Source organism: Pantoea sp. X-Soil-TKNS-1211, assembly GCF_059730495.1.
Window position 1 is genome coordinate 1,828,581 of record NZ_AP035953.1, and the last position, 230,686, is coordinate 2,059,266.

Consider the following 230,686-nt stretch of genomic DNA (forward strand, 5'->3'; position numbering starts at 1 on the left):
CCAACCCGAGGCCGCTCCGGCGCGCAAATCGCGGTATACCTGCGCCTTATCGCGTGACGTGGCTTTCTTCGCGGTATTCACGTCATCCAGCCAGGATTCGGTGCGCGGCACATCGCGTGCGTCCCAGTAGCGGTTGAGCAGCGTGCCGTCGCTCAGTTTAACCACCCGCTTGCTGGCCTGACCGGCTGCCACCTTGTCACTGTCCGCCATCCAGTAGTCATACTCTTTTTGCAACTGGGGTAAATATTTGGTGTAGACGCTGTCGCCGTTGTGGGTCGCCAGCAAATCGACCATCAGACTAAAAAACGGCGGCTGAGAGCGGCTCAGATAGTAGCTGCGGTTGCCGTTGGGGATATGTCCGAAACGATCAAGCTCGGAGGCGAAGTTATCCACCATGTCCTGCACCCGGTCCCAGTGGCCGCTTTCTGCCAGGCCGAGCATGGTGAAGTAACTATCCCAGTAATACACCTCACGGAAACGGCCACCGGGCACCACATAGGGTTTTGGCAGCGGCAGCAGAGAATCGTACTGGCTGGTCTGGGGTGTGGAGCGCGTCAGTACCGGCCACAGGCCATCAATATGGGCACGCAGGCTCTGACCGGCAGGTGGTACGTATTTATCCTGTTCTTTAGGCAGGATGAAGTTGGCATCGACGAAATGTTTCAGGTCAAAGTTGCGCTGGCTTTTCTGCATCTGCCAGTCGGCGAGAATCGATGAGGGATTATATTTCGGCACCGCATCGGCAAAGGTTTTCTGGTCCGGATAAAATTTGGCTTGCTGCACGGCGTTAAACAGCGGTCCGAGACGGATATCCGGTGGCTGCGGCTGATTGTTGAGCATACGGCCGTTATCTTCGGCATGGACTACGGCACTCCCCATCAGCAGGGCGGTGCTGAGCAACAGGCGCAGATGCCCTGATGTAAATATGACATTTTTTATCATCGGTTTTTCTCCTTGTCCGAAAAGGTGGTGCGCTAACGCATTGACCACCCAAACAACTTTAGTCGCTATCACCGGGCTTAGCCGCCTGCGGCACAGGAAATGTGAAGCACCCGGAATTAATCACGGAAGAAATTGCATTCGCGCTAAGGTTTTTGCTTGCCCTGCGGCGCTATTTCCCTGAGGCTGAAAGAAAAAAAGGAGAGCAGTATGGAGATTATCTGGTATCACCCGTCGATGGACCCCGAGAGCTGGCTCAGCGGGTTACGTCAGCGCTTGCCGCAGGCGCAGGTACGTCGCTGGCAGCCCGGCGATAGTGCACCGGCGGATTATGCCGTGGTGCGTTCACCGCCGGTGGAGATGCTGCGTGGACGTGCGTTAAAAGGCGTGTTTGCGATGGGTGCAGGCGTGGACGAGATTTTGCAGCAGCTGCGCCAGCATCCGGAAATGCTGGCGGCTGACGTGCCGCTGTTCCGGCTGGAAGACACCGGCATGGCACGTCAGATGCAGGAATATGCCACCTGGTGCGTGCTCGGCTGGTTCCGTCGTTTCGCCGACTATCAGCGCCAGCAGCAACAGGCGCACTGGCAGCAGCTCAAACCGCACACGCGCGAAAATTTCACCATTGGGATCCTTGGCGCAGGCGTGTTGGGCAGCAGCGTGGCGCAGAGCCTGCTCCAGTGGGACTTTCCGGTGCGTTGCTGGAGCCGTTCAGCGAAAACCCTCGACGGGGTGACCACTTTCCATGGACGCGACCAACTGTCCGCGTTTCTCGATGGCACCCAGGTGTTGATTGACCTGCTACCCACTACAGCCGAAACCACCAACCTGATTGATCGCCAGTTGCTCGGAGGCCTGCCGCAAGAGGCGTATTTCCTCAATATTGCGCGGGGTGCCCATGTGGTAGAAGACGATTTGCTGGCGGCACTGAACAGCGGTCAACTGGCGGCGGCAGCCCTGGATGTGTTCCAGACCGAGCCGCTACCGGCGCATCATCCGCTCTGGTCTCATCCGCATGTCACAATCACGCCACATAATGCGGCCATCACCTTACCGTCTGAGGCGATGGATTATATTGCCGGTGCCATACTTGAGCTGGAGCAGGGGCAACAACCCTCCGGACGGGTGGATCGTCAGCGCGGTTATTAATTTACGTTGCTGCCTGCACATTGCGGGCGGCCTGTCAGGAGAATCCGATGTATCCCGTTGATTTACATATGCATACCGTTGCCAGTACCCATGCCTATAGTACGTTGCATGACTATGTAGCTCAGGCCAAACAAAATGGTTTGAAGCTGTTTGCGATTACCGATCATGGCCCGGATATGGCCGATGCACCACACTACTGGCACTTTGTTAACATGCGTATCTGGCCGCGTGTCATCGATGGTGTTGGCGTACTGCGTGGTATTGAAGCCAATATCAAAAACCAGCAGGGCGAGATTGATTGCAGCGGCCCGATGCTGGATGCGCTGGATCTGATCGTCGCCGGTTTTCATGAGCCGGTGTATGCCCCGCGCGACAAAACACATCACACTGAAGCGATGATCGCCACGATGGCGGGCGGCCGGGTGCATATCATCAGCCATCCCGGCAACCCGAAATTCCCGGTGGATATCCGTGCGATTGCGGAAGCGGCAGCCCATTATGATGTGGCGCTGGAGCTTAACAACTCGTCGTTCACCCATTCCCGTCCGGGCAGCGAACCTAACTGTCGCGCGATCGCCGAAGCGGTCCGTGATGCCGGTGGGCGTCTGGCGTTTGGCTCGGACTCCCACACGGCGTTTACACTCGGTAACTTTGAACATTGCCTGCGCATCGCCCGTGAGGTGGATTTTCCGGAAGATCGCGTGTTAAATGTCACGCCGCGCCGCCTGCTCGATTTTCTCGAACAGCGTACCGGCAAACATATTGCCGAACTGGCGGATTTTTAAACTTTTTTGCCTTAGCGGACGTGATGGCATGTAAGGGCAGGCCACCCGGCAAAGGTGGCCTTTTGGCTTTAAAGCACTAATTGTTCCGGGCGGCATCCGTAGAGTTTTGCCAGCCGCTCTCTGGTTTTCTTCTGGGGTTTACTCTCTTTCCGTTCCAGCTGAGAAATCGCACTTTGCGTCGTGCCCAGTTTTTCAGCCACATCATATTGTGAAAGGCCGCTATGAACACGCCATGCAGCCTGCAAACTGATGTCCTGATCGATCATGATGTTCACAACATCGTTTGGGATGGTTTCATCATCCGCTTCGCCAGCAACGATGGGTATGGACTCCCATTCGCCTTCAGCGTCCGCGAGAAGTTTTTCGTATTCTGAAACAGGCAGTACAACGAATTGTGGTTTTCCTGCTTCATCATAGATGTACTGTTTTGACATAGTTTATCCGGGTTGCCACACGTCGTAGTAAATGTCATGGAGCATAGCGGCGGGTTGCCCCGCCTTGTATCAGTAGGTTCTGGTGGTTCTGCGTTTCACTTCCTGAATCGTTATCACTACCGGTTCACCATTAATCAATTCAAAGATTATCCTGTAATCCCCAACACGCAATCTGTACTGGCTGTTGCGATCCTGCAACCGCTTGATATCAAGCGGCACCGCAGGGAAGGATACTAACTGATTGGTCTTTTCTTTGATGGCTTTCTGGTAACGGCTATCGATTTTGGTGAGCTGCTTCAATGCATACTTCGACCAAATCACTTCAACCATTATGCCCCCAATTCCTTAAGAACATATCCCGACAGGGATGATTAGATAATAAGCTTTTTATCTTATTAATGACAATTTTTTTATTGATATCTAATCACCAGGAAAATGACTGACTTCGGAACCGTTTGTTGGCTAAACTTGGCTGTTTCGGAACATGACAGGTGTGAAGTGGATTTTCCGGAAGATCGCGTGTTAAATGTCACGCCGCGCCGCCTGCTCGATTTTCTCGAACAGCGTACCGGCAAACATATTGCCGAACTGGCGGATTTTTAAACTTTTTTGCCTCAAGGAATTCTGTTGCATGAATGAGTTTTCCATTCTCTGCCGTGTCATCGGCTCGCTGTTCAACCGTCAGCCGCAGGACCCGCTGCTGGTGCCGCTGTTCACCCTGCTGCGTGAGGGTAAATTACAGGCACAATGGCCTCTGGAGCAGGATGAGCTGCTAAACCGGTTGCAGCAGAACGGCGATCCGCAGGCGCTGGCTACTGACTACAACGCGTTATTTGTCGGTAGCGATTGCAGCGTGCCGCCCTATGCCTCGCAGTGGCCGAAGGGTGCCACGGAAGCGGACGTGCGCGCCTTTCTTAGCTCGCGCGGCATGCCGCTGAGTGATGCACCTGCCGATCATTTTGGTGTACTGCTGCTGGCGGCATCCTGGCTGGAAGATCAGTCGGCAGAAGATGAGTCGGCGGCACAGATCGCGTTGTTTGATGATTACCTGCTGCCGTGGTGCGGCACCTTCCTCGGCAAAGTGGAAGCGCACGCCAGCACCGCGTTTTACCGTACGCTGGCGATGCTGAGCCGCGAAGCGATTCAGGCGATGCGTGACGAGCTGGCGGAAGAAGAAGGCGACGCGGAGTAACTTACCAGCCTGCTGCGCTGCTGCCGAGCGGCACGCCTGGCGTGGCGCACAACTGTGGTGTGCCGGGCAGGTAAGATGCCGCGCGCAGTCGTGCACCAATCCCCCAATGGGTTACCTCCAGCGCAGGCTGCACATCATCAGGATGTGGTGTGATCCCGCTCTGCGTGCCTGCGGGGGCAAAACCGTGCTGCTGCAGCAGTAGGGCAGTGCGCGCCAGCGACAGACGTGCCTGCCAACCCGTGCCATGCAGGCGGCGCTGACGCAATCCTTCCAGCACTGCCGCCGCCAGCATATAGCCGGTGGCGTGATCCAGCGCCTGCACAGGCAAAGGTGTGGGTTTGGCGCTGCCGCTCCACGCCATTCCCTGATGCGCAATGCCGCAGCCCATCTGCACCAGACTGTCGAACCCACGGCGGTTACGCCACGGGCCACTCCAGCCCCAGGCATTCAGGCTAACATCCACCAGGCCCGGCGCGAGCTGCTGGCGGGTGTTGGCATCCAGTCCGAGCTTCTCCAGCGCGTCGGCGCGATACCCGTGCACCAGCACATCTGCCTGACTGAGCAAATCACGCAGCTGTGCCAGTCCGGCAGCGTTTTTTAGATCCAACCGTGCACAGCGTTTGCCGCTGGTGATCTCCTCTTCCAGCGTGGGTTCCTGCCAGCCAGGTGGATCGATACGCAGCACCTCGGCACCAAGGCTGGCGAGAAAACGGGTAGCGACCGGGCCAGCGATGATGCGTGTCAGATCCAGCACACGGATGCCCCGCAAGGGGCGTGCTACGCTCAGCGGCCAGGCGGGAATTGCCCCGGCAGCAGTGGCCTGTTGCGCGAACAACGGTTCCTGGCTTACGGCGATCCCTTGTGGATGCTGCTGCCACTGCGCAACGCTGCGCATCTGCGACGCGCAACCACCGGCATCGACCACCGCCTGCTCCAGCATCTCTGCTGACCAGTTCTGTACCTCAGCCGCCAGTGCCGCACGATCGGGATAAACGCCAAGGACCTTTTCCATTGCCTGGCGGTGATGTGAGGCGTTGGTATGCAGACGAATCCAGCCATCGCGCGTTGCATAGTCGCCAGCGAATGGATCCCACAGCGCTGCCGGAGGGCGATTAAGCGGCATAAAACTGTGCTGGAACCAGCGCGAGGCCAGGCGAACATTGACGTTTACCGGGGCCGGGCGCTCCAGCAGCTCGCTCAGCGCCTGGGTCGCCAGCCCAATGCTGGTGGCCGCCAGTTCGCTGACGGCGTAGGCGCAGGGGAAGGTGTCGGGCTGGGAAAAGGTCAGTGGCGGCGGGGTGTCGCCTGGGCCACGTAATCCTGACCACATTTGTTGCCAGAGTGTGGCAGCGAGGGAGTAATCCATGCGAAGCCTCCGGGTTGATTGCGCGCGGATCTTAGCGGCGTCGCAGGCGGGGAAAACGCGCATGCATCCGCAGATTGCGCAGGTTAATCACCGCAATTGCCGTGCCCAGCACCACCAGTGACGCGCCGAGAATTTTAAAACTGTTCATGCTATCGCCCAGTACCACCACGCCCATCAGCACCGCCAGCACTGGAGTGAGCAGTGAGTAGGGCATGATCAGATTGACGTTGTACTTCTTCAACAGCGCGTACCACAGGGTGTAAGCGATAATCGATGAAGCGAGGGCGCTGTAAAGAATCGCGAACCAACCGCGCCAACCGGCATGGCCCAGCGCGTAGAATTGTTGCGATTCAGTCAGCCAGGATGCGGTTCCCACAATCGGCACGGCCAGAAACGAAATCCAGCCGGTCAGGGTCAGAGGTTTGATCGGTGGCGATTTTTTCACAATCATATTGCTCACCGCCCAACCGGTGGCGCTGCACAGCAGGATACACAGCACCCACCAGGCCGGAATGGTCGGACTACCGGAGAGTACCACCACCCCACTTAGTGAAATCGCGATACCCAGCAATTGCACCAGACGCAGCTTCTCTTTCAGCACCACCATTGCCAGCAGCATGGCAATCGGCGTACCGAGCTGCACCACTATCGCGCCGGTGCCCGCATCAGTGTAGCGCATGCCGACAAACAGCAGCGAGAAATGCATAAAACCAAAGGTGAAGGCCAGCACCACTAGCCAAGGTAGTTGCTCACGGGTGATGCGGCAGAAGGGGATCAAGATCATCGCCACCACCACAAAACGCATCCAGGTCAGAAACAACGGCGGAAGCTCCAGCAATCCCCACTTTATCGCCACGTTGTTGAAGGCCCAGATGGCAACCACCAGCAGGACCAGAAAAAAATGCCGCACAGCCACAATGTCATCCTTCACGGAAATTCTGTTCTCACCGGCTAATGATGGCATGAAGCGGTGAGGTTGGTGCCCGCGCAGCAAAAATATTTTCCATCAAAGCTTAACCGTGAAAAACATAAGACATTGCAGACAATTACTGTCAGACTGGTTTTCCGAAACGTGACCTTGCAGAGGACAGTCTTCGGAATGACACAGACCCGCGCTTTACCCCTTGCCCTGATCCAACTTGAAGTTCCGCCACCCTCGGTTGTGGCGCAAATTGGTGAACAACCCGTTTGGTTTATTGAGGCGCTGGCCCTTCAGCCCGCCGATTATGTGATTATCCGTCCGCACCTCGGCGATGAGCTGCCCGCGTTTGACCGCGTAAGTGGTGCGATCCTCAGCGGTTCCTGGGCGATGGTGACTGACCATGCGGACTGGAGCGAGCGTACCGCGGCATGGATTCGCGCGGCGCTGGAAGCAGAGTTGCCGCTGCTCGGGGTTTGCTACGGACACCAACTGATGGCCTATGCGCTGGGCGGAAAAGTTGCAGATAACCCCAATGGTTGGGAACGGGGATTGAAAACGCTGACCCGCCATCCACAGGCGGAGCATGATCCCTGGCTGGCTGCATTGCCTGGCGATTTCTACGCCTGGCTGTCCCATCGCCAGTCGGTGATTACCCCGCCCGCACAGGCGCGGGTGTTGGCTTCCTCCGAACTGGATGGCTGCCAGATTCTGCGCTACTCCGATCAGGCATTATCAGTGCAATTTCACCCGGAATTTACTCACGGCATTATGACCGCTTGTTTACCGACGGGTGTGGCTGATGAGGGGAGTGAATTGGCGGGAGAGGACTGGGCGCGTGAACTGCTGCATCGCTTCTGGCAACAAACGCGGCCGCAGCCGCGCGTGCAGGCTCAGGGCGCGTAATGTCGGGTGCAGCGATACACCCAGGCGGGTGGCACGTTTTTTAACACCCGCTGGCGCTGCCAGGTGAAATAACGGGACAAACTGGGCTGCGTGAGCGAGGTGTACTGAAATTGCACGAACACGCCACGCGGTCCCAGTGCATCATGCACGGCTTGCAGGATCGCTTCGCGCATATCAACGGGCAGCGACAGCAGCGGCAGGCCAGAAAAAATCGCATCATATTCACCGGACAAATATTCCGCCGAACAGGCGCGCACCTGCATACGATCATCATTCAGCGCGCGTAACGTCTTGACCAGCTCCGGGCTGATTTCAAACACATCCAGTTGGGCCTGTGGCGACATGCGTTGCAGAATTTGCCGTGTCAGTACCCCATCGCCTGCACCCAGCTCAGCAATACGCAGGCTGCGATCCCAGTTAACCGCATCGGTCATGGCCCGGCATAGCGCCGCGGAGGAAGGGGTGATGCTACCCATCTTGCGGGGGTTGCGAATGAACTGATGAACAAAATTTGCTTTGGCGCGCATTAACGTCAGGGCTGAAGCCAACATCTCTTTCTCCTGGTTAGTGTCCTGCCTCATATTGACCCTATTTATCAGACATGTTCCGTTTTTTACTGCGTAACTGGCAAAAGTCGGAATTTTCCGTGTGTGAAACAGCAGCGGATATTTCGCCGTTAAGCGCAGCGGCGCGATTTATCGCGCAATGTCACAGTTTCCCACCGGCAGATCTGACAGCGTGTCATTGATCGATCAATGTTAATAACAGGTTTCGCAGTTGTTACATACAACCTCTGTCCCGCAAGGAGAAACATCATGCGTTACGCTGCACCTGGAGAACAAGGTTCTCTGATCAAACTACAACAACGTTATGGCAACTTTATCAACGGTGAGTTTGTTGCACCGGTGAACGGCAACTACTTCGTCAACACCTCACCGATTAATGCTTCGTCGATCGGTGAGTTTCCGCGCTCCGATCGTGAGGACATCGATAACGCGGTTGCTGCTGCCCATGCCGCAGCGGATGCCTGGGGCAAAACCTCACCGCAGGCGCGCTCGCTGGTACTGTTGAAAATCGCCGATCGGCTGGAGGAAAACCTCGAATATCTGGCGGTTAACGAAACCTGGGATAACGGTAAACCGGTACGCGAGACCCTCGCTGCGGATATGCCGCTGGCGGTGGACCACTTCCGCTATTTCGCCGGTTGCGTACGGGCGCAGGAAGGCACTGCCTCGGAGATCGATGAATTTACTGCCTCTTACCACTTCCATGAACCGCTGGGGGTGGTCGGGCAGATTATCCCGTGGAACTTCCCGTTGCTGATGGCGGCATGGAAACTGGCTCCGGCGCTCGGGGCCGGTAACTGCGTGGTACTGAAACCGGCGGAGCAGACGCCGCTGTCCATTACCCTGTTCCTGGATTTAATCAAAGACCTGGTGCCGCCAGGGGTAATCAATGTGGTGCATGGCTACGGCAAAGAAGCCGGTGAGGCATTGGCTTCACATCCGGGCATCGCCAAAATTGCCTTTACCGGTTCAACCGCGACCGGCGGCCATATTCTTGAGCTGGCGGCGAAAAGCCTGATCCCTTCCACCGTCGAACTGGGCGGCAAGTCACCCAATATTTTCTTTGAAGATATTATGCAGGCGGAAGAGAGTTTTATTGAGAAAGCGGCGGAAGGGGTGGTGCTGGGCTTCCTTAATCAGGGCGAAGTCTGTACCTGCCCGTCACGTGCGCTGGTGCAGGAATCCATTTTTGAGCCGTTTATGGCGGCGGTGATGAAACGCATCAAAACCATCAAACGTGGCAATCCACTGGATACCGAAACCATGATCGGTGCGCAGGCGTCACAGCAGCAGTTCGACAAAATCCTCTCTTACCTGGAAATTGCCCAGCGCGAGGGGGCCGAGGTGTTGCACGGCGGTGGCATCGAGAGTGTCGGCGAAGAGTTCGCCAGCGGCTACTATATTCAGCCGACGCTGCTGAAAGGCAGCAACAGCATGCGGGTGTTCCAGGAAGAAATCTTTGGCCCGGTGGTCGGCATCCTGACCTTCAAAGATGAAGCGGAAGCCATCGCCTTAGCCAACGATTCGATTTATGGTCTCGGTGCCGGCGTCTGGACGCGCGACATTAACCGCGCCTACCGTATGGGTCGTGCGATTAAAGCGGGTCGTGTCTGGACCAACTGTTATCACCTCTACCCGGCGCATGCGGCGTTTGGCGGTTACAAAAAATCGGGGATTGGCCGCGAAACTCACAAAATGATGCTCGATCATTATCAGCAAACCAAAAACCTGCTGGTGAGTTACAGCACTCAACCACTCGGTTTCTTCTGATCTGGCGGGCAGCGGGGCCACCCGCTGCCTTTTCCCCATGCTCCCGTAGCGGCGCGATTTATCGCGCGTTTTGTCCCCCCAGCACGCACCAAATTGCGCGATAAATCGCGCCGCTACGGATGATGCATTTTTGCACCATCAGCTCACTTTCTGCACTCCATTGGTGATTCTCTGTTCAACGTGCGAGGCCGCATCAGATACCGTCTCGCGCCTTATCCCTTCTACTCTGCGCCTTTGCAATTAATTAATCAGTTATTTAAAAACTGGCATAGCGCTTGCAATTATTCCTGCGCACCGTCTTCCTTTTTTGCTTTTTTAAATCATCAGGGTCTTCAGGCATCGCGCCTTTCTACTGGAGTTAAAAGCATGAGAATGAAAAGTCTGGTTGTTGCTGCATCGCTGTTGGTTTCTGCATTGACGCAATTTTCCTCGCAGGCCGCCGATGCGCCACTGAAAATGCATGCCGATCTGCATGCGCAGCTTCCCGAAAAAATCCGCAGCAGCAAAACCCTCAATCTGGTCACCGATGCACATTACCCGCCATGCGAATCCTTCGCCGAAGATAATAAAACCATGGTCGGGTTTGAACCGGACCTGTGGGATGCCATCGGCCAGGTGCTGGGTGTCAAAGTCAAACCGGTCTCGATCGATTTTGCCGGACTGATCCCTGGCGTGAAGAGTGGCCGCTACGACGTGGCGATGGAGTGTATCTCCGATAGCGCCGAGCGTGAAAAACAGGTGTCATTCGTCAACTACGCCTACGCCACCAGCGAGGTGTATACGCTGGCGACCGAGAAATCCATCACCAACGATCCGCTCACCCTGTGCGGTCTGAAAGTGGGGGTTCAGACCGGCACCGATTTTGAAAAAGCCATCAGTGAGATCTACACCCCGAACTGCACCAAAAACGGCAAACCAGCAATTGAGCAGGTAACGCTGCCGTCGGCAGATGCGGTGCTGCTCGGCCTCTACTCTGGCCGGGTGGATTTTGTGCTGAATGATGCTGCCTCGGTGGATGACATCAAGCAAAAAGCGCCGCATCCGATTCGCACCGTGCAGATGCCGCTGATGCCGAAATATTACCTCGGCATTGTGGTGGCAAAAGAGAACACGCAACTGGCGGAGGTACTGTTAAAGGCGCTCAATGTGCTGCACGAAACCGGCACCTACGACAAGATCATGGAGAAGTGGGATCTGGAGGCGATGAAGCTGGATAAACCCGGCATCAATCTCACCAGCACGCAGCCATTATGAGTGTGCGACACCAGTATGATGTGCTGGTGATCGGTTCCGGTGGTGCGGCGCTAAGCGCTGCACTGCGGGCTGCTGTCGACGGTTTGTCGGTGTTGGTGCTGGAAAAAAGCGCCTGGCTGGGGGGCACCACGGCGATGTCCGGCGGTGCTACCTGGGTGCCAGCCAACCATCACGCCGTTGCAGCCGGGCTGGCCGATTCGTCGCAGGAGGCGCTCGATTATCTGCGTGCCAGCGCTCCCGATGGCTGGCAGGTGAGCGAAGATGCGCTCTGGCAGGCGCAGGCGCAGCAGGCACCGTTGATGCTGGCGTTTATCGAGCGGCACAGCGCGCTGCGTTTTGCCCTGACGCCGGAGAGCGATCCGTTGTGGCCGTTGCCGGGAGCCAAACAACAGGGGCGCATGCTGGCACCTGAGCCACTGCAACCACAACGTCCGTGGCGCTTACGTCCCACGCCCTTGCCACGTCTGTTTTCCTATCACGAACTGCTGGCGAGTGATCTCTGGCATCAGCCGGTGCGGACATATCTGCGTGCTTTGCCGCGCCTGCTGCGGCGACAGTGGCGTGGCGAATTGACCAAAGGGGCGGCGCTGGTGGCCGGTTTACTTGATGGCTGCCACTCGGCAGGCTGCGAGTTTATCACCGAGGCGGCGGTTCAGAGCTTACTGATGCGTGGCAGCCATCAGGTTACGGGTGTGCGTTACCGGCATCAGGGTGAGGAACGGGAGATCGCGGCACGTTGTGGCGTGGTGATCGCCAGCGGCGGTTTCGAGTGGGATGCACAGCGGCGCCAGCAGCATTTCCCCGGTCCGTACGACTTTATCGCCAGCCCCCGCGACAACAGCGGTGATGGTCAACGCATGGCGGAAGCTGTAGGTGCGCAACTGGCGCATCTGGATCAGGCCAATATGGGCGGCGGCATTCCCGCAGCGCCAGGCCTACCGTGGAGCGGATTGTCGATCTTCTTCCATTACGAACCCAACGCGATTCTGGTCGATCGCCACGGCCAGCGCTTCACCAATGAATTTGTTTTCAATCTCGGTGCCGCGCTGGACGCGCGCGACGCTCAAGGGCTGCCACGTCATCTGCCGGTATGGCTGATCAGCGATGCGCGCCTGTTGCGCCGTGCGCCGCTGCTGCGTTATTACCGCTGGCGTACCCCCGGCTGGCTGCGGCAGGCCACGACGCTGGCACAGTTGGAACAGCAGTTGACGTTGCCGACCGGATCACTGGAGACCAGCGTGGCGCGGTTTAACCAGAATTGCGAACGGGGTATTGATGAAGATTTTGCCCGTCATCTCAGCGCTGCGCACGGCAAAGCTGACCGTCGCTTGCAGGGCGGGTTAACGGCGATCCGTCACCCCCCGTTTATCGCGATACCGTTCAACCGCACTTTTCTCGCCACCAAAGGTGGCCCGCGTACCGATGCCAGCGGCAACGTGCTGCATCGTGATGGTCAGCCACTGGCGGGTTTGTATTGTGCCGGGGCGGCGATGGCGAATCCGATTGGCAGCAAAGCGGTGGGTGCCGGGACGACGTTGGGACCGAATCTGACCTGGGGCTATATCTGCGGCTCGTCACTGCTGGCACGTCATCAGGCATTAACCGAAGAGGCAAACTTATGCACAGCGTAAAAACCGCGCTGATAACCGGCGGCTCACGCGGTGTCGGTTTGCGGATGGCTCAGGTATTGGCACAGCAGGGCTATGCCATCGCGTTACTGGTACGTAGCGATGTCAACGCCGCGCAACAGGCGGTGAGTCAACTTGAGGAACAGGGTAGCAGAGCGGCGTTCTGGCAGGTGGATATCACCGATCGCCGGGCGGTGCAGCGGGTGATCGACGAGGTCGTCAACACCCTCGGCGCACCCTGCCTGCTGGTTAATAACGCCGGAGCCACCGCGCCCGCGCCGCTGCTGGAGTTGAGCGATGAGCAGTGGCAACAGGTGCTGCATACCCAACTGACCGGTACTTTTGTGATGAGTGTCGAAACGGTGCGCCGCATGGCACCGGGCGGCGTGATCATCAATATTGCCGGTGCATCTGCCCATCGCTGCTACCCCAATGCCGGAGCCTTCGGCCCGTCCAAGGCGGGAGTGGTGAATCTGACCGCGCAAATGTCGATTGAATGGGCAGCGCGCGGTATTCGGGTGTGCGGCATCAGCCCGGGACCAATCCGTGATCCGGACAGTGAATGGGCCACCCAGGAACCACTACTGGCGCAAGAGGTGGCGCGTTTACCGCTGCAACGCCCGGTAAGTAGTGATGAGGTAGCACGCAGTGTGGCGTTTCTGGCCTCTACGGCTTCTTTCACCGGCCAGATGCTGATCCTCGACAGCGGTGGCCTGAATACCTGGTATATGACCGAACAGGAGACGAGATGAGTAAAACGCTGATGGTGGAGGCACAACAGGTCACCAAATCGTTTCACGGCGTGGAGATCCTTAAAGGAGTCGATCTCAGTGTCGAGCAGGGTGAAGTGGTGTGTCTGATTGGACCTTCCGGCTCCGGTAAATCCACTTTTCTACGTTGTATCAATCATCTGGAAAAGATCGACGGTGGCGAGCTGTGGGTGAATGGCGGCATGGTCGGTTACCGGTTACAGGGAGAAAAGTTGTATGAACTGAAGGAGGCTGAGGTGGCGCGTAATCGCGTCAATATTGGCATGGTGTTCCAGCGCTTTAACCTGTTCGGCCATATGACGGCGCTGGAAAACGTGATGGAAGCGCCGATGACGGTGAAAAAAGTGCCGCGCGCGCAGGCGATGGCGGAAGCCAAAGCGCTGCTGGATCGCGTCGGTCTCAGCCATCGCTACCATTCGCGACCGGCCGCATTGTCTGGCGGTCAGCAACAGCGGGTGGCGATTGCCCGTGCCATGGCGATGAAGCCCTCGCTGATGCTGTTTGATGAACCCACCAGCGCGCTCGATCCTGAACTGGTGGGGGAGGTGCTGGCGGTGATGCGCGATCTGGCACGTGACGGTATGACGATGGTGATCGTCACCCATGAAATGGGTTTTGCGCGCGATGTCGCCAATCGTGTGGCGTTTATGGACAACGGCGCAATTATCGAAGTCGCGGAATCTAAACACTTTTTCGCGGCACCGCGCCATCCACGTACCCGAGATTTTCTCGCTCGTGTACAGGCGGTGAGTGCAGAGTGATTGACAGATGCTGAGGCAAACTGTAGATCTTAATTAATCAGTTAATTAAATTTGTCCGGTTGAAACGATGAAGAGAACGCTGATGACGGATAAAACCCTGACTTCCCCGCTGAATACCTCGCGTGTAGCAGCGGACCATAGCCGCCATGTGGTGGCACAGCGCTATCCCGGTCGCTGGATCTCCGCACTGGTGCTGGCGGTGTTGCTGGTGCTGGTGGCGCATTCAATGATCACTAATCCGAACTTCGCCTGGGCGACAGTGGGCAAATACTTGTTCTCACCCACCATCCTGCTCGGTCTGTGGACCACCTTCTGGCTGACGCTGGTGATCATGGTGCTGGCGATCGTCCTCAGCGTACTGTTGGCGGTGATGCGCCTCTCCAGTAACCCGCTAGTAGTGGGATTCAGCCGTGGCTGGATCTGGTTCTTTCGTGGCACGCCAGTGCTGGTGCAACTGATTTTCTGGTACAACCTCGCGGCGCTCTATCCGCAGGTCAGTCTGGGGATCCCCGGCCTGTTTACTTTGTGGAGTGGCAGCACCAACGATCTGATCACCCCACTGGCGGCGGCGATTCTCGGTCTCGGGCTAAATGAATCGGCCTATATGGCAGAGATTATCCGTGCCGGGATCTCCTCGGTGGATGATGGCCAGCAGGAGGCGGCCCGTGCGCTGGGCATGACGCGTGGTCAGTATCTGAAGCGGGTGATCCTGCCGCAGGCCATTCCGTTCATCATCCCACCCACCGGCAACCAGGTGATTGGCATGTTGAAAACCACCTCACTGGTGAGCGTGATATCGCTGTCAGATTTGCTCTACTCGGCACAGGCGATCTACTCACGTACCTACGAAAACATCCCGCTGCTGATCGTCGCCTGTATCTGGTATCTGGCTGCCACCACCTTACTCAGTCTGGTGCAGGCACGGGTGGAACATCACTATCGCTGGACAAGGGGCTAATGATGCAACTCGGTCTGTTTAACCTGATGTCGTACAAAGACAACCCACGTGGTGTGCAGGGGGTGATTGAGGATATGCGCAGCATGGTGCTGCTGGCGGAAGAGATCGGCTTCGATACCGCGTGGTTTGCCGAGCATCACTTCACCAACTATTCACTCAGCGTATCGCCGCTGATGCTGGTGGCGCATATGGCCGGTTATGCCCGGCGCATCCGGTTGGGTACGGCGGTAGTGGTGCTGCCGTTGTATCAGCCGATGCGCATTGCGCAGGAGATTGCATTGGTCGATCGCCTGACCGAAGGGCGACTGGTGCTCGGTATTGGTAGCGGTTATCAGGCGTGGGAGTTTGATCGCTACGGGTTGGATGTGGAAACCCGTGGGCAGCAACTGCTGACGCACTGGCAGTTTATCAGCGATGCCCTGACTCAGGGGTATACCCACTCGCCCGATCGTTTTGGTCAGCCGCTGCGCACCGATTTTCTGCTCGACACCTTGCAGAAACCGCTGCCGCCGCTCTATCTCACGTCATCCAATCCACAGCTGATTGCGCAGTTTCAGCGCTGGCAGGCGACCCCGTTCTTTACCGCGGGCTATCGCGGCAGCCACAAGTTGCAGCAGATGGTGGCTGATGCGCGCCTTGGCTGGCAGCAGGCGGGCCTGAACGCGGCGATGCCGGTGGCGGTCCAGCAATATATCCACGTCTGCGACAACCGCCAGCAGGCCCATGCCGCTGCGGAGCGTGCGCTGTTTGTCGCGCGGATGATCGCTGCGCTGCGCGAGAACACCAGCGTCAGCGAGCAGGCGTTTATCCACGCGGCAGCGTTAGCGGATGAACCTTCGCTGGAGACGGTGAGTAACAACCTGATGATTGGTGATGCCGAAACCGTCGCCGAACGTATGCTGGCGGAAATCCGTGCTATCCGTCCCAGCCACTACAACTGTTTCTTCCAGTTTGGTGATATGCCGATTGCCGCTGCGCGTCGTTCGCTGACGCTGTTTGGCGAGCGGGTCGTGCCGCTGCTGGAACAAGAGCTTGGTCCATTGACCTTTCGTACCACCAGAGGAGAGTGAAATGTATCGCGAGAAAATTGATGTGGTGTTTGATGACGGCGACAGCATTCTGCAACGCATGCTGGAGCAGCAACGTCACGATGCCAGCCGTTCAGAAACCCTGCCACCAGAAGCCTATAACAGCGACAGTTTTTTCCGTCTCGAAGAGGACAAAGTGTTTCGCCAGGACTGGTTGTTTGTCGGTCATGAGTCGCAAATCGCTAACCTGAATGATTTCTTTACGTTGGATGTGGTGGGCGAGCCGTTATTGATTTTGCGTAACGACGCAGGCATTGCGGTGTTCTCCAACGTCTGTCTGCACCGCTGGGCACCGATCGCGCACGGCAGCGGCAACAGCCGCTCATTTATTTGTCCGTTCCACAACTGGACCTATAACACCCACGGTAAGCTGAGCGGTGCACCGTCGATGAATCAGGCGCAGGATTTTGACCGCCAGCAGTGCAGCCTGCCGAAGATCCGTCATGAGGTGGTGTTCGGTATGATTTTTGTCACCTTCAACGCCGATGCCGCACCGCTGGCACCCCGGCTGACGCCGCTCACCGAACGTTTTGAGCGCTATCACGTGGCCGATCTGGTGACCGCTTACACGCTGGATTACGACTGTCCGTACAACTGGAAAATGGCCATCGAGACCTTTATGGAGTGCTACCACCATGCGGCGGTGCACCGCACGACGCTGGAGGACAGTTTTCCCGGTCGTCTCAGCTCGATCATTGACGAGGGGCCTGGCTGGACCATCTGCCATCAGCCACTGCGGAAAAACGGTGAACTGAGCGAGATCCTCACTACAGGTCTGGAGCCGTTCACCGGCCTGACCGACGAGCAGATGCGTTATAGCGAGCTGCTGCTGCTGTTTCCCAACTGCTTGATCTCACTGAACCCGGATCGCCTCTCTATCAGCGCCATTCTGCCGGTTTCGCCGCACGCCACCCGCTGGCACCGCGTGGTGCTGGTATCGCGGGATTCTGCTGCACGGGACGATTTCCCCCAGACCGCAGAGGCGATGAAGCAGGGCAGCCTGGCGATTATTGATGAAGACCAATGGATCAACGCCGAGCAGCAGCGTGGCAGCCGTTCCCGACTCGCCCGTCCGGGACGCTTGAGTCACCTCGAAACCACTGTCTGGCATCTGGCCAATTACCTGAAAACCCGCATGGCGGAGTGAGGAGCAGGCAATGCGTTATGTGAAGCTGGGACACTCCGGCCTGGAGGTTTCTGCGCTCTGTCTGGGAACCGTGACCTATGCGCCACCGGCTCGCAGTGGCCGCAGCTGGACGCTGGACGAAGCCGCCAGCCGTGAGCTGATCCGTGCCGCGCTGGAGCAGGGTATTAACTTTTTCGACAGCGCTAATATCTATGCCAAAGGGGCCAGTGAAGAGATCCTTGGTCGTGCGCTGCACGATTTCGCCTCACGTGATGAGGTGGTGATCACCAGCAAACTGTACAACCCGATGCGCAGTGGCCCAAACAGCAAAGGCTTATCGCGCAAAGCGATTATGCAGGAGTGCGATCACAGCCTGCGCCGTCTCGGGACCGATTATATCGACCTGTACGAGATTCACCGTTGGGATAATGACACGCCAATTGAAGAGACGCTGGAAGCGCTGCACGACCTGGTGAAGGCCGGCAAGGTGCGTTACCTCGGTGCCTCGTCGATGTTCGCGTGGCAGTTCAGTAAGGCGCTGCAAATCCAGAAGTACGAACGCTGGAGCCGTTTTATCGCCATGCAGAACCACCTCAACCTGATCTATCGCGAAGAAGAACGCGAAATGCTGGCGCTGTGTCAGGCCGAAGGGGTGGCGGTGACGCCCTGGAGTCCGCTGGCCCGCGGGCGTCTGGCCCGTCCGGTGGATGCAGCCAAAGCCAGCACGCGTGGTGCAGACGACAGCTATACCGATTTTCTCTATGCCGCCACTGAGCAGGCCGACAGTGCGGTGATACGCGTGGTAGAGCAGGTGGCGCAGGCACGTGGCGTACCGATGGCGCAGGTGGCACTGGCTTGGCTCTACAGCCGTCCGGCCGTGGTGTCGGCGGTGATTGGCGCAACGCGCACCCAACATTTGAGCGACGCCCTGGCGGCGCTGGATCTGACCTTGAGCGCGGATGAAATCGCCGCGCTCGACGCTCCCTATATTCCCCATTCTATTGTTGAACATGACTAAGGCAGGGCACCAATGAAAAGCGCAGCACAGATCGCCGAGATCAAACAGGCCCTGATGGCCAAAGGGGTAGAGTACTGCATGGGCGCGTACGTGGACATTCACGGCGTACCCAAGGGCAAAGTGGTGCCGATTGGTCATCTGGATCAGATGGCGCAGGGATCCGAGCGTTACACCGGCTATGCGCTGGACGGTCTGGGCCAGTCGCCGCACGAAGATGAACTGACTTCGGTGCCGGATCTCGATCACATCATCCAATTGCCGTGGGAACCGAAGATTGCGTGGATGCCTGCTGATAACCACTTCCAGGGCGAACCTTATGCGCTCAGTACACGCGTAGCGTTGCAGAACGTGATCAAACAGGCTAACGCGATGGGTTTTGGTTTTAATCTGGGCATCGAGTGCGAAATCTATCTGCTGAAGCGCGAACAGGACGGTCGGCTGGTGGTGCCGGAGCCGGATAACAAGTTAAACAAACCCTGCTACGACTTACAGGGGTTTGTCGATCAGTTTGGCTGGCTGGATGAGGTTTCCTCCACCATCAATGCGCTGGGTTGGGATCTCTACTCGCTCGACCACGAAGATGGTAACTCGCAATATGAGTTCGACTTCAACTACGCCGATGCGCTGACCACCTGCGATCGCTTCATTTTCTTCCGCTTTATGGCGAAGCATTACGCCAAACAGCGTGGGCTAATTGCCACCACCATGCCGAAGCCGTTTGCCGATAAAACCGGCACCGGTGCGCATTTCAATATGTCGTTGTATGACATCAACACCGGCGACAATCTGTTTAAACGCGACGCCACCAGCGCGGACGACCCCTGGGGGCTGGGCCTGAGCGATACCGGCTATCACTTTATCGGCGGATTGCTGAAACATGGCCGTGCGCTGTGCGCCGCCTTCGCCCCGACGGTGAACAGCTATAAACGCCTCGTACGCCAGGGTGCGATGAGCTACTTCTCCTGGGCGCCGGTGTTTAACTCCTGGGGTTCCAATAACCGAACCAACGCGGTACGCGTCCCGGCCGGTGGTGGTCGTTGTGAATCGCGCAACGCCGATGGCGCGGTAAATCCTTATCTGGCGGCAACGCTGGCATTAGCCGCCGGATTGGAAGGGATTCGCGAGAAGATCGATCCGCGTCAGCCAAATGAAGACAATCTGTATGCCATCAGCGAAGCGGAGCGCCGTGAGCGTGGCATCGATTTCCTGCCGCAAAACCTGCTGGAAGCGGTAGAAGCCTTCGATGCCGATCCGTTTGTCGCGGCGACGCTGGGAGAGGCGCTGAAGAAAGAGTTTATCCACTATAAGTTGCAGGAGTGGAACAGCTATCACCTGCACGTCAGCCAGTGGGAAATTGATCGCTACAGCACCATTTTTTGATGGTTTTATCGGCAGTATGCACAATATTGCGCGTGTTGCCGGTCGGCACAGGCCCGTAGCGGCGCGATTTATCGCGCGGGTTTTATCAGCAGCGCGCACCGAATTGCGCGATAAATCGCGCCGCTACGTTTCAGGCATCGAGCTTTTCAAACACAAAGTTGCGCATCACGTTGATCGCCTGTTTGTATTTGAAGTTGGGGAACATCACGTTGCGGAACAGTACGCCATCGAGGTAGGTGGAGATCAGCATCGCCATATCGCCAGGATTCACCTCGCGGAACAACCCGCTGGCGATACCTTCTTTGATGGTGTTCTTCAGAATGACCGACTCTTTTTCGTAGAACTTTTTGATCGCCTTATCAATGCTGGCGATACGCCCATTGGTGCTGGAGTAATCCAGGCTGATTTTGGCGAGCTTCTGCAACAGATGGAACTGGAGAATATGGATCTCGATCCACAGGAAGATCAGGTCGCGCGGGCCGTTAGCGCTGGCTTTGATGTCGTCAAATTGCACAAAGGCACGCTCTACCGCTGATTCGATCACCTTGATAAACAAGTCTTCTTTGGAGCCAAAGTAGTAATAAATCAGCGCCGAGTTCAGCCCGGTGGCGGTAGCGATATCCTTGATACGTACCGACGAATAGTTCTGGGTGGCGAATAGATCAAAGGCTGATGATTGTAACAACTCGGCGACGTCGCGCTGGGTTTTACGCGGTTTTTTGCCGGGTTCGGCAGCGGGAGCTTCCTTCATGGCGACATCCTTATGAAATTAACTAATTAATTAACTTTACCATATTGAGTCAGGAGAACGGCATGGGTTTATGCGCTTTTTATACGCCCGGCGATCTGCCGCTGGCAAGCGGAGAAACGCTGCGTGAGGCGGCGATTGGCTATCAAACGTTTGGTCAGCTTAACGCCGCACGCGACAATGCGGTGGTGATTTTCAGCTACTACAGCGGCAACCATGAACGTTATCTGCCATTGATTGGCGCAGGCAAAACTCTCGACCCGGCGCGCTGGTTTATTGTACTGGTGAATAAACTCGGCAACGGGGTATCCAGCTCACCCTCCAATTCACGTTGGCAGCCGGGAGTCGCTTTCCCGCGTGTCACGCTGGTGGATAACCTGCGCGCTCAGGAAGGTCTGCTGTTTGAGTATCTCGGTATTCATAGCATCGCGTTGGCGTATGGCTGGTCGATGGGGGCGATGCAGACCTGGCATCTGGCGGTGGCGCGCCCACAGCAGGTCAGGGCGCTGCTGGCGGTGTGCGGTTCGGCGCGTTGTTGGCCGAATAATCAGGTATTTCTGGAGGGAGTACGGGCCGCGCTGCGCTGTGATGCGCAGTTTGCTGACGGCCATTATGTCGAGCCACCGTTACGTGGGCTGGCAGCGTTTGGCCGGGTCTATGCGGGCTGGGCCTACTCTGCCGCGTTCTTTCGCGAAGAACGCTGGCGCGATCTCGGTTTCGAGTCGCTGGAGGCGTTGCTGGTGGATTGGGAACAGGATCATCAGGCGCTGGATGCCAATGATCTGTTGTGTGCGCTGCACAGTTGGTATCACGCGGATGTCGGTGTGCTGGCAAACGGTGACTGGCGTGCAGCACTGGCGCGCATCAGTGCGCGATGCATCGTGATGCCGTGCGACAGCGATCGGTATTTCACCGTTGAAGAGGCGGCGTTGGAGGTGGCGGAGTTACCTCAGGGGGAGTTACGTACGCTCGTCTCACCCTACGGGCATTGTGCCGGTGCACCCGCCAGATTTGCGGCCGCATCGGCACAGATTGACAGCGCCATGCAGGCGCTGCTTAACCCTTAATCAATGATACTCAGCTCGACGGTACGGCCCTGGTCAAACCAGGTTTCCAGACCGGTGACGCGCAGTTCCAGTTTGCCTTCAATCACCTGACCGATATAAGAGATCGGCAGCGGCTCGTCAGCAGTATCGTCACCGTAAACCACACACATCTGCTGGCGTGGGCTGTAGTAACACACCGCGCCAGTCACTTCGCCGTACTGCTCCCGGCGCAGCTTGCCGACATCCTGAGTCAGATATTTGTTTTCCCAGGGTGCGACGATCGGCAGGGTGAAAAACACCATATCGCCAATCAGTTTGCCGTGTTGCAGTACGCTTTTCAGCGGCAACTTTTCGCGCAGCACTTTCGCCAGGTTAGGGACTTTGTCTTCCCACACCTCAATCACACAAATCTTCTTATCGGCAACATGCATAGCCAGTTTCATGATCTTCTCTCTCCCAATCAGGCTTTAACGCGACGAAAACCGTCCCCGAGACCCCAGGGAAGAATGAAATCGACCCACATATGCAGGCGGTTGGCCCAGGAGAGTGCGCTGTGCGACAGACGCACCAGGTCACTCAGGGTTTCACATTCACCCGCCACCTCGACGTAGGTATGTAACATCCGGGCAGCATCTGGCAGGCTGACGAAATCAAAGAAGTTGGCTTTGTAACCCATGATCTCTTTAATCAGCAGTTGCAGGGTTTTCAAATCGGCTTCGGGGTTATCTTCGCCGACGCGAATCAATCCCCACAGCATTTCATCGGCCAGCGTACGGGTTTCCCCCTCAGCGAAGATGATGGTGCTGAGGTACTGACCACGGGAACCGGTGCCGCGTGGCACTTCACCTTTACCGAGTGCGGCAATTTCTGCCGGTTGTTCAAACCAGATCTTTTCGCGCTGCGCGTCAAACAGCGCTATCGCTTCATCGACCGTCATAACGTTCTCCTGGTGTTGGCGTGAATGTGGCGGTTGCCACGAATTTAATTAATCAGATAATTAAAAGTGAGCAAATTTTGTGCCACCCGGAGAGGGAAAATTAATCAGTTAATTAATATGGGGTTAGCAAAACAGCGTGGAGGCGAGCCGGTTTGAATGCAGTGACGTTGTTGTGTGGTAGTGCAGATTGCACCATTGCGTAGCGGCGTGATTTATCGCGCAATTCGGAGGGAAAGGGTGCGCATCACTGCGCACCTCAGAAGGTTACTTCACACAAGCCGAGCACTGATTATGGATCTGCTGGAAGAAGTCGTTGCCTTTGTCATCCACCAGAATAAACGCCGGGAAGTTTTCCACTTCAATCTTCCAGATCGCTTCCATACCCAGTTCTGCGTACTCCACGCATTCGAGGCTTTTGATACTCTGCTGCGCCAGCACCGCTGCCGGGCCACCGATGCTACCAAGATAGAAACCGCCGTGTTTATGGCAGGCATCCGTCACCTGCTGGCTACGGTTGCCTTTCGCCAGCATCACCATGCTGCCGCCGTTGGCCTGCAACAGATCAACGTAGGAATCCATACGGCCTGCGGTGGTTGGGCCAAGTGAACCTGACGCATAACCTTCCGGTGTTTTGGCCGGACCGGCGTAATACACCGGATGGTCTTTGATGTATTGCGGCAGACCTTCACCGTTATCAATCCGTTCTTTCAGCTTGGCGTGGGCAATGTCACGCGCCACGATAATGGTGCCGTTCAGCGACAGGCGGGTCGATACCGGGTATGACGACAGTTGCGCCAGAATCTCGGACATCGGGCGATTGAGGTCCACATTGACCACTTCGCCTTCACCCTGCTGACGCAGTTCTTCCGGGATAAAGCGGCCTGGATTATGTTCCAGCTGCTCAATCCAGATCCCTTCACGGTTAATCTTCGCCTTGATATTACGGTCAGCCGAGCAGGAAACCCCCATGCCCACCGGGCAAGACGCGCCATGACGTGGCAGACGCACCACACGGATATCGTGGGCGAAGTATTTACCGCCAAACTGTGCGCCGAGGCCCAGTTTCTGCGACGCTTCCAGCAATTCTTGCTCCAACTGCACATCACGGAATGCCTGACCGTGTTCGTTACCTTCAGTCGGCAGCGAATCGTAATAGTGGGTGGATGCCAGTTTCACGGTTTTCAGCGTGCTTTCCGCTGAGGTGCCGCCGATAACAAACGCGATATGGTAAGGCGGGCAGGCGGCGGTGCCGAGCGACATCATTTTGTCGATCAGGTAGTTCTTCAACTTCGCCGGGGTGATCAGCGCTTTGGTTTCCTGATAGAGATAGGTTTTATTGGCGGAACCGCCACCCTTGGCGATACACAGGAATTTGTACTCGTCACCGTCGACGCTGTAGAGGTCGATTTGCGCAGGCAGGTTGGTGCCGGTGTTCACCTCTTTATACATATCCAGCGCGGCGTTCTGTGAGTAGCGCAGGTTATCTTCAATAAAGGTGTTATACACGCCCTGGGACAGTGCCGCTTCGTCGCCGCCACCGGTCCATACACGCTGGCCTTTTTTGCCCATGATGATGGCGGTGCCGGTGTCCTGACAGGTCGGCAGCACGCCTTTGGCGGCGATCTCTGAGTTACGCAGGAACTGCAAGGCAACGTATTTATCGTTCTGGCTGGCTTCATCGTCCGCCAGAATCGAGGCTACCTGCTGCTGATGGGCAGCGCGCAGCATAAAAGAGGCGTCGTGGAACGCCTGTTGTGCCAGCAGGGTCAGCGCCTGCGGATCAACTTTTAACACCTCTTCGCCCGCGAAATTCTCCACAGAAACATAATCGCGGCTGAGCAGGTAGTACTCAGTATCATCTTTGGCGAGAGGAAAGGGATTTTGATAGTAGAAGGGTTTATTCGACATGTTGGCTCACTCAGTTATGTGTCGCCTGTCTGGTACAGAGAAGACAGGCAGCATCATTAGCGATTCGTTATAGGTTTTTTTCTCTCGCCAGCCCAGCTCAGGGCTGGCTGGCGAGTATCATAGCATTTTAACATTCTTTCGCGGCTGCGATTTTTAACATCGAAGCAACATCATCAGAACATCAGTACCATCCACGGATAAGCAACCACCATCAGCAACACCAGGAACAGGCCACCGAAGATGGTGCCCAGACGCCAGTAGTCTTTAGTCGGCAGATAGCCGCTACCGTAGTAAATCGGGCTGGGGCCAGTACCGTACGGGGTGATGATACCCATCACACCCAGTGAGGTTGCCAGCATCAGACAGAATACCGGCATGTTGATGCCTGGAATGGCCGCCGCAATGGTCAGCATGGCTGGCAGCAAGGCAGTGGTGTGTGCGGTGGTGCTGGCAAACAGGTAATGCAGTACATAGAAGGCCACCAGTAATACGACGGCAGAGACCTGCGGGTCATACCCTTGCAGCAACTGTCCTCCCTCTTTACCCAGCCAGGCGATGAAACCGACTTTAGCCAGACCATCGGCCAGTGCCACCAGGGTGGCGAACCAGGCGAAGGTATTCCACGCCGCTTTATTACTGGTGATATCGTTCCAGTTGAGCACGCCGGTCCACAGCATCAGCACAATTACCAACAGGGCGGCCATCGCCGGTTCAATCCAGGCAGTGGCGAAGATCCACATCAGCAGCGCAGAAATCACGAACACCAGCAGCAGGATTTCATTGCGGGAAAGTTTGCCCAGTTTTGCCAGTTCAGCGGTTGCCCAGCGTGGCACTTCGTCATTCAACTTCACTTCTGGCGGATAGAGCCAGTAGGCCAGCAGCGGCATGGTGAGGATCAGCAGCACACCCAGTGGCAGGAAGGCAAGGAACCACATGCCCCAGGAGATATCAAAGCCAACCACGCTTTTTATCAGCGCCAAAGCCAGCAGGTTCGGCGCCAGCGCAGACAGGAACATAGAACTGGTGATACAGGTGGCGGTGATGGCAACCCACATCAGATAAGAACCAATTTTGCGCGCACTCGGGTCGTTAGGTTTGGAACCGTACAGCGGCGGCAGGTTGGCGATAATCGGATAGATGGTGCCGCCACTGCGTGCGGTGTTGGATGGTGTGAACGGTGCCAGCAGCAGGTCAGCGAAGGTGATGGCGTAACCCAGCGTCAGACTGCGACGGCCAAGATATTTCACCAGAATCAGCGCCAGACGGCGACCGAACTGGGTTTTATCGTAGCCGGCGGCAAACATAAAGGCACCGAAGATCAGCCACACGGTGGAGTTACCGAAGCCGCTGACCGCCCATTTGAAGGACTGACCCGCCATTTTGAACTTCGGATCCGCCAGTTCGGCTGGGCTGAACAGCAGGTACTGACTGAACAGCGCGATCACCACTACGCCGGTCAGACCGATCACCGCACCGGGCAGGGGTTCGAAGATCAGGCCGACAATCACGCCGACAAAGACGGCGAAGAAGTGCCACGCATAAGGTTCGAGTCCTTCAGGCGTGGGCACCAGTAACAACAGCACAGCAACAACCACCGGCAGGCACAGCATCAGCAGCCGGTTTTTATTCCCCGGCGCGGCAGGCGGCGCTTTTAGGGGTTCATTCTGGATAGTTTGTGTTTTCATAGTTTTGGTCTGCAAGTTATGGAGAATGCGATTAACGTTTCGGAAAACAGGTTTAGCCTTACTCAGATGATACTTTTTAATCTGCCGTTACGTCTTTAATGCTTCTTTAATTGCAATGTTGAAGAGAGAAAATTGCGTAATGTAAATATGATGCGATTTATTAAAAACTCCATTTTGATCTGGATCAAAAAATCGATTCAGTATTAAATCCTTTTTGTATTTGACGTATATTTTGACTCTGACTTAATTCTTTTCTGTTGCTGCCTGAACGCCATAAAGCTCAAGGTGTAAGGCGTTGTTGTCTGGGACGTGTCTGATAACATCATGATTTATCATAAATTAATTTCTATGTAAATGAAAAAATTGATTTTTGACAACCTTTCGCTAACATTTTAAGTGGTGAATATTCAGTCTTAGTATTTATTTTTCGAATAATTTAAAAGTTAAAAAACTAAACTTATTAATTATGTAACTAAAGAAATTGGTATATTGTTTACATGAAATCGGACCTCTTAAATAAATTTGAAATAACTGCGTCTGCGACAGAATTCGAAACTTTTAAATTTTGGAGTTGTTATCATGAATACGCTCACCCCGATTCTTAATCCACTGACTCTGCCGAAAGGCGCTGTATTGAAAAACCGCCTGGTGATGGCCCCGATGACCACCTGTACCGGTTATTTTGACGGCGGCGTGACCAGCGATCTGGTGGACTACTACCGCGTACGAGCGGGAAGTATCGGCACCGTGATTGTCGAATGCTGTTTTATCGACAACCGTGGCCCGGCGTTCCCCGGTGCCATCGCCATCGATAGCGACAACAAAATCCCTGGTCTGGCCAAAATTGCCGACGCCATCAAATCCCAGGGTTCCAAAGCCATTTTGCAGATCTACCACGGTGGCCGTATGGTGGATCCCGCACTGATCGGCGGTAAAACGCCGGTTGCGCCCAGCGCTCTGGCCGCACCGCGTGAAGGCGCACCGACCCCCCAGGAGCTGACGGCGGAAGAAGTCGATGTCATGATCACCAAATTCGGTGATGCGGTGAACCGTGCGATCAAAGCCGGCTTCGATGGCGTCGAGATCCACGGTGCGAACACTTACCTGATTCAGCAGTTCTATTCACCGAACTCCAATCAGCGCGATGACAAATGGGGCGGCAGCCGCGACAACCGCGCCCGCTTCCCGATGGAAGTGCTGGAAATCACCCATAAAATGGCCGACCGCTTTGCCGCAGCTGACTTTATTATCGGTTATCGCTTCTCGCCGGAAGAGCTGGAAGTACCGGGTATCCGTTTTGACGACACGATGTACCTGCTGGAGAAACTGGCCGCGCGCGGTCTCGACTATGTGCACTTCTCCGTCGGGCAACTGCTGCGTCCGTCGATTGTCGATACTAAAGACCCGACGCCACTGATCACCAAATTCCGGGCGCTGCGCTCACCCACGCTGGCGAAAGTGCCGGTGATTGGTGTCGGTGGTGTGGTCAACAAAGAAGATGCGGAGAAAGCGCTGGAGTACGGTTTCGATTTGGTGGCGATTGGTAAAGCCTGTATCGCCTACCCGGATTGGGCTGACCGCATCATCCGCAATGAACATATGGAGCTGTTTATTGACAGCACCAAACGCGAAGAACTGGTCATCCCTGAACCGCTGTGGCGCTTCTCGCTGGTGGACGCGATGATCCGCGACATGAGCGATACCGGCCGTAAATACAAAGCGGGCGTGTTCCAGGAGAAAGTGGAAGCCGAAGCGCTGAAACTGAAAATCAACGTCACGCTGGATACCGACCGTATCACCGACATCTCGCTGGTGCCGGATGCGACGCTCGATGTTGACTTTACCAGCACCTTCGAAAGCCTGCGTTCGCGCATCCTGGTGGCGAACAGCCCACATGTTGATGCCATCACCGGTGCCACCACCCAGAGTGAGGCGCTGAAAAAAGCGGTATCCCGTGCGCTGGCAACCTCCAGCAAAGAGCATGTGATTGAAGAGGGCGGTAATCCGAATGCGCCGGTGAATTATGATGTGGTGATCGTCGGTAGCGGCGGCGCCGGTCTGGCGGCGGCGATTCAGGCGCATGACGACGGAGCGCGCGTGGTAATCATCGAGAAGATGCCCACCATCGGTGGTAACACCATCAAAGCCTCCGTCGGGATGAACGCGGCGGAAACCCGCTATCAACGCCTGAAAGGCATTGAGGACAGTAAAGAGCTGTTCTATGACGAGACGCTGAAAGGCGGCAAATTCAAAAACAACCCGGTGCTGCTGCGTGAATTCGTTGAGCAGGCGCCAGGTGCGATTGACTGGTTGACGGATAAAGGCATCGAGCTGTGCGATATCACCATCACCGGCGGGATGAGCATTGACCGTACGCACCGTCCGGAAGACCGTTCGGCGGTGGGTGGCTTCCTGATCAGCGGCCTGGTCAAAAACGTCAACCAGCGCAATATCGAAGTGCTGCTGGAAACCTCGGTCGCGGAAATCCTGTTCGAAAACGGCGCGGTGAGCGGTGTGAAAGTGGTGGATGAGTACAACGACAGCCGCATCCTCAACGCCAAAAGCGTGATTGTCGCCACCGGTGGGTTCAGCGCCAACCGTGAGATGGTGGTGAAATATCGCCCTGAGCTGGACGGCTTCGTCACCACTAACCACAAAGGAGCCACCGGTAGCGGTATCGCCATGTTGCAGAAAATTGGTGCCGATACCGTCGATATGAGCGAGATCCAGATTCACCCGACGGTGGAGCAAACCACCTCGTACCTGATTTCTGAAGCGATTCGTGGCGGCGGTGCTATCCTGGTTAGTCAGGCGGGCAAACGCTTCTTCAATGAGATGGAGACGCGCGACAAAGTCTCGGCAGAGATCATCGCGCTGCCGGAGAAAAGCGCGTGGATCATGTTCGATGAGCAGGTTCGTCTGAACAACAAAGCGGCGGATGAGTACATTGCCAAAGGGTTTGTCATCAGTGCACCGACACCACACGAACTGGCGGTGAAACTGAATATGGATCAGGAGACGTTGCAGACCACTCTGAACCGTTACAACCAGTTTGTTGAGCAGCAAAATGACGAAGACTTTGGCCGTAAAACTGCGCTGCGCCATCCGCTCAACCACGGTCCTTACTTCGCCATCCGTATCGCACCAGGGGTACACCACACCATGGGCGGTGTGACTATCAACACTGACACCGCGGTACTGGATGCGCAGAAACAGGTGATTCCGGGTGCCTGGGCGGCAGGTGAAGTGGTCGGCGGCATTCACGGTGCGAACCGTATCGGGGGCAACGCGGTTGCTGATATCATTATCTTTGGTATTAAAGCCGGACGTAACGCTGCGGCACTGGCGTTAGGCTAAGCAACAAATTACGGAAAACCATTCGTAGCGGCGTGATTTATCACGCTCTTTTGAGAACCGCGCGATAAATCGCGCCGCTACCCAACACCTTTCCGTCGCGGCGCGATTTATCGCGCAGGTTTATTTAAGAGGCGATAATGACTACAGACGCTGGCGTCTATGCCTATTCCGCCGTTCTGATGGGTTCGCCCATTCTGCTTAAACTCTTCGAAGACAATCAACCCCTCGCGGCGCAGGTGTTCCGGCTGATCAAACAGCAGGAGAATCTGTTTACCGTCAATCGTGCTGACTCTGAAGTGATGGCGATTAACCGCGCCGCGGGTCGCCATCCGGTGATGGTCAGTGAACCGGTGTTTGCCTTGATCAGCGTGGCACACGCGGTGAGTTTGCTGCCGAAAAGCGCCTTTAACTTCACCATCGGACCGGTGGTCAAACGCTGGAAAATTGGTTTTCAGGGCCATGAAGTGCCACCGGCTGCTGAGATCGCCGAGCTGCTGAAAGTCACCGATCCGCATCAGGTGGTGCTGAATGAGGCCGAACGCTCGGTGTTCCTGCAACAACCGGGGATGGAGATCGATCTTGGTGCCATTGCCAAAGGGTATATCGCCGATCGTGTGCAGAGCTTTTTACGCCAACAGGGTGTGCAGCAGGCGTTGGTTAATCTCGGTGGCAACGTGCAGACGCTGGGATCGCCACCTCATGATGCGGCGGGTTGGGGCATTGGCCTGAAAAAACCCTTTGGCCGCGAGGATGAACTGCTTGGCGTGCTGCGCGTGCAGGGGAAGTCGGTGGTGACTTCTGGCATCTACGAACGGTATTTCGAACGGGATGGGCGCTGCTGGCATCATATCTTCGATCCGCGTACCGGCTATCCCCTCGACAATGAATTGCTGAGTATCACGGTAATTTCTGATCGTTCGATCGATGGCGATATCTACACCACGTTGCTGTATGGCATGGGGGTGGAGCAGGGGCTGGCGTATCTTGCCGACCAGCCCGAACTGGACGCGGTCTTTGTCACGCGCGATCGGCAGATTATCTGTTCCTCCGCGCGCCACTTCCGCTTTGAACCGCTGGATGCGGCGTGGCAACTGCGTTACTGACAATATTGTTGCAGCAGCGAATGGTATTCCGGTTGCAGGCGATAGCGGTACACCGGACGTCCAGTGGCACCGTAATGAATGCTGGTAAACAGGATATTAATCTGCGCCAGCCAGATCAGATATTTACGGCAGGAGACGCGGGAGATATTCACCTCGGCCGCCAGTTCATCGGTAGAAAACTCGGTGCCCGGATGGGCATCGATCCACTGACACAGGGTGCGCAGCGTCTGCGGTGTCAGTCCTTTGGGCAGGCGTTTGCTGTCGTGCTGGGTCGCCGGGCTGCCGTGAATCAGTAAGTCGACATCCGATTGCTGATAATAATGCTGGTTATCCATCAGCGATTTTTTCTGCCGCCATTGAGTCAGGGCTTCTTCAAAACGCGGGAACTGGAAGGGTTTGATCAGGTAATCCACCACGCCATAGTGCAGCGAGGTTTTGATGGTAGCGGCATCGGCGGCGGAAGAGATGATGATCACCTCCACCGGGCTGTTGGCTTTGCGCAGCTCCGGCAGCAGATCGAGGCCATTTTCCTGCTGCATATAAATATCCAACAACACCAGATCAACTGGCGGTTCACTGTTGAGGATCTTCTCTTTCGCCTGCTGTAACGTTGAGGCGGTGCCGCAGCAGCTAAAGCCGGGCACCTGGCCGATATAGCAGCGATTAAGCTCTGCCACCATTGCATCATCGTCGACTACTAACACGTTGATCATGCGGTTTGATTTCCTCCATCCCAGGGTAGCTGGACTAAAAATTGAGTATAAACGCCGGGTTCTGACTCTACGCTGACGTCGCCGCCAAGGCTTTCGGTTTGCTGCTTCAGCAGGAACAGACCGACACCGCGGTCGTCACCTTTGGTGGAGAAGCCTTTGGCAAAAATGGTGGGTAGCACGTCGGGATCGATACCGGGACCGTCATCACTCACCTCGCACGCCAGCCAGCCATTCTGGTAGTGCAGCATCACATGGATCTCGCCGTCAGTCTGCTCGCCCAGCGCATCCAGCGCGTTCTCTACCAGGTTGCCAATCACGGTGATCAATACCGCCATCTGCTGCTCGTTGCCGCTGTCGGGCAAGAAGCTGGCATCGCTGATGGTCAGGCGGTGGCCGCGATCGGATGCCCGATTGATCTTGCTGAGCAGGAAACCGGCAATCACCGGCGACTTAATTTTTTGCACCAGCGAGCCAATTTCGGTCTGATAGTTATTGGCGGTCTTCAGCACATATGTCTCCACCTGTGCATAATTTTTCATATGCAGCAGGCCGAGGATCACGTGTAGCTTGTTCATAAATTCATGCGAGCGCTCACGCAGCGCATCGACATAGTTTACCATGCCGCTCAGGCGCTGCATCAGCTGGCTGATCTCGGTTTTATCCCTGAAGGTACAAACCGCGCCGATAATGCGCCCCTGACTGCGCACCGGCACCGTGTTACTGAGCAGTACGTGACCGTTAACGTTCAGTTCTTCGTCGCGGCGCGGTCGGCCGCTCTGCAACACATCCTGCAAATGCGCGTTGATCACCGAGGCATCGTAAATCCGTTCGGCACTGATGGCGCTGGTGGCGATCTCGGCATTCAACAGCTTCTGTGCTGCCTGATTGACCAGCGTCACCTGGCCCTGATCGTCCACCGCCACTACGCCTTCTTTCACCGAGTTGAGGATCGCCTGACGTTGTTCAAACAGTGTGGAGATTTCATGCGGTTCGAGGCCGAACAGAATTCGTTTCAGCACCCGCACCAGGATAAAAGTCCCCAGCGCGCCGACCAGCGCGCCAATCAGCACCGTCCACAACACGCTCCAGCGGCTCTGGTTGATTTGGTCGGTCACCGCGCTGAGTGAGATACCAATCACCACCACGCCAATTTGTTGATGTTGGGGGTTATAGATCGGGGTAAATACGCGTAGGGCTTTGACCAGCGCGCCTTTATTCACTGAGACGTTTTCATGGCCACGCAGCGCCGGTTCGATGTCGTCGCCAATAAAATGTTGGCCGACCAGCTCCGGGTTGAGATGTGAATAGCGGATGCCCTGCATATTGGTGACCACCACAAACAACAGGTTATTACTTTGCTGAATCTCCTGAGCCATCGGCTGGATCGGTAGGGTGCCGGGTGGCAGGCGTACCGCGCGCTGGATTTCCGGCGAATCCGCCAGGGTACGCGCCACCGCCATCGCTTTGTCTTCCAGTTGCATCCGCGTGGTCGCGCCGATTTGAAAGAAATAGATCAGATGGACGCTGAACAATACTAACGCGATCACCGCGCTGAGCATCAGCGTGACCAGGGTATTGAGCTTGATTGGCCGCTTACGCGGTGGGGAATCCGGCGGAGAATAGGGTTCTGACATTCGGCTGGCATCGTCGCGGCGCAATGTATTGCGCGGGTTTTTATAACGGGTGCGCACTTCGCGCACCCGGATCGCATTAGCCCTGCGATTTTACCCGATTGGCAAAATTTTTCTTCAGCTTCTGCAATTTTGGTGGGATCACCGCCAGGCAGTAACCGTTACGTTGACCGGCACCATCCCAGTAATCCTGGTGATAATCTTCTGCCGGATACCACTCGCCCAACGGCTCAAGGGTGGTCACGATCGGGTCTTTGTTATCTTCCTGGGCACGGGCGATGGCTGCAATGGCTTCCGCTTCCTGCTCGGCATTGGCAGGGAAGATGGCGGAACGGTACTGCGTACCAATGTCGTTACCCTGGCGATTCAGCTGGGTGGGATCATGGGTGACAAAGCTGACATCCAGCAGGTCGCCGAAGCTAATCTGGGCCGGATCGAAACCGATGCGAATCGCTTCAGCATGGCCGGTGGCACCGCTGCACACCTGCTCATAAGTCGGGTTCGCACGCGTGCCGCCGGTATAACCACTCTCGACGGACTCAACGCCAATCAGACTCTTAAACACTGCTTCGGTACACCAGAAACAGCCACCCGCGATCACCGCGTATTCAATTGCCATGTCTTTACTCCTGTCAGGGCGAAAGCGTTACTGTGGGGGTGCGCTTTCGGGAATTCAACCTTGTTTAAATTAACATTTCTGGCTTAAAGTCGCGGTGTTTATCGAGCAACAGGTTGCTCATCACGGTAAAACGTCCCTCTCCGGTGTAGTGCAGGGTGGGAGGAAACTCCGGCTTATCCGCCACATGTGCTTTAACGATTTCAAAGATAAACAGATTGTAGTTATCCACCATCGAATCGTCGTACAACTGACATTCAAAGCTGGCGAAGCACTCCTTAATCAACGGTGCATTGACTTTGCTGGCGGGTTCAGCGGTCAGTTTGCAGGCGTCAAACTTGTCGACACGGTCGCCGTGGCTGTTGCCGATTGCCACTACGCTATCGATCAAGTCGGCTGAGGGCACGTTGATCACGCACTGGCCGCTGTGGCGGATCAGTTCATGGCTAACGTTGCCGTTGGCGATCATGCAACCGACTAACGAGGGCGAAAATTCCAGAATGGTATGCCAGCCGAGCGTCATGATGTCGTGCTGACCTTCATACTGCGAGCTGACCAGTACCACCGGTCCGGGTTCCAGATATTTCCGCGCTTTGCTGACCGGAAAATCGGTTTTAAGTAGATTCTGGCTCATTGCGCTACTCCTTTTTCTCGAAGGATGTTGTAAGTGTAGCGAACCTGCACAGGTCTTTACCTGCGCGCCAATTACAGGCATGTTATGCAGTCATCTTAAAAGGAGCGGCTCTATGGCGTCTGCGCGCGCGTTAACACAATCCTCTGCGACTTTACATCTGCTGTGCGGCAAAATTGCGGCAGGAAAATCGACCCTGGCCCATCAGCTCGCTCAGGAGACCGGGGCGGTAATCATTAGCGAGGATGCCTGGCTGGCGCATCTGTTCGCCGACGAAATGCGTGAGGTGACGGATTATGTGCGCTTTGCGGCCAGGCTGCGTAATGCCATGACGCCGCACCTGATTTCGCTGCTGCGCTGTGGCGTATCAGTGGTACTGGATTTCCCGGCCAACACGCTGCAAAACCGCCAATGGATGAAAGCGGTGATCCAGGCGGCCGATGCCACGCACCAGCTTCATTTCCTTGATGTACCGGATGAGGAGTGCAAAGCGCGCCTGCATGCGCGCAATGCGACGGGTGAACATGATTTCGCCGCCACCGATGCGCAGTTCTCGCTGATTAGCAGCTACTTTGTCGCACCGCGGCCGGAAGAAGGATTTACGGTGATCGATCATGTGCACCAGCCATAACTGCACGATAAATGGCCACACGTGACTGTAGCGGCGCGATTTATCGCGCAATGCCGTTCTGTGATGGGCTAGCGCACCACCGGCACATCAGAAAACCTTGTGGTGTAGGCGGGTGACAGCATTTCACGTTTCATCGACCAGGCCTTCTGCATTCCCTGACCGGCAAACCACAATGCGCCACGCTGGTGGACATTCATCTTATCGATCAACTGCATCAGCTGCTCGCTGTTACGCCGTGGCTGATAGTCGGCAAACAGGTCAAACTGCGCCACGCCATCACTGAAAAAATCCCCCAGCATCACGCCACCTTTCATATAACGTTTGCCGGGGATCCAGATTGTATCCAGACAGCGGAGCGCGGCGTGCATAATGTCGCGGCTATCCTGCGTCGGTGTCACCAGCGAGGTATCGGCCGAATTTGCATAGTAAGGATGATGCGGATCGTGTGGGCTGGTGCGGATAAAGGTGCCGATATGGCGGCAGTATTGGCGCTCGCTGCGTAACTTCTCTGCGGCACGTGCAGCGTAGTTACTGATGGCTTCGCGCATATCGGCATACTCCGTCACGCGGTCACCAAAGGATCGCGAGCAAAGAATATTTTGCCGCTGCGGGATCACCTCTTCAAAGGCCAGACAGGCTTCACCGCGCAATTCACGCACCGTGCGTTCCAGCACCACACCAAACTGTTTACGGATCAGCGCCGTGGGCGTATCGGCCAGTTGTAAGGCGCGTTCGATGCCCATCAGGTTTAGCCGTTTTGCCAGCCGACGCCCGACGCCCCAGACTTCGTCCACCGGCACCATCGCCATCAGCTTACGTTGACGCAGCGGGGCGGAGAGATCCATCACCCCCTCCGCCTGGGTCCAGCGTTTGGCGGCCCAGTTCGCCAGTTTGGCGAGGGTTTTGGTCGGGGCAATGCCCACACCAACCCGCAGATGCGTCTCTTTATAAATGCGATCGCGCATCTGGCGACCGAAGGCTTCCAGCGTGAGGCAGTGATCAATGCCGGTCACATCGACAAAGGCTTCATCAATGGAATACTCATCAACACGAGGTGCCATCTGTTCCAGCGTCTCCATCACCCGCCGCGACATATCGCCATACAACGCATAATTGGAGGAGAACACCACCACCTGATGGCGTTGTAAGGCTTCGCGTTGCTTAAAGTAAGGGTCACCCATTTTGATACCGAGTTTCTTCGCCTCTTTGCTGAGCGAGATGATGCAACCGTCGTTGTTGGACAGCACCACAATCGGTTTGCCGCGCAGGTCCGGGCGGAACACGGTTTCGCAGGAGGCGTAGAAGGAGTTGACGTCGACAAGTGCGTACATAATTGAGCCTGAATGCTACTGTTTATACATACAGTATTTGTGAGTTGCCAATCTTCGTCAAGCGCTGACTCGCAACAAACTTGTCCCGCAATGGTGCGCCGGATGCACCATTAACTTTCCCTAATTGATAAGGGCGCGGTGAAGAAGCCTTAACGCACGGTAATTCTGTGTTCTGGCACAACTTCTGCATAGTTGCCAGTGGCTTGTATACAAGGCCGCATACCAGTCAATCACTTGGGGGAATCACCGTGCGCAACAATGATAAAGAGAAAATTAACGCTCAGCGTCGCCAGATGATGAAATATTCGATGCTGGCATTAGGTGGTGTCGCGCTCAGTGGCATGCTGGGCAGCCCAGCGGCGATGGCCGCCGACGATGAGATCCTGATTGGCTACTGGCCGATTGTCGGCGGTCTGCCGTTATATGCTGGAATCGAAAAAGGGTTCTTCAAACAAGCCGGGTTGAATGTGCGGGCCGTAAAATTTGCCAGTCCGCAGCAGGTGGTGGAAGCGATGATCACCGGGCGTATTCATGGTTGTGCCAACGGTACCGCCACCGGGGCATTGGGTTTGGGCGCGATTACCAGCCCGGACCTGTTCAAAATCATCTGTTCTAATCCTTCCAATGAAAAAATGGTGCTGGATGAGTTTCTGGTGCCGGTCAACAGTACCGCCAAATCGATCAGCGATCTGAAGGGCAAGCGCATTGCCAGCGGCCCCGGTATCCAGAACGTCACCATGGCAAAAATTATTCTGGAGAAGAATGGTTTTACCGATATCAAGGTGATCGAACTGCCGGTAGGGCAACATGCGCCATCGTTAGCTGCCGGGCAGATTGATGGGGTTTATACGCTGGAACCCACCGGCACGGTGGCGCGCATGAAGGGCATGGGCAAAGTGCTGGAGACCGGGGTGATTGCCAAATATGTGCTGGGCGATGCCAGCGCGCCGTGGTTTGGCGGTGCGGCAGCGCTGACCACCCGCTTTATTAATGCCGACAAGGCGCGTGCGCAACAGGTGATTGATGCCTACGGCGCCGCGGTCAAGTTTATCCAGCAACAGCCGGAAGAGGCGCGGCAATATGTAGCCGGTTACACCGGTATTGAAGCGGCACTGGTGAAAGAAGTGCCGCTGCCCGGCTTCGTGATGTATGACCAGTTAACCGGCACCAACCTGCAATGGTTCCAGAAATTTTATGATGTGTTTGCCGAGCGGAAAATTTTCAGCAAGCCACTCCAGGTTGAACCCCTGATCTATCGCGCATAAGGAGAGGTGCCATGATGCAGATTTGGCGTCGCAGGTTGTTGCCACTGATCGGACCGTTGCTGTTATTTCTCCTCTGGCAGACGGCGGTCAGCGCCAAATGGCTCAATCCGGTGCTGCTGCCATCGCCGGGGGAAACCCTCGGCTATCTGTTCAGCGCGCTGGTGGACGGCAGTATGAATCAGGATATCGGCGACACGCTTTATCGCACCCTGATGGCTTTCGTGGTGGCGGCGGTTATCGGCGTACCGCTGGGGGTGATGCTCGGCAGTAGCGAACGTTTGTATCGTAGCGTTGAGTTTCTGGTGGATTTTTTCCGCTCAACGCCATCATCCGCGCTCATCCCGTTGTTTATGTTGATTTTCGGTATTACCGACACCAACAAAATCGCCATTGCTGCTTTTGCGGCGGTGCTGGTGATCCTGTTTAACAGCGCTTACGGCGTGATGAACGCGAAGAAGACCCGCATCATGGCGGCGCAGGTGATGGGGGTTTCGCGCTGGCATGTATTTAAAGACATCATGCTGATGGAAAGCCTGCCGCAAACTTTTGTCGGATTGCGCACTGGCATCTCGATGGCGCTGGTGATTGTCATCGTTGCCGAAATGTTTATTGGTTCTGAAACCGGGTTGGGACACCGCATCATTGATGCGCAGCAGTTGTTCAACATTAAAGATATGTACGCCTCGATTCTGATCACCGGTGCTTTTGGCTATCTGTTGAATCTGGGTTTTCTGCTGATTGAAAAACGCTGTGTGCACTGGAGTGGCAAAGCATGAAAAAACCCGATTATCCGCAGCCCAATACCCATGTCACCATTCGTGGACTCGATAAAAACTTCGCCGGGCAGCCGTTGTACCAGGATCTCAACCTTGATTTACCCAGAGGCAAGATCGTCTCGATATTTGGTCCCAACGGTTGTGGTAAATCGACGTTGATGAACATGATTGCCGGGTTGATTCCGGTCGATCGCGGGCAAATCCTGTTTGACGGCAAAACCCTGGCGGAGACCAATATCGGCTATGTGTTTCAGAACTACCGTGATGCGCTGTTTCCCTGGTTGACCGCCTGGCACAATATTGCCTATCCGTTAAAACGCCAGGGGATGAAGGCGGCGGCGGTCAAACAACGCGTAGCGGAATTGACGGCCATGTTCGATATTCGCTTCGATCTACAACGTTATCCGTATGAACTCTCCGGTGGGCAACAGCAAACGGTGTGTATCATGCGCGCGCTGGCGACCAAACCGGAAGTGATGTTCCTTGATGAGCCGTTCTCGGCGCTCGACTTTGAAATGACGCTATTTATCCGCGATAAATTGCAGCAGGTACAGCTGGCGACTGGCGTCACCATGTTGATCGTCTCACATGATCTGGAGGATGCGGTGTTTCTGGCGGATGAAATCTTGTTGCTGACGCGACGACCTACGCGGGTGGCCGAGATTGTCCCGTTTGAACTGCCGCGTCCGCGCACGGCTGAGATGATGAGTCACCCTGAGTTTGTTCGCGTGAAAGCGCATACCCTCGCCGTGTTTAAACGCGAAATGGCAGATTAAAAAACTCACATCACCTATCGTAGCGGCGCGATTTATCGCGCAATTTCGTGCGCGTTGCAGGAAAAATCCGCGCGATAAATCGCGCCGCTTGTATGTTTGGAGGGTCAGATTATGATTTCCCTGAAATCAGTTCTGATAACCGGGAAGCCGTGCGCCGCTGGAAGCAGCTTTTACAGTGACTTCGTACGTAGAGTGGCTCCCGCCTCCTTGTTCAGGCCGAAGAGTACCAGGAAGCTTTCTCTCGCGAGACTGACTTCGCATTACAAGGCAGGCTGAACAATCTCAGATGACGAGGTCGGGAACCGGTTAACAGTTTACGCTATTTTGCCTTCCGGAGGCCACATGACCTGTTTTGCCGGGATCGATATTTCTGCCAGAACCTTTACCTTTGCCGTACGCGTTAACGGTAAAACAACGCTGGTTTCTGAGCTTAATCAGACACCTGAGGACTATCAGGCTTTTGCGAAAAAGCTGATATCGCTGTCCCCCGAACGCATCGTTATGGAAGCAACCGGTGTCTACCATTTTGACCTTGCGGTGGCTCTTGTCCGTGCCGGGCTGCCCGTCTGCGTCATTAATCCCGCCAGTTATCACCACTATGCCGCCATGCGCCTGAACGCTGCCAAAACTGACGCCCGTGATGCGGTACTGCTGGCTGAATATGGAGAAAGCATGAGGCCTGCACTCTGGCAGGCTCCGGATGATGACTGCATGGCGTTGCGCGATATCGCCCGCATGATGACGCGAGCCGTTCAGTCCCGGACACGTTCAAAAAACCGTCTTCATGCGCTGGAAACCCGCGCCGGAACTGCCGATGTCCTGCTGGAGCTGGAAGAAGAAGACGTGGAATATTACAGCCGTAAGGTAGAGAAGCTGCACGCGCTGGCGCTGAAAATCATCGCGAAAAATAGCGCCCTGAAAGCGGCGTTCATGTGCCTGTGTTCAGCCAAAGGCGTCGGAGAGACAACGGCCATTACTGTACTGGGCGAGCTGAGCCTGCTGCCCCGGGATATGAAGGCAAATCAGGTAAGCCGTCATGCGGGCCTGCATGTGAGGCAGAGCCAGTCGGGCAGCAGCGTGAACCGTCCGGGACGTCTGGGTAAAGCGGGCAACGGTCATCTGCGTAGGGCGCTGTATATGGCCGCGCTGAGTGCTGCGCAGCATGAACCCCGCACCGCGATGTTTTATCAGGGGCTGATAAAAAGAGGTAAGAAGAAAATCCAGGCGATATGCGCAGTAATGCGGAAATACCTGACCGGCTTATGGAGCTGTATAAAGCACGGTCAGGATTTTGATTCAGCGAGACTTTTTAGTACCAAGCATCGGGAAAGTGTTGATGCTTAACAGAGTATCTACGGAACGAATAAAAAGTGCGGTTATTTCCCGCCTTATCCCACCTGATTTAATGACTCTCTGAAATTATCCCCGCCCGAGAATAACCAGCAAACGAAAATACTTTAACCTGTAAAATGTCAGGGCATTCATTCTTAAACCATTAATAAACGGGGTGATGGCATTTTTAGCCAGATAATTAATTACGGCAGTTAATTAGATGGGGCGTATTATGATTGTTATTGATGTAAATGTTATTGGTTTGTTTTTAAGTAGTGATGAAATTAATAGGGGTTTACATTTATTGACATTTGGTTAACACAAACATACAGTCCTTACGATTTTAACTAACATGTCACTATCGTAAATAATCGGGGAGTGTATGGATATTAAGGAACAGCGGTCTGGACGGCGTTCAGGCTTGTCATTTGTCCTGAGCATTATTTTTGCGTTGCTCACGCTGGCGACCGCCATCGCCATTATTATTGGCGGCGGGAAACTCATTTCACTTGGGGGATCGGCATATTACCTGATTGCCGGTATCGCCTATATCGTGCTGGTGCTGCTCTATTTTAAGAAGCCTGCCACGGGTTTTTATTTTTCTTGCCTGATCTTTGCGCTGACGCTTATCTGGTCGCTGGCGGAAGTGGGGGGCTTCATTTATTGGGATCTGTTACCGCGTCTGGTGGTGCCTGCGCTGTTATTCCTGCTGAGCCTGCTGGTGACTGCCACTGATAAAGGTGCCTTGTCACCACAACGCCGTCTCTCCGGCGGACTTAGCCTGGTGGTGTTTGTGGCGCTGATCGCCACGTTTATTGGTGGTTTTTTCCCGCATAACACCATCTATAACCCGGAAGCCGTCTCTGCCGAGCCATTGCAGCCAACGGATAGCGATGCTTCCAAAGCCGGTCAGGACTGGCGCTATATCAGTCGCAACGCCAGCGGCACGCGCTTTGTGCCGCTCGATCAGGTCAACGCGGATAACGTGAAAGATTTGCAGGTGGCCTGGACTTATCATACCGGTCGCCGCCTGACAGGCAATGCGACCGGTGTTGATGAAAACACGCCGATTCAGATTGGTTCGGTGCTTTATACCTGTACGCCGGAAAACCTGATTGCGGCGGTGGATGCTGATACCGGCAAGCCAATCTGGAAATTCGATCCGCATGCGCGTACCTATGAACACGTTACTTGCCGCAGCGTCGGGTATTACGACTACGACAGCGACGAAACCCTGAGTGCTGAGCAGAAAGCGGCGTACACCGATACGGCCTGCCGTCAGCGCATTATTGTTTCTACCGTTGATGCTCGTCTGATTGCGCTGGACGCGCATACCGGCGAGCTGTGCCCGAACTTCGGCCAGAATGGCATGGTCAACCTGCAACAGGGGATGGGCGATACCGCCGACAGCCGCCGTTATCACCCGACCAGTGTGCCGGTGATTATGGGCCATCTGACGGTGTTCGGTTCCTGGGTGCGTGATATCACGGAAGATGAACCATCAGGTGTGCTGCGTGCGTATGATGTGCGTGACGGCTCGCTGGCGTGGGCATGGGATGTGGGCAACGTCGAGGGAGTGAAGCAGGGTGATGCACATTATACCCTCAGCACCCCGAACGTCTGGGCCATCCCGACTTACGATAAAGATCTCGGCCTGGTGTATGTTTCCACCGGCAACGGTCCGCCGGACTATTGGGGCGGTAACCGTAATGCGGCGAAAGAGAAGTTCGGTTCTTCGGTTATTGCACTCGACGTCAACACTGGCAAAACCAAATGGGTCTTCCAGACGGTTCATCATGATATCTGGGACTACGACTTACCGTCGCAGCCGGTGATGTACAACATGAAGAATGAGCAGGGCGAAGTGGTGCCTGCGCTGATTCAGACCAGTAAAATGGGTGAAATCTTCGTCCTGGATCGCCGTACCGGTAAGCCGGTGAGTAAAGTCGAAGAGAAAGCGGTGCCGACCTCTCCGGCGGCGCAGGAAGAACATCTTTCGCCGACCCAGCCGTTCTCGGTGGATATGCCGACTATCGGTCTGGAGCAGCTGAACGAGAAGAAAATGTGGGGCGTCAGCATGTTTGACCAGCTCTACTGCCGCATTCTGTTCAAATCTGCGCTCTATTCCGGCATCTTCCAGCCGAACAGTGAGAAAACCTACCTGGAGTTCCCGGCGACCATGGGCGGTATGAACTGGGGGGGGGTGTCCATTGATGAAACCTCCGGCATTCTTTACGTCAATGATATCCGTTTGGGTATGCTGATGGCGTTGAAGAGTAAGGAAGAAGCTAAAGGGCAGAAAATCTCCCTGAATGAAGTCCCGCAGTGGGCAGGCACTATCCGTCCACAGATCAGCGGGCCTTACGTTGGGGTACGAATGGATAATTTCGCCTCCTTCCTGCAAGTGCCGTGTCAGCATCCGCCGTTTGGCACCATGACCGCCATTGATCTGCACAGCAAGAAGATCGTCTGGCAGGTGCCGATGGGCACAGTAGAAGACACCGGTCCGCTCGGCGTGAAAACGCATCTACCGATGCCGGTGGGTATGCCAACCCTGGGCGGTCCGACCACCACCAAAAGCGGCTTAGTGTTCTTTGCCGGTAGCCAGGATAATTACCTGCGTGCGCTGGACAGCAAAACCGGTAAAGAGATGTGGAAAGCGCGCCTGCCGGTGGGAGCGACCGCTTCGCCACTGATTTATCAGTCAGCGAAAACCGGTAAAGAGTACATCGTCATTTCGGCAGGCGGAGCAGCACACGCGCCGGAGGTCGGTGATTATCTGATTGCTTACGCCTTGCCAGACAAAGCGTAAGTCTGAAAACGCCCGGCATGGTTAGCCGGGCGTTTTCATTCAACGTGCCGCATAAATGATAAAAGTCACCACGCCGAAGATCTCCAGTTCCTCTTCTTCTCGCGGCGTAATCGGCGCGTAGCGCGGGTTCATGGCGAGCAGCTGCACACGTGGAAATTGTTGTAACCGTTTAACCGTAAACTCGCCGTTAATGGCAGCCACCACGATATCACCATGTTTCGCATCCAGCGCACTGTCGACCACCAGCAAATCCCCTTCACTGATATTCGCGTCGCGCATCGAATCGCCTTCCACCCGCACAAAATAAGTGGCGCTGGGATGGGTGACCAGATGCTTGTTCAGATCAAGCCTACATTCAATGTAATCCGCCGCTGGGGAAGGAAAACCGCAATGGACTCGTTCAAGAAAGAGGGGGAATTGATGCGGCGGCGCACCCGGCATCGGACGCATCAATAGAGGAGAAAAGGGATAAACTTTCATGGCGAATTCTCAATAACAAAACTGTATGTATATACAGTATTATTATCAGCCAATTCTGAGATCGCAATACGGTATCCCAATATTATTTTGTAAAAGTCAAAAATATCAATTAATTGGCGGGTTTTTTCCCGTGCAATGTCACCGCTGGTCCCTCAGCCAGGGTTTTTCCTTTATCTGCGGTCACAGACACATGATCCAGCCTGGCGGTGACGTATCTGGCCTGTACACCGTATTCAGCGGTGATAGCGATATGGCGCAGATTCACGTTGGTGAGCGGTGCTTCCGGCAATCCGCTCAATATCATGGCGTATTTTGCGCCGGTCGCCGCAAGGTGATTGACCTCAATACCCGAGATAAAGGGCGTGGTCGGCGTCACCGGTGCAGCCGTGATGGGGGCAACCAGTGAATGACCGGCTGCGCCAGCCTGGCCGGAGTAGCTGTCGGTCACCAGCAAGGGGGTGGCAACATCCGTCATCGTCACGTGGTCAACCTGCAATGGCCCAATTTTGTTGCCACGGTCACGGCCTGATTTCACACGCAGGCCGTTTTCAGCCCCCACAAACCTCACATGTGAAACCGTCACTTTGCCAATGCCATTGATAGTCTCGCTACCCAGTGAAATCCCATGACCTTGCCTCATCACGGAATCCTGAATTGCGATATTTTCAGATTTTACTCCGCTGCCCACGGTGATACCCGATTTGATGGCGATATGATCATCACCGGTACTGATGTCGGCGTGTTTTATCAGGATGTCTGTAGAAGAAACGATATCGATACCATCGGTATTGGGCGCGGTGCTGGGGTTGTCGACGGTCAGTTGATCAATATTCAGGTGACGGCTATTTCTGAGTACCAGGTTCCACATCGGCGAGTTGGTCAGCCGGATATGATAAATACCTGATGATGTCACGTTATTCATTTCTACCAGCCAGGGCCTGGGCATGCCATTTGCCAGAGGAATACCTTTATATTTTGCCGTAAAAGCCTCGGGATGGCCGGATCTGACTTTGTTGCGCAAGTCGATCGCGGCTGGCCACCAGGCTTGCGCACCGTTGCCATCAATGGTTCCGCCCCCCTCAATGGTGACATGATTGACCCCATTGGCGAGGATGAATGCCTCATTCTGCTGCGCGGGTTTGCCAAGAAATGCATCCACGAACTGGTGAGTATCAGACGTGGCCTTCAGCGTAACGCCGGTGGGAATCACTAATGTCACGTTGCTCTTTAACGCAATTGGACCAGCAAGCCACACTCCAGACCCCAGCGTCACCTTACCACCGCCTTTTTGCGCGCACAGATCAATGGCTTGTTGAATGGCCTGGGTATTGAGCGTTACACCATCACCTTTGCCACCAAAATCTGCGGGGGAGCAACGGAAGGGCGCGGCAACGGCTATCAAGGGGCTAAGACTTGCTGCGACTACAGCAAAACCGATCGTTATTTTCTTCATGATATTGAGGTTAATCCGTGGATGTTAAGCACATCCCGTCAATTTAGCGTTGCGAAGAAGAGGTGAGTAGAAGAAAGCCGCGTAGTGGGGCAGCATTTTATTGAGTATTTGTTTTTTCTATGTATTTTTGCCGGGCAAATGCAAGCAAATATTGCGCGATAATCACAGGCCGGTTTTATTGCGATCACCGTTATTCAGCCCTGTTTCTGGCAAAATCCTTATTCGCGTCTACACTTAACCGCACTGATGTTCGCAGTCTGGCTGCTGTGTTGACAATAAACTTGTTAGTTTGTGGAGCGTTACCCATCGAAATACCATCCTGTCGGAAAACCCTCCCCGTTATACGTATCATTTTTTGCACGCAACCTGCCTCCGAACATCGCTATTGCTATCAGCCATTCGCACAGGAGGAGTGACGTGACCCCAGCGGTACATGAAAACAGCACCCTACCGTCGTTGAGCGGCGGGCTTTTTGCCTTCTTTTTTGATGTTGATGGCACGCTGGCGACGATTCAACCGCAGCCCGAGTTGGTTGCGATACCGGCGTCGGTGCGCCAGCATCTGCAACAACTCTCCAATCTCAACCACGGTGCACTGGCGCTGGTGTCCGGTCGCCCGATTGCGCAACTGGATGAACTGGTTGCGCCGCTGGAAGCGCCAGCGGCGGGCGTACATGGAGCGGAACGCCGTGATGCCACTGGCTATATCCATCGTCAATCACTGCCCGCAGACGTTGCGCAAACGCTGCATCTGGAATTGCAGGAAACGCTGGATCAATGGCCTGGCACGCAGCTTGAAGCCAAAGGGATGGCGTTTGCGCTGCATTATCGTCGGGCGATGGAGTACGAACAAGCGGTCATCAAACTGGCGGAAGATGCCGTTGCACGTTTTCCGGGGCTGGCGCTGCAACCGGGAAAATGCGTGGTGGAACTGAAACCGCAGGGTATCGATAAAGGTGCGGCGATCCGTGACTTTATGCGCGAAGTGCCTTTTGCCGGACGCATTCCGGTATTTGTGGGTGACGATCTGACCGATGAAAAAGGCTTCCTGGCGGTTAACGCGTTGGGCGGTATTTCAGTCAAGGTCGGAGAAGGTTCAAGCCATGCACGCTACCGTCTCAGCAGTGTAGATGCGGTCTGGAGCTGGCTGGAACAATTACTATTACAATCAAAGCATGACAACGTCGGTAAGGAGTCAAGGTTATGAGTCGCTTAGTAGTCGTATCTAACCGTATTGCCATTCCTGATGGTACCAAAGCCAGTGCAGGCGGCCTCGCCGTCGGATTGCTGGATGCGCTAAAGACCACCGGAGGATTATGGTTTGGCTGGAACGGCGAGATCAGCGAGATTTCCGGTGAAGAAGAGGATGAGGTGAGTGTCAGCGAGGTTGACGGTATTACTTATGCCGCGATGCCGCTGAATCAAAATGATTATGATCTTTACTACTGCCAGTTCTCCAATACCGTAATCTGGCCAGCTTTTCACTATCGTCTCGATCTGGTGCAATTTCAGCGCGAAGCTTGGGAGGGATATTGCCGCGTCAATACTTTGCTGGCGGAGCGCCTGAAACCGTTGTTACAACCGGACGATATTTTATGGATTCACGATTATCATTTGCTGCCCTTTGCTGCCGAGTTGCGCAAACAGGGTATTAATAACCGCATCGGATTCTTTCTGCATATCCCGTTCCCGACGCCAGAAATCTTCAATGCGCTGCCGCCCCATCAGGCGCTGCTGGAGATGCTGTGCGACTACGACTTGCTGGGTTTCCAGACAGAATCCGATCGCGTGGCCTTCCTCGATAGCCTGAGCCAGCTAACGCAGTTGCAGAATAAAGGAGAGAGGAAGCATCGGGCGTTCGGCAATACTTTTATGACCGAGGTCTATCCCATCGGGATTGAGCCTGACAGCATTAAAGAGATGGCGGAAGGGGCGCTACCACCGAAAATGGCAGCGATGAAGCGGGAACTGGGGGATGTGCAGAACATCATTGCCTGTGAACGGCTGGATTACTCCAAAGGTTTGCCAGAGCGCTTTCTTGCCTATGAAGCTTTACTGGAGCACTACCCACAACATCGTGGCAGTATCCGTTATTCGCAGATTGCGCCTACGTCACGCGGTGAGGTTCAGGCCTATCAGGATATTCGCCATCAATTGGAAACCGAAGCCGGCCGCATCAACGGGAAATATGGCACGCTGGGCTGGACGCCGCTGTATTACCTCAATCAACACTTCGATCGCCGCCTGTTAATGAAGATTTTCCGTCTGACGGATGTCGGGCTGATCACCCCGTTGCGTGATGGTATGAATCTGGTGGCGAAAGAATACGTGGCGGCGCAAGACCCGGACGACCCCGGTGTGTTGATTCTGTCGCGTTTTGCCGGTGCTGCCAACGAGCTGACGTCGGCCTTGATCGTCAATCCTTATGATCGAGATGAAGTGGCTGCGGCACTCGACCGGGCGCTGACCATGCCGCGTACGGAGCGTATCTCGCGTTATAACGACATGATGACGGTATTGCGCCAACATGATATCTCGCACTGGCGTGAGAGCTTCCTGAAGGATTTAAACTCGCTGCCAGCGCGTAGTGCGGATCATGGTACGGCGCATAAAGTCGCGACTTTTCCAAAGCTGGCGTAATTCAGCAGAGGGCACTGAAATGTGCCCCCTGGAACGTAGCGGCGCGATTTATCGCGCAATTTCGTACGCGCTGCCGGCAAAATCCGCACGATAAATCGTGCCGCTACGCTGGCAGCGTTTACATTCACTTTCCTCTCTCATTATTACGCCCCGCAATCGACGTTATTTCGTTAACCGGCGAATATACGATATATCAAGCAATTCCGTTATTTTTGCTCAAAAAATCAGCAAACAGGTATGAAAACCGGTTTTTTTCATGATGCAATCCTAAAGATCCCCATCAGCCTGCCGATAGTTTGGATACATCAATGCGTAAATGCGGCGATTCATTCATATTCCTAATGTAACGCATTGTTACATCCACTGTCGTTCACTAAACACTCCCTACGAACCGTTAACGCTACGTTGCCGCTCCACGCCGACTGTTCACATATCGTTTGCGACATGCGGTTCATGCCTTTTCGCAATATTCCCTGTAAGTGATTAATTTGAAAGCGAATAATTTACGCCCAATTCAGCATATTATGCTATGTATGGTTTAAAAGGTGGTGTCTTGATATGACCTAATCGCAATGTGGCAGATAAAAGATCGCTTTGAGGGGGTGGTATGCCAGATGGCGATTTGTAAGCGAATCGGCAGGAAAAGATTAGCGGAATAATGCAAATTCGCTCAATAAATGAGCAACAGAAAAGCAAATCTGAAGGGTTAGGGAAAAAATTTGCCTTAAAAGTGTGACGCAGATCACACTTTATCTAAAATTTCACACTTATCACGTTGTATGTCGAAATCAGACGATATAGATTTGCCTTGTTTTCAGAATAGTCTTAAAAAACTGTAAGCAGACGTCACGGAAGATGGTTACAACTCAAGAAAAGATTGGCCTGGAGTTATGACTACTACTGATCAGTGTCCCGGTGGGAAGTGAAACAGTTCAGTACACGTTTGGCTTATGCCTGAATATTTTTTGCCATCTTTAGATTTACCAACCAGCAACCCGAACCATAGAGACATTCTTTCTGTGGCCGTATATATGTCGCGTCTATCAGGATGGAAAAAATGGGTACAACAGAATTACTAAAACATATCTATGACATCAACTTGTCATATTTGTTACTTGCTCAGCGTTTAATTAACCAGGAAAAAGCTTCAGCAATGTTTCGTTTGGGTATCGATGAGTCGATGGCCGATGCATTGTCACAATTAACTCTACCTGAAATGGTAAAATTAGCGGAAACCAATCAACTGGTTTGCCAGTTCCGCTTTACTGACCACAACATTATTAATCGCCTGACGCAAGAATCCCGCGTGGATGATTTACAACAAATCCACACCGGTATTTTATTATCCAGCCGTTTACTGCGTAACGCGTCTAAAGACGACGTTAGCACGAAAAAGAGGGCGGTATAATGAGCGAAAAAAGTATTGTTCAGGAAGCGCGTGACATTCAACTCGCCATGGAGTTGATTACGCTGGGCGCGCGACTGCAAATGCTGGAAAGTGAAACGCAGCTGAGTCGCGGTCGTCTGATTAAGTTGTACAAAGAACTTCGCGGTAGCCCGCCGCCGAAAGGCATGTTGCCATTCTCTACCGACTGGTTCATGACCTGGGAACAAAACATTCATGCCTCGATGTTCTGCAATGCCTGGCAGTTCCTGTTAAAAACCGGGTTGAGCAACGGTGTGGAAGCCGTGATCAAAGCCTACCGCCTCTATCTTGAGCAGTGCCCACAATCTGATGATAGCCCGCTGCTGGCGCTGACGCGCGCCTGGACACTGGTGCGCTTTGTGGAAAGTGGCATGCTGGAACTTTCTGACTGTAAATGCTGCAACGGTAGCTTTATCAACCATGCGCATCAGCCAGCAGGCAGCTTTGTGTGCAGCCTGTGCCAGCCGCCATCACGTGCCGTAAAAAGACGTAAACTTTCTGCAGATTCTGCCGATACCTTTCCACAACTGCTGGATGAACAGGTTAAACACGCCGTTTAAGTTTGTTCGCATCGTGGAAGCCATCCAGCAGCGGTTAATCCGCTGCTTTTTTTTTGCGCTACGTTTGTGAATAACACCTGCGGCTCTCTGGCTTAACTTCCACCAACACGTTACGGACGTAAGGATTTTTTGTGCTGATTATTCTGGGTTATATCGTGGTCCTCGGGTCCGTGTTAGGCGGCTACTTGTTGGTCGGCGGCCATCTGGGCGCGCTTTATCAGCCGTCGGAGTTGCTGATAATTGGTGGTGCCGCTGTTGGTGCTTTTTTGGTCGGTAACAATGGCAAGGCAATTAAAAAGACCTTAAAAGCATTTCCTTTGTTAATGCGCGGCTCAAAATATAACAAAGCCGTTTACATGGATTTAATGGCGCTGCTCTATCGTCTGATGGCGAAATCCCGTCAACAGGGGATGCTGTCACTGGAGCGCGATATTGAAGATCCCAGCCAGAGTGAAATTTTTGCTAACTATCCACGTATTCTGGCCGATAAACAGTTAGTGGATTTTATTACCGATTATTTGCGTTTAATGGTCAGCGGAAATATGAACGCCTTCGAAATCGAAGCATTGATGGACGAAGAAATTGAGACCTATGAACACGAGTGTGAAGTGCCAGCGCAAAGTTTGTCCGCGGTCGGGGATGGCTTGCCTGCTTTCGGTATCGTTGCGGCAGTAATGGGGGTGGTGCACGCCCTGGCGTCAGCCGATCGTCCGGCGGCTGAACTGGGTGCCCTGGTCGCACATGCGATGGTGGGAACCTTCCTCGGCATTCTGCTGGCTTACGGTTTTATTTCGCCGCTGGCCTCGTTGTTACGTCAGAAATGTGCCGAATCTACCAAGATGATGCAGTGCATCAAAGTGACCTTGCTCTCCAGCCTCAACGGTTATGCACCGCAGATCGCGGTAGAGTTCGGTCGTAAAACCCTGTACTCCACTGAACGTCCGTCGTTCCAGGAGTTGGAAGAACACGTTCGTAACGCGAAGAACCCGGCCAAACAGACCTCGGATGAAGCCTCATGAAGCATGGCAATCGCCCCATTGTGCTGATTAAACGGCGCAAACATAAAAGGCATGAAGGAGGTCATGGCTCATGGAAAATTGCCTATGCCGACTTTATGACGGCGATGATGGCGTTCTTTATGGTGATGTGGCTGCTGTCGATCGCTAATCCGCAGCAGTTGGTACAGATAGCGGAATACTTCAGAACACCGCTTAAAGTCGCGTTAACTGGCGGGCAACGCAGTAGCGACAGCGACAGTCCGATACCTGGCGGCGGTGACGATCCGACCAAAAAAGAGGGTGAAGTCAAGAAAGTGGTTGATATGGATGCGCAGAAACGTCAGTTGGATGATATCCGTCTGAATCGTCTGCGTGAAAAACTTGACCAGTTGATTGAGGCCGACCCGCGCCTGAAAGCGCTGCGTCCGCATCTGATCATCAACATGGTGGAGGAGGGGCTACGTATCCAGATCATCGATAGCCAGAACCGTCCCATGTTTAAGACCGGCAGCGCCGAAGTTGAGCCTTATATGCGCGATATTCTGCGCGCGATTGCGCCCGTGCTGAACGATATCCCGAATAAAATCAGCCTGGCGGGCCATACCGATGATTTCCAGTATGCCACGGGTGATCGGGGTTACAGCAACTGGGAGCTGTCGGCGGATCGCGCTAACGCCTCACGCCGTGAACTGATGATGGGTGGCATGGATGGCAGCAAAATGCTGCGTGTCGTTGGCATGGCAGACACCATGAAACTGAAAAACCGCGGGGGTAATGATGCTGTTAACCGCCGCATTAGCCTGCTGGTGTTGAACCATGACACTGAAGCAGCAATTGAAAAAGAGAACGCCGAGAGCGACGCCGTCCAGGTTAGCGACCCGGCACAGATAATCCCCGATATTACCGCGCCCGCAGTTCCGGCTGCGCCGACAGCACCCGCAGCTTCAACGACACCGGCAACGCCGGCTGCCTCGGCGACGCCGGCTGCTCCGGCCAATCCGGGCGCAAGTGCGGTGACTACTGACCACTCCTCACAGCCGAGGTGATCCCGTGAGCATGGACATCAGCGATTTTTACCAGACGTTTTTTGATGAGGCCGATGAGCTGTTAGCGGACATGGAGCAACACCTGTTGGGACTGGATCCCCAGGAGCCAGATTCCGAACAGTTGAATGCTATCTTCCGCGCCGCCCACTCGATTAAGGGCGGAGCCGGTACGTTCGGCTTTACCGTTTTACAGGAAACCACTCACATCCTGGAAAACATTCTGGATGGTGCGCGTCGTGGCGAAATGGCGCTCAGCACCGACATCATCAACCTGTTTTTGGAAACCAAAGATATTATGCAGGAACAGCTCGATGCCTATAAAACCGCGCAGGAACCTAACGCAGAAAGTTTTAACTACATCTGCGAAGCCCTGCGCCAGTTGGCGCTGGAAGCCAAAGGAGTAGCACCAGCCGCACCGGTCGCTGTTGCCGTGCCGGTGAGCGAGGTGCCTGCTGCCAGCAATGCGGGACTGCGCCTGCAACTGGTTGACCTGAAAGAGAAAGAACCCGAACTGTTGCTGGAGGAACTGGGCAATCTCGGCACATTGAGTGATGTGGTAAAAGGCGCGAACACGCTGGAAGCCACCATCGACGGCGTGGGTAAAGATGATATCGTCGCCGTGCTGTGTTTCGTGATTGAAGAAGCACAGATTCGTTTCCCTGAGGGTGCCACTGCTCCCGTTGAAGCGCCGACACCTGCGCCAGTGGCTGCCGCCGAACCGGCACCCAGCGCGACCGTTACCGACATCACACCCGCGAAGCGAGAAACCAAACGCGTCGCCGCACCGGCTAAAACCAGCGAATCCAGCAGTATCCGCGTTGCGGTAGAGAAAGTTGATCAGTTGATCAACCTGGTGGGTGAACTGGTGATTACCCAGTCGATGCTGGCACAGCGTTCCGGCGAGCTGGACCCGGTGGCACACGGTGATTTGCTGAACAGCATGGGACAACTGGAGCGTAACGCGCGCGATCTCCAGGAGTCGGTAATGTCGATCCGTATGATGCCGATGGAGTATGTCTTCAGCCGCTTCCCGCGTCTGGTGCGTGATTTGGCCAGCAAGTTGGGCAAAGAAGTGGAACTGACGTTGCTCGGCAGCTCGACCGAACTGGATAAGAGCCTGATCGAACGCATTATCGATCCGTTAACCCACCTGGTACGTAACAGCCTTGACCACGGTATTGAATCGCCGGAAAAACGTCTGGCCGCTGGCAAAAGTGGTGTGGGCAACCTGACGCTGTCTGCGGAACATCAGGGTGGCAACATCTGTATCGAAGTGGTTGACGATGGTGCGGGCCTCAACCGTGAACGTATTCTGGCGAAAGCGATGTCATCTGGCCTGCCGGTCAGTGAAAGCATGAGTGATGAAGAAGTCGGCATGCTGATCTTTGCACCGGGCTTCTCGACCGCCGAGCAGGTGACTGATGTGTCAGGCCGTGGCGTTGGCATGGATGTGGTGAAACGTAATATCCAGGAGATGGGGGGCCACGTCGAAATCGCCTCGAAGCAGGGTAAAGGCACCACCATTCGCATTCTGTTGCCATTGACGCTGGCGATCCTCGATGGGATGTCAGTACGTGTCGCGGATGAAGTCTTCATTCTGCCTCTTAACGCAGTGATGGAATCGCTGCAACCGCGTGCCGAAGAACTGAAGCCGCTGGCCGGTGGCGAGCGCGTGCTGGAAGTGCGTGGCGAGTACCTGCCGCTGGTGGAGTTGTGGAATGTGTTCGATGTACAACACGCCAAAACCGATGCTACGCAGGGCATCGTAGTGATCCTGCAAAGCGCAGGTCGTCGCTATGCGTTGCTGGTCGATCAGTTGATTGGTCAGCATCAGGTGGTGGTGAAAAACCTCGAAAGCAACTATCGCAAAGTGCCGGGCATTTCTGCCGCCACCATCCTCGGCGATGGCAGCGTGGCGTTGATTGTGGATGTCTCAGCCCTGCAATCGCTGAACCGTGAAAAACGTGTGGCCGGTGCCGCAGCGTAATCGATAACGAAAAGGTAAATACAATGACTGGAATGGCAACCGTGACGAAAATCGCTGGCGAAACCGTGGGCCAGGAGTTCTTAGTCTTCACCCTGGGAGATGAAGAGTACGGTATCGATATCCTGAAAGTGCAGGAAATTCGTGGCTACGATCAGGTAACGCGCATCGCAAACACACCGGAATTTATCAAAGGTGTGACCAACCTGCGCGGCGTGATTGTGCCGATTATCGATCTGCGTGTGAAGTTTTCGCAGCCAGATGTGGATTACAACGAGAACACCGTGGTGATCGTGCTGAATCTTGAGCATCGCGTGGTGGGTATTGTGGTGGATGGTGTCTCTGACGTGCTGTCACTGACGCAGGATCAAATCCGCCCGGCACCGGAATTCGCCGTGACCATGTCAACCGAGTATCTGACCGGTCTCGGCGCGTTGGGTGAACGCATGCTGATTCTGGTGGACATTGAGAAGCTGCTGAGCAGCGAAGAAATGGCGCTGATGGACACACTGCGTAGCGCATAATACCGGATACATTAACGGGTCGGCGCGTCCGGCCCGTTATCATTTCGCATGGAAATAATCCCTTATAAATCAACAACAATTTTGCAATTAATTCACCGTTTGCTCTCAATTTCACCAACTTCACGCCGATAACTCCACTGCATTTTTTTCACTTTTCAGGGCAAGGTATGTTTACGAAAATCCGCGTTGTCACCAGTTTATTGCTGGTGCTGTTGATCTTTGGCTTTTTACAGCTGGCATCAGGCTCGCTGTTTTTTAAAGCATTAAGTGATGACAAAACCAGTTTCAACGTCGCGCAGCTGGCGAGCAAAAATACCGCTGCGATCAACGATGCTTATATGAGCCTCAACCAGAGTCGGGTGCTGCTGACGCGCGTTATGCTACGTGTTGCTAACAGCAAACTGTCGGGTGAAACCGCCGATCTCGCGACGCTGTATCAGCAAAGCAAAGGCTTTCAGGAGAAAGCGGCAGATAACTACCAGCTGTTCAAAAACACCCCGGATACCCCAGGGCAGGATGCACAACTCAATAAACATCTGGATCAGACCTATGCTGCTTACGCCGCTGCGCTGAGCCAGATGCAGGATGCATTGCAGGCCAACGATATAGAGAAAGCCGGTAAGCTGCCGGTGGCCCCTTCACAGAGCGCATTTCTGCGGGATTACACCCAATGGCGTGCCGATCAGGATCGTCTGACCGAAGCTGGCGTTGCGGCCAACCTGTCTGCTTACAAACGCATGATGTGGCTGATTGGGCTGGTGATGGCGGTGGTGGTGGCGGTGATTGTGTTGTGCTGGTTTGGCTTGCGTAAGGTGCTGATCAACCCACTTAACAGCAATATTCGCCATATTCAGCACATCGCGCAGGGTGACCTGACACAAACCATCGCCATTGAAGGGCGTAATGAAATGAGCCAGCTGGCGACCAATCTGCACGAGATGCAGCAGTCGCTGGTGCGTACCGTCAGCAACGTGCGCGACGGCTCTGACGCCATCTTTACCGGTGCCAGCGAGATCTCGGCCGGAAACAATGATCTGTCGGCGCGTACCGAAGAACAGGCGGCTTCGCTGGAACAGACTGCCGCCAGCATGGAACAGCTGACCGCCACGGTGAAACAGAATGCCGAGAATGCGCGTCAGGCCTCGCAACTGGCGCTCAGCGCCTCGGAAACCGCACAGAAGGGCGGCACGGTGGTGGATGGTGTGGTGCGTACCATGCATGATATTGCCGGCAGTTCGAAGAAGATCGCCGATATTACCAGCGTGATTGACGGTATCGCTTTCCAGACCAACATCCTCGCATTGAATGCGGCGGTGGAAGCGGCGCGTGCCGGTGAGCAGGGCCGTGGCTTTGCCGTGGTGGCCGGTGAAGTGCGCAGTCTGGCCCAGCGCAGCGCCCAGGCAGCGAAAGAGATCAAAGGCCTGATTGAGGACTCAGTGAATCGCGTCAATACCGGCTCTGCGTTGGTGGGCACCGCCGGAGAAACCATGAGCGATATCGTTAATGCGGTTACGCGCGTGACGGACATCATGGGCGAGATTGCCTCGGCGTCAGATGAGCAAAGCCGGGGTATCGATCAGGTGGGCCAGGCGGTGACCGAGATGGATCGCGTGACGCAGCAGAACGCCTCGCTGGTGGAGGAATCGGCAGCCGCGGCGGCTTCGCTGGAAGAACAGGCGAGTCGCTTAAGTCAGTCGGTGTCGGTGTTTAAAGTTCCGCATGCACAGGCGGTTGCCGCAGTGACGCGCCATCCGCAGATTGCACCAAAAGTGCTGGATACGCCGCGCAAAGCGGTGACTACACCGGTCAGCGACAGCAACTGGGAAACGTTTTAACTCCACGCCGCTACGAACAGTGACCTAAAACATGCGCCTGATAAAGGCGCATTTTTTTTAATGTTAATTTTTTTAGTTATAAAACTCTGGCATCAACATAAAAGACAGAATTTTAATTTGTAAAGTCACTTAAATACCCTCAGAAACTCAGCGGCACGGTCGATAACAGGGGGAGCCGAAACACTTTTTTGGAGAACCCATGTTAAAACGAATCAATGTAGTGACCAGCCTGATCACCGTCCTGCTGGTCTTTGGTGCTTTGCAGTTAATTTCGGGTGGCCTGTTCTGGTCAGCCTTACAAAAAGATAAGGAGGCATTTGCGGTCGCACAGGTGTCTACCAACAATGTTGCGGCGATGAGCGATGCCTGGATTGAACTCAACCAAACCCGCACAGTGCTGAACCGCGCGATGTTACGTATGCAGGGCAGCATGGCGGCGCAAACCAATGGCGGCCAGTTGGCGGCACTGATTGCGCAGACGGAAAAGCAGCTCAAGGCGGCTGATGGCTATTTCCAACGTTACTACAATTTGCCTGGCACACCGGGGTTCCCGGTTGAGCTACGTGACCGACTGGAAACGGATTACGCGGCCTACAACAACGGTTTGAAAGCGATGCTGGAACGCCTGAAGGCCGATGATCTGCAAGGCATGTTTGCGCAGAACATTGAGGCCAAACAGGTGGTGATGAAAGGAACCTATGAAGCCTGGCGCACCAAACAGGGTGAACTGGCGGCAGCCGGGGTTGCGCAGAATGAGCGCGCCTTCAACACCATGATGTGGTTGCTGGGCACGATGGTGGTGGTGGTGATCGCGGTGATCGTCAGTTGTTGGTTCGGCTTGCGTTCAGTATTGATTCAGCCGTTGCAACAGCTGTTGGCTCACATTCGTCATATCGCAGCGGGCGATTTGACCCAGCCGATTCGGGTGGAAGGTCGCAACGAGATGAGCCAGCTGGCGGAAGGGTTACTGGAGATGCAGCAGGAGCTGGTGCGTACTGTCAGCAATGTGCGCGACGGTTCTGACGCCATCTTTACCGGTGCCAGCGAGATCTCGGCCGGGAACAATGATCTGTCGGCGCGTACCGAAGAACAAGCCGCCTCGTTGGAGCAGACCGCCGCCAGCATGGAACAGCTGACCGCCACGGTAAAACAGAACGCCGAGAATGCGCGTCAGGCTTCGCAACTGGCACTCAGCGCCTCGGAAACCGCGCAGAAGGGTGGCACGGTGGTGGATGGAGTGGTGCGTACCATGCAGGATATCGCCGGTAGTTCGAAGAAGATCGCCGATATTACCAGCGTGATTGACGGTATTGCCTTCCAGACCAACATCCTCGCGCTAAACGCGGCGGTGGAAGCGGCGCGTGCGGGTGAGCAGGGCCGTGGCTTTGCGGTGGTGGCCGGTGAAGTGCGCAGTCTGGCACAACGCAGCGCCCAGGCGGCGAAGGAGATCAAAGGGTTGATTGAGGACTCGGTGAGTCGCGTCAATACCGGCTCCACGCTGGTGGGCACCGCCGGGGAAACCATGAGCGATATCGTCAATGCGGTTACGCGCGTGACGGACATCATGGGCGAGATTGCCTCGGCGTCAGACGAGCAGAGCCGCGGCATCGATCAGGTGGGCCAGGCGGTGACCGAGATGGATCGGGTGACGCAGCAGAACGCCTCGCTGGTGGAGGAATCGGCAGCCGCGGCGGCTTCGCTGGAAGAACAGGCGAGCCGCTTGAGTCAGTCGGTATCGGTGTTCAAAGTTCCGCGTGCGCAGGCGGTTGCCGCAGTGACACGCCATCCGCAGATTGCACCGAAAGTGCAGGATACGCCGCGCAAAGCGGTGACTACACCGGTCAGCGACAGCAACTGGGAAACGTTTTAACCCCCTCGCTGACTGACAGCTCATAATACGTAGCGGCGCGATTTATCGCGCAGATTTATCCGGCACCTCGCGCGACATTGCGCGATAAATCGCGCCGCTACGATAAATGCCAGTGGACAGGCTCAGCTGGTCCAACCCCTGCTATCCAACATAAAGATCACTCCCCCAACGCCGATAACAGAAGCGATCCGCCAACCAATGAGGTGTTTATGTTTAGTCGTATTCGTGTCGTTTCCGGCCTGCTGTGTGTACTGGCACTGTTTGCCTTGCTGCAGCTGTTTTCCGGAGGGATGTTTTTTCAAACGGTGAAAGCCGATAAGGATAATTTTGCCTATAACCAGCGCCTCAGTACCTTGCAGCGGGCGATGGGCACCTCATGGGTTTCTCTGGTTCAGGCTCGCAACACGCTGAACCGTGCCGGGATCCGTTATCTGCTGGACACTCAGCAGGCTGGTTCGGGTGCTACCGTGAAAGAGTTGGTGGCATTAGCCAGTGAGGAGCTGAAGAACGCCGATGTGGGCTTCGCCGAATTTAATGACAATCTGTCGGAAAAGGGCAAAACGGCAGAAAACGTGCTGACGTTGCAGGCGAACTACAACGCTTATCACGGCGCGTTACAGGAGTTGATCGATTTCCTCAGCACCGGCAATTTTAAAGGTTTTGTCGACCAGCCCACCCAGGGTTTTCAGGATAAATTTGCCAAGGATTACAACGCCTGGCTGAGCTACAACAAAATTCTCGCGATGCGTGGCATTGATGACAACCTCGCCGCTTATCACAAATCGGTCTGGCTGATTGTTGCCATGCTGGCGGTCACACTGACGCTGATCGCGCTGGTGTGGAGCGGTATGCGTGCTGCGCTGATCCGTCCGTTGCAGCAGAGCATTGAACATATCCGCCATATCGCGCGTGGCGATTTGACGCAGCGGGTTGAGGTGAATGTACGTAACGAAATGGGTGACCTGCTCAGCTCGTTGCAGCATATGCAACAGGAGTTGGCGCGCACGGTTCGCACCGTGCGTGATGGTTCTGACGCCATTTATACCGGTGCCAGCGAAATCGCTATGGGCAATAACGATCTCTCCTCGCGTACCGAGCAGCAGGCGGCATCGCTGGAAGAGACGGCGGCCAGCATGGAGCAGTTGACGGCGACGGTAAAACAGAACGCTGAAAACGCCCGTCAGGCCTCGCAGCTGGCGCTCACTGCGTCAGAAACCGCACAACAGGGTGGCAAAGTGGTGGATGGCGTCGTCACCACCATGAAAGAGATTGCCGGTAGCTCGAAGAAGATTGCGGATATCACCAGCGTGATTGACGGCATTGCCTTCCAGACCAACATCCTCGCGCTCAACGCGGCGGTAGAAGCGGCGCGTGCCGGTGAGCAGGGCCGTGGTTTTGCTGTGGTGGCCGGAGAAGTGCGTAGTCTGGCGCAGCGCAGCGCCCAGGCAGCCAAAGAGATCAAAGGTTTGATCGAAGACTCGGTAAGCCGTGTTGATACCGGCTCCGTGCTGGTGGAAAGCGCGGGTGAAACCATGACTAACATCGTCAATGCAGTTACGCGTGTCACCGACATCATGGGTGAAATCGCTTCCGCATCGGACGAACAGAGCCGTGGTATCGACCAGGTTGGCCTGGCGGTTAACGAGATGGATCGCGTTACGCAGCAAAACGCCGCGCTGGTGGAAGAATCCGCCACCGCCGCTGCCGCACTGGAAGATCAGGCCAGCCGACTGAAACAGTCAGTGGCGGTGTTCAATATTGGTAAAGAATTTGTCGCCCAGGCCGTTAACGTATCTACAGCGCCAAAATTATTGCGTCCGGCTGCGGCAAAAGCGTTGGCACAACCGGCAGGCACCCGCGCTGACGATAACTGGGAAACCTTTTAAACCCGAGGCCGTGGCAACACGGCCCCCTGTACCTGGGTGCGCACTGGCAGCACAGTAGCAACCGTAGTAATCACAATTTAATCAGTTTGTTGCCGGGTGACCTGAGATGAAGAAATCGACGTTAATGGATCAAAATGAAGCGACCTCGTTGCTCACGCAGATGGTGCAGCGCCTGCCGCTTTCTGATGCGCACTTTCGTCGCATCAGTCAGCTGATCTATCAGCGAGCAGGCATTGTGCTGGCCGACCATAAGCGCGAGATGGTTTACAACCGTCTGGTGCGACGCCTGCGTATGCTGAACATTGATGATTTTGGCCGTTATCTGGCGTTGCTGGAGCAGGATCCCAACAGCGCCGAGTGGCAGGCATTTATTAATGCCCTGACCACCAACCTGACGTCTTTTTTCCGTGAGGCGCACCATTTTCCCATTCTCGCCGACCATGCGCGCAAGCGCAGTGGGAGCTACAGCGTGTGGTGTGCTGCGGCGTCAACCGGTGAAGAACCTTATTCAATCGCGATGACGCTGGCGGAGACGCTGGGTGCCGGGCCGGGGAAATTTCAGGTCCATGCCAGCGATATTGATACGCAGGTGCTGGAAAAAGCGGTTGCCGGGGTGTATCGCCAGGAGGAATTGCGCACGTTGTCGCAATCTCAGTTGCAGCGGTTTTTCCTGCGTGGCACCGGTCCACATGAAGGGATGGTGCGGGTACGTTCAGAGCTGTCCAGCCAGGTGAGCTACGCCCAGCTTAATTTGCTGGCCAATGACTGGTCTCTGCCCGGACCCTTTGATGCGATTTTCTGTCGCAACGTGATGATCTATTTCGATAAAGAGACGCAGGAGCAAATCCTGCGCCGTTTTGTTCCCCTGCTGAAGCCGGGTGGTGTGTTGTTTGCCGGGCATTCAGAGAACTTCAGCCAGATCAGTAAAGAGTTCTGGTTGCGTGGACAGACTGTCTATGGACTGACCAAGGAAAGACGATGAGCAAAATCACCGTGATGTGCGTGGATGACTCTGCGCTGATGCGGCAGTTGATGACCGAAATCATCAACAGCCATCCCGATATGGAGATGGTTGCGACTGCACCGGACCCACTGGTGGCACGCGACCTAATCAAACAGTACAACCCGCAAGTGCTGACGCTGGATGTGGAAATGCCGCGCATGGACGGCCTCGATTTTCTCGAAAAGCTCATGCGTCTGCGTCCGATGCCCGTGGTGATGGTGTCATCACTCACTGGCAAAGGATCAGAGATTACCCTGCGGGCGCTGGAATTGGGGGCGGTGGATTTTGTCACCAAACCGCAGCTGGGCATCCGTGAAGGCATGCTGGCTTACAGCCAGATGATTGCCGACAAAATCCGCGCTGCGGCACGGGCTAAGTTGCATGTCCGCGCCGCAACAGCCGTTCCGGCCACGCTGAAAGCGATGCCGTTGTTGAGTAGTGAAAAGCTGATTGCGATTGGTTCGTCAACCGGTGGCACCGAGGCGATCCGCCACGTGCTCCAGCCGCTGCCTGCCACCAGTCCGGCGCTGCTGATCACCCAGCATATGCCACCGGGTTTTACCCGCTCATTTGCTGAGCGTCTGAATAAGCTGTGCCAAATCACCGTGAAAGAAGCGGAAGACGGTGAACGTATTCTGCCCGGTCATGCATACATCGCGCCGGGTGCAATGCATATGGAACTGGCACGTAGCGGTGCCAACTACGTGGTGAAGATTAACGACGCACCGCCCGTCAATCGTCATAAGCCGTCGGTGGACGTGCTGTTCCGATCGGTAGCGGTGAACGCCGGACGAAATGCAGTGGGCGTCATTCTGACCGGGATGGGGAACGATGGCGCGGCCGGGATGCTGGAAATGCATCGCGCCGGTGCCTGGACCATCGCCCAGGATGAAGCCAGCTGCGTGGTATTTGGTATGCCGCGCGAGGCGATTGCGCTCGGCGGTGCCAGCGAAGTGGTCGATTTGGGCCACATCAGCCAGCACATGCTGGCGAAAATTAGCGCCGGACAGGCATTGCGAATTTAACAGGCCCGTCCTGCCGGGCAAGACAACACAGGAGTAGATATGGCTGATAAAAATATGCGCTTTTTGGTGGTGGACGACTTCAATACGATGCGTCGTATCGTTCGCAACCTGTTAAAAGAGCTGGGATTCAATAACGTTGAAGAGGCAGAAGACGGTGCTGATGCATTGACCAAACTGCGCGCAGGCGGCTTTGACTTTGTGATTTCTGACTGGAACATGCCAAATATGGACGGTCTGGAACTGCTACAGACCATTCGTGCTGATGCCACGCTGGGCAAACTGCCGGTCCTGATGGTCACCGCGGAAGCGAAGAAAGAGAACATTATCGCGGCGGCGCAGGCCGGTGCCAGCGGATATGTAGTGAAGCCGTTTACTGCGGCCACACTGGAAGAAAAATTGGGCAAGATCTTCGAAAAACTGGGTATGTAAGGAGATGTGATGAGCGACCTTCCGAAACCAACAGAAGAAGTCTCGGCACAGGATATCATTTCCCGCATTGGCTCGCTGACGCGTATGCTACGTGACAGCCTGCGTGAGCTGGGGCTGGATCAGGCGATTGCCGAAGCGGCGGAAGCGATTCCGGACGCGCGAGACCGTCTGGATTATGTGGTGCAGATGACAGCGCAGGCTGCTGACCGTGCATTGAACTGTGTTGAAGCGGCGCAGCCGCACCAGGACAAAATGGAAGCCGGAGCTAACCAGCTGAAAGGCCGCTGGGATGCCTGGTTTGAAAACCCGATTGAGCTGGCGGATGCGCGCGAGTTGGTTTCGGATACGCGTGAATTCCTCACCGCCGTGCCCGAGCACACCGCGTTTACCAACAAGCAACTGCTGGAAATCATGATGGCACAGGACTTCCAGGATCTGACGGGTCAGGTGATCAAGCGCATGATGGATGTGATCCAGGAAATTGAGCGCCAGCTGTTGATGGTGCTGCTGGAAAACATGCCGGAAGTGAGTGCCGAGCAGCGTAAGCAAAGCACCAGCCTACTGAATGGCCCGCAAATCCACTCGGATGCGCCTGGGGTGGTGGCAAACCAGGATCAGGTGGACGATCTGCTGGACAGTTTAGGGTTTTAATTAATCCATAGTGTTTCGTAGCGGCGCGATTTATCGCGCCGCTACGATCACATCGCCCGGCGCTGTGCCACAGCCAGTGGGGCAACCAGCACTTGCACGCCTAATGCTTCAAACGCGGCGATTTGCGCAGGCGTGATACCGCTATCGGTAATCAGATAGTGAATATGGCTCCAGTCACAGGGCAGTGCAAACATCGATACCTTGTCAATCTTGCTGGAATCTGCCACCACATAGACGGTGCTGGCCGAATTAATCATCGCCATCTTCACTTTAATGTCCGTCTCACTGGGAAAACTTAAACCCAGTCGGGGTGAGATACAGGCGGTGGCGAGAAACAGTTTCTCTGCCAGCACATTCTCAAAAAACGATGCGGCTTTTTCTCCCGATGTCGATAACGTCGGAAACTTAAAGGTACCACCGGTCAGTAAAATATTGATCCCCGGCTCGCCGCCCAACTTCAACGCGATATTTACCGCCGTCGTGATCACCGACAGACGACGAATATGTCCGATCGCTTCCGCAATCGCCGTAGTGGTGGTGCCGGAGTCGAAAATCACCGTATCGCCGTTTTCCACATAATGTGCTGCCAGGCGACCAATTGCCTCTTTCTCTTCCAGATGCGTCTGGCGTTCCAGCAATAATGCACCGGTATTTTGCTTGCCGGTCATCAGCGTGGCACCGCCGTGGTAACGCTGCACATGCCCGGCTTTTTGCAACATGCGCAGATCGGTACGGATAGTCGCTTCGGTTAAGCCAAAGGTTTCTGTCAGCGCTTTTACGGTGACCGTGCCGTCTTCACGGATCATCTCCAGGATCTTGTCACGGCGCTGTTGCATGTCGGCCAACTGCTCAGTTTTGCTTTTCAATCGAAACGCTCCCTTTTTCCAATCACGGTCTGATCTCTGCAAAAAGAAACCCGAGCTGATTTTACTCTGCGCTTGCGGGATTTGCGAGGTGACACGCACGCATATGTATTTTCGAACGAAAATGTTATTGAGTTATGAGATTGATTTCTCAGAAAGGCGATAGCGTCTTTATCCATGCCTGATTTTTGCGTTAAAAATAATTATGATAAATTTCAATGATATAAAATTTATTACCGTAATTTGTATGAAATTTGATCTCACCCACAAACCGTTAACAAACGATAGCTTATATTTTTGTTCGAAAATGAAAGGTGTGAGTCACCACCCGACCAACCATAACCAGAGCTAACGACCAACAACCAAGGAGAGTGAGGATGAGTGGGGAATATGATGTCAATCTGCGCTACGGCGTGAATACCGACCTGGATCTGACCGGCAAAGTGGCGGTGGTGACGGGCGGTCTCGGCGGTATCGCGATGGCCACTAATACCATGCTACTGGAGAAAGGTGCCCGGCTGGCGCTGCTTTACCCTCCCTTCGAAAGTGACAAAGTCGCCAGCGTCAGTGCGCAATTTGATGCCGGGCGTGTGCTGTTGGTTTGCTGTGATGTCACCGATCCTGCCTCGGTAGAAGAGGCTTTCTCCACCGTGGAGCAGCATTACGGTCAGCTCGACATCCTGGTGAACTGCGCGGGTTACGTGATGTTGCAACCGGTACTGGAAACCGATTTTGCCGAGTGGCAGAAGCAAATCGCCGTCAACCTCACCGGTCCTTTTCTCTGCTCACAGGCTGCTGGCAAACGTATGGTGCGTGCGGCTAAGGGCGGCAAGATTATCAATATCGCCTCACAGGCGGCGTCGATCGCTATTGATAACCATGTGGCTTACACCTCCGCGAAAGCGGGGCTGCTGGGCATGACCAAAGTCATGGCGAAAGAGTTTGCCCCGCACCGCATCAACGTCAACACCCTGTCCCCCACGGTGGTACTGACGCCGATGGGTGAAAAAGCCTGGCGCGGTGAGAAAGGGGAAAAAATGAAAACCCTGATCCCGCTGGGACGTTTCGCCTATACCGACGAAATCGCCGCGGCCGTGCTGTTTTTCGCCAGCAACGGCAGCGACATGATCACCGGTGCCGATCTGATGATCGACGGTGGTTTCACCATTTGGTAATTCCGCGCCTGCACCAGAGAAGGCGATACCCTGCAAACGTAATAATTACAAAGAGAGACATCACCATGAAAACCCGTACCCTGCTGTTTACTGCTCTTGCTGGCTGTCTGGTTTCGCAAGCCAGCCTCGCGGCGGATAAAGGCACCATCATGATCCTGGTGAATTCACTGGATAACCCTTATTACGCATCTGAAGCCAAAGGGGCCAACCTTAAGGCACAGCAGCTTGGTTACAAAACCTCGGTGCTGTCACATGGCGAAGATGTGAAAAAGCAGAGTGAATTGATTGATGCCGCCATCGGCAAGAAAGTGCAGGGTATCGTGCTGGATAACGCCGACTCCACCGCCAGTGTCGCGGCAATTAAAAAGGCCAAAGATGCCGGTATTCCGGTGGTGCTGATCAACCGTGAAATTCCGGTCGATGATGTGGCGCTGGTGCAGATTACCCACAATAACTTCCAGGCAGGTTCGGATGTTGCCAACGTATTTGTCGAAAAAATGGGTGAAAAGGGCAAATACGCCGAACTGACCTGCAACCTTGCGGATAACAACTGCGTCACCCGCTCCAAATCCTTCCATCAGGTGCTTGATCAATACCCGGATATGCAGAGCGTGGCGCGCCAGGATGCTAAAGGAACCTTGATCGACGGCAAACGCATTATGGACAGCATTTTACAGGCACACCCGGATGTGAAAGGGGTGATCTGTGGCAACGGACCGGTGGCGCTGGGGGCTATTGCCGCGTTGAAAGCGGCGGGGCGTAACGATGTCATCGTGGTGGGGATCGACGGCAGCAACGATGAACGTGATGCGGTCGAGGCCGGTTCACTGAAAGCCACCGTGATGTTACAGGCACAGGCGATTGCGGCGGAAGGCGTAACGGATCTCGATAACTATATCCAGAAGGGCACCAAACCCGAGAAACAGCGTGTGATGTTCCGTGGCATTTTGATCACCCCGGACAATGCGAAAAACGTGCAGGACTTTAATTACAAATCTTAATTACGTACAGGTGCGCCCGCCTGTCGGGCGCCAGGGAGAATGTGATGTACAGACGACTCTGGCTACTGCTTCCTGTCGTGATCCTCAGCGGTTGCCGCATTGTGTCGCAGCAGGAGCTGGCCGACCTGAAAAATCCCCCCAATCCGCAGATGGTGAACATCGCCCAGACATGGCAGCAGAAGCTGGTGCCACAGGTGGCGCATGAGGCCAAACCTCTCGCACAACTGATGAAAGAATTGCAGTCAGCGAAGGATTTTGACACCGCCTGCAAAACCTATGGCTATCGCAGCCAGGAAGAGAATCCCTGCGTATTCAGCGTCAGCGTGCAAGGGGAGGTGACCGCGGTGAACACCACTTCGCGCAGTGGCAAAATGACGGTGAAAGACAGTTCCGGTGAAGAAGTGACCGTGCAGATGGGGCCGATTATTCGTGGCACCGCTTTGCGTGATGCGTATAAAGGCGCGAGCTATCAGGATTTTAATGATCAGGTGCTGTTTGGCGACTATGGACGCGCCATCAACCAGCAGGCCTCGACGATGATGCAGGGGTTTAAACCGCAGGCTGGCGATAAAGTCGCACTGGCTGGCGTGTTCAGCAGTTGGGACATTCCGCAACAGGCACCGGATATCACCCCGGCGCAAATCACCCGGCAATAAGGAGATGGCGATGCAAAACCTTCAGCCCGCCGAACAGTCGGATGTGATTATCGAAACCCGCAATGTCTCGCGCATCTATCCTGGCGTCACCGCCCTCGACCAGGTCAATTATCACGTTTATCGCAACAAGGTTAACGTGTTGATTGGCGAAAACGGTGCGGGAAAATCCACCATGATGAAAATGCTGGCGGGGGTGGAGACACCGTCTTCCGGCGAGATTCTGCTGGACGGCCAACCGGTTTCGCTGCACTCCACTCATCAGGCCGAGCAGCACGGCATCAGCATCATTTTTCAGGAACTGAACCTGTTTCCGAATATGAATGTGATGGACAACATCTTTATTGCCAACGAATTTTTCCAGCGTGGAGTGATCAACGAAAAATATCAATACGCGCTGGCGAAATCGCTGCTGGAACGGCTGGAGCTGGATGTTGATCCTTACGCCCCGTTAGGTGAACTGGGTATTGGTCATCAGCAACTGGTGGAGATCGCCCGCGCGCTATCAAAAGATACGCGAGTGCTGATCATGGATGAACCGACCAGCGCGCTCAGCCAGTCAGAAGTTAAGGTGCTGTTCAACGTGATTGAACAACTGAAGCGACGCGGCGTAACCATCATCTATATCTCCCATCGGTTGGAGGAGTTGATGGAGATTGGCGACCATATCACCATTTTCCGTGATGGACGTTTTATCAGCGAACGTGAAGTGCGGGATGCCTCAATCCCGTGGATCATTGAGCAGATGGTGGGCGACAAGAAAAAACATTTTGATTACCAGCCTGCGCCCCAGGGCGACACGGTACTCAATGTCACCGGCCTGACGGCGCTCCATCAGAATGGTGGCTACAAGCTGAATGATGTCTCTTTTTCGTTACGTAAAGGTGAGGTGATCGGTATCTATGGCTTGCTGGGGGCCGGACGTACCGAGTTGTTTAAGGGGTTGATTGGCATGATGCATTGTCAGTCGGGCAGCGTCAGCCTGAACGGTGAAAACCTCGACCGGAAAAACTTCCAGCAGCGCCTGAAAAAAGGCATCACTCTGGTGCCGGAAGATCGTCAGACCGAGGGCGTGGTGCAGCTGATGTCGATCACTGCCAACATGACGTTGACCGAACTTAGCCTGCGCGGTTTCCGGCGCGCCCTGCGTCTGCTCAGCCCGCAGAAGGAACAGCGTCGGGTGGACGAAATGATCGGCCATCTGGCGATCAAAGTCAGCGATCCTGAACTGCCGATTACCTCACTCAGCGGCGGTAATCAGCAGAAAGTGGTGCTGGGTAAAGCGCTGATGACCGGCCCACAAGTAGTGCTACTGGATGAACCGACACGCGGTATTGATGTCGGGGCAAAAACTGATGTGTACCACCTGATTGGCAATCTGGCACAGCAAGGGCTGGCGGTGATGTTCTCTTCATCCGAACTGGATGAAGTGATGGCGCTGGCAGACCGCATTCTGGTGATGGCCGATGGCCGCATCACCGCCGATCTGTCACGACGCGAGGCGACCAGGGAAGCCCTGATCAGCGCGTCGACACCGCATGACTGAGCCTTCCGGAGAAAATCATGAATAAGAAATATTTGCTTTATATGTATCTGCTGAAGGCGCGCACCTTTATTGCCTTATTGATTGTCATCAGCTTTTTCAGCCTGATGGTGCCGAACTTTCTGACCACCTCCAATCTGCTGATCATGACGCAGCATGTGGCGATCACCGGTTTGCTGGCCATCGGCATGACGCTGGTGATCCTCACCGGCGGTATCGATCTGTCGGTCGGGGCGGTGGCTGGGATATGTGGCATGGTGGCCGGTGCGTTGCTTACGAACGGTTTACCGTTATGGGGCGGTAACGTGATGTTCTTCAACGTGCCAGAAGTGATTCTGCTGGTGGCGCTGTTTGGCGTGCTACTGGGTTTGGTTAACGGCACGGTAGTGACGCGACTGGGTGTGGCACCTTTTATCTGCACCCTTGGCATGATGTATGTCGCACGCGGCTCGGCGTTGCTGTTCAACGATGGCAGCACTTACGCCAATCTGGTGGGGATGCCCGCGTTGGGCAACACCGGCTTTGCGTTGTTGGGTTCCGGTACGGTGCTGGGTATCTATATCCCCATCTGGCTGATGGTGGGCTTCCTGCTACTCGGCCTCTATCTGACGCGCAAAACCCCCCTCGGTCGCTACATCTATGCCACCGGCGGCAATGAATCGGCTGCACGTCTGGCCGGGGTGCCGATTATTAAAGTGAAGGTGTTTGTCTACGCCTTCTCTGGCTTGTGTGCAGCCCTGGTAGGACTGGTGGTCGCGTCGCAGTTGCAAACCGCCCATCCGATGACCGGCAATATGTTTGAGATGGACGCCATCGGTGCCACGGTGCTGGGCGGCACGGCACTGGCGGGAGGGCGTGGCCGGGTATCTGGCTCGATTATCGGGGCATTTGTCATCGTGTTTCTGGCCGATGGCATGGTGATGATGGGCGTCAGTGATTTCTGGCAAATGGTGATTAAAGGTCTGGTGATTGTTACTGCGGTAGTGATCGATCAGTTCCAGCAAAAATTACAAAGCAAGGTGGTACTGCTGCGCAGGCATGAAAAAAAGCAGCAATCAGCCGCCCTGTCTGAAGTCACCCATGGATAACAGGAGGCAATATGACTCGCGATTTTAGTGGAAAGACAGTGGTGATTACCGGTGCCTGTCGCGGCATTGGTGCAGGTATCGCTGCGCGTTTCGCTCGGGACGGCGCGCGGCTGGTGATGGTGTCGAATGCAGAACGGGTGTTTGAGACAGCGGAGCAGTTAACGCAGCAGTACGGTAGCGAGATCCTTGCGCTTCAGGTGGATGTCACCAACGAGTCGGAAGTGCAGCAACTCTATCAGCAGGCGGCTGAGCGTTTTGGCAGCATTGATGTGTCAATTCAGAATGCTGGGGTGATCACTATCGATCGCTTCGATACCATGCCAAAAAGCGATTTCGAAAAGATTCTGGCGGTGAACACCACCGGCGTCTGGCTGTGTTGTCGTGAAGCGGCAAAATATATGGTGAAGCAGGGTGGCGGAAGTTTGATCAACACCTCATCCGGGCAGGGGCGCCAGGGATTTATCTATACTCCGCATTATGCCGCCAGCAAGATGGGGGTGATTGGCATCACGCAAAGTCTGGCGCTGGAATTAGCACCCTGGCATATCACCGTTAACGCTTTTTGCCCTGGCATCATCGAAAGCGAGATGTGGGATTACAATGACCGGGTGTGGGGCGAAATCCTTAGCAGCGAGAAGAAACAATATGGCAAAGGTGAGTTGATGGCGGAGTGGGTGGAGAACATTCCATTGAAGCGCGCCGGACAACCGGAGGATGTGGCTGGGCTGGTGGCGTTTCTGGCATCCGATGATGCGCGCTATATCACCGGCCAAACCATCAACGTGGACGGCGGTCTGATTTTTTCGTGATTGCATTGCGGTGTCATCGTGTGGGTTGCCAGAACCCGCGCGATAACTAACCATCACATCGGTTCGTAGATACTCTGTTAAGCATCAACACTTTCCCGATGCTTGGTACTAAAAAGTCTCGCTGAATCAAAATCCTGACCGTGCTTTATACAGCTCCATAAGCCGGTCAGGTATTTCCGCATTACTGCGCATATCGCCTGGATTTTCTTCTTACCTCTTTTTATCAGCCCCTGATAAAACATCGCGGCGCGGGGTTCATGCTGCGCAGCACTCAGCGCGGCCATATACAGCGCCCTACGCAGATGACCGTTGCCCGCTTTACCCAGACGTCCCGGACGGTTCACGCTGCTGCCCGACTGGCTCTGCCTCACATGCAGGCCCGCATGACGGCTTACCTGATTTGCCTTCATATCCCGGGGCAGCAGGCTCAGCTCGCCCAGTACAGTAATGGCCGTTGTCTCTCCGACGCCTTTGGCTGAACACAGGCACATGAACGCCGCTTTCAGGGCGCTATTTTTCGCGATGATTTTCAGCGCCAGCGCGTGCAGCTTCTCTACCTTACGGCTGTAATATTCCACGTCTTCTTCTTCCAGCTCCAGCAGGACATCGGCAGTTCCGGCGCGGGTTTCCAGCGCATGAAGACGGTTTTTTGAACGTGTCCGGGACTGAACGGCTCGCGTCATCATGCGGGCGATATCGCGCAACGCCATGCAGTCATCATCCGGAGCCTGCCAGAGTGCAGGCCTCATGCTTTCTCCATATTCAGCCAGCAGTACCGCATCACGGGCGTCAGTTTTGGCAGCGTTCAGGCGCATGGCGGCATAGTGGTGATAACTGGCGGGATTAATGACGCAGACGGGCAGCCCGGCACGGACAAGAGCCACCGCAAGGTCAAAATGGTAGACACCGGTTGCTTCCATAACGATGCGTTCGGGGGACAGCGATATCAGCTTTTTCGCAAAAGCCTGATAGTCCTCAGGTGTCTGATTAAGCTCAGAAACCAGCGTTGTTTTACCGTTAACGCGTACGGCAAAGGTAAAGGTTCTGGCAGAAATATCGATCCCGGCAAAACAGGTCATGTGGCCTCCGGAAGGCAAAATAGCGTAAACTGTTAACCGGTTCCCGACCTCGTCATCTGAGATTGTTCAGCCTGCCTTGTAATGCGAAGTCAGTCTCGCGAGAGAAAGCTTCCTGGTACTCTTCGGCCTGAACAAGGAGGCGGGAGCCACTCTACGTACGAAGTCACTGTAAAAGCTGCTTCCAGCGGCGCACGGCTTCCCGGTTATCAGAACTGATTTCAGGGAAATCATAATCTGACCCTCCAAACATACAAGCGGCGTGATTTATCACGCCTCAGTCGCCGCACAGCCATAATCAGACTGCGTGAAGCTGCGAAAACGCAGGAATATGTTAAGGTAAAAAGATGTGATTTTGTGAGAGACATCTAATTTTTACCTGAGCTGAAACCTGATTTTGCCCATGTTACCCGTTGTTTTACTGACTTTACCCCGACGTATCACCCTCGGTGCGCTCGCACTGCTTACTGCTGTGCCTGCTTCTCAGGCGTATACCAGCGAAGCCCAGATCACTGATGCCCCGTTCAGCGACGCGGCACGTTTTCGGAAAGAGGCAGAGGCATTACCCACCCTTGGCTATCAGGATGACAGCAGCAATTTCTCGCAAAAGTTGGCAGATATAGCCAAAAGCATCGGGGAAGCCAGCGAAAACAGCAGCGATACGACTTTTGGCCATCAGGCCGGGGTCTGGGCCTTTAATCATTTCCGCGAAGAAGTGGCGCAGCGGGTATCAAGTGAAGGGGAGTCGTTGCTCTCACCCTACGGCAATGCACAGATCGATTTTGCTGTTGATATGAATGGGAATTTTACCGGCAGCGGAGCTGAATTATTCACCCCCTGGGCCGATCGTAATCGTTATCTTACCTTTAGCCAGGTGGGTTTCCACCAAACGGATGACGGGCTGGTGGGCAATGCCGGGCTGGGTCAACGCTGGGTCGCCGGGAGCTGGCTGCTGGGTTATAACGCCTTTGTCGATCATCTGTTCACCAACTCGTTGCAACGCGGTTCCCTGGGCACCGAAGCCTGGGCGGATTATCTGCGCTTTTCGGCCAATTACTATTATCCGTTATCCGGCTGGCATAATGGCGACCCCACACAACAGCAGCGCATGGCGCGCGGCTATGATTTCACCACCCAGGGTTATTTGCCTTTCTATCGCCAACTGGGGGTTTCCGTCAGTTGGGAGCAGTATCTGGGGCAGGATGTTGATCTGTTTAATTCCGGCACTCGCTACCATAACCCGTCGGCACTCACCTTTGGTCTTTCCTATACCCCGGTACCGTTAGTCACCGTCTCCGCCAGCCACAAAGCCAGTAGTGCAGGGGAGAGTCAGGATCTGTTCGGGCTACGCCTTAACTATCGCTTTGGTGTGGCGTTAAGCCAACAACTGAACGCCGATAATGTAGCAGCCACCCGCTCCCTGCGCGGCAGTCGCTATGACATGGTAACGCGCAACTACACGCCGGTGCTGGAGTACCGGCAGCGCAAAACGCTGTCGGTGTTTCTCGCTACTCCGCCGTGGCAACTGAATGCGGGGGAAAGCCTGCCCTTAAAACTGCAAATTCGTGCTACCAATGCCATCACGGGTGTGAGCTGGCAGGGTGATACCCAGGCATTGAGTCTGACGCCGCCAGCCAATAATCAGGATCCCCAGGGCTGGAGCATTATTATGCCTGCATGGGACAGCACGCCGGGTGCCAGTAACAGTTATCGCCTTGCAGTCACGCTGGAAGACAGCAAGCAACAGCGTGTGACGTCGAACTGGATTACTTTGCAGGTTGAACAACCGTTTGAAATGGAGTCAGCGGGCAATAATCGCTTTGACCTGCTGGAGCCGTAAGCAGAAAAAAGAAAAGGGCAGCTTTCGCTGCCCTTTTGACGTCCGGTTGACACGGGCCGGACGCGCAATGAGGGTTAACTCACTTAGAACTGGTACACCAGACCCACAGCAGTGATGTCGTCGGTAGCCAGACCAAGCGGGTTGTTGTCTTTCAACAGGTTGATACGGTATTCCGCATACGCAGACATGTTTTTGTTGAAGTAGTAAGTGGCACCGATAGAGGTGTACTTCACGATATCCGCGTCGCCGATGCTTTCGATGTCTTTACCTTTGGAAGAGACATAACCCACAGACGGACGGAAACCGTTCAGGAACTGGTACTGTGCAACCGCTTCAAAGTTGACGGCTTTGTTCGCGAAGCCACCCGAGATTGGGGTAGCGTTCTGCGTCTGACCATACATAGTCGCCAGGTAGATCTGGTTCGCATCATATTTGATCGCAGTTGCCCAGTGCTGCGCTTTATCACCGTGACCACGGGTTGCGGCGTTCTGCGTTTCAGTACGATCCAGGCTGGCGTAAGTACCGACCACGCTCAGACCAAAGTCGAAGTCGTATGACGTTGACAGCGCGAAACCGTCACCGTTAGAACGACGTACCGCGATGTCAGAGTAGCTGGTGCGGTCGTTTTTGCCTTCGTACTGCGCAGCAATGTTCCAGCCTTTCACCAGACCGAAGAAATCTTTGTTACGCCAGGTCAGCACGCCAGTGGAACGGCCAGACAGGAAGGCGTCGGTGTAACCCGAGTCACCGCCGAAGAACGGCAGCATGTCGGTGTAGCCCAGCGCATCATAAACCAGACCGTAGTTACGGCCGTAGTCCAGTGAACCCAACTCACCATATTTCAGGCCAGCATAGCCCAGACGGGTACGGTTACCGGTTTGTGAATCAGAACCACCTTCAGAGCGACTCAGGCTGTACTGGTACTGCCAGAAACCATAACCGGTCAGCTGGTCAGTGATTTTGGTTTCGCCTTTGAAGCCCAGACGGGTGTATGAGGAGGTTTCACCATCGTTGCTGCTGTCATCGGAAAACAGGTGTGAAACGTTAATTTTGCCCACCAGGTCGAGTTTGTTGCCATCTTTGTTATAGATTTCGGCGGCCTGAGCCGTAGAGAGTCCCAGCAGTAACGGCATTACTGCTGCGAGTAAAGTGCGCTTCATCATTTAATTTTTACCCTGTGTTATTTTTTAATTGTTGCCCTGCTATGGGGCGAAATGAAAATGACACAAAAGGTTCAAGATCGAAAGTGCAATAAATGTTACTAAATATTTCACGTTGGCTTTTTGTGCGATTTTTAATCTCAACTTCCATTATATGGGATTGTATATTGCTTTTACTTATCCTTAAGCTATGCATTAATTATCTATAATTAATATTTAATTATATGATTTTTAAGCCGTTATTGTTTTTTGATTATTTGTGTCTAATAGATTTTATGATGCCTGTAAATAGCACAACCCTATGTGTTTTTGTTCAATAACAAACACGCTAATCCTGATAATTATTAGCCTGATAACTTTTTTATACATACTCTGTTTCTGGTTATTTCTGTATTCCTAATAACCTTAGTCACTAACATTATTACGCTCAGCCGGGGGGATTGAGTGGCTAAAAATAACGCAGAAGCGTTATTTATTTGTTAAGTTCTGTATTGAAAATGACCATTCAGATGAGCAATTCACCCGCACCATCATGGCACCTTTGTGCACCATTTATGAGCATGGTGAACCATCATGGTGCTTCAGCTGCGCTATCCTGGCGAAATATTTCCTCAGCGATCACAAAAGCAATATTTCATTTTGTGAATGCATAAATCCGCTTAAGAATTCTCTGGCATATAGACGCCATCAGACGGTTATTCACTTTTTATGCATTTAAAGTGAATATGTGGTGGGGTTAAGTTATTGATATTCCGTTAGTGAAATCCATTTATGCACTTTTCCCTCTGGCTGGCACGGTTACTGCAATATACAGTTAAGCTGAAAGTCACCGGTTTTTAACAATTTTAAAACAAAGGCTTCACCTCGGGTGGGGCAGGAGAAAGGACTATGTCACTGCAGGTTTCACGTCACGATTTCGATCAATGGATGATGCCGGTTTATGCACCCGCTGCGTTTGTACCGGTGCGTGCCGAAGGTTCAACGCTTTGGGATCAGCAGGGCAAGGATTACATCGATTTTGCCGGAGGCATTGCCGTCAATGCCCTCGGACATGCACATCCGGCGTTGCAACAGGCGTTGCAGGAGCAGGCCAGCAAGTTGTGGCATACCGGTAATGGTTATACCAATGAACCGATTTTGCGCCTGGCGAAGCAATTAATTGACGCGACTTTTGCTGACCGGGTGTTTTTCTGTAATTCCGGTGCCGAAGCCAACGAGGCCGCGCTGAAGCTGGCGCGCAAAGTGGCACATGACCGCTTCGGTGCGGAGAAAAGTGGTATCATCGCCTTTAACAACGCCTTCCACGGTCGTACCTTGTTTACCGTTACCGCCGGTGGACAGCCAGCCTATTCACGTGATTTTGCACCGTTGCCACCGGATATCCAGCACACCCCTTTCAATGATCTCGAAGCCGCCGCCGCGTTAATCAATGACCAAACCTGTGCCGTGATTGTTGAACCGATTCAGGGCGAAGGGGGTGTGGTGCCAGCCGATCCGGCGTTCCTGCGTGGCCTGCGCGCGCTCTGCGATAAGCATCACGCGGTGCTGATCTTTGATGAAGTGCAAAGTGGTGTGGGACGTACCGGCTCCCTTTACGCCTATATGCATTACGGTGTGACCCCGGATGTACTCACCACGGCGAAAGCGCTGGGGGGCGGCTTCCCGATTGGCGCCATGCTGACCCGTGAAGATCTGGCACTGGTGATGAGTGTAGGTACACACGGCACCACCTACGGCGGCAACCCGCTGGCCGGGGCAGTAGGCGGTAAAGTGGTCGAGTTGATTAATCAGCCTGCTTTTATGGCCGGGGTGGCTGAGCGCCATCAGTGGTTTGTCACGGCGCTGGAGGAACTGAATCAGCGTTTGCCGTTGTTTAAAGAGATCCGCGGCCTGGGTCTGCTGATTGGTGCCGTGCTGAATGATGATTTTGCCGGTAAAGCCAAACAGTTCAACCTCGCCGCCGCAGAGGAGGGCGTCATGGTGCTGATTGCCGGAGCTAACGTGGTGCGCTTTGCTCCCGCACTGAATATCAGTGAACAGGAAGCCAAAGAAGGGCTGGCGCGTTTCGCCCGAGCCTGTGAACGCGTGCTCAAAGGAGCAGCATCATGATGGTAATCCGCCCCGTCGAACGTGACGACCTTGCGCAGTTGCTGTCGCTGGCGGGCAAAACCGGTGGCGGCCTGACGTCGCTACCGGCGGATAGCACGACCTTACAGGCGCGTATCGAACGTTCTTTGCAGACCTGGCAGGGTGCGCTGCCGCGCGCCGAGCAGGGATACGTGTTTGTACTGGCTGACAGTGAAGACAATCGCGCGGTGGGCATTTGTGCCATTGAAGTCGCGGTGGGTTTACAGGATCCCTGGTACAACTTTCGGGTCGGCACCCAAGTCCATGCGTCTAAAGAGCTGAATGTGTATGCCAGCCTGCCGACGTTGTCGTTGAGTAACGACCATACCGGCAGCAGTGAATTGTGCACGCTGTTTCTCGATCCTGACTATCGCGATGGCAAAAATGGTTATCTGCTGTCTAAATCGCGTTTTCTGTTTATGGCAAATTTTCGCGACCGCTTTATGAAGCATGTGGTGGCGGAGATGCGCGGCGTCAGTGATGACAACGGCCATTCGCCCTTCTGGGACAGCGTAGGCAGCCGCTTCTTTTCGATGGAATTCAGCAAAGCTGATTTCCTGAGCGGCACCGGGCAGAAAGCGTTTATCGCCGAACTGATGCCGAAACATCCGTTATATACCCACTACCTGAGCGAAGAGGCGCAGAAAGTGATCGGCGTGGTGCATCCTAAAACCGCGCCTGCCCGTGCGGTGCTGGAAGCCGAAGGATTCCGCTACCTCAATTACGTCGACATTTTCGACGGCGGCCCGACGCTGGAGTGTGAAATCGACCGCATCCGCGCCATTCGTAAAAGTCAGCTGCTAACGGCGGTGGCCGGTGAAGCCAGCGAAGAGTGGCCGCTGTGCCTGGTCGCTAATCTGGATTATCAACAGTTTCGCGTGGCGTTGCTGCCGGTAGATATCGCTTCCGGCCGCGTGCGTCTCAACGACAGTCAGCGTGATGCGCTGTGCTGTGTATATGGCGACAACCTGCGTGTGGTCACACTGGGTCGCGAGGAGAAAAAAGCATGACGCATTTTATTAACGGCCAATGGCTGACCGGCGGCGCTGAAGCGTTCAGCAAACTCAATCCGGTCAGCGGGGACACCCTGTGGCAGGGCAAGTCCGCGTCACCCTCTCAGGTCGCAGCGGCATGTGAAGCGGCACGCGCTGCGTTTCCTCACTGGGCGCGTAAACCCTTGGCTGAGCGCCAGGCGCTGGTGGAAGCCTTTGGCCGACAGCTGGAAGCACATAAAAATGAACTGGCTGAGACCATCGCCCGTGAAACCGGCAAACCACGCTGGGAAACGCTGACGGAAGTGCAGGCGATGATCAACAAAATCGCTATCTCAATAAAGGCTTACCACAGCCGCACCGGTGAAACGGCAGAAGGGGAAAGCTCGCTGCGTCATCGTCCACACGGCGTGTTGGCGGTGTTTGGCCCCTATAACTTTCCCGGTCATCTGCCGAATGGCCATATCGTGCCTGCCTTGTTGGCTGGCAACTGCGTGGTCTTCAAACCCAGTGAACTGACACCGATGACGGCGGAAAAAACCGTGCAGCTGTGGCAAAAAGCGGGCATCCCTGCCGGAGTGCTTGGCCTGGTGCAGGGAGGACGCGATACCGGCCAGGCACTGGCGGCGGAGAGTCAGATTGATGGCCTGCTGTTTACCGGCAGTGCGGCAACCGGTTATCACCTGCATCGGCAGTTTGCCGGGCAGCCGGAAAAAATGCTGGCATTAGAGATGGGCGGCAATAACGCCTTGATCGTCGAGAATCCGGCGGATATCGATGGTGCGGTGCATATCGCTATTCAGTCGGCGTTTATCACCGCCGGGCAACGCTGCACCTGCGCCCGCCGTCTACTGGTGAAACGTGGTGCAGCAGGCGATGCCTTTCTGCAACGTCTGGTTGAGGTAAGCACCCGCTTGCAACCTGCCGCCTGGAATGCTGAGCCGCAACCTTTTATGGGCAGCGTGATTTCCCCGGCCGCTGCCGGACAGATTTATGCCGCCTGGCAAAAGCGCGTGGATCTCGGAGGCAAAGTGTTGCTGGGAATGCACTGGCCCGATCGCGACAGCGCCATCATCACGCCGGGTATCATCGATATGACCGACGTGCGGTCATTGCCGGATGAAGAAGTGTTCGGCCCGCTGTTGCAAGTGGTGCGTTATGACAACTTTGAGCAGGCGATTCGTCTGGCAAATCAGACGCGCTACGGTCTTTCCTGTGGCTTGATTTCCCCTGATCGTGCGCAATTTGATCAACTGCTGCTGGAAGCGCGCGCCGGTATCGTTAACTGGAACAAACCGCTGACCGGCGCGGCCAGCTCCGCACCCTTCGGTGGCATTGGTGCCTCCGGCAACCACCGTGCCAGCGCCTGGTATGCGGCGGATTACTGTGCGTGGCCGATGGCCTCGCTGGAAAGCCCCAGCCTTGATCTGCCGGGCACGCTGTCACCAGGTCTCGACTTCTCTGCGGCGGGAGCATCTGAATGAAAGCCTTTGAAGCCAACTTCGACGGCTTGGTGGGGCTAACGCACCATTACGCCGGATTATCTTTCGGTAATGAAGCATCGACACGTAACCAGTTGCAGCCGTCGAATCCGCGTCTCGCGGCGAAGCAGGGGTTGCTGAAGATGAAAGCGCTGGCGGATATGGGCTATGTGCAGGGAGTGATCCCACCGCATGAACGTCCCAATCTGCCGTTACTGCGCCAGTTGGGTTTCAGCGGCAGCGATGAACAGGTGCTGGCGCAGGCGGCGAAACAAGCACCGCAACTGTTGTCAGCGGCCAGTTCCGCCTCGGCAATGTGGGTAGCGAATGCCGCTACTGTCTCTCCGTCTGCCGACAGTGCCGATGGTCGCGTGCATTTTACTGTGGCTAACCTTAACAACAAATTCCATCGCGCGATTGAAGCACCGGAAACCGCCGATTTGCTGCGTGCCATCTTCCGCGATCCGCAACATTTCAGCGTCCATGATGCGTTGCCGCAGGTGGCGCTGTTTGGTGATGAAGGGGCGGCTAACCATAATCGTTTCGGCGCGGATTATAGTGACACCGGGGTACAACTGTTTGTCTATGGCCGCGACGGGAAGTCACAAGGTGCAGAACCGCTACGCTATCCGGCACGCCAGACGCGGGAAGCCAGTGAGGCGGTGGCGCGTCTGCATCAGCTGCATCATGCACGGACAGTGTATGCCCAGCAGAATCCGACGGTTATCGATCAGGGCGTGTTCCATAACGATGTTATCGCGGTGAGTAACCAGCAGGTGTTCTTCTGTCATGAGGACGCCTTTGTCAATCAGCCTCAGTTGCTGGCCGATTTGCAGGCGCGGATCCCCGGTTTCTGCGCGATTGAAGTGCCGCGCAATAAAGTGTCAGTGGCCGATGCGGTCAATACTTACCTGTTTAACAGCCAGCTGCTACAACGTGCTGACGGCGGCATGTTGCTGGTCTTGCCGGAGGAGTCACGCCAGCATAGCGGCGTATGGCGTTATCTGACTGAACTGGTGGAGAGCGGTGGGCCGATTCGGGAACTGAAGGTGTTTGACCTGCGCGAAAGTATGTACAACGGCGGTGGCCCGGCCTGTTTACGGCTACGTGTGGTACTGACGGAAGCGGAGCGTCAGGCGCTGAATCCGGCGGTATTGATGAACGACCGCCTGTTCGGTGTCCTGAATGATTGGGTCGATCGCCATTATCGCGATCGCTTAACCCAGGCGGATTTGGCCGATCCACAATTGCTACGTGAAGGGCGTACTGCGTTAGATGAGCTGACACAGCTGCTAGACTTAGGTTCTGTCTACGCATTTCAGCGCTAACGCTTGGGGGCGCATGTGTCGCCCCTTGTTTTACGTAAGGAGAAAGAATGCAGGATTTTTTACAGCAAACATTGTCTGGCCGGGTGCCGCTGGAGCGTCACGGGCAAAACGCCCACCTCAGCTGGCAGTGGCTGGATGAGGGCATTCTGTCCCTGACCCCGCATACCCCAACGTCGCAGGCGTTGGTGCTGTCTGCGGGTATCCACGGTAATGAAACCGCGCCGGTAGAGATCCTTAACCTGCTACTGACGTCCTTGCTACGCGGCGAAAAACCGCTGGCAGTGCGGCTGCTGGTGCTGCTGGGGAATCCGCAGGCAATGCGCAGCGGCAAACGTTATCAGCAATACGATATCAATCGTCTGTTTGGCGGACGTTGGCAGCAGGTGTCTGATGTGCCGGAGGCGCGGCGTGCGCTGCGGCTGGAGCAGGCGCTGGAAACGTTCTGGCATACCTGCCTGACAACAGAAACCCGCTGGCATCTCGATTTACATACCGCTATTCGCGGTTCGTATCACACACGTTTTGGTGTGATGCCACTCAATCAACGTCCGTGGCCAGAGGATTTTATGCACTGGCTGGCCGCCGCCGGGCTGGAAGCGCTGGTTTTCCACCGTTCACCCGGTGGCACTTTTACTCATTTCAGTTGTGAGCATTATGCCGCCGCCAGTTGTACGCTGGAGCTGGGCAAGGCGCTGCCGTTTGGGGAGAACGATCTTACCCAGTTCAGCGCAGCACAGCAGGCATTGGCCGCGTTACTGTATGGCGAAGCACTGCCGGAGGTGCAAACTGCGCCACGACGTTATCACGTGGCCCAGCAAATCACCCGCCACGGTGAAGAGTTTGTGCTGCATATGGGACCTGGTACGCTCAACTTTACCGCTTTCCCGCAGGGGACGTTGTTGGCGGAGGAGGGGGATACCCGTTACTACGTACAACAGGCGCGCGAGTATGTTTTGTTCCCCAATCCAAATGTCGCACCGGGATTGCGTGCCGGGTTGATGCTGGTGGAAGAGAACGAGCAAACTCAGGCTCTGACGTTGTAGCGACGCGATTTATCGCGCGTGTCTCCATCGCGCGATAAATTACGCCGCGACAAGGGGACGGTTGTGCGAATTATCCTTTCGCTACGCCGACAATACCGTTACACTCCTCCTTAATTCCTGCGTTTTTTGCCTTATTCGTCATACTCTTTTGCAATTCCTCACGTGTTTCTTCTTATTCTCTCCATGATCGCCTGATATCTGTCTTTTATGCTTTCAGGGCTTTACTCAGCCTCTGAGTAGTTGACGTTCAGCGTCGTATGCTTGTTTCCGAAGACGCGACACAGGCTGTCGTCATGAAACTGAAAAGTAAGGACAATATTATGCGTAAACTGACTTCCCTCTTCCTGGCTACCGCGATGGCTCTCGGTGCTGCCAATATCGTCCATGCTGCGGCAGACAACCTGACGCCTCCGCCAGCTGGCAGCGAGAAATCCATGCATAAGCCGCCGATGCGTCATGGTGGTATGGACATGATGTTCAAAGGTCTGAACCTGACCGACGCGCAGAAAAAACAGATGCATGACATCATGCGTGAAAGCCACAAAGACTTTCAACGTCCGTCGCTGGAAGAGCGTCGCGCTAACCACGCGCTGATTGCCTCTGACACCTTCGACCGGGCGAAAGCAGAAGCACAGGCGGAAAAAATGACCGCCAATGCCAAAGAACGTGCTGTGGCGATGATGGAAACGCAGAACAAACTCTATAACGTGTTGACGCCGGAGCAGAAAAAGCAGTTCAACGCGAACTTTGAGAAACGTCTGACAGAGAAACGCCCGCACGATGGTAAGATGCCGCCACCACCGGCTGATGGCGAATAATCCGCTGATAGCATGAGGGTTTGAGACCGCCGACGTTGTCCATCGCATCCGATGCTTTGGGCAGCGTCGGCGGTTTTGCTTTTATAGCGCGATCAACGGGAACTCGCCCGACAACAGCGGACGACAGAGAATTTTATAACCATCGTGATCAAAACCTTGGGGTATCCGTTGCAGCTGGCGCGCTTCTGCTTCGTTACTCACCGAACCCAGCCAGAACCAATGATCGATCACGTGGATTTGCGTCATGGTCGCGCCACGTTCCACCATCCCTACCGCGCCGGGCCACGGCCAGCACACCACCCGTAACGCCTCCAGTGCCTGCTGCAAGCGCTGTTGATGCGCCTCTGGCGACTCGTTGCCGCAGCAGGCACCGGCACAGCGGTTAAGTGCGGCACGGAAACACCCTCGGCCGCTGCGCAGGTTCTCCAGCCCCAGCAAACCGTGGCACAGGCGCTGTTCATCGGCGATGCCTTTCAGCTTCTCCAGCGCGGCATGGCGGCTACGAAACAGGCCATACAGATTGGCGGTGCTGGAGAAATCGAGATCGCGGGCGTAAACCACTTGCGGTGCGGTGTCGTTAAGCTGGATTGAGCAGAGCTGGCGGTTTTTACGCAGGCGCTTATTGAACAACGGCTGTTGAGTTTTAATCATCTGCGCTTCCAGTAACTGCGCGCCAAGATCGCCCGCGGTGGGGATCCAACTGACGCGCCTTGCCTGGCGCAGCATGCTGGCTTCGTCGGGGGTGCGGAAATGGGACATCACACGGCTGCGCAGGTTAACGCTTTTGCCGATATACAACGGCAGGTTTTCGCTTTCGCCGTGGAAAACATACACGCCGGGCTGATTCGGTAAACCTTCCAGCCACTGGCGCAGATGTTCGGGATATTGGTAAATGGCTGCCGCATCAAATTCAAGGCGGTAACTTGTGGCTCGTCTGACCAAGGAGGACTCCGCTTACTGGTTGTCCATCCAGTATATCAGGGTGGCGATTTTCTCGCCACCCGTTACAGGCGGCGGGTCGCCAGCCAGCAAATCAACGAACCGAGGGTGATCATCAGCACGCCTTGCCAGAAGATCAGGGACGGGGTTAGCCCGAGCCAGAGCGAAGCCAGCAACGCCGACAGCACTGGCGTAAAGTAAGATGCCGTTGCCAGTAACGTTAGATTGCCGTGTTGAATACCGTGGTTCCACGCTGAATAGGCCACTGCGGTGGAGACGCCCATAAACAACACCTCCAGCGCCGGGATCAGGCTGAAATGCAGCGAGCTGACCTGTTCGGTAATGGCGAATTTGCTCCACAACGCCAGCGCCGTGATGATAAAGAACAGATTGACGCCACTTTTGCCGTTGGCATAACGGCGCGTCACGTTGTTGTACAGCCCCCAGGCAAAAGCGGCGATAAACGCCAGTCCATACGCCAGCGGGTTACTCAGCAGATTATGTCCGAGCTGCGACCATGAACTGCCGCCCCGGCTCTGTAGCACCCAGACAATTCCCGCCAGCGACAACAGCAATCCCGGCCATAGCCAGAGACGGAAACGTTGTTGGTTGATTGGAATAGCAAACACGATGGTCAGACAGGGCCACAGGTAATTGATCATCCCCAGCTCCAGCGACTGCGCTCGATCCTGCGCCAGACCAATCGCCAGCGCGAGACAGATTTCATAGCCGACAAACAGCAGACCGCCGCCCCACAAGTAGCGCGTCGGCATCTGGCGGAAATCAGGCAGGCCACGCGTCAGGCACAGCAATAACGCCGTAGTGGTATAAATCAACGCCGCGCCACCAGTGGCGCCAAAGGCTTCACTCACGCTGCGCAACAGGCCAACGGTGGTGCTCCAGAGTAAAATCGCGCTCAGGCCAAACAGTGTCGCGCGCGGTAAATGTGCAGGCATAAAAAAGTATTCAGACCAGGCAAAAAGAGGCGTTTTCCGAGCCGAAATGGAAAACGCCGGATGGGGTTATTTTTTCCAGAAATCGTCGAACACGGTAATCGGCGGGCGACGTTTGTGCTCGGTTTTCAGATACCAGCCTTCGATGATTTTAGCGGCCGCCGCATCAATGGTTTTGCCTTCCAGATAGGCATCAATCAACTGATAGGTCACGCCGAGAGCCACTTCATCCTGTAATCCTGGACGATTATCTTCGAGGTCAGCCGTTGGGTGCTTCAGGTAAAGATGCTCCGGGCAGCCCAGCAGTTTCAGCAACTGTTTACCCTGGCCTTTGTTGAGGCGGAAAATTGGGTTGATGTCAGTGCCGCCATCACCATATTTGGTGAAGAAACCGGTGACCGCTTCGGCAGCATGGTCAGTGCCTACCACCACTCCTTTGGTCATTCCAGCTATGCTGTACTGGGCTTTCATGCGTTCGCGGGCTTTTTCATTACCGCGAATATAGTCCGACAGGGCAATCCCGGCATCCTGCAGGGCGCGCTCACTCGCCAGCACCGCTTCTTTGATGTTGACCACCAGCGATCGATCCGGCTGGATAAAGGCCAACGCATCCTGACAATCCTGCTCATCAGCCTGCACGCCATAAGGCAGACGTACGGCAATAAAGGTGTAGTCGTTGTCACCGGTCTCTGCGCGCAACTCACGGATGGCGGTTTGTGACAGAATGCCTGTCAGCGTGGAATCCTGACCGCCGCTAATGCCGAGTACCAGGGTCTTAATCCCCGGGTTGGTTTTCAGGTACGACTTTAAAAAATCAACGCTGACACGAACTTCTTGCTGGGGATCGATGACGGGTTTAACACCAAGGGCTTCAATGATTTCCTGCTGCAGTGACATGAACCTCTCCTCAAGTCAGTTGCCGGACGGCACAATGCGAATCATTTGCTAAAGCTAACGCGGCTGGCCCAAAACAACAAGCCGTATGGCTTGTTGTTCGGGTTATTTGCTGGCAAATCAGGCGCTTTTCGGCTTCTTCGCCAGCAGGATAAACATCACGATCGATAACATAAAACAGCCAAAAATGGTGCCGGTCATGCTCAGCACCGAGGTACCGCCGAGACCAGTTAGCGGTACGCTGATGGCACCGAGGGTGAACATGGTGACGCCAATTGCCGCCGAGGCGCTGCCCGCGCGGTGGCCCTGGCTCTGCATCGCCAGCGAGGAGGCGGTGGTAGCGATAACACCATTGCTGGCGATGGTGAAGAACAAGGGCAGCAGAATCACCGGCAGCGACGCACCGATGATGCCCGCCACCAGCAGACAGGCGGAGGCGACAAAGGCCAGCAGCAGGCCACCTTTCAGTACCCGGTATTCACCCCAACGTCGGCACAGGCGGGCGCTGGTCTGTGAAGCAATAATCAGACCGAAACCATTGGCGGCAAAGCAGAAACTGAAGGCTTGCGGAGACAGACCGTAGATCTGTTGCAGGACAAACGGTGATGCGCCGATGTAAGCGAGCATCCCCGCCATCATGAAACCCTGTGTTAAACAGAATCCCATAAAGGCACGATGGGTAAATACCTCGCCAAGTGCAGCCCAGGCGGAGAAAATGGAACCCCGATTGCGTTTTTCTTCCGGCAGCGTTTCATGGAGTTTCCAGCGGGTCAGCAGAATAAGCAAAATTGCCACCGCCCCCAACACCATAAAAATGCCGCGCCAGTTCAGCACGGTTAACATAAAACCACCCAGTACCGGAGCGGCGATGGGTGCCAGACCGTTAACCAGCATCAGCAGAGCAAAAAAGCGCGTCAGTTCATAACCGCTGTACATATCGCGCGCCACAGCACGCGAGAGCACCGCGCCGCCGCCGCCCGCCAGGCCTTCAAACAAACGCGCCACCAACAGTTGATTGATGTCTTGCGCCCATGCACAACCGATTGAGGCGACAAACAGCAGCAGCAGTGAGATCCGCAAAGGGCGCAGACGGCCAAATTTGTCGCTCAACGGGCCGAACAGTAGCTGGCCGGCACCGAGGCCGATCAGTGTCGCGGTGAGGCTTAACTGTGCGGTGGCGGTTTCGGTGTGCAGGTCCTGCGCCAGTTCTGGCAGAGCGGGCAAGTAGAGATCGATACAGAGCGGCCCAAGTGCAGCGAGCAGGCCAAGCGTGATGGCATAAACCAGGCGGTTAGAAGGTGCAGGTGTCATTTATCCTCTGTCTTTATTAGGAGTGAAATCAGGTTCTGATAAAGCTGTTGTAGGGCAGCCGCTGACGCTTTCTGTGGCGTCAGGCGACGCAGGGCCGTGCCATCAAACAACACGGCCAGGACTTCGACGCAGGCGTTAACCTGTTCGTCATTCAATTCAGGATGGCTGGCCCGGACTTTCTGCCGGGCATGACTAAACATACGCGCGTCTGCTGCTGCCAGCATCGCCGCAACGCGTGGATTGCGCCCAGCTTCGGCGGCGACATCCAGCATCAGCAATTCATCTTCCGGGTTCAGGCTTTCACGCCAGGCAAGAGTGGTGGCGATCTGATCGCTGTCGACGCGATCGCGCATCGCAGCGACACGGTCATCAACAATCCGTTTCACCATCTCTTCAATGATGGCGTCCTTACTGGGGAAATAGCGGTAGATTTGCCCCACGCTGAGATTGGCGGCGCAAGCCAGCCGCGCCATGCTGGCCGCATGAAAGCCCTCCCGCCGAAAGCAGTCACGTGCCGCGCGGATGATTTCATCCTGACGCTGACGGTGGCGTTCGTCTTTGTTCTCTCGTTGTCTGGTCATAACCGCCCTGAAAATAGTTTTGAGAGTGCTCATTCTCATAAGGCAATTATACGGAGCCAGACGCGGGAACACAGGCACTTTTACGCAATCCTGACGCTTCGGAACAAACTGAATATGCCGCCATAAAATTGATTAATCTGGATTTATGTTCCAGGCTTAAGGTTACATGGACACAGTAATGAGGAACAACAAGATGAATAAAGTGCTGGGATGTATCGCTGCGGCCTTAACGCTGGCAGCGCTCTCTGGTTGTACGGCTTATGATCGTGCCGAGAGCTTCGTAACGAAACCTGTGGTGAAGGATGTGAAAAAAGGGATGACCCGTGACCAAGTGCGTCAGATTGCCGGAGCACCCTCTACTGAGATCACCATGGTACATGCGCGCGGCACCTGCCAGACCTATGTGCTGGGCGAGCGTGATGGCAAGCTTCAGACTTACTTTGTCAGCTATAACGATACCGGTCACGTGATGAACTACGGCTTCCAGAGCTGTAAAGAGTACGATACTGACCCGCAGGCGACGCAGTAAGCGGCAGCAGAATAGCAAAAACGGCCCGTCAGTGACGGGCCGTTTTTATGTGCGTTTTATAAACCGTAGGGGCGTGGTACTTCGTTATAGCTGCCGTTAATATCGCGCTGATAGTAATGACCATCCTGCACGTAATAACGTTTGCCGTTAAAGTCGAGCACACGCATGCCTTCGACCGGGACGGATTGCGGAGGTTGCACCACAACGTAGGTATCACCCTGACGTTGGTAGTAGCTGCCGTTCAGCAGGTAATAGGTCAGGCCGCCAATCAACACCGCAGTTGCGGCATCGGGTAAGAAATGTAATGGACCGGGTCCACCCCAATGTGGTCCAGGACCAGGTCCCCACGGACCAGGGTGGGCAAGGGCGATGGCTGGTGTTAATAAGGTTAACGCCAGCACGGAGGCGATAACTTTTTTCATCGGTAGTTCTCCTGCTATGACTGGGAGCAGGATTGGCTTTTCAACGCTAAAACACAAGCGAAAAGTGGCTGGTTTTTCCTCTATTTACCATGCTTAACACTTTCCTGACGGTAGCGCCATGATTGCCTGGGATTGAGGAGGGGGGAGCGTCGCGGCGATAAAAAACAGCGCGATAAATCGCGCTGCTACGGTTCAGGCAGAAGATTAGCGATGTGCCAGTTCGGCGTGGTCGTCGCTTTCCAGTACTTTTTTGTCAGTCAGACCGAGCCAGCGGCTGGTGAGGGAGCCAGCGGTCATCGCACCATTGACGTTGAGCGCAGTACGGCCCATATCGATCAGCGGTTCGATGGAGATCAGCAACGCCACCAGCGTTACCGGCAGACCCATGGCGGGCAGCACGATTAAGGCGGCAAAGGTGGCACCGCCACCAACACCGGCCACTCCGGCCGAGCTGAGCGTCACGATTCCCACCAGCGTGGCAATCCACAGCGGGTCAAACGGATTGATACCTACCGTCGGGGCAACCATCACCGCCAGCATGGTCGGATACAAACCGGCACAGCCATTCTGACCAATGGTGGCACCAAAGGAGGCAGAGAAACTGGCGATCGATTCTGGTACGCCAAGGCGACGCGTCTGGGTTTCCACATTCAGCGGGATACTGGCGGCGCTGGAACGACTGGTAAAGGCAAAGGTAATTACCGGCCACACTTTACGGAAGAAACGTAGCGGGTTGATGCCGTTGAAAGAGAGCAGCAGGGCGTGCACGCCAAACATGATTGCCAGACCCAGATAAGAGGCCACGACAAAGCCACCGAGCTTGATGATGTCCTGGAGATTAGATCCCGCCACCACTTTGGTCATCAACGCCAGCACGCCGTAAGGCGTGAGCTTCATGATCAAACGCACCAGTTTCATTACCCAGGATTGCAGGGTGTCGATCGCCACCAGCACGCGTTCGCCTTTTGCTTTGTCATCTTTCAGCAACTGCAACGCGGCCACGCCGAGAAACGCGGCAAAAATGACCACGCTAATGATTGAGGTCGGGTTGGCGCCGGTAAGATCGGCAAACGGGTTCTTAGGAATAAACGAGAGCAACAACTGGGGCACCGTCAGATCGGCTACTTTGCCAATGTAATTGCTCTGAATCGCGTTCAGACGCGCGGTTTCCTGCGCACCTTGCACCAGGCCATCTGCCGTCAAACCAAACAGGCCGGTCACCATCACACCCACCAACGCTGAAATCGCCGTGGTAAACAGCAACACGCCGATGGTCAGTACGCTGATTTTACCCAGCGAAGAGGCATTGTGCAGGCGTGCCACGGCGCTGAGAATCGAGGCAAAAACCAGCGGCATGACGATCATCTGTAACAGTTGCACATAGCCGTTACCGACAATGTTGAACCAGCCAATGGAGGCTTTCACCACCGGGCTGTTCTCACCGTAAATGGTTTGCAGCGCCAGACCAAACAACACGCCGATCACCAGGCCAGTCAATACGCGTTTTGACAGGCTCCAGCGTTCATTACCGATGCGTGCCAGCAGCACCAGCAGTGCGGCGAACACCACGAGATTAATAATCAGGGGAAAATCCATGCTCTACTCCAGAGATTTGCCGCGCCTCTGCATGTACAGGCGCGGAATACAGGTGATTCCTGAAAGGAATCCGGGCATGTTAACAGTTCATAAATGGGCAGGCTTATATCCAAATGGAATTGATTATAACTTTATGCTGAATGTTGTCTGATTATTACTCGTTTTGGCTGTTTATTATCCGTCCCACGCCATTTTGTAGGGTATTAAACAGTTGTTCGGGCCAGCCGTTTGCACCAAAAGATGGCAATCCGGGTGGGAACCATAACGCGTAACCCACCAACGCCAGGCACAGGGCGCGTTCCAGCTGATTGCCTTTCTGGCTATTGAGCAGAGGTAAACGGAAGCGCCAACGGCAGGGCCACAGCAGCGGCACGCCCGCCGGCGTCAGCATATCAGCGACAATATGACTGAGATAACCCAGGGTCATGCCCTGCAACACATCGGCGGGGACAGGCCAACTGGTGGGCACATTAATCTGGAACAGCCATAAACTCACCGCCACTGCCAGCAGGCTGTGAGTAAAACCCCGATGGCCAAAGGCGCGCGCAATGGGTTGAGATAACCACTTCAACCGTTGTCCCAACACCGACTTGGGATGATCAATATCCGGCAGCAAACAGGTCAGCAGCGCAGCGGGCACCAGATGCCACCAATCGGCACTGGCCATTACCGGCGTAAGCTCCGCGCGCTTGGCAAAAATAGCACTGGCAATGGCGAAAATGATGTGGCCTTCGGCCGTCATGATTAAACCTGGCTGCAAACTGTCGATGCATCCAGTATAGGGATTTATCCAGTAAATGAGAATATGTGACGCTGTAACCAGGCGTGAATTTAGGAGGATGCCCGCGCCAGAATGACGCGGGAAAAGAGTAGCTTAGCGAGCCAGCCAACCACCGTCCACCGCCAGGGTATAACCGTGGACGTAATCCGATGCGCTGGAGGCGAGGAACACCACGGGACCCATCATGTCGCCTGGATCGCCCCAGCGTCCGGCCGGAATACGCGCAAGGATCTCTTCACTGCGTGACTCATCATCGCGGATTTGTTGCGTGTTATTCGTCGCCATGTAGCCAGGGGCAATCGCGTTGACATTGATGCCGTGCTTCGCCCACTCATTAGCCATCAACCGCGTCAGCCCCATGACGGCGCTTTTCGATGCGGTGTAGGAGGGCACGCGGATACCGCCCTGGAAGGAAAGCATCGACGCAATGTTAATGATCTTGCCACCATTCCCTTGGGCTATAAATTGGCGCGCCACCTGTTGAGAGAGGAAAAACAGGCTTTTGCTATTGATATTCATCACATCATCCCAGTCTTTTTCGCTAAAGTTCAGCGCATCTTCACGGCGAATAATTCCCGCGTTATTGACCAGAATATCAATGCGTCCTGCCTGTGCTACTGCCTGTTCCACCACCTGCGGCACGATGGCGGGATGGGTGAGATCGGCCTGAATCGGCCAGAAATGGCGTCCCAGTGCGGCAACTTTTTCCGCAGTATCATCAGGACCGGCGCGATTGACGCCAATAATATCGCAGCCCGCCTGCGCCAGTCCGATTGCCATCCCCTGACCAAGTCCGGTGTTACAACCGGTGACCAGCGCGATTTTTCCTTCGAGATTAAAAGCATTCAGAATCATCATCTTCTCCTTCTGCTCTAGCGCAATGCACTCACGCGGACGTGGTCCATGTCATCAAACACCTGGTTTTCCCCCACCATGCCCCAGATAAAGGTATAGCGCTGGGTGCCGACACCCGCATGGATCGACCAGCTTGGCGAAATCACGGCCTGTTCGTTATGCACCAGCAGATGACGAGTTTCCTGCGGTTGCCCCATCATATGAAACACCGCGCTGTCCTCGGCCATATCGAAATAGAAATACACTTCCATGCGGCGTTCATGGGTGTGGCAGGGCATGGTGTTCCACAGATTACCCTCGTCAAGGCGCGTCAGGCCCATGGTCAGCTGACAGGTCGGCAACACATCCGGCACGATAAATTTGTTGATGGTGCGACGATTAGAGGTGGCGGCGTCACCCAGCGTGGCTTTGACGGCATCTTCAAGGGTGATTTTTTTGTCCGGGTAGTGGGTATGCGCCGGGGCGCTGTTGTAATAAAACTTCGCTGGATGATTGGCTTCGCTGCTGCGAAAAATTACCTGTTGCGCCCCCTGGCCGACATACAACGCCTCCTGATGACCAATCTCCCAGGTTGTACCATCCACCACAATCAGCCCTGGGCCGCCGATGTTGATCACGCCCAGTTCGCGGCGTTCGAGAAAATAGCTCACACCCAGCTGTTTACCCACTTCGCTACCGATGGTCACCGGCTGCGTTATCGGCATTACGCCGCCGATGATGATGCGGTCGATATGGCTGTAGGTCAGGGTGTAATCATCCGGGGTGAAAATGTTTTCGATTAGAAATTCGCGGCGCAGGGCAGCTGTATCGAGGGTTTTGGCGTGTTCGCTGTGAATACTTTGACGTACGTCCATCTCAGGCCTCTGGATATAAGAAGGAATAGGTCCCGATGCGGGTCTGTTGGCATCTTAGGCAGGATGGGATATGAATTCAATAAAAATGAAACGTTGTTTTATTTATTTGTGTTGATGATCAAATCTGCATAAAAAAGCCCGCTGTCAGAGCGGGCTGGTGGAGACTTAGCCATGTAGATGTTGAGCGGCAAGCTGGGTGAGGTCATCCAGCCGGACATTCGCCAAAGCCCAGCGCGCATCATCACGATGTTCCGCCGCTGGCACCACGATGGATCGCATGCGTGCAGCTTTGCTGGCAACCATGCCGTTAAAGGAATCTTCCAGCGCGACGCAATTGAGGGGATCGATGCCCAGCTTGGCGGCGGCATCCAGATAAACCTGTGGATGCGGTTTGCTGTAGGGAAGATGCTCGGCAGAAGCTAACTGGTCAAAATAGTGGCGCAGGTTAAACATCTCCAGCACCCGCTCCAGCATATGCAGCGGTGAGGCGGAGGCGAGGGCGATTTTCAGTCCCTGGTCGCGACATAACTGCAGTGCCTGCTCCACGCCGGGTAGCAGGGGGCGTGTCTCTTCCACCAGCGCCAGTGCGCGCGTGATGATGCGCTGTGTGACTTCCTGCTGATCCGGGCCGTTCCACGGCAGGGCTTCGTACCACATACGTACGGTTTGATCGATGCGTAACCCCAGGGTATCTGGCAATTCGTGGCGGCGGGTCAGATCCACGCCCAGGGTGGCAAAAATATCGAGTTCGGCGCGATCCCACAGCGGTTCTGAGTCGATCAACAATCCGTCCATATCAAAAATGGCGGCCAGAACAGGGCGACGATAAGACATATAACGGCTCCGTTTGAAATTTGGCCTACCTTAGCATGAAAGCCAGGCAACCAGCATGCTGCGCTTTTTTCAGGAAAAAAAGATGCAGTGCAGGTAGACTTAGGGCAAATCTTATTCCGTTCAGGGAGACACCATGACTTACCAACAGGCTGGCCGCATCGCCATCCTTAAGCGAGTGGCTGGCTGGGTGATTTTTATTCCGGCATTGCTATCCACCATTATCTCCGTATTAGGCTTCATGTTTAAGCACAGCGAAAAGCAACCTGGTATTGATGCGGTGATGCTGGATTTTGTGCATGTCATGATTGATATGGTGAAGTTCAACACGCCGTTTCTCAGTTTTTTTTGGCAAAACTCCCCGGTTCCGGAATTTAACGGTGGCACCAATATTGGGTTCTGGATTATCTATTTTTTGATTTTCGTGGGTATCGCGTTGCAGGCCTCTGGCGCGCGCATGTGGCGTCAGTCACGCCATATCAAAGAGGGCATTGAGGACCAGCTGATTCTTGAGCAGGCGAAGGGTAGCGAAGGACGCAGCCGGGCGCAGCTGGAGGAGAAAATCAATGTTCCACGTCATACCATTTTGTTGCAGGTATTTCCGTTGTATGTTCTGCCGATTGTGATCGCCATTGCCGGTTACTTCGTGCTGAAATTGCTCGGATTGCTGTAAGGCGTCAGGCCGGTCTGGCCTGACGTTGTCCCAACGCATCCTCATCCAGCAACTGGCCGATGGCGAAGGTTGCTTCGTCGTTCCAGTTGCCACCAAACACGTTGGCGCGGTTCAACAGATAATAGAGCTGATATACCGGCTGGCGTTGCGAGAACCCCTCCGGCAGCGGCCAGACGGCGTGGTATCCTTCGTAAATCTGCCGTGGCAGCTCGGCGTAATAACTCAACATCGCCAGATCACATTCGCGATCGCCCCAGTAGCAGGCAGGATCAAAAATCCACGGCCCACCGGGACTTCCGGCGCAATTTGCTGGCCATAAATCGCCATGCAATAACGAAGGTTGTGGGTGGTGGTTAGCGAGTGCGCGTTGCACACAATCGACAATCAGGTCGGCATCACCATAATTGACGCCTTTTTCTGCCGCCAGTTGCAGTTGCCAGCCAATACGCTGTTCGGCAAAAAAGACCGACCAACGACGCAGCCAACTGTTGGGCTGGGGAGACGTAGTGATGTTGTTGTCGTAATCGAGGCCAAACTGCGGTTGCTCACTCCACTGATGCAGGTGTGCCAACTGCTGACCGAGCTGAAACGCCGTGTGTTCATTGAGTGGTTCCGGCGGCAGATACTCCAGCAACAGGAAGCTGGTGTCGCGATCGTTACCGACACCGTAGACCTCGGGAACGCGGACGGTGTGCGTGCGCGCCAGCAGTGCCAGCTGATCCGCTTCCCAACTAAACAGGGTGAGCATATCCCGCGTGTTACATTTGACGAAGACGTCGAGTTTACCATAACGAATGCGCCAGGCAGGATGGACATCGCCCCCAGGCAGTTCGTGGCGTTCGGTGATTTCGGCATCGCCGGCGTATTCGCTTAACAGTCGACTAATGGCTGACCACATGGGGTAATCCTCTTTATTCGCTGCCTGAGTTCAATTGTAACGCTCAAAACCTGAACAAAACCAGCACCGGCGCGCGCTTTTCACATCCCGTCAGGGTTGCACTTTTAAAAAAGCGTCCAGTGTGGTCACTTCAACCTCGGGTTTTTCTCCCAGCGCGACCGAGGCCAGCCCGGCGGCCTGTTCAGCCAATGCCTGTTCCTCCAGGGCGCTGACAATACCGAAGCTGTTAGTACCCAGCTCGTGCGGGTGTCCCTCGGTATCATTTAAGGTGGTGTTATAGCCCGCATTGAGCATCTCACTGTTAAGGGATTGCAGGTCGCTCAGTCCCTTCTCCTGATAATGAAAGGTCACAATGTAACGCTTTAAGTCGCTCATCTTTCACCTCATTGTTCTGGAACAGATGTCAGCGTAGACCAGTGGGCCAGATTGAGCGAATTTACAGCAATTTGGCGTTGAGGAGCGGCAAAAAATAGCGACTGCGCGTTCAGAAAATTCTTGTAGCAATTGGGCTGCTATTTCGCTAATTGCCCTCTATAATGCGCGCGGTTAATGGGAATAATCCCATTTGGCGCGCGGCCTCAGCGCAAAACCTGGCTTTTCCGGTGACTTCATACTTTTTTACAAAACTTACCGTAAATTGCGTTGATCGTCCGGGAAAACTCTTCAGACTCATCACTTTTTAAACCGTCGTACGGATCACATTTAAATGAAAGCCTTTAACAAGCTGTCCGCTGTTCTTTTGCTCTCTGCTGGAGCATTTTGTCACCAGGCATTTGCAGATAACACCGTCTTCACCTCCATGGATGACCCTTCAACGGCGAAAAAACCGTTTGAAGGCAGCGCGTCAGCGGGTTACCTGGCGCAAACCGGTAACACCACCAGTTCTGCGCTGAGTGCCGCGACTTCAATGACGTGGTATAAGACCAGCACCGCATGGAGCCTGTGGGGGAATGCGGCGAATAACTCATCCAACGATGAACGTTCGTCCGAGACCTACAACATTGGTGGTCGTAGCCGTTATAACCTCAACAGCGCCGACTACCTGTTTGGTCAGGCGAGCTGGCTAAGCGATCGCTTCAATGGCTACGATTCACGTGACGTACTGACTGCCGGTTACGGTCGTCAGTTGATGAGCGGTCCGGTACATTCGCTGCGTGCTGAATTCGGTCCGGGTGTGCGTTATGACGATTTCCATGATGGCGGCCATGAAACCAAAGCCTTAGGCTATGGTGCTGTGAGCTACCAATGGCAGCTGACCGATACCACCAAATTTATCCAGGGTGTATCCGTACTGAGCAGCTTCGGTGAAGACACCACGGTGAACTCAGAAACCGGTCTTCAGGTGGCGATTAACGAACACTTCGCGCTGAAACTGGCTTATAACGTCTCCTGGAACAACAATCCGCCGGAATCTGCGCCGGATCGTACCGATACCAAAACCACCATTCAGCTCTCTTACGCTATGTAAGCTTGTCTGACGGATATCACCGCTGCCTGGCTACGCCGCGCAGCGGTTTTTTTTTAGCTGACGCAGGCTTAGCGCATTTTCTGCGGGTTTTGCTCACCGCAGAAAGCTGTTATGATTTGCGGCGCTTTATTTCCCCGGCGTCATTCCGACAATGTGGGTCTGACATTACGCCGGGTTACCTTTATTGAACTCAATGTTGCATGTAGGCTTTCGTGTGGCTTACCACTGCAATTAAGGATATGAAATGCCAGTAATTACTCTTCCTGATGGCAGCCAGCGTAGTTTTGACCGTCCGGTCAGCGTGATGGATATTGCGTTAGATATCGGCCCTGGTCTGGCGAAAGCCTGTATTGCCGGTCGCGTAAATGGCGAGTTGGTGGACGCGGTTGATCTGATTCATGACGATGCTCAGGTGGCGATTATTACCGCCAAAGATGAAGCGGGTCTGGAAATCATCCGTCACTCCTGCGCGCACTTGTTGGGTCATGCCATCAAGCAGCTGTGGCCGAATACCCAAATGGCCATTGGGCCGGTGATCGATAACGGCTTCTATTATGATGTCGATCTCGACCATACCCTGACTCAGGAAGATATTGAGCAGCTGGAAAAGCGTATGCACCAGCTGGCAGAGACCAATTACGACGTCATCAAGAAAAAGGTGAGCTGGCAGGAGGCGCGTGACGTCTTTGCCGAACGTGGTGAAAGCTACAAAACTACCATTCTTGATGAAAACATCAGCCATGATGACCGTCCGGGTCTGTATCATCATGAAGAATACATCGACATGTGCCGCGGTCCGCACGTGCCGAACATGCGTTTTTGCCATCACTTTAAGCTGCAAAAAATCTCCGGCGCTTACTGGCGCGGCGACAGCAACAACAAAATGTTGCAGCGTATTTATGGCACCGCATGGGCTGATAAAAAGCAGCTGGCTGCCTATTTGCAGCGTCTGGAAGAGGCGGCGAAGCGCGATCACCGTAAAATCGGTAAGCAGCTCGACCTCTATCACATGCAGGAAGAAGCGCCGGGCATGGTGTTCTGGCACAATGACGGCTGGACCATCTTCCGCGAGCTGGAAGTGTTTGTTCGCAGCAAGCTGAAAGAGTACCAGTACCAGGAAGTAAAAGGTCCGTTCATGATGGACCGTGTGCTGTGGGAAAAAACCGGTCACTGGGAAAATTATAAAGAAGCCATGTTCACCACCTCTTCGGAGAACCGTGAATATTGCATCAAACCGATGAACTGCCCGGGACATGTCCAGATCTTTAATCAGGGTCTGAAATCCTACCGCGACCTGCCGTTGCGTATGGCGGAGTTCGGCAGCTGCCATCGTAATGAGCCGTCAGGCTCGTTGCATGGCCTGATGCGTGTGCGTGGCTTCACCCAGGATGATGCTCACATCTTCTGTACCGAAGATCAGGTACGTGATGAGGTGAATAGCTGCATCCGGATGGTGTATGACATGTATAGCACCTTCGGTTTTGAGAAAATTGTGGTAAAACTTTCCACTCGTCCGGAAAAACGTATCGGTACCGATGAAATGTGGGACCGTGCGGAAGTGGACCTGGCGGAAGCATTGAAAGAAAACCAGATTCCGTTTGAATATCAACCGGGCGAAGGGGCTTTCTATGGTCCGAAAATTGAATTCACCCTGCACGATTGTCTTGATCGCGCCTGGCAGTGTGGCACCGTTCAGCTAGACTTCTCGCTGCCGAAGCGTCTGGACGCCACTTATGTGGGTGAAAACAACGACCGTCAGACTCCGGTCATGATTCACCGCGCGATTCTGGGCTCTATGGAGCGCTTTATCGGTATTCTGACCGAAGAGTTCGCTGGCTTCTTCCCAAGCTGGCTGGCTCCGGTACAGGCGGTGGTGATGAATATCACCGACAGTCAGGCAGAATATGTCAGCGAATTGACAAAGAAATTGCAGAATGCAGGAATTCGTGTCAAAGCAGACTTGAGAAACGAGAAGATAGGCTTTAAAATCCGCGAGCACACATTACGTCGCGTCCCTTACATGCTGGTTTGCGGTGAGAAAGAGGTGGAAGCAGGCAAAGTTGCCGTGCGCACCCGCCGTGGTAAAGACCTCGGGAGCATGGACGTAGATGTGTTTGTTGAGAAGCTGCAACAAGAGATTCGCAGCCGACATCTTCACCAATTGGAGGAATAAGGTATTAAAGGCGGAAAACGAGTACAACCGACACGTCCTAATCGTATCAACGGCGAAATTCGCGCGACAGAAGTGCGCCTGACTGGCGTTGATGGCGAACAACTTGGCATTGTCTCTCTGCGCGAAGCTATCGAGAAAGCAGAAGAAGCTGGCGTAGATTTAGTTGAAATCAGCCCGAACGCCGAACCGCCGGTTTGCCGTATTATGGATTACGGCAAGTTCCTCTATGAAAAGAGCAAATCTTCTAAGGAACAGAAGAAGAAGCAAAAAGTTATCCAGGTTAAGGAAATTAAATTCCGTCCTGGTACCGACGAAGGCGACTATCAGGTAAAACTCCGCAGCCTGATTCGTTTTCTGGAAGAGGGCGATAAAGCCAAAATCACGCTGCGTTTCCGTGGTCGTGAGATGGCGCACCAACAGATCGGTATTGAAGTGCTTAACCGCGTGAAAGAAGATCTGAGTGAACTGGCAGTGGTCGAATCCTTCCCATCGAAGATCGAAGGCCGCCAGATGATCATGGTGCTCGCACCTAAGAAGAAACAGTAGGCTTTCAAGTAATAAATGCCGCGCAGCGTTCGCGCTGTGCGGAATTTTATTCGCCTGTCTGGTTCATTTTATTAACAATGCGAAGTGGATATTTGTAAAAATGCCAAAGATTAAAACTGTACGTGGCGCGGCTAAGCGCTTCAAGAAGACCGCTTCTGGCGGCTTCAAGCGTAAGCACGCAAACCTGCGTCATATTCTGACCAAAAAATCAACTAAGCGTAAACGTCACCTGCGTCCGAAAGGCATGGTGTCTAAAGGCGATCTGGGTCTGGTAGTAGCCTGCCTGCCGTACGCTTAAGTTTAATTTTTTAATCATTCAGAATATAGAAACAGGAGAGTCACATGGCTCGCGTAAAACGTGGTGTAATTGCTCGCGCACGTCACAAGAAAATCTTAAAACAAGCTAAAGGCTACTACGGTGCACGTTCACGTGTATACCGCGTTGCCTTCCAGGCTGTTATCAAAGCTGGTCAGTATGCTTACCGTGACCGTCGTCAACGTAAGCGTCAGTTCCGTCAGCTGTGGATCGCGCGTATCAACGCTGCGGCACGTCAGAACGGCATCTCTTACAGCCGTTTCATCAATGGCCTGAAAAAAGCGTCCATTGAAATCGACCGTAAGATCCTGGCAGACATCGCTGTATTCGACAAAGTGACCTTCACGGCACTGGTTGAAAAAGCGAAATCAGCTCTGGCGTAAGTCAGGTAAAAAAGGGAGCTTGCTCCCTTTTTTATTATCCGCAAGCCACGCAAAAGATTGACATTTTACGCGCCGCGCTTTTCAATAGGTCCGTTGAAATCATGACAAGGTAACGCAAGCATGAATGCTGCTATTTTCCGTTTCTTTTTTTACTTTAGCGCCTGACATCCGGGGGCTTTTGCGCATAAGAAAAGAAACGAAAAATCGCGCTGAAAGCCTCCCACGTGGAGGCTTTTTTGTTTCTGGCGACACTACATTGGATCGAAAGATCCCAACGAGAACAGACCAGCCTGACTGGAAGAAGAGGAAATCATGTCCCAACTCGCAGACCTGGTGGCCCGTGCCACGGCCGCCATCGACGAGGCGTCGGATATCGCCGCTCTGGACGCTGTGCGCGTCGAATTCCTGGGGAAAAAAGGTCATCTGACGTTACAGATGACCACCCTGCGCGAACTGCCAGCGGAGGAGCGTCCGGCGGCCGGTGCGGTTATCAACGACGCCAAACAGCAGGTTCAGGACCGTCTTAACACCCGTAAAGAGACGCTGGAAAATGCGGCGCTGAATGCGCGTCTGGCTGCGGAGACCATCGATGTTTCGCTGCCGGGTCGCCGTACTGAGAACGGTGGTCTGCATCCGGTTACCCGCACCATCGATCGTATCGAAACCTTTTTCGGTGAATTGGGTTTCGCGGTTGCTACCGGACCGGAAATTGAAGACGACTATCATAACTTTGATGCGCTGAATATTCCGGGACATCACCCGGCCCGTGCTGATCACGACACTTTCTGGTTCGATGCTACCCGTCTGCTGCGTACTCAGACCTCAGGTGTGCAGATTCGTACCATGAAAAACCAGCAGCCGCCGATTCGCATCATCGCACCGGGCCGTGTGTATCGTAACGATTACGATCAGACCCACACCCCGATGTTCCATCAGATGGAAGGGCTGATTGTGGATAAAGATATCAGCTTCTCCAACCTGAAAGGCACGCTGCACGATTTCCTGAATAACTTCTTTGAAGAAAACCTGCAAATCCGCTTCCGCCCGTCTTACTTCCCGTTCACCGAACCGTCCGCTGAAGTGGATGTGATGGGTAAAAACGGTAAATGGCTGGAGGTGTTGGGTTGCGGCATGGTGCATCCGAACGTGCTGCGTAACGTGGGCATCGACCCGGAAATCCACTCCGGCTTCGCCTTCGGTATGGGCATGGAGCGTCTGACCATGCTGCGTTATGGCGTGACCGATTTGCGCGCCTTCTTCGAAAATGATTTACGTTTCCTCAAACAATTTAAATAAGGGCAGGTTATCCAATGAAATTCAGTGAACTCTGGTTACGCGAATGGGTAAATCCAGCCCTGGACAGCGCCGCGCTGTCTGAGCAAATCACCATGGCCGGTCTGGAAGTGGACGGCGTTGACGCGGTTGCCGGTGCCTTTAACGGTGTAGTAGTGGGTGAAGTGGTGGAGTGCGGCCAGCATCCTAACGCCGACAAACTGCGTGTCACCAAAATTAATGTTGGCGGCGATCGTCTGCTGGATATCGTCTGTGGCGCGCCGAACTGCCGTCAGGGCCTGAAAGTTGCGGTAGCCACTGTGGGTGCGGTACTGCCAGGTGATTTTAAGATTAAAGCCGCTAAGCTGCGCGGTGAGCCGTCTGAAGGCATGCTGTGCTCCTTCTCGGAGCTGGGCATTTCCGACGATCACAGCGGCATCATCGAGCTGCCAGTGGATGCGCCGATCGGGACAGATATTCGCGAGTATCTGAAACTGGACGATAACACCATCGAAATCAGTGTTACGCCAAACCGTGCTGACTGCCTTGGCATCATCGGTATCGCCCGTGATGTGGCGGTGCTGAACGGTCTGCCGCTGACTGCGCCGGTTATTGAGCCGGTAAAAGCCACCATTAACGATACCTTCCCGATTCGTGTTGAGGCTACCACGGCCTGCCCGCGTTACCTCGGTCGCGTAGTGAAAGGTGTTAACGTCAAAGCAGCAACGCCGCTGTGGATGCGTGAAAAGCTGCGTCGCTGCGGTATCCGCTCGATCGATCCGGTGGTGGATATCACTAACTATGTGTTGCTTGAGCTGGGTCAGCCGATGCATGCCTTCGACCTTGATCGCATCGATGGCGGTATCGTGGTGCGTATGGCGAAAGAGGGTGAAAGCCTGACGTTGCTGGACGGTAACGAGGCGAAACTGAGCAGCGACACGCTGGTGATTGCCGATCACCATAAAGCGCTGGCGATGGGCGGCATTTTTGGTGGCGAACATTCTGGTGTTAATGAAGCGACGCAAAATATTCTGTTCGAATGCGCCTACTTCGATCCATTGGCGATTACTGGCCGTGCGCGCCGTCAGGGTCTGCATACCGATGCTTCCCACCGTTACGAGCGTGGTGTCGATCCAGCACTGCAATACAAAGCGCTTGAACGTGCAACCCAGCTGCTGCTGGACATCTGTGGTGGTGAAGCCGGTCCGGTCATCGACCAGACCGATGAAGCTGCATTACCACCGCGCGCCACCATTCGTCTGCGTCGCGAAAAACTGGACCGTCTGATCGGTCATGTGATTGCGGATGAGCAGGTGACCGATATCCTGACGCGTTTGGGCTGTGAAGTTACGGTGGCAGCTGGTGAGTGGACTGCTATCGCCCCAAGCTGGCGTTTCGATATGGCTATCGAAGAAGACCTGGTTGAGGAAGTGGCGCGTATCTACGGCTACAACAACATCCCTGACGTACCGGTGCAGGCCAGTCTGGTGATGACCCAGCATCGCGAAGCCGATTTGTCGCTGAAACGCGCCAAAACCCTGCTGGTAGACAAAGGCTATCAGGAAGCGATCACTTATAGCTTCGTTGACCCGAAAGTCCAGCAACTGCTGCATCCGGGCGAAGAAGCGCTGATTCTGCCCAGCCCGATTTCCAGCGATATGTCGGCGATGCGCCTGTCATTATGGACCGGTTTACTGGGCGCGGTGGTGTACAACCAGAACCGTCAGCAGAGTCGTGTACGCCTGTTTGAGAGCGGTTTGCGCTTTGTGCCTGATACTCAGGCCGATCTCGGTATCCGTCAGGATCTTATGCTGGCGGGCGTGTTGAGCGGTAATCGCAATGAAGAGCATTGGGATCTGGCGCGCCAGGCGGTTGACTTCTATGATTTAAAAGGCGATTTAGAGTCGCTGCTGGATTTAACCGGCAAACTGGATGCGATTTCTTTCCGTGCCGAAGCGAATCCCGCGCTGCATCCGGGACAAAGTGCAGCAATTTATTTACACGACGAACGAATCGGATTTATCGGGGTGGTTCATCCGGAGCTGGAACGTAAGCTGGATCTTAACGGTCGCACCTTAGTGTTTGAACTGCTTTGGAATAAGGTCGCAGACCGCGTCCTGCCTGACGCGCGCGAGATTTCGCGCTTCCCGGCGAACCGTCGTGATATCGCTGTGGTAGTGGCTGAAAACGTGCCTGCAGCAGATATCATCGCGGAGTGTAAGAAAGTTGGCGTAAATCAGGTAGTTGGCGTAAACTTGTTTGACGTGTACCGGGGTAAGGGCGTAAACGAAGGTGAAAAGAGCCTTGCGATTAGCCTGATTTTGCAGGATACCAGCCGGACACTCGAAGAAGAGGAGATTGCCGCGACCGTTGCCAAATGTGTTGCGGCATTAAAAGAGCGATTCCAGGCAACCTTGAGGGATTGAACCTATGGCGCTTACAAAAGCTGAAATGTCAGAGTACCTGTTTGAAAAGCTCGGGCTGAGCAAACGCGACGCCAAAGAGTTGGTCGAGCTATTTTTTGAAGAGGTTCGCCGCGCGTTGGAAAACGGAGAACAGGTTAAACTGTCCGGATTTGGTAATTTTGATCTGCGTGACAAAAACCAGCGTCCAGGCAGAAACCCAAAAACCGGGGAAGATATTCCTATCACGGCCCGTCGGGTGGTGACTTTCCGTCCCGGTCAGAAGTTGAAAAGCCGCGTCGAGAACGCGACACCCAAGGATGCTGACTAATTTCAGTAAAACAAAAAGGCCGCTTAGCGGCCTTTTTTATTTTGGTGAGAAAAACACCGTTCTCCATGCTTTTTTCATAATGTAAGGATTGCGTAAGTATGCGGAAAATAGCATGAAAATCGGCACTTGCTGATAGTGACCTCTTCTGCGCATTTGTTATAACAGCGCCAACACAAAACAAGAGGTTAAGCTGATGAAAAAGACAGCACTTTTATTAAGCATCCTGTTAGGTATGCCGCTGCTCGCTAGTGCCAATGTTTCCGTAAACATCAACACGCCGGGGGTATCCATTCATATTGGCGATCAGGACAAACGCGGTTACTACTGGGACGGTTATGACTGGCGTGCCCCTGCATGGTGGAAGCAGCATCACAACCAGCGCGTCGGTATGAAAGGCCCGCACGGCTACTGGAATGGTAATGGCTGGCAGGCACAGCATCCGGGTAATAAAGAACCGCAGAAGCACCCGCAGCAGCACAATAACCAGCCGCAGCAGAATCACGACAAACGTGATAACCACAACGGCCAGCCGATCCCTCCGCGTAATTAATTCCTCATTGGCGGCGTCGCGATGACGCCGCAATGGTCTTTCTTTTTGCTGTAATCCCACTACAATCAAATCTCTGTTTTCTCAGCCAATCTTATTTATGACTCTGCTGGATCAGCTTGCCCGCCAGGCAGACCGCCGCAGCCAGCGCTGGCTTCTTGCCTTGGGCGCGCTACTTATTATCCTGATGGTGATAAGCCTGTGTGCCGGTGATAGCTGGATTGCACCGCTGCACTGGTTCTCAAACGACAGCAACCTGTTCGTCTGGCAATTACGTCTGCCGCGCACCCTGGCGGTGCTGCTGGTGGGGGCGGCCCTGGCCGTTTGTGGCGTAGTGATGCAAGCGCTGTTCAACAATCCGCTGGCCGAACCGGGGTTGCTCGGGGTGTCAAATGGTGCGGGTATTGGTCTGGTGCTCGGCGTGATGCTCGGCAACGGCTCATTATGGAGCCTCGCGTTGGCGGCGATGGCCGGGGCACTGGTGATCACCTTGCTGCTGTTGCACTTTGCCCATCGTCATCTATCGGCCAGTCGCTTACTGCTGACGGGCGTAGCGCTGGGGATTATTTGCAGCGCGATGATGACCTGGGTGGTGTACTTCAGTACCAGCCTCGATCTGCGCCAACTAATGTACTGGATGATGGGCGGGTTTAGCGGTATCGACTGGCGCTATGGTTGGATGATGCTGGCGCTGATCCCGGCCATTCTGGCGCTAATTGCGACGGCGCGGGTGCTCAATCTGTTGGCACTGGGGGAGACCTCGGCGCGTCAGCTGGGTCTGCCAATGCTGCTGTGGCGCAACCTGCTGGTGCTCACCATGGGTTGGCTGGTGGGTGTCAGCGTGGCGATGGCCGGTGCTATAGGTTTTGTCGGGCTGGTGATCCCGCATCTGCTGCGCCTTAGCGGCTTCAGCGATCATCGCTATCTGCTGCCAGCGGCGGCGCTGGCGGGTGCCGTGGTATTGTTGGCGGCGGATATTATCGCCCGGCTGGTTCTGACCTCAGCTGAACTGCCGATCGGTGTGGTGACCGCCACACTCGGTGCGCCACTGTTTATCGTGTTATTAGTAAAATCCTCGCGCTAGCTGCGGCTGGCCCCCTTGGCATCAACAACAGGAATCGACAATGAGCATTTATCAAACAGAACTGGTTACGCTGGACGGTGATAAAACCACCCTGGAGCAGTGGCAGGGTAAGGTGCTGCTGGTGGTGAATGTGGCCTCAAAATGTGGTCTCACACCGCAATACGAGCAACTGGAGGCGCTACAAAAAGAGTGGCAGGCACAAGGCTTCAGCGTCCTTGGTTTTCCGTGTAATCAGTTTCTGGAACAGGAGCCGGGCAGCAGCGAAGAGATCAAAACTTTTTGCAGTACCACCTACGGCGTCACTTTTCCGATGTTTGAGAAAACCGATGTGAATGGTCCGGCGCGTCATCCCCTGTACAGTGCACTGGTGGCGGCACAGCCGGAAGCGTTGCGTCCGGAAGGCAGCGGTTTTTATGAGCGCATGGTGAGTAAAGGCCGTGCACCGAAAACACCGGGCGATATCCTGTGGAATTTCGAAAAATTCCTGATCAATAAACAAGGTGAAGTGGTTGCGCGTTTTGCGCCAGATATGACGCCAGACGATGCGATCCTCGTGGCCAGCATTAAACAGGCCCTGGCGTAAGTCATGCTGATGCAGTCTCAGGGGGCCAGCGTTAAAGGACGGCTGGCCCCCGTTGATCTTGAGCTGCGTGCTGGCGAACTGGTGCATCTGGTGGGGCCAAATGGTGCCGGTAAAAGCACGTTACTCAACGTACTGGCAGGCTTACTACCCGCAACTGGCGACATTTTTCTCTCGGGTCAACCGTTAGCGCAATGGAGTGGTGCGGCATTGGCACAGGTACGTGCCTGGCTGCCACAGCAGCAGCCACCACCGGGACAGATGCCGGTCTGGCATTATCTGCGCATGCATCTGCTCCATGTCACCTCGGAAGCCGACGTGTTGTTGTTGCAGGTGCTGGAGATGCTGAGTCTGAAGGACAAGTTGATGCGCAGCCTGTTGCAACTTTCTGGCGGTGAATGGCAACGGGTGCGCCTGGCGGCGGCCGCACTGCAAATTCATCCGGCCATCAATGCTCGCGGCAAATTGTTGATCCTCGATGAGCCGATGAGCGCGCTGGATGTTGCACAGCAACGGGCGGTGGATAGCTTATTGCACCAATTACGGGCTGCGGGTATCGCCATTATTGCCAGCGGGCATGACCTTAACCACAGCCTGCGCCATGCTGACCGGGTTTGGCTGATGCATCAGTCCAGGTTGGTCGCGCAGGGCACGGCCGATAGCGTGCTGACCGTCAGCCAATTGGCTCCGCTTTATAACATCCCGTTTCAACGCATTGAAACCCCGCAGGGCGCATTATTGCTGGTGCCGTGAGGGCCGACGCCTTGCGCATGATAAGGTTTTGCCGCTAAAGTGTTGCTCGGGCAACGGATTTAAGGATTTTTCTGATGCGGCTGATGATGTTGATTCTGGTACTCCTGTTGGCAGGATGCAGTCACCATGCGCCTCCGCCCAATGGCCGTCTGTCCGATTCCATCACCGTTATCGCGCAACTCAACGATCAGCTGAACAATTGGCATGGCACTCCTTATCGCTATGGTGGCCTGAGTCGGGGTGGGGTGGATTGTTCTGGCTTCGTCTATCTCACCTTCCGTGACAGATTCGATCTTCAGTTGCCGCGTTCGACCGACGCGCAAAGCGATATCGGCACACGTATTGATAAGGATGAGTTATTACCGGGCGATTTGGTGTTTTTTAAAACCGGCAGTGGCGAGAATGGTCTGCACGTCGGCATTTATGATACCGATAACACCTTTATTCATGCTTCTACCAGTCAGGGCGTGATTCGCTCCTCGCTGGATAATGTTTACTGGCGAAAAGTATTCTGGCAGGCACGGCGTATTTAGCAGGGATTAGCCGAAAAACACTTTCGGCTAAAAGTGACTCGTTGATATCTGTACTTAAATTAAATTTCCAGGCCCTAAAAATGCTCTGCTTTAAAATGGCACTTTACCTGAGGGGGATTTAATACTAACAATAATGCCTTAATGTAATTAAGCGGTAGGGATAATAGACCCTGGTTATTTGGCTTAAGGATTATTTCAGCGTAAAAATGACACCTTCAGGCAAAAAAGCAGCTCTCTTCTAACGTTTGGTCCTATTGCCTGAGCGTTTTCATTGATATACGATGCGCCAATCGCCACTGCTTCTGGCTGTAAAAATGAAAGTTCATTTATCTGCCGACTATCAGTCGGAAACCTGGTTTTATCCAGCCTATTCTTTAGCGGGCCAGTTAACTGCGGTTGAACTGGTTACGCAATTTGTCCACGACAGCGCGCCTATCACGCTGCCGCAGGATTTGCTGTTGCCGCAATTAGACGATGCCCAACAACTGCGCCTGTTGCAGAGCCAGCTGACATTGCTGGAAAAGTACCGCGACTTCTTTGAGTTAAATCAAATTACCGCCTTGGTTCGTATTGATGATTCGATGGCGGTAACGCTGCTGGAAAGTGAATTTCTGTTAAGGAAATTTAAGCAACTGCCGTTTATTGCATTGGATGTCAGCGAAACGTTCCCCCAATTATCGCAGGGTAAATCGCATCCAATTTTGAGTGCGCTGAAAAGTGAATTCCGTTTATCACTTTCGCAATTTGGTGCTGGGAAAGCACCGGCGACGGCGGTTTACGATAATCTTTTTAGTGTCCTGAAGATGGACAAAACCTTTATTCAGGGGTTAGCAAAACGTGCATCATTTATACCTTTTATTCAGGCGCTTATCGACAATTTCCACAGCGATGCAACACAGATTATTATTTGTGGTATCGATGATGCCGCGATGCTGGAGAAAGTGACGGCGCTCAGCGGCGCACATTTACAGGGCAGCCTGTTTCCGGTGGTCAAAGCTGAACGACTGAATGACCTGATTTATCCCGACGTGACTCTTAATTCTCCGTTGCAGCAGTAATCCATTCATCTGTTTTCTCCGCAGTGTCAGCGTTACACTACCCGTTGATTTTCAACCCAATCGCGGTGCCCGAAAACTATGCACCTCGCGGAGTGACTATGCAGTTTACCAACAGCTGGCAGCGGGAGTTGCCGGGATTCTATACCGCCCTGGATCCAACCCCTTTGCAGGGTGGTCGTCTGCTGTACCATAACGCGCCGCTGGCAAAGGCCATGGCGCTCGACCCGTCGTTGTTCAGTGAGGGAGGGCATGGCGTCTGGTTTGGACAAGCGTTGTTACCCGGTATGGCCCCGCTGGCGCAGGTGTACAGCGGCCATCAATTCGGCGTATGGGCCGGACAGCTGGGCGATGGGCGTGGCATCCTGCTGGGTGAGCAGCAGCTGGCGGATGGACGTAAGCTTGACTGGCATCTGAAAGGCGCGGGGCTGACTCCTTATTCGCGGATGGGAGATGGTCGCGCGGTGATCCGCTCCACGGTGCGGGAATTTCTCGCCTCAGAGGCGCTATATCATCTGGGGATCCCCACCACGCGCGCGCTAACCCTCGCGGTGGGGGATGAGCCTGTGCTGCGCGAAACCCAGGAACGTGGCGCGATGCTGATGCGCATTGCCGAAAGCCATCTGCGCTTCGGCCATTTTGAGCATTTCTATTATGGTGGCGAGCAAGACAAGGTCCATCAGCTGGCCGATTATGCCATTCGTCATCACTGGCCGATGTTGCAGGATGAGGCAGACCAGTATCTGCTATGGTTCACCGATATTGTGAAGCGTACCGCCAGTTTAATCGCCCAGTGGCAGAGTGTGGGGTTCGCCCACGGGGTGATGAACACCGATAATATGTCGCTGCTTGGCCTGACCATCGACTACGGTCCTTACGGCTTCCTTGACGATTATCAGCCCAACTTTATCTGCAATCACAGCGATTATCAGGGGCGCTACGCTTTCGATAATCAGCCTGCGGTCGGCTTATGGAATCTCAACCGTCTGGCGCACGCGTTGTCCGGGTTATTGACCACCGAGCAGCTGAAACAGGCGCTGAGCCACTATGAGCCTGAGCTAATGCGCGTGTGGGGCGAAAGAATGCGAGCCAAACTCGGATTGCTCACCCAAGATGCCAATGACAACGCGATTCTGACCGGATTGCTGGCGTTGATGACGCACGAACACAGCGATTATACCCTGACGTTCCGTCTGCTCAGCGAAACGCAACAGCAGCAGACGCGTTCACCATTGCGCGATGAATTTATCGATCGTGATGCTTTTGACCGCTGGTATGAGGGGTATCGTCAGCGATTGCTACGCGACGAAGCAAGCGACGAAACGCGGCAGAAGGTGATGAAAGCGGCCAATCCGGCGTTGGTGTTGCGCAACTATCTCGCTCAGCAGGTGATTGAAGAGGTTGAGCGCGGTGAAACCGCGGCACTGGCGCGCTTACATCTGGCTTTGCAACAGCCGTTTAGTGATGAGGCCGTTAGCGCGGAGTTGCGCCAACGGCCACCTGAGTGGGGAAAAGCGCTGGAAGTGAGCTGCTCCAGCTAATCAGAAGCGGCTGTCGACGGCAGCCGCCAGCCGTGCCAGCACTTCGGCACTGTCGTCCCAGCCCAGGCAAGGATCGGTAATTGACTGGCCGTAGACCAGCGGTTCGCCGCTGACCACTTTCTGATTACCTTCCTGCAGGAAGCTCTCAATCATCACCCCGGCCACAGCGCGTGAACCGGCGCGGATCTGCTGCGCCACATCCTCCGCCACATCACGCTGGCGGCGATGCTGCTTCTGGCAGTTGGCGTGGCTGAAATCAATCACCAACTGCTCCGGCAGATTAAAATCGCGCAGGTTGGCGGCTGCCGCTGCCACGTCATCGGCGTGATAATTCGGCTGACGGCCGCCACGCAGGATGACATGACCATGTGGATTGCCACTGGTTTGATAAATAGTCATCTGACCGTTTTTATCCGGCGACAAGAACATATGGCTGGCGCGCGACGCGCGAATCGCATCCACCGCGATCTGCACGTTGCCGTCGGTGCCATTTTTAAAGCCAACCGGGCAAGACAGCGCTGACGCCATTTCACGATGGATCTGGCTTTCAGTGGTACGCGCACCAATGGCGCCCCAGCTGATCAGATCAGCAATAAACTGGCCGATCACCATATCGAGGAACTCGGTCGCGGTTGGCATCCCGATGGCGTTGATATCGAGCAGCAACTGGCGGGCAATAGCAATGCCACGGTTAACATCAAAGCTGCCATCCAAATCGGGATCAGAGATCAATCCTTTCCAGCCCACCACGGTACGTGGCTTTTCAAAATAGGCGCGCATCACGATTTCCAGGCGATCCTGGTACTGTTCACGCAGGACGTTCAGGCGCTGTGCGTATTCAAACGCGGCTTTAGGGTCGTGTAGTGAGCAAGGGCCGATAATCACCAGCAGGCGGCGATCTTCTCCAGTGAGAATACGGGCAATGCGCTGGCGTGCAGCCGTTACGGTGGCGGCAATTTCGGCCGAAATAGGGTGCTGTTGCGCTAACGCGGCGGGCATTATCAGGCTGCCAATGCGCGCGGTACGCAGTTCATCAGTTTTGTTCATCAGGGTTCTCGAAAATCTGTTCTTCGCAACGGTGAAATACCGGGAAGTGATGAGGGTCACAATAAACCATTAACCTGAGAATTCAACCTGCTAAAGCGAAAGGGTTTGCAATAAGTCGGCAGCCTCACTTTACAAATACGTACAGGTCAATACATCCGCCGCGTCAGGCCCATAATGTCGAGAATTTTGGTGGCGATCTCTTCCACCGAGTAGTTGGTACTGTTGAGGTAGCGAATCTGATGGGTGCGGAACAGGGCTTCAACTTCACCCACTTCCAGGCGGCACTGGCGCAACGAGGCATAGCGCGTATTTTCCGCACGCTCCTGACGAATGGCGGCCAGTCGCTCGGGATCGATGGTCAAACCAAACAATTTATGCTGATGGGCGCGCAGAGCGGGTGGAAGTTTCAGGTTATCCATATCGTCGGCGATAAAGGGATAGTTGGCAGCACGTACGCCAAACTGCATCGCCAGATACAGGCTGGTAGGGGTTTTACCGCAACGCGACACACCGAGCAGAATCACCTGAGCGTCTTCAAGACCCCGCAGTGAGATGCCGTCATCGTGTGCCAGGGTGTAATCAATTGCGGCGATACGCGCATCATATTTACCCAGGTTACTCGCGGTCAGCCCGTGGGTACGATGGGCGACGGGCATCGAGGGCACACCTAACTCGCTCTGCAACGGGCCGACCAGCGCCTGCACAATATCCTGACAGAAACCTTCGCTCTCAAGGATGATTTCCCGTACATCGGGGGTGACGATGGAAAAGAACACCAGCGGGCGCACGCCACTTTGCTGATAAAGTGCATTGATTTGAGCTTTAACCGCCTGAGCACGCTGCACATTTTCGACAAAGGGCAGAGTAACGCTATTGGTGCTAACCGGGAATTGTGACAATACCGCATGGCCGAGGACTTCAGCGGTAATGGCGGTGCCATCGGAGATGTAAAACACGCTACGTTCGGTGCTCATAATGAAAGACTTCCTCCTGATAACCTTTATGCAACATTATCATTGCCAATGTTTCATTTTTCATAATAATAAAATGGAATGTCCATATGGCAAAGAATGTAGAGAGTCCGGGCATTAATCTAACCATCAATATAGATGAAATAGCGTTTCGGAAATCATCCTTTTTTTCGGTTATTTTGCTTCGCGCACAAAATAAAGTCATATTCTGTTGCGCAACAAAACGCAAGTTCTAACCCTCTGAAAATGAGAAATTTATTGCTGAAGCAATCTGTTAGCGTTAATTGGCGCGGTTGCGCAACCTGAATTATTGCGGGTACTAATCCGATTTTTCATTTCTTTCGTTGCTTTAACGATTCAACACTTAGTCTTTATATTCCGCTTGTGCCAGGCTGTATTTGCGAATAGCAAAATGTTCCATGTGCCCCAATCATTTAAAAGGATAATCTCGATGTCCAATAAAGGCGAACAGCCGCTAGTGCTCTGGTACAACCAGCTTGGCATGCATGATGTTGATCGGGTGGGAGGCAAAAATGCTTCTCTGGGTGAAATGATTACCAATTTGTCGTCGCTGGGTGTGGCTGTACCTAATGGCTATGCGACCACATCTTATGCTTTTAATCAGTTTCTCGATCAAAGCGGGCTGAACCAGCGTATCTATGATCTGCTGGATAAGACTGATATTGATGACGTTGATGAGCTGGCGAAAGCCGGCAAGCAAATCCGCCAATGGGTGGTTGATACGCCGTTCCAGCCAGAACTGGAAGCCGCGATCAATGATGCCTATCAGCAATTATCCGCTGATGATGCCGAAGCCTCTTTTGCGGTGCGTTCCTCAGCGACCGCCGAAGATATGCCCGACGCCTCCTTTGCCGGACAACAGGAAACCTTCCTGAATGTGCAGGGCATTGATGCAGTGATGGTGGCGGTCAAACACGTATATGCTTCGTTATTTAACGATCGCGCCATCTCCTACCGTGTGCATCAGGGATACGACCATCGCGGCGTTGCCCTGTCCGCAGGCATCCAACGGATGGTACGTTCCGACCTCGCTTCGTCTGGTGTGATGTTTACCATTGATACCGAATCCGGCTTTGACCAGGTGGTGTTTATCACCGCAGCCCTGGGCTTAGGTGAAATGGTGGTACAGGGTGCGGTGAACCCGGATGAGTTTTACGTCCACAAACCGACGCTGGCGGCTAATCGCCCGGCGATTGTGCGTCGTAACATGGGTTCTAAAAAGCTGCGCATGGTGTATGCCGATTCGCATGAGCACGGCAAGCAGGTACGCATTGAAGATGTAGCTGAAGCTGACCGCGACCGCTTCTGTCTGAGCGACGACGAGGTTCAGGCGCTGGCTAAACAGGCGGTGTTGATCGAACAACACTACAAACGCCCGATGGATATTGAATGGGCCAAAGATGGCCACACCGGCAAGCTGTTTATCGTGCAGGCCCGTCCGGAAACGGTGCGTTCTAATGGTCAGGTGATGGAACGCTACAACTTGCAAGGCACAGGCAAGATTGTGGTGGAAGGGCGCGCCATCGGTCACCGCATTGGTGCCGGTGAGGTCAAGGTGATCCACGACATCAGTGAGATGAACCGCATTGAGAAAGGTGACGTATTGGTGACCGACATGACCGACCCGGATTGGGAACCGATCATGAAGAAAGCCTCGGCGATTGTCACCAACCGTGGTGGACGCACCTGCCACGCGGCGATCATCGCCCGTGAACTTGGCATCCCGGCGGTAGTTGGTTGTGGCGATGCCACTGAACGACTGCAAGATGGTCACAAAGTCACCGTCTCCTGCGCCGAGGGCGATACCGGTTATGTTTACGACGATCTGCTGGATTTCGAGGTCACCAGTTCTCAGGTGGATAGCCTGCCAGACCTGCCGCTGAAAATCATGATGAACGTCGGTAACCCGGATCGTGCATTCGATTTCGCCTGCTTGCCGAATGAAGGTGTCGGGCTGGCGCGTCTGGAGTTCATCATTAACCGCATGATTGGCGTGCACCCGAAAGCGCTGCTGGAATTTGACCAGCAGACACCGGAGCTGCAACAGGAAATTCGTCAGATGATGAAAGGTTTTGACGATCCGGTTGAGTTCTATATTGCCCGTCTGACCGAAGGCATTGCCACGCTGGGTGCCGCGTTTGCACCGAAGCGCGTTATTGTGCGTCTGTCGGATTTTAAATCAAACGAGTATGCCAACCTGGTGGGTGGCGAGCGCTACGAGCCGGAAGAGGAGAATCCGATGCTCGGTTTCCGCGGTGCAGGCCGCTATGTTGCCGACAGCTTCCGTGATTGTTTCGCGCTGGAATGTGCTGCTGTGAAGCGGGTGCGCAATGAAATGGGGCTGACCAACGTGGAAATCATGATCCCGTTTGTTCGTACCGTGGCGCAAGCGGAAGCCGTTGTTGAAGAACTGGCGAAACAGGGATTGAAACGCGGCGAGGATGGCTTGAAGGTGATCATGATGTGCGAGATCCCGTCAAATGCCTTACTGGCGGATCAGTTCCTGCAACATTTCGATGGCTTCTCGATTGGGTCCAACGATATGACGCAGTTGGCGTTGGGTCTGGATCGTGATTCCGGCGTGGTCTCGGCGTTGTTTGACGAGCGCAATGACGCGGTGAAAGCGCTACTGTCGATGGCGATTCAGGCCGCGAAGAAACAGGGTAAATACGTCGGTATCTGTGGCCAGGGGCCGTCCGATCACCAGGACTTTGCGGCCTGGTTGATGGAAGAGGGAATCGACAGCTTGTCGCTAAACCCGGATACGGTCGTGGAAACCTGGCTGAGTCTGGCGGAGCTGAACGACGCTAAATAACGGCGTTAAATTACAGTCCCGGGAAGTTTCCGGGACTTGTTTCTTCCCTGATATGCATTTTTCCCCATAGCTGTTGAGATAACTCTCCTTATTACCTCCCATCTTCCCGTATTGACTGTGCAAAACCCGCGTAGGTTATTTATTCGTCACCCTATAACATGATGTAAAAGCGGGTTAAGTATTTTTCATGCATGCAACCCGCGCCATTAAGTGCTTATGAAAGGAATATCCTTACGTTCAGGGAGGATGGATCACACCTTTTATACGCCTGAAATTCATTATCTCGCCAGGAATAATCGCTTTGCTGTCTTTTAAACAGAAGTTAATCGTTACTGTTATTGCCTCAACACTTTCATCTGCTGCGTTTGCTGCGCCGCAACTTTTTAGTATCGCCAAACAGGATGTGAATGGGCCTGAGAACCCATTGATTAGAAGTTTTCAGAATGAAAATAAAAATTATAAGTTAATAAGGATAAATGAAAATATTTTATTGGCGAAATCTTCATCATTCCGTTTTAAAACTGAGAAAGGGCGGGATGTTGAAATTGTTGCTGGCTCTCTGGAGAAGGATAATATTGGCAACCGTATCTGGAAAGGGACATCAAAAAATAGCAAAGATACAGCAACCTTCTCTATGCATAATGGGCTAATTAACGGTGGCATTAGCCTCGCTGATGGTTCTCATTATGAAATCTATCCGATTGGTGAAGGGATGCAGGTGCTGGTAAAAATTGAGGCGACTGATTGTCCTGAGGTTGATCATGATGCGATCATCGATGAACACGCCGATGCCCATCAGCATCTGACAGATGAGCGATCGACTTCGGTTGAAACAACCAGTGAGGATAGCACGCCTGCTAAAATGAGGGTTTTGTACCTTTATACCAACCAGTCGAGGGAGTTTTTCCAGGCCAATCCACAGGGTTATGCCGGTTATATCAATGGTAAATTAAATGAAAGCTACAATAAAAGTGATACATTAATACAGTTCGATGTTGCTGGTGTTATTGATGCCAAAATTGACGAGACGTCGATATTTAGCATGATTAAACAAATGTACACCAAGGACACCCCGCTGAATAAATTTGTCGTTGCGAAGCAAGCAGAAACTCATGCTGATCTGGTGACGCTCATCATCAAAGAAAGTAAGGAAGCCTGTGGTGTGGCGCAATGGGGCGGGCGGACGAGTGTGGTGGTGGCAAGTTGTTCAGTCAGTCCAACATCATACGCCCTTGCACATGAGATCGGCCATAATATTGGTTTGAATCATAATGAGGATGAGGTCGGAAAGACGCCTTATGCCTATGGCTATAAAGTTGAGGGTAAATTCCGCACTATTATGTCAAAGACTTGTTCGCAACAGGCCTGTGGGAGAGTTGACTATTTTTCCGATCCTTTAAAAACGTATGGTGGTCTGGTAAGGGGGACAGCGTCAAAAAATGACGCTGTCCGTTATTTGAAAGAAAAACGCTTCAGTTATACAGATACTTACCCATTCTGGGACAGTCAGTATCAATTGAATGATGGTGATCTTCCTGAGTACCAATATTTTTCAGTGAGCCTGACAGAACGTAAGACAAATAGCGTTATGACCCTGGATAAAAAAGTTACCAGTCCAGGGCAGTGGAGCTGGCCTTACGAAATCGCGATCGCAGTGAATAATTACTTCCCGAAGAATATTCTTGAGGCGGGACAGCTTAAAGGTGGCAACATTATTCCTGCCAGTGGCTCCAGTTATTTGAATCATATCTGGCTACATCAGGATTATAAGGACGCGTACCAGGTCAATGTACAGCGCAAGACTTATGCGGTTGTAAATGGGACAGAGTGGGGAGACGTTACAAACATCAGCGGTGGCGATGGCTTGCCTGCTTATGCTACGGCGGTGATGTCCGTTAAACAGAAGTCGTCAGGTAAAGTTATTGAACAGTACTTCTTTAATAATGGACTGGAAACTGCGGCAACAACCTGGCCTGCGCATCTGGCAAGAATTATCAATAATCAGAAATCCAACAATGTGATCGTGGGTGAACTGAAAGACGGCAAATTTAGTGTTGTTGCAGGCAGTAGTTTTCGTAATCTGATCTGGTTCCCGCTGCATAAGAAGAGTGATCTTGCTGCTGAAATTTCAGTGATTAGTGCCTCAGACAACCCGTGGTTAAAAGAAGACGATGTGTTTGGGGATAAATTCCAGACTGATTTGGCATCAGGCAGCGTCATCACCGTCACGGTAAAAAACAGCGATGGTTCAGTTGCTGAACAACGCAGTGTCGCGATACCGACAGAGAGTCTCGATAGATACAACTGGCCGCCCTATCTGGCCCATGAGGTGAATGCTAACCTCACGCAAATCAAGATGGGTGAGAAAACGGGTGACAACAGTTTTACCGTCATCGCCGGGTCGCAATACCGCAACTATATTTGGAAGAAACAACGTGCCGATCAGAAGGTAGAAGTGACCTTCAATAAGTAAAGCGTTTGAAGCGGTTGGATATCCAGAGCGGTGCCAACCGTTGATTCTGCTGCTTCGAAGCATAAAAAAGCCCAAAAAAAAGCCCATCACAGGGGATGGGCAAAGACTACACACAGCAATTCTTTACTTTACTCAGGGGAAAAAGGTTGTTTAAAAATCAGTGATTTGATCTCAAACATAGGGAACATGTTATTCACAGCCGCTTGCGGCGTCTTTAAGAATCCTCTTATTAGTTTAAAGCTGATAATCTTTTAATGAGGTTTTTGGCGGGTTTTAGCGGTAAATCAGTACGGAAAATAATCTTTCCGTTACCAAAACTGACCGGAATAGCGTGAAAATGCGGTTTTTCTTAAAAAACGCTTATGGAAAATTTCGTTAACAAAAGGTAATTAAGTGACGGTGATTAACTGGGCATTAACCACCGTCAGCCTGAGGGTCAGGCTGTGTGGTCGTCGTGCTCGGTCAGTTCTTCCACGACGGTTTCTGGATCGTCATCCGGGGCGGGCGCTTCATGCATCCATGCTGAGACCAGGCGATAGGACACGGCCAGCACCACCGGGCCAATAAACAGGCCGATCATGCCAAAGGCCACCAGACCACCGATAACACCAGAGAGAATCAAAATCATCGGTAAATCGGCACCCATACGAATCAGCATTGGTCGTAGCACGTTGTCGAGTGTCCCGACCACACAACTCCACACCAGCAACACCGTGCCCCAGGTGGTATCGCCGCTCCAGTACAGCCAGATAATGGCAGGAACCAGCACAATCAGTGGGCCAAGTTGTACCAGGCAGGAGAGAATCATGACGACGGTTAACAAAGTGGCATAAGGGATACCGGAGATAGCTAAACCGATGCCACCTAACACACCCTGCACCAGAGCGGTAACCACCACCCCCAACGCCACGGCACGAATGGCCTGACCGGCCAGTAGTACCGCAGCATCGCCGCGACGACCACCCATACGATAAGCAAAGTGGCGAATACCATGCCCGACCTGCTCACCTCGCCAGTACAGCAGCACGCTGAATAGCAGCATCAATGCAAGATGCAACATAAAGCGTCCGAAATGACCAGCCTGGGCAACAAAAAAACCGGTGGTGCGACCAATATAAGGTTGCAACTTGCTCATGATCGCTGAGCCGCCGCCGTCAACCAGCTTGTGATAGCTGGAGAACAGCTTGTCACCGACCATCGGCACTTCTTTCAGCCAGTCCAGCTGTGGCACCGCCATGTGACCCTGCGTGGCCCAGGCGATAACCGGTGCGCTGTTGTCGATCAGACTGTTCACCAGCACGGCGATCGGGATGATAAACAGCAGCAGCAACAGAATGGTCATGGCGATCACCGCCAGGGAACGGCGTCCCCACAGCAGATGCTGTAACTTGATCATCAATGGCCAGGTGGCAATCACCACCATGCTGGCCCAGGCGAAGCCCAAAATGAAAGGCTGAACCACCCACAGACAGGCGATGATCATGATCAGGATGAACATCAGTGAGAACAGCATTTGCGGTAAGTCCATACCACGTTGCAGGTTTTTCATAACAGCGTTTTGACCTCAATTGAATCCTTCACGGTGGGGTTTACTGTCCCCGATTAATGATTACCTATTTCACAGAGAAATGCAGGGCGCTTTTTACATTTCCTGAAAAAACAGCGGGAGAAAGAAAAATGTGATAAAACGAATGATTCATAAGAATCGACTACGCAAACGTTTACAACATCTCGGTCAACCAATAATGATCCCACAGATTTCCCAGGCACCGGGCCTCGTTCAACTGGTGCTGACATTCCTGCAGTCCTTAAAAGAGCAAGGATTCACTGGCGATACCGCCACCAGCTATGCTGATCGTCTCTCGCTATCAACCGATAACAGCATCTATCAACTGCTACCCGATGCGGCACTTTTCCCGCGTTCCACCGCCGATGTCGCATTGATTGCGCGTCTGGCGGGAGACGAACGCTTTGAAAGTCTGGTATTTACCCCGCGTGGCGGCGGTACCGGAACCAATGGTCAGTCCCTGAATCAGGGGATCGTGGTTGATATGTCGCGCTACATGAACCGTATTCTGGAAATCAACACCGAGCAACGCTGGGTGCGGGTTGAAGCGGGCGTAGTGAAAGATCAGTTAAACGCCTGGTTAAAACCCTACGGCTTCTTTTTCTCCCCGGAATTATCCACCAGCAACCGTGCGACGCTGGGCGGCATGATCAATACCGATGCGTCAGGGCAAGGCTCGCTGGTGTACGGTAAAACCTCCGATCACGTGCTGGGCCTGCGTGCGGTGCTGTTGGGCGGCGATATCCTGGATACCCGTGCGATGCCAACCGATTTAGCGGAGAAGTTGGCGCAAACGCCAACCAAAGAAGGACGGATTTATCAGCAGGTGATGACGCGTTGCCGTGAACAACGTGCGCTGATTCTGGAAAAATTCCCTAAACTGAACCGTTTCCTTACCGGTTACGATTTACGCCATGTCTTCAGTGACGATCTGCAAACCTTCGATCTGACGCGTCTGTTGTGCGGTGCCGAGGGTACGCTGGCGTTTATCAGCGAAGCGCGCCTTGATATCACACCCATCCCGAAAGTGCGTCGTCTGGTGAATATCAAATATGATTCATTCGACTCTGCACTGCGCAATGCGCCCTTTATGGTTGAAGCCAAAGCGTTATCGGTGGAGACCGTCGATTCAAAAGTGTTGAATCTGGCGCGCGAAGATATCGTCTGGCACTCGGTAAACGAGTTGATTACCGATGTACCGGATAAAGAGATGCTGGGACTGAACATCGTCGAGTTTGCCGGGGATGACGGTGAGCTGATTGAGCAGCAGGTATCGACCTTGTGCGCGCGTCTGGATGAGCTGATGACACAGCAGCAGGGCGGCGTGATTGGTTATCAGCTATGTAATGACTTAGGTGGCATTGAGCGTATCTATAATATGCGCAAAAAAGCCGTGGGTCTGCTGGGGAATGCCAAAGGGCGTGCCAAGCCGATTCCGTTTGTCGAAGATACCGCCGTGCCGCCAGAGCATCTGGCTGATTACATTGTCGATTTCCGCGCGTTACTCGATAGCCACGGCCTGAGTTATGGCATGTTTGGTCACGTGGATGCCGGGGTGCTGCACGTCCGTCCGGCGCTGGATATGTGTGATCCGCAGCAGGAGATGCTGATGAAGCAAATCTCCGATGAAGTGGTGGCCCTGACGGCACGCTACGGTGGCTTGCTGTGGGGCGAGCACGGTAAAGGTTTTCGTGCGCAATATAGCCCGGCGTTTTTCGGTGAAACCTTGTTTAACGAGCTGCGTCGTATCAAAGCCGCATTCGATCCTGATAACCGCCTCAACCCTGGTAAAATCTGCACACCGCTCGGCAGCGATGAACCGATGATGCAGGTCGATGCGGTGAAACGTGGGACTTACGATCGTCAGATCCCGCTGACAGTACGCAATGAATGGCGCGGTGCGATGGAGTGTAACGGCAACGGCCTGTGCTTCAACTTTGATACGCGCAGCCCGATGTGTCCGTCGATGAAAATCACCCGCAACCGTATTCACTCGCCAAAAGGGCGCGCTACGCTGACGCGTGAATGGCTACGTCTGTTGTCGGAGCAGGGGGTAGATCCGGTTCAACTGGAGAAATCCCTGCCGGAGCAGCGCGCCAGTTTGCGCACCCTGATCCAGCGTACCCGTAACTCCTGGCATGCGCAGCAGGGGGAATACGATTTCTCGCATGAAGTCAAAGAGGCGATGGCGGGCTGTCTGGCCTGTAAAGCCTGTTCAACTCAGTGCCCGATTAAAATTGACGTGCCGAACTTCCGCTCGCGTTTCCTGCAACTGTATCACACCCGTTATTTGCGCCCGATGAGCGATCATCTGGTCGCCACGGTAGAAAGCTACGCGCCACTGATGGCGAAAGCGCCCAAAGTGTTCAACTTCTTCCTGAAACAGCCGTGGATGCGCGAACTCAGTAAAAACCATATTGGCATGGTCGATTTGCCGCTGCTTTCTTCTCCGAGCCTGAAACAACAGCTGAGCGGACATCCGGCGATGAACCTGACGTTGGAGCAACTGGAAGCGCTCGACAGCAACGCACGCAAAGATTGTGTGCTGGTGGTGCAAGATCCGTTTACCAGCTACTACGAAGCCCAGTTGGTAACCGACTTCATCAAACTGATTGAAAAGCTCGGCTACCGTCCGGTGCTGCTGCCGTTTTCACCGAACGGCAAAGCGCAGCACGTTAAAGGTTTCCTGCAACGTTTTGCCCGCACGGCAGAGAAAACGGCTGATTTCCTCAATCGCGTGGCACAGTTGAGTATGCCAATGGTTGGCGTCGACCCTGCTACCGTATTGTGTTATCGCGATGAGTACAATCAGGTGCTGGGTGAGAAACGTGGCGAGTTTAACGTGCAGCTGGTGCACGAATGGTTGCAAACTGCGCTGGCGGAGCGCGCCGTGCAGCACACCAGCGGTGAAGCCTGGTATCTGTTTGCCCACTGCACTGAGGTGACGGCGCTGCCATCTACGCCAAATCAGTGGCAGGATATTTTTGCCCGCTTCGGTGCGAAGCTGGAAAACATTAATGTGGGCTGCTGCGGTATGGCAGGTACTTATGGGCACGAAAGCAAGAACCTGGAGAATTCGTTGGGCATTTACGCACTGTCCTGGCATCCGCAGATGCAAAAGCTGCCGCGTCAGCGTTGTCTTGCCACCGGTTTCTCCTGTCGCAGCCAGGTAAAACGTGCCGAAGGGAATGGTATGCGCCACCCATTGCAGGCGTTGCTGGAGCTGTTGTAAACAAATTGTAGAATTCCACGAGACGTCAGGACGCAGCTGGATTAGAATATCCAGCCTGCGTGGCGAACGAAATCACTCTGTAGGCTGGTGGCCTGGTCCCACTCGCCGCTCAGCGCCAGTTGATGGCACAAGCGAGTTAGTGACAGGCGGGCCAGTTGATAGGCCTGAATACGGAACAAGCGGTCGCGATCGGCATTGCCCATCTCCTGCACTAAGCGGTGATGGAGCTTGCCCATGGCGTGCAGATAGCTCTGGTCGTCGCCATTGAGCTGGCAGATTTCTGCCATATCGAGGCAGGTGTCGTTAAAACGACGCAGTTGTTCGATAGTGCAATCGGTGCGGTTGAGCTTTGCCTGAGCCATATAGAAGTCAACGGTGATATCACGCACCGAAAACTTATATTCATCGATTTTGTGTTGTAACCAGGCTGAGACGGTAAGCGTCATGTCGCCACCTTAATAGGTTAATGATAATCATTATCATATTCAACCACGTCAGGAATGCAATTCCCGAAGAGAAATTTTATTGATTTATTTTGCCTGTTACTAAAATCGGCAATAACAATTTTTTTACATTAAGGAAAGGCGTAACCTATCAATTAGTAGGAAAACGTAAAGTGAAAAAATGAAATTTTGCGGTTTTTTAACAGGTTACAGTAGTGTCAGTGCGGCTGTTTTGCACGCCGCAAAGCAGTGTGAAGCGACTATGCTTAATAAAGTAGCAGTAAAAAATAGCACGAGATGATTATCCCTGCAAAACAAGAGGTTGAAGTGATATCTGATATCACTACCATAGGGGGATAGCCTGAAAAGGCCCAGACTTACGAGGTAGCACTATGTCATCAGTAAATGCAGCTTCTTTTTCACCCGATGATTTCGTCTGGAAGGGGCTGACGCTGACCGAATCGGCAGCAAAACAGATTCTTAACCTGGTCGCACAGGATCCTGAAGTTAAGGGGCTGCGAGTAGGGGTGAAACAGTCCGGCTGTGCCGGTTTTGGTTATGTCATGGACCTGGTGAAAGATCCTGCCGATGACGAACTGCAGTTCTCATACTTCGGCGCAACGCTGTTTGTGCCGCTTCAGGCAATGCCGTTTGTCGACGGCACCGAAGTGGATTACGTCCGTGAAGGCCTGAACCAGATCTTTAAATTTAACAACCCTAAAGCTCAGCACGCCTGCGGGTGTGGTGAAAGCTTTGGCGTCGAGTAAGTGAAATATGTCACGACACAGCGAAACATCTGACGATGTACAAATGTGGGAAGGCAAGCTCAACTACAAAGAGGGCTTCTTTACCCAACTGCAAACCGAAGAATTTGCCCATGGCCTCAATGAGGACGTGGTACGGGCAATTTCGGCTAAGCGTAACGAGCCAGAGTGGATGCTGGAGTTTCGTCTGAAAGCCTTTCGTGCCTGGCTGGAAATGGAAGAGCCGCACTGGTTGAAAGCGCATTACGAGAAACTCGACTACCAGGATTACAGCTATTACTCCGCGCCATCCTGTGGCAACTGCGATGACACCTGTGCTTCTGAGCCGGGTGCGACTCAGGCTTCTGGCAGCACACCTGCCAGCGAATATCTGACACAGGAAGTAGAAAACGCGTTTAACCAACTGGGTGTACCGGTACGTGAAGGTAAAGAAGTGGCCGTCGATGCGATTTTCGACTCCGTTTCGGTTGCCACCACCTATCGTGGCAAACTGGCGGAGCAGGGCATCATCTTCTGTTCCTTCGGTGAAGCGATTCAGGAACACCCGGAGCTGGTGAAAAAGTATCTTGGCACCGTGGTTCCTGCCAATGATAACTTCTTCGCGGCGCTGAACTCCGCGGTAGCGTCGGACGGCACTTTCGTCTACATCCCGAAAGGCGTACGTTGCCCGATGGAGCTGTCGACCTATTTCCGCATCAATGCGGCAAAAACCGGCCAGTTCGAACGCACCATTCTGGTGGCAGATGAAGACAGCTACGTCAGCTATATTGAAGGCTGTTCAGCACCGGTGCGCGATACCTATCAGCTGCATGCGGCGGTGGTGGAAGTGATTATCCACAAAAACGCCGAAGTGAAATATTCCACAGTGCAGAACTGGTTCCCTGGAGGCGAAGGCGACGGCGGTATTCTCAACTTCGTAACCAAGCGCGCCTTGTGTGAAGGCGACCACAGCAAAATGTCGTGGACGCAGTCAGAAACCGGTTCAGCCATCACCTGGAAATACCCGAGCTGCATTCTGCGCGGTGATTATTCCATCGGTGAGTTCTACTCCGTGGCGCTGACCAGCGGACATCAGCAGGCCGATACCGGCACCAAGATGATCCACATCGGCAAGAACACCAAATCGACCATTATCTCGAAAGGGATCTCGGCCGGTAAAAGCCAGAATACCTATCGCGGCCTGGTAAAAATCATGCCGACCGCCACTAACGCGCGTAACTTCACCCAGTGCGACTCCATGTTGATTGGAGCGGATTGCGGTGCCCATACCTTCCCGTATGTGGAAGCGCGTAACAACACGGCGCAGCTGGAGCATGAAGCCACAACTTCCCGTATTGGTGAAGATCAGATGTTCTACTGCCTCCAGCGTGGCATCAGCGAAGAAGATGCGATCTCGATGATCGTGAACGGCTTCTGTAAAGATGTTTTCTCCGAGCTGCCACTGGAGTTCGCCGTGGAAGCGCAAAAATTGTTAGCAATCAGCCTTGAGCACAGCGTGGGCTGATGGCCCGTTGCCGGAAGCAATGTGAAGGAAAGAGTATGTTAAGCATCAAAGATTTACAGGTTAGTGTTGAAGACAAAGAAATTTTGCGCGGCCTGAACCTCGAAGTGAAACCAGGTGAAGTGCATGCCATTATGGGACCGAACGGTTCCGGTAAAAGTACCCTGTCTGCAACCCTGGCTGGCCGTGAAGATTATGAAGTCACCGGCGGTTCCGTCACCTTCAAAGGCAAAGATCTGCTGGAGTTGGAACCGGAAGAACGTGCGGGCGAAGGCATCTTCATGGCGTTCCAGTATCCGGTCGAAATTCCGGGCGTCAGCAACCAATTTTTCCTCCAGACCTCTGTGAACGCGGTGCGTAAATACCGTGAGCAGGAAGAACTGGATCGTTTCGATTTCCAGGACTTTATTGAAGATAAAATCCATCTGCTGAAGATGCCGGAAGATTTGCTGACTCGTTCAGTTAACGTGGGCTTCTCCGGTGGTGAGAAAAAGCGTAACGATATTCTGCAAATGGCGGCACTGGAGCCGGATCTGTGCATTCTCGATGAAACCGACTCCGGTCTGGATATCGATGCCTTGAAAATTGTAGCAAACGGCGTCAATAGCCTGCGTGACGGCAAGCGTTCATTCATTATCGTCACCCACTACCAGCGCATCCTCGACTACATCAAGCCTGATCATGTGCACGTACTGTATCAGGGCAAAATTGTGAAGTCTGGTGACTTTACGCTGGTGAAACAGCTGGAGGAGCAAGGCTATGGCTGGCTTACCGACGAAGAGTGATAACGCGCTGCAACAGTGGCATCACCTGTTTGAATCGCGCGGCGACGTGCGTTCTTTGCAGGCACAGCAGCACTGGCAGCAACTGATGCGTCTCGGCTTGCCGACGCGCAAGCATGAGAACTGGAAATACACCCCGCTGGAAGGTCTGCTGGGGCAGCAGTTTGTACTGCCGCAACCGCAGGACGTGACGGCGGAGCAGGTAGAAGCACTGGCGCTGCCGATTGACGCGGTGCGTCTGGTGTTTGTTGATGGTCGTTTCCAGCCTGCGCTCAGCAGCCGCGATACGGGTCTGTTTGAGGTCCAGCATTCGCAGGCGGCTGAACGCCGTCCACTGCCGGCAGCGATCCAGCCAGAAGTGTTTCTGCACCTGACTGAAAGCCTGGCAGAAGAAGCCACCAGCATTCGTCTGGCACGAGGTAAAGCGGCGGCATTGCCGTTATATCTGCTGCATATTACCAGCGGTCAGGAAGCGGGCATGAATACCGTGCATCACCGCCACCATCTGCAACTGGAAGCCAGTGCTGAGGCGGAAGTGATTGAGCACTACGTCACGCTGAATGATGTCGCCCATTTTACGGGTGCACGTTTCACGTTTGACGTGGCGGATAACGCCAAGCTGTCGCATGTCAAGCTGGCGTTCGAGAGTGATAAGAGCTACCACTTTGCCCATAACGATGTGGTGATTGGTCGCGATGCGCAGGTCAGCACCACCAGCTTCTTGCTGGGTGCTGGTTTGTCGCGTCACAACACCAGCGCACAGTTGAACGGTGAGAACACCAATCTGGCGATGAACAGCCTGGCGTTGCCGATTAACCAGGAAGTGTGCGATACGCGCAGCTACCTGGAGCACAACAAAGGCTACTGCATGAGCCGTCAGATGCACAAAACCATCGTGCGTGACAAAGGCCGTGCGGTGTTCAACGGCATGATCAAAGTGGCTCAGCATGCGTTGAAAACTGACGGGCAGATGACCAACAACAATCTGTTAATGGGACGTCTGGCGGAAGTGGACACCAAGCCGCAGCTGGAAATCTACGCTGATGACGTCAAGTGCAGCCACGGCGCGACCATTGGTCGTATCGATGATGAGCAGATGTTCTACCTGCGCTCGCGCGGTATTGAAGAGTCTGCGGCTCAGCGGATGATCATCCATGCATTCGCCGCTGAATTAACCGAGAAGTTAGAAAATCCGGTTTTGCGCCAGGCGGTGTTGCAGCGTATTGCCGCACGCATCCCAGGAGTAGAGTCATGAATTTCGATCTCGAACGAATCAGAGCGGAGTTTCCGATTCTGAAACGCGAGGTCAACGGTCATCCGCTGGCTTATCTGGATAGTGCGGCCAGCGCACAGCGCCCGCTGGCCGTCATCAATGCAGAAAGTCATTTCTATCAGCACGGCTATGCGGCCGTGCACCGTGGCATCCACTCGTTGAGTGCCCAGGCCACTACTGATATGGAAAACGTGCGTATTCAGGCGGCACGTTTTCTTAATGCCTCGTCTCCGGAAGAGATTGTTTTCGTCAAAGGCACCACCGAGGCGATTAACCTGGTGGCCAACAGCTGGGGCGGCAGTCAGCTGCAACCGGGCGACAACATCATCATCACCGAGATGGAGCACCACGCCAACATCGTGCCATGGCAGATGGTTGCGGCGCGTACCGGTGCGGAAATCCGCGTATTGCCCCTCAATGAGCAGGGGGAGCTGGCGCTGGAGCAACTTGCAGGGCTGATCGACAGCCGTACCCGCTTGCTGGCAGTGACCCACGTTTCTAACGTGTTGGGCACGATCAACCCGGTGAAAGCCATTGTTGCTCAGGCAAAAGCGGCGGGCGTGGTGACGTTGGTGGATGGCGCACAGGCGGTGATGCATCATGCCGTTGACGTGCAGGACATCGGTTGCGATTTCTACGCCTTCTCAGGACATAAGATCTACGGTCCGACCGGCATTGGCGTGCTGTATGGCCGCACAGCGTTGCTTGATATCATGCCTCCGTGGGAAGGTGGCGGTTCGATGATCGATCAGGTGCAGTTGCCGACCGGCACGACCTGGAATACCGCACCGTGGCGTTTCGAAGCAGGCACACCCAATACCGGTGGTATCATCGGCTTGGGGGCGGCATTGAAATGGATTACGGAACTGGGGCTGGACACCATTCACCAACGTGAATCGATGCTGATGCGTTATGCGCTGGATAAACTGGCCTCAGTGCCGGACCTGACCATTTATGGTCCGGTTGATCGTAGTGGCGTAGTGGCGTTTAATCTGGGCAAGCACCACGCGTTTGATGTGGGCAGCTTCCTCGACCAGTACGGTATCGCCATCCGCACCGGTCATCATTGCGCAATGCCGCTGATGCGTCATTATGCGGTGCCCGCCATGTGCCGTGCCTCTTTCGCGCTGTATAACAGCGAAGAAGAAGCTGATCGTCTGGCGGCAGGTCTGACGCGAATTCATCGTCTGCTGGGCGGTTGAGCAGATTCAGGAGTATCAAATGGCAAATTTGCCAGATAAAGAGAGACTGGTGCGCAACTTTAACCGTTGCGCTAACTGGGAAGAGAAGTACCTCTACATCATTGAACTCGGGGCAAAATTACCAGAATCGTCTGAAAGCTTATATCAGCCGGAAAACGTGATTTCGGGTTGCCAGAGCCAGGTGTGGATCACCATGACTCCACAAACGGACGGTACTATTGCTTTCGCGGGCGACAGCGATGCCGCTATTGTTAAGGGCTTGATCGCCGTGGTATTTAGCCTGTATCAAGGGCTGAAAGCGGCAGAAATCCTGGACCTTGATGTGCGCTACTGGTTTGAACAATTAGCACTCACCCAACACCTTACCCCCTCACGTTCGCAGGGGCTGGAAGCGATGATTCGCGCTATCCGTCATAACGCTCAGACCCTCAGCTAAGATACACTCTCCAGACCCCGGACAACCTGACCGGGGTTTGTTTCTTCCGACAAAGAGAAAATTGCATGAGACCAGCTTTACGTTTGGCCGGTGCATTGCTGTTGTCCTGCTGCGGACTCTCTGCACCTGCGCTTGCCACGGAATACCCTCTGATCGAGGCGGGCAGCCGTTTAATTGGCGAGAATACCCTGACAATCGTTCCGGATGATAAGCGGCCACTGGAAAGCATTGCCAGCCACTACAAGATTGGTTTGCTGGGGATGCTGGAAGCGAATCCAGGCGTTGATCCCTGGTTGCCGAAGGCCGGTACCCAGTTAACCGTTCCTTTACAGATGTTGTTGCCAGACACGCCGCATGAAGGGATTGTGATAAACCTTGCTGAGTTACGTCTTTATTACTACCCCAAAGGGGAAGATCGGGTGATTGTCTATCCGATTGGTATTGGTCAGCTCGGTGCAGCCACGCCGGTCATGGTGACCAGTATCAGCCAAAAGATCCCCAACCCTACCTGGACGCCAACGCCCAATATTCGTAAACGCTACGCTAAAGAGGGCATCACTTTACCGGGTGTGGTCCCAGCCGGGCCGGATAACCCTATGGGGCTGTTTGCGATGCGCCTGGCACGCGGCACCGGGCAATATCTTATTCACGGCACCAATGCTGATTTTGGCATTGGCATGCGCGTCAGCTCCGGCTGTATCCGCTTACGCCCGGAAGATATTGAAGCGTTGTTCGCCAGTGTACCGAAAGGCACGCGTGTGCAGGTGATCAACCAGCCGGTGAAATACGCCATTGAACCGGATGGCAAGCGCTACATCGAAGTGCATCAGCCGCTCTCGCACACCGATAAAGACGATCCGCAGACCATGCCGATTGCCTTAACGGCAGCGATGAAAACCTTTATGAATAGCCCACAAAGCGATACAGCGTTGATTAAAGCGGCTCTGGAGCGACGTTCAGGGATGCCGGTGCTGGTGAGCAGTGGTGAACCGGTAACGCAGGATACGGCAATACCGCAGGTGGTTCAGTCTCAACAGAGGAGTGAAGCGGGGCGTGCAACCATCAGTGAGGCCAGTGGAACATCAGTGGCTAAGCCCTGATGAGCTGGAAGCAAGACAAAAAAATGGCGCCATATGGCGCCATTTTTAGTACCAGAACTCTTACTTACGGTAAGAGTGAGCCTGGTTGTCCAGACGCTGGTTAGCACGAGCTGCGTCATCTTTAGCAGCCTGAACGTCAGAACGGATTGCGTTCACGTCGTTGCTCAGCTGGTCAACTTTAGCGTTCAGAGTCTGAACGTCTGAAGACAGCTGGTCGATTTTAGCGTTGCTTGAGCAACCAGCCAGCAGAGTTGAACCCAGGATTACCGCGCCCAGTACCAGTTTAGTACGATTCATTATTAATACCCTCTAGATTGAGTTAATCTCCATGTAGCGTTACAAGTATTACACAAAGCTTTTTGAGTTGAGAATAAATTTTTGCTGAGAACACGCTTAAACTTGATCGTTCGCTCAAAGAAGCATCGTTTAGCAGAAGATGATAAAAATATTTAGCTAAAACAGAGATATTTAATCGGATTAGCCTTAATTTTCTGGGTTTTTGAATAGTTATTATCGATTGGTAATTTTGTGCTTTTGTATTAAGCACAGAATAAAAAAAGCGCCCAAAAAGGGCGCTTTTTAATAAACATTAAAGCGAAAATCAGAGTACGTGTACGGAGGCGGTGTTGGTGGTGCCACTTGGAACCAGTGCACCAGAAACCATCACGACAACATCGCCCTTTTGCGCATAACCGCTCTCAAGTGCCATTTCTTTTCCGATACGATAGAAATCATCAGTTGAGGCAATTTCGGCCACCAGGTGAGTTTCAACACCTTTGCTCAGAATCAGCTGGCGCGCGGTAGTGGCATTGGTGGTCAATGCCAGGATGGTCGCATCCGGGAAGTATTTTCTGATGGCTTTGGCTGATTTGCCGCCTTCGGTCGCTACCACGATCAGCGGTGCTTCCAGCTTCTCAGCGGTCTCAACCGCACCACGACATACCGCTTCAGTAATACGCAGCTTGCGTGAGTCCTGGAGCGAGTCAATACGTGATTTCATCACACGGTCAGTGCGTTCGCAGATGGTCGCCATAATGGTGACCGATTCCAGTGGATACTTACCTTTAGCGCTTTCACCTGACAGCATCACTGCATCGGTTCCGTCGAGGATGGCGTTCGCCACATCGCCTGCTTCAGCACGGGTTGGACGCGGGTTTTTGATCATTGAATCCAGCATCTGGGTTGCGGTGATCACCACTTTGCGCGCTTTGTTGCACTTCTTGATCATCATCTTCTGGGCGAAGATCACTTCTTCAACCGGAATTTCTACACCCAGATCACCACGTGCCACCATGATGCCGTCAGAAGCTTCAAGAATTTCGTCGAAGTTGTTCAGACCTTCCTGGTTCTCGATTTTCGAGATGATCTGAATGTGCTCGCCGCCGTGCTGCTTCAGATGCTCACGGATTTCCAGCACGTCAGAACGTTTACGGATAAAGGACGCGGCGACAAAGTCGACACCCTGTTCGCAACCAAAAATCAGGTCACGTTTGTCTTTTTCTGCCAGAGCAGGCAGCTGAATAGAGACACCTGGCAAGTTAACGCCTTTATTTTCGCCGAGATCGCCGTTGTTCAGGACCTTACACACCACGGTGTTTTCAGTGACTTCGATAACTTCCATGCCGATCAGACCATCATCGACCAACACGGTGTTACCGATTTTCAGATCTTCAGTGAAACCCGCATAGGTCACGGCCACGCGCTCACTATTACCGATAACGGATTGGTCAGTGGTGAAGGTGAAGGTTTGGCCAGCTTTGAGTGCAGCATCATTGCCGCCTTCCAGTTTCATGGTGCGGATTTCCGGACCTTTAGTGTCCAGCAGAATCGCGGCCTGACGACCGGTTTTTTCCAGGACAGCACGCATGTTGGCAATGCGCTGACCATGTTCGGCATAATCCCCGTGAGAGAAGTTCAGGCGCATGACGTTCATGCCTGCTTCCAGCAGTTGAGTCAGCATCTCTTCCGATTCGGTTTTCGGACCGATAGTACAAACGATCTTGGTCTTTTTCATGTCAGCTTATCTGTAAGTTGTGATGGATGATAAAGGTTGGGATTCGATGCGCAGGCACCGAAGTGGAAATTCGTTTGGTGTTGACAAGGGCAGTACAGAGTAAGAATAGGAGACGATAGCTAAGCGTGCAGGGAAGTTGTGCGGTTCGCGAGAGAACCGACCAGGCGTTGTTGCGCAAATAATTTGAGTTCTCGCCATAAACACGTTAGCGCTGAAACCTTTCAAGTAGGACAACGCGGCATAGTATAGACGCTAAGTGCACGAAAACCAATATGAAAGCAGTAACATAAAACGATGCAGATCAAGGAACGGAGAGTTGCGCAACGGGAAACTGAAAAGAGTGGTGCGCTCTAATGGACTCGAACCATCGACCCCCACCATGTCAAGGTGGTGCTCTAACCAACTGAGCTAAGAGCGCATTATGTCATGCAGAAAGAAATGGTGCGTCCGAGTGGACTCGAACCACCGACCCCCACCATGTCAAGGTGGTGCTCTAACCAACTGAGCTACGGACGCACTTGGTGCGCTCTAATGGACTCGAACCATCGACCCCCACCATGTCAAGGTGGTGCTCTAACCAACTGAGCTAAGAGCGCAACACGCTGTCAGGGCGACAGCGGGGACGAATATTAACGGCAGGCTGATGAGCTGGCAAGGGGAAAAAGCGATTTTTCATCATGACTGACCAGCATCTGTGCTATGCGTCGTTTTTTTAGGCGTTGCGGACCTTTTCCGGCCCGCTCAGCCACTTAGCGAGCGGCACGGGTCAGAATCACCTGGGCCGGTAAGCACTGCAAGCGACGAATTCGCCACAACATCATCACTGCCGCAGAAGTCAGTCCGACAATAAAGCCGCACCAGAAACCAGCGGGACCGAGCCGCGGCACCACCAGGTCGGTAAGCGCCAGAATATAACCGACGGGTAAGCCCAGTACCCAGTAGGCCACCAGCGTGATAAAGAAGATCGAACGCGTATCTTTATAACCACGCAAAATACCGCTACCAATCACCTGAATCGAATCAGAAAACTGATAGATCGCTGCCAGTAGCATCAACTGAGCGGCCAGCGTAATCACCTCAGGATTGGCGGTATACAACGCGGCAATATGATGGCGGAAGGTCACGGTAAATAACGCGGTGAGAGCCGCCATACCGATGCCGACTCCTTGCGCAGTCCATGCCGCGACACGCGCCTGTTCTGTTGATCCCTGTCCCAGCCGATAACCGACGCGAATGGTGGTGGCTACCCCCAGCGACAGCGGCAGCACAAACATCAGTGAACTGAAGTTCAGCGCGATCTGATGTCCGGCGACTTTGACAATGCCCAGAGGTGACACCAATAAGGCGACTACGGCAAACAGTGTCACCTCAAAAAACAGCGCCAGCGCGACCGGTAATCCAAGGCTAAACAGACGCGACAAAATAGCGCGCGACGGCGCGGAAAAACCGCTGCTCATGCGAATATCGCGCATGCTGCCCATGCGTTTCAGCCAAAAGCGCATCACGATAAACATCACCCAATACACGGTGGCGGTAGCGACGCCGCAACCGACACCACCCAGTGCCGGCATACCGAAATGGCCATAGATGAACACGTAGTTGAGTGGGATATTGGTCAGCAACCCAAGAAAACCCAGCACCATACCGGGCTTGGTTTTGGACAAACCTTCACACTGATTGCGCGCTACCTGGAAAAACAGGTAGCCGGGCGCACCGAACAGCAGCGCATGAAGATAGCCTTCGGCTTTGGCGGCCAATAGCGGATCGATATCATGCATCGCATGAATCAGATAGCCCGCGTTCCACAGCACCAGCATGATCAGTAACGCGACAAAAAACGCCAGCCAGTAACCCTGACGAACCTGTTCAGCGATGCGCTCACGGCGTCCCGATCCGTTGAGTTGCGCAACGGTAGGCGTCAATGCCAGCAGCAAACCATGACCAAACAAAATGGCGGGAAGCCAGATAGAGGTGCCCACCGCAACGGCGGCCATATCCGTGGCGCTTACCGCACCGGCCATAATGGTATCCACGAAACCCATCGCGGTCTGGGCAACCTGAGCAAGGATGACCGGGATCGCAAGGGCCAGCAATTGACGCGCTTCTGTTAAATACTTCTGCACGTATCACCTGCATTTAAATAAGAAGAGAACGGGGAGAGATCCCCAAAGAATGCGCGGCCTAGTGTACCGGTCTGATGACGCTTCGCCAAACTTTGTTCGCATTTTGTTAAAACGGCTGTGTAAATTTCACCCGCCGCCTAATTAAACCCGAACGGCTCAGCTGTGATAAACTAGCGCAAACTTCGCAGAGGCTGAGATTATGTTTACTGGAATTGTGCAAGGCACAGCAGAGATTGTTGCTATCGAAGAAAAAGAGTTGTTTCGTACCCATGTGGTGAAGCTGCCGGAGGAGTTATTGCCGGGGCTGGCGCTGGGCGCGTCAGTGGCGCATAACGGTTGCTGCCTGACGGTGACGGCGATTGAGGGTGATCAGGTCAGCTTTGACTTAATCAAAGAAACCCTACGGATTACCAATCTGGGTGAATTACAGGTGGGGGGTGTCGTCAATATTGAACGTGCGGCGAAATTCAGCGACGAAATTGGCGGCCATTTAATGTCTGGTCATATTATGACCACGGCAGAAATCTGTAAAATCATTCAGTCCGAAAATAACCGTGAAGTGTGGTTTAAATTACAGGATCCGGCGCAGATCAAATATATTCTGCATAAAGGTTTTGTCGGCATTGACGGTATCAGCCTGACGGTTGGCGATGTGACGAAGAGTAAATTCTGTGTGCACCTGATACCGGAAACGCTTGAACGCACCACGCTTGGCACCAAGAAGCTGGGCTACAAGGTGAATATCGAGATTGATCCGCACACGCAGGCGATTGTGGAAACCGTGGAGCGCGTACTTGCGCAACGTGAAGCCACCGCACTGGCGCATCACCAGTCCGATGAGAGCGAATAACAGCTAATTCGTAGCGGCGCGATTTATCGCACTGTTTTAAAAGCGCGTGATAAATCACGCCGCTACAATATCTCGGGTTTAACGCGCGACGCGCAGGCCGCCCTCAGTCCCACGACTAAAAACCACTTGCCACAGCTGAATATCGCGCGCGCGGAATGCACCGGCGCAGGCATTAAGATAATAGCTGAACATGCGTTTAAAACGGTCGCCGTATTTTTCTGCCAGCTGCGGCCAGGCGTCAAGAAAACGCGCATGCCAGGCCATGAGCGTGGTGTCATAATCCGCGCCAAAATTGTGCCAGTCTTCCATCACAAAATGTGATTCGCTGGCATTGGCAATCTGACGTACGGAGGGCAGACAACCATTCGGGAAGATATATTTGTCGATCCAGGGATCCACATTCATATCGGTTTTAATCGCCCCAATGGTATGCAGCAGGAAAATACCGTCCGGCTTCAAATTACGATCGGCCACCTCAAAATAGGTCGCGTAATTTTTGGGACCCACATGTTCGAACATGCCGACCGAGACGATACGGTCAACTTGCAGATTCAGGTCACGATAATCCTGCAACAGGATGGTGACGTCCAGACCAGCACAACGCTCCTGTGCCATCTTCTGTTGCTCTGCCGAAATGGTGACGCCATGCACTTTCACGCCATAATTGCGTGCGGCAAACTCTGCAAGACCACCCCAACCGCAACCAATATCGAGCAATGTCATGCCGGGTTTCAGTTGCAGCTTGCGGCAAATCATATCAAGTTTGGCCTGCTGAGCCTGTTCCAGCGTCTCGGCATCTTTCCAGTAACCACAGGAATACTGCATGAAAGGATCAAGCATCAAGGAAAACAGGTCATTGCCAAGATCGTAATGCTCTTTACCCACAATCCATGCGCGTTTTTTCGATTGCAAATTGGTCAGACGCGCAGCTGCAATACGCAGCGTGTCTTTAAAATGATGAGGTAATTGCTGATCCAGATGATGCTTCAGTACACGGTGGAAAAACATGTCGGGACTTTCGCAGTCCCACCAACCGTCCATATAGCTTTCACCCAGGCCCAGTGAACCTTCCTGCAAAACCCGTTTAAAAAAATCCGGATGCTTAACCTGAATATCCCAGGGGCGAGTGCCGTTGATAGCAATATCAGCCCGTTCCAGTAATTCATGGGCGATACGAAACCAGTGGTTTTCTTCAAGGCTCACTTCTTCTATACACGATGAACTCATAGCTTCTCCATCACCTTTCCGATTTCAACCTGAGAAAATAATAGCCAATTTCTCCAGGCTTGTGAGAGAACTCACGGAAAATCCGTGCGCCAGATATCCGACGTTTTACAGAGGTATGAATCTGAATAGAAATGTCTGGCACAACACAGCGGAGAATATCGTGCAGACGCCATCCCAGCGACAGGGTCGCTTAATATTAATACAATTATGTTATTGATTTGTTACAGAAATGCTGACCCACGCAGTATATGCTTACGTGGGTCAATATTCAACGACTTATCGTTAGGTTGCTAACTAAAGTCGTTGCATCAGTGATTATCTTCGCAGGCTAAGGAGTTGTGAGCAACATCACTTTGTGCGTTTGCCGTACGTTGCCAGGCGAAACCGGCCCAGGCGAGTGCCACGGTGGCGAGCATGACAAGGCTGGTGCTGTGCAGCGCCTGCTGTAATCCGGCGGAAACCACCAGGCTGGCGACAAAACATAATCCGAGTTGCAGCAAATTCTGTAATGAAGCGGCTTTACCCGTCGCCTGGGGGAAGGGCAGCAGGGCGCTGGCGACCACAATCGGATAGATAGCACCATTTGCCAGCGCCATGCCGCAAAACGGCAGCAGCAATGCCCACAGGGCCGGTGAAGAGAGTTGTGCCACCACAAACAGGCCAAGAATGCTCAGACTGTAGATCACCAGCAACCACGGCAGCAATTGTTTTCCGTGAAAACGATTCAGTAGCGCGCGGCAGCCAAATCCACCGATCAGAAAGGCGATAGTCTGCGGCACGTAGCTCAGACCAATATCCGCCGGTGACAAACCTACATCCGCGAGGATGAAGGGTGAACCGGTCAGCCAGGCGAAAAAACTGGCGGAACAGGCTGAATAAATCAATACATTACCGCTATAGGAACGTGATGCCAGCAGCGTCAGCCAGCCTGGCTGAGGCGCTCGGGTGGTTTGAGTACGCCTGGGATTGGCGAGGCACAGAGTACCGATCAGCAACACCAGGGTGATTAGCGTCAGCAGCAGGAAGATGCTTCGCCAGTGAAAATGTCCCATCAGCCAGGCACCCAGTAATGGGGCGAGCGCCGGTGACAAGGCAACCAGCGGCATAATGGTGGCAAAAACTTTGTTAGCCTGGCTCTGCGGATAACGATCCACCACCAATGCCTGCCAGCTCACGGCAGCCGCACAGACACCCACAGCCTGTACAAAGCGCAGCGCCAGCATCAGGCGGACGTCAGTCGCCCACAACATCCCCAGGCAGCCGAGGGCAAAAATCACTAATCCTGCCAGCAGAATCGGCTTACGACCGAATCGGTCAGACAGCGGTCCCCAGAACACCTGCGCGCAGGCAAACCCGCCAAGGAACAGGCTGAGACTGGCACTGATCGTGCCGGGTGTGGTGGCAAAATCCTGCTGCATGGCACCGAATGCCGGCAGGTACATATCCGTAGCCAGAAAGCCCAGCATGCTGAGTAAAGCAAGATAAGGCAGAAATCCTTTTGATGACAACATGGTAATTCTCTTTAGACAGGTAAACGCGGGGGAGTGTAAAAGCGTGCGAGGGGCTTTGTGAAACGTTAATATTTGCGCAGTGCTATCAAAAAATTTGCAGGCAAAAACATGTGGTCTGAATACGCTCTTGAGGTGGTGGATGCTGTGGCTCGAACCGGTAGTTTCAGTGCGGCGGCGCAGGAGTTACACCGGGTGCCTTCTGCCATCAGCTATACGGTGCGCCAGCTCGAAACCTGGTTGGCTGTGCCGTTGTTCGAACGTCAGCATCGGGAAGTGGTGTTAACGGCGGCAGGAGAACATTTTGTACGTGAGGGGCGAAGTGTTATCAAAAAAATGCTGGCCACGCGGCGGCAGTGCCAACAATTGGCGAATGGCTGGCGTGGTCAGCTCAGTATTGCGGTGGATTGTATTGTGAAACCGCAGCGTACTCGTCAATTGGTCAAGGATTTCTATCGCCACTTTCCCGATATGGAGTTGATAATCAGCTATGAAGTGTTCAACGGCGTCTGGGATGCGCTGGCCGATGGGCGGGTCGATGTGGCAATTGGCGCCACCCAGGCGATCCCGGTTGGCGGTCGTTTCGCTTTTCAGGACATGGGGGCACTTAACTGGCGCTGTGTGGTCAGTCCCGATCATCCACTGGCGAAAAGTACCTTGTTGGACGAAGAGACCCTGAGAGCCTGGCCTTCTCTGGTGCTGGAAGACACCTCACGGGCGCTGCCGCGACGTATGACCTGGACATTGGATAATCAGCGCCGACTGGTGGTGCCGGAATGGGAAACTGGCCTCGACTGCTTGCTGGCTGGATTATGCGTTGGCATGGTGCCGGGCCATTTAGCCCGACCGTTGCTGGATAGCGGTGCCCTAACTGAGTTAGCGTTACCCACGCCGTTCCCGGATAGCCCTTGTTGTGTCAGCTGGTCAGAACAACGCAACTCACCGGCATTGAGCTGGTTGTTGACCTATCTTGGCGATGCCGAAACGCTCAACCAGGAATGGCTGAGCGAAACGGAGGCTTAGCGGCGGTAGTCGCGGAAGGGGCCATCCGCGACGGAACGACGTTCAATCAGCGTCGGCTGAACCTCAATGGTCTGCGGTTCTTCACGCTTGCTGGTAATGCGATCCAGCAGCATTTCCAGCGCTTTTTCCCCCAACTGGGCTTTGGGTTGATGCACGGTGGTTAACGCGGGAGTGAAATAGCGGGCGTTGCGCACGTTGTCATAACCGATCACCGAAATATCCTGTGGCACACGCAGGCCCATTTCATCTGCGGCACAAATCGCGCCCATAGCCATGATATCGCCGCCACAGAACACCGCAGTTGGGCGTTGTTTCTGATTGAGGATCTGCTGCATCGCCTGATAACCTGACTCCGGTTCGAAATCACCCTGCACAATCCACTCGGGGCGCGCAGTGATGCCTGCTTCGTTCAGCGCCTGCATGAATCCTGCATGACGGCCACCGCCGGTGTTGCGCTCCATTTGTCCAGGAATAGCACCGATGTCACGATGGCCACGCTCTATCAGGTAACGACCGGCAAGATAACCGCCCTGGAAGGCGTTATCCTGCACCGTATCAGTAAAGTCGCCACGCGATGCACCCCAGTCCATCACCACCATCGGGATGTTGCGATTTTCTTCCAGCATGGTCAGCAGGTCATCAGGGTATTCAGAACACATGACCAGCAGGCCATCGACGCGCTTCTGCGCCATCATTGACAGATACGCGCGCTGTTTTTGCAGATCGTTATGCGCATTGCCAAGGATCAGCGTGTAACCACGATCGAAACAATGGTTTTCCACTGCCTCGATAATTTCGGCGAAATAGGGGGCTTCACTGGAGGTGGCCAGCAGCCCCAGAGTTTTGGTGTGGTTAACTTTCAGGCTGCGCGCCACGGCGCTGGGCGAGTAATGCAGCTCTTTGATCGCTTCCCATACGGCGTTACGCGTCTCTTCCGCGACGAAACGCGTCTTGTTGATGACATGCGAAACCGTGGTGGTAGAGACACCGGCGCGTTTCGCCACATCTTTAATTGTTGCCATGAAAATGGTACTCCCGGGCTTATCGCAACTAACTGATAAGTATATTGTTAAACGTTTGCGTCTGCTAATGGTTTTGCGCCCCGATTTTCGGGGCAAATGGCGAAGAAAAAGACGTTAACACTCAGTCAATAACACTTTAACTTGCCGCAAACACAGCGTGCGCAAAAACTGTTGCGCAACGAAAGGCGGCGATTCTAGCAAGCTGGCGCGGATAACACGAGATTTTTGCCGGGGGGTGTGAGAAAATCACGATAACCCTTCAATTAATGTGACTAAGGAGTTGTGATGAGTACAGACCTGAAACTGGCGCTGTTTACCACCGTGGGCGCGCTGCTAATGATTATCGTATTCAGCTTCACCGCGATCCTTCATTAATAAAAAAGCCGGACCTGAAAATCAGTGTCCGGCTTCTTCTTTCGATCGGGTTGCTCTAGCGGATGGTCTTGGGCGTCATCATACGGCGTGCGCCGACATAGTGTTTCAACCAGTAATCCTCACCCAACGCACTGATTTGAATATCTTTACCGGTTCGTGGCGACTGAATAAATTTGCCGTTGCCAAGATAAACGCCAACATGATCGGCAGTACCACGATGATTAATGCGGAAGAACACTAAATCCCCTTTCTCCAGCATGTCACGCTTAATCGGTGCCGCATCACGCAGGTGGTACATTTCGTTCGCGGTGCGTGGGAATTTGTATTTGACCAGGTCCTTGTACGCATACCACACCAAACCACTGCAATCGAAACCGGTATGTGGTGAGGTGCCGCCCCACTGGTAAGGTTTGCCAATCTGCCCCATCAGTTTGTTCATCGCGGTCTCTCGCGCTTTCTGATAACGCTGACGATGAGAATTGCTCATCTTGATGGTGGTCAGATCGCGGTCATCGTCCAACTTCTCAGTTTTCTTTGCTACACGCTGATGACCATATTTTTTTGACGGCGATTTCAGCCGGGTCTTTTTACTCCGGGTTTTATGCAGCGCGGTTTCTGTTTTCGGCTGTTTTTTCAGCTTTAACTTCTGAACACTGGTGGCGAGGCGGGATTTCTTCGTGCTGGTTTTTACCGGGCGTCGTTTACGACGCTCATCTTCGCGCGCACTTTTCTTCTCAGCGTTATGCAAACTGGCATTGATGGGCGCATGCGGGGATGCAGAAGCCACATTAAAAAACAGTTGAGCGAAAGCCAGCATAAAAAGCGTAATGAGTAAACGCATAGTCCGGTTACAGGTTAAGCAGTCTGAAGTAACAGCCTGCGGCTATGTTAGAAAAATCTGATCAATGATCAGCGCCGAGATGATTCTAATCCAGTTTTTTTCCAAAAGGTAAGGCATTTTTCTATTAATCTGTTAGCAGACTTGATATGGGGCAAAAATGAGCGATTTCAGCTGGTTAACCCAGCAGAAATATTGCCAATTATTAATCGGTTCATGCTTATTCATGATATGGAAATGTTATGTGTGGTACTGGAACTTAACAAACATGGCGATTGATGTGCCTCGACTGCAAAATCCCGTTTTCAGTGCGGGGGTGAAGTCGCTACAATAAACAAACACGAAGTGAGGAATTAAGGAAGGCAATAATGAGTACTGTTGAGAAAATCCAGCGCCAGATCGCAGAAAACCCGATCCTGCTGTACATGAAAGGTTCGCCGAAACTGCCAAGCTGCGGTTTCTCTGCACAAGCGGTACAGGCTCTGTCTGCCTGTGGTGAGCGCTTCGCGTATGTTGATATCCTGCAAAACCCGGATATCCGTGCTGAGTTGCCAAAATACGCTAACTGGCCGACTTTCCCGCAGCTGTGGGTTGATGGCGAGCTGGTTGGTGGTTGCGACATCATCGTTGAGATGTTCCAGCGTGGTGAACTTCAGCCGCTGATTAAAGAAACTGCTGAGAAGCATAAAGAAGCAGAATAATGGCAAGGCCGACAATCGTCGGCCTTTCTTTTGGTCACTCGGCGGTGTCTTCTTCCGACAGATCGTCACTGTATGCCAGTGGCCAGCCACCCAGGCGCTTCCAGCGGTTCACCAGTTCACAAAACAGGATGGCAGTTTGTTCGGTGTCGTACAGGGCCGAATGCGCCTGAGTGCTATCAAAATCCATTCCTGCCGCCTTGCAGGCTTTTGCCAGCACGGTCTGCCCCAACACTAATCCACTTAATGCTGCGGTATCGAACGTCGCGAACGGATGAAAGGGATTGCGCTTCAGGCTGACGCGCTCAGCGGCAGCCATCAGGAAGTTATGATCGAAGGTCGCATTGTGCGCCACGATGATCGCACGGTTGCAATGGGTGTCTTTCATTCCTTTGCGCACCATCTTAAAAATGGCATGCAGCGCATCATATTCGCTCACCGCGCCACGCAGCGGGTTGCTGGGGTCAATCCCGGTAAACGCCAGGGCTTCCGGGTTAAGAATCGCGCCTTCAAAAGGTTCAACGTGGAAATGCAGCGTTTCGTCGCAATGCAGCCAGCCGTCATCATCCATCTTCAGGGTGGTGGCAGCGATTTCTAACAGGGCATCGGTTTTGGCATTAAAACCGGCAGTTTCGACGTCGATCACCACGGGATAAAAACCGCGAAAGCGTTGATGGAGAGCATTTAAGGCGTTCGATTCAGACATCAGGATCTCATAGCAATAATTGAGGCAGCGCGCATTATGGCAAAAATCGCGGGAGGGTGCAGCAGCAGAGGAGGGCCAGCCCGTAAAAGACCAGGCTGACCTGGCAAACAGCGTTAGTTGCCGATGCCGTGTCCGGCATGTTTGTTTTCGATCAGCTCGATTTTGTAGCCATCGGGATCTTCAACAAATGCAATGACCGTGGTGCCGCCTTTTACCGGACCGGCTTCACGCGTCACTTTGCCACCGGCATGACGGATTTGGTCACAGGTGGCAGCAACATCATCAACGCCCAGCGCGATATGACCGTACGCGTTACCAAGGTCATAGCTATCCACGCCCCAGTTGTAGGTCAGCTCAATCACCGCACCTTCGCTCTCTTCGGTGTAACCGACAAAAGCCAGCGTGTATTTGTATTCCGTGTTCTCGCTCTTGCGCAGCAGACGCATACCCAGCACTTGGGTATAAAACTCAATTGAACGTTCCAGATCGCCAACGCGTAACATAGTATGAAGTAAACGCATAACATCCTCTTTTAAAAAGCACAAAAGCTAAGTATAGCGAGTTAACGCTACGAAAAAACAGCGCTGCCGCACATTGGGGCGGCAGCGGGGTGATTTTACAGAGTAGGGTAGTCGGTATAGCCTTCGGCACCACCGCCGTAGAAACTTTCCGGGCGTTGTGGGTTAAGCGGCGCATCTTGTTGCAGGCGCGCAACCAGGTCCGGGTTGGCGATAAAATCGCGGCCAAACGCGACGGCATCGATCAGACCACGCTGAATCAGGTCATCTGCTTTCTCAACGCTATAGGCGCCGGCACCAATGATCACCCCGGGGAACAGCGCGCGCACTTTCTCACGGAAAGCATCGCTGTAGGGTTGGCCACCTGCCCAGTCCGGTTCTGACAGATGCAGATAAGCGATTTTACGTTTACCCAGCTCGGAGATGTACCACAGTGCAGCGGCTTCTTCATCCGGGCCGTTCTCCAGGTTCTGGAAAGCACCAATCGGTGAAATACGGATACCAATACGGTCAGCCGACCAGTTGGCAATCGCCGCATCTACCACTTCCAGCGCGAAACGACCGCGTTTGGCAATCGAGCCGCCATATTCATCGGTGCGCTGGTTGGATCCCGGCGCAAGGAACTGATGCATCAAATAACCATGGGCAGAGTGCAATTCCAGCAGGTCAAAATCTGCTTCGCGCGCATTAGCGGCAGCCTGACCGAAGTCTGCCACAATCTGTTGAATTTCTGCGATGCTCAACGCACGTGGCAGCGAGGTATCTTCACGATAGACGCTGCCATCGGTGTGGCGCAGTGAAGTACGTGTGCCTGCGGCCAGCGCGGAAGGTGCCACTGGAGGCAGGCCGTCTGGCTGCACGCTATTATGAGAGATGCGGCCGGTATGCCAGAGCTGAACCGCGCTATGTCCACCCGCACCATGAATGGCTTCGTTAATTGCTTTCCACGCGGCAATTTGCTGCTGAGTATGCAGCCCCGGTGCACCTGCATAACCTTTCGCCTGGAAAGAAATTTGCGTTGCTTCGGTGATGATCAACCCGGCGCTGGCCCGTTGCTGATAATACTCAGCCATCAGTGGCGTCGGGATATCGCCTGGCTCGATGCTGCGCAGACGCGTCAGCGGGGCCATAAAAACACGGTTAGGTACGGTAATCGCACCCACTTTCAGAGGGGAGAACAGCTGTTTACTCGCCATGTTTGACTCCTGTATTAGACCGGTCGTCTAGAAACTGCAGTTTTTAAAATCAGTGGCTATTCAGCCACTGTTCAATGGTTTCAAACGCCAGGCTGATTGGCCCTGGCTCTCGTGAAATTTTGCTTTGCAGGCTGGCACCCAGCCATAACAAATAACAGCGCTGTGCCAGCTGCTGCGGGGTTTGACCATAAGGCAGTGGCTGTCCTGCGGCCACTTCTTTCAGGCAGCGGGCGTAGGCGCCGATAACAGCATTCGCACCTTGTTGCAGCGCATCGCGCATCGGTTCCGACAAATCGCAGACTTCTGCAGAGAGTTTCACGCCCAGGCAACCCATAATATGGCCCTGTTCGATAAAAACGCTTTCAGCGCTGCGGAAATGTTGCAGGAACCGCTCGCGTGCTGTTGCGTCCGGTTGATTGAGCTGTCGGTCGATCATCTGCAAATGGTGCACAAAATAACGCTCCAGCAGGGCGACGCCAAAGGCTTCTTTCGAGCGGAAGTAGTGGTAAAACGAACCTTTCGGTACTTCCGCTAGCGCCAGCATCTCGCTGAGGCCCATGCCGGTAAAACCACGTTGCAGACACAGCTGCTCGCCAGTAGCGAGCAGATGTTCTCGGGTTTCGTTGCGTTGTTGAGTCTTGTTCATGGGCAGCAGATTAGTAGACCAGTCAGTCTAATACAATGCTTAACTGAGAGTCTGGCACGATCTGATCATATCCAGCTGAGGTTGATACTCGCCAGTCTGGATGTTGAACATGCCCAACAGGGTATGGAACAGGTTGTCTTGTGACACTGGTGTATCCCCCGCCTGCTGGCGTAAACAGCCCTGATTAATGTGGTACGCGTTGGCGTAACCGGGCGACATCCACAGCAGTAACGGAATATGCGTTTGCTGCGAAGGGGCGAACATATAAGGCGCACCGTGCAGATACATGCCATGTTCACCCAGCGACTCTCCGTGATCGGAGAGATACACCATCGCCACATTGAAACGATCACTCAGCGACTTCAGCTTGTCGATGGTACGACTCAGCATATCATCAGTGTAGAGCAGTGAATTATCATAAGTATTTACCAGTGCCTGATGGTCGCAGTCCTGAATCTGATTGCTATCACAGGTCGGGGTAAAACGTCTGAATTGGGCTGGATAGCGCTGATAATAAGCCGGACCGTGGCTACCCATCTGATGGAGTACGATGATGCCATCGTTATGTAAGCTACCGATATAATTATCCAGGTTATGCAGCAAAACATCGTCGAGACAAAAACCATCGTGGCAATACTGCGGCAGATTCCACATCGTCATGTCGGTATGTGGCACACGATCACAGGCCCCTTTGCAACCCCCATCATTTTCACGCCACAGCACACTGACCCCGGCATGCGCCAGCACATCGAGTAAGCCTTCCTGATGATGCGCAAGATTGGCGTCGTAATGCTCACGCGACATATTTGAGAACATACAGGGCACAGAGACGGCGGTTTCGGTGCCACAGGAACTGGCTTGCGGATAATAGATCACCTGCTGTTGTTTCAACTGCGGGTTAGTGTCTCGATTATAGCCACCGAGGGAAAAGTCCTCTGCACGACCGGTTTCCCCCACCACCAATATCACCAGGGTTTTCTTCTGTTCAGACGAAATCAACGGACCTTTACGCGCATCCTCGCCAATTTTTACCAGTTGCTGGTTGCCCTGAAGCCAACGTTGATCAACATAATGACCGGTGCCACTGACGATATTCGCCGGGGTAATCATTTTTACCAGGCCTTTATTGTTACGGACCAGCGAGGCGTAGTCTTTATAAAACAACACTGCCATCAGCAAAATGACCAGCAGCGCGCCAAGTGCACCGGCCAGACGTTGCAGCAGGCTCCACCACCAGCGTTGTCCGCCACGGATGCGCACACTACTGATGACCGCGACGGGCAGAATGCCCATCAGCAGCATCCAGATTGCCCATGTACGACTGATCAGTGCACCGGCTTCCTGGGCATTCGACTCGAAGACGTTTTCGATCATATTGGTGTCAATGACGGTGCCGAAACTGTGCATAAAGTAGTTGGCGGCGGCGCTGGTCAGTACCAGCACAATCAACAGCGGCTTACGGATAAATGGCCAGGCGATCAGACTAAAAATGAAGTAGAAGGCAGAAATCAGCACCACCGGAATACTGGCGGCAAACAGATAATCATGCAGTCGTTCGTAGCTAATAATCTGCCAGGCCCGCAGCAAAAACAGACCGTTTAAGATGATGGCAAAGAAGAAAGCAGCACTGAAATTAAACCAGCCACTGTGACACTGTAACTTATTCGGGGATTTCATGGAAACTCAATCATGGAACGGAATGGCGTCAGATTAGAGACAAAATATGAGGAAAACCTTAACGAAACCTCAATGCACGGCCAGGCCGTGCGACCTGTTTGGTAAGCAGCAGTAACCCTTGTGCTGATTAGGGGATTTATTGCGTGAAATGTAGACCGTGAGCGTTTACTCCTTGCACAATGTCACTAAGCTGTTATCAATATGCTGCAAACCCATGACGTCGGAGTTGAAGTGGCCGAACAACTTGAGTTTTTTCCCGTACCCAGTCCCTGTCGCGGTATTTGCCAGAGCGATGCGCGAGGTTATTGCCGTGGTTGCCTGCGCAGCCGGGAAGAGCGCTTTAACTGGATGCAATACAGCGATGCACAAAAGCGTGATGTGTTGCGCTTGTGTCGTCAGCGTTGGTTGCGTATCCAGCGCAGTCAAAAAAATGAGCAACCTGACGAACCGCAACAACCCTCACTGTTCTGACCGTCCCTTCAGGTTACTTTCCGTTATACTGCCGATTCATCATTGAGAATTGTGTTTAAGGGAGAGTTTTGATGCTACAACCGCAACAAATGGCCCCGCAGGGACCCCTGTTCTCGCCGTTGATTATGGGCTACTGGCGTCTGATGGATTGGGGGATGACCCCAGAACAATGTGCACAGTTTATTGAACACCATCTGGCGCTGGGCATCACCACCGTTGACCACGCCGACATCTATGGTGACTACCGTTGTGAAGCGGCGTTTGGTCATGCGCTGAAATTACGGCCGGGATTGCGCGAACAACTGCAAATTGTCACCAAGTGTGGCATTGCCACGCGCGCCAAACCGGAACACCACATCGGCCATTACATCACCGAAGCCCGACATATTTTGCACAGCGTAGAAAATTCGCTGCGCCATTTCGACACTGATTACCTTGATCTGTTATTGATTCACCGTCCCGATCCTCTGATGGATGCGGATGAAGTGGCTGAGGCCTTCCTTGCTTTACATCAGAGCGGCAAGGTGCGTCACTTCGGCGTATCCAATTTCACACCGACACAATTTACGTTGTTGCAGTCTCGACTGCCCTTTACGTTAGTGACTAACCAGTTAGAAATCTCTCCGCTGGAACAAACCACCTTGCTGGACGGTACGCTGGATCAATGTCAACAACTGCGTATGCGCCCAATGGCGTGGTCGTGCCTTGGTGGTGGTCGTATATTTAATGATCCGCATTACCAGCCACTGCGCGATGAACTCAATCTGGTGAAACAAGAAATCTCTGCCAGCAATATTGAACAAGTGGTTTATGCCTGGGTAATGAAACTGCCAAGTCGGCCACTGCCCATTATTGGTTCCGGCAAAACAGCCCGTGTCAGTGATGCCGTCGCGGGTTGTCAACTCACATTGGATCGCCAGCAGTGGTTCCGCATTCGTAAGGCTGCGCTGGGCTACGATGTGCCCTGACGCGTAAAAAAGTGTCAAAACACGGCAGGCAGGACAAAAAGCAGCCAGGCTTACAGGGAAGCTAACCATAAGGCGATATTATGAATAGAACCCTGATAACTGTTCTGGCGATGTTATGTATGGGCGTTGCGCAAGCGGCGACCGAAGAGGTGACGTTGCACAAGGTGACCGAACAAGGCACGGGTGCTGCTATTGGTAAAGTCACCATCAGTGAAACCCGATACGGACTGCAATTTACCCCCGCATTGAGTGGCCTTCCGCCGGGTGTCCACGGTTTCCATATTCACGCGAAAGGGAGCTGTGAACCCGGAGAATCGGGTGGCAAAATTGTTGCTGCGGGAGCGGCGGGCGGGCATCTTGATCCGGCGAACACCGGTAAGCATCTCGGGCCTTATGCTAACGGCCATCTCGGTGATTTGCCGGCGTTGTTTGTTACCGACAACGGTACGGCAGACTATCCGGTACTGGCTCCGCGTATCAAATCTCTGAGTGAAATCAAAGGCAAAGCGTTAATGGTGCATGTGGGGGGAGATAATCATGCCGATCATCCCAAACCGCTGGGAGGTGGTGGTGCGCGCTTTGCCTGCGGCGTGATTTAACATGAGGCGGCAACCCCGGAGCCGCCTTGATTTGCGTAACCAGACATTTCTTCTGCGTTTTTGCGCTGTTCCCATCGTTTTTTCCCGCCTATGATACCTGCAAGGAAAAAAGCTCAGGGGCAGGAATGAAAACGAGTGGGATCATGTTGTTATGTGCGTTGCTGGTCGGTTGTGATCACCCCAATGATACGCAATTGCGGCTCGATGCCAGTCGACAACTGCAAAGAGTCATCGACCTCAACCCGCTGCGTGCCAGTTGTGAAAATATTGCTCGTGGACGTGAATGGCTGACGCAGCGCACGTTGGAAAAGCTGGAGAAAAAAGGCTGCCAGAATGTGTTGCGCAGCGCGACCGAAACCGAATTCACCCATGCCGAGATTTTTCACCATACCCTGACGATGGTCTGTGGCAGTATCGAAGGTAAAAGTTTTACCGGAACTGAACTGGCACGGCGCTTTATTTATTCTTCCGAAGAGAAAGCGCTGGTGATCGAACCCATGTCGGAGCAGGACAGAACCCGTTTTGAAGGGCGGAAAACCCTGCAAGAGTTGCAGGATGATTTCAATCGCCAGCAGCAGCAATTTTGTCAGTAATTATCCCGGTACTGCCTGTTTGAGCTGTGCCAGCGAGCAGCGTAATCGCCAGAGAATGCCGGCCAGCGTGTTGGCTTCGCTATCCTGCACCGGCAATTGCGCAATCATCGCCTCCAGCTCATCCAGTGTGGCCTGCAAGGGTATATGACGCACCCCACGGATACTCATAATACGTTGTAAATCTTGCAGGCTGCTGTCGCGCATTCTGGCCAGAGTAGCAGACCCTGGCTGCCATTCGCGCAGTTGCCAGACAACATGCGAGCAGTTGAGTAGCACCACGCCCCAGCGCAGTAACCACACCCGCGCCTGTTCATCACGGCTGGTACTTAATTGACTAATATGATGATAAATCTGTGACTCGAAACGGCTTTCACTCAGGCGTGGATGGCGACGTAACTGATCAAGGAAGGCATGACGCAGAGCACGGATATGGCGACGGCTACGCCTGGCGTCTGAGCTGGGACGCAATACCTGAAAGGCCAGCCAGGCTAACATCACGCCGCACACCTTCGCCAGATTATCATTGAGGAAACTCTGATAATCCCAGTCAGGCGGGTTACTGACCGCAATAAACGATCCCATAAACACGATAAATTGCCCCCACATGCCCGCGCGGGTTTTCTGTTGCAATTTGAACAGTTGCAACGTAGTGAGCAGAGGGAACAACACTAACAAAAACTGCCACAGCGCACTGATTTGCACCATCAGGCCGAACTGCAACACAAAGCTAAACAACGACAGCCATAGCAGGGTTTTCAGCAACAGAGAGATGCTGCCAGTCGGAGAGGGGGCTGAAGAGTAGAGTACGCAGGCAATAGCGGTCAGCGTTAATGCTGCTGCGCCGGAATCCCATTGTGTGGCAATCCAGAACGCACACCCCAACATAATCACGCTAAAAGTGCGTAGGGCACTCCATCCGGCTTCGGCGTTATCGCTTTCGCGCGCCAGCGACGGAACACGTGGAGGCTGAAATCGCGTATCTGCATCGGCACGTTCAATCAACCTGATCCAGCGCTGCACGTTCAAATAGACCCAGCAAAAGTAGCGCAGACGTTGTACAAAGGCACGTTGGCGATAGTCGCCAGCGGTGGCGGGGGTAATGCCACGCAGTATCAACGCCAACTGGTATTTATCACACTCCGGCTGCGCCAATTCGTGTAGCAGCGTTTGCATGGCATCAAACAATGACTGTGGTGCCTCGGGCCAGTTGAGCAGCATCCGGCGTAAGCTGGAGAGTACACTGGTGAGGCGCAACTGTTGATGCAGTACGTAGTTAAGGACATTATTTTGTCGCCGAAAGCGGTAGTGGCTCCAGAACGCCTGAATACGTAACAGGTTCATGGTCAGAATTTGGCTGATCACCGTTTCATGCGCAGTGCGAATATTGTCAGTGCTGCTTTGTTGCAACAGCAGTACCGCGTGTTCCAGCAGCCTGGCGTGCATCTGGCGCAGCGACCGCATAAGCGCGTGACCATCCGAGGTGCTGGGCAGTACCATCATCATTAACCCGGCACATAAAATACCGGAAATCACTTCACAAACACGTGCCTGGGTAATGGTCCATAGATCACTGATGTCGGTAATGTTGACACTGCTGAAAGCGATGATGGCGGCGGTATAGCCTGCCAGTGAAAAGGCGTAGGCCACATTGTTTTGATAGTGGTTGGCAATCCATGTGCATAATGCCAGCCAACCCGCCATAAAGAAGGCAAACAACCAGGGTTCATTCAACGTATGTCCGGCAATTAGCAACGCGGCGGTGGCACCGAGTAAACTGCCGACAATGCGCCCCAGGCTTTTACTGATGGCACCACCGACAGTCGGAAAACTGACTACCGCGGCTGAGGTCATTGCCCAGTAAGGCTGGTCCAGTTGCAAAGCGTAAGCCACCGTCAACGCCAGACACATAGCGATAGCATTGCGTAACGCATAGCGCCATTCGCCGCTACTGGCTTTTATCCAGGGGAGGTTTTGCCACGCCAGCCACTGTAAATTCATCCCTGGCCTCAGCGCACAATCGAGATGGTGCAGGTGGTGCCCGCTACCAGCGGGACGCCATCCGGAATGGCATCAAGACGAATGCGCACCGGCACTCGTTGCGCCAGCCGTACCCAGGGAACATTCGGTTTGATATCCGGCACCAAACCACTGTCACTATCGACACTCTGGTCGTAAATGGCGCGCCCGATGCTTTCAACTTTGCCTTGCAGGCGCTGGCCGTTGCTGTACAGCACGATGTTGGCGGTAGCACCCGGCTGGATATGACGCAATTTAGTCTCTTCGAAATACCCCATCACATACCAAGAATGGCTATCCACCAGTGAGAACAACGGTGTACCTGCCGTGGCGTAATTGCCTGGGCGCAGCGTCAGGTTGCTGATCCAGCCATCGGTGGGTGCGCTGATTTGGGTTTGTTCGAGGTTCCAGCGCGCCTGGTCGAGTGTTGCCTGTGCCGCTTTGGTGGTTGCTGCGGCAGCATTGGCTGTCAGATGCGCAGCATCAAGATCCTCCGCTGAAATCACATTACGTGGCAGGTTGCTGCGCCGGTTCAATTCATGCTGGGCTTTTTCCTGGTCCGATTGCGCCTTTGCTAACTGTGCCTCAGCGTTATCCAACGCGATTTGCCACGGCACCGGATCGAGCGTCAACAAGCTCTCTCCTTTATGTACAAACTGATTGTCGCGTATCTCCAATGACAGGATACGTCCGGAGACCTGAGGTGTGATATCCACCAGCTCGGCACGGACTTTGCCGTCACGCGTCCACGGTGATTGCATGTAGTAATTCCACATCCACCAGCCCGCCAGTAACGCCAGGGCAAACACAATTAGGGTAGCAAAATATTTAAAGGGATTGAATTTCATGGTGATTTATCCGAGGCTCAATAACCAAAGTGCGGCGCTGACGCACAGTACAAACAAGGAAAGATCCATTAATGTGGGATGCCAGATATCACCGGAGTACATCCAGCCACGCAGCAAGGGATGAATCAACAGCCAGAAAAAGAAACCCAGCAGCACCGCTTTGAACAGCGGTGGGAAGAAGAGGGAGGCACCAAAAACCAGGTCAGTGAGTGGCGCGTTAGCAGTCAGGGGGAAAACAGACACGTGTTATCATCCTTAGTAAACCCAGATTCTCTCTCAATGAAGCGTAGATGAGTGCGTGTGTCAGCTGGCCTGGGATTTGTATTTTGTCCTGTAAACTCGCAGAATAGTGTAAAATCTGGCTTGATAGCTAGCAAGCTAATTATAAGGAGATGAAATGGATACGACACTCGGAACGGATCTGTCTCGCCTGGTGCGCATTTGGCGTGCTTTGATCGACCAGCGTCTGAAACCGCTTGAATTGACGCAAACGCATTGGGTGACGTTGCACAATATTCATCAACTCCCGCCAGAACAGTCGCAGATTCAACTGGCTAAAGCCATTGGTATTGAGCAACCCTCACTGGTCCGTACGCTTGACCAGTTGGAAGAGAAGGGGCTAATCACCCGTTCGACCTGTGCTAACGATCGTCGAGCGAAGCGCATCAAACTGACCCGTCAGGCGGAGCCGATCATCGAACAGGTTGAGAGTGTGATCGATGCGACTCGCGACGACATCCTCAGTGGGATCAGCCTGGAAGAGGTTAACCAGATGGTGACTCTGATTGCCCGGCTGGAGAAAAATATTCTTGAATTACAAAATCGCGAGAAATAAAACACCGCCCCATACTGGGGCGGAGTCACTTAAGGTGACGGGTTCAGTTGAATGTTAAACTGGCTTAAAAAAGAAACAGCTTATTGATTTCACCGTTTAATTTTTTCTGTAAAGAAAATCGGATGTTATAAAGCTTCTTTTTATCCAGTTGAAGAGAATTCGCAATATCCGTTAAGGTGCATTCCTGCACCAGAAGATTTAATACCTCAACCTCGACGGTGGTCAGACTGCCTGTTTTAAGTCCATTGCCCCAGCGACCAATGAGAACATCTTTGATCTTTTTGTTAATGTTCTGTTGGCAATCACTGGAATAGATAACGGTGGCGATGTGCTGGTGGTGCTTCCACCACCAGGAAGCGAGATTATCCATTCTATAGTCAGATAATAATATCAATCCACTTCCGCTTCTGACTAAATGCTTAATCCAGTCTGGATCAGAGAAAAGTTTGATGTTGTAGTGAGAGAAGTCGACAAAGATAAAACTAAATTTCAGGTGGTTATGCTGTTTTTCAAGTAAAGCAGCATGGATGCCAAGTCGTAAATAATAGTTCCTGTCAGGCCAGATAGTGTATTTAACCCCTGAAGAATCTTGCGCCTCTAACAGCTGCTCTGGCGTCGTTGCCAGCTGATAATCATCCCAGGACGTTTTACTCAGTTCATTTTGCATTGGAATCAACAATCCCTGTCCAATTTCCATTGTGGTGTCGGAATGTGATGCATCATACAAATCCTAAAAAAATACAGCAAGACTGCGACGCGGCATCAGAATTTTCTATGACAAGAGAAAATCTTAACGGAAGGAAGCATATAAATGAGGTCGACAACTCGTTCTATCATGTTTTCAGCAGGATAATGATTCGCTAAATAGTGGGTTTGCTAAAATAAATAAGAATCTTACCCAGTTATATGAAGGGAGTGATGACAGTTTTTACAAACAATCAAATGCACATGGCACAAAAAGCTAAAAAAATGGACGATTGATACTCTGCGCAAGCTCTATGTTGGGACAGCGTTTACTTTGTGCTAATAAATAATAGTAAAAAGTGATTTTTTTTGTTTTATATGATTGAGCAATCGACATCAATTATCACCTCCGACTCTTCTTGATTGAAAAGTTTTAATTTAAGATTAGTTAAACCCAAAATCGAGCTGACCATGCGTTTCAAACTGCTTTGTATTATGAAGAAATCGGCTGACAGTGCCGTTTGGCGGATAGAGGCATCCCTCATATTTTTATGGTAAAGAATTGCATGGTGATTAATGTGCCCAAGATTGTCCTGGCTAAATAAGTAAAGGTCTTAGTCATCGCTGGTTATCAAAGAATTTAGAAGTTAACCTATAAAGAAAAATAATTTCTCATTGGGGCATGCACTTATTTTACATTCTGAAATTTTTACTTGCTGCATGCTTGACATTCTTTTTTAAAAGATGAAAAGTAGCGCTGCAACTGGATGATTATGTAAGTAATAAAATAAAACACACAGGCATCCTGAAAGCGCCAGGGAGATGCTTTTTATAAATTTCCGTGTGGTTTAGTAATATTCTTAAGTCGCCCGGTTGAAATCTGAAGTGATGATTTTATGACGTGCATCTTTGGTTGTTAAATTATTGGCGATTTACGCGGTTGACCACTATTTTAGCGTTAAAGCATACTCACTTTTAAAGCAGGTAAAAATGAAAATTAAGCATAGCTTAATGAAAATCAGTCCATTAGCTTCATCAATTCTGTTGGCACTGCCAGTGATGGTTAATGCTGCTGACCTCGGCATGATAAATGGTAATACCAGTATGGCTAATGGTTTACCGGTCGTTAATATCAATGGGGCTAACGGAAATGGCATATCTCATAATATTTATGACAAGTTGAATGTCGGCAAAGAGGGTTTGATTTTTAACAATAGCCAGAATGGTGCGAATACCACGTTGGCTGGTCAGATCGCTGGGAACAGTAACCTGGCATCTGGTACGGCAAAAGTTATCCTGAATGAAGTGACCTCAAAAAATAAAAGCAGTCTGAATGGTCAGATGGAAGTAGCTGGTGATAAAGCACATTTAATCATCGCTAACCCTAATGGTATTAGCTGTAACAGTTGTGGTGTTATCAATGCTGATAAAGTCACCATGACTACGGGTAAAGCAGACCTGAGCAATGGTGAACTGAAAGGTTATTACGTCAACGGCGGCATTATCACGACTAATGGCTTGACCAGCGATTCACCAACAGCAATTTTGGCACGTTCAATTGTCGTTAATGGGGATATCAATGCATCAGGACAGGAACTCTCCCTGATCGCGGGTAATAACTATATTGATACGACAAACAAGGTGACCGGTAGCGTCAACGCCAGTGGTGTGAGAAATACTTACGGTGTTGATGTGGCTAAACTTGGCGGTATGTACGCCAATAAAATTAATCTCATCAGTACAGAAAATGGGATTGGCGTACGGAACGCTGGCGTGCTGGCTGCGGGCAGCGGTGGTATTCAGATTGATGCCAATGGTCGTCTGATCAATAACGCTGCCCAGATTAAATCAACCGGTATTATCGCAGTAAAAAGCAAAGGTGCGCTCGAAAATGTTACCGGTAAAATCATAAGCGATAAAACCATTTCAATTGATACTAATAAAAACCTCATCAACAATAGCCGTGCAGGGAATATCATGTCCGGTGAAGACGTGTATATCAGTAGTGGCGAGTTTAACAATACCAATGGTAAAGTTGCTGCGACCGGTACTTTAGCCATCAATACAAATAATGCCACGCTGATTAACTCCGGAAAGGGTAACGCGGTTGGGATTGAAGCGGGGATTGTCGCTTTACAGACGGGGACGCTCAATAATAACAATGGCCAGATTAAAGGCTTTTACGTTGGATCACAGTCAACGAACGTCCACAACAGCAACGGTCTGATTGATTCGTATAGCGACGTGGATATTTCCACCTCCGGTTCGGTCAATAATAGCGGAGGTCGGATTCGCGCTGCTAACGGTCATGTTAAAATTGACGCGGCAAAGGGAACGCTGACCAACAGCGGCACCAAATCTGCTGATGCTGGAAGCTCAGATTCGTTGGGGATTATTGCTGGTGAAGGCGGTATTCAAATCTCAGTTGCCAACCTGAATAACAATAATGGGCAGATTGCCTCTTCGGGAGATATTGGATTTCTGTCGGCATCTGGCGTTAACAACGTCAATGGCAAAATTGCAACAACGAAGAACGTGTCAATCAAGGCTGCGTCTCTGACCAACGTGCAATCCAGCATTGTCGGTCAAACGGGGGTTGACATCGAATTGACTGGTGATATCGCAAACCGTATTGGTATCATTTCGTCTGAATATGGCGATGTGAATATTCGGGCGCGACATGTAAATAATAGCGCTGGATTATTGCTGGGGCAGAATATAAACGTTGATGCAGTTAATGATGTTAATAATGATACCGCATTAATCGTGGCTCAAAGAAAACTGACCATCAATGCAGGGAGGACTGTTGCTAATCAGAACGGCAATAACTTTGGCAATACCTGGGGACTCTACTTCGGTATGCCAAACCAGCAAGGAGGGATGATTGGTAATGGCGGCGTAGACATTACTGCCAGCACATTAAATAATAATAACAGCCGTATTATTGCGCAGAGTGCTCCCTTAACGCTGGCGATAACCGGTGGACTATACAATGACCGAAGCTTATTGATAGGCGCTGGCGCATCCAGTATTAAGGCGGGAAGTCTGAGTAGCAACTATTCGACCATCCACTCGAAAGGGGATTTGACGATTGATACCCGTAGCCTGTCCTTAGCCAGTAGCGGGAATATCATTGATAACGACGCCACCGGAATTATCGCTGCAGACGGGGCATTGACGTTGAATGTGGCTAACAATTTTGTCAATTATGGTTGGATCACCGGTAAGCAGAAGGTTAGCGTCAATTCTGGCGGTGTTTTGTATAACCGAAATACCATCTATTCAGATAACGAAACTCAGGTTTATGCGAAAGCCGCAGTTTATAATTATAAAGATATGGTTGGTGGAGCTAAGTTAACCGTTAGCGCTACCGATGCAGTCTATAACGCCGGAAACATGTTTACCGAAGGGCACGCCACTATTACAGCGAAAAAAATCCATAATGATGGCAGCGCCGCAGTATTGGGCGGTCGTCAGGGACTTGAGCTGGAGGCTGGTACCGTCATTAATAGCGGAAAAATAGTTGGGTTGTAGCAATTAAGCGAGATAAAGCAGCAGTAATACTGCTTTATCTCGATGAAAATTTTATGAAAAAAACAATCAGACCGCTACTGACTTTTGCCGCGTTGAGTGTTAGCGAACCAGGCATAGCAGAAATAGATTTAAATCGCCTCGTTAAAGCACAGCAGGATCTCGAAAACAACACGCGTCAGGAAAACAAAGTAGCAAAAAAGGATGTCTATTCGGAAACTGAAAGTTTTACTCTGAATGACATTGAGTTTCCTTTTGAGGAACATTGTATTGAACTTGACGATCTGACTATAGAAAATAATTTTATAACAGATGTCAATATAGAAGGAATCAGGTCGAAAATTGCTGGTCTCTGTCTGGGGTCGGCAGGAATTGAACAACTGGCCACTGCATTGCAGGATTATTTTATTAATTCTGGCTATATCACTACGCGCATTGAGATTCCCAGTCAGGATTTAGCAACAAAGAAGTTAACGTTAGAGGTCATCCCGGGCAGAATTGAACATGTTGTTCTGAAGAATAATGATGTTAAAGAATGGATATTGCCGTTTAAATCGGGTCAAATCCTTAATGTCAGAGATATCGAGCAGGGGTTGGAAGTACTGCAAAAAACACCCGGTTTAAATGTTGGGGTCAATATCGAGCCTGGTAGTTTGACCGGTTACAGCATTGTTGTGATTAACATGGAACGTACAGTTAACTGGAATGCACGAGCTTGGGTTAACAATTGGGGGGATGAAGGAACAGGAAAAAATTTGTTTGGCGTTGCTGGTTATTTCTATAACCTTGCCAAAATGAATGATGTTTTTTACTTGTCAGGAACATCCAATGCGGAACAGGTAAGAGGGCGATATAATAGCCTCAGCAGTTATTACTCGATACCCTATGGTTACTGGGATTACGAATTTTTTTACAGCAACACTCAATCCCGACAGCTCATTAATATTGGTCCCTATGATTTCAATTATATAGGTAAGAGTCAAAACTTAAGCTTAAAAGCCTTAAGAACCATCTATCGGGACCAGGACAAGAAAGTCGCGCTTAGTGCTGAACTGCTTCGCAGGAAGGTGGGTTATAAATTAGAGGATGTGGAACTTGCGTTACAAAAACGCGATATGACAAACCTTCGTTTGGGTATTAATTTTAAGAGAAACATACCGGGTGCAATACTGGACGCTACGTTTTCTTATCAGCGATTCCTGCCGTGGCTGGGAGCGGAGGAAACGCCTGATATGAAATCCGGTGATGTCAGTCAGCAAAGTAATGTTTTAAACCTTGATACCAGTTACACACGATTGCTGAATTTTTCCTGGGTAGACAGCTATTACGAACTACGACTGGGGACACAGTATTCTCCTGATTCCTTAACGCTACAGGATCAATTTAGTATCGGTGACAGATGGAATGTTCGTGGGTTTGAAAATAGTGCCGGGATTTATGGTAACAAAGGTCTTTATGCACAAAATACCATCAATTTCACCACAGGTCTGAATAACATGGAATGGTATATTGGTACGGATTACGGTGCAATTTTCAAGGATAAAGATTCACAAGAAAGCGTTAATGGTCGCCAATTAATGGGCGCTGCAACTGGATTGAAAGGAAGCATTAAAACGCTGAGTTATGATGTCTCCTTATCAAAGCCTTTGGTTTACCCACATGATTTAAGTCCTGATAAGTATAATATTAACTTTAATGTTTCTTATCAACTATGATTTTAGGAAGTGCTAATGTCTGTTGGTACGGATATCGTAGAAGTTGAACGCATAAAAGACGCGATTTTACGTTCGGGAATGTGTTTTCTGAAACGGGTTTTTACTGAAGCGGAAATTTTAAAAATTGGTATCGAGCTTCCAGATTATGAAAGAGCGTCCGGTTTTTGGGCCGCGAAAGAGTCCATTGTCAAAGCTACGGGATTAGGCTTTAGCAATGGAATCTGCTTTCATGATGCTGAAATAACTCATGATGAATATGGTGCGCCTTATTTCCAGCTACATGGGAAATTAAAGGATGTGATTGCCGAAAAGGGATTTTCAAAAATAGCATTAAGTATTTCACATTGTCGATTACATGCAATTGCCGTTACAGTTTTGACTTAACTTTTTAACCTGAAGTGTAACTATGTACAAATATCACGATCTTATTGACAAAAATGTATTAGTAACCGGTGCCAGTGGTGATATTGGCATAGGGATTTGCTCCGGATTTTTACAACAGCAATGCCAGGTTTATGCGTTGTATAAATCAAACTCAGCAGAGTTACAGCAACTGAAAGAAAGCCATCCTCAGGGTGAACGATTGCATATTATCCAGTGCGATCTTACTGATAAGAAAGCGGTAAGGCAGTTGTGTCAGCATCTGAGTATTGAGGCAAAAAAACTGGATGTTCTGGTCAATAACGCTGGCATTGTTCGCGACGCTCTCTTTGCTTCCATGAGTTTTGATGATTTTAATGCGGTGATTGATACCAATCTGATCAACACCTTTGTACTGACGAAAGAAGCGCTTATGTTATTAAGGGCCTCTGAAAGCGCAGCCATTATTAACGTTGCTTCTATTGCCGCGCTTATCCCCAGTGTCGGTCAGAGCAATTATAGTGCTTCAAAAGGTGCATTGCTGGGTTTCACCCGAACGTTGGCTGCTGAGCTGGCACCCAGGGGGGTGAGAGTCAATGCGGTAGCACCCGGTATGATCGATTCAAAAATGGTGAAGAAAGTACCACGTACCGTCGTGCGTGATGTGCTGTCCTCTGTACCATTAAGGCGGTTGGGCAAATGTGAAGAAGTGGCGAATACGATTGTTTATTTAAGCTCCTCTGCATCCAGTTATATTGTTGGCCAGACTATCGTTATCGATGGTGGCCTGGTGATGCGGTAAGTTATGTCAAAATATGCGATTCCTTCACGAATATTCCTCGAGATGGGCGGCTGGCGACAGCCATTAATTATGGTCGATAGAATTGATGATTATAAGTATGGGGAAAATGGTTATATAAAAATAATAAAACATGTGACATTTAATGAACCTTATATGGCAGGTCACTTTCCTGAAGATCCGATTATGCCTGGTGTACTTATTGCAGAGATCTTCGGTCAGGCAAGTGAGTATTTCTCATTTTTGACAGATATATGTGATATCTGGCAGGCCAGATATCAACAAGAAATACGATCGTTGCGCGATATTCATCAAAAGATCGCCGATGATAATATGATTTCGATCATTCGACAGCGACGTTCACAGGTCCGCGGTGTACTTGCCGCACAAAATTTAAAATTTAAAGATATTGCCTGGCCAGGGGATACGATTGAGGTCATCAGTAAGCTTTCTTTCTCAGACAGCAATGGCTTCAGACACTATGCGGTATCTGCCCATGTCGGTAAAAAACTGATTAGTCAGGGTGTGATTATCAACTTTCGAGAAGTGAAATAACCCGTTGCGGTAAATAGAGATGAATATGATGCAAGAAGATATTGAAGCACGTAAAGCGGTGTTGCTTACCATTAAAACTGAAATCATACAGCGTTTGCATATTCAGAAAAATGCAGCGCAAATTGATGATGATACTCCCTTGTTTGGCAATGGACTTAAACTGGATTCGGTCGATGCGACAGAGATTTTGGTGTTGTTGGATAAGACCTTTGGTATTCAGGTAAGTGAAAGTGAAGATCCTTCTTATATGAGAAGTATCAATACACTGGCATCATTCGTGTTGAAAAATAGAAAATATTAATGATTTCTAACCTTGATTGTCACAGGATTATTTTATGAGTACTCTTCATAGTATGCATTTAGAAAACAATGCAACAATGTGTGTTTATAATGGTAAAACAATTCCACTCTCTTATGGTTCCGTTGATGAGGCTTATAAAGCTGTGCGGGAAAATATCTTATTGGTGGACTATTCACATATGTCTATTGTCAGCGTGGTTGGCGACGATGCATGGTCGTTGGTAAATCATCTGGCTTCAGCTGATATCTCCATTATTCGAGACGAACAGGGTATTTATACATTGTTCCTGAATGAAGACGGTTCTGTATGGGGAGATGCTTACATTTTATGTACAGCCGAAGGGTATTATATTCTGTCTGAGTCACTCTCATCTGGTGAGATTATCGAACGGCTTAATTGTATTTTAGAATACAGGCAGAACCTGGATATTCAGGAAATACCAGAGATCAGTGCATTAGAGACACAAGAATGGGGTGCGGTTTTGCTGGAGGGGCCATATGCCTGGGAGCTGCTCTCTGAAATCTACGGTTTTGATATCATTGGGTTGCCATACCTTGAATATATGAATACTGATGATGGCCTGATTGCTTTTCGTTGTGGCCGACACGGTGAATTTTCATATTTGTTGGTAGGTGAACAGCAGCAACTGGTTGAAGTGTGGCAACAATTAGTTGATAAGGGCGAAAAATATCAGCTGAAGATTGGTGGTCTGGAGTATCAGCAGGTTGTACGTATTGAAAACCCCTGCTGGGATGCGTCCATTTATGAAAACCACACCCGCAATCCGCTGGAATTACAGCTACAGTGGGCTATTCAATACGATAAAGAGAATTTTATTGGAAAATCTGCGGTTGAAGAATTTTCCCAATCCGGTATTAATCGAAAATTAGTGGGTATCATGCCACTTGCCGGGTGCGGTGATATTGCGGCAGAAAGTAAAATCATGGTTGAAGGTGTGGAAGTTGGGGTGATTGTTAAAGGTGGTTATTCACCGGCAAGGCAGTCTTATATCGCACTGGCATTGATCAACAGCCAGTATGCATGGTCTGATATTTCTGGCTTTACTCTTCGCACTTCTGAAGGGGATATTGCCGCTATCACCCATAACTTACCATTCCTGTATAACTTCAGCATGTGGGTTAATCCAACCGAACACAGTTATATCGACAGTTCAAAGCCGAAGAGCGCATTGTCAGGCATAAAAGTTTAGTGAATCCGTTATGAAAACGAACAGAAAAAGAGTGGTCATTACCGGGATGGGAATATTGTCATCCCTGGCAGATAATATTGCAGACTTCAGACAGGCATTACTGAGTAAGCAATGCGGCGTGACTGACAGTCAGCGTTTTTCACAATGGTTTGAAAATGCGCGAGCGGCTGAGGTTCGCCATGAGATCGATTATTCATCGATCCCTGAAGACATCCTGGGAACACAGGATAATGCCTCACTGTGGGCCTATAAAGTCAGTAAAGATGCGTTAACTCAGGCTGGCCTGGTTGATGACCATGCTTGTCTTAATAATACCGGATTAATTATTGGCGTCTCTTCTGCCGGAACGGAGGCGTTTTTACCGCTGTTTGAGCAGCGTATTCAGGACTTTTCACTCATGAAAGCCATCTACTCCGGTGCTTTCTCCTCCTGCTGTGCCAGCGTGTCGACGCTGCTCGGCTTGAAGGGAGGCACAGAGCTGGTTGCCACAGCCTGTACTGCCAGTCCTAATGCCATCGGTATCGCTTTTGACTTTATCCAAAATGGCAAAAATAAAACTATGCTGGCAGTTGGCACCGAGCCGATCTATCTGCCCACATTTGCCGGATTTTATGCCCTGAACGTCATGCATCCAGAATCTTGCACACCCTTCTCTGGTCGTTCAGGGATGTCTATCGGCGAAGGGGCTGGTGCCATTGTGCTGGAAGAGTATGAGCACGCGCTTGCTCGTGGCGCCACTATCTATGGCGAAATTCTCTCTTATGCTACTTCGTGCGACGCATATCATGAAACCGGGCCAGACCCGCGCGCCAACGGAGCAGTACAGGTGATGAACAAAGCCTTGCAGAATGCGGGGATCTCCCCTGAGCAGGTCGACTATGTGAACGTACATGGCACCGGTACAGAAGCCAACGACCGGATTGAGACGCTGGCGATGAAGAAAGTCTTTCCTGACATTGAACAGTTGCCGGTCAGTTCAACCAAATCTTTTCTCGGCCATAACATTGGTGCCGCCGGGATTGTCGAGTTGATTGGCTGTCTGGTGACGCTGCCGCAAAATAATTTGTTGCCAACCCTGAATTTCACGATGCCGCGTGCCAATTGCGATCTGGATTATGTGCCGAACGAATTCAGACAAAAAGAAGTCAATATTTTCATGAAGAACAATTATGCCTTCGGTGGTAACAACTGCTGCATGATTGTCGGTACCAAACCGGGGACAACACCCGCAACCTCATACCTTGCTAAACGCGTTGCGATCACCGGCATGGGTGCCGTTTCAGCGATTGGCCACAGTATTAATGGCACTCTTGAACATATCTGGTCGCAGAAAGATGCTGTCGAACTGAGTCCGGTAATGTTTTATGAGGATACGCTGGCCGAGGCCAGAGAGTTACTGGGTGTACTTAAAGAAACCGGCCAGTTTACGGCACAGCAAAATGAACTCAAATTTAGAACTTTCCAAGTGCAGAATCTTGAACCGCGCAAACATCTGCGGCGTTACGATCCACGCAAAGCGACACGTGGCAGCACTTTTGCCCTGATTTCTCTGGTGGAAGCATTAAATAATGCACAACGAAAGATCAAGCGGGATGGTGAAGAGTTAGGTTTGGTTATGGGGATGACACGCGGCCCACAGGAGACAACCTACAAATATTTGCAGAGCCTGAAGCCGGACCCAAGGAAAGTCCGCACCTCTGAATTTCCTGGCTCGCTAATGAACGCGATCGGCACTTTTTGTGGTATCTCCGAAGGTATCAAAGGCTACACCACCACGCTGGCAAACGGGCAGAACGCGACATTGGGTGCTTTAGCTTACGGTTATGAAATTGTCCGTCAGCAGTTACAGCCACAGGTGCTGGTCGGTGGGGCTGATGAATATTTCCCTTCTATGTCGTTGTATATGGACGCAATGACACAAAAAGTCCAGATGGCGTTGGAAGCATCTGAGTACCAGATATATGGTCAAAATCCACAAGGATTTGTTCCTGGTGAAGGGGCATGCATGCTGCTGTTGGAAGACCTCGATGCGGCAACGATTCGCAATGTCGAGGTGCAGGCAGAGATCATTGGTTATGGAAAATCTAACAGTACCAGTTATTTTGACGCGCAGCAGATTGAAGAAAAGATCGACGCAATGGCATTGGCAATGCGCCGGGCATTGTATGACGCCGGTGTGACGGCAGAGGAAATTGACCTGGTTTGTGGCACAACAAATGGTGCTACTGAGAGTGTACAGGTCGAACTCGGCGCAATTTACCAGACCTTCAAGAGTGATAACCCGCGCGTTCCGGTGGTTAACTACAATGGATATTTCGGCTTTGTCGATTCTTGTGCCGCGTTGTTAAATCTTGCGGTAATTGTTGATTGTATCAGGAAGCAAGCTGTCCCTGCGATTCCATATACCGAAACGTTCTGTGATGACCGTATTAACTTTGTTCGCTCCCCACTGAAGAAAACCATCAGGCAGGTACTGCTGGTTGGTGCGAATGAAGGTGGGAATTACACGGCATTTGTTATAAAGGGATAATATTTTGGATAATGCCACCATTATCTCTGGTTACAGTGCGCGGCTGGCGTTTGCTGACAACTGTGAAGAATTAATTAATAACCTGAAGCAAGGCAAGATTGCGGCTACAGAGTATTGGTTCGCCTCTGAGCAGGCTGCCGTTAAATGTGGAATTAAAAATAACAAGCGGGTTGCGAGGCTTGCACAGCAGGCACAAAGCTTGACTGAACGGGTTTGTGGGTTAATTGAGCAGTCACTGGAACATGCGATGCTCGATGCACATTGCCTTTCAGGTGAGAACGTCAGGGTGTATCTGAGTGGGTTGGGGCCGCGGGTGGATGTGATCGACTATAAAGCTTTTTATGATCACAACGATATTGAAGATGTCTCACTCAACAAATCGATTACCCATTTGCATGTGGGTAAAATTTGTCAGGATAAACTAGCGCATGACATCGCAAGAAAATATCGACTCAAATACACGCCGCCAAACTTGCAGTGCACCAGTAATTCATCATTGTCAGCCATACATCTGGCGATTCAGGCGATAGGGAGCGGTGATATTGATCTGGTTGTGGTGATTAATTGCTCACAAATTACTACCCAGGATATTGCCTTTCTGGCCGGGCAATCGATGTTGGACAGTGAAGAAGTGCAGCCTTTTGGCGAAACAAGCAAAAGTGTGTTATTTGCCGAAGGGCAGTGTGGCATGGTGCTGGAAAGTGTCAGACATCGCCATCGACGGGGGCTGGCGGGTGGAATACGTCTGACTTCGGAGTATCAACAAATTAGCTCGGGAAGAGGGAATGATGCCGCGCAGTTAAGTGCCAGCCTGCTGAAGTTAATGAATAAGGCCATCCGTCATATCGGTATTCGTTATGAGCAGTTGTGCGCTATTATGCCGCACGGTAATGGTTCCGAGACGACAGATAAAGCTGAAGCGCAGGCGATAGCCACAATGCTGGCAGAACATTCGCTACCTGTTCTGGCCTATAAAGGCCAGATAGGTTATAACCCGACGGGTTCCGGTATTATCGATTTAATAATAGGTCACTATACATTATGCAGTGGCGAATTAATTACCCCGCCCGGGAACGCCATGATACGCGAGAATATGGTAGAACACTTGTGGAACAATAAGGGAATCGTAAAACACAACAAGCACCATTTGCTGAAAACAGGATTGGGTGTTGATGGTTCCATTATCGCGTTGGTAATGTCAAACAGTGGTTTTGTTCAGTAAACAGAGACAGGAAGTCGTATGTTTTTATCTTCATACTCCATGATGGAGCCGCAGGAAAATTTATATATTTATTATCCCTGTTGGTTAAACGTATGGGAGTCTCATCTATATAAGAAAGCGCTTAAATCAACAGCCGCTCATGCTTGGGGGTTTAAACGTTTTGGTACTCATAAAAATGAGTACGGCAGAGAGATGATTAGAACGCCATCTTATAAAGAGTATATTGATGCGATGGATCGCGTGTCAGAAACTGCATTGCAGAAATTAACTGCACGCGAACGCATACAATTGCTCAAATCACGGACAGCATTTATCTATGTTGACAGCTGGGGAGAGTCGGCACCTTTTGAGGACATTTCCAGTGCCTTGCATACGGCAGCAATCGACACATTACCGAAGAATTTAGTTAAGAAGTTCTCAGCGACCGATTTTACCTGCAAAATTCGCGGGGAAAAACAATCGCTGTTGCAGGCGATGCAGCTGGCAGAGGATTATCTGAAGTGGCATGTTTTTGACTTTGTGGTGATTTGCGCTGCATACCGAGCGGTACCTATTTTGGTTTTTTCTGAAGAAGATATTTCGACACCTAAAAACGATAAGATCAGAAAAAAAGATTGTGCCATGAACCGGTCAATTGAACGTGTCGGATGCTTTATTTTTAGTCGTCGTGAAGCGGAGTTAGAGGTAAATTGCGGTCGCTATTTTATTCCCGAAGTCGATCGAGACTTGCGGACGGCATTGATCGACAATCAGCAAGGGAGCAATCTGTTTGCCTTCAGCGGATTAAGAAAGGATGCAGTCGCACAGGGGTTGTTGAAAATCGCAGGAAAGTTATCTGGTAAAACGGTTAATCTCGTTGATATGTATGGCGGCAGTGGATGCCTTTCACCCGCGCTGAGCTGGATTTATCTTGAACAGCAGGAGGCGGGATGCCATGGATCCATGCGCACGCTGGTGCCGGATAATTTTGGCGGTTATAGCTGGTTCGACACGCGCTATTAATCGATACCATCAGGGATAGATGATGACACACAGCATAAAGGCATTACCGGCAATACAACTCATCGATGTATGGAAAAGTTACGGTTGGGGTGAAAGTAAAGTTGATGCGTTAAGAAGTATTGATTTGGAGATAAGGAAAGGCGAATTTCTTGCGCTATGCGGTCCTTCAGGTAGTGGTAAAAGTACGTTATTAAATATCTTGTCAGGCATTGATAAACCAACGGCAGGGGAGACACTATTTCTTGATAAAGCGCTCAACGGCCTGAATGAAAATCAACTCTCTGCTATCAGAAGCAGACATTTAGGTTTTATCTTTCAGTTCTTCAATCTTATTCCGGTATTGAGTGCATTTGATAACATATATTATCCGTTAATTCTGAATGGCAATTATACCAGGAGAACAGCAAAAGAACTGGCGCTGCACTATCTCGAAAGCGTGGGAATCAGCGAGTTACGCGATCGTCGTCCGGGCCAACTTTCAGGTGGGCAGCAACAGCGTGTGGCAATTGCCAGAGCGCTGGCAAACGAGCCAGAGGTAGTGGTGGCCGATGAGCCAACTGGAAACCTGGATTTGGCAACCGGTGAGGCGATCCTTGATCTGTTGATGAAGATTAACCAGGACATTGGCACCACATTCATTATCTCAACGCATTCAACGCAACTAAAAGACCGGGCCAGACGTGTTATTGAAATCAAGGATGGAGAGTTAGTTGGTGATTCCGCTCTATAAAATAATACTGATTATGTTTGCTGGATTAATAGTACCTCAATCAGGGATGGCAACACGAGCTCCGCTACCAGTTGTGGAAAAAATTATGCAACAAGGTTTTCCTACCCAGCCTGATGCATTGTTAAAAACCAGCCAGGATTTATTTGATGTGTATCAACATCAAAAGAAACCGATAGTACTTGTTTTTTATTCTTATGCAATGTTGCAACTGGCAAATCATTTCGAGTTAGTCAACGATTACGTGAGAGCGTCTGAATATGCCAAGTTGGGATTTTTTTTCCTCGATGAGGCCGTCGAAGCCAATGAAGGGAATCTGCGTGTCCGCTATTTAAGAGCGAGAGTTGACGCTTATTTACCAGCTAAGCTTGGCCGCTGTGTGGTCACGTTACATGACACGGATGTGCTGCTCCAGGAAGGGAGAGAATACGACGTAACCATCCTGGAAAAAGTTAATTTTATGCGCTATCACGCATTAGTCAGTTGCAATGACAACTTGCGGGCTGCTGCGCTGATGAAAGCAATGGAAAATAACAGCCAGAGTGAGTTGCAGCAGTTCGCCCTGAAGACTGGCAATACATCTGATTGGGACATTAATGAAATTAATAGAGTATTGATGCCCTTGGTTCAGGGTGAATAAATGAATATTATCATGATGTTAACCAGTGCTGTTGTTTTGATGATTTCAGGGTTTATGATATATAGCATTATATTCATGTATCAGGATGTAAAGTTTGCATTCTTGAATTTATTCAGACATAAAAGACGCACCTTCTCCACCTTTTTTGCTATCATACTCGGTGGCGTGGCGATATTTCTCTATGGCGGGTTTATTGATTACTCTTTCTGGATTTTAAAGCAGCAGACAGTTCGCACCAATATTGGGCACATTCAGATTTATGACAGATCATATTTCACCACATCAAACAAAAGTAAAAGTATCATTGGTGACTACCAGGGGTTAAAGAATGGAATTCTCCAGGATAGTGAACTGTCAAAACATATATCGACCATTTCTGGGCAGCTGGAGTTTTCCGGCGTTGTTTCCCACTATGATCACCAGACATCCAGTTATTTTTCCGCGTTTGGTGTTGAACCCCTTCCAGCAGTTAGACTCGGTTCTTTTGATAAGCTGATATCCGGTAGCGATTTATCGCGAATCAAAAATGACGAAATCACGTTGGGCAGTGGCCTGGCAAAGTCCCTCAATGCTCATTATGGAGATTGGGTGGATATGCTGGTGATCAATAGCTACGGTGGACAAGGCGCATTGTCGCTTAAAACTCGAGGTTTATTCACCTCCGGAATTAAAGATTATGATGATGTCGCACTTAAAATGCCGCTGCTAACAGCTCAACGATTAATGGATACCGACGGTGTTAGTAAAGTCGTTATTCTTCTCAATGATGATCGTTATCTTAATGATTTCAAGACGATACTGGAGAGATATATCTCCGACAATCATCTCCCGTTAATTGTTAAAGACTGGAAAACATTATCATTATTTTATCAGCAGGTAGAGAGCTTGCTGTCAGGTATTTATTTTTTCATTAAGCTTATCGTCGCTCTGATTGTTGTTTTTATGATCAGCAATTCTATGAGCATGAATGTCATGGAGCGAACGAGAGAAATAACCACCTTAAGGGCTATTGGGCTTAGGCCGGCTCATATTTCACGCTTGTTCTTATTAGAAGGTATCTTCATGGGGTTGTCTGGGGCAATATTTAGTCTGATGATTGGTTCCTCTTTGGCTGGAGTAATTAATCTTCAGGGGATAGCAATGCCACCGTCACCAGGGCAAACACAAGGTTATAATGCATTCATTAAAACCGATAATTTCGACTTAATCTGGATTACCCTGGTATTGCCAATATTAACGGCGTCACTGGCATCCATAGTACCGGCGTTAAGAGCATCCAAGCTCAATATTGCCGATGCATTTAAATCAGCGCAGGGATAAGTATATGAAGGTCTGTAGCACTTTACTCATTCTGTTTTCCTTTTTTATTTCGACTTGCGTCTGGGGAGATGCGGCACGTGAGGTTATCCGTGAATCTGATGCAATCCGTTCCCCTGATAAACCGTTTCGTTATACCGTAACGGTGCTGGAATACAAAACCGGTAGTTCAGAACCCACAAATAAACAGGTTCTGGATATATCGATGCGTTTTCTGAAACCAGAAGATAAGAGGCAGGCTGAGGCGCGTTCACTGGTGCGGTTTATCTTCCCACCGAGGGATAAAGGCAAAGTGATGCTGTCTGACTGGTATGATCTCTGGTTCTACACACCGGAACTGCGGCGTCCCATTCCGATCTCGCGTCAACAAAGACTGCTAGGTCAAATCTCAAACGGTGATGTTATTGTCACTAACTTCGAGGATGCCTACAACGCATCATTATTGGACGATCAGCGCTGCGGAAACACTGTTTGCTATCAACTTGCTCTGCAACGTAAATCGTCAGAAGTGAGCTGGCCGAAAGTCACTTACCTGGTGGAAAAGGGGAGTTATCGCCCTTACAAGGCCTCCTATTTTTCACAGGACGACAAACTGATGAAAGAGGTACTGTATCAGGATTACAAACTGTTGTTGGGCAAGGAGAGACCCGCCCGAATTGTGGTGACAGATACACGTCATGGTAATGGCTTTTCGGTGATGGAATATAGCGACCTCAGGTTCGAATCCTTGCCACTATCTCATTTCACCCGGGAGTCTATTCAGCGAGGCGATAATTGATGTCTTCGCTTCGTTGGTTGATGTTGCCACTCGCGATAATGCCCGGAGAAAGGGCCGCCGCTTGCTGGTCTGATTCCGAGGTGTCGTTATTTGGCCAAATTTCTGCGGTGCGAAAAAAAGCAGCGAGCTGGCAGATTGCAGGGCGGAATCCGTGGCAGGTTGATAACGGTTATAATGATATAGTGGTCAAATACAGCAACCGCTGCCTGCTAGTGAAAGAGCAATTAAGGTTCAATATTGCTCTGTATGGATTGGCTTATTATCCATTTCGGGACACCGGGTCATTCGAGGAAGATGAACAGCGTGCTAAATTGCTGTTTGATCGATTAAGCCTGACTTACACTGTTACTGATGCTGTCAGGATGGAAGCCGGAAAAATAAGCAGTAATCGCGGATTATTCTATCTAAAATCCCCAGCCAATCTGCTGAGTAACTACGCTAGCGGATTCACGCCTACACGTATATACCATCCGGTGATAAAACAGGCCTCTACGGAATCATTTTGGGGCGCTGAACTGTCCGAAACAGGTGAGCACTACGCTCTGTCATTAACAGTTGCGCCGAAATTAACTCAGCCGGGAAAACATTATGAGTCGTCCACCAATTGGTCATCGCTGGAACGCTCAAATAGCAATGACCGCTATTTACTAAGCTATACAGACTACCGCTATGGTGAAAATGTAGCCTCGGCCGGCCTCCTGTTGGGAGGCACCCCCTCTTTCGCGCTAGGTAATAGCTATAATCTAACTCAACAATTGACCTTTAATAGTGAATTCGCCTGGCACAGAAAATCACAATGGCGACATCTGGATGAGGAGAAGGCGAGTCAGTTGCAAAACTATGCTTTTCCTGATGTGTTATATGATACAAATCAGAAGCAAAACATAGAACTGGCGCTAGGTATGCAATATACCACTGCCCGTTTTAGCCAGTTTGGTGTAGCGTACTATTATCAGAGTGCAGGTTATTCTGCACAACAATGGCGTAAACAAACCGATCTGATTAATTTCCTCAATCAACCAACGCAGAGTTCCGCGGTGAATAGTGCTTTCGATGATTATAAGTATTTAATGGCTTCAGAGATCTACAATACGAGCAGTAAAGGTCATTTTCTCGGGAGGCATTATATTAATAGCTATGCCAGCATTCTTCTTGATGAACAAGGATCGCTCCATCCCTGGTCGGTTTTAAATATGACTGATAAAAGTTCGATTCTTGGGATGACGTACACCAGGCGGCTGAATAGTTTTAATAACCAGCTGGAAATGTATACCGGTATTTATGCAGCGACGGGTGACAAACATTCTGAGTTCGGCCTGTTTGGTGAAACTTTCGGTACCTATATAGGTTTTCATTACACTTTTTAAGGTTCTAATATGGATATTAAACCATTACACCCCATTGCCTTGATGTTTTCCGGTCAGGGTAATCCGGTTATCGGTATGGGGGCGGATTTATGGAATATTAATCAGCTAACCCGGCAGATTTGGGACTGCGCAAGCGATATTTCGCAGATGGATATTCGCCGTCTTTGCCTGAAAGGTCCGATGAACAAGTTGGTGCAAACCTCTTGCCAGCAACTGGCGGTCACCGCAATGAATACGACGCTTTATACCTTATTGCGGGAAAAGCTCCATCCTGAAGCCGTCGTCAGTTGTTGCGGTCATAGCGTCGGCGAATACAGTGCATTGTATGCGGCAAATGCCGTAACGCTGGAAGACCTGTTTAAATTGATCCACTTTCGCGCGCAGTTGATGCATGAACTGAGTCAGGAAACTAAAGGCGCGATGTGCGTCGTTAAAGGTGTCGATTATCAGACCCTCACCGCACTGATTACGCGTTTCGGTGCTGAGCTGGATGTAAGCTGCGACAATAGCCATCGTCAGCAAGTCATTGGCGGGAGCAGCGCGGCACTTACTGCGTTTTCTCAGATGTTGGTGGTGGAGGGCTATGATGTCATCAAACCCGGCGTAAGTGGTGCCTGGCATACCCGATTAATGGCAAAGGGGGTAGAACCCATGCGCGAGTTTTTAGCGACAGTGGAGGTCAAACGGCCCGATTGCGCGGTTGTCATGAATGTCACTGGCACAACAGAAGCAGAGCCGGAAAAGATCAAACAGAATTTATCACTGCATTTCACCCATACGGTGAAATGGACGGATTCGATGAGCGTTTTGTTAAACCATCCTGCAGCACCGTTGCTGGTCGAAGTGAGTAATAAACCCTACCTTGGGAATATGTTGAATGACTTCACCGGTTTCACACCGGAAATGACGCTGCACTGCAGAAAGTTTTAATATTACGGGTGTCCAATGATTCCAGACTATCAGAAGTTTATCAATTTTCAGGATAAAAGGATTATTCCTTTTATCTATGCCGTGACTTTTATTGTATTGGGTTTTTACTGGAAGAATAATGATTATAATCTGACACAGCATAACGCGTGGTCTGTTAGCGGGATGTTGGCTATCATGCTATTTCACATTATTTATGACCTTAAAGCCTCATGGGCCTACAGCTGCGTCCTTGGACGTGTTGATGTCGAACTTTTTGGTGGAAAAGGTTGTCGCCCGCTGCTGAATGTTCTGTCACGACCAATGCTAATCAGTGCGCTTTCGGTATTCATATTCTGGGCCATGGTAACGGGTTGCTTGCTGATTCCTTCAACCTTTTACCCGGTTCTTTGTCTGTATCTCATCTCGCCATTCGTCGTCTATTTGATTTATCGCTGTCTCAGACCACTGTACATCAGACAAGTGCTGACCTCGTCTGCAACAGGTGTGAAATATAAGCAACTTTACCAATATGTTATCTGTTATCTCTGTTCTGTTATTACCCTGAATATTATTTCGGTCAGCCCGTTATCAGCAAGTACGGATTTTTCCTTAGAGGAAGGCTTCTTTTCTGCCAGACTAATGATAGCCATGCTGATTCTTTGTGCTATTGTGTTGGCAACAAACTTACTTTTTACGCGCTTATCTAAAAGATACATATTTTTGGGGCGAATTTTCTTAAAAGAAATTGATTTTTACTTTTCACAATCCATTCCGTTGAGCACGTTTGCCACTAAGTCCTTTATAGTCAGGATGTTAATTTTACTACCGATTCTGTTGGCGTGGATTATCTTTGTCAGTGCTGCACTGAGCCTGCTGCATTGGCAGCCAGATTTTGAATTCTACTTTTTACTCTGTTTTCTACCCTGTATGGGTTATTACTTTTTGCACGTCTGGTGGCAATGGCATCATGAATTTATGATGGCTTGTGATATGTACTTTCGCTATGACGTAATTAACAAGCGCAATCTTTGATCCTGGTCAGAAGAAGATTGTAAATTAACACAGGTAATCTTTTAAAAGGTAAATAATTAAAATCTGAGAGGAATCTTATTTCTCAAAGGTCACGACTCTGCGTAATTTACCCCAGTTAGTGAGAACGGCGGTAACATACAAGGAAGAGGTAAGCCTTTTTGAAACAGGGAATTGTAGGCGCGTGGAGCTGCATGGGATGTCGGCTCGGCTGCCGTATTGGTCATGGCGAAAATTTTAACGTTGAATTCTGCACGGATAAAAAGTTAATTATCTGGCCGGAGGGCAATGATTATTTAAAATTAGCGCTACATGCGTTGATTTTTAAGGGAAATGGTTGTGAGTTGAGCGAAGACACCCTGATTATTGATTTCTCTTTGAGAAACCTCGGGTTATTCATTAATGATGAATGGCTGAAATGTTTCTCAGCGCACGGCGTGAGAATGGTGTTAATTCCTGACCGGAGAATGATGGCGATCGCACATTACTGGTGGCGGAAGTCAGCCAGCATCACAGGTGTTATCCCTACCGATTCAGGGATGGACAGTTTTATGCGCAATTTAAAAAAAAGACTCTGCGGCGGGAGCGACAGGCAGGATAAAGCTTCCGCTGCGACTGAGCGCGAGATGCAAGTACTGGCGATGATATACGCTGGTCGTAATGTTCAGGAAATAGCCACCCTCCTGGGCTGTAGCATAAAAAGCGTTTATATCCATAAATCAGCGATCAAGAAGAAAATGGGGAATGACATTGCTTTTCATATGCTGGCGCATAAGTATTAGCAGCAAAATCAAATACATAACAATCCGGAAATAGGGACTATTTCCGGATTTGGGTGCAGTGACCGGATTGTCAACGCGAAAGTTTAGCGCGGAGACACCGTCACCTGGCTGCCATTCGACGCCATCACCACACGTTGGCCAACAGAGAAGCGCGTTGCAGCCTGCTTCTGCACGACCATGATGGTATTACCGTCATCCTTACGGATTTCCAGTTCTACGCCGTCGCTCTTATTCAGAGTGCTCTGTACGCCCTGGCCAGCGACACCGCCGAGAACAGCACCGCCAGCGGTTGCCAGACTACGGCCGCTACCGCCGCCAATAGTGTTACCCAGAAAGCCACCTAACACGGCACCACCAATGGCACCAATGACGTTGTTTTCGTCACCACCCTGAATTTTAACCGGGCGGACGGAAACCAGCGTACCGTAAGATACGCTTTGAACCTGTTTCGCTTCATTGGCACTGTAAACATCACCAGAAAGGGTGTCGTTACTTACGCAACCTGCCAGCGTCAAGCCGGCAAGCGAGACGACCAGAAAACGCTTAATCATCAGAAAGCTCCTTCATGCAAAAATGTGCCATGTTCTCATCCTGTTCTGCACAGAGTATAAGACACAAAACTGGCAATTGACTCTTCGTCCGGATAATACGCGGTTGGAGGCGAAGCATAGACCATTGCATCTCAACAAAAATTCAATTGAACACGAAATATTTTAACCTGGAATGCGCTTCGCAATGTGCTTAAAAAGCGGAATTTAATCATAGAATTAGCCACCGTAATTTGCCAGGCTACTGAGAGATGAATCATTTGCGCGCAAGCGAGTAAGGAAATGCTATGAAATCAGGACGCTATATCGGCGTGATGTCCGGTACCAGTCTTGACGGTGTCGATGTGGTGCTGGCGGCTATTGATGAACATATGGTGGCGCAGCAGGCGAGTTACTGTCACCCGATACCGCAAGATTTGCGCCAGCAAGTGCTGGCGATCTGTCAGGGGCAATCGCTGACGTTGTCACAATTGGGGCAGTTGGATACCCGGCTAGGTAAGCTCTTTGCCGACGCAGTATTGACGCTGATGCGACAACAGTCGCTGGAGGCCAGCGATATCATGGCGATTGGCTGCCACGGGCAAACGGTATGGCATGAACCATTGAGCGATGCGCCGAACACCTTACAGATTGGTGATAATAACCAAATCGCTGCCGCAACCGGTGTCACGGTAGTCGGGGATTTCCGCCGCCGCGATATGGCGCTGGGCGGGCAGGGTGCTCCGCTGGTGCCAGCGTTTCACCAGGCTCTGTTAATGGACAGTGTTGAGCGGCGCATGGTGCTGAATATTGGTGGCATTGCCAACCTCTCCCTGCTGATCCCTGGCCTCGCGGTGCGGGGGTTCGACTCCGGGCCGGGTAATATGCTGATCGATGCGTGGATATGGCGTAATAAAGGTCAGGCATACGATAAAGATGCTGTCTGGGCGCGCAGTGGTCAGGTGGTCCCGGCGCTCCTTGATCAGATGCTGGCCGACCCCTGGTTTGCTTTACCTCCACCCAAAAGCACCGGCCGGGAATACTTCAATCTGGGGTGGATCGAACAGCAATTACAGCGGTTCCCGGCGCTGGCAGCGCAGGATGTACAGGCTACGCTGACCGAACTCACCGCGCTGACGATTGCGCAACAGGTTCAACTGAATGATGGCTGCGATCGCCTATTGGTGTGCGGTGGCGGCAGTCGTAATCCGTTGTTGATGGCACGTCTGGCGGCACTGTTGCCGGGGACGGAGGTCAACACCACCGACCAGGCCGGTATCAGCGGCGATGATATGGAAGCGCTGGCGTTTGCCTGGCTGGCCTTCCGAACGCTGTCCGGTTTACCCGGCAATTTACCGGCAGTGACTGGCGCACGTGAAATGAGTGTGCTGGGTGCCATCTATCCGGCCAATTCCCGGCAGACTCGTTAAGGAGTGAGGATGAAAAAGGCGATGTTAGTTGGCAGCGTTCTGCTGCTGAGCGGTTGTGGTTTACTGCATAAACCTGCCGAGCAACCGCAAACGTTGCGTTACCGCTGTGGCACATTGCCGCTGACGGTGACCCTGGACAATGCCCGTCAGCAGGTCAGCTTTATTCTGGATGGCAAACCCCTGACATTGACGCAGACGGTTTCAGCTTCCGGCGCGCGCTACAGCGACGGCACTTACGTCTTCTGGTCAAAAGGCAATGGCGCTTTTGTCGAACGTAACGATAAGATTGTGATTAATGACTGCGAATTGCAGAATGCGGATGGTTCCGCCCAGTAATCGGTAGAGAAAGAGTGAACAGCATGAGCGACAGTGACAGCTTGCAAAATATTGCCCACCTGCGTCGTGAATACACCCGTGGTGGTTTACGGCGTAAAGATCTGCCAGAGGATCCTCTGGCGCTGTTTGAGCAGTGGCTGCAGCAGGCCTGCACCGCCCAACTGCCCGATCCCACCGCCATGACGGTGGCGACGGTTGACAGCAGCGGCCAACCTTATCAGCGCATCGTGTTGCTTAAACACTACGATGACAAAGGCATGGTGTTTTACACCAATCTCGGCAGCCGCAAGGCGTTACAACTGGCAGACAACCCACGTATTTCGCTGCACTTCCCATGGCATTATCTGGAACGTCAGGTGATGGTGTTGGGTGAAGTGGAGAAACTGTCGGCACTGGAAGTGCTGAAGTATTTCCATAGCCGTCCGCGTGATAGCCAGATTGGTGCCTGGGTATCGAAGCAATCGAGCCGTATTTCTGCACGTGGTGTGCTTGAAGGAAAATTCCTCGAACTGAAGCAGAAGTTCCAGCAGGGTGAAGTGCCGTTGCCGAGTTTCTGGGGTGGATTTCGGGTGAAATTTCACACCATGGAGTTCTGGCAAGGGGGAGAACATCGCCTGCACGATCGCTTCCTCTATCAACGTCAGGACAATGGTTGGTCAATCGACCGTCTCGCCCCGTAAAACTGCGTTTTAACCCCTTTCAACGCTGGCGCAGTTGGCGTCAGCGCTTTATGCTATAGCCCTCATTTTTTTCACTTCCGCAAATCAGCGGAAAGCTGTGTACCAGCATAGGTGCAGTCTGATCAATTTGGAGTCAGTGATGACCAGCAGTAACCTGATACAACAATTGCAAGAGAGGGGCTTGATTGCCCAGGTAACGGACGAGGAAGCGTTAGCAGAGCGACTGGCGCAAGGGCCAATTGCACTCTATTGCGGCTTTGATCCCACCGCTGATAGCTTGCACTTGGGCCATCTGGTGCCGCTGCTCTGCCTGAAACGTTTTCAGGACGCCGGACACAAGCCGGTCGCGCTGGTGGGTGGAGCCACCGGTCTGATTGGCGATCCCAGCTTTAAAGCAGCAGAACGTAAACTGAATACCAGCGAAACCGTGGGCGAGTGGGTGGAGAAAATCCGCCATCAGGTCGCACCATTCCTCAGTTTCGATTGTGGCGACAACAGCGCCATCGCCGCCAATAACTATGACTGGTTCGGTGGCATGAACGTGTTGACCTTCCTGCGTGACATTGGTAAACACTTCTCAGTGAACCAGATGATTAACAAAGAAGCGGTCAAACAGCGTCTGAACCGTGAAGATCAAGGCATCTCTTACACCGAGTTCTCCTACAACCTGCTGCAGGGCTATGACTTCGCCGAGCTGAACAAACGCTATGGTGTGGTGCTGCAAATTGGTGGTTCCGACCAGTGGGGCAACATCACTTCCGGTATCGATTTAACCCGTCGTCTACACCAGCAGCAGACCTGGGGTCTGACCGTTCCGTTGATCACCAAATCTGACGGTACCAAATTCGGTAAAACCGAAGGCGGCGCGGTATGGCTCGACGAGAAAAAAACCAGTCCGTACAAGTTCTACCAGTTCTGGATCAACACCGCTGATGCGGATGTGTATCGCTTCCTGAAATTCTTCACCTTCATGAGCATTGAAGAGATCAATGCGCTGGAAGAACAAGACAAAAACAGCGGCACCGCACCACGTGCGCAGTACGTGTTGGCAGAGCAGGTAACGCGTCTGGTGCATGGCGAAGCCGGTTTGACCGCAGCCAAACGCATCACAGAGAGTCTGTTCTCAGGCAGCCTGAGCGACATGACCGAAGCGGATTTTGAGCAGTTGGCGCAGGATGGTATGCCGACCATCAACCTGAGTGCAGAGGACGATCTGCAACAGGCGCTGGTGAAAGCGGATCTGGTGCCATCACGCGGTCAGGCACGCACCATGATCGGTTCGAACGCGGTTTCTCTGAACGGTGAAAAACAATCTGACGCCGAATACCGCTTCAGCGACAGCGATAAACTGTTTGGTCGCTTTACGCTGCTGCGTCGCGGCAAAAAACACTACTGCCTGATTAACTGGCAGTAAGCGATTCAGGGCCGGTCTCCGGCCCTTTTTTATGGCAAGGCAGTACAGGGCAATAATGAAAAATATTCTCGCAATTCAGTCACATGTTGTTTATGGCCATGCCGGCAACAGCGCGGCGGAGTTTCCCATGCGCCGTATGGGTGCCAACGTCTGGCCGCTGAATACCGTACAGTTTTCCAACCACACGCAGTATGGTCACTGGACCGGCACCGTGATGCCAGCGACCCATCTGACCGATATCGTCCAGGGCATCGCTGCCATTGATCGGCTGAAGACCTGTGATGCGGTACTGAGTGGCTATCTGGGTTCTGCTGAACAGGGCGAGCAGATTCTTGAGATCGTGCGCCAGGTGAAAGCCGCCAACCCCAACGCCTGGTACTTCTGCGATCCGGTAATGGGTCACCCGGAGAAAGGCTGCATTGTCGCGCCGGGTGTGGCGGAGTTTCATTGCAAAATGGCGCTGCCTGCCAGTGATATCATTGCGCCGAATCTGCTGGAACTGGAGATGCTCAGCGGCCATAGTATCGCCAATGTTGAGCAGGCGGTGGTTGCGGCACGCGAGCTGATTGCTCAGGGGCCAGGAGTGGTGCTGGTGAAACATTTGGCGCGCGCCGGACGCCGTAGCGATCGTTTTGAGATGCTGCTGGTCACCGCCGATGAGTGCTGGCATATCGATCGGCCACTGGTCGATTTTGGCGTACGCCAGCCGGTCGGCGTCGGTGACCTGACCAGCGGGCTGCTGCTGGTGGATCTGCTGCAGGGTAAGTCGCTGCGTGATGCGTTAGAGCATGTCACGGCAGCGGTCTATGAAGTGATGCTGAAAACCCACGAAATGGGCGAGTACGAACTGCAACTGGTAGCGGCACAGGATGCCATCGCACAACCAACGCAGCATTTCGCGGCGGAAAAACTATAAAATACCCGTAGCGGCGCGATTTATCGCGCAGGTTTTGGTAAATCAATGAAAACCCACGCGATAAATCGCGCCGCTACGTATCAAGCCAGACCTTCCGCCTTCAACGCCGCCTGCACCGCCGGGCGTTCGGCTACCCGATCAAACCAGTTGTTCAGCGCGGCGAACTCACTCAAATCCAGCTGCAACGCGTGCGCCCAGCGCGTCACCACAAACAGATAGGCATCGGCCACGGTAAAACGCAGCCCCATCAGCCACTGCTTGTCCTGCAAGGCGCGATTAGCAATGGCGAATTTTTTGATCAGTTGCTCACGCACCAGCTCCTTATACGCATCGGGGGTGTCCTTTCTGAATAAAGGGCTGAAGCCTTTGTGCAATTCGGTGCCGATAAAACTCAGCCATTCCAGCGTGTGATAACGCGTCAGGCTGCCGGTCGGTGCCAGCAGGTGACGATCCGGTTTTTGATCGGCGAGGTACTGCACAATTGCCGTACCCTCCGTCAGTAAAGTGCCATCATCAAACTGTAAAGCCGGAACCTGTCCTTTCGGGTTTATCTGCCAGTAATCTTCTCCTCGCTCGGTACGTTTCAGTTGCAGATCGACATTGACCTGAGTGAAGTCCAGTCCGCATTCACGCATCACAATGTGTGGCGAGAGCGAACAGGCACCGGGCTTACAATAGAGTTTCATCATGGCCTCTCCTGGGTTTGTTGTGATCAAACCAGCATAATTCGGCAAAAAAGATTTGCCAGTGATACCGATCAGGAATCGTGGTTGAGAGGGTAAATTTCTTCATTAAAGCAGGGGAGTGTGGGCAAGCGCGCCAGCGAAAAATCCCAGAACTGACGGACTTTCGGTGTCATATTTCTCACCCGTTGCGTCACCAGTTGTACCGGCAACGCGGCAGGCTCCCACTCCGGCAATAAACGGATCAACGTTCCCGCGCGCAGCTCGTCCAGCACCTGATAGGAGAGTAAACGACCAATGCCCTGGTGGCCGCGCAGCGCCAGCAGTTGGCTTTCCACTTCATTTACGCGCAACCGAGGGGTGATGCGCACCCGGAGATCACGGGCAAAGCGCCATTCACGTGTCTGGCGAGTCCCGGCGATCAGCGCATGTTCGCTCAATGCAGAAGGATGCTGCGGGATGCCCGCGTGTTGCAGATACTTTGGACTGGCAATCAGCATACTGCGCACTTCGCCAACCCGGCGCGCCACCATCGAAGAATCCTGGAGTTCACCAATGCGCAGCGCGATATCCAGCCCGTTATCAATCAGGTCCTGATAGCTGTCGCTCAGTACCAACTCCAGCTGAATTTCCGGGTGAAGCGCGAGGAAGGTGTTCACCAGCGGCATTACATGGCGTCGGCCAAACTGAACCGGTGCTGTGACGCGTAGCAGTCCCTGCAATCCGCTATGGTGGGCGCTGTCCATCGCGGCCTGATAGTCAGTCAGCAACTGGCGCGCCTGCTCAAACAGTTGCCAACCGGCTTCGGTGGGAGCCAGTTGGCGCGTGGTGCGTTCAATTAATGTGGTGCCGAAGCGCTGCTCCAGCGCCGCCAGGGTGCGGGTGATCACCGGTGGAGAACGCTGTAAACGACGTGCGGCTGCCGCCAGGCTACCCTGTTGAATAACGGTGACGAACACCTGAAGTTCATCGAATCTGTCCATCATTATTCCTGATTTGGTAACAGTCTCTTGTTATAACCCGATCTTCATTACGTAAATCACAAGAGTAAGCTAAGCAAAAAAGGAGATCACCATGAAACTGTACAGCACCCCATTATCTGGTCATGCGCACCGCGTTCGTCTGTTATTGAATATGTTGCAATTGGATTATCAATGTATAGAGGCAGTGGCTGCCTTGCGCCAGCAATCTGAATTCCGTCAGCTCAATCCATGGCAGCAGATCCCGGTGCTGGTGGATGGTGAGGTAGTGATTTACGACAGCAACGCCATTCTGGTGTATCTGGTGCGGCGCTATGCTCCCGGCAGTCACTGGTTACCGGATGAGGCAGTCGCGGCTGCGCAGGTACAGTTGTGGTTGGGGAAAGCGGCCGGAGAGATTCGTTATGGCGTTGGGTCGGCGCGCTTAATTAAGCAATTTCAGACGCCGGAAGATTACGCCTCGGCGTGCAGCGTGGCGGCACGGTTTCTGCCGCAGATGGAAGCGCATTTGAGCACGCAACGCTGGCTGGTCGGTGAGCTGCCGACTATCGCCGATCTTGCCTGTTACGCCTATGTCGCTTGTGCGCCACAGGGCGGCATTTCATTGCAGCCGTGGCCCGCTATTCGCCAGTGGCTGGCACAGGTGGAGTCGCTACCCGGCTTTGAGGCGTTGCCATCATTGCCCCTTCCTGAGGACCGAGAAAATGTTTCATCCCGGTGAACAACGCGCCCAACAACTGGCGGGCTTTAGCCAGGTGCGGGCGGCTATTTATGATCAGATGCCGCTGCAACATCAGCTGTTCTTCGCGCAATTGCCGTATCTGTTGCTGGCGCAGCGCGATACTCGAGGCTGGCCGCTGGCGCATCTGTTAATGGCTGAACCCGGTTTCGTTCAGCCACTGGATGAGTATCATCTGGCTATCCGCGCCAGCGCGCTGCAACGGTCACCGTTACTGGAGCCACTGGCGGAAGGGGATGCACTGGCGATCCTTGGCATTGATTTCGCCACGCGCCGCCGCAATCGCGCCAATGGGCAGGTCGCCGCGATCGGGCCGGAACACCTGGTGATGCGGGTTAACGAGAGCTTTGGTAACTGTCCGCAATATATCCATCAGCATCCGTGGCGTTTTCCTGCGGTGCAGCAGGTTGAGGTGGAACAGACCACAGCGTTAAATTCTGAGGATCGGCAGTTGCTTAACCGCAGCCAAACCTTTTTTATCGCCAGCGGTTCACCGTCCGGCAGCATGGATATTTCTCATCGTGGTGGTCCTGCTGGCTTTCTGCGCTGGCATCCGTCGGGGGCGCTGTCTTTTGATGATTTCCCCGGCAACCGTTATATGAATACCCTGGGTAATCTGCTGTTGGATGCGCGCTGTGCGCTGTTGATCCCGGACTGGCAGCACGGTACCGCGCTGCATTTGCAGGGCGAGATCAGCATCGACTGGGCGGCGAAGAATGATGAAGGGAAAGTTATCCGGCGTCTGTGGTTTATGCCGCAGCGGGTGATGCGGCTGGGTGCGGGGGCTTGTTGGCAAACTGACACCGCCGCATAAAAAAACCGCCATCCCAGGGGATGACGGCTTAATCGTTTTTCCGGACTACACGGACAGATTATGAATTGGCGTTAGCGCGCTGCAATTCGGTCTGGGTGTCGTCCTGTGTCATGCGGTTCAACAGTGGGGCGGTGATCAGCATCAGGATGGCAATCACCCCAGTCGCGATACCGATCTGCTGGAATACATGGCTGTAAACGGCCAGTGAGGTGTGCGGATCGGTCACATCATTCGGCACCGCCATCAGGTTAGCCACTTTACCGGCGATCATCGCCGCGCCTGCGGTAGTCAGGAACCATGAACCCATGATAAAGCCCATCAGACGCTGTGGAACCAGCTGTGCCACCATTGCCAGGCCGAGGCCAGAGATCATCAGCTCACCCACGCTCTGCAACGCATAACTGAAGATCAACCAGTTGACCGACACGATACCCGCTTCATTGGCAAATTTGGCACCAAACGGCAGTACCAGGAAGGCAGCTGAACACAGCACCATACCAATGGCAAACTTGTGCGGCATCGGCAGTTTGTCGCCCATTTTGTTGTACACCGCCGCCAGGATCGGGCTGGCAAGCATGATCCAGAACGGGTTCAGCGCCTGGAACTGCTCCGGCTCAAAGGTGATGCCGAGAATGGCATGCTCAACGTTACGAATCGCGAAGAAGTTCAGCGAGGTCGGCATCTGCATATACAGTACGAAGAACACGATGGCTTCGACCATCAGCAGGAAGGCGACGATCATTTTACGACGTGCCGCGCCCTGCAAGGCAAAGGCTTCTTTGGCAAACACCATCACGATACCGATGGCGATGACACCCAGCGCCATGCGCGCGATGCTCTGATGATGCAGCAGCCAGGTTGCCAGGGCTACCAGAGCCACCACGCCAACCAGCGTTATCAGTAATTTGTTGATCTGCAACGGTGCGAAGTCCGGTTTGGAACCGTAGTTTTTCACCAGACGCTGGCAGAACAGGAAGTTAAGCAGGGTAATCACCAGACCGACTACCGACAGCGAGAACGCCGCGCCCCAGCCATATTTGGCCGCCAGCCACGGTGTCAACATCATGGAGAACAGCGAACCGACATTGATCGACATGTAGAACATGGTGAATGCACCGTCGATACGCGGGTCGTCTTTCTCGTAACAAGTGGAGAGCAGGGAAGACGGGTTAGCTTTAAACAGGCCGCTACCGACCGCAATGGTGGCCATGCCGACATACACCATGCTGGTGTCATGACCCGAGAAGGCGACTAAAGCATAACCCAGCGCCAGGACCATCACCCCGAGTACGATGACACGTTTGGTGCCCAGCACTTTATCACCCAGCCAGCCGCCAATGGCGACCAGACCGTAAACCAGGGCACTAAACGAGGTGAACAGGGTGATGGAGTCTGCTTCAGACATCCCCAGCTGTTTCACCAGGTAAACCGCCATAATGGCTTGCAGGCCGTAGTAACCAAAACGTTCCCACAGTTCGATCGAGAAGATCAGGTAGAACGCTTTCGGTTGCTTGAACGCGTTGAGGCTGACTGCCTCATCAGTGTGTTTGTTTGCAGTTGACACGAGTACCTCAGTTTATACATAGCCTGTTTTTTGACAGGAATTAAGTCTGCGTCAGGCTGGGTAAATCCTGCGCAACATTGTTATTAGATAGGAAAAACGGCGCCTAATTTGGCTGAATCAGGCCAGCAGGGCAAGTACTTTTTACACGCTGAAATACCTGCTAAAGGTAGGGTTAAAGCAATTATAAAAAGTTGTTAATTAGTGTTAAATGCCGAATGAAGTCATTATATCAGGATAATCGGTTGCTTTGCAGATCCTGGAGATCATTTTCATGATATAAACTGCGATTATTCCTATTTTCAGGATATATACCTGTTGTATGAAACATAAACAAAAAATAAACCTGATAACGGCTGCTTTTTAAGCATGATGGGTTGATTTTTAAACAAAAAGATCCGCGTTAAGTTTCCAGTACGCTAATTAGTTGATCCTGCGCACAAAAATACGAATTATTTTTAAATGTAAAAAAGAAAACGTTTGCGGAACGCTTTTCAGGCAGATAAAAACCGATATTCAGGCGGCTATCAGGCATAAGCAGCAGCTTTATCGCACTAAATGCAAATACCGCAAATGGCACCTGCTGTCAGCCATTGGGGGTTAACAAGTTCAATTTTTATTGATTGATCGTTCAATATAAAAAAACTACACTTTTTCACATCCCTAAATACAACCGATGAACACCATGCCAAAAGTTGGAATGAAAGCCATTCGGCAGGCGCAGTTGATTCAGGCGACCCTGACGGTTATCGATTGCGTGGGTTTGGCTGATGCCAGCATCGCGCTGATTGCCAAAGAAGCCGGGGTTTCAACCGGTATCGTCAGCCATTACTTTGGCGATAAAAACGGTCTGCTGGATGCCTGTATGCGGAAGATCCTCGCCGACCTTTATCTGGCGGTGGAGCGGCAAAGGCGGCAGGCAAATGACACGCCAGAAGCGCAGCTCCGCGCCATCATCGATGGCAACTTCGACCCGTCACAGGTCGAAGGGCCGGTGCTCACCACCTGGCTGGTGTTCTGGAGCAGCAGCCTGCATCACGACAGCCTGCAACGTTTGCAGCGTATTAATGACAAACGCCTGTGGTCGAACATCACTGCGCAGTTTGCCCGCGTGATGCCGCGTGAGCAGGCGCGTGCCGCAGGCAGCAGTCTGGCGGCGTTAATTGACGGGTTGTGGCTGCGTATGACGCTGGCACCGCAGCCGATGTCACAGGGGCTGACGCAGGCGCGCCAGCTTTGTTATCAAAATCTTGCCCTGTGGCTGACCGCCGCCGGGCCAACTCTATCCTGAGGAGGACGCATGGCTGATATCCCCCGTCGTGGCTTGTACATCAATGGTCAGGCGTGTCCGGGTAACGGACCCCTGTTTACCACCATCAACCCGGCGAATGGCCAGGTGCTGGCAGAAATTACCTCCGCCAGTGGCGAGGATATTGAACGCGCGGTAGTGACTGCGTGTGAAGGACAGCGCATCTGGCGCGGTTATACACCGGTGGAGCGTGGCCGCGTGCTGCTGAAAGCGGTGGCCTTGTTGCGCGAACGTAATCAGGTGTTGGCGGAGCTGGAAACCGCCGATACCGGTAAGCCGATCAGTGAAACTGCCGCCGTTGATATCGTCACCGGTGCGGACGTGCTGGAGTATTACGCCGGTCTGGCCCCGGCATTGCAGGGCGAGCAGATTCCGCTGCGTGACACCGCGCTGGTGTACACGCGCCGTGAGCCGCTGGGCGTCTGCGCCGGTATTGGTGCATGGAACTACCCAATTCAAATTGCGTTGTGGAAAAGCGCCCCGGCGCTGGCTGCGGGTAATGCAATGGTGTTTAAGCCCAGTGAAGTCACACCGCTGAGCGCACTGGAGCTGGCAAAAATCTACAGCGAAGCCGGGCTACCGGATGGCGTGTTTAACGTGGTACAGGGCGCGGGTGAAGTAGGACAGGCGCTCAGCCAGCACCCCCGAATCGATAAAGTCTCCTTCACCGGCGAGGTGAGTACCGGTAAACGGGTGATGGCGGATGCCGCACTGGCCAATCTCAAGGAAGTCACCATGGAGCTGGGCGGCAAGTCACCGTTGATCGTATTTGCCGACGCAGACCTTGAGCGTGCTGTCGATGGCGCGTTGATGGCAAATTTCTATAGCAGCGGGCAGGTATGCACCAACGGCACCCGTGTGTTCGTGCAGCGCACTATCCAGGCGCAGTTTGAGCAGCGTCTGCTGGAAAAAATGCAGGGTATCCGCATCGGCGATCCGCTGGACGCCACGGTGAATTTTGGCCCACTGGTCAGCGAGCAGCACTGTCGTAAAGTCGAGAGCTACCTGAAACTCGGCAAGGAGCAGGGCGCCCGTCTGTTGGCAGGCGGCCACCGCATTATCGATGGCCCGCTGGCGCGCGGTTGTTATATCGAACCGACGGTATTTAGCGATTGCCACGATGAGATGCGTATCGTACGTGAGGAGATCTTTGGTCCGGTGATGAGCATCCTCACGTTCGACAGCGAGGAAGAGGTCATTCAGCGCGCTAACGATACTGAGTTGGGGCTGGCCGCCGGGATTTTCACCCGTGACCTGAATCTCGCTCATCGCGTAATCCATCAGCTTGAAGCCGGGATCTGCTGGATTAACAGCTGGGGCGAATCCCCCGCACCAATGCCAGTCGGCGGCTATAAGCAATCAGGACTGGGGCGTGAAAATGGCATCGCTACACTACAGCACTACACCCGCACCAAATCGGTGTTAATTGAGCTGGGCGACTACCCGAGCGCATTTTGAGTTTTTTTACCACCGGCGGTGTGCCGCCGGTGTGAACTGGAGGTTTAATGCAGAAATTTGATTACATCATTATTGGTGCGGGTTCCGCAGGCAATGTGCTGGCGACCCGTTTAACTGAGGATGCTGACGTATCGGTACTGTTACTGGAAGCGGGCGGACGCGATTACCGCTGGGACTTCCGTACCCAAATGCCAGCCGCTTTGGCTTATCCATTGCAGGGCAAGCGTTACAACTGGGCCTATGAAACCGAGCCGGAACCGCAGATGAATCAGCGCCGCATGGAGTGTGGCCGTGGTAAAGGATTGGGCGGTTCCTCATTGATCAACGGCATGTGTTATATCCGTGGCAATGCGCTGGATTATGATAACTGGGCAAAGAAAACCGGACTGGAGCAATGGTCATACCGTCACTGCCTGCCTTATTTCCGCAAAGCAGAAAAGCGCGATGTCGGTGCTAACGATTATCATGGCGGAGAAGGCTATCTCAGTGTGACTACCGCGAAAACCGGCAACAATCCGTTGTATCGCGCCTTTGTTGATGCTGCCAAACAGGCCGGACACGCGGAAACCGAGGACCTCAACGGCTTCCGTCAGGATGGCTTTGGCCCGATGGATCGCACTGTGACCCAACAGGGCCGCCGTTCCAGTACCGCACGTGGCTATCTCGATGTGGCGAAGCAGCGTCCCAATCTCACCATCATCACCCATGCGCAGACCGACCGGATTGCCTTTGACGGCAAAACTGCCACCGGCGTGTGTTGGTTGGTCAAAGGACAGCCGCATCAGGCTCAGGCACGACGTGAGGTGTTGTTATGTGCCGGGGCGATCGCTTCGCCACAAATTCTGCAACGTTCCGGTGTGGGTCCCGAGGAGTGGCTGCGTGAACTGGAAATTGATGTGGTGCATGCGTTGCCCGGCGTGGGTCGTAATTTGCAGGATCATCTGGAAATTTACATGCAATATCGCTGCAAACAACCGGTAAGCCTCTATCCGGCATTGCAGTGGTGGAATCAACCGGCGATTGGCGCGGAATGGCTACTGAAAGGGACGGGTGTGGGGGCCAGCAACCAGTTCGAAGCGGGCGGGTTTATCTGTAGTGATGACCAGCCAGACTGGCCGGATCTGCAATACCATTTCCTGCCAGTGGCGATTAACTACAATGGCAGCAGTCCGGTCAAAGAGCACGGTTTTCAAGCCCATGTCGGGCCGATGCGTTCCATGAGTCGCGGACGGGTGAAACTGACGTCGAAAGATCCTTATGCTGCGCCGTCGATTTTTTTCAATTACATGTCACAGGATCGAGACTGGCAGGAGTTTCGCGCCGCAGTGCGTCTGACGCGCGAAATCATGCGTCAGCCCGCATTGGCTGACTATTGTGGCACTGAAATTCAGCCGGGACCGGCAGTACAAACTGATGAGCAAATTGACGCTTTTATCCGCTCACACGCCGAGACGGCCTATCATCCCTGCGGCAGTTGTGCGATGGGTTATGGTGAGATGGATGTGGTGGACAGCGTTGGACGCGTACACGGCTTGCAGCAGTTGCGTGTGATCGATGCTTCGATTATGCCGCAAATCACTACCGGTAATCTGAATGCGCCGACGGTGATGATCGCCGAGAAAATTGCCGACGCGATTCGTGGACGGGCAGCGCTGGCCACGTCCGAAGCAGATTATTACGTGCAGGGTTAAAAACCGGTTGCGGCGCGATTTATCGCGCCGGAACATGACAGCCAGACATCTTTGCTGTAACCTCCTTTTTTCCCCGAAAGGACGTTACCATGACGCAGTCAGTTCGTGTCGCCCTTGTTGGCGATTACCGTGCCAGTGCCGTCGCGCACCAGGCCATTCCACCCGCAGTCCAGCTTGCCGCTCAACATCTCAATCTCAACGTCACCGCCGACTGGATAGCCACCCCCGAAATCCACATCCCCGCTTTTGCTGACTATGATGCCATCTGGGTCGTACCCGGCAGTCCATATCAAAACGATGTTGGGGTGTTCGCCACTATTCAGTGGGCGCGTGAAAACAGCACACCTTTTCTCGGTTCCTGCGGTGGTTTTCAATACGCGGTGATCGAGTATGCGCGCAATGTACTTGGCTGGGATGATGCCGCCCATGCGGAAACGGATAAAGAGGGACGTTGGGTGATTGCGCCGCTCAGTTGTTCACTGGTGGAACAGCGTGGCGAAGTGACCTTTAAACCCGGTTCCCGTATCGCTGAGGCCTACGGGGCGCTGCAAAGTGATGAAGGGTATCACTGCAACTTCGGCGTCAACCCTGAATTCAGCCAGGCACTGGAGACACACAACCTGCATATCACCTCATGGGATTTGGCGGGAGATGTGCGTGGGATTGAACTGAACGATCACCCGTTCTTTATTGCGACGCTGTTCCAGTCGGAACGTGCCGCGCTGCAAAACCGTCTTTCGCCGTTGGTGGTAGCCTGGTTGCAGGCGGCAATGCGTTAATTCTGGCGGCGCGAGGCGTATTTGCGCGATAAATCGCGCCGCTACAACTCCCCTACATCCCGTTTTGCGTGACAAATCCCGCACCCACCGTAGCGGCGCGATTTATCGCGCGTTTTGGTCGCTTATGAAAATTGCAGCAACGGTTTCTGGCTGCGACCAGATTGATGATAGAAATGAATCGCCCCTCGCCACTGATCAAACGGGAAAACAGCAACCTCGCCGCAGTCACTGCTACGCAGCAGCGGCCAAAGTTCAGCAAACAATTGCTGCCATGACTCGGGCGTTAGCGCATCAAGATAATGGCGAACATGAAACCAATGCAGAGCAGGCAGGGCCGCGTTGACGCGTACCGGCTGACCGGTCAGCACGCCATAGGCAATAAACTGCGCATCAGCAGGCAGCGATTGCCAGATAAGTTGTCCGGTCGCACCACCGGTGGCATCGAACACTAAATCCGCACCCGCAGCGATTTGACAGATTTCCTCATGTTGATCCTGCTGCAATGCACCGATACCAAGACGCTGTAACCGTGCCGCATGTTCGGGAGCACGATAGATAGCGGTCACGCTGCGTGCGCCCATCAGCAACGCCCATTGTGCCAGCAGCAACGCGCAGGCCGAACCGCCAGCCGTAAGCAGCAGGTGTTTATCGGCGGGTGACCCGTTTTTCAGCATCAGCAACGCGGCCAGCGGATTGATATAGGCACGGGCCGCTAACGTGCTGTCGATATCATCCGGCACCGGAATAGCGAGGGCTGCATCGCATTCGACATAGCGCTGCCAGGTTCCCGTACCGCGCAGCGGCAGCACCCGCTTGCCGAGTAATCCGGCAAACGTAGCCGGGGCGGCGACTACCGTTCCCACGCCTTCATAACCCGCGACCCGCGGCGGGGTGACGCGGTGACGATAGGCACCGGTTATCGGGATCAAATCAGAGGCATTGACCGGGGCAAACTGCATCTGCACGCGCAGTTGCGAAGATGCCAGCGGCACAAGTGGGGAAGGTTCGAGGGAAAGGACTTCAGAGGGGGTGCCAAACTGCCGGAAAATTAACGCTGCATTCTTAGCTGCGGCCATGGCATCCCCCATTATTCCGTTTTGGCATCAAACTCGCACAGATCTTCAATTAAGCAGGAACCGCAGCGCGGTTTGCGTGCCACGCAGGTGTAGCGGCCATGCAGGATCAGCCAGTGATGACAATCAACCTTAAAGGCTTTCGGCACCACCTTGAGCAGTTTTTCTTCCACTTCTTCGACGTTTTTACCCGGAGCAAAACGGGTGCGGTTGCTGACGCGAAAGATATGGGTATCGACGGCGATAGTTGGCCAGCCAAAAGCAGTATTCAGCACCACATTGGCGGTTTTGCGTCCCACACCAGGCAGTGCTTCTAACGCGGCACGATCTTCCGGTACCTCGCCACCATGTTGCTCCAGCAGGATACGGCAGGTTTTGATGACGTTTTCCGCTTTGCTGTTAAACAGGCCGATAGTTTTGATGTACTCCTTCACACCGTCCACACCCAGCGCCAGGATGCTGGCCGGAGTATTTGCCACCGGATAGAGCTTGGCAGTGGCTTTATTGACGCTGACATCCGTGGCCTGTGCCGAGAGCAGCACCGCAATCAATAATTCAAACGGCGAGCTGAAGTTCAGTTCGGTGGTGGGATGGGGATTTTCGTCGCGCAGGCGCGTCAGAATTTGTACGCGTTTATCCTGATTCACACTGCTTTCCCTGTCTGGCCCTGAGGTTCCGCTGCGGGCGTCTCGGCACGATTGGCCGCACGTTGTTTCATCTTTTGGTCAATAAGGTATTTTGCCGCCAGTAGCATACCCAGACCGATAAATGCGCCCGGCGGCAGCATCGCCAGCAGCATCGGTGAATCAAAATGCACCACTTCAATGCGCAGCACTTTGGCCCACGGGCCAAGCAACTGGTCTGCGCCATTAAACAGGGTGCCGCTGCCGATGATTTCACGAATCGAACCGAGAGTAACCATTGCACAGGTGGCTCCCATGCCGATGGCAAAGCCATCCAGCGCGGAAAGCGGGATGCTGCTTTTGGAGGCTACGGCTTCAGCACGCCCCACCACGATGCAGTTGGTCACAATCAGCGGGATAAAAATACCGAGTGATTGGTACAAACCGTGAGCGTAAGCGTTGATCAGCATCTGCACGCAGCTCACTACTGAGGCGATGATCATCACATAAATCGGGATACGAATATCCGCCGGCACCCAGCGGCGTGATGCGGAAATGGCGCTGTTGGTGATGGTCAGTACCAGCGTGGTGGCCAGACCAAGGCCGAGGGCGTTGGTGGCGGTGGATGTGACCGCCAGCAGCGGACAGAGTCCGAGCAGCTGCACCAGCGCGGAGTTATTTTTCCACAGGCCGCCTATCAGTAGATTTTTCGCTTCACTCATTTTGCCTCTCCACACTCGGGCAGCGATGACAGTTTCGCTGGCAGGGTTTCAATCAGTAACGCGGCGCGTTTGGTGGCATTGACCACCGCGCGCGGGGTGATGGTCGCACCGGTAAACTGGTCAAATTCACCGCCATCTTTTTTCACTGCAAAATTCTTGTCATCGGCACCGTGCACCACTTTGCCGTTGAAACTGTTGATCCAGTCAGAGACGCGCAACTCGATTTTATCACCGAGGCCGGGTGTTTCATGATGTTCAATGACGCGTACACCCAGCACTTTACCGTGGAAATCAGCGCCAACCAGCATTTCAATTGCTCCAGAATAGCCGTCTGGCGCGGTGGTCTCAAGCGCCACGGCGACCGGCGTGTCGCCTTTGCGCGCCAGAAAAAGATGGTGCGGTTTGCCGTTGCCAAGTGCCGGATCGGTAATCAGATAACATTCCTGTTGAATATGGTTGTCGTACAAATCAGTCGGCACTACCTGATCCAGCAGGTTTTTCTGTTGCAGCGCGGTCTGATGATCGACTGTGGGCTTGGTGACAAAGTTAACGATTGCCGTCAACCCGGTGGTGATCACCGCGAAAATCGCCAGCGTCAGCGCATTTTTACGAATAGTCTCGAACATCGGTTATTCCTTGCGATGGCCGTACACGCGCGGCTGGGTGTAGTAATCAATCAACGGGACACAAATGTTAGCCAGCAATACGGCAAACGCCACGCCATCCGGATAGCCGCCAAAACTGCGAATCAACCACACCAGCAGGCCGATCAGCGCGCCATAAATCAGACGGCCGCGATTGGTGGTGGAGGCGGTCACCGGGTCGGTGGCGATAAAAAACGCCCCCAGCATGGTGGCACCCGAAAACAGATGGATCAGCGGCGAGTTGAGTGACTGTGGAGAAAACAGCCAGCCGAGGGTGGCACAGAACGCCAACGACAGCAGAAAACTCACCGGGATATGCCAGCGGATAGCGTTTTTCGCCAGCAACAGCATACCGCCCAGCAAATAGCCGACGTTCACCCACTGCCAGCCGAGACCGGCCAGTACGCCATGATAAATCGGCTGTGCCAACAGCTGTTCGGCGCTGTGACCGGCGCGCAACCCAGTTTTAAAGGTATCAAGCGGTGTTGCCTGGCTGACGCCATCCACACCTAGTTGCAGTTGCTGCATGGTTTCACCCGCCAACGTGTGATGGGTGAAGATCATGCTGAGAGAATCAAGCAGACCAGGTTTGACTGACTGCAATGCGTCCGGTGGCATCCAACTGGTCATCTGCACCGGGAAGGAGATCAGCAGCACCACGTAACCGACCATGGCTGGGTTAAACGGATTCTGACCCAGACCGCCATACAGTTGTTTGGCAATCACGATGGCAAACACCGTACCGATCACCACCAGCCACCAGGGGGCCAGCGGCGGTAGGCTGATGCCCAGTAGCAGGGCGGTCAGCAGCGCGGAGTTATCTGCCAGGGTCGGCACCACCGGGGTTTTGCGCAGACGCAGAATCGCCCCTTCCGTTGCCCATGCGGTAGCAATCGCCAGTATTACCTGAATCAGAAAGCCAATGCCAAAAAAGTACCATTGCGCTGCCATGCCCGGCAGCGCAGCCAGCACCACCAGCAGCATGATACTGCCGGTGCTGCGGCGGTTATGGGTATAAGGGGAACTTGCGATACGAAAAGCCATTTAATCCTCAGACGGCGAAGGCTGCTGCGCGGCTTTACGCGCTTTGGCACGGGCGACCGCTGCGGCAATAGCTGCTTTACGCGGATCGGCGGAGTCAGGAGACGCAGCGGCCTCCGGTTCATTTGCTTCGGCGGGGGCCGGGGTTTGTGCTTGTTGCGCGGCAGCGGCTTTCTTTGCTTTGGCGCGGGCAATCGCGGCTTCGACGGCGGCTTTGCGTGGATCGACCGGTTCAGCCGGTGTGGCTTCAACCGGTTGTGCCGCAGCGGCTTTCTTCGCTTTGGCGCGGGATATCGCGGCTTCGACGGCGGCTTTGCGCGGATCGACCGGTTCAGCCGGTGTGGCTTCAACCGGTTGTGCCGCAGCAGCTTTCTTCGCTTTGGCACGGGCAATCGCGGCTTCGACGGCGGCTTTGCGCGGATCATCCGGTTCAGCCGGTGTGGCTTCAACGGGTTGTGCCGCAGCGGCTTTCTTTGCTTTGGCACGTGCAATGGCAGCTTCGACCGCCGCTTTACGTGGATCAGCCGCTTCGGCTGGATCGCTTTCAACCGGTTCTGGCGCAGTGGCTTTTTTCGCTTTGGCGCGCGCAATGGCGGCTTCGACGGCAGCTTTGCGCGGATCACTCGCTTGACGGCTTAGCGCCTGGGTTTCAGCCTGGGTTTCTGCCTGACGTGCTAACGCCTGGGCGTGACGCGCTGCGCTTTCCGCTGCTTCCTGTTCTGGGGTTTTGGCCTGACGTGCTTTTACCCGCGCCACGGCAGCATCCAGTTCACCCTGGTCACTGCGCGCTACACGCTGCTTCGCCTGCTCATGACGGGCTTCACGCGCCAGTTTTTCGCGTTCTAAACGCGCCTGACGTGCCTCAAAGCGGGCTTTGGCCTCGGCAGTACGTTTGGCTTCCAGGTCGATAGCACGCAGTTCAGCTTTTTCCTGGCGATAATATTGCACCAACGGAATATTGCTCGGGCAGACGTAGGCACAGGCACCGCATTCGATGCAGTCATCAATATGATGCGCACGAGCTTTATCGTGATCGCCGCCCTGGCTGTACCAGTAGAGCTGCTGCGGCAACAGTTTGGCCGGGCAGGCATCGGCACAGGCGCTGCAACGGATACAGGATTGCTCCTTCGGGGTGCTGCCCATCTCGCTGGCCGACGGGGCCAGAATACAGTTGGTAATTTTTACCACCGGCACGTCCAGCGACGGCAGAGTAAAGCCCATCAGCGGGCCACCCATAATCACCATCTGGCGTGCTGCCGGGGTGAAACCGACATGGTGCAGCAGGTGACTCACCGGGGTGCCAAGGCGGCCCCAGACGTTACGCGGCTGGGCGATGGCTTCTCCGGTCAGCGTTACCACGCGCTCGGTGATTGGCTCACCATCCACAATCGCGCGCTTCACCGCCCAGGCGGTACCGACGTTTTGCATTAGCACGCCGATATCGGTGGAGCGGCCACCGTGCGGCACTTCCAGACCGGTCAGAATTTGGGTCAGCTGTTTGGCACCACCGGAGGGGTATTTGGTGGGGATCACCCGCAGTTGCAAATCGCGTTCACCGGCCAGCGCCTGTTTCAGCGCGGCAATGGCAGCCGGTTTGTTATCTTCGACACCGATCAACACGCGCTCCGCCTGCAACACCCAGGCGAGAATACGGCATCCTTCCAGCACTTCTACGGCGCAATCCTGCATCAGGCGGTCATCGGCGGTGATATAAGGTTCGCACTCGGCGGCATTGATGATCAGGGTTTTGACGCCGCGCAGGCCTCCGCGCAATTTGGTGGCCGTGGGGAAGCCTGCGCCACCCAGTCCGGCGATCCCGGCGTCATGGATGCGTTTGACCACCTCTTCGCGCGTCAGAGCACGGTAATCAGGTTGCGGGTCAAGCGTGGTCCAGCGATCCTCACCGTCGGCGGTCAGGAAAATACACAGCTCAGACAACCCGGATGGGTGGGCAGTCATATGAGGGGCGATGGCTTCAATAGTGCCAGAGGTAGGGGCGTGCACCGGCAGCATCCGGCCATTGCCGAACGTCAGTGGCTGGCCGCGCAGCACATGTTCACCGGGCGCAACACAGATCTCGCCTTCATGGCCAATATGTTGCTTCAGCGGGATAATAAAACGCTCCGGCAGCGGGAGCTGGCTGAGCGGGGTGCCGTTCGACTGTGTTTTCATTTCCGGCGGATGAATGCCGCCCTGAAAATCCCACAATTTCTCTTTGCGGAACAGGGTATTAAGCAAATTAAGCATGGCTTTCTACCGGAATCACCCGTACAGGAATAGTTTCAAGATCCCACTTCCAGTTGGCCGTGGTGGTGGCAACCGGACGCATCTCGATGCAGTCGGTCGGGCAAGGGGCGACGCAGAGATCGCAACCGGTGCAGACATCGCTCAGCACGGTGTGCATTGCACGGGTGGCACCGACAATCGCGTCGACCGGGCAAGCCTGAATACATTTGGTACAACCGATGCAGTTGGCTTCGTCGATCCACGCTACGGTGCGTACCGGTGCCAGCACCTCTTCACCGCCATCCAGCGGTTGCGGCTCGACGTTCAGCAGCGCCGCCAGTTTCAGCATGGTCTGCTCACCACCGGGGGCGCATTTGTTGATCGCCTCACCATTATTCCCGACAGCATCCGCATAGGGACGGCAACCCGGATAGCCGCACTGACCGCACTGACTTTGCGGCAGAATGGCATCAATCTGTTCAACAATCGGGTCTTCTTCGACGGCAAAACGGCGCGCAGCGTAGCCGAGCAGGCCACCAAAAATCAGGCTCAGGGCGCTTAATACGGCAATAGCAATCCAAATCGCGGTCATCAGAATTTCACCAGACCGCTGAAGCCCATAAACGCCAGCGCCATCAGGCCAGCGGTGATCAGAGCGATCGAGTTGCCTTTGAACGGCATCGGGACATCGGCCAGCACCAGGCGTTCACGAATCCCGGCGAACAACACCATCACCAGTGAGAAACCGAGCGAGGCGCTAAATCCATACAATGCCGCCTGCAAAAAGGTGTGGTTCAGGTTAACACTCAGCAATGGCACGCCCAGTACTGCACAGTTGGTAGTGATCAACGGCAGAAAGATACCGAGCAGGCGATAGAGCGATGGACTGGTTTTACGCACCACCATTTCGGTGAACTGCACTACCACGGCAATCACGAGGATATAGGCCATGGTACGCAAATAGACTAAGTCGAGCGGTACCAGGATCAAATGGTTGACCAGCCATGCACAGATAGACGCCAGCGTGATCACGAAGGTGGTGGCAAGTCCCATGCCAATGGCCGTTTCCAGTTTTTTTGACACACCCATGAACGGGCAAAGTCCAAGGAACTTTACCAAAACGAAGTTGTTCACCAGTACGGTGCCAATAAACAGCAGTAAATAATCGGTCATTATGAAACCTGGGAAGCCGAAAGGCGTCTATTATCCGGAATTGAGAGCTGTATCTCAACCCGAGCCGCGTCTGCAGCACGGTTGAGAGCACTCAGAATTAAATTCCTGACGATTCTTGCGCCATTACGGCTGGATAAACGTCTGTTTTACGCGTTGGGAGCGTTTGAAATAGGGAACAAACACCGCCGCAGCCAACAGCGACAGCAGTAATGTCTGAATCGCTTTGCTGTCGGATACCGGGGTAAAGGCAAAGGTTTTCATGGCCAGCAGCACCGTCATCAGCAGCCAGAGAATGTAATGGCGTGGCAGACGGCGTGAGCGTTTGCAGAAAATCCAGCACACCCAAATGCTATATACCCAAACCAGGCCTGCCGTCAGTAAGGAAATTGACCATTGCGTCAGCAGCAATCCGCCGTGGGAAAACAGCGTGGTACGAAGTTCAGGGTTAAACAGCGGGCTAAGATACATGGCGACCACCAGTGCGCTGGTGAGCATCGTCATAATCAGCCAGGCGAGCGGCAGTAACAGCCAGCCAGCAATGCGCGGGGGATTTACCGGTTCGGTCATCGAATAAGTCCAGTTACCAGGAAAAGGTGTGGCAGAGCGTATCATGTCCAAACGGGGCACGCCCGACCTGGACAACGCAATATTATCGAGAAGCAGGAAACAGCAGCGAATTATACCACGTAACGCCAGACTGACTTTGGCACGCGACCGAGATCGAACAGGCGACCACCAGAAGCGAGTTCAGCACGACGATGATCGGCGGCGCGATACATATTGATGATGTCATTATCGTCAGTCAGCGAATAATTGAGGTGGTCGTAGAGTTTTTCCAGACTCTCAAGATTATTTACTTTACGGAATTTCAGCAGGTAATCGAGCGCAGTCATGATTGCCATTAATAAATAAAGAACAGGGAAGCGCCAAGTATAGGGAGCACGCAGCGAGAGTCCATATGTCAACGGTAAAAAAATTCAAAAATCAGACAAAGTGAGCTAATTTGCTCATCAAAAGACACTTTTTTACCCTTTTTATCTTTTATTATTCGTCAAAATGGTGAAATTAAGCCAAATCTTTGCCTGCGGTTCGGGCTGTGGTGAGCAAAACGCACAATCCGATTTATCAAATTAGCTGGCGTTATTTTCCAGGTTTTATAACGTTATTTTCTGTTACAAGGCGAAGAGAGTTTCCGATTTATTACCAACTGGTTGGTATTTTTCTGTACACGCTCTGAAACCTCACATCACAATGTGTGCGTTTAGTCACAAATCGATCAATTCCTTTCCTGAAAGCCTCGTAACCATTCTTTACGCGGTGCCTGTAATCGTTTCCAGCACTAAGCGACATAAGCGATTCTCTTTATTACATTTATTTAACGGCAGATGCGCGAAATACCAGGTGTTTTGTCCATAACTGCCGTGAGTGTTTTGTCGCTAATCTTAGCGTAACCCCTTTAATTCATTCTGTTTTGTGAGGCGTGTCGCTCTCAAAGGACGGCTTTTGCGCCAGGCTTAAACCGCGTTTGTACCCCCTACAGCACAGTCCCTTCAGAGGAATGAAATTATGTGGAAACGTTTACTCTTGTCCGTCATGGTGAGCGCAGCAATCAGCGCACCGGTTCTGGCGGCTGATATGACAGTCGGATTCTCACAGGTTGGTTCGGAATCCGGCTGGCGTTCTGCGGAAACGAATGTGGCAAAAACCGAAGCGCAGAAGCGCGGCATCACGCTGAAAATCGCAGATGGTCAGCAGAAACAGGAAAACCAGATCAAGGCGGTGCGTTCATTCATCGCTCAGGGTGTGGATGCCATCTTTATCGCCCCGGTGGTACAGACTGGCTGGGAACCGGTTTTGGAAGAAGCCAAAGACGCCAAGATCCCGGTATTCCTGCTCGACCGCGCGATCGTGGTCAATGATAAGTCCCTGTATGAAGCGGTGGTGACGGCGGATAACGTGCTGGAAGGCAAACTGATTGGCGACTGGCTGGTGAAAACTGTCGGCAGCAAGCAGTGTAACGTAGTGGAACTGCAAGGCACCGTCGGTGCCAGCGTGGCGATTGACCGTAAGAAAGGCTTTGCTGAAGCGATTGCCGGACACCCCAACATCAAAATTATCCGTTCCCAGTCTGGCGACTTTACCCGTAGTAAAGGTAAAGAGGTGATGGAGAGTTTTATCAAAGCGGAGAACAACGGCAAAAATATCTGCATGGTGTTCGCACATAACGACGATATGGCAATCGGTGCCATTCAGGCCATCAAAGAAGCGGGCCTGAAACCGGGCAAAGATATCCTGACCGGCTCGATTGACGGTGTACCGGATATCTACAAAGCGATGCTGGCTGGCGAAGCCAATGCCAACGTGGAGCTGACGCCAAATATGGCCGGTCCAGCGTTTGATGCTCTGGAAAAACTGAAAAAAGACGGCACGCAGCCACCGAAAATCATCCGTACCGAGTCGAAATTGTTCCTGCCAGCGGATGCACAGACGGAGCTCGATAAGAAAAAGAACATGGGTTACTGATCCCCGCACCGCCCTCCGGGGCGGTTTTTCATGACGTAAGGCGAGGCAGGTGCGTATGACTACACCACAAGAAGAGGCACTGCTGACCATCAACGGTGTCAGCAAAGGTTTTCCCGGCGTGAAAGCGTTGGATAACGTGTCGTTCAGTATCCGCAAAGGCGAAATCATGGCGCTGCTGGGAGAGAACGGGGCGGGGAAATCGACGCTGATTAAAGTGCTGACCGGCGTCTACAGCCGCGATGCTGGGGTGATCACCCTGAATGGCAAAGCGATCACACCACATAATACCGGCGACGCCCAATTAATGGGGATTGGCACCGTTTACCAGGAAGTGAACCTGCTGCCCAATATGTCGGTGGCAGATAATTTATATATCGGTCGTGAGCCACGTCGCTTTGGCATGATCGATCGCAAACGCATGATACGCGATGCCGATGCGCTGATGCGTAAATATGGTTTTTCTCTCGATGTGACGCGTCAACTTGGGCATTACTCGGTGGCGATGCAGCAAATTATCGCCATCTGTCGCGCGGTGGACTTGTCGGCGCAGGTGCTGATCCTCGACGAACCGACCGCCAGTCTCGATGCCAGCGAGGTCGAGATGTTGTTTACCCTGATGGCGCAGTTAAAAGCTAAAGGGATGAGCCTGATTTTTGTCACCCACTTCCTCGATCAGGTGTATCGCATTACCGATCGCATCACGGTGCTGCGCAATGGTCAGTTTATTGCTACCCGTGACACCGCATCGCTGCCGCGTATTGAATTGATCAAGCTGATGCTGGGGCGCGAGCTGCTGGAAACCGCGTTGCAGCGGCAGGGCAGCACCTTGCGCAGCAATCAGCCGATAGTGGCGTTCGAAGATTACGGCAAGAAAGGCACCATCGAACCGTTCAGTTTGCAGGTGCGACCGGGTGAAGTGGTCGGGCTGGCCGGGCTGTTGGGTTCGGGGCGCACCGAAACCGCCGAGGTGTTGTTTGGCATCCGTCGGGCCGACCGCGGCACCGCTACCATTAAAGGTAAAGTGCAGCAGATTCGTACCCCGGCTAAAGCCTCGAAGTTGGGGATGGGTTTTTGCCCGGAGGACCGCAAAACCGATGGCATCATTGGCAAGGCATCGGTGCGGGAAAATATTATCCTCGCGTTGCAGGCCCAGCGCGGCTGGCTGCGACCGATTAAAAAACGTGAACAGCAGGCGATTGCGGAACGTTTTATTAAAAGTCTTGGCATCCGTACCCCGCATGCCGATCAGCCGGTTGAGTTGCTGTCGGGCGGCAATCAGCAGAAGGTGCTGCTGTCGCGCTGGCTGGTGACCAAACCGCAATTTCTGATCCTCGACGAACCCACACGCGGTATCGATGTTGGTGCTCATGCGGAGATTATTCGTCTGATTGAATCCCTGTGCGCAGATGGACTGGCGCTGCTGGTTATCTCCTCTGAACTCGAAGAACTGGTGGGCTACGCCGATCGCGTGTTGATAATGCGCGATTTGAAGCAGGTGGCTGAGATCCCGCTTGAGCAGCTGTCGGTGGCGTCGATTGTTAACGCTATCGCCCATGGAGGAGAACAACATGCTTGAATCCGATATGACGCCTGAAAAACCGAATCGGCGCAAGCCGAAACTGCCGCCCGGTATGCCGCAAATCGCCGCGCTGGTTCTGGTGCTACTGGTGGATAGCCTGGTGGCGAATAACTTTTTTGCCGTGCATTTACAGGATGGACGCCTGTTTGGTAGCCCGATCGATATTCTCAACCGCGCCGCGCCGGTGGCGTTGCTGGCAGTGGGGATGACGCTGGTGATTGCTACCGGGGGCATTGATTTGTCGGTAGGCGCGGTGATGGCGATTGCCGGGGCTACGGCGGCAACGCTGACCGTAGCGGGGCACAGTTTACCATTTATCATTCTTGCGACGCTGGGAACCGGGCTGGCATGTGGTTTATGGAACGGTGTGTTGGTGGCGTTGCTGCGTATTCAACCGTTCGTTGCCACCTTGATTTTAATGGTCGCTGGCCGCGGTGTGGCGCAGTTAATTACTCAGGGGCAAATCGTTACCTTCGATAATGACAATCTGTCGTGGTTTGGTAGCGGCTCGCTGTGGCTGTTGCCGGTGCCGGTATGGATTACGCTGCTGGTGGCGCTGGCGGTCTGGTTGTTGACGCGCAAGACGGCGTTAGGACTGTTTATCGAAGCCGTGGGGATTAACCTGCGCGCGGCGCGCAATGCGGGCGTGACCGGCTGGCTGGTGGTGATGTCGACATACGCGATCAGTGGCGTGTGCGCGGCGGTGGCCGGTTTGATTGTCGCTGCCGACATTCGCGGGGCGGATGCTAATAACGCCGGTTTGTGGCTGGAGCTGGACGCCATTCTGGCGGTGGTGATCGGTGGCGCATCGCTGATGGGCGGGCGTTTTAACCTGGTGTTATCGCTGATTGGTGCATTGATTATTCAGTCGATGAATACCGGGATTTTGCTGTCTGGTTTCCCACCCGAGCTGAACCAGGTGGTGAAAGCGGTGGTGGTGATGTGCGTGCTGTTGATCCAGTCACCGCGCTTTCTTGCCATGCTGAAACGGAGACGTCCATCATGATTAAACGTCATCTTCCACTGATGATCACCTTGCTGGTGTTTGTCGCCGGATATCTGTTCTGCCTCAGTCAGTTCCCCGGCTTCGCTTCCACGCGGGTGATTTGTAATATCCTGACGGATAACGCATTTCTCGGCATTATCGCCGTAGGGATGACGTTTGTGATTCTTTCCGGTGGGATTGACCTGTCGGTGGGGGCGGTGATCGCTTTCACCGGCGTGTTTCTGGCCCGCCTGATTGGTGATTACCATGTTGATCCCTTGCTGGCGTTTGCTCTGATCCTCGCATTGGGGGCAGCTTTTGGTGGCATGATGGGCTGGTTGATTGATGCGTTGAAAATTCCGGCATTTATCATCACGCTCGCTGGCATGTTTTTCCTGCGTGGGTGTAGCTATCTGGTATCAGAAAACTCGATCCCGATTGACCATCCGTTGTACGCCACGCTGTCGAGTCTGGCATGGAAAATCCCTGGCGGCGGGCGTTTAAGTTTGCTGGCGGTGATTATGCTGGTGGTGGTGGTGGGCGGCATACTGCTGGCGCACCGTACGCGCTTCGGTAATCAGGTGTATGCCATTGGCGGCAACCTGACATCAGCCCAGTTGATGGGGATTTCTACCCGCGCCACCACCATCAAGATCTATATGCTGTCGACCACGCTGGCCACGCTGGCGGGTATTGTGTTTTCCCTCTATACCTCGGCAGGTTATGCACTGGCGGGACTCGGCGTAGAGTTGGATGCGATTGCCTCGGTGGTGATTGGTGGCACGCTACTCTCCGGCGGCGTGGGAACGGTGCTGGGTACGTTGTTTGGTGTGCTGATTCAGGGGCTGATTCAGACCTGGATTAACTTTGACGGCACCCTCAGTTCATGGTGGACCAAAATCGCTATCGGTATCCTGTTGTTCGCCTTTATCGCGCTGCAACGCCTGCTGACCGTGATGTGGGATCGCCAGCAGAATGCGCCAGTTAAACGTTTAACATCCTGAGCTTTGTAAGGCATCTGGCGTAGCGGCGCGATTTATCGCGCGGGTTAAAACCCGGAGAAAAGCGTAATAAATTGCGCCGCTACCGATGTGTACAATATGATTTATTCGTGAACCCATTCTGAATTCCTTATATCCCTCTGATAATTCACAGCCTTATATTTCAGTGGGAAAACACCTTTGCTAACGTCCGGCCACGTTGATTTTCATGGCAAGAAACTCCTAAATGAATGCGACCCCCATACCGCATGATGCGTTGTTCAAACCGCAACGTAAGGAACAGATTATGACCATTGAACCACAATGGCGGCAGGAGTCACGTCAGGAAGGGCGTCAGTCGCCTGGAAATGGCGCAGCGGATGCTTGCGGAAAAACTGGACATTAAAATCATTATCGAGATAACAGGCTTGAGCGAAGCTGAGTTACGCGAACTTCATGCCTGATGGGGTTGTTTCGCAGTGCCGCCTGAGTTGAATGCAAATAAAAAGGGTCGCGATGCATTGCGACCCCATTACAGAACTGATGATCAACGCATTAAGCGGTAATACGCCTCATTCCAGCGCAGCGCATCTTTGAACGCCGGTAAACGCGTTTCCTCATCAATGACCAGCACCTCAATACCGTTCAGTTCGCCGTACAGATAGAGGTCGTCGAGGTCAAGCGCCTGGCTGAACACCGTATGGTGCGCGCCGCCGGCCAGAATCCAGGCCTCAGAGGCGGTTGCCAGTGACGGCTGTGCACGCCACAAGGCACGCGCGACCGGCAGTTTTGGCAATGGTTTCGGCTGTTCGATAGCATCCACTACATTGACCAGCAGACGGAAGCGGTCACCCAGATCGATCACGCTGGCATTTACCGCGCGTCCGGCAGGGGTAGAGAAAATCAGACGCGCCGGATCGGCTTTGCCACCAATACCAAGGAATTGCACATCAATCAGTGGTTTTTCCTCTTTGGCAATTGACGGGCACACCTCCAGCATATGCGATCCCAGCACCAGGTCATTGCCCGGCGAGAAGTGGTAGGTGTAATCCTCCATAAACGAGGTGCCGCCAGCACGATTGCCCGCCTGTACTTTCAGAATGTGCAACAGCGCGGCGGTTTTCCAGTCACCTTCCCCGGCAAAACCATAACCCTGACCCATCAGGCGCTGTACCGCCAGACCGGGAAGCTGTGTCATGCCGTGCAGCGTCTGGAAGTTGGTGGTGAAAGCTTTGCAGCCCTCTGCATCGAGGAAGCGTTTCAGACCCAGCTCAATACGCGCCGCATCCAGCACGTTTTGGCGCTTCTCACCATTTACCGCCGCGACGTCAGTGAAGCGATAATGGCTTTCATATTCATCGATCAGCGCATTGACGTCACCATCGCTGACGCTGTTGACCACGTCGACTAAATCACCGACGCCCCAGCCATTCACCGCATAACCAAACTGAATCTGTGCCGCGACTTTGTCACCTTCGGTTACTGCCACCTCACGCATGTTGTCACCGAAACGGGCGACTTTCAGCTGCTGACTGGCCTGGCGCGCCTGGGCGGCACGGATCCAACGACCGATACGCAGTTGGCTCTCTTTGTCCTGCCAATGACCAGTGACCACGCTGTGCTGAAGGCCCATACGTGCACCGATAAAGCCAAACTCACGACCACCATGCGCGGTCTGATTCAGGTTCATAAAATCCATATCCATGCTGTCCCACGGGATCTCAGCATTGAACTGGGTATGGAATTGCAGCAACGGCTTATTCAGGATGCTCAGGCCGCCAATCCACATTTTGGCGGGTGAGAAGGTGTGCAGCCAGGTAATGATGCCGATACATTCATTGGCATGGTTGGCTTCGCGACACAGAGCCAGCGCTTCGTCCGGCGACTTCACCAGCGGCTTCAGCACCAGTTGTAGCGGCAGGGTGCCTGCCTGATTGAGGCCATCCATCACCTGACGGGCGTGATGCTCCACCTGGCGTAAGGTCTCCGCCCCGTAGAGGTGCTGCGTACCAATGACAAACCACACCTGTTGTGTGTTGTGCTGTTCCATAAAACCACTCCTTCACTTAGCGGAAACGGTGCGTGCGGCATACTGCGGTTCAGCGGCCTGGCACCAATGTTGATAGCGTTGATAAAGTTGCTGATAGCGCGCCACGCGCAGGCTGTCTGGTTGCAGCGTGACGTCGATCGGGCTGGCCATGACCTGTTGGGCTGCCGGGACATCGGCATAGACCTGAGCGGCAACGGCGGCAAAAATGGCAGCACCAAGGGCGCAGCATTCGTCGGAGGCGACAATATCCAGCGGGCGATTCATCACGTCGCAACAGGCTTGCATGATGGCCGGGGATTTGCGCGCGATACCGCCGAGAGTCAGCACGTTCTCCACCGGGATCTGCTGCTGCTCGAAGCACTCCATAATGGCGCGTGCGCCAAAGGCGGTGGCGGCGATCAGCCCGCCGAACAAGGCCGGGGCGTCGGTGCCAAGATTGAGGTCGGTAATCACGCCTTTCAGACGTTGGTTGGCATCCGGGGTGCGACGCCCGTTGAACCAGTCGAGTACCACCGGCAAATGGTCGAGTTGCGGATCGGCAGCCCAGGCTTCGGTCAGTTGCCGGATCAGATCTTTTTGCAGACTTTCCAGTTGGGCGCGCAGTTCAGGGTGTTGCTGTGCCGCTTGTTGCAGCGGCCAGCCAAGCAGGCGGCTGAACCAGGCATAGATATCTCCGAACGCGGATTGACCTGCTTCGCAGCCAATCGCCCCGGGCACTACGCTACCATCCACCTGCCCACAGATGCCTTTAATCGCGCGGTCACCTACTTTTTCACTGTCGGCAATCAAAATGTCGCAGGTTGAGGTGCCAATCACCTTCACCAGCGTATAGGGTTGTGCACCGGCACCGACAGCACCCATATGACAATCAAAAGCACCACCTGACAACACCACTTGCCGCGACAAACCGAGGCGTTGCGCCCATTCGGCGCTCAGCGTACCGACCGGGATATCAGCCGTCCAGGTATCGGTAAACAGCGGATAGTCAAGCTGCGCGGTCAACAGTGGATCGAGCGCATTGAGGAAATCGGCGGGTGGCAGACCTTGCCAGTCCGGGTGCCAGAGCGACTTATGTCCGGCGGCGCAACGACCACGGCGCAGCTGTTGCGGGGCGGTGGTGCCACTCAGCAGCGCGGGAACCCAGTCACACAACTCCACCCAGGAGACAGCTGCGTCACGTACCGCAGCATCTTCACGCGATACGTGCAGAATTTTGGCCCAGAACCACTCAGACGAATAAATGCCGCCGATATAGCGGGTGTAATCGGTGAAGCGGCCACTGTGGCACAACTGATTGATCTCTTCGGCTTCCTCTATGGCGGTGTGATCTTTCCACAACACAAACATCGCATTGGGGTTGTCGGCGAACTCAGGACGTAACGCCAACACCTTGCCCTCGCGGTCGATCGGTGCCGGAGTAGAACCGGTGCTGTCCACGCCAATCCCGACTACCGCATCTCGCTGCTCGGGAGTGAGAGCCTGCACCACCGTAACCAGCGCCTGTTCCAGCGCATCAATATAATCCTGCGGATGATGGCGAAAGCGGTTGGCATGCGCATCGCAAAACATTCCTTTGGCCCAGCGCGAATAGTTGACCACCGCTTTTTCCAGTTCTTTGCCACTTTGGCAGTCCACGGCCAGGGCTCGGACAGAATCGCTGCCAAAATCCAGCCCGATGGTGATAGCGCCAGCGCCCATTGAAATTCTCCTGTGTCAGTTATCTGTGAGTATCCTGGAATGGGTGGGCTGGAGCGGTTAGTCATCCCCGGCTGAGAATATGCACTTTTCTGTCATCAGCAGCCATTTCGTGATCCACTGCAAAAGTTAACGACCGGTTAATTTTGCTGAATATATGGATGATTTTGTCGTCGTTCCGGGATGTGATACCGCTCTACATTTTTTGGTGCTTTTCCCGCTACAACTAGCCCAGCGTTTGCACAGCCTTTGTACAAACCTTGCTCTAACGCGCTGATTTTTCGCTGTACCCGTAAGAGAAATCAGAGTGGTAGCGCTTACACCGATTCGTTTATTGCACGCTAAAAACATCATTGTGCCGGAGAGCATCATGCATAAATTCACTAAAGCGCTGGCGGCGGTTGGTCTCGCCGCGGTTATGTCACATTCCGCTATCGCCGAGACGATGAAGCTCGGTTTTCTTGTCAAACAACCGGAGGAACCCTGGTTCCAGACTGAGTGGCGCTTCGCCGACAAAGCCGGCAAAGATCTCGGCTTTGAGGTGATCAAAATCGCGGTGCCGGATGGCGAAAAAACCCTGAATGCGATCGATAGCCTGGCCGCCAGTGGCGCGAAAGGATTCGTCATTTGTACACCGGACCCGAAACTGGGATCGGCGATCATGGCGAAAGCCCGCAGTTACGATTTGAAGGTGATTGCGGTTGATGATCAGTTCGTCAACGCCAAAGGCAAACCGATGGACACCGTGCCATTGGTGATGATGGCGGCGACCAAAATCGGCGAGCGTCAGGGCCAGGAACTGTATAAAGAAATGCAAAAACGTGGCTGGGATGTGAAAGAAACCGGCGTGATGGCGATCACCGCCAATGAACTGGACACCGCCCGTCGCCGTACCTCTGGCTCAATGGACGCGCTGAAAGCGGCAGGCTTCCCGGCTGCGCAGATCTACCAGGTGCCAACTAAATCCAATGATATTCCTGGCGCATTTGACGCCGGTAACTCGCTGCTGGTACAGCACCCGCAAGTGAAACACTGGCTGATTCTCGGCATGAATGACAACACTGTGTTGGGCGGCGTGCGCGCCACCGAAGGTCAGGGCTTTAAGGCTCCCGACGTGATCGGGATTGGTATCAACGGAGTGGATGCCGTTAGCGAGTTGTCGAAAGGGCAACCGACCGGCTTCTATGGTTCGCTGCTGCCCAGCCCGGACGTACACGGCTATAAAAGTAGCCAAATGTTGTATGACTGGGTAACCAAAGGACAAGAACCGGCGAAGTTCACTGAAGTGACCGACGTGGTGCTGATCACCCGCGATAACTTCAAAACTGAACTGGCGAAAAAAGGGCTGATGTAAGTCGCCAAACCACAAGTGCGCTTATCCCCAGGCGCTTGATGGCCTGAGCCACCTGGGATAAGCGCGCTGCTTAAGCCGTTGCGCACGAAGTATGAAGGTTATAGAGGAGTCTCCATGAACACTGATCCTGCTTTTCTGTCGTTTCATGGCATCAGCAAAACGTTTCCTGGCGTTAAAGCGTTACAGGATATCTCGTTCAGCTGCCGTGCCGGTGAGGTGCATGCGCTGATGGGCGAGAACGGCGCGGGCAAATCCACGCTGTTAAAAATTCTCAGCGGCAGCTACCAGCCGACCGCCGGTGAGATCCACATCAAAGGCCAGCCGATGCGTTTTAATCACACCACCGAAGCGCTGGATGCGGGTGTGGCGATTATTTATCAGGAGCTGCATTTGGTGCCGGAAATGAGCGTGGCGGAGAACATCTACCTCGGTCAGATTCCGCATCGCCACGGCCTGGTGAACCGTAAGTTGCTGCGCTACGAAGCGGGCTTACAGTTGCAAAATCTCGGCATGGATATCGATCCGGATATGCCGTTGAAATACCTGTCGCTCGGACAATGGCAGATGGTGGAAATTGCCAAAGCGCTGGCGCGTAATGCGCGCATTATCGCCTTTGATGAACCCACCAGCTCGCTGTCAGCACGCGAGATTGAACATCTGTTCCGCGTCATCCGTCAGCTGCGCGAGCAGGGGCGGGTGGTGCTGTATGTCTCACATCGCATGGAAGAGATTTTTGCCCTGAGTGATGCCATCACCGTATTTAAAGATGGCCGCTATGTACGCACCTTCACTGATATGCAGAACACGCATCATGAAGATCTGGTACAGGCGATGGTGGGTCGCAATCTGGGGGATATCTATGGTTACGCTCCGCGTGATTTGGGGCCCGTGCGTTTGCAGCTGGACCAGGTGGAGGCGCAGGGTGTGCGCATGCCGATTTCGCTAGAGGTCCGGGCCGGTGAAATCGTCGGGCTGTTCGGTCTGGTGGGGGCCGGGCGCAGTGAATTAATGAAGGGACTGTTTGGCGCTACCCGTCTGCGCGGTGGCAGCGTGTCGCTGGACGGTAAAAAACTCAATATTCGCCAACCGATCGATGCGATCCGTGCCGGGATTATGCTGTGTCCGGAAGACCGCAAAGCAGAAGGGATTATTCCGGTACATTCGGTGCGTGACAACATCAACATCAGTGCGCGTCGCCACAATCTCACCGCTGGCTGTTTGATCAAGCCGGGCTGGGAGGAAAAAAACGCCGACAGCCATATCCGCTCGCTCAATATCAAAACCCCGCATGCGCAACAACTGATTATGAACCTGTCCGGTGGCAACCAGCAGAAGGCGATACTTGGCCGCTGGCTGTCAGAAGAGATGAACGTGATCCTGCTGGATGAGCCGACGCGCGGCATTGATGTTGGGGCGAAACACGAGATTTATAACCTGATTTATCAACTGGCAAACAAAGGTATTGCTGTGTTGTTTGCTTCCAGCGATTTGCCTGAAGTGATGGGTCTTGCTGACCGTATCGTGGTGATGCGCGAAGGTGAAATTGCCGGGGAACTGCCACACGACCGTGCCACGGAGCAGCTGACGCTGGGCCTGGCGATGCCGAAAACGACTCAAGCGGCCGCTGTGGCCTGATGTAAAGGAGAGCAATTATGGCTTCATCTACCACTTCTAATACGCCACCTACTCAGCGCAGCGGCCTGCAACTGGGGCGTATCTGGGATAACTTCGGCATGCTGGTGGTGTTCGCGCTGCTGTTTATTGCCTGTACGATTTTTGTCCCCAACTTCGGATCCTTTATCAATATGAAAGGATTGGGGCTGGCGATGTCAATGTCCGGTATGGTGGCGTGCGGCATGCTGTTCTGCCTCGCGTCGGGGGATTTTGACCTGTCGGTGGCTTCGGTTATCGCCTGTGCGGGCGTGGTGACGGCGGTGGTCATCAACCTCACCGAAAGCCTGTGGATTGGCGTAGCGGCAGGGCTATTGCTGGGTATGGCGACCGGGTTTATTAACGGTTTCGTTATTGCGCGGCTGAAGATTAATGCGTTGATCACCACACTGGCGACGATGCAGATTGTGCGTGGTCTGGCCTATATCTTCTCAGACGGTAAAGCGGTGGGGATCGAAGATGAACGCTTCTTCGCTCTTGGCTATGCTAACTGGTTCGGCCTGCCAGCACCGATCTGGCTGACCATCGCCACCATGATTGTGTTCGGCTTCCTGCTGAATAAAACCACCTTTGGGCGAAATACGCTGGCGATTGGCGGTAACGAGGAGGCGGCACGTCTCGCAGGGGTACCGGTGGTGCGTACTCGCATCATCATCTTTATCCTCTCCGGGCTGGTCTCAGCGGCGGCAGGCATCATTCTGGCTTCGCGTATGACCAGCGGTCAGCCGATGACTTCGCTGGGATACGAACTGATCGTGATCTCTGCCTGTGTGCTGGGTGGAGTGTCGTTGAAAGGCGGCATTGGTAAAATTTCCTACGTGGTTGCCGGGGTGTTGATCCTCGGGACGGTTGAGAATGCGATGAATCTCCTGAATATTTCGCCCTTCTCACAGTATGTGGTGCGCGGTTTGATATTGTTAGCAGCGGTGATTTTTGACCGCTACAAACAGAAAAATAAAGCCGCCTGAGTCAAGCCACTCCGTAATGGCGTGATTTATCGCGCGGACTCAAAAACCGCACGATAAATCGTGCCGCTACGGTAATTAATCACGCGAAAAGTGAGGGCATTATGTACCACCGTGAACCCCCTGTGGCACAACAAAACCCGTTATTGCCAGGTTACCCTTTTAATGCCTGGCTGGTGGCCGGATTGACGCCGATTACCGCCGATGGCCCGCTCGATTTTTTTATCGACCGTCCGCTGGGTATGAAAGGCTATATCCTCAACCTGACCATCAAAGGTGAAGGTCGGGTATTTGATGGCGAACAGTCATTCGATTGCCTGCCGGGCGATATGCTGCTGTTTCAACCAAAAACTCCTCACTACTATGGACGCGCGCCGGATAGCCCATGCTGGTTCCATCGCTGGGTCTATTTCCGCCCGCGGGCTTACTGGACCGACTGGCTGCAATGGCAGGATGAGAGCCTGGGAGTGGGACGCTTGCGTCTGTCGGAAGCCCAACGCGCGGAATTTGACCGCCTGTTTGCCAGCATTGAACAAACCCATAACTCCGGACGGCGCTTCGCCGAGGAACTGGCGATGAACCTGCTGGAACGTCTGTTGCTGCGTGCGGTGGAGGAAGATCCACGCAGCCATCAGCAAATTCGTGACCCGCGCGTGATTGAAGCCTGTCAGTACGTGACCAATCATCTGGCCAGCGAAGTAAAAATTGAAGAGGTGGCGCGCCATGTCTGTCTCTCGCCGTCGCGCCTGGCCCACCTGTTCCGTGAGCAGATGGGGATTAATCTGCTGCGCTGGCGCGAGGATCAGCGTGTAATCCGCGCGAAATTATTGTTGCAGACCACCCAGGAACCGATCGCGTCGGTGGGGCGTGAAGTGGGCTATGATGACCAACTTTATTTTTCCCGCGTGTTCCGCAAACGCGTCGGCGTCAGCCCGAGTGATTTTCGTCGTCGTAGTCAGGATGCTCACGATGCGCTGGTGGCGCAGGAGAGCTGGCAACCGGCACGGAGTGCGATATCCTGAGTTTTCGGCTGATTCCCGCTTGTTCGTAGGCGCTGATTCGTCTTAAATCAGACAGGTAACGAACAAGAGGAATGATAATGAGCGATAAACTTCGTGTCGGCCTGATAGGCTACGGATTTGCCAGCAAAACTTTCCATGCACCGCTGATCGCCGGTACGCCAGAGGTGGAACTGGCGGCGATCTCCAGCAGCGACGCTTCTAAAGTGCACGCTGATTGGCCGTCGGTACAGGTAGTGAGTGATCCGCAGACGCTGCTGGACGATCCGACACTGCATCTGATTGTAATTCCTACCCCTAACGATACCCACTTCCCTCTGGCGAAAGCGGCGCTCAATGCCGGCAAACATGTGGTGGTCGATAAACCGTTCACCGTCACCCTGTCTCAGGCGCGTGAACTTGATGCACTGGCAAAAGCCAAAGGGTTGCTGCTGTCGGTGTTCCATAACCGCCGCTGGGACAGTGATTTTCTTACCCTGAAATCACTGCTGGCGGAGGGATCGCTGGGCGAGATTCGCTATCTGCAATCACACTTTGACCGCTTCCGCCCGGAAGTGCGCCAGCGCTGGCGTGAGATGAAAGGGCCGGGCAGCGGTATCTGGTTCGATCTCGGGCCGCATGTGCTCGATCAGGCGTTGCAGCTGTTTGGTACACCGGTGGCGATCAATGTGGACATGGCAGAGCTGCGCACTGGTGCGCAAACCACTGACTATTTCCATGCCACCCTGACGTACCCCCAACGTCGCGTGGTGCTGCATGCCAGCATGCTGGCGGCGGCGGAGTCAGCGCGCTTCATTGTGCACGGTACTCGAGGTAGCTATGTCAAATATGGTCTCGACCCACAGGAAGATCGTCTGAAGGCAGGCGAACGTCCGCCAAAAGAGGAGTGGGGCTACGATATGCGCGACGGCGTGCTGACGCTGGCCGACGGAGATGTGATGGTGGAGAAGGCGCTGCTGACGCTGCCAGGTAACTATCCGGCCTACTATGCGGCAGTGCGTGATGCTATCGCGGGCACCGGTGCTAACCCGGTGACGGCGGAGGAAGCCATCCAGGTGATGGAGTTAATCGAGCTGGGCTTGCAATCGGCGGAAAAACGCCAGACGTTGTCACTGAAGTAATCACGTTCCCGTCGCGGCGCGATTTATCGCGCCGCGACGTTAATAAATTTATCCCGCTACGCGTGCGCGCAGCGCGGCTTTCTCCGCATCACTCAGAAACGCAATCGTCACCCCATTTTCCTGCGCCTGACGCATCTCGGCTGAGGTCAGCCCGGCTTGTGGTGCCGCCACCTGATACTCGTGCGCCAGCTCAATACCTTGAACCGCCGGGTCATCGGTGTTAATGGTGGCGAGAATACCGTGGTTGAGGAAGGCTTTCAGCGGATGGCTGGCGAACGAGGAGACGGTGCTGGTCTGAATATTCGACGTCAGACAGGATTCGATACCAATTTTCTGCTCGGCCAGGAAATCCATCAGCGCGCGATCTTCAATTGCTTTCACACCGTGGCCGATACGCTCGGCACCCAATTCGCGAATCGCCTGCCAGATGCTTTCCGGGCCAGCGGCTTCACCGGCATGGACGGTGATACGAAAACCGGCGTCGCGGGCGCGATTAAAGTGGCTAAGAAACTCGCTACCTGGGAAGCCCAGTTCGTCACCGGCTAAATCGACGGCGGTAATACCCTCGCGATGCGCCAGCAAACCTTCCAGTTCACGCAGGCAAGCTTCGTCGCCAAAGGTACGGCTCATAATGCCGATTAGACGGACATCGACACCGTACTGTTGTACACCGGCGCGCACACCATCGATCACCGCTTCAACCACACCAGCAATTGGCAACTGGTGCGTCATTGCCATATAACCTGGCGAAAAGCGCAGTTCAGCGTAGTGGATACCGGCACGCGCGGCATCTTCGACGTTTTCCAATGCAATGCGACGACAGGCATCAAGATCGCCCAACACCTTCACGCCCCAGTCCAGCTTTTGCAGGAAGCTCACCAGGTCCGGTTCATTGGCGGTGACCTGCACATGCGGGCGCAGCGTCTCAAGGGTGGCAGCGGGCAGGGCAAGATTAAACTGACGACCTAAATCGAGGATGGTTTGTGCACGGATGTTGCCATCAAGATGGCGGTGGATGTCGGTCAGAGGGATTTTTGCATCAATCATGTCGCACTCGCAGCGTTATCGTAAAGTGCAGAGCATTATAAAAATATCTTGCGCAACAACGCCAGCGATTTGCGCAAATGACGCGGTAGATGCTGCATAAAGCAGCATCTACCACGTTTAACGGACTTGCAGGGCGGCGATTAAGCGATTAAGTCCCTCGTCCAGTTTGGCGCGCGGGCACCCGGCATTGAGGCGTAACCAGCCGCGACTGGCTTCACCATAGGTTGAGCCGGGCATGATGGCGACTTTATGTTGTTGAATCAGGCGTTGTTGCAATTGCTGCTCATCAATCTCCAGCGGATTAAGATCGATCCATGCCAGATAGGTGGCGGCAGGAGGCTGCCAATTGAGCAGCGGAAAGGCGCTGTTCAGGCGTTGCGCCACGTGCAGCATATTCGCGTGCAGGTAGCTGCGCAGTGCGTCCAGCCAGGGCGCACCTTCACGGTAAGCGGCAATGGTCGCCGCCAGAGCCATCACCGCCGGGGAGGATAAACCATCCTGCTGCTTCAACGCCCGGAACCACGTTTGCCGATCGTGGGTATCGGCAATGATTCCCCAGGCACCGCTCAGCGCCGGAATATTGAAACTTTTCGAGGCGGAGGTGAACAGTGCCCAGTCCGATTGAGCCACGGCGCTCCACGGAAGATGCTGCGCGTTGCCCAGCACCATATCCATATGAATTTCGTCGCTGATTACTTTGACCCCATGCCGGGCGCACAGTGCCGCCATCTGCTGTAACTCATCTGGCCGCCATACTTTGCCGGTTGGATTGTGCGGGCTACACAGCAACATCACTTTGCAGCGTGGGCGCGCCAGTTGTTCCTCCAAATGTTGCATATTGCAATGCCACTGCTGGCCGTCAGGCCGCAACGGCAGGGCCAGCACTCGACGCTGATTGCTTTCAATGGTGTGGTAAAAAGCATCGTAAGCCGGAGTGTGGATCAGTACTTCATCATCAGGTTGCGTCCAGTGACGCAGCAACTGCGCCACCATATAGATCACCGAAGGTCCATAAACGATTGACTCCGCTGCAACCGGGCAGCCGAAGCGTGTCTGCATCCAGTGCCGGATGGCGCTGAGGAAGGCCTCGTGCTGCCAGCGGCTGTAACCAAACACACCGTGATCAAGCCGCTGTTGCAAGGCTGCAATCACGCAAGGCGCAGTAGCAAAATCCATATCGGAGATGGTGAACGGCAGCAGGTCGGGCGCACCAAAGCGGTCTGCAACAAAATCCCACTGAGTGCACCAACTACCGTGGCGATCGATTACCTGGTCAAAGTTGAAGGTCTGCATCGTTACACCGTTGCGCTCATCAAATGAGCCATCTCATCTTTAACCGACTGCACCTGCGGGCCGATCACCACCTGCACACTGGTCTTGTTAAGATGCACCACACCAATTGCGCCATTCGCCTTAAGCACGGCATCATCGACTTTGCTCATATCGGCCACCGACAGGCGCAGGCGCGTCAGGCAATTATCCAGTGAGGTGATATTTTCCACCCCGCCCAGGGCAGCGAGAATGGCCGGGGTGTTATAGCCTGATTTACCCACGCCAGCACGGCCCACCTGCTGTTCCACCTGGCTGTTATCGATTTCGCGTCCTGGGGTTTTGATGTTGAAACGGGTGATGGCAAAACGAAAGATGCAGTAGTAACCGGCAAACCAGACCGCAGCGATGACCGGAACCCAATACCATTTCGTCGACAGGCCATGCAGGATGCCGAATACCAGGAAATCAATCACGTTGCCATCGGTATTACCGATAGTTACCCCGAGAATGGCCATCACGGTAAAGCCAAGCCCGGTCAGCAGGGCGTGAATCAGATAAAGGACCGGGGCAACGAACAGGAACAGAAACTCGATGGGTTCTGTGGTGCCGCCAACTACGCAGGCCACCACGCCGGAAATCAGCAGACCTTTAATTTTGTGACGATTTTCCGGTCGGGCACAGTGATACATCGCCAGCGCCGCCCCCGGCAGACCACCGAGGAAGGCAGGCATTTTACCTTGCGACAGAAAGCGCGTGGCACTCTCGGCAAAGCCCTGTGTGGACGGGCAGGCCAACTGCGCCTGGAAGATGGTCAGTGCACCGCTGACGGAATGACCGCACACATCGAGGGTGCCACCCGCATCAGTGAAGCGAATAATCGCTACCAGAATATGCTGTAAGCCAAATGGCAACAGCAGACGTTCGCCAGTACCAAACAACATTGGGCCGAAATCGCCGGCGCTATTGATCATCCAACCCAGGCCGGTAATGGCGCGTGCGAACCACGGCCAAATCATTGGAACCACCAGACCCAGCACGCCCATCACCAGCGTGGTGATGATCGGGACAAAGCGAGTGCCGCCGAAAAAAGCCAGAGCATCCGGCAGACGGATGTTGTGAAAGCGTTCATGTAGCCAGAACACCACAATACCCACAATCACCGCGCCGAGAATGCCGGTATCGATCGAGGGGATGCCAAGGATGGTTTGTACGTTGTTGGCCTTCAGCACGGCAGCGTCGGTGGTGGGCAGGATAGCGTTGATATTCAACCAGAAATTGATGCTCAGATTAAGCACCGCATAGCCGACAAAACCGGCAAAGGCGGCAACCCCTTTGTTTTCACGCGCCATACCAAGCGGAATGGCGATGGCAAACATCACTGGAAGATAGCTAAAGGCAAAGGAACCGATTTTCGCCATCCAGACAAACAGATACTGCAATAGCGGCTGGTCGAGCAGAGGAATCAACCTCAAAACATCATGGCTGCTCAGTGAGCTGCCGATGCCGAGCAAAATGCCGCAAAACGACAGCAGCGCCACTGGCAACATAAAAGTCTTACCCAAACTTTGAAAAAACTCCCAAAGCGACATTTTCGGTCGACTACTGGACATATCCCTCTCCTGGCAAAGAAATCATCATCAACGTGAAGTGCATAGATGATAAAACGTTTTACCAAGAGATATTCCTGCAAAAATGGAGAATTGTGACTAACGTTACGCTTTCTTTTTGTGTTGAACGGTGTAACGTTTTATCTCATTGTTTCTACACTCCTTCAGCCACGACGAATACCATGACGCAGCAGAAAATAACCATTCATGAAGTCGCTGAGGCAGCCGGTGTCTCCGTCACCACCGTTTCCCTGGTGCTCTCCGGCAAAGGGCGCATATCCACCGCCACCAGTGCCCGCGTTAATCAGGCAATTGAACAACTGGGTTATATCCGCAATCGATCCGCAGCTGCATTACGCGGTGCGGAAAGTGGCGTTATTGGCCTGATTGTGCGCGACCTCAGTCAACCCTTCTATGCCGCAATGACCGCCGGATTGAGTGAGGTGCTGGAACAGCAGGGGAAAATGCTGGTGCTGACGCAAAGTGGTCACAATGACCAACAGCTGGAGCGATGTTTTGCCTCATTAGTGGCTCAGGGAGTGGATGGCGTGGTGCTGGGCGGAGCCCCCGCGCAGGCCGAGAAGTTGGTGATGCAGGCGCAGGAGCAGGGGATCGCCCTGGTCTGCGCTGCGCGGGCCAGTAGCCTGGACCAGGTCGATTCCCTTTATCCGGATAATAGCCAGGCCGCGCGCCTTGCCACCGAATATCTGATTCGTAAGGGGCATCAGCGTATTGCCTGGATTGGCGGCTCCACCGCATCGCTGACGCGCGCTGAGCGTATCGGGGGCTACTGTGCCACTTTGCTGCAATATGGCTTACCCTTCCGGCCGGAATGGATCATTGAATGTGGTGACCGCCAGCCCGAGGTCGCAGCGGTTACCGCGCAGCTATTGCGCCAGCATCCGGGTATTACGGCGATTCTGGCACACAACGCGACGGTAACGCTGGGCTGTTATTTTGGCGCACTCCATAGCGGGAGAACCCTGGCGGAAGGGGCGGTGGGTAGCTACTACAGTCAGCAACTGGCGTTAGTCGGTTTCAATGACGACCCACAGCGGGAGTTGTACGATCCGGCGCTGACCTTTGTCAGCAGCGGTGCGCGTGAAGTGGGACGTCGCGCCGGGCAGCGCATGTTACAGCGCCTGGCACAGCCGTCTGGTGAGGTGCAGACATTGATCGTCCCGCCACAATTGCTGCCAGGGCAGACATAATTCGTAGCGGCGCGATTTATCGCGCCGCTACAAGGTGATAAACAGTTACTCCGGCATGCCTTCGCTGGTTTGACTGCCCAGCATATAACGTGACAGGAACTGCTCCAGCGACAGTTTGTCACCGTTCATAGTTACCTGACCGTTGTTGTACTGTAGGCTGGTGGTGATGTTGTCATCCTGCTGTTGCGTCAGGCGGAACATTTGCCCCATGGCCGCCAGACCTTTCACTTGCTGGTCTGCCAGCTTCTGCGCGTCATCACCCTGGTAGCCTTCAGCCAGGCCGACATGGCGCATCACCTCGGTGGCCATCGGCATGTTGATCACCAACTTACCATCAAGGGTTTTCAGCACGCGATCCACCGCAGCGCTCAGGGTTTGCGCTTCACCGGTGACACTCGCTGGATCGTTAAAACCGACGTTCAGGTTAAAGGTGCTTTCGCCTTTCTCGTTTTTCCAGCTCAGTGGAGCAATGCTGACCGTTGGCGAGCCTTTCAGCAACGTCGGCAGATTGTTCATCAGGATGGTATGAACGCCTTCCTGATAACGGATGGGATCATCAATCAGACCCGGCTGGTTCAGCAGGTTCTGAATTTGTGTGTTGTAGCTATCGGAGAAGGCTTTGACCGCCTGGGCATCGAACTGTGCCAGTTTCATCGTCACTTTAGCTTCACCAAACGGCTGCTTTTGCAGGCTGATATTGCCGACCTGATAATCGATCTGGCCGCCAATTTTACCGTCTTTGTTGTCGAACGATGAGGTGCCGTTCATTTTTTCCAGCGTCAGCCCTTCCTGACCGTTAACGCTGGCGGTCAGTTTATCCAGAGTGATCTGCTGATCGCCCACGCGCACCCCTTCCGGGCTGAGATGGGTATCACCGCTCATCTTCAGACCATTCAGGGTAAACAGCACCGGCTGGTTAACTTCGTTCTTGCTGGCAAACGCAATGCTGGAGAAATCCCCCTGCACGCCAACGTTATTGCCTTGCTGATCCGCGCTGACATTCAGCGTGCCACCGTTGGTCGCCAGACGCACACCATTTTGCGCATCCTGATAATCGGCTGGCAGCAGAGTCAGTGCAGTATCGGTTGCACCGCTGTAGCCGATGCGGGTATCCGCGTTGACCAGCGATTTGCCATTGGTCAGTTCAAACAGTTTCTTCACGGCATCGGTGTTTTCCAGCTCGCTGTGCACAGATGCCATGCTGGGGATCAGCACGCCATGTTTCAGCTGTGAAAAAGGAAAGGGACCGTGATCGATAACGGTGTTCAGCACAATGCTTTGGCCCGGCTTCAGTAGCGGATTGTCTTCGGTTTGCGAGCTGGCTTGCAGCACCAGTTTGGCTTTACTGCTGAACAGACCACGCTGATAATCCTGATAGCTGAGCGTCAGGCGGCTGTTGGGCGCGTAAGCGTTGATTTGTGCATTGGCGTTTTGCACCATCTGATCAATATGGCTTTCCAGTTGCTTGCCGGTAAACCAGGCTGCGCCGGTCCAGATTACCCCGAGGGCTACAATCACACCTACGGCAATCTTGGTCTTTTTCATCGCTGAGTCGTCCTTATCCTTGCGTCCGCAGGCACCTGGTGTGTGCGGCGGGTGAAGAAAAACGCCCGCAGGCGTTTTAAATTAATAGTTTGAAAATGATAGCAGTTAACCGGACGGTCGTCAGCCGCTTATGGAAGGGTATTGAAGACGCGCGCCAGGCGACCCGTGCCCGTGGCTGTCACCGGCGACTCACTGGCAGCGATGAAGCAGGACTCACCCGGTTGTAGCACCAGTTGCTGGCCCGACTTCTCAATCACTGCCTGACCTTCGATGCAAAACAACAACGCGGCGCTTTGTTGTGCAAGCCCTTGTGGTTGGTCATGCAGGGTGTGAATGGCGAAGGCAAAGTCCTCGACCGGAATCGGGAAATTCAGCGTGTCGCCTTGCTGTTGCGGCTGCGTCAGCAGCGTCGCGGCGGGTTTAGCGTGGAATTTCAGGTTCGCCAGCAGCTCCGGAATATCAATAAACTTCGGCGTCAGACCGGCTCGTAACACATTATCCGAGTTTGCCATCACCTCCAGCGCCACCCCCTTCAGATAAGCATGCGGGGTTTCGGCAAACAAAAACATCGCTTCACCCGGTTGCAGGGTAATCACGTTCAACAGCAACGGTGAGAACAGACCGTTGTCGTCGGGATAATCGGCCGCAATGGTTTTAATTGTCTGCCAGGGTTCGCCTTCATGTGCGTTAAGCGCGGCTTTCAACACGCCGAGCGCGCGTGATTTGGCGTCATCGGTGAGCGAAAGCAGGGTAGTGAACAGGGTGACCAGATTGGCTTCGTCGGCATGTTCCAGGAAGTGGGCAATTTGCGGATGCGCACCTGCAACCGGCTCGAACAATGAAACAATCTCATGCAGCTCACGGAAGCCATTCATCGCCTGAAAAGGAGTCAGGGCGTAAACCAGCTCCGGTTTGTGATTAGCATCTTTATAGTTACGTTCGGCGGCGCTCAGGGGAATTCCCGCCGCATTTTCGCGCGCAAAACCGACTTCGGCGGCGCTTTTGCTCGGGTGGACCTGAATCGATAACGCCTGGTCAGCGCACAGCACTTTAAACAAAAACGGTAGCTCACCAAAGCGCTGTGCGACCGCCGCACCCAGCATGGCGGTTTTATCGGCGTCAATCACGTCCCGCAGTGATCGCGTCTCGCCATTGATCTCGACGGTGGAGGGGCTTTTGGGATGTGCCCCCATCCAGAGTTCAGCCATCGGTAATCCTTGCGGGTTAGCGATGCCATACAGTTCGGTCAGCGCGGTTGTGCTGCCCCATGCGTAATTTTGCAGCGAATTGTTCAATTTTTGCATCATTCATCCCCGATAACGGTAAGGCTATAAGCATATTAAGGCATAAACAGCCATTGAAAATACATCAACGAGTGCAATAAATGCGAATGACTCTCATAATGTAAAATTCTGAAAAGTGACAATCTTGCCCGCTCAGTCGATCGCGCATGACGTGACGCTGAGCCTAAACCTCAATATCTGAGTTAAGGAGACGTAGTCATGGCAGCCCATCGCATTGAAAAAGACTCAATGGGACCGATTGAAGTACCGGCAGATAAGTTGTGGGGCGCGCAAACGCAGCGTTCACTGGAACATTTCCGGATCTCGACAGAAAAAATGCCGGTTGCGTTGGTGCATGCTCTGGCGCTGACCAAACGTGCGGCGGCCCAGGTCAACAGCGATCTGGGACTGTTACCGGCCGAGCGTGCCGATGCGATTATGAAGGCAGCGGACGAAGTGCTGGCCGATAAGCACAGCGATGAATTCCCACTGTCGATCTGGCAGACCGGCTCCGGCACCCAGACCAACATGAATATGAACGAAGTGCTGGCGAACCGCGCCAGCGAGATTCTGGGTGGTGAGCGCGGCATGTCACGTCTGGTGCATCCGAACGATGACGTGAATAAAAGCCAGAGTTCCAACGATGTATTCCCAACCGCGATGCACGTGGCGGCGGTGATTGCCGTGCGTGAGCAACTGATCCCACAATTACTGGTGCTGAAAAAAACGCTGAATGACAAAGCTGAGGCGTTTAAAGACATCGTTAAAATTGGTCGGACCCACTTGCAGGACGCCACGCCGTTGACCCTCGGCCAGGAGATCTCTGGCTGGGTGGCAATGCTGGAACATAACCTCAAACACATTGAACACAGCATTCCGCATCTGGCCGAACTGGCGCTGGGCGGTACAGCGGTGGGCACCGGTCTGAACACCCACCCGGAATATGCGGTACGTGTGGCTAAGGCGCTGGCCGAGCTGACCAAACAGCCGTTTGTTACCGCACCGAATAAATTCGAAGCACTGGCGACGGTCGATGCGCTGGTACATGCGCACGGCGCGCTGAAAGGTCTGGCGGCGTCGCTGATGAAAATCGCCAACGATGTGCGCTGGTTGTCATCCGGCCCACGCTGCGGCATTGGCGAACTTTCCATCCCGGAAAACGAACCAGGCAGCTCGATCATGCCAGGCAAAGTGAACCCGACGCAGTGCGAGGCGCTCACCATGCTGAGTTGCCAGGTGCTGGGTAATGATGTGGCGGTCAACGTGGGCGGCGCATCCGGTAACTTCGAGCTGAACGTCTTCCGACCGATGGTGATCCATAACTTCCTGCAATCGATTCGTCTGCTGGCTGACGGCATGGACAGTTTCAATCACCACTGCGCAGTGGGTATTGAACCGAACCGCGACCGGATCGAGCAACTGCTGAACGAGTCGCTGATGCTGGTCACCGCGCTCAATACCCATATCGGCTATGACAAGGCGGCAGAAATCGCCAAGAAAGCGCATAAAGAGGGGCTGACACTGAAAGGTTCAGCGCTGAAGTTGGGGTATCTGACCGAAGAACAGTTTGATGCCTGGGTACGCCCCGAAGAGATGGTTGGCAGTATGAAGGCGTAAACTGCCCGCCCCATAACATCAGGCCAGCATCGCTGGCCTTTTTTAGGCCAGCCGATCGCACCACAGATGCAGACGCGGGATAATCAGATGCAGGGGTTCGGCCTGCGGTTTATAACGATGCGCCACATTGTCGGCGTCATAATCGAGCAGTTCGCCCAACACCGGTACCTGACTGCGATCGCGACACAACACCAACAGCGGTGAAGGGCAGGCCAGCTGGGTTTGCTTCTTCTCCTCAGCACGCCAGACGCGCGCCACCGGTTGGACTTTGACCGGGCGCTTAATCTTCAGGCGGGCAGTGACCGGCAGCTCTCGTACCGCTTCCAGCTCCAGCTGCACCTTCTCCGCCCACTGTTCACGCGTCCAGGGAGCCTGGGCGCGGTTCGCCTTCAGGCTGCGCTCTAGTTGCTCAATGATTTCTTCGCGTTTGACGTTTTTGATGATGTTCTTATTGGCCCAGCCGAAGCGCAGGCTATCCGGGGAATCCAGCAGGGTGACATTGCGGTAGGCATTCAGGGTGATCAACCCACGTAAATGCTGATGAACAAACTCAAAGCGCGCTTCGCTTGGCAGACCGGATTCCACGGTGATCAGCTGTTCCAGGCGTTGTTTGAGCGCGTTGATCTCGGCCACCTGGCGGGTGATGATTTCGCTGGTGTGTTGATCAGCTTCAATACAGATCGCGCCAGGCAGGCGCACTGCGGCTTTGGTACTGAGTTTTTCTGACTGATGCTGCATAAACAGTCGGCAATAATGGGCGAGGGCCATCTCACGGGCTTCGCCCCCGAGATGCTGCGTCACTTTAATGCGTAAGATCGCGTCGTGCTCATGGCCTTTTTCGATATCCGGCAACCCAAAAACGCGCGCGATCAGTAAAGGTTGTTGCTCAACCTGCTGGCGCAGCGCGCCCAGATTCTCTTCCAGCGCATTAACGCAGGCGTGCAAGTCAGCAATTAAATCGTAACGAGCCATAGGACGTCTCCATAGTTACAACATACCAAATGTGGCAGGAGATGGCAGCGATGGCAAGTGCGGTGAATAATTACAACATACTTTATATCTGTCGAAATTTGCCGCAGGTTTGCCTCCTTGATGTAAGGATTACGCTAACCAGAGGGCATAAGCATTTTTCGTGATGGATGAACGTGTTATAACAAATACTTTGCCTGCTAGCGGAATATTCACGTGGAGCATCACGCAAAGCCCGGCGTTCCCGCCATTATCACTCTCGGGCTGGTTCAAATCCTCTCCTGGGGCGGCTCATTTTACCTGATGGCGGTAATGGCCAATCCGATCGTCGCAGAAACTGGCTGGTCACAGCAGTGGGTTTACGGTGCCTTATCGCTGGGCATTCTGGTGTCAGGGTTGCTGGCTCCGCTGAGTGGCAGGCTGATCGCCCGTGCGCGTGGCCGTGCATTGCTGGCCGGTAGCGGGGTGATGATGGCGATCGGTCTGGTGGTGATGGGCTGGAGCCACAGTTTGCTGCTGTTCCTGTTCGCCTGGGTGATTATTGGCATTGGTATGGCGATGGGGTTGTATGATGCCTTGTTTGCCACACTCGGCACCTTATACGGCGGGCAGGCGCGTGGGGCCATTACCGGCATCACGCTGATTTCCGGCTTCTGCACCACACTGGTGTGGCCGGGTACGGCGTTGCTAATCCATTGGCTTGACTGGCGCGGTGCCTGTTTTGCCATCGCGTTGTTATTATGTGTGGCGGTGCTACCGGCATATTACTATGCCTTGCCACCAGCGACCGCAAAGAAGACCGCGGTGAAACCAACCAGGGCTGCTGCGAATGCCGATATAGCCCCCGGTTTGTTCTGGCTACTGTGCAGCATATTCACATTGGCCTCGGTGATTATGACTGCTATCTCGGTGCAATTGATTACCCTGTTGCAGGCCAGCGGTCACTCCCTGACGGCGGCATTGGCGATCAGCGCGATTCTCGGACCGTGTCAGGTCGGATCGCGCATCGTGGATATCGCATTTAAACGTGGTCATCCTATCTGGACCACCTTTTTTTCCGTCGGTTTGGTAGCGATTGGTTTGTTGTTGTTGGCCTGTTTTCCGCAGTTCGCGTTGCTGAGTATGGTGCTGTACGGTGCCGGAAATGGTTTACGGGCCATCGTAAGGGGAACTTTACCGCTGGTGATGGTCAAACCAGAAGCCTATGCCGTGGTGGTGGGACGCATGGCGCGTCCGGCGCTGATTGGTCAGGCGCTAACACCGTTGCTTGGCGGCTATGTTTTTCAGCAGTTAGGCGCGAGTGCCACCCTGTGGATGCTCTGCCTGTTAGCGTTGATTAACGTGCTGTTGGTGATGGTGCTTAAGCAAAAATTGCCGCAAACCAGCCCGCAGCAGGAAGGGGGAGTGATAAATTAAGCAGCCTGTGCGCTTGTGCCTGAGGAAATGATGAATACGTGCCTTCATCACAGTCGCTTGCTTCTAAAAAGCAACAGTGTTTGTTATATTTATTGCTCAATGATTACTCACTGCCGCGGCATGAAAACAACAAGATAGACCGCAACTCAGGATTAAAGAAATGCTTGATTACCGCTTCCCGACAGCTTTGCAGATGGTTTTGAGCGTAGCGATGGCGGAGCAATTGGGTAAACGCTCGACCAGTGCCATTCTGGCGTATGGCCTGGAGGCGAACCCCAGTTTCATTCGGAAACTTATGGTTCCGTTGACACGCGATGGCATCATCGTCTCGACGCTTGGCCGTACCGGTTCGATTCATCTGGGTCGCCCCGCTGGCGAGATCACCCTGCGCGATATCTACACCTCAGTGATTGAAGACAAAAAACTCTGGGCATCGCGCCCGGATGTTGCTCCGCGCTGTCTGGTAAGTGCCAACTTGTGTTGGTATTTCAAATCGATTGCTGATGAAGCCGAACAGGCGTCACTGAACGTGCTGGAAAAACGCACGGTAGCCGATGCGCTGGCTGAACTGAAGAAACGCGACACCAGCAACTGCGAACCTCTGCCAGACTTCGAAATCGAAGACTTCTGTAAGAAATCCCGCTGATTTTCCCCCTGGAGCGCATAAATGCGCTCCTTGAGTTTTTGCCGGATAACCCCGTAGCGGCGCGATTTATCGCGCGCCTATAACCTCAATGCAGCCGCCAAAACCTGCGCGATAAAACACGCCGCTATGGACGTTTCGCGCATAAAAAATCCGGGTGTATCGCCGCGAATGCTGGTCAGTTACGTAATCGGTGATAACGCAGTCTGGTGCCGCGTCAGCGGCGCGAGGACGGACCGGCAGCAGCAGAGGGGCTATGGCCCACAGCAGAACAGGCATGAAAAAAGGCTGCCATTCCTGAAAAATGGCAGCCTTACTCAAATATCACCTTAACTGACCAGCATTAAGGCGCATGGCCCGAATTTTTACATCAATACTAACGACAACTCATCACACCGTTTGCATTTCGCCTTCCGGCTGTTTCCGCGTCACCAGCTTACGCAGCGTGACATAGAACACCGGCGTCAGGAACAGGCCGAACAGCGTCACACCCAGCATGCCGGAGAACACGGTAATCCCGGTCACGCCACGCACCTCGGCACCGGCACCTTCACCGAGAATCAGCGGGATAGTCCCGGCGATAAAGGCGATAGAGGTCATGACGATCGGGCGCAGACGCAGGCGACAGGCTTCCAGCGCCGCTTCGACAATGCCTTTGCCCTGCATCTCCAGCTCGCGGGCAAACTCGACGATCAGAATCGCGTTTTTACACGCCAGCCCCATCAGCACCACCAAACCTACCTGCACAAACACATTGTTATCACCACCGGTCAACCACACGCCGACCAGCGCCGATAGCATGGTGACCGGCACAATCAGGATCACCGCCAGTGGCAGCGTCCAGCTTTCATACAGCGCTGCCAGCACCAGGAAGGCCAACAGCACCGACACCGGGAACACGATAAACGCCGCATTACCCTGGGTGGATTGCTGATAACTGAGATCGGTCCACTCAATGTTCATACCGTTCGGCAGCACCTGATTGGCGAGTCCTTCCACTTTGGTCATCGCCTGCGTGGACGACAGCACACGTGGATCCGCATCACCAATCAAATCCGCCGCCGGGTAGCCGTTATAGCGGATCACCGGGTCGGGTCCGTAAGTGGTGGTGATATTTACCATGCTGCCAATCGGCACCATCTCGCCACGATCGTTGCGGGTACGCAGGTTAGCAATATCCTGCACGCTATCGCGGAAATCGCCATCGGCTTGCGCCATCACGCGCCAGGTGCGACCAAACTTATTGAAATCATTCACATAAGAAGAACCGAGATACACCTGGAGGGTGCTGAACAAGTCGGTCAGCGACACGCCCTGCGCCTTGGCTTTATCACGATCAACCTGCACATCCAGCTGCGGAACGTTGGCCTGATATGAGGAGATCGGAAACATCATGCCTGGCGTTTGCATCACCGCACCGGAGAGGGTGTTGATCGCCGTTTGCAGCTCGCCATAACCGAGACCGGCGCGATCCTGCACGTAAAGCGAATAACCTGATCCCTGACCCAGCCCTAATATCGGCGGTGGCATAATGGAGAAACCGAATCCATCCTGAATCTTGCTGATTTTGGCATTCAGCTCGGCGTTAATTTCCGCCGCACTGCGTTTACGCTGGTCAAACGGTTTGAGACCAAAGAAAACCGTCCCGGTATTCGGTGTATTGGTGAACTGCAAGGCGTTCAGGCCGGGGAAGGCGACAGCATAGTCCACGCCTTCGGTGTTCATACCGATCTCGCTCATCTTACGGATCACTTCATCGGTACGCGCCAGCGAAGAACCTTCCGGCATTTTTACCCCACCAATCAGGTACAACTTATCCTGAGTTGGGATAAAACCGCCGGGCACAGTGTGGAACATCCAGCCCGCACCCGCCAGCAGCAGCACATAGACGCCAAATACCGCACCACGACGCCGTAGGGTTTTGCTGACCATCGATTGATAACCGTCAGCGCTGCGCTGGAAAAAGCGGTTAAACGGACGGAACAACCACCCCAGTAATCGGTCAATCAGTCGCGACGGCAGATCTTTCGGTGCATGGTGGTCCTTCAGCAATTTCGCCGCCAGTGCCGGAGAGAGCGTCAGCGAGTTAATCGCCGAAATCACCGTCGAAATCGCGATAGTGACCGCGAACTGTTTATAGAACTGACCGGTGACGCCAGACAGGAACGCCATCGGCACGAACACCGCGCATAGCACCAGGGCAATAGCGATAATCGGACCGGAGACTTCACGCATCGCCTGATGCGCCGCTGCCGTAGGCGATAACCCTTGTTCAATATTACGTTCGACGTTCTCCACCACCACGATGGCATCATCTACCACGATACCAATGGCGAGCACCAGACCAAACAGGCTCAGAGTGTTGAGTGAAAAACCTAGCAAATACAAGATGCTAAAGGTTCCCACCACCGAAACCGGCACCGCCAGCAACGGGATGATCGAGGCACGCCAGGTTTGCAGGAACAGAATCACCACCAGCACCACCAGCACAATCGCTTCCATCAGCGTCTGCACCACGGCCTTGATCGAGTCACGCACGAACACAGTAGGGTCGTAAGGCGCGGCCCACTGCACATCATCCGGGAAGCGGGTTGCCAGCTCAGCCATTTTGGCACGCACCGCGTTGGAGAGGTCGATGGCGTTAGCCCCCGGAGCCTGGAAGATACCGATGCCGACCGCGTCTTTATTATTGAGCTGTGAACGCAATGCATAGCTGCCGGAACCCATTTCAATACGCGCGACGTCACGCAGACGCACCAGCGAACCGTCATCGGCGGTTTTCAGGATGATATCGCCGAATTGCTGCTCACTTTCCAGTCGTCCCTGGGTGTTGATCGACAGCAGAAAATCGCTCTCTTTCTTCAGTGGCTCTGCTCCGAGCTGCCCGGCAGAAACCTGAACGTTCTGCTCCTGCATCGCCGTCACCACATCGGAAGCGGTCAGACCGCGTGCCGCCACTTTATTCGGGTCGAGCCAGATGCGCATCGCATACTCACCGGAACCGAAGATCTGAATCTGTCCGACGCCCGGCAGGCGCGCCAGCTCATCTTTCACCTTCAGCGTGGCGTAGTTACGCAGGTAGAGCGAATCATACTTGCCATGTGGTGAGAACAGATGCACCACCAATGTCAGGGTCGGTGATTGCTTCTGCGTGGTGAGGCCCAACTGACGCACCGCTTCGGGCAAGCGCGCTTCGGCCTGCGCCACACGGTTCTGAACCTGAACCTGCGCCTGATCGGGATCGGTGCCCGGACGGAAAGTCACGGTAGTCACCAGTACGCCATCGGAACCGGCGACTGATTTCATATACATCATGTTTTCTACCCCGTTGATTGCTTCCTCCAGCGGCGTCGCCACCGAGTCGGCAATCACTTTGGGGTTGGCACCGGGATATTCCGCGCGCACCTGCACGCTCGGTGGCACCACGTCGGGATATTCACTGATCGGCAGCAGCGGAATGGCGATCAGCCCGGTAACAAATATCAAAATCGACAGCACAGCCGCAAAAATCGGCCGGTCGATGAAAAAGCGGGAGAAATCCATAACAGGCAGTCTCGAAAGTTATTGGGCGGAGCGCATCGCAACGGGTTGCGCAGTGACCGGCATGCCGGGCATAAACACTTTCTGCAAACCGTTAACGATCACCTTGTCGCCAGGTTTGAGGCCGTTCTGCACCACGCGCAAGCCATCGGCCATGTCGCCTGGCTGGATGTCACGGCGCTGGGCCTTACCGCTGGCATCCACCACGTAGACATATTTGCGATCCTGATCGGTCAGCACCGCTTTATCGTCAATCAGCAACGCGGTGAAGTCGGCGCTACCGGGCAGACGCACGCGGGCAAACAGCCCCGGCGTGAATTGACGTTGCTGGTTATCCAGTGTGGCGCGCATACGGATAGTGCCGGTGCTGGCGGTCAGCTGGTTATCGAGAAAATCGACTCTGCCCGGATGCGGATAACCTTGTTCGCCGGTCAGGCCGATTTCCACCGGCAGCGCACCACGATTTTGCCCCTCGCGGGCCATTGCCTGATAACGCAGATAGGTGGCTTCATCGACATCGAAATAGACGTAGACGCGATCCTGCGACACCAACGTGGTAAGTACGCTGGCGCTGTCACCGGCGGTCACCAGGTTACCGATGGTGATCATTGCACGGCTGGCGCGACCATCAATCGGCGCGGTGACGCGGGTAAAGTCGAGGTTAAGTTGCGCCATATCGACCGCGGCCTGAGCCGAGAGCACAGTAGCTTGCGCCTGGCTGGCGGCGGAACGACGCTGTTCCGCCTCTTCACGCGATACCGCCAGCGTACCAATCAGCTTCTCGGTACGTGCCGACTCACTGCGTGCCAACGCTGCCTGGCTGCGTGCCTGCGCCAGTTCGGCCTGCGCCTGCTCCAGAGCTGCGCGATAGGTGCGATCATCAATGGTGAACAACACCTGGCCTTTTTTCACTTCATCGCCTTCGCGATAGTTCACCTGATCGATATAACCGGAAACGCGCGGGCGCAGCTGTACGCTTTGCACCGCTTCGATACGGCCATTAAAACTGTCCCACTGGCTGACTTTCTGCTGTACCACCTGCGCGACACTCACTTCGGGCGGTGGCGGTGGGGCGTTTTTCGCCACACCGCTATCGCAACCGGCCAGCAGGCTTCCCAGCAGCACCATTCCTGACAGGCTTACGCCCAGACGAACCCCATATGTCTGCAGATGCATTGTAGTTATTCCGCGTTAGTCAAAAAATTGAAAGGTCATGTACAAAAAATTTTGCAACTTTGACGGTTGCATTAAAACGGGATGAGTGTAGGCTTGTGCAAACTGCTTCTGCAAGAATATCTGATACACTTTAAGTGCGGTTTTGATCGCAACGGATCATGCAGGGGAATATCCCTACGCAAAGTGCGGCATTTAATGCAATAATTGAACTTGCATTAAATGGCATAGTCAGTCACCCTTAAAGTGTAACTGCAATAGATACTGATACTGATCGCCACGGCGATGGGAGAAAACGGGATGATGAGCGACGCATTTATTCACGATCTGATCGACTGGATTGATAACAACATTGAAGCACGTCTGGATTTGGACACCGTAGCTGGCCGCGCCGGGTACTCGAAATGGCATCTGCAACGGATGTTCAAAGAGCACACCGGTTATCCGCTGGGTGAGTACATTCGTGCCAAGAAACTGAAAAAATCGGCAGACCGGCTGACCACCACTAACGAGCCGATTCTGAATGTGGCGATTTCGCTGGGGTTTGACTCACAGCAGTCATTTAACCGCAGCTTTAAACGTCAGTATGGTGTGGCACCGGGCGCATGGCGTCGTCATGCCGGACCCCAAGCCAGCGTTATGCAGTAAACTCCGCCAGGGCCAGCGATGCTGGCCCGCGTTTTTCCCGCCTGAAAAACTGCTATCATTGGCCTCCTGAACCTCAGGAAGTCACTATGTCGAAGAAACTCTGGATTGGATTGATTGTCGCGCTGTTCGCCTCATGGGCCGGGCTAAAACCGCATTTCTCCAGCACACCCAAAACGGATATCGCGCACCTGACCGATGCTGAAACGGTGGCGCGCTGGCTGCAACAGCACCATAAGTTACCTGATTTATACCTCACCAAAAGCGAAGCCCGCCGTCAGGGGTGGAACCCCGGTAAAGGTGATCTGTGCGAGGTGTTGCCCGGTCGGGCGATTGGCGGCGATCGTTTTGCTAATCGCGAGCAGCGGCTGCCGCAACAGGCGGGACGTCAATGGTATGAAGCCGACGTCAATTACGATTGCGGCCACCGCGATGCCGATCGTCTGCTTTACTCTTCAGATGGTCTGATTTTTCTCACCACCGATCACTATCACAGCTTTAAGCCGCTGCCCTGATGATGCTGACCCTGACCTTTGATTTCCAGCAACTGCCCGATCGCCAGGCGTTTTATCACACGCTGGCGCGGCAGAGCCACTGTCCGTTTGCCTTTGGCAACAATCTTGATGCGTTGTGGGATTGGCTGACCGGCGGCATGGCGCTACCGGCGACGCTGCATTTACGCCATGTGGATGACAGCAGCGCGGAGTTCGCGCCGGTGCTGGCATTGCTGGAAGAGGCGGCGGCGCAGCTCGAAGGTGAACTGCGCCTGGTACGTGATTAAGCGTGCAGCGGTAGCAACATAATCGCCAGCGTCTGCCGGGCTGCGGCAGGCAGATCACCGCCGCCGGTATAGCCGTTATTCTCGACAATCACGCTATTCAGCCCCACCAGCCAGTCGTAAATGTAA

214 protein-coding genes, 3 tRNA genes, 1 other RNA gene, 1 pseudogene and 1 other annotated feature (2 of these 220 only partly in view) are annotated in these 230,686 nt (G+C 53.3%); of the genes and pseudogenes, 136 read left to right on the forward strand and 83 right to left on the reverse strand.

Annotated features, from left to right (window positions below):
* Positions 1-942, reverse strand: the 5' portion of a protein-coding gene (gene treA, locus AC6I8W_RS08800) for an alpha,alpha-trehalase TreA (RefSeq protein ID WP_497837823.1). 741 nt of this gene lie to the left of the window's left edge; only the first 942 of its 1,683 coding nucleotides appear in the window; its start codon is at positions 940-942; the stop codon falls past the left edge of the window.
* Between the two features lie 207 nt (positions 943-1,149).
* On the opposite strand from treA, the gene ghrA reads away from it, so the two are divergent.
* Both ghrA and AC6I8W_RS08810 read left to right on the forward strand, forming a co-directional pair.
* A complete protein-coding gene (ghrA, locus tag AC6I8W_RS08805; protein WP_497837824.1) occupies positions 1,150-2,088 on the forward strand; it encodes a glyoxylate/hydroxypyruvate reductase GhrA in 939 nt (312 codons plus the stop codon).
* Between the two features lie 47 nt (positions 2,089-2,135).
* Positions 2,136-2,873, forward strand: a complete 738-nt coding sequence (locus AC6I8W_RS08810) for a phosphatase (RefSeq protein WP_497837825.1) — start codon at positions 2,136-2,138, stop codon at positions 2,871-2,873.
* Positions 2,874-2,941: 68 nt separating this feature from the next.
* Here AC6I8W_RS08810 and AC6I8W_RS08815 read toward each other — a convergent pair whose 3' ends face one another.
* Together AC6I8W_RS08815 and AC6I8W_RS08820 are read right to left on the reverse strand one after the other, a co-directional pair.
* A complete protein-coding gene (locus tag AC6I8W_RS08815) occupies positions 2,942-3,307 on the reverse strand; it encodes a helix-turn-helix domain-containing protein (RefSeq protein ID WP_497837826.1) in 366 nt (121 codons plus the stop codon).
* 69 nt (positions 3,308-3,376) lie between these two features.
* Complete coding sequence (locus AC6I8W_RS08820; RefSeq protein WP_497837827.1) at positions 3,377-3,637, reverse strand: type II toxin-antitoxin system RelE family toxin; 261 nt, start codon at positions 3,635-3,637, stop codon at positions 3,377-3,379.
* A gap of 165 nt (positions 3,638-3,802) precedes the next feature.
* Between AC6I8W_RS08820 and AC6I8W_RS08825 the strand changes: the two are divergent.
* Both AC6I8W_RS08825 and AC6I8W_RS08830 read left to right on the forward strand, forming a co-directional pair.
* Positions 3,803-3,910 (forward strand): annotated as a pseudogene (locus AC6I8W_RS08825) (phosphatase); the annotation flags it as partial.
* Positions 3,911-3,938: 28 nt separating this feature from the next.
* Positions 3,939-4,499: a TorD/DmsD family molecular chaperone gene (locus AC6I8W_RS08830; RefSeq protein ID WP_497837828.1), complete on the forward strand. Its 561-nt coding sequence runs from the start codon at positions 3,939-3,941 to the stop codon at positions 4,497-4,499.
* Between the two features lies 1 nt (position 4,500).
* Here AC6I8W_RS08830 and AC6I8W_RS08835 read toward each other — a convergent pair whose 3' ends face one another.
* Positions 4,501-5,865: a CoA transferase gene (locus AC6I8W_RS08835; protein WP_497837829.1), complete on the reverse strand. Its 1,365-nt coding sequence runs from the start codon at positions 5,863-5,865 to the stop codon at positions 4,501-4,503.
* A gap of 31 nt (positions 5,866-5,896) precedes the next feature.
* Positions 5,897-6,781, reverse strand: coding sequence for a DMT family transporter (locus tag AC6I8W_RS08840; protein WP_497837830.1), 885 nt, complete (start codon positions 6,779-6,781; stop codon positions 5,897-5,899).
* A gap of 183 nt (positions 6,782-6,964) precedes the next feature.
* On the opposite strand from AC6I8W_RS08840, the gene AC6I8W_RS08845 reads away from it, so the two are divergent.
* Positions 6,965-7,690 (forward strand): glutamine amidotransferase, encoded by a 726-nt coding sequence (locus tag AC6I8W_RS08845; protein WP_497837831.1) that lies wholly within the window; start codon positions 6,965-6,967, stop codon positions 7,688-7,690.
* On the opposite strand, the gene AC6I8W_RS08850 is transcribed toward AC6I8W_RS08845, so the two are convergent.
* Entirely contained in the window at positions 7,678-8,241 is a 564-nt protein-coding gene (locus AC6I8W_RS08850; protein WP_497837832.1) for a class I SAM-dependent methyltransferase, read from the reverse strand. The two genes, AC6I8W_RS08845 and AC6I8W_RS08850, sit on opposite strands and share 13 nt — an antisense overlap.
* Before the next feature lie 264 nt (positions 8,242-8,505).
* Between AC6I8W_RS08850 and exaC the strand changes: the two genes are divergently transcribed.
* The 10 genes from exaC (at position 8,506) to glnT (ending at position 20,009) form a co-directional block, all read left to right on the forward strand.
* A complete protein-coding gene (gene exaC, locus AC6I8W_RS08855) occupies positions 8,506-10,026 on the forward strand; it encodes an acetaldehyde dehydrogenase ExaC (RefSeq protein ID WP_497837833.1) in 1,521 nt (506 codons plus the stop codon).
* Between the two features lie 366 nt (positions 10,027-10,392).
* Positions 10,393-11,280, forward strand: a complete 888-nt coding sequence (locus AC6I8W_RS08860) for an ABC transporter substrate-binding protein (RefSeq protein WP_497837834.1) — start codon at positions 10,393-10,395, stop codon at positions 11,278-11,280.
* Positions 11,277-12,911, forward strand: a complete 1,635-nt coding sequence (locus AC6I8W_RS08865; protein ID WP_497837835.1) for an FAD-dependent oxidoreductase — start codon at positions 11,277-11,279, stop codon at positions 12,909-12,911. Before AC6I8W_RS08860 ends, AC6I8W_RS08865 begins: the two co-directional genes overlap by 4 nt.
* Entirely contained in the window at positions 12,899-13,660 is a 762-nt protein-coding gene (locus AC6I8W_RS08870) for an SDR family NAD(P)-dependent oxidoreductase (protein ID WP_497837836.1), read from the forward strand. Before AC6I8W_RS08865 ends, AC6I8W_RS08870 begins: the two co-directional genes overlap by 13 nt.
* Positions 13,657-14,439, forward strand: coding sequence for an amino acid ABC transporter ATP-binding protein (locus AC6I8W_RS08875; RefSeq protein ID WP_497837837.1), 783 nt, complete (start codon positions 13,657-13,659; stop codon positions 14,437-14,439). The genes AC6I8W_RS08870 and AC6I8W_RS08875 overlap by 4 nt, the downstream gene beginning before the upstream one ends.
* A 67-nt stretch (positions 14,440-14,506) precedes the next feature.
* Positions 14,507-15,397 (forward strand): amino acid ABC transporter permease, encoded by an 891-nt coding sequence (locus AC6I8W_RS08880; protein WP_497837838.1) that lies wholly within the window; start codon positions 14,507-14,509, stop codon positions 15,395-15,397.
* A complete protein-coding gene (locus AC6I8W_RS08885) occupies positions 15,397-16,467 on the forward strand; it encodes an LLM class flavin-dependent oxidoreductase (RefSeq protein WP_497837839.1) in 1,071 nt (356 codons plus the stop codon). The genes AC6I8W_RS08880 and AC6I8W_RS08885 overlap by 1 nt, the downstream gene beginning before the upstream one ends.
* A 1-nt stretch (position 16,468) precedes the next feature.
* Entirely contained in the window at positions 16,469-17,632 is a 1,164-nt protein-coding gene (locus AC6I8W_RS08890) for an aromatic ring-hydroxylating oxygenase subunit alpha (RefSeq protein WP_497837840.1), read from the forward strand.
* A gap of 10 nt (positions 17,633-17,642) precedes the next feature.
* The gene (locus AC6I8W_RS08895; RefSeq protein ID WP_497837841.1) at positions 17,643-18,629 is read left to right on the forward strand and encodes an aldo/keto reductase; all 987 of its coding nucleotides are present in this window, start codon (positions 17,643-17,645) and stop codon (positions 18,627-18,629) included.
* 12 nt (positions 18,630-18,641) lie between these two features.
* Positions 18,642-20,009, forward strand: coding sequence for a type III glutamate--ammonia ligase (glnT, locus tag AC6I8W_RS08900; RefSeq protein ID WP_497837842.1), 1,368 nt, complete (start codon positions 18,642-18,644; stop codon positions 20,007-20,009).
* 130 nt (positions 20,010-20,139) lie between these two features.
* Here the strand turns inward: glnT and AC6I8W_RS08905 are convergent, their stop codons facing one another.
* Positions 20,140-20,760: a TetR/AcrR family transcriptional regulator gene (locus tag AC6I8W_RS08905; RefSeq protein ID WP_021185693.1), complete on the reverse strand. Its 621-nt coding sequence runs from the start codon at positions 20,758-20,760 to the stop codon at positions 20,140-20,142.
* A gap of 62 nt (positions 20,761-20,822) precedes the next feature.
* Between AC6I8W_RS08905 and AC6I8W_RS08910 the strand changes: the two genes are divergently transcribed.
* Entirely contained in the window at positions 20,823-21,824 is a 1,002-nt protein-coding gene (locus tag AC6I8W_RS08910; RefSeq protein ID WP_497837843.1) for an alpha/beta fold hydrolase, read from the forward strand.
* Here AC6I8W_RS08910 and AC6I8W_RS08915 read toward each other — a convergent pair.
* From AC6I8W_RS08915 to AC6I8W_RS08930, 4 genes are all read right to left on the reverse strand, one after another.
* Positions 21,821-22,246, reverse strand: coding sequence for a DUF3830 family protein (locus tag AC6I8W_RS08915; RefSeq protein ID WP_013508755.1), 426 nt, complete (start codon positions 22,244-22,246; stop codon positions 21,821-21,823). The genes AC6I8W_RS08910 and AC6I8W_RS08915 overlap by 4 nt on opposite strands.
* 17 nt (positions 22,247-22,263) lie before the next feature.
* Complete coding sequence (locus AC6I8W_RS08920) at positions 22,264-22,740, reverse strand: cucumopine synthase-related protein (RefSeq protein WP_497837844.1); 477 nt, start codon at positions 22,738-22,740, stop codon at positions 22,264-22,266.
* A 264-nt stretch (positions 22,741-23,004) separates the two neighbouring features.
* Complete coding sequence (fumA, locus tag AC6I8W_RS08925) at positions 23,005-24,648, reverse strand: class I fumarate hydratase FumA (protein WP_497837845.1); 1,644 nt, start codon at positions 24,646-24,648, stop codon at positions 23,005-23,007.
* 173 nt (positions 24,649-24,821) lie between these two features.
* Positions 24,822-26,333, reverse strand: a complete 1,512-nt coding sequence (locus AC6I8W_RS08930; RefSeq protein WP_497837846.1) for an anion permease — start codon at positions 26,331-26,333, stop codon at positions 24,822-24,824.
* 579 nt (positions 26,334-26,912) lie between these two features.
* Here AC6I8W_RS08930 and AC6I8W_RS08935 point away from each other — a divergent pair.
* Positions 26,913-29,690 (forward strand): flavocytochrome c, encoded by a 2,778-nt coding sequence (locus AC6I8W_RS08935; RefSeq protein WP_497837847.1) that lies wholly within the window; start codon positions 26,913-26,915, stop codon positions 29,688-29,690.
* 137 nt (positions 29,691-29,827) lie between these two features.
* On the forward strand, positions 29,828-30,793 hold the full coding sequence (locus tag AC6I8W_RS08940) for an FAD:protein FMN transferase (protein WP_497837848.1): 966 nt from the start codon (positions 29,828-29,830) through the stop codon (positions 30,791-30,793).
* Here AC6I8W_RS08940 and dcuR read toward each other — a convergent pair.
* The 4 genes from dcuR to AC6I8W_RS08960 form a co-directional block, all read right to left on the reverse strand.
* On the reverse strand, positions 30,787-31,506 hold the full coding sequence (gene dcuR / locus AC6I8W_RS08945) for a two-component system response regulator DcuR (protein WP_021185700.1): 720 nt from the start codon (positions 31,504-31,506) through the stop codon (positions 30,787-30,789). The two genes, AC6I8W_RS08940 and dcuR, sit on opposite strands and share 7 nt — an antisense overlap.
* Positions 31,503-33,140 carry a sensor histidine kinase gene (locus AC6I8W_RS08950; protein WP_497838139.1) on the reverse strand — a complete coding sequence of 546 codons (1,638 nt, stop codon included), beginning with the start codon at positions 33,138-33,140 and terminating at the stop codon, positions 31,503-31,505. The genes dcuR and AC6I8W_RS08950 overlap by 4 nt, the downstream gene beginning before the upstream one ends.
* 76 nt (positions 33,141-33,216) lie before the next feature.
* Entirely contained in the window at positions 33,217-33,756 is a 540-nt protein-coding gene (gene msrA / locus AC6I8W_RS08955) for a peptide-methionine (S)-S-oxide reductase MsrA (RefSeq protein WP_480370534.1), read from the reverse strand.
* A 64-nt stretch (positions 33,757-33,820) separates the two neighbouring features.
* A complete protein-coding gene (locus AC6I8W_RS08960) occupies positions 33,821-34,387 on the reverse strand; it encodes a flavin reductase family protein (protein WP_497837849.1) in 567 nt (188 codons plus the stop codon).
* 112 nt (positions 34,388-34,499) lie between these two features.
* Here AC6I8W_RS08960 and AC6I8W_RS08965 point away from each other — a divergent pair, with 112 nt between their 5' ends.
* Positions 34,500-35,015, forward strand: coding sequence for a P-loop nucleotide/nucleoside kinase family protein (locus AC6I8W_RS08965; RefSeq protein ID WP_497837850.1), 516 nt, complete (start codon positions 34,500-34,502; stop codon positions 35,013-35,015).
* Between the two features lie 68 nt (positions 35,016-35,083).
* Here the strand turns inward: AC6I8W_RS08965 and umuC are convergent, their stop codons facing one another.
* A complete protein-coding gene (umuC, locus tag AC6I8W_RS08970) occupies positions 35,084-36,346 on the reverse strand; it encodes a translesion error-prone DNA polymerase V subunit UmuC (protein ID WP_497837851.1) in 1,263 nt (420 codons plus the stop codon).
* 293 nt (positions 36,347-36,639) lie between these two features.
* Here umuC and AC6I8W_RS08975 point away from each other — a divergent pair, with 293 nt between their 5' ends.
* The 5 genes from AC6I8W_RS08975 (at position 36,640) to AC6I8W_RS08995 (ending at position 43,307) form a co-directional block, all read left to right on the forward strand.
* Complete coding sequence (locus tag AC6I8W_RS08975) at positions 36,640-37,611, forward strand: ABC transporter substrate-binding protein (RefSeq protein ID WP_497838140.1); 972 nt, start codon at positions 36,640-36,642, stop codon at positions 37,609-37,611.
* An 11-nt stretch (positions 37,612-37,622) separates the two neighbouring features.
* Positions 37,623-38,387, forward strand: coding sequence for an ABC transporter permease (locus AC6I8W_RS08980; RefSeq protein ID WP_497837852.1), 765 nt, complete (start codon positions 37,623-37,625; stop codon positions 38,385-38,387).
* On the forward strand, positions 38,384-39,163 hold the full coding sequence (locus tag AC6I8W_RS08985) for an ABC transporter ATP-binding protein (RefSeq protein WP_497837853.1): 780 nt from the start codon (positions 38,384-38,386) through the stop codon (positions 39,161-39,163). The genes AC6I8W_RS08980 and AC6I8W_RS08985 overlap by 4 nt, the downstream gene beginning before the upstream one ends.
* A gap of 342 nt (positions 39,164-39,505) precedes the next feature.
* Complete coding sequence (locus AC6I8W_RS08990) at positions 39,506-40,507, forward strand: IS110 family RNA-guided transposase (RefSeq protein ID WP_497835573.1); 1,002 nt, start codon at positions 39,506-39,508, stop codon at positions 40,505-40,507.
* A 370-nt stretch (positions 40,508-40,877) separates the two neighbouring features.
* The gene (locus AC6I8W_RS08995) at positions 40,878-43,307 is read left to right on the forward strand and encodes a membrane-bound PQQ-dependent dehydrogenase, glucose/quinate/shikimate family (protein WP_497837854.1); all 2,430 of its coding nucleotides are present in this window, start codon (positions 40,878-40,880) and stop codon (positions 43,305-43,307) included.
* A 39-nt stretch (positions 43,308-43,346) separates the two neighbouring features.
* Here the strand turns inward: AC6I8W_RS08995 and umuD are convergent, their stop codons facing one another.
* Together umuD and AC6I8W_RS09005 are read right to left on the reverse strand one after the other, a co-directional pair.
* On the reverse strand, positions 43,347-43,757 hold the full coding sequence (umuD, locus tag AC6I8W_RS09000) for a translesion error-prone DNA polymerase V autoproteolytic subunit (protein ID WP_497838141.1): 411 nt from the start codon (positions 43,755-43,757) through the stop codon (positions 43,347-43,349).
* A gap of 139 nt (positions 43,758-43,896) precedes the next feature.
* A complete protein-coding gene (locus AC6I8W_RS09005; RefSeq protein WP_497837855.1) occupies positions 43,897-45,240 on the reverse strand; it encodes a glycoside hydrolase family 28 protein in 1,344 nt (447 codons plus the stop codon).
* Positions 45,241-45,657: 417 nt separating this feature from the next.
* Between AC6I8W_RS09005 and otsB the strand changes: the two genes are divergently transcribed.
* The 15 genes from otsB to cheZ all read left to right on the forward strand — a co-directional run bounded on the left by otsB (position 45,658) and on the right by cheZ (position 63,116).
* Positions 45,658-46,446: a trehalose-phosphatase gene (gene otsB, locus AC6I8W_RS09010; protein WP_497837856.1), complete on the forward strand. Its 789-nt coding sequence runs from the start codon at positions 45,658-45,660 to the stop codon at positions 46,444-46,446.
* On the forward strand, positions 46,443-47,879 hold the full coding sequence (gene otsA / locus AC6I8W_RS09015; RefSeq protein WP_497837857.1) for an alpha,alpha-trehalose-phosphate synthase: 1,437 nt from the start codon (positions 46,443-46,445) through the stop codon (positions 47,877-47,879). The genes otsB and otsA overlap by 4 nt, the downstream gene beginning before the upstream one ends.
* Before the next feature lie 1,057 nt (positions 47,880-48,936).
* Complete coding sequence (gene flhD, locus AC6I8W_RS09020; protein ID WP_480370564.1) at positions 48,937-49,287, forward strand: flagellar transcriptional regulator FlhD; 351 nt, start codon at positions 48,937-48,939, stop codon at positions 49,285-49,287.
* Positions 49,287-49,865, forward strand: a complete 579-nt coding sequence (gene flhC, locus AC6I8W_RS09025; RefSeq protein ID WP_497837858.1) for a flagellar transcriptional regulator FlhC — start codon at positions 49,287-49,289, stop codon at positions 49,863-49,865. Before flhD ends, flhC begins: the two co-directional genes overlap by 1 nt.
* A 131-nt stretch (positions 49,866-49,996) precedes the next feature.
* Complete coding sequence (gene motA, locus AC6I8W_RS09030) at positions 49,997-50,884, forward strand: flagellar motor stator protein MotA (protein WP_208725300.1); 888 nt, start codon at positions 49,997-49,999, stop codon at positions 50,882-50,884.
* On the forward strand, positions 50,881-51,909 hold the full coding sequence (gene motB / locus AC6I8W_RS09035; RefSeq protein ID WP_497837859.1) for a flagellar motor protein MotB: 1,029 nt from the start codon (positions 50,881-50,883) through the stop codon (positions 51,907-51,909). Before motA ends, motB begins: the two co-directional genes overlap by 4 nt.
* Positions 51,910-51,919: 10 nt before the next feature.
* Complete coding sequence (cheA, locus tag AC6I8W_RS09040; RefSeq protein WP_497838142.1) at positions 51,920-53,896, forward strand: chemotaxis protein CheA; 1,977 nt, start codon at positions 51,920-51,922, stop codon at positions 53,894-53,896.
* Between the two features lie 23 nt (positions 53,897-53,919).
* Positions 53,920-54,417, forward strand: coding sequence for a chemotaxis protein CheW (gene cheW / locus AC6I8W_RS09045; RefSeq protein ID WP_084874001.1), 498 nt, complete (start codon positions 53,920-53,922; stop codon positions 54,415-54,417).
* A gap of 167 nt (positions 54,418-54,584) precedes the next feature.
* A complete protein-coding gene (locus tag AC6I8W_RS09050) occupies positions 54,585-56,252 on the forward strand; it encodes a methyl-accepting chemotaxis protein (protein ID WP_497837860.1) in 1,668 nt (555 codons plus the stop codon).
* A 199-nt stretch (positions 56,253-56,451) separates the two neighbouring features.
* A complete protein-coding gene (locus AC6I8W_RS09055) occupies positions 56,452-58,122 on the forward strand; it encodes a methyl-accepting chemotaxis protein (protein WP_497837861.1) in 1,671 nt (556 codons plus the stop codon).
* A gap of 209 nt (positions 58,123-58,331) precedes the next feature.
* Positions 58,332-60,008 carry a methyl-accepting chemotaxis protein gene (locus AC6I8W_RS09060; RefSeq protein WP_497837862.1) on the forward strand — a complete coding sequence of 559 codons (1,677 nt, stop codon included), beginning with the start codon at positions 58,332-58,334 and terminating at the stop codon, positions 60,006-60,008.
* A gap of 106 nt (positions 60,009-60,114) precedes the next feature.
* Positions 60,115-60,990 (forward strand): protein-glutamate O-methyltransferase CheR, encoded by an 876-nt coding sequence (gene cheR / locus AC6I8W_RS09065; protein ID WP_497837863.1) that lies wholly within the window; start codon positions 60,115-60,117, stop codon positions 60,988-60,990.
* On the forward strand, positions 60,987-62,036 hold the full coding sequence (locus AC6I8W_RS09070; protein ID WP_497837864.1) for a protein-glutamate methylesterase/protein-glutamine glutaminase: 1,050 nt from the start codon (positions 60,987-60,989) through the stop codon (positions 62,034-62,036). The genes cheR and AC6I8W_RS09070 overlap by 4 nt, the downstream gene beginning before the upstream one ends.
* Before the next feature lie 39 nt (positions 62,037-62,075).
* Entirely contained in the window at positions 62,076-62,465 is a 390-nt protein-coding gene (gene cheY / locus AC6I8W_RS09075) for a chemotaxis response regulator CheY (protein ID WP_013508787.1), read from the forward strand.
* 9 nt (positions 62,466-62,474) lie between these two features.
* Positions 62,475-63,116, forward strand: a complete 642-nt coding sequence (gene cheZ / locus AC6I8W_RS09080) for a protein phosphatase CheZ (protein ID WP_013508788.1) — start codon at positions 62,475-62,477, stop codon at positions 63,114-63,116.
* Between the two features lie 47 nt (positions 63,117-63,163).
* On the opposite strand, the gene AC6I8W_RS09085 is transcribed toward cheZ, so the two are convergent.
* Complete coding sequence (locus AC6I8W_RS09085; RefSeq protein ID WP_013508789.1) at positions 63,164-63,982, reverse strand: DeoR/GlpR family DNA-binding transcription regulator; 819 nt, start codon at positions 63,980-63,982, stop codon at positions 63,164-63,166.
* Positions 63,983-64,356: 374 nt separating this feature from the next.
* Between AC6I8W_RS09085 and AC6I8W_RS09090 the strand changes: the two genes are divergently transcribed.
* The 6 genes from AC6I8W_RS09090 (at position 64,357) to AC6I8W_RS09115 (ending at position 70,248) form a co-directional block, all read left to right on the forward strand.
* Positions 64,357-65,154 carry a GolD/DthD family dehydrogenase gene (locus tag AC6I8W_RS09090; RefSeq protein WP_497837865.1) on the forward strand — a complete coding sequence of 266 codons (798 nt, stop codon included), beginning with the start codon at positions 64,357-64,359 and terminating at the stop codon, positions 65,152-65,154.
* A gap of 65 nt (positions 65,155-65,219) precedes the next feature.
* The gene (locus tag AC6I8W_RS09095; protein WP_480370596.1) at positions 65,220-66,155 is read left to right on the forward strand and encodes a D-ribose ABC transporter substrate-binding protein; all 936 of its coding nucleotides are present in this window, start codon (positions 65,220-65,222) and stop codon (positions 66,153-66,155) included.
* A gap of 44 nt (positions 66,156-66,199) precedes the next feature.
* Complete coding sequence (locus tag AC6I8W_RS09100) at positions 66,200-66,811, forward strand: DUF2291 family protein (RefSeq protein ID WP_480370599.1); 612 nt, start codon at positions 66,200-66,202, stop codon at positions 66,809-66,811.
* Between the two features lie 10 nt (positions 66,812-66,821).
* Positions 66,822-68,354, forward strand: coding sequence for a sugar ABC transporter ATP-binding protein (locus AC6I8W_RS09105; protein ID WP_497837866.1), 1,533 nt, complete (start codon positions 66,822-66,824; stop codon positions 68,352-68,354).
* Positions 68,355-68,371: 17 nt separating this feature from the next.
* Positions 68,372-69,439: an ABC transporter permease gene (locus tag AC6I8W_RS09110; RefSeq protein WP_497837867.1), complete on the forward strand. Its 1,068-nt coding sequence runs from the start codon at positions 68,372-68,374 to the stop codon at positions 69,437-69,439.
* An 11-nt stretch (positions 69,440-69,450) separates the two neighbouring features.
* The gene (locus AC6I8W_RS09115; protein ID WP_497837868.1) at positions 69,451-70,248 is read left to right on the forward strand and encodes a glucose 1-dehydrogenase; all 798 of its coding nucleotides are present in this window, start codon (positions 69,451-69,453) and stop codon (positions 70,246-70,248) included.
* Positions 70,249-70,325: 77 nt separating this feature from the next.
* On the opposite strand, the gene AC6I8W_RS09120 is transcribed toward AC6I8W_RS09115, so the two are convergent.
* Positions 70,326-71,327, reverse strand: a complete 1,002-nt coding sequence (locus tag AC6I8W_RS09120) for an IS110 family RNA-guided transposase (protein WP_497835483.1) — start codon at positions 71,325-71,327, stop codon at positions 70,326-70,328.
* A gap of 400 nt (positions 71,328-71,727) precedes the next feature.
* Here AC6I8W_RS09120 and AC6I8W_RS09125 point away from each other — a divergent pair, with 400 nt between their 5' ends.
* Positions 71,728-73,164, forward strand: coding sequence for a YchO/YchP family invasin (locus AC6I8W_RS09125; RefSeq protein ID WP_497837869.1), 1,437 nt, complete (start codon positions 71,728-71,730; stop codon positions 73,162-73,164).
* Between the two features lie 83 nt (positions 73,165-73,247).
* Here AC6I8W_RS09125 and AC6I8W_RS09130 read toward each other — a convergent pair whose 3' ends face one another.
* Positions 73,248-74,327, reverse strand: coding sequence for a porin (locus AC6I8W_RS09130; protein WP_497837870.1), 1,080 nt, complete (start codon positions 74,325-74,327; stop codon positions 73,248-73,250).
* Positions 74,328-75,212: 885 nt separating this feature from the next.
* Here AC6I8W_RS09130 and AC6I8W_RS09135 point away from each other — a divergent pair.
* The 6 genes from AC6I8W_RS09135 (at position 75,213) to spy (ending at position 82,113) form a co-directional block, all read left to right on the forward strand.
* A complete protein-coding gene (locus AC6I8W_RS09135; RefSeq protein ID WP_497837871.1) occupies positions 75,213-76,433 on the forward strand; it encodes an aspartate aminotransferase family protein in 1,221 nt (406 codons plus the stop codon).
* Positions 76,430-77,461 (forward strand): arginine N-succinyltransferase, encoded by a 1,032-nt coding sequence (gene astA, locus AC6I8W_RS09140; RefSeq protein ID WP_497837872.1) that lies wholly within the window; start codon positions 76,430-76,432, stop codon positions 77,459-77,461. The genes AC6I8W_RS09135 and astA overlap by 4 nt, the downstream gene beginning before the upstream one ends.
* Positions 77,458-78,927, forward strand: a complete 1,470-nt coding sequence (astD, locus tag AC6I8W_RS09145) for a succinylglutamate-semialdehyde dehydrogenase (RefSeq protein WP_497837873.1) — start codon at positions 77,458-77,460, stop codon at positions 78,925-78,927. Before astA ends, astD begins: the two co-directional genes overlap by 4 nt.
* On the forward strand, positions 78,924-80,252 hold the full coding sequence (gene astB / locus AC6I8W_RS09150; protein ID WP_497837874.1) for an N-succinylarginine dihydrolase: 1,329 nt from the start codon (positions 78,924-78,926) through the stop codon (positions 80,250-80,252). The genes astD and astB overlap by 4 nt, the downstream gene beginning before the upstream one ends.
* Positions 80,253-80,299: 47 nt before the next feature.
* Entirely contained in the window at positions 80,300-81,295 is a 996-nt protein-coding gene (gene astE, locus AC6I8W_RS09155) for a succinylglutamate desuccinylase (protein ID WP_497837875.1), read from the forward strand.
* Between the two features lie 320 nt (positions 81,296-81,615).
* On the forward strand, positions 81,616-82,113 hold the full coding sequence (spy, locus tag AC6I8W_RS09160; RefSeq protein ID WP_497837876.1) for an ATP-independent periplasmic protein-refolding chaperone Spy: 498 nt from the start codon (positions 81,616-81,618) through the stop codon (positions 82,111-82,113).
* An 81-nt stretch (positions 82,114-82,194) separates the two neighbouring features.
* Here spy and cho read toward each other — a convergent pair whose 3' ends face one another.
* The 5 genes from cho to AC6I8W_RS09185 all read right to left on the reverse strand — a co-directional run bounded on the left by cho (position 82,195) and on the right by AC6I8W_RS09185 (position 86,791).
* The gene (cho, locus tag AC6I8W_RS09165) at positions 82,195-83,055 is read right to left on the reverse strand and encodes an excinuclease Cho (protein WP_497837877.1); all 861 of its coding nucleotides are present in this window, start codon (positions 83,053-83,055) and stop codon (positions 82,195-82,197) included.
* A gap of 62 nt (positions 83,056-83,117) precedes the next feature.
* On the reverse strand, positions 83,118-84,008 hold the full coding sequence (gene yddG / locus AC6I8W_RS09170; protein WP_497837878.1) for an aromatic amino acid DMT transporter YddG: 891 nt from the start codon (positions 84,006-84,008) through the stop codon (positions 83,118-83,120).
* Between the two features lie 66 nt (positions 84,009-84,074).
* Complete coding sequence (gene nadE, locus AC6I8W_RS09175) at positions 84,075-84,902, reverse strand: NAD(+) synthase (protein WP_497837879.1); 828 nt, start codon at positions 84,900-84,902, stop codon at positions 84,075-84,077.
* A gap of 117 nt (positions 84,903-85,019) precedes the next feature.
* Positions 85,020-86,210 carry a multidrug effflux MFS transporter gene (locus AC6I8W_RS09180; RefSeq protein WP_497837880.1) on the reverse strand — a complete coding sequence of 397 codons (1,191 nt, stop codon included), beginning with the start codon at positions 86,208-86,210 and terminating at the stop codon, positions 85,020-85,022.
* Positions 86,207-86,791, reverse strand: a complete 585-nt coding sequence (locus AC6I8W_RS09185; RefSeq protein WP_497837881.1) for a TetR/AcrR family transcriptional regulator — start codon at positions 86,789-86,791, stop codon at positions 86,207-86,209. Before AC6I8W_RS09185 ends, AC6I8W_RS09180 begins: the two co-directional genes overlap by 4 nt.
* Positions 86,792-86,984: 193 nt before the next feature.
* Here AC6I8W_RS09185 and osmE point away from each other — a divergent pair, with 193 nt between their 5' ends.
* The gene (osmE, locus tag AC6I8W_RS09190) at positions 86,985-87,320 is read left to right on the forward strand and encodes an osmotically-inducible lipoprotein OsmE (protein WP_013508809.1); all 336 of its coding nucleotides are present in this window, start codon (positions 86,985-86,987) and stop codon (positions 87,318-87,320) included.
* Positions 87,321-87,376: 56 nt separating this feature from the next.
* On the opposite strand, the gene AC6I8W_RS09195 is transcribed toward osmE, so the two are convergent.
* From AC6I8W_RS09195 to hxpB, 6 genes are all read right to left on the reverse strand, one after another.
* Entirely contained in the window at positions 87,377-87,742 is a 366-nt protein-coding gene (locus tag AC6I8W_RS09195; RefSeq protein WP_497837882.1) for a DUF6515 family protein, read from the reverse strand.
* A gap of 204 nt (positions 87,743-87,946) precedes the next feature.
* Complete coding sequence (locus AC6I8W_RS09200) at positions 87,947-89,338, reverse strand: L-cystine transporter (protein ID WP_497837883.1); 1,392 nt, start codon at positions 89,336-89,338, stop codon at positions 87,947-87,949.
* A 154-nt stretch (positions 89,339-89,492) separates the two neighbouring features.
* Positions 89,493-90,080 carry a metal-dependent hydrolase gene (locus AC6I8W_RS09205; protein WP_497837884.1) on the reverse strand — a complete coding sequence of 196 codons (588 nt, stop codon included), beginning with the start codon at positions 90,078-90,080 and terminating at the stop codon, positions 89,493-89,495.
* 132 nt (positions 90,081-90,212) lie between these two features.
* Positions 90,213-90,974 (reverse strand): 2-dehydro-3-deoxy-D-gluconate 5-dehydrogenase KduD, encoded by a 762-nt coding sequence (kduD, locus tag AC6I8W_RS09210; protein ID WP_497838143.1) that lies wholly within the window; start codon positions 90,972-90,974, stop codon positions 90,213-90,215.
* Between the two features lie 17 nt (positions 90,975-90,991).
* The gene (gene kduI, locus AC6I8W_RS09215; RefSeq protein ID WP_497837885.1) at positions 90,992-91,828 is read right to left on the reverse strand and encodes a 5-dehydro-4-deoxy-D-glucuronate isomerase; all 837 of its coding nucleotides are present in this window, start codon (positions 91,826-91,828) and stop codon (positions 90,992-90,994) included.
* Between the two features lie 165 nt (positions 91,829-91,993).
* Positions 91,994-92,662, reverse strand: coding sequence for a hexitol phosphatase HxpB (gene hxpB, locus AC6I8W_RS09220; RefSeq protein ID WP_497837886.1), 669 nt, complete (start codon positions 92,660-92,662; stop codon positions 91,994-91,996).
* 133 nt (positions 92,663-92,795) lie between these two features.
* Between hxpB and AC6I8W_RS09225 the strand changes: the two genes are divergently transcribed.
* Entirely contained in the window at positions 92,796-93,332 is a 537-nt protein-coding gene (locus AC6I8W_RS09225; RefSeq protein ID WP_497837887.1) for a YniB family protein, read from the forward strand.
* 4 nt (positions 93,333-93,336) lie between these two features.
* On the opposite strand, the gene AC6I8W_RS09230 is transcribed toward AC6I8W_RS09225, so the two are convergent.
* Both AC6I8W_RS09230 and ghoS read right to left on the reverse strand, forming a co-directional pair.
* Complete coding sequence (locus AC6I8W_RS09230; protein WP_497837888.1) at positions 93,337-94,230, reverse strand: fructosamine kinase family protein; 894 nt, start codon at positions 94,228-94,230, stop codon at positions 93,337-93,339.
* 90 nt (positions 94,231-94,320) lie between these two features.
* Complete coding sequence (gene ghoS / locus AC6I8W_RS09235; protein WP_497837889.1) at positions 94,321-94,605, reverse strand: type V toxin-antitoxin system endoribonuclease antitoxin GhoS; 285 nt, start codon at positions 94,603-94,605, stop codon at positions 94,321-94,323.
* Positions 94,606-94,936: 331 nt separating this feature from the next.
* Between ghoS and AC6I8W_RS09240 the strand changes: the two genes are divergently transcribed.
* The 16 genes from AC6I8W_RS09240 to AC6I8W_RS09315 all read left to right on the forward strand — a co-directional run bounded on the left by AC6I8W_RS09240 (position 94,937) and on the right by AC6I8W_RS09315 (position 109,214).
* Complete coding sequence (locus tag AC6I8W_RS09240) at positions 94,937-95,698, forward strand: DUF481 domain-containing protein (protein ID WP_497837890.1); 762 nt, start codon at positions 94,937-94,939, stop codon at positions 95,696-95,698.
* Between the two features lie 244 nt (positions 95,699-95,942).
* On the forward strand, positions 95,943-97,871 hold the full coding sequence (gene thrS, locus AC6I8W_RS09245; protein ID WP_497837891.1) for a threonine--tRNA ligase: 1,929 nt from the start codon (positions 95,943-95,945) through the stop codon (positions 97,869-97,871).
* 3 nt (positions 97,872-97,874) lie between these two features.
* Positions 97,875-98,417 (forward strand): translation initiation factor IF-3, encoded by a 543-nt coding sequence (infC, locus tag AC6I8W_RS09250; RefSeq protein ID WP_013508822.1) that lies wholly within the window; start codon positions 97,875-97,877, stop codon positions 98,415-98,417.
* 100 nt (positions 98,418-98,517) lie between these two features.
* Entirely contained in the window at positions 98,518-98,715 is a 198-nt protein-coding gene (gene rpmI / locus AC6I8W_RS09255; RefSeq protein ID WP_006118955.1) for a 50S ribosomal protein L35, read from the forward strand.
* 44 nt (positions 98,716-98,759) lie between these two features.
* Positions 98,760-99,116: a 50S ribosomal protein L20 gene (gene rplT / locus AC6I8W_RS09260; protein ID WP_007892678.1), complete on the forward strand. Its 357-nt coding sequence runs from the start codon at positions 98,760-98,762 to the stop codon at positions 99,114-99,116.
* Between the two features lie 115 nt (positions 99,117-99,231).
* Positions 99,232-99,357: a sequence feature (Phe leader region), on the forward strand.
* Entirely contained in the window at positions 99,237-99,281 is a 45-nt protein-coding gene (gene pheM / locus AC6I8W_RS09265) for a pheST operon leader peptide PheM (RefSeq protein WP_106120997.1), read from the forward strand. (Overlaps the previous feature by 45 nt.)
* A 71-nt stretch (positions 99,358-99,428) precedes the next feature.
* Complete coding sequence (pheS, locus tag AC6I8W_RS09270) at positions 99,429-100,412, forward strand: phenylalanine--tRNA ligase subunit alpha (RefSeq protein ID WP_497837892.1); 984 nt, start codon at positions 99,429-99,431, stop codon at positions 100,410-100,412.
* Positions 100,413-100,426: 14 nt separating this feature from the next.
* Complete coding sequence (pheT, locus tag AC6I8W_RS09275) at positions 100,427-102,814, forward strand: phenylalanine--tRNA ligase subunit beta (protein ID WP_497837893.1); 2,388 nt, start codon at positions 100,427-100,429, stop codon at positions 102,812-102,814.
* A gap of 4 nt (positions 102,815-102,818) precedes the next feature.
* Positions 102,819-103,121, forward strand: coding sequence for an integration host factor subunit alpha (ihfA, locus tag AC6I8W_RS09280; RefSeq protein WP_007892687.1), 303 nt, complete (start codon positions 102,819-102,821; stop codon positions 103,119-103,121).
* A 193-nt stretch (positions 103,122-103,314) separates the two neighbouring features.
* Positions 103,315-103,671 (forward strand): DUF2502 domain-containing protein, encoded by a 357-nt coding sequence (locus tag AC6I8W_RS09285; protein WP_497837894.1) that lies wholly within the window; start codon positions 103,315-103,317, stop codon positions 103,669-103,671.
* A 97-nt stretch (positions 103,672-103,768) separates the two neighbouring features.
* Positions 103,769-104,752, forward strand: a complete 984-nt coding sequence (gene btuC, locus AC6I8W_RS09290; RefSeq protein ID WP_497837895.1) for a vitamin B12 ABC transporter permease BtuC — start codon at positions 103,769-103,771, stop codon at positions 104,750-104,752.
* Positions 104,753-104,792: 40 nt separating this feature from the next.
* Positions 104,793-105,335 (forward strand): glutathione peroxidase, encoded by a 543-nt coding sequence (locus tag AC6I8W_RS09295; protein WP_497837896.1) that lies wholly within the window; start codon positions 104,793-104,795, stop codon positions 105,333-105,335.
* A gap of 3 nt (positions 105,336-105,338) precedes the next feature.
* The gene (gene btuD / locus AC6I8W_RS09300; protein WP_497837897.1) at positions 105,339-106,085 is read left to right on the forward strand and encodes a vitamin B12 ABC transporter ATP-binding protein BtuD; all 747 of its coding nucleotides are present in this window, start codon (positions 105,339-105,341) and stop codon (positions 106,083-106,085) included.
* Positions 106,086-106,159: 74 nt separating this feature from the next.
* Positions 106,160-106,618 carry an NlpC/P60 family protein gene (locus AC6I8W_RS09305; protein WP_480370812.1) on the forward strand — a complete coding sequence of 153 codons (459 nt, stop codon included), beginning with the start codon at positions 106,160-106,162 and terminating at the stop codon, positions 106,616-106,618.
* 314 nt (positions 106,619-106,932) lie between these two features.
* Entirely contained in the window at positions 106,933-107,676 is a 744-nt protein-coding gene (locus tag AC6I8W_RS09310) for an EAL domain-containing protein (protein WP_497837898.1), read from the forward strand.
* A 98-nt stretch (positions 107,677-107,774) separates the two neighbouring features.
* Positions 107,775-109,214 (forward strand): protein adenylyltransferase SelO, encoded by a 1,440-nt coding sequence (locus AC6I8W_RS09315; RefSeq protein WP_497837899.1) that lies wholly within the window; start codon positions 107,775-107,777, stop codon positions 109,212-109,214.
* Here AC6I8W_RS09315 and AC6I8W_RS09320 read toward each other — a convergent pair whose 3' ends face one another.
* Together AC6I8W_RS09320 and ppsR are read right to left on the reverse strand one after the other, a co-directional pair.
* The gene (locus tag AC6I8W_RS09320; RefSeq protein ID WP_497837900.1) at positions 109,215-110,261 is read right to left on the reverse strand and encodes a 3-deoxy-7-phosphoheptulonate synthase; all 1,047 of its coding nucleotides are present in this window, start codon (positions 110,259-110,261) and stop codon (positions 109,215-109,217) included.
* Between the two features lie 146 nt (positions 110,262-110,407).
* Entirely contained in the window at positions 110,408-111,235 is an 828-nt protein-coding gene (gene ppsR / locus AC6I8W_RS09325; RefSeq protein ID WP_497837901.1) for a posphoenolpyruvate synthetase regulatory kinase/phosphorylase PpsR, read from the reverse strand.
* A 448-nt stretch (positions 111,236-111,683) separates the two neighbouring features.
* Here ppsR and ppsA point away from each other — a divergent pair, with 448 nt between their 5' ends.
* Together ppsA and AC6I8W_RS09335 are read left to right on the forward strand one after the other, a co-directional pair.
* Positions 111,684-114,068, forward strand: a complete 2,385-nt coding sequence (ppsA, locus tag AC6I8W_RS09330; RefSeq protein WP_497837902.1) for a phosphoenolpyruvate synthase — start codon at positions 111,684-111,686, stop codon at positions 114,066-114,068.
* A 301-nt stretch (positions 114,069-114,369) separates the two neighbouring features.
* Entirely contained in the window at positions 114,370-116,541 is a 2,172-nt protein-coding gene (locus tag AC6I8W_RS09335; RefSeq protein WP_497837903.1) for a reprolysin-like metallopeptidase, read from the forward strand.
* 71 nt (positions 116,542-116,612) lie between these two features.
* Here AC6I8W_RS09335 and rprA read toward each other — a convergent pair.
* An RNA gene (gene rprA, locus AC6I8W_RS09340) (antisense sRNA RprA) lies at positions 116,613-116,720 on the reverse strand.
* A gap of 257 nt (positions 116,721-116,977) precedes the next feature.
* Complete coding sequence (gene ydiK / locus AC6I8W_RS09345) at positions 116,978-118,090, reverse strand: AI-2E family transporter YdiK (RefSeq protein WP_497837904.1); 1,113 nt, start codon at positions 118,088-118,090, stop codon at positions 116,978-116,980.
* A 196-nt stretch (positions 118,091-118,286) separates the two neighbouring features.
* On the opposite strand from ydiK, the gene ydiJ reads away from it, so the two are divergent.
* Positions 118,287-121,340: a D-2-hydroxyglutarate dehydrogenase YdiJ gene (gene ydiJ / locus AC6I8W_RS09350; RefSeq protein WP_497838144.1), complete on the forward strand. Its 3,054-nt coding sequence runs from the start codon at positions 118,287-118,289 to the stop codon at positions 121,338-121,340.
* A 41-nt stretch (positions 121,341-121,381) separates the two neighbouring features.
* Here ydiJ and AC6I8W_RS09355 read toward each other — a convergent pair whose 3' ends face one another.
* Complete coding sequence (locus AC6I8W_RS09355; protein WP_084874057.1) at positions 121,382-121,786, reverse strand: hypothetical protein; 405 nt, start codon at positions 121,784-121,786, stop codon at positions 121,382-121,384.
* 389 nt (positions 121,787-122,175) lie between these two features.
* Here AC6I8W_RS09355 and sufA point away from each other — a divergent pair, with 389 nt between their 5' ends.
* The 7 genes from sufA to AC6I8W_RS09390 all read left to right on the forward strand — a co-directional run bounded on the left by sufA (position 122,176) and on the right by AC6I8W_RS09390 (position 128,841).
* Positions 122,176-122,550 carry a Fe-S cluster assembly scaffold SufA gene (sufA, locus tag AC6I8W_RS09360; RefSeq protein WP_497837905.1) on the forward strand — a complete coding sequence of 125 codons (375 nt, stop codon included), beginning with the start codon at positions 122,176-122,178 and terminating at the stop codon, positions 122,548-122,550.
* A 7-nt stretch (positions 122,551-122,557) separates the two neighbouring features.
* Positions 122,558-124,051, forward strand: a complete 1,494-nt coding sequence (gene sufB / locus AC6I8W_RS09365; RefSeq protein ID WP_497837906.1) for a Fe-S cluster assembly protein SufB — start codon at positions 122,558-122,560, stop codon at positions 124,049-124,051.
* Between the two features lie 35 nt (positions 124,052-124,086).
* On the forward strand, positions 124,087-124,833 hold the full coding sequence (gene sufC / locus AC6I8W_RS09370; RefSeq protein ID WP_497837907.1) for a Fe-S cluster assembly ATPase SufC: 747 nt from the start codon (positions 124,087-124,089) through the stop codon (positions 124,831-124,833).
* Positions 124,808-126,085 (forward strand): Fe-S cluster assembly protein SufD, encoded by a 1,278-nt coding sequence (gene sufD / locus AC6I8W_RS09375; RefSeq protein ID WP_497837908.1) that lies wholly within the window; start codon positions 124,808-124,810, stop codon positions 126,083-126,085. The genes sufC and sufD overlap by 26 nt, the downstream gene beginning before the upstream one ends.
* A complete protein-coding gene (gene sufS, locus AC6I8W_RS09380; RefSeq protein ID WP_497837909.1) occupies positions 126,082-127,305 on the forward strand; it encodes a cysteine desulfurase SufS in 1,224 nt (407 codons plus the stop codon). Before sufD ends, sufS begins: the two co-directional genes overlap by 4 nt.
* A gap of 19 nt (positions 127,306-127,324) precedes the next feature.
* Positions 127,325-127,741, forward strand: a complete 417-nt coding sequence (gene sufE / locus AC6I8W_RS09385) for a cysteine desulfuration protein SufE (RefSeq protein WP_480370846.1) — start codon at positions 127,325-127,327, stop codon at positions 127,739-127,741.
* Positions 127,742-127,806: 65 nt separating this feature from the next.
* On the forward strand, positions 127,807-128,841 hold the full coding sequence (locus tag AC6I8W_RS09390; protein ID WP_497837910.1) for a L,D-transpeptidase family protein: 1,035 nt from the start codon (positions 127,807-127,809) through the stop codon (positions 128,839-128,841).
* Positions 128,842-128,901: 60 nt separating this feature from the next.
* On the opposite strand, the gene AC6I8W_RS09395 is transcribed toward AC6I8W_RS09390, so the two are convergent.
* From AC6I8W_RS09395 to AC6I8W_RS09420, 6 genes are all read right to left on the reverse strand, one after another.
* Complete coding sequence (locus AC6I8W_RS09395; RefSeq protein ID WP_007374746.1) at positions 128,902-129,138, reverse strand: major outer membrane lipoprotein; 237 nt, start codon at positions 129,136-129,138, stop codon at positions 128,902-128,904.
* Positions 129,139-129,442: 304 nt separating this feature from the next.
* Complete coding sequence (gene pykF / locus AC6I8W_RS09400) at positions 129,443-130,855, reverse strand: pyruvate kinase PykF (protein WP_497837911.1); 1,413 nt, start codon at positions 130,853-130,855, stop codon at positions 129,443-129,445.
* Between the two features lie 341 nt (positions 130,856-131,196).
* Positions 131,197-131,273 (reverse strand) — tRNA-Val (locus tag AC6I8W_RS09405).
* A 21-nt stretch (positions 131,274-131,294) separates the two neighbouring features.
* A tRNA-Val gene (locus AC6I8W_RS09410) sits at positions 131,295-131,371 on the reverse strand.
* 3 nt (positions 131,372-131,374) lie between these two features.
* Positions 131,375-131,451 (reverse strand) — tRNA-Val (locus AC6I8W_RS09415).
* Between the two features lie 153 nt (positions 131,452-131,604).
* Positions 131,605-132,978, reverse strand: coding sequence for an MATE family efflux transporter (locus tag AC6I8W_RS09420; protein WP_497837912.1), 1,374 nt, complete (start codon positions 132,976-132,978; stop codon positions 131,605-131,607).
* A gap of 199 nt (positions 132,979-133,177) precedes the next feature.
* Here AC6I8W_RS09420 and AC6I8W_RS09425 point away from each other — a divergent pair, with 199 nt between their 5' ends.
* On the forward strand, positions 133,178-133,828 hold the full coding sequence (locus AC6I8W_RS09425; RefSeq protein WP_497837913.1) for a riboflavin synthase subunit alpha: 651 nt from the start codon (positions 133,178-133,180) through the stop codon (positions 133,826-133,828).
* A gap of 78 nt (positions 133,829-133,906) precedes the next feature.
* Here the strand turns inward: AC6I8W_RS09425 and cfa are convergent, their stop codons facing one another.
* Both cfa and punC read right to left on the reverse strand, forming a co-directional pair.
* The gene (gene cfa, locus AC6I8W_RS09430) at positions 133,907-135,055 is read right to left on the reverse strand and encodes a cyclopropane fatty acyl phospholipid synthase (RefSeq protein ID WP_497837914.1); all 1,149 of its coding nucleotides are present in this window, start codon (positions 135,053-135,055) and stop codon (positions 133,907-133,909) included.
* A gap of 308 nt (positions 135,056-135,363) precedes the next feature.
* Positions 135,364-136,566: a purine nucleoside transporter PunC gene (gene punC, locus AC6I8W_RS09435; protein WP_497837915.1), complete on the reverse strand. Its 1,203-nt coding sequence runs from the start codon at positions 136,564-136,566 to the stop codon at positions 135,364-135,366.
* A 108-nt stretch (positions 136,567-136,674) separates the two neighbouring features.
* Between punC and punR the strand changes: the two genes are divergently transcribed.
* Entirely contained in the window at positions 136,675-137,586 is a 912-nt protein-coding gene (gene punR / locus AC6I8W_RS09440; protein ID WP_497837916.1) for a DNA-binding transcriptional activator PunR, read from the forward strand.
* Here punR and purR read toward each other — a convergent pair.
* The gene (gene purR / locus AC6I8W_RS09445; RefSeq protein ID WP_497837917.1) at positions 137,583-138,608 is read right to left on the reverse strand and encodes an HTH-type transcriptional repressor PurR; all 1,026 of its coding nucleotides are present in this window, start codon (positions 138,606-138,608) and stop codon (positions 137,583-137,585) included. The genes punR and purR overlap by 4 nt on opposite strands.
* A gap of 285 nt (positions 138,609-138,893) precedes the next feature.
* Here purR and cydH point away from each other — a divergent pair, with 285 nt between their 5' ends.
* Positions 138,894-138,983, forward strand: a complete 90-nt coding sequence (gene cydH, locus AC6I8W_RS09450; protein WP_150105780.1) for a cytochrome bd-I oxidase subunit CydH — start codon at positions 138,894-138,896, stop codon at positions 138,981-138,983.
* A gap of 55 nt (positions 138,984-139,038) precedes the next feature.
* Here cydH and AC6I8W_RS09455 read toward each other — a convergent pair whose 3' ends face one another.
* Positions 139,039-139,824 (reverse strand): C40 family peptidase, encoded by a 786-nt coding sequence (locus AC6I8W_RS09455; protein WP_497837918.1) that lies wholly within the window; start codon positions 139,822-139,824, stop codon positions 139,039-139,041.
* A 362-nt stretch (positions 139,825-140,186) separates the two neighbouring features.
* Between AC6I8W_RS09455 and AC6I8W_RS09460 the strand changes: the two genes are divergently transcribed.
* On the forward strand, positions 140,187-140,522 hold the full coding sequence (locus tag AC6I8W_RS09460) for a Grx4 family monothiol glutaredoxin (protein ID WP_497838145.1): 336 nt from the start codon (positions 140,187-140,189) through the stop codon (positions 140,520-140,522).
* A 34-nt stretch (positions 140,523-140,556) separates the two neighbouring features.
* Here AC6I8W_RS09460 and rnt read toward each other — a convergent pair whose 3' ends face one another.
* The 5 genes from rnt to eptA form a co-directional block, all read right to left on the reverse strand.
* Positions 140,557-141,225 carry a ribonuclease T gene (gene rnt, locus AC6I8W_RS09465; protein ID WP_497837920.1) on the reverse strand — a complete coding sequence of 223 codons (669 nt, stop codon included), beginning with the start codon at positions 141,223-141,225 and terminating at the stop codon, positions 140,557-140,559.
* A 113-nt stretch (positions 141,226-141,338) separates the two neighbouring features.
* Positions 141,339-141,746: a lactoylglutathione lyase gene (gloA, locus tag AC6I8W_RS09470; protein ID WP_021185242.1), complete on the reverse strand. Its 408-nt coding sequence runs from the start codon at positions 141,744-141,746 to the stop codon at positions 141,339-141,341.
* A 95-nt stretch (positions 141,747-141,841) separates the two neighbouring features.
* Positions 141,842-142,939, reverse strand: coding sequence for an alkene reductase (locus tag AC6I8W_RS09475; protein ID WP_480370878.1), 1,098 nt, complete (start codon positions 142,937-142,939; stop codon positions 141,842-141,844).
* 49 nt (positions 142,940-142,988) lie between these two features.
* Positions 142,989-143,585, reverse strand: coding sequence for a TetR/AcrR family transcriptional regulator (locus tag AC6I8W_RS09480; RefSeq protein ID WP_497837921.1), 597 nt, complete (start codon positions 143,583-143,585; stop codon positions 142,989-142,991).
* A gap of 39 nt (positions 143,586-143,624) precedes the next feature.
* The gene (gene eptA, locus AC6I8W_RS09485; protein ID WP_497837922.1) at positions 143,625-145,262 is read right to left on the reverse strand and encodes a phosphoethanolamine transferase EptA; all 1,638 of its coding nucleotides are present in this window, start codon (positions 145,260-145,262) and stop codon (positions 143,625-143,627) included.
* A gap of 231 nt (positions 145,263-145,493) precedes the next feature.
* Here eptA and AC6I8W_RS09490 point away from each other — a divergent pair, with 231 nt between their 5' ends.
* The 4 genes from AC6I8W_RS09490 (at position 145,494) to AC6I8W_RS09505 (ending at position 147,893) form a co-directional block, all read left to right on the forward strand.
* Positions 145,494-145,733, forward strand: coding sequence for a DUF1289 domain-containing protein (locus AC6I8W_RS09490; protein ID WP_497838146.1), 240 nt, complete (start codon positions 145,494-145,496; stop codon positions 145,731-145,733).
* A gap of 71 nt (positions 145,734-145,804) precedes the next feature.
* A complete protein-coding gene (locus tag AC6I8W_RS09495) occupies positions 145,805-146,701 on the forward strand; it encodes an aldo/keto reductase (RefSeq protein WP_497837923.1) in 897 nt (298 codons plus the stop codon).
* An 80-nt stretch (positions 146,702-146,781) separates the two neighbouring features.
* A complete protein-coding gene (gene sodC / locus AC6I8W_RS09500) occupies positions 146,782-147,300 on the forward strand; it encodes a superoxide dismutase [Cu-Zn] SodC (protein WP_497837924.1) in 519 nt (172 codons plus the stop codon).
* A gap of 125 nt (positions 147,301-147,425) precedes the next feature.
* Entirely contained in the window at positions 147,426-147,893 is a 468-nt protein-coding gene (locus AC6I8W_RS09505) for a hypothetical protein (protein ID WP_497837925.1), read from the forward strand.
* Here the strand turns inward: AC6I8W_RS09505 and AC6I8W_RS09510 are convergent, their stop codons facing one another.
* From AC6I8W_RS09510 to AC6I8W_RS09520, 3 genes are read right to left on the reverse strand one after another with little or no spacing between them, the layout of a single operon-like run.
* Positions 147,894-149,891 (reverse strand): FUSC family protein, encoded by a 1,998-nt coding sequence (locus tag AC6I8W_RS09510; protein WP_497837926.1) that lies wholly within the window; start codon positions 149,889-149,891, stop codon positions 147,894-147,896.
* An 8-nt stretch (positions 149,892-149,899) separates the two neighbouring features.
* Entirely contained in the window at positions 149,900-150,757 is an 858-nt protein-coding gene (locus AC6I8W_RS09515; protein WP_497837927.1) for an efflux RND transporter periplasmic adaptor subunit, read from the reverse strand.
* 6 nt (positions 150,758-150,763) lie between these two features.
* Positions 150,764-151,000: a DUF1656 domain-containing protein gene (locus tag AC6I8W_RS09520; protein ID WP_021185232.1), complete on the reverse strand. Its 237-nt coding sequence runs from the start codon at positions 150,998-151,000 to the stop codon at positions 150,764-150,766.
* A 154-nt stretch (positions 151,001-151,154) separates the two neighbouring features.
* Here AC6I8W_RS09520 and slyA point away from each other — a divergent pair, with 154 nt between their 5' ends.
* Positions 151,155-151,592, forward strand: coding sequence for a transcriptional regulator SlyA (gene slyA / locus AC6I8W_RS09525; protein WP_497837928.1), 438 nt, complete (start codon positions 151,155-151,157; stop codon positions 151,590-151,592).
* Positions 151,593-151,656: 64 nt separating this feature from the next.
* Here slyA and AC6I8W_RS09530 read toward each other — a convergent pair whose 3' ends face one another.
* Positions 151,657-152,259, reverse strand: a complete 603-nt coding sequence (locus AC6I8W_RS09530; RefSeq protein WP_497837929.1) for a hypothetical protein — start codon at positions 152,257-152,259, stop codon at positions 151,657-151,659.
* A 1,007-nt stretch (positions 152,260-153,266) separates the two neighbouring features.
* On the opposite strand from AC6I8W_RS09530, the gene AC6I8W_RS09535 reads away from it, so the two are divergent.
* From AC6I8W_RS09535 to AC6I8W_RS09620, 18 genes are all read left to right on the forward strand, one after another.
* On the forward strand, positions 153,267-155,810 hold the full coding sequence (locus AC6I8W_RS09535) for a two-partner secretion domain-containing protein (RefSeq protein ID WP_497837930.1): 2,544 nt from the start codon (positions 153,267-153,269) through the stop codon (positions 155,808-155,810).
* 53 nt (positions 155,811-155,863) lie between these two features.
* Entirely contained in the window at positions 155,864-157,522 is a 1,659-nt protein-coding gene (locus tag AC6I8W_RS09540) for a ShlB/FhaC/HecB family hemolysin secretion/activation protein (RefSeq protein ID WP_497837931.1), read from the forward strand.
* Between the two features lie 15 nt (positions 157,523-157,537).
* Positions 157,538-157,906 carry a holo-ACP synthase gene (gene acpS / locus AC6I8W_RS09545; RefSeq protein WP_497837932.1) on the forward strand — a complete coding sequence of 123 codons (369 nt, stop codon included), beginning with the start codon at positions 157,538-157,540 and terminating at the stop codon, positions 157,904-157,906.
* 22 nt (positions 157,907-157,928) lie between these two features.
* The gene (locus AC6I8W_RS09550) at positions 157,929-158,684 is read left to right on the forward strand and encodes an SDR family oxidoreductase (RefSeq protein WP_497837933.1); all 756 of its coding nucleotides are present in this window, start codon (positions 157,929-157,931) and stop codon (positions 158,682-158,684) included.
* A 3-nt stretch (positions 158,685-158,687) separates the two neighbouring features.
* Positions 158,688-159,236 (forward strand): ApeI family dehydratase, encoded by a 549-nt coding sequence (locus AC6I8W_RS09555; RefSeq protein ID WP_497837934.1) that lies wholly within the window; start codon positions 158,688-158,690, stop codon positions 159,234-159,236.
* Positions 159,237-159,255: 19 nt separating this feature from the next.
* Positions 159,256-159,537 (forward strand): acyl carrier protein, encoded by a 282-nt coding sequence (locus tag AC6I8W_RS09560; RefSeq protein ID WP_497837935.1) that lies wholly within the window; start codon positions 159,256-159,258, stop codon positions 159,535-159,537.
* 34 nt (positions 159,538-159,571) lie between these two features.
* Complete coding sequence (locus tag AC6I8W_RS09565) at positions 159,572-160,747, forward strand: glycine cleavage T C-terminal barrel domain-containing protein (protein ID WP_497837936.1); 1,176 nt, start codon at positions 159,572-159,574, stop codon at positions 160,745-160,747.
* 10 nt (positions 160,748-160,757) lie between these two features.
* Entirely contained in the window at positions 160,758-163,277 is a 2,520-nt protein-coding gene (locus AC6I8W_RS09570; RefSeq protein WP_497837937.1) for a beta-ketoacyl synthase N-terminal-like domain-containing protein, read from the forward strand.
* Positions 163,278-163,281: 4 nt separating this feature from the next.
* Positions 163,282-164,499: a beta-ketoacyl synthase N-terminal-like domain-containing protein gene (locus AC6I8W_RS09575; RefSeq protein ID WP_497837938.1), complete on the forward strand. Its 1,218-nt coding sequence runs from the start codon at positions 163,282-163,284 to the stop codon at positions 164,497-164,499.
* A gap of 18 nt (positions 164,500-164,517) precedes the next feature.
* The gene (locus AC6I8W_RS09580) at positions 164,518-165,501 is read left to right on the forward strand and encodes an ATP-binding protein (RefSeq protein ID WP_497837939.1); all 984 of its coding nucleotides are present in this window, start codon (positions 164,518-164,520) and stop codon (positions 165,499-165,501) included.
* A 22-nt stretch (positions 165,502-165,523) separates the two neighbouring features.
* Positions 165,524-166,231, forward strand: a complete 708-nt coding sequence (locus AC6I8W_RS09585) for an ABC transporter ATP-binding protein (protein WP_497838147.1) — start codon at positions 165,524-165,526, stop codon at positions 166,229-166,231.
* Positions 166,215-166,868 carry a hypothetical protein gene (locus AC6I8W_RS09590; protein ID WP_497838148.1) on the forward strand — a complete coding sequence of 218 codons (654 nt, stop codon included), beginning with the start codon at positions 166,215-166,217 and terminating at the stop codon, positions 166,866-166,868. The genes AC6I8W_RS09585 and AC6I8W_RS09590 overlap by 17 nt, the downstream gene beginning before the upstream one ends.
* A 39-nt stretch (positions 166,869-166,907) precedes the next feature.
* On the forward strand, positions 166,908-168,188 hold the full coding sequence (locus AC6I8W_RS09595; RefSeq protein ID WP_497838149.1) for an ABC transporter permease: 1,281 nt from the start codon (positions 166,908-166,910) through the stop codon (positions 168,186-168,188).
* A gap of 4 nt (positions 168,189-168,192) precedes the next feature.
* Positions 168,193-168,963, forward strand: coding sequence for an outer membrane lipoprotein-sorting protein (locus tag AC6I8W_RS09600; protein WP_497837940.1), 771 nt, complete (start codon positions 168,193-168,195; stop codon positions 168,961-168,963).
* A complete protein-coding gene (locus AC6I8W_RS09605; RefSeq protein WP_497837941.1) occupies positions 168,963-170,330 on the forward strand; it encodes a hypothetical protein in 1,368 nt (455 codons plus the stop codon). The genes AC6I8W_RS09600 and AC6I8W_RS09605 overlap by 1 nt, the downstream gene beginning before the upstream one ends.
* A 9-nt stretch (positions 170,331-170,339) precedes the next feature.
* Entirely contained in the window at positions 170,340-171,260 is a 921-nt protein-coding gene (locus AC6I8W_RS09610) for an ACP S-malonyltransferase (protein WP_497837942.1), read from the forward strand.
* Positions 171,261-171,275: 15 nt separating this feature from the next.
* Positions 171,276-172,271: a YcdU family protein gene (locus AC6I8W_RS09615; protein ID WP_497837943.1), complete on the forward strand. Its 996-nt coding sequence runs from the start codon at positions 171,276-171,278 to the stop codon at positions 172,269-172,271.
* Between the two features lie 158 nt (positions 172,272-172,429).
* Positions 172,430-173,050, forward strand: coding sequence for a helix-turn-helix domain-containing protein (locus tag AC6I8W_RS09620; RefSeq protein ID WP_497837944.1), 621 nt, complete (start codon positions 172,430-172,432; stop codon positions 173,048-173,050).
* 83 nt (positions 173,051-173,133) lie between these two features.
* On the opposite strand, the gene slyB is transcribed toward AC6I8W_RS09620, so the two are convergent.
* On the reverse strand, positions 173,134-173,601 hold the full coding sequence (gene slyB / locus AC6I8W_RS09625; RefSeq protein ID WP_497837945.1) for an outer membrane lipoprotein SlyB: 468 nt from the start codon (positions 173,599-173,601) through the stop codon (positions 173,134-173,136).
* A 284-nt stretch (positions 173,602-173,885) separates the two neighbouring features.
* Here slyB and anmK point away from each other — a divergent pair, with 284 nt between their 5' ends.
* The 5 genes from anmK (at position 173,886) to pdxY (ending at position 178,353) form a co-directional block, all read left to right on the forward strand.
* Positions 173,886-175,007, forward strand: coding sequence for an anhydro-N-acetylmuramic acid kinase (gene anmK / locus AC6I8W_RS09630; RefSeq protein ID WP_497837946.1), 1,122 nt, complete (start codon positions 173,886-173,888; stop codon positions 175,005-175,007).
* A 9-nt stretch (positions 175,008-175,016) separates the two neighbouring features.
* Positions 175,017-175,343, forward strand: coding sequence for an MliC family protein (locus tag AC6I8W_RS09635; RefSeq protein WP_497837947.1), 327 nt, complete (start codon positions 175,017-175,019; stop codon positions 175,341-175,343).
* A 23-nt stretch (positions 175,344-175,366) separates the two neighbouring features.
* Positions 175,367-176,023, forward strand: a complete 657-nt coding sequence (gene pdxH, locus AC6I8W_RS09640; protein WP_013508891.1) for a pyridoxamine 5'-phosphate oxidase — start codon at positions 175,367-175,369, stop codon at positions 176,021-176,023.
* A gap of 139 nt (positions 176,024-176,162) precedes the next feature.
* Positions 176,163-177,437, forward strand: a complete 1,275-nt coding sequence (gene tyrS, locus AC6I8W_RS09645; RefSeq protein ID WP_497837948.1) for a tyrosine--tRNA ligase — start codon at positions 176,163-176,165, stop codon at positions 177,435-177,437.
* 52 nt (positions 177,438-177,489) lie between these two features.
* On the forward strand, positions 177,490-178,353 hold the full coding sequence (gene pdxY, locus AC6I8W_RS09650) for a pyridoxal kinase PdxY (protein ID WP_497838150.1): 864 nt from the start codon (positions 177,490-177,492) through the stop codon (positions 178,351-178,353).
* An 80-nt stretch (positions 178,354-178,433) separates the two neighbouring features.
* On the opposite strand, the gene gstA is transcribed toward pdxY, so the two are convergent.
* Both gstA and AC6I8W_RS09660 read right to left on the reverse strand, forming a co-directional pair.
* A complete protein-coding gene (gstA, locus tag AC6I8W_RS09655) occupies positions 178,434-179,039 on the reverse strand; it encodes a glutathione transferase GstA (protein WP_497838151.1) in 606 nt (201 codons plus the stop codon).
* Between the two features lie 71 nt (positions 179,040-179,110).
* Positions 179,111-180,019 (reverse strand): LysR family transcriptional regulator, encoded by a 909-nt coding sequence (locus AC6I8W_RS09660; RefSeq protein ID WP_497838152.1) that lies wholly within the window; start codon positions 180,017-180,019, stop codon positions 179,111-179,113.
* A gap of 91 nt (positions 180,020-180,110) precedes the next feature.
* Here AC6I8W_RS09660 and AC6I8W_RS09665 point away from each other — a divergent pair, with 91 nt between their 5' ends.
* Both AC6I8W_RS09665 and AC6I8W_RS09670 read left to right on the forward strand, forming a co-directional pair.
* The gene (locus AC6I8W_RS09665) at positions 180,111-180,737 is read left to right on the forward strand and encodes a glutathione S-transferase family protein (RefSeq protein WP_497837949.1); all 627 of its coding nucleotides are present in this window, start codon (positions 180,111-180,113) and stop codon (positions 180,735-180,737) included.
* The gene (locus tag AC6I8W_RS09670; protein ID WP_497837950.1) at positions 180,721-181,569 is read left to right on the forward strand and encodes a pyridoxamine 5'-phosphate oxidase family protein; all 849 of its coding nucleotides are present in this window, start codon (positions 180,721-180,723) and stop codon (positions 181,567-181,569) included. Before AC6I8W_RS09665 ends, AC6I8W_RS09670 begins: the two co-directional genes overlap by 17 nt.
* A gap of 58 nt (positions 181,570-181,627) precedes the next feature.
* On the opposite strand, the gene dtpA is transcribed toward AC6I8W_RS09670, so the two are convergent.
* Positions 181,628-183,133, reverse strand: a complete 1,506-nt coding sequence (dtpA, locus tag AC6I8W_RS09675; protein ID WP_497837951.1) for a dipeptide/tripeptide permease DtpA — start codon at positions 183,131-183,133, stop codon at positions 181,628-181,630.
* 682 nt (positions 183,134-183,815) lie between these two features.
* Between dtpA and betI the strand changes: the two genes are divergently transcribed.
* The 4 genes from betI to AC6I8W_RS09695 all read left to right on the forward strand — a co-directional run bounded on the left by betI (position 183,816) and on the right by AC6I8W_RS09695 (position 188,367).
* The gene (gene betI, locus AC6I8W_RS09680) at positions 183,816-184,421 is read left to right on the forward strand and encodes a transcriptional regulator BetI (protein WP_497837952.1); all 606 of its coding nucleotides are present in this window, start codon (positions 183,816-183,818) and stop codon (positions 184,419-184,421) included.
* Positions 184,422-184,430: 9 nt separating this feature from the next.
* Complete coding sequence (gene betB, locus AC6I8W_RS09685) at positions 184,431-185,897, forward strand: betaine-aldehyde dehydrogenase (RefSeq protein WP_497837953.1); 1,467 nt, start codon at positions 184,431-184,433, stop codon at positions 185,895-185,897.
* Positions 185,898-185,944: 47 nt separating this feature from the next.
* On the forward strand, positions 185,945-187,588 hold the full coding sequence (betA, locus tag AC6I8W_RS09690; protein WP_497837954.1) for a choline dehydrogenase: 1,644 nt from the start codon (positions 185,945-185,947) through the stop codon (positions 187,586-187,588).
* An 89-nt stretch (positions 187,589-187,677) separates the two neighbouring features.
* On the forward strand, positions 187,678-188,367 hold the full coding sequence (locus AC6I8W_RS09695) for a CTP synthase C-terminal region-related (seleno)protein (RefSeq protein ID WP_497837955.1): 690 nt from the start codon (positions 187,678-187,680) through the stop codon (positions 188,365-188,367).
* Positions 188,368-188,489: 122 nt separating this feature from the next.
* Here AC6I8W_RS09695 and AC6I8W_RS09700 read toward each other — a convergent pair whose 3' ends face one another.
* The 10 genes from AC6I8W_RS09700 to ydgT all read right to left on the reverse strand — a co-directional run bounded on the left by AC6I8W_RS09700 (position 188,490) and on the right by ydgT (position 196,762).
* On the reverse strand, positions 188,490-189,443 hold the full coding sequence (locus AC6I8W_RS09700; RefSeq protein ID WP_497837956.1) for a zinc-dependent alcohol dehydrogenase family protein: 954 nt from the start codon (positions 189,441-189,443) through the stop codon (positions 188,490-188,492).
* An 11-nt stretch (positions 189,444-189,454) separates the two neighbouring features.
* Positions 189,455-190,087, reverse strand: a complete 633-nt coding sequence (gene nth / locus AC6I8W_RS09705) for an endonuclease III (protein WP_497837957.1) — start codon at positions 190,085-190,087, stop codon at positions 189,455-189,457.
* Positions 190,084-190,785 (reverse strand): electron transport complex subunit E, encoded by a 702-nt coding sequence (locus tag AC6I8W_RS09710; protein WP_208725368.1) that lies wholly within the window; start codon positions 190,783-190,785, stop codon positions 190,084-190,086. The genes nth and AC6I8W_RS09710 overlap by 4 nt, the downstream gene beginning before the upstream one ends.
* Entirely contained in the window at positions 190,782-191,411 is a 630-nt protein-coding gene (rsxG, locus tag AC6I8W_RS09715) for an electron transport complex subunit RsxG (RefSeq protein ID WP_497837958.1), read from the reverse strand. Before rsxG ends, AC6I8W_RS09710 begins: the two co-directional genes overlap by 4 nt.
* 3 nt (positions 191,412-191,414) lie before the next feature.
* On the reverse strand, positions 191,415-192,473 hold the full coding sequence (gene rsxD / locus AC6I8W_RS09720; protein WP_497837959.1) for an electron transport complex subunit RsxD: 1,059 nt from the start codon (positions 192,471-192,473) through the stop codon (positions 191,415-191,417).
* The gene (gene rsxC / locus AC6I8W_RS09725) at positions 192,474-194,717 is read right to left on the reverse strand and encodes an electron transport complex subunit RsxC (protein ID WP_497837960.1); all 2,244 of its coding nucleotides are present in this window, start codon (positions 194,715-194,717) and stop codon (positions 192,474-192,476) included.
* A complete protein-coding gene (gene rsxB / locus AC6I8W_RS09730) occupies positions 194,710-195,288 on the reverse strand; it encodes an electron transport complex subunit RsxB (RefSeq protein WP_497837961.1) in 579 nt (192 codons plus the stop codon). The genes rsxC and rsxB overlap by 8 nt, the downstream gene beginning before the upstream one ends.
* Complete coding sequence (gene rsxA, locus AC6I8W_RS09735; protein WP_497837962.1) at positions 195,288-195,869, reverse strand: electron transport complex subunit RsxA; 582 nt, start codon at positions 195,867-195,869, stop codon at positions 195,288-195,290. The genes rsxB and rsxA overlap by 1 nt, the downstream gene beginning before the upstream one ends.
* Positions 195,870-195,992: 123 nt before the next feature.
* Complete coding sequence (locus tag AC6I8W_RS09740; RefSeq protein ID WP_480370949.1) at positions 195,993-196,436, reverse strand: DUF2569 domain-containing protein; 444 nt, start codon at positions 196,434-196,436, stop codon at positions 195,993-195,995.
* Between the two features lie 110 nt (positions 196,437-196,546).
* Positions 196,547-196,762 carry a transcription modulator YdgT gene (ydgT, locus tag AC6I8W_RS09745; RefSeq protein WP_480370952.1) on the reverse strand — a complete coding sequence of 72 codons (216 nt, stop codon included), beginning with the start codon at positions 196,760-196,762 and terminating at the stop codon, positions 196,547-196,549.
* Between the two features lie 673 nt (positions 196,763-197,435).
* On the opposite strand from ydgT, the gene ytfQ reads away from it, so the two are divergent.
* From ytfQ to AC6I8W_RS09775, 6 genes are all read left to right on the forward strand, one after another.
* Positions 197,436-198,392, forward strand: coding sequence for a galactofuranose ABC transporter, galactofuranose-binding protein YtfQ (gene ytfQ, locus AC6I8W_RS09750; RefSeq protein ID WP_497837963.1), 957 nt, complete (start codon positions 197,436-197,438; stop codon positions 198,390-198,392).
* 55 nt (positions 198,393-198,447) lie between these two features.
* A complete protein-coding gene (locus AC6I8W_RS09755) occupies positions 198,448-199,968 on the forward strand; it encodes a sugar ABC transporter ATP-binding protein (protein WP_497837964.1) in 1,521 nt (506 codons plus the stop codon).
* Positions 199,961-200,977, forward strand: coding sequence for a galactofuranose ABC transporter, ATP-binding protein YtfT (ytfT, locus tag AC6I8W_RS09760; protein ID WP_497837965.1), 1,017 nt, complete (start codon positions 199,961-199,963; stop codon positions 200,975-200,977). The genes AC6I8W_RS09755 and ytfT overlap by 8 nt, the downstream gene beginning before the upstream one ends.
* The gene (gene yjfF, locus AC6I8W_RS09765; protein WP_497837966.1) at positions 200,974-201,960 is read left to right on the forward strand and encodes a galactofuranose ABC transporter, permease protein YjfF; all 987 of its coding nucleotides are present in this window, start codon (positions 200,974-200,976) and stop codon (positions 201,958-201,960) included. Before ytfT ends, yjfF begins: the two co-directional genes overlap by 4 nt.
* A 223-nt stretch (positions 201,961-202,183) precedes the next feature.
* Positions 202,184-202,342: a hypothetical protein gene (locus AC6I8W_RS09770; RefSeq protein ID WP_497838247.1), complete on the forward strand. Its 159-nt coding sequence runs from the start codon at positions 202,184-202,186 to the stop codon at positions 202,340-202,342.
* Positions 202,317-202,400, forward strand: coding sequence for an Rpn/YhgA-type helix-turn-helix domain-containing protein (locus tag AC6I8W_RS09775; protein ID WP_497838153.1), 84 nt, complete (start codon positions 202,317-202,319; stop codon positions 202,398-202,400). Before AC6I8W_RS09770 ends, AC6I8W_RS09775 begins: the two co-directional genes overlap by 26 nt.
* An 83-nt stretch (positions 202,401-202,483) precedes the next feature.
* On the opposite strand, the gene araA is transcribed toward AC6I8W_RS09775, so the two are convergent.
* Both araA and AC6I8W_RS09785 read right to left on the reverse strand, forming a co-directional pair.
* The gene (gene araA / locus AC6I8W_RS09780) at positions 202,484-203,986 is read right to left on the reverse strand and encodes an L-arabinose isomerase (RefSeq protein ID WP_497837967.1); all 1,503 of its coding nucleotides are present in this window, start codon (positions 203,984-203,986) and stop codon (positions 202,484-202,486) included.
* Positions 203,987-203,998: 12 nt separating this feature from the next.
* Positions 203,999-205,684 (reverse strand): ribulokinase, encoded by a 1,686-nt coding sequence (locus tag AC6I8W_RS09785; RefSeq protein WP_497837968.1) that lies wholly within the window; start codon positions 205,682-205,684, stop codon positions 203,999-204,001.
* A gap of 367 nt (positions 205,685-206,051) precedes the next feature.
* Between AC6I8W_RS09785 and AC6I8W_RS09790 the strand changes: the two genes are divergently transcribed.
* From AC6I8W_RS09790 to AC6I8W_RS09810, 5 genes are all read left to right on the forward strand, one after another.
* Entirely contained in the window at positions 206,052-207,035 is a 984-nt protein-coding gene (locus tag AC6I8W_RS09790; protein ID WP_497837969.1) for an arabinose ABC transporter substrate-binding protein, read from the forward strand.
* Between the two features lie 114 nt (positions 207,036-207,149).
* Positions 207,150-208,670 (forward strand): L-arabinose ABC transporter ATP-binding protein AraG, encoded by a 1,521-nt coding sequence (gene araG, locus AC6I8W_RS09795; RefSeq protein ID WP_497837970.1) that lies wholly within the window; start codon positions 207,150-207,152, stop codon positions 208,668-208,670.
* A 17-nt stretch (positions 208,671-208,687) separates the two neighbouring features.
* Positions 208,688-209,674 carry an L-arabinose ABC transporter permease AraH gene (gene araH / locus AC6I8W_RS09800; RefSeq protein WP_497837971.1) on the forward strand — a complete coding sequence of 329 codons (987 nt, stop codon included), beginning with the start codon at positions 208,688-208,690 and terminating at the stop codon, positions 209,672-209,674.
* A gap of 101 nt (positions 209,675-209,775) precedes the next feature.
* Complete coding sequence (araC, locus tag AC6I8W_RS09805) at positions 209,776-210,693, forward strand: arabinose operon transcriptional regulator AraC (protein ID WP_497837972.1); 918 nt, start codon at positions 209,776-209,778, stop codon at positions 210,691-210,693.
* A gap of 77 nt (positions 210,694-210,770) precedes the next feature.
* Positions 210,771-211,811: an oxidoreductase gene (locus AC6I8W_RS09810; protein ID WP_497837973.1), complete on the forward strand. Its 1,041-nt coding sequence runs from the start codon at positions 210,771-210,773 to the stop codon at positions 211,809-211,811.
* 48 nt (positions 211,812-211,859) lie between these two features.
* Here AC6I8W_RS09810 and add read toward each other — a convergent pair whose 3' ends face one another.
* From add to malX, 3 genes are all read right to left on the reverse strand, one after another.
* Entirely contained in the window at positions 211,860-212,858 is a 999-nt protein-coding gene (gene add / locus AC6I8W_RS09815) for an adenosine deaminase (protein ID WP_497837974.1), read from the reverse strand.
* Positions 212,859-212,975: 117 nt separating this feature from the next.
* A complete protein-coding gene (locus AC6I8W_RS09820) occupies positions 212,976-214,151 on the reverse strand; it encodes a MalY/PatB family protein (protein ID WP_497837975.1) in 1,176 nt (391 codons plus the stop codon).
* Positions 214,152-214,153: 2 nt separating this feature from the next.
* On the reverse strand, positions 214,154-215,740 hold the full coding sequence (gene malX / locus AC6I8W_RS09825) for a maltose/glucose-specific PTS transporter subunit IIBC (protein WP_497837976.1): 1,587 nt from the start codon (positions 215,738-215,740) through the stop codon (positions 214,154-214,156).
* A 179-nt stretch (positions 215,741-215,919) separates the two neighbouring features.
* Between malX and malI the strand changes: the two genes are divergently transcribed.
* Positions 215,920-216,948: a Mal regulon transcriptional regulator MalI gene (gene malI / locus AC6I8W_RS09830; protein WP_497837977.1), complete on the forward strand. Its 1,029-nt coding sequence runs from the start codon at positions 215,920-215,922 to the stop codon at positions 216,946-216,948.
* 45 nt (positions 216,949-216,993) lie between these two features.
* Here the strand turns inward: malI and AC6I8W_RS09835 are convergent, their stop codons facing one another.
* A complete protein-coding gene (locus tag AC6I8W_RS09835; protein WP_497837978.1) occupies positions 216,994-218,493 on the reverse strand; it encodes a YdgA family protein in 1,500 nt (499 codons plus the stop codon).
* Between the two features lie 128 nt (positions 218,494-218,621).
* Positions 218,622-219,797: a mannose-6-phosphate isomerase gene (manA, locus tag AC6I8W_RS09840; RefSeq protein WP_497838154.1), complete on the reverse strand. Its 1,176-nt coding sequence runs from the start codon at positions 219,795-219,797 to the stop codon at positions 218,622-218,624.
* A gap of 198 nt (positions 219,798-219,995) precedes the next feature.
* On the opposite strand from manA, the gene fumC reads away from it, so the two are divergent.
* On the forward strand, positions 219,996-221,393 hold the full coding sequence (gene fumC, locus AC6I8W_RS09845; protein WP_497837979.1) for a class II fumarate hydratase: 1,398 nt from the start codon (positions 219,996-219,998) through the stop codon (positions 221,391-221,393).
* Between the two features lie 42 nt (positions 221,394-221,435).
* Here the strand turns inward: fumC and tus are convergent, their stop codons facing one another.
* Positions 221,436-222,365, reverse strand: a complete 930-nt coding sequence (gene tus, locus AC6I8W_RS09850; protein ID WP_497837980.1) for a DNA replication terminus site-binding protein — start codon at positions 222,363-222,365, stop codon at positions 221,436-221,438.
* A gap of 213 nt (positions 222,366-222,578) precedes the next feature.
* On the opposite strand from tus, the gene AC6I8W_RS09855 reads away from it, so the two are divergent.
* Both AC6I8W_RS09855 and AC6I8W_RS09860 read left to right on the forward strand, forming a co-directional pair.
* Positions 222,579-223,778: an MFS transporter gene (locus tag AC6I8W_RS09855; RefSeq protein WP_497837981.1), complete on the forward strand. Its 1,200-nt coding sequence runs from the start codon at positions 222,579-222,581 to the stop codon at positions 223,776-223,778.
* Positions 223,779-223,938: 160 nt separating this feature from the next.
* Complete coding sequence (locus AC6I8W_RS09860) at positions 223,939-224,424, forward strand: RrF2 family transcriptional regulator (RefSeq protein WP_480363949.1); 486 nt, start codon at positions 223,939-223,941, stop codon at positions 224,422-224,424.
* 387 nt (positions 224,425-224,811) lie between these two features.
* On the opposite strand, the gene oqxB is transcribed toward AC6I8W_RS09860, so the two are convergent.
* Both oqxB and AC6I8W_RS09870 read right to left on the reverse strand, forming a co-directional pair.
* Positions 224,812-227,964 carry a multidrug efflux RND transporter permease subunit OqxB gene (gene oqxB / locus AC6I8W_RS09865; RefSeq protein WP_497837982.1) on the reverse strand — a complete coding sequence of 1,051 codons (3,153 nt, stop codon included), beginning with the start codon at positions 227,962-227,964 and terminating at the stop codon, positions 224,812-224,814.
* Positions 227,965-227,982: 18 nt separating this feature from the next.
* Positions 227,983-229,137 (reverse strand): efflux RND transporter periplasmic adaptor subunit, encoded by a 1,155-nt coding sequence (locus AC6I8W_RS09870; RefSeq protein ID WP_497837983.1) that lies wholly within the window; start codon positions 229,135-229,137, stop codon positions 227,983-227,985.
* 297 nt (positions 229,138-229,434) lie between these two features.
* Between AC6I8W_RS09870 and AC6I8W_RS09875 the strand changes: the two genes are divergently transcribed.
* The 3 genes from AC6I8W_RS09875 (at position 229,435) to AC6I8W_RS09885 (ending at position 230,560) form a co-directional block, all read left to right on the forward strand.
* The gene (locus tag AC6I8W_RS09875; protein WP_480363944.1) at positions 229,435-229,782 is read left to right on the forward strand and encodes a helix-turn-helix domain-containing protein; all 348 of its coding nucleotides are present in this window, start codon (positions 229,435-229,437) and stop codon (positions 229,780-229,782) included.
* Positions 229,783-229,868: 86 nt separating this feature from the next.
* Positions 229,869-230,294 carry a ribonuclease domain-containing protein gene (locus AC6I8W_RS09880; protein WP_497837984.1) on the forward strand — a complete coding sequence of 142 codons (426 nt, stop codon included), beginning with the start codon at positions 229,869-229,871 and terminating at the stop codon, positions 230,292-230,294.
* Positions 230,295-230,296: 2 nt separating this feature from the next.
* Complete coding sequence (locus AC6I8W_RS09885) at positions 230,297-230,560, forward strand: barstar family protein (RefSeq protein WP_497838155.1); 264 nt, start codon at positions 230,297-230,299, stop codon at positions 230,558-230,560.
* On the opposite strand, the gene AC6I8W_RS09890 is transcribed toward AC6I8W_RS09885, so the two are convergent.
* Positions 230,557-230,686, reverse strand: partial view of a virulence factor SrfC family protein gene (locus tag AC6I8W_RS09890; RefSeq protein WP_497837985.1) — the end only. It continues 2,234 nt past the right edge of the window; only the last 130 of its 2,364 coding nucleotides appear in the window; its start codon lies beyond the right edge, outside the window — the gene reads right to left on this strand; the stop codon is at positions 230,557-230,559. The genes AC6I8W_RS09885 and AC6I8W_RS09890 overlap by 4 nt on opposite strands.

Coding starts and splice junctions, on each gene's coding strand:
- ghrA (WP_497837824.1), top strand. CDS start 1,150: ATGGAGATTATCTGGTATCACCCGTCGATGGACCCCGAGAGCTGGCTC.
- AC6I8W_RS08810 (WP_497837825.1), top strand. CDS start 2,136: ATGTATCCCGTTGATTTACATATGCATACCGTTGCCAGTACCCATGCC.
- AC6I8W_RS08815 (WP_497837826.1), bottom strand. CDS start 3,307: ATGTCAAAACAGTACATCTATGATGAAGCAGGAAAACCACAATTCGTT.
- AC6I8W_RS08820 (WP_497837827.1), bottom strand. CDS start 3,637: ATGGTTGAAGTGATTTGGTCGAAGTATGCATTGAAGCAGCTCACCAAA.
- AC6I8W_RS08830 (WP_497837828.1), top strand. CDS start 3,939: ATGAATGAGTTTTCCATTCTCTGCCGTGTCATCGGCTCGCTGTTCAAC.
- AC6I8W_RS08835 (WP_497837829.1), bottom strand. CDS start 5,865: ATGGATTACTCCCTCGCTGCCACACTCTGGCAACAAATGTGGTCAGGA.
- AC6I8W_RS08845 (WP_497837831.1), top strand. CDS start 6,965: ATGACACAGACCCGCGCTTTACCCCTTGCCCTGATCCAACTTGAAGTT.
- AC6I8W_RS08850 (WP_497837832.1), bottom strand. CDS start 8,241: ATGTTGGCTTCAGCCCTGACGTTAATGCGCGCCAAAGCAAATTTTGTT.
- exaC (WP_497837833.1), top strand. CDS start 8,506: ATGCGTTACGCTGCACCTGGAGAACAAGGTTCTCTGATCAAACTACAA.
- AC6I8W_RS08860 (WP_497837834.1), top strand. CDS start 10,393: ATGAGAATGAAAAGTCTGGTTGTTGCTGCATCGCTGTTGGTTTCTGCA.
- AC6I8W_RS08865 (WP_497837835.1), top strand. CDS start 11,277: ATGAGTGTGCGACACCAGTATGATGTGCTGGTGATCGGTTCCGGTGGT.
- AC6I8W_RS08870 (WP_497837836.1), top strand. CDS start 12,899: ATGCACAGCGTAAAAACCGCGCTGATAACCGGCGGCTCACGCGGTGTC.
- AC6I8W_RS08875 (WP_497837837.1), top strand. CDS start 13,657: ATGAGTAAAACGCTGATGGTGGAGGCACAACAGGTCACCAAATCGTTT.
- AC6I8W_RS08880 (WP_497837838.1), top strand. CDS start 14,507: ATGAAGAGAACGCTGATGACGGATAAAACCCTGACTTCCCCGCTGAAT.
- AC6I8W_RS08885 (WP_497837839.1), top strand. CDS start 15,397: ATGATGCAACTCGGTCTGTTTAACCTGATGTCGTACAAAGACAACCCA.
- AC6I8W_RS08890 (WP_497837840.1), top strand. CDS start 16,469: ATGTATCGCGAGAAAATTGATGTGGTGTTTGATGACGGCGACAGCATT.
- AC6I8W_RS08895 (WP_497837841.1), top strand. CDS start 17,643: ATGCGTTATGTGAAGCTGGGACACTCCGGCCTGGAGGTTTCTGCGCTC.
- glnT (WP_497837842.1), top strand. CDS start 18,642: ATGAAAAGCGCAGCACAGATCGCCGAGATCAAACAGGCCCTGATGGCC.
- AC6I8W_RS08905 (WP_021185693.1), bottom strand. CDS start 20,760: ATGAAGGAAGCTCCCGCTGCCGAACCCGGCAAAAAACCGCGTAAAACC.
- AC6I8W_RS08910 (WP_497837843.1), top strand. CDS start 20,823: ATGGGTTTATGCGCTTTTTATACGCCCGGCGATCTGCCGCTGGCAAGC.
- AC6I8W_RS08915 (WP_013508755.1), bottom strand. CDS start 22,246: ATGAAACTGGCTATGCATGTTGCCGATAAGAAGATTTGTGTGATTGAG.
- AC6I8W_RS08920 (WP_497837844.1), bottom strand. CDS start 22,740: ATGACGGTCGATGAAGCGATAGCGCTGTTTGACGCGCAGCGCGAAAAG.
- fumA (WP_497837845.1), bottom strand. CDS start 24,648: ATGTCGAATAAACCCTTCTACTATCAAAATCCCTTTCCTCTCGCCAAA.
- AC6I8W_RS08930 (WP_497837846.1), bottom strand. CDS start 26,333: ATGAAAACACAAACTATCCAGAATGAACCCCTAAAAGCGCCGCCTGCC.
- AC6I8W_RS08935 (WP_497837847.1), top strand. CDS start 26,913: ATGAATACGCTCACCCCGATTCTTAATCCACTGACTCTGCCGAAAGGC.
- AC6I8W_RS08940 (WP_497837848.1), top strand. CDS start 29,828: ATGACTACAGACGCTGGCGTCTATGCCTATTCCGCCGTTCTGATGGGT.
- dcuR (WP_021185700.1), bottom strand. CDS start 31,506: ATGATCAACGTGTTAGTAGTCGACGATGATGCAATGGTGGCAGAGCTT.
- AC6I8W_RS08950 (WP_497838139.1), bottom strand. CDS start 33,140: ATGTCAGAACCCTATTCTCCGCCGGATTCCCCACCGCGTAAGCGGCCA.
- msrA (WP_480370534.1), bottom strand. CDS start 33,756: ATGGCAATTGAATACGCGGTGATCGCGGGTGGCTGTTTCTGGTGTACC.
- AC6I8W_RS08960 (WP_497837849.1), bottom strand. CDS start 34,387: ATGAGCCAGAATCTACTTAAAACCGATTTTCCGGTCAGCAAAGCGCGG.
- AC6I8W_RS08965 (WP_497837850.1), top strand. CDS start 34,500: ATGGCGTCTGCGCGCGCGTTAACACAATCCTCTGCGACTTTACATCTG.
- umuC (WP_497837851.1), bottom strand. CDS start 36,346: ATGTACGCACTTGTCGACGTCAACTCCTTCTACGCCTCCTGCGAAACC.
- AC6I8W_RS08975 (WP_497838140.1), top strand. CDS start 36,640: ATGATGAAATATTCGATGCTGGCATTAGGTGGTGTCGCGCTCAGTGGC.
- AC6I8W_RS08980 (WP_497837852.1), top strand. CDS start 37,623: ATGATGCAGATTTGGCGTCGCAGGTTGTTGCCACTGATCGGACCGTTG.
- AC6I8W_RS08985 (WP_497837853.1), top strand. CDS start 38,384: ATGAAAAAACCCGATTATCCGCAGCCCAATACCCATGTCACCATTCGT.
- AC6I8W_RS08990 (WP_497835573.1), top strand. CDS start 39,506: ATGACCTGTTTTGCCGGGATCGATATTTCTGCCAGAACCTTTACCTTT.
- AC6I8W_RS08995 (WP_497837854.1), top strand. CDS start 40,878: ATGGATATTAAGGAACAGCGGTCTGGACGGCGTTCAGGCTTGTCATTT.
- umuD (WP_497838141.1), bottom strand. CDS start 43,757: ATGCGTCCGATGCCGGGTGCGCCGCCGCATCAATTCCCCCTCTTTCTT.
- AC6I8W_RS09005 (WP_497837855.1), bottom strand. CDS start 45,240: ATGAAGAAAATAACGATCGGTTTTGCTGTAGTCGCAGCAAGTCTTAGC.
- otsA (WP_497837857.1), top strand. CDS start 46,443: ATGAGTCGCTTAGTAGTCGTATCTAACCGTATTGCCATTCCTGATGGT.
- flhD (WP_480370564.1), top strand. CDS start 48,937: ATGGGTACAACAGAATTACTAAAACATATCTATGACATCAACTTGTCA.
- flhC (WP_497837858.1), top strand. CDS start 49,287: ATGAGCGAAAAAAGTATTGTTCAGGAAGCGCGTGACATTCAACTCGCC.
- motB (WP_497837859.1), top strand. CDS start 50,881: ATGAAGCATGGCAATCGCCCCATTGTGCTGATTAAACGGCGCAAACAT.
- cheA (WP_497838142.1), top strand. CDS start 51,920: ATGGACATCAGCGATTTTTACCAGACGTTTTTTGATGAGGCCGATGAG.
- cheW (WP_084874001.1), top strand. CDS start 53,920: ATGACTGGAATGGCAACCGTGACGAAAATCGCTGGCGAAACCGTGGGC.
- AC6I8W_RS09050 (WP_497837860.1), top strand. CDS start 54,585: ATGTTTACGAAAATCCGCGTTGTCACCAGTTTATTGCTGGTGCTGTTG.
- AC6I8W_RS09055 (WP_497837861.1), top strand. CDS start 56,452: ATGTTAAAACGAATCAATGTAGTGACCAGCCTGATCACCGTCCTGCTG.
- AC6I8W_RS09060 (WP_497837862.1), top strand. CDS start 58,332: ATGTTTAGTCGTATTCGTGTCGTTTCCGGCCTGCTGTGTGTACTGGCA.
- cheR (WP_497837863.1), top strand. CDS start 60,115: ATGAAGAAATCGACGTTAATGGATCAAAATGAAGCGACCTCGTTGCTC.
- AC6I8W_RS09070 (WP_497837864.1), top strand. CDS start 60,987: ATGAGCAAAATCACCGTGATGTGCGTGGATGACTCTGCGCTGATGCGG.
- cheY (WP_013508787.1), top strand. CDS start 62,076: ATGGCTGATAAAAATATGCGCTTTTTGGTGGTGGACGACTTCAATACG.
- cheZ (WP_013508788.1), top strand. CDS start 62,475: ATGAGCGACCTTCCGAAACCAACAGAAGAAGTCTCGGCACAGGATATC.
- AC6I8W_RS09090 (WP_497837865.1), top strand. CDS start 64,357: ATGAGTGGGGAATATGATGTCAATCTGCGCTACGGCGTGAATACCGAC.
- AC6I8W_RS09095 (WP_480370596.1), top strand. CDS start 65,220: ATGAAAACCCGTACCCTGCTGTTTACTGCTCTTGCTGGCTGTCTGGTT.
- AC6I8W_RS09100 (WP_480370599.1), top strand. CDS start 66,200: ATGTACAGACGACTCTGGCTACTGCTTCCTGTCGTGATCCTCAGCGGT.
- AC6I8W_RS09105 (WP_497837866.1), top strand. CDS start 66,822: ATGCAAAACCTTCAGCCCGCCGAACAGTCGGATGTGATTATCGAAACC.
- AC6I8W_RS09110 (WP_497837867.1), top strand. CDS start 68,372: ATGAATAAGAAATATTTGCTTTATATGTATCTGCTGAAGGCGCGCACC.
- AC6I8W_RS09115 (WP_497837868.1), top strand. CDS start 69,451: ATGACTCGCGATTTTAGTGGAAAGACAGTGGTGATTACCGGTGCCTGT.
- AC6I8W_RS09120 (WP_497835483.1), bottom strand. CDS start 71,327: ATGACCTGTTTTGCCGGGATCGATATTTCTGCCAGAACCTTTACCTTT.
- AC6I8W_RS09125 (WP_497837869.1), top strand. CDS start 71,728: ATGTTACCCGTTGTTTTACTGACTTTACCCCGACGTATCACCCTCGGT.
- AC6I8W_RS09130 (WP_497837870.1), bottom strand. CDS start 74,327: ATGATGAAGCGCACTTTACTCGCAGCAGTAATGCCGTTACTGCTGGGA.
- AC6I8W_RS09135 (WP_497837871.1), top strand. CDS start 75,213: ATGTCACTGCAGGTTTCACGTCACGATTTCGATCAATGGATGATGCCG.
- astA (WP_497837872.1), top strand. CDS start 76,430: ATGATGGTAATCCGCCCCGTCGAACGTGACGACCTTGCGCAGTTGCTG.
- astD (WP_497837873.1), top strand. CDS start 77,458: ATGACGCATTTTATTAACGGCCAATGGCTGACCGGCGGCGCTGAAGCG.
- astB (WP_497837874.1), top strand. CDS start 78,924: ATGAAAGCCTTTGAAGCCAACTTCGACGGCTTGGTGGGGCTAACGCAC.
- astE (WP_497837875.1), top strand. CDS start 80,300: ATGCAGGATTTTTTACAGCAAACATTGTCTGGCCGGGTGCCGCTGGAG.
- spy (WP_497837876.1), top strand. CDS start 81,616: ATGCGTAAACTGACTTCCCTCTTCCTGGCTACCGCGATGGCTCTCGGT.
- yddG (WP_497837878.1), bottom strand. CDS start 84,008: ATGCCTGCACATTTACCGCGCGCGACACTGTTTGGCCTGAGCGCGATT.
- nadE (WP_497837879.1), bottom strand. CDS start 84,902: ATGTCACTGCAGCAGGAAATCATTGAAGCCCTTGGTGTTAAACCCGTC.
- AC6I8W_RS09180 (WP_497837880.1), bottom strand. CDS start 86,210: ATGACACCTGCACCTTCTAACCGCCTGGTTTATGCCATCACGCTTGGC.
- AC6I8W_RS09185 (WP_497837881.1), bottom strand. CDS start 86,791: ATGACCAGACAACGAGAGAACAAAGACGAACGCCACCGTCAGCGTCAG.
- osmE (WP_013508809.1), top strand. CDS start 86,985: ATGAATAAAGTGCTGGGATGTATCGCTGCGGCCTTAACGCTGGCAGCG.
- AC6I8W_RS09195 (WP_497837882.1), bottom strand. CDS start 87,742: ATGAAAAAAGTTATCGCCTCCGTGCTGGCGTTAACCTTATTAACACCA.
- AC6I8W_RS09200 (WP_497837883.1), bottom strand. CDS start 89,338: ATGGATTTTCCCCTGATTATTAATCTCGTGGTGTTCGCCGCACTGCTG.
- AC6I8W_RS09205 (WP_497837884.1), bottom strand. CDS start 90,080: ATGACGGCCGAAGGCCACATCATTTTCGCCATTGCCAGTGCTATTTTT.
- kduD (WP_497838143.1), bottom strand. CDS start 90,974: ATGATTCTGAATGCTTTTAATCTCGAAGGAAAAATCGCGCTGGTCACC.
- kduI (WP_497837885.1), bottom strand. CDS start 91,828: ATGGACGTACGTCAAAGTATTCACAGCGAACACGCCAAAACCCTCGAT.
- hxpB (WP_497837886.1), bottom strand. CDS start 92,662: ATGTCTTATCGTCGCCCTGTTCTGGCCGCCATTTTTGATATGGACGGA.
- AC6I8W_RS09225 (WP_497837887.1), top strand. CDS start 92,796: ATGACTTACCAACAGGCTGGCCGCATCGCCATCCTTAAGCGAGTGGCT.
- AC6I8W_RS09230 (WP_497837888.1), bottom strand. CDS start 94,230: ATGTGGTCAGCCATTAGTCGACTGTTAAGCGAATACGCCGGCGATGCC.
- ghoS (WP_497837889.1), bottom strand. CDS start 94,605: ATGAGCGACTTAAAGCGTTACATTGTGACCTTTCATTATCAGGAGAAG.
- AC6I8W_RS09240 (WP_497837890.1), top strand. CDS start 94,937: ATGAAAGCCTTTAACAAGCTGTCCGCTGTTCTTTTGCTCTCTGCTGGA.
- thrS (WP_497837891.1), top strand. CDS start 95,943: ATGCCAGTAATTACTCTTCCTGATGGCAGCCAGCGTAGTTTTGACCGT.
- rpmI (WP_006118955.1), top strand. CDS start 98,518: ATGCCAAAGATTAAAACTGTACGTGGCGCGGCTAAGCGCTTCAAGAAG.
- rplT (WP_007892678.1), top strand. CDS start 98,760: ATGGCTCGCGTAAAACGTGGTGTAATTGCTCGCGCACGTCACAAGAAA.
- pheS (WP_497837892.1), top strand. CDS start 99,429: ATGTCCCAACTCGCAGACCTGGTGGCCCGTGCCACGGCCGCCATCGAC.
- pheT (WP_497837893.1), top strand. CDS start 100,427: ATGAAATTCAGTGAACTCTGGTTACGCGAATGGGTAAATCCAGCCCTG.
- ihfA (WP_007892687.1), top strand. CDS start 102,819: ATGGCGCTTACAAAAGCTGAAATGTCAGAGTACCTGTTTGAAAAGCTC.
- AC6I8W_RS09285 (WP_497837894.1), top strand. CDS start 103,315: ATGAAAAAGACAGCACTTTTATTAAGCATCCTGTTAGGTATGCCGCTG.
- btuC (WP_497837895.1), top strand. CDS start 103,769: ATGACTCTGCTGGATCAGCTTGCCCGCCAGGCAGACCGCCGCAGCCAG.
- AC6I8W_RS09295 (WP_497837896.1), top strand. CDS start 104,793: ATGAGCATTTATCAAACAGAACTGGTTACGCTGGACGGTGATAAAACC.
- btuD (WP_497837897.1), top strand. CDS start 105,339: ATGCTGATGCAGTCTCAGGGGGCCAGCGTTAAAGGACGGCTGGCCCCC.
- AC6I8W_RS09305 (WP_480370812.1), top strand. CDS start 106,160: ATGCGGCTGATGATGTTGATTCTGGTACTCCTGTTGGCAGGATGCAGT.
- AC6I8W_RS09310 (WP_497837898.1), top strand. CDS start 106,933: ATGAAAGTTCATTTATCTGCCGACTATCAGTCGGAAACCTGGTTTTAT.
- AC6I8W_RS09315 (WP_497837899.1), top strand. CDS start 107,775: ATGCAGTTTACCAACAGCTGGCAGCGGGAGTTGCCGGGATTCTATACC.
- AC6I8W_RS09320 (WP_497837900.1), bottom strand. CDS start 110,261: ATGAACAAAACTGATGAACTGCGTACCGCGCGCATTGGCAGCCTGATA.
- ppsR (WP_497837901.1), bottom strand. CDS start 111,235: ATGAGCACCGAACGTAGCGTGTTTTACATCTCCGATGGCACCGCCATT.
- ppsA (WP_497837902.1), top strand. CDS start 111,684: ATGTCCAATAAAGGCGAACAGCCGCTAGTGCTCTGGTACAACCAGCTT.
- ydiK (WP_497837904.1), bottom strand. CDS start 118,090: ATGAAAAACCTGCAACGTGGTATGGACTTACCGCAAATGCTGTTCTCA.
- ydiJ (WP_497838144.1), top strand. CDS start 118,287: ATGATCCCACAGATTTCCCAGGCACCGGGCCTCGTTCAACTGGTGCTG.
- AC6I8W_RS09355 (WP_084874057.1), bottom strand. CDS start 121,786: ATGACGCTTACCGTCTCAGCCTGGTTACAACACAAAATCGATGAATAT.
- sufA (WP_497837905.1), top strand. CDS start 122,176: ATGTCATCAGTAAATGCAGCTTCTTTTTCACCCGATGATTTCGTCTGG.
- sufB (WP_497837906.1), top strand. CDS start 122,558: ATGTCACGACACAGCGAAACATCTGACGATGTACAAATGTGGGAAGGC.
- sufC (WP_497837907.1), top strand. CDS start 124,087: ATGTTAAGCATCAAAGATTTACAGGTTAGTGTTGAAGACAAAGAAATT.
- sufD (WP_497837908.1), top strand. CDS start 124,808: ATGGCTGGCTTACCGACGAAGAGTGATAACGCGCTGCAACAGTGGCAT.
- sufS (WP_497837909.1), top strand. CDS start 126,082: ATGAATTTCGATCTCGAACGAATCAGAGCGGAGTTTCCGATTCTGAAA.
- sufE (WP_480370846.1), top strand. CDS start 127,325: ATGGCAAATTTGCCAGATAAAGAGAGACTGGTGCGCAACTTTAACCGT.
- AC6I8W_RS09390 (WP_497837910.1), top strand. CDS start 127,807: ATGAGACCAGCTTTACGTTTGGCCGGTGCATTGCTGTTGTCCTGCTGC.
- AC6I8W_RS09395 (WP_007374746.1), bottom strand. CDS start 129,138: ATGAATCGTACTAAACTGGTACTGGGCGCGGTAATCCTGGGTTCAACT.
- pykF (WP_497837911.1), bottom strand. CDS start 130,855: ATGAAAAAGACCAAGATCGTTTGTACTATCGGTCCGAAAACCGAATCG.
- AC6I8W_RS09425 (WP_497837913.1), top strand. CDS start 133,178: ATGTTTACTGGAATTGTGCAAGGCACAGCAGAGATTGTTGCTATCGAA.
- cfa (WP_497837914.1), bottom strand. CDS start 135,055: ATGAGTTCATCGTGTATAGAAGAAGTGAGCCTTGAAGAAAACCACTGG.
- punC (WP_497837915.1), bottom strand. CDS start 136,566: ATGTTGTCATCAAAAGGATTTCTGCCTTATCTTGCTTTACTCAGCATG.
- punR (WP_497837916.1), top strand. CDS start 136,675: ATGTGGTCTGAATACGCTCTTGAGGTGGTGGATGCTGTGGCTCGAACC.
- purR (WP_497837917.1), bottom strand. CDS start 138,608: ATGGCAACAATTAAAGATGTGGCGAAACGCGCCGGTGTCTCTACCACC.
- cydH (WP_150105780.1), top strand. CDS start 138,894: ATGAGTACAGACCTGAAACTGGCGCTGTTTACCACCGTGGGCGCGCTG.
- AC6I8W_RS09455 (WP_497837918.1), bottom strand. CDS start 139,824: ATGCGTTTACTCATTACGCTTTTTATGCTGGCTTTCGCTCAACTGTTT.
- rnt (WP_497837920.1), bottom strand. CDS start 141,225: ATGTCTGAATCGAACGCCTTAAATGCTCTCCATCAACGCTTTCGCGGT.
- gloA (WP_021185242.1), bottom strand. CDS start 141,746: ATGCGTTTACTTCATACTATGTTACGCGTTGGCGATCTGGAACGTTCA.
- AC6I8W_RS09475 (WP_480370878.1), bottom strand. CDS start 142,939: ATGGCGAGTAAACAGCTGTTCTCCCCTCTGAAAGTGGGTGCGATTACC.
- AC6I8W_RS09480 (WP_497837921.1), bottom strand. CDS start 143,585: ATGAACAAGACTCAACAACGCAACGAAACCCGAGAACATCTGCTCGCT.
- eptA (WP_497837922.1), bottom strand. CDS start 145,262: ATGAAATCCCCGAATAAGTTACAGTGTCACAGTGGCTGGTTTAATTTC.
- AC6I8W_RS09495 (WP_497837923.1), top strand. CDS start 145,805: ATGCTACAACCGCAACAAATGGCCCCGCAGGGACCCCTGTTCTCGCCG.
- sodC (WP_497837924.1), top strand. CDS start 146,782: ATGAATAGAACCCTGATAACTGTTCTGGCGATGTTATGTATGGGCGTT.
- AC6I8W_RS09505 (WP_497837925.1), top strand. CDS start 147,426: ATGAAAACGAGTGGGATCATGTTGTTATGTGCGTTGCTGGTCGGTTGT.
- AC6I8W_RS09510 (WP_497837926.1), bottom strand. CDS start 149,891: ATGAATTTACAGTGGCTGGCGTGGCAAAACCTCCCCTGGATAAAAGCC.
- AC6I8W_RS09515 (WP_497837927.1), bottom strand. CDS start 150,757: ATGAAATTCAATCCCTTTAAATATTTTGCTACCCTAATTGTGTTTGCC.
- slyA (WP_497837928.1), top strand. CDS start 151,155: ATGGATACGACACTCGGAACGGATCTGTCTCGCCTGGTGCGCATTTGG.
- AC6I8W_RS09530 (WP_497837929.1), bottom strand. CDS start 152,259: ATGCAAAATGAACTGAGTAAAACGTCCTGGGATGATTATCAGCTGGCA.
- AC6I8W_RS09535 (WP_497837930.1), top strand. CDS start 153,267: ATGAAAATTAAGCATAGCTTAATGAAAATCAGTCCATTAGCTTCATCA.
- AC6I8W_RS09540 (WP_497837931.1), top strand. CDS start 155,864: ATGAAAAAAACAATCAGACCGCTACTGACTTTTGCCGCGTTGAGTGTT.
- acpS (WP_497837932.1), top strand. CDS start 157,538: ATGTCTGTTGGTACGGATATCGTAGAAGTTGAACGCATAAAAGACGCG.
- AC6I8W_RS09550 (WP_497837933.1), top strand. CDS start 157,929: ATGTACAAATATCACGATCTTATTGACAAAAATGTATTAGTAACCGGT.
- AC6I8W_RS09555 (WP_497837934.1), top strand. CDS start 158,688: ATGTCAAAATATGCGATTCCTTCACGAATATTCCTCGAGATGGGCGGC.
- AC6I8W_RS09560 (WP_497837935.1), top strand. CDS start 159,256: ATGAATATGATGCAAGAAGATATTGAAGCACGTAAAGCGGTGTTGCTT.
- AC6I8W_RS09565 (WP_497837936.1), top strand. CDS start 159,572: ATGAGTACTCTTCATAGTATGCATTTAGAAAACAATGCAACAATGTGT.
- AC6I8W_RS09570 (WP_497837937.1), top strand. CDS start 160,758: ATGAAAACGAACAGAAAAAGAGTGGTCATTACCGGGATGGGAATATTG.
- AC6I8W_RS09580 (WP_497837939.1), top strand. CDS start 164,518: ATGTTTTTATCTTCATACTCCATGATGGAGCCGCAGGAAAATTTATAT.
- AC6I8W_RS09585 (WP_497838147.1), top strand. CDS start 165,524: ATGACACACAGCATAAAGGCATTACCGGCAATACAACTCATCGATGTA.
- AC6I8W_RS09595 (WP_497838149.1), top strand. CDS start 166,908: ATGATTTCAGGGTTTATGATATATAGCATTATATTCATGTATCAGGAT.
- AC6I8W_RS09600 (WP_497837940.1), top strand. CDS start 168,193: ATGAAGGTCTGTAGCACTTTACTCATTCTGTTTTCCTTTTTTATTTCG.
- AC6I8W_RS09605 (WP_497837941.1), top strand. CDS start 168,963: ATGTCTTCGCTTCGTTGGTTGATGTTGCCACTCGCGATAATGCCCGGA.
- AC6I8W_RS09610 (WP_497837942.1), top strand. CDS start 170,340: ATGGATATTAAACCATTACACCCCATTGCCTTGATGTTTTCCGGTCAG.
- AC6I8W_RS09615 (WP_497837943.1), top strand. CDS start 171,276: ATGATTCCAGACTATCAGAAGTTTATCAATTTTCAGGATAAAAGGATT.
- slyB (WP_497837945.1), bottom strand. CDS start 173,601: ATGATTAAGCGTTTTCTGGTCGTCTCGCTTGCCGGCTTGACGCTGGCA.
- anmK (WP_497837946.1), top strand. CDS start 173,886: ATGAAATCAGGACGCTATATCGGCGTGATGTCCGGTACCAGTCTTGAC.
- AC6I8W_RS09635 (WP_497837947.1), top strand. CDS start 175,017: ATGAAAAAGGCGATGTTAGTTGGCAGCGTTCTGCTGCTGAGCGGTTGT.
- pdxH (WP_013508891.1), top strand. CDS start 175,367: ATGAGCGACAGTGACAGCTTGCAAAATATTGCCCACCTGCGTCGTGAA.
- tyrS (WP_497837948.1), top strand. CDS start 176,163: ATGACCAGCAGTAACCTGATACAACAATTGCAAGAGAGGGGCTTGATT.
- gstA (WP_497838151.1), bottom strand. CDS start 179,039: ATGAAACTCTATTGTAAGCCCGGTGCCTGTTCGCTCTCGCCACACATT.
- AC6I8W_RS09660 (WP_497838152.1), bottom strand. CDS start 180,019: ATGGACAGATTCGATGAACTTCAGGTGTTCGTCACCGTTATTCAACAG.
- AC6I8W_RS09665 (WP_497837949.1), top strand. CDS start 180,111: ATGAAACTGTACAGCACCCCATTATCTGGTCATGCGCACCGCGTTCGT.
- AC6I8W_RS09670 (WP_497837950.1), top strand. CDS start 180,721: ATGTTTCATCCCGGTGAACAACGCGCCCAACAACTGGCGGGCTTTAGC.
- betI (WP_497837952.1), top strand. CDS start 183,816: ATGCCAAAAGTTGGAATGAAAGCCATTCGGCAGGCGCAGTTGATTCAG.
- betB (WP_497837953.1), top strand. CDS start 184,431: ATGGCTGATATCCCCCGTCGTGGCTTGTACATCAATGGTCAGGCGTGT.
- betA (WP_497837954.1), top strand. CDS start 185,945: ATGCAGAAATTTGATTACATCATTATTGGTGCGGGTTCCGCAGGCAAT.
- AC6I8W_RS09695 (WP_497837955.1), top strand. CDS start 187,678: ATGACGCAGTCAGTTCGTGTCGCCCTTGTTGGCGATTACCGTGCCAGT.
- AC6I8W_RS09700 (WP_497837956.1), bottom strand. CDS start 189,443: ATGGCCGCAGCTAAGAATGCAGCGTTAATTTTCCGGCAGTTTGGCACC.
- AC6I8W_RS09710 (WP_208725368.1), bottom strand. CDS start 190,785: ATGAGTGAAGCGAAAAATCTACTGATAGGCGGCCTGTGGAAAAATAAC.
- rsxG (WP_497837958.1), bottom strand. CDS start 191,411: ATGTTCGAGACTATTCGTAAAAATGCGCTGACGCTGGCGATTTTCGCG.
- rsxD (WP_497837959.1), bottom strand. CDS start 192,473: ATGGCTTTTCGTATCGCAAGTTCCCCTTATACCCATAACCGCCGCAGC.
- rsxC (WP_497837960.1), bottom strand. CDS start 194,717: ATGCTTAATTTGCTTAATACCCTGTTCCGCAAAGAGAAATTGTGGGAT.
- rsxB (WP_497837961.1), bottom strand. CDS start 195,288: ATGACCGCGATTTGGATTGCTATTGCCGTATTAAGCGCCCTGAGCCTG.
- rsxA (WP_497837962.1), bottom strand. CDS start 195,869: ATGACCGATTATTTACTGCTGTTTATTGGCACCGTACTGGTGAACAAC.
- AC6I8W_RS09740 (WP_480370949.1), bottom strand. CDS start 196,436: ATGACCGAACCGGTAAATCCCCCGCGCATTGCTGGCTGGCTGTTACTG.
- ydgT (WP_480370952.1), bottom strand. CDS start 196,762: ATGACTGCGCTCGATTACCTGCTGAAATTCCGTAAAGTAAATAATCTT.
- ytfQ (WP_497837963.1), top strand. CDS start 197,436: ATGTGGAAACGTTTACTCTTGTCCGTCATGGTGAGCGCAGCAATCAGC.
- AC6I8W_RS09755 (WP_497837964.1), top strand. CDS start 198,448: ATGACTACACCACAAGAAGAGGCACTGCTGACCATCAACGGTGTCAGC.
- ytfT (WP_497837965.1), top strand. CDS start 199,961: ATGCTTGAATCCGATATGACGCCTGAAAAACCGAATCGGCGCAAGCCG.
- yjfF (WP_497837966.1), top strand. CDS start 200,974: ATGATTAAACGTCATCTTCCACTGATGATCACCTTGCTGGTGTTTGTC.
- AC6I8W_RS09770 (WP_497838247.1), top strand. CDS start 202,184: ATGAATGCGACCCCCATACCGCATGATGCGTTGTTCAAACCGCAACGT.
- AC6I8W_RS09775 (WP_497838153.1), top strand. CDS start 202,317: ATGCTTGCGGAAAAACTGGACATTAAAATCATTATCGAGATAACAGGC.
- araA (WP_497837967.1), bottom strand. CDS start 203,986: ATGGAACAGCACAACACACAACAGGTGTGGTTTGTCATTGGTACGCAG.
- AC6I8W_RS09785 (WP_497837968.1), bottom strand. CDS start 205,684: ATGGGCGCTGGCGCTATCACCATCGGGCTGGATTTTGGCAGCGATTCT.
- AC6I8W_RS09790 (WP_497837969.1), top strand. CDS start 206,052: ATGCATAAATTCACTAAAGCGCTGGCGGCGGTTGGTCTCGCCGCGGTT.
- araG (WP_497837970.1), top strand. CDS start 207,150: ATGAACACTGATCCTGCTTTTCTGTCGTTTCATGGCATCAGCAAAACG.
- araH (WP_497837971.1), top strand. CDS start 208,688: ATGGCTTCATCTACCACTTCTAATACGCCACCTACTCAGCGCAGCGGC.
- araC (WP_497837972.1), top strand. CDS start 209,776: ATGTACCACCGTGAACCCCCTGTGGCACAACAAAACCCGTTATTGCCA.
- AC6I8W_RS09810 (WP_497837973.1), top strand. CDS start 210,771: ATGAGCGATAAACTTCGTGTCGGCCTGATAGGCTACGGATTTGCCAGC.
- add (WP_497837974.1), bottom strand. CDS start 212,858: ATGATTGATGCAAAAATCCCTCTGACCGACATCCACCGCCATCTTGAT.
- AC6I8W_RS09820 (WP_497837975.1), bottom strand. CDS start 214,151: ATGCAGACCTTCAACTTTGACCAGGTAATCGATCGCCACGGTAGTTGG.
- malX (WP_497837976.1), bottom strand. CDS start 215,740: ATGTCCAGTAGTCGACCGAAAATGTCGCTTTGGGAGTTTTTTCAAAGT.
- malI (WP_497837977.1), top strand. CDS start 215,920: ATGACGCAGCAGAAAATAACCATTCATGAAGTCGCTGAGGCAGCCGGT.
- AC6I8W_RS09835 (WP_497837978.1), bottom strand. CDS start 218,493: ATGAAAAAGACCAAGATTGCCGTAGGTGTGATTGTAGCCCTCGGGGTA.
- manA (WP_497838154.1), bottom strand. CDS start 219,797: ATGCAAAAATTGAACAATTCGCTGCAAAATTACGCATGGGGCAGCACA.
- fumC (WP_497837979.1), top strand. CDS start 219,996: ATGGCAGCCCATCGCATTGAAAAAGACTCAATGGGACCGATTGAAGTA.
- tus (WP_497837980.1), bottom strand. CDS start 222,365: ATGGCTCGTTACGATTTAATTGCTGACTTGCACGCCTGCGTTAATGCG.
- AC6I8W_RS09860 (WP_480363949.1), top strand. CDS start 223,939: ATGCTTGATTACCGCTTCCCGACAGCTTTGCAGATGGTTTTGAGCGTA.
- oqxB (WP_497837982.1), bottom strand. CDS start 227,964: ATGGATTTCTCCCGCTTTTTCATCGACCGGCCGATTTTTGCGGCTGTG.
- AC6I8W_RS09870 (WP_497837983.1), bottom strand. CDS start 229,137: ATGCATCTGCAGACATATGGGGTTCGTCTGGGCGTAAGCCTGTCAGGA.
- AC6I8W_RS09875 (WP_480363944.1), top strand. CDS start 229,435: ATGATGAGCGACGCATTTATTCACGATCTGATCGACTGGATTGATAAC.
- AC6I8W_RS09880 (WP_497837984.1), top strand. CDS start 229,869: ATGTCGAAGAAACTCTGGATTGGATTGATTGTCGCGCTGTTCGCCTCA.
- AC6I8W_RS09885 (WP_497838155.1), top strand. CDS start 230,297: ATGCTGACCCTGACCTTTGATTTCCAGCAACTGCCCGATCGCCAGGCG.